The sequence below is a fragment of the Paracoccus yeei ATCC BAA-599 genome (assembly GCF_000622145.1).
Classification (GTDB): domain Bacteria; phylum Pseudomonadota; class Alphaproteobacteria; order Rhodobacterales; family Rhodobacteraceae; genus Paracoccus; species Paracoccus yeei.
Window position 1 is genome coordinate 99678 of the sequence record NZ_JHWH01000001.1, and the last position, 222649, is coordinate 322326.

General features: G+C 67.8%; 206 protein-coding genes, 2 tRNA genes, 2 other RNA genes and 7 pseudogenes (1 of these 217 running past the window's edge). 103 read left to right on the forward strand and 114 right to left on the reverse strand.

The annotated features are described in order from the left end of the window. The 7 genes and pseudogenes from BU28_RS26745 to BU28_RS0100510 all read right to left on the reverse strand — a co-directional run. A pseudogene (locus tag BU28_RS26745) lies at positions 1-127 on the reverse strand (IS256 family transposase); the annotation flags it as partial. 223 nt (positions 128-350) lie between these two features. After that, positions 351-533: pseudogene (locus BU28_RS24405) on the reverse strand (DUF2478 domain-containing protein); the annotation flags it as partial. A gap of 511 nt (positions 534-1044) precedes the next feature. Further along, a complete protein-coding gene (locus BU28_RS0100490) occupies positions 1045-1458 on the reverse strand; it encodes a hypothetical protein (protein ID WP_036761722.1) in 414 nt (137 codons plus the stop codon). Between the two features lie 12 nt (positions 1459-1470). Further along, a complete protein-coding gene (locus BU28_RS0100495) occupies positions 1471-2640 on the reverse strand; it encodes a sulfite oxidase (protein ID WP_332908371.1) in 1170 nt (389 codons plus the stop codon). Between the two features lie 155 nt (positions 2641-2795). Further along, positions 2796-4235, reverse strand: a complete 1440-nt coding sequence (locus BU28_RS0100500; RefSeq protein WP_028717697.1) for an NAD(P)(+) transhydrogenase (Re/Si-specific) subunit beta — start codon at positions 4233-4235, stop codon at positions 2796-2798. A 10-nt stretch (positions 4236-4245) separates the two neighbouring features. After that, a complete protein-coding gene (locus BU28_RS0100505) occupies positions 4246-5820 on the reverse strand; it encodes a Re/Si-specific NAD(P)(+) transhydrogenase subunit alpha (RefSeq protein ID WP_028717698.1) in 1575 nt (524 codons plus the stop codon). 181 nt (positions 5821-6001) lie between these two features. Beyond that, positions 6002-6583 (reverse strand): YceI family protein, encoded by a 582-nt coding sequence (locus BU28_RS0100510; protein ID WP_028717699.1) that lies wholly within the window; start codon positions 6581-6583, stop codon positions 6002-6004. 283 nt (positions 6584-6866) lie between these two features. Between BU28_RS0100510 and rpsF the strand changes: the two genes are divergently transcribed. The 7 genes from rpsF to lldD all read left to right on the forward strand — a co-directional run bounded on the left by rpsF (position 6867) and on the right by lldD (position 13009). Continuing rightward, positions 6867-7322 carry a 30S ribosomal protein S6 gene (gene rpsF / locus BU28_RS0100515; protein WP_028717700.1) on the forward strand — a complete coding sequence of 152 codons (456 nt, stop codon included), beginning with the start codon at positions 6867-6869 and terminating at the stop codon, positions 7320-7322. Positions 7323-7339: 17 nt separating this feature from the next. After that, complete coding sequence (gene rpsR / locus BU28_RS0100520; protein ID WP_011747229.1) at positions 7340-7567, forward strand: 30S ribosomal protein S18; 228 nt, start codon at positions 7340-7342, stop codon at positions 7565-7567. A gap of 12 nt (positions 7568-7579) precedes the next feature. Next, positions 7580-8161 (forward strand): 50S ribosomal protein L9, encoded by a 582-nt coding sequence (gene rplI, locus BU28_RS0100525; RefSeq protein WP_028717701.1) that lies wholly within the window; start codon positions 7580-7582, stop codon positions 8159-8161. A gap of 146 nt (positions 8162-8307) precedes the next feature. Next, entirely contained in the window at positions 8308-9147 is an 840-nt protein-coding gene (locus BU28_RS0100530; RefSeq protein WP_028717702.1) for a hypothetical protein, read from the forward strand. Positions 9148-9401: 254 nt separating this feature from the next. Further along, positions 9402-11057 carry an L-lactate permease gene (gene lldP / locus BU28_RS0100535; RefSeq protein ID WP_028717703.1) on the forward strand — a complete coding sequence of 552 codons (1656 nt, stop codon included), beginning with the start codon at positions 9402-9404 and terminating at the stop codon, positions 11055-11057. Then, positions 11054-11851: an FCD domain-containing protein gene (locus BU28_RS0100540; protein WP_028717704.1), complete on the forward strand. Its 798-nt coding sequence runs from the start codon at positions 11054-11056 to the stop codon at positions 11849-11851. Before lldP ends, BU28_RS0100540 begins: the two co-directional genes overlap by 4 nt. 9 nt (positions 11852-11860) lie before the next feature. Beyond that, entirely contained in the window at positions 11861-13009 is a 1149-nt protein-coding gene (gene lldD / locus BU28_RS0100545) for an FMN-dependent L-lactate dehydrogenase LldD (protein WP_028717705.1), read from the forward strand. Positions 13010-13012: 3 nt separating this feature from the next. On the opposite strand, the gene BU28_RS0100550 is transcribed toward lldD, so the two are convergent. After that, positions 13013-13780 carry an SDR family oxidoreductase gene (locus tag BU28_RS0100550; protein WP_028717706.1) on the reverse strand — a complete coding sequence of 256 codons (768 nt, stop codon included), beginning with the start codon at positions 13778-13780 and terminating at the stop codon, positions 13013-13015. 108 nt (positions 13781-13888) lie between these two features. Between BU28_RS0100550 and BU28_RS0100555 the strand changes: the two genes are divergently transcribed. Further along, complete coding sequence (locus BU28_RS0100555) at positions 13889-14920, forward strand: lysine-2,3-aminomutase-like protein (RefSeq protein WP_028717707.1); 1032 nt, start codon at positions 13889-13891, stop codon at positions 14918-14920. A 55-nt stretch (positions 14921-14975) separates the two neighbouring features. Here the strand turns inward: BU28_RS0100555 and BU28_RS0100560 are convergent, their stop codons facing one another. The 5 genes from BU28_RS0100560 to BU28_RS0100580 form a co-directional block, all read right to left on the reverse strand. After that, the gene (locus BU28_RS0100560; protein ID WP_028717708.1) at positions 14976-15812 is read right to left on the reverse strand and encodes an ATP-binding cassette domain-containing protein; all 837 of its coding nucleotides are present in this window, start codon (positions 15810-15812) and stop codon (positions 14976-14978) included. Next, positions 15809-16642 carry an ABC transporter ATP-binding protein gene (locus BU28_RS21680; RefSeq protein ID WP_051577650.1) on the reverse strand — a complete coding sequence of 278 codons (834 nt, stop codon included), beginning with the start codon at positions 16640-16642 and terminating at the stop codon, positions 15809-15811. Before BU28_RS21680 ends, BU28_RS0100560 begins: the two co-directional genes overlap by 4 nt. Before the next feature lie 4 nt (positions 16643-16646). Then, a complete protein-coding gene (locus BU28_RS0100570; RefSeq protein ID WP_028717709.1) occupies positions 16647-17549 on the reverse strand; it encodes an ABC transporter permease subunit in 903 nt (300 codons plus the stop codon). Beyond that, complete coding sequence (locus tag BU28_RS0100575) at positions 17546-18553, reverse strand: ABC transporter permease subunit (protein ID WP_028717710.1); 1008 nt, start codon at positions 18551-18553, stop codon at positions 17546-17548. The genes BU28_RS0100570 and BU28_RS0100575 overlap by 4 nt, the downstream gene beginning before the upstream one ends. Before the next feature lie 70 nt (positions 18554-18623). Continuing rightward, positions 18624-20228 (reverse strand): ABC transporter substrate-binding protein, encoded by a 1605-nt coding sequence (locus tag BU28_RS0100580; RefSeq protein ID WP_028717711.1) that lies wholly within the window; start codon positions 20226-20228, stop codon positions 18624-18626. A gap of 482 nt (positions 20229-20710) precedes the next feature. On the opposite strand from BU28_RS0100580, the gene BU28_RS21685 reads away from it, so the two are divergent. Both BU28_RS21685 and BU28_RS0100590 read left to right on the forward strand, forming a co-directional pair. Beyond that, positions 20711-21643, forward strand: coding sequence for a PfkB family carbohydrate kinase (locus tag BU28_RS21685; protein WP_036761723.1), 933 nt, complete (start codon positions 20711-20713; stop codon positions 21641-21643). Further along, on the forward strand, positions 21640-22551 hold the full coding sequence (locus tag BU28_RS0100590) for a pseudouridine-5'-phosphate glycosidase (RefSeq protein ID WP_028717712.1): 912 nt from the start codon (positions 21640-21642) through the stop codon (positions 22549-22551). The genes BU28_RS21685 and BU28_RS0100590 overlap by 4 nt, the downstream gene beginning before the upstream one ends. On the opposite strand, the gene BU28_RS0100595 is transcribed toward BU28_RS0100590, so the two are convergent. The 5 genes from BU28_RS0100595 to BU28_RS0100615 form a co-directional block, all read right to left on the reverse strand. Further along, positions 22548-23597: a patatin-like phospholipase family protein gene (locus BU28_RS0100595; RefSeq protein WP_028717713.1), complete on the reverse strand. Its 1050-nt coding sequence runs from the start codon at positions 23595-23597 to the stop codon at positions 22548-22550. The genes BU28_RS0100590 and BU28_RS0100595 overlap by 4 nt on opposite strands. A 179-nt stretch (positions 23598-23776) precedes the next feature. Then, positions 23777-24904, reverse strand: a complete 1128-nt coding sequence (gene prfB / locus BU28_RS0100600) for a peptide chain release factor 2 (RefSeq protein ID WP_028717714.1) — start codon at positions 24902-24904, stop codon at positions 23777-23779. 187 nt (positions 24905-25091) lie between these two features. Further along, complete coding sequence (locus BU28_RS0100605) at positions 25092-27629, reverse strand: penicillin-binding protein 1A (protein ID WP_028717715.1); 2538 nt, start codon at positions 27627-27629, stop codon at positions 25092-25094. Positions 27630-27701: 72 nt separating this feature from the next. Then, complete coding sequence (locus BU28_RS0100610) at positions 27702-28928, reverse strand: N-acetylmuramoyl-L-alanine amidase (RefSeq protein WP_028717716.1); 1227 nt, start codon at positions 28926-28928, stop codon at positions 27702-27704. After that, the gene (locus BU28_RS0100615; protein ID WP_028717717.1) at positions 28925-30061 is read right to left on the reverse strand and encodes a pyridoxal phosphate-dependent aminotransferase; all 1137 of its coding nucleotides are present in this window, start codon (positions 30059-30061) and stop codon (positions 28925-28927) included. The genes BU28_RS0100610 and BU28_RS0100615 overlap by 4 nt, the downstream gene beginning before the upstream one ends. 171 nt (positions 30062-30232) lie before the next feature. On the opposite strand from BU28_RS0100615, the gene BU28_RS0100620 reads away from it, so the two are divergent. Next, on the forward strand, positions 30233-30982 hold the full coding sequence (locus BU28_RS0100620) for a DsbA family protein (protein WP_028717718.1): 750 nt from the start codon (positions 30233-30235) through the stop codon (positions 30980-30982). A gap of 73 nt (positions 30983-31055) precedes the next feature. On the opposite strand, the gene ispG is transcribed toward BU28_RS0100620, so the two are convergent. The 3 genes from ispG to hemA all read right to left on the reverse strand — a co-directional run bounded on the left by ispG (position 31056) and on the right by hemA (position 34878). Then, entirely contained in the window at positions 31056-32189 is a 1134-nt protein-coding gene (gene ispG, locus BU28_RS0100625) for a flavodoxin-dependent (E)-4-hydroxy-3-methylbut-2-enyl-diphosphate synthase (RefSeq protein WP_028717719.1), read from the reverse strand. A gap of 120 nt (positions 32190-32309) precedes the next feature. Next, positions 32310-33542, reverse strand: a complete 1233-nt coding sequence (locus tag BU28_RS0100630; RefSeq protein WP_028717720.1) for a helix-turn-helix domain-containing protein — start codon at positions 33540-33542, stop codon at positions 32310-32312. Positions 33543-33648: 106 nt separating this feature from the next. After that, positions 33649-34878: a 5-aminolevulinate synthase gene (gene hemA / locus BU28_RS0100635; protein WP_028717721.1), complete on the reverse strand. Its 1230-nt coding sequence runs from the start codon at positions 34876-34878 to the stop codon at positions 33649-33651. Positions 34879-35046: 168 nt separating this feature from the next. On the opposite strand from hemA, the gene BU28_RS0100640 reads away from it, so the two are divergent. Then, positions 35047-36432, forward strand: a complete 1386-nt coding sequence (locus BU28_RS0100640) for a dipeptidase (protein ID WP_028717722.1) — start codon at positions 35047-35049, stop codon at positions 36430-36432. A 30-nt stretch (positions 36433-36462) separates the two neighbouring features. Here the strand turns inward: BU28_RS0100640 and BU28_RS0100645 are convergent, their stop codons facing one another. The 3 genes from BU28_RS0100645 to BU28_RS0100655 all read right to left on the reverse strand — a co-directional run bounded on the left by BU28_RS0100645 (position 36463) and on the right by BU28_RS0100655 (position 38818). Further along, on the reverse strand, positions 36463-37134 hold the full coding sequence (locus tag BU28_RS0100645) for a phage holin family protein (RefSeq protein WP_028717723.1): 672 nt from the start codon (positions 37132-37134) through the stop codon (positions 36463-36465). 10 nt (positions 37135-37144) lie between these two features. Next, complete coding sequence (locus BU28_RS0100650; RefSeq protein ID WP_028717724.1) at positions 37145-37600, reverse strand: glycine zipper domain-containing protein; 456 nt, start codon at positions 37598-37600, stop codon at positions 37145-37147. Between the two features lie 90 nt (positions 37601-37690). After that, positions 37691-38818 carry an aminotransferase class V-fold PLP-dependent enzyme gene (locus BU28_RS0100655; protein ID WP_028717725.1) on the reverse strand — a complete coding sequence of 376 codons (1128 nt, stop codon included), beginning with the start codon at positions 38816-38818 and terminating at the stop codon, positions 37691-37693. Positions 38819-38970: 152 nt separating this feature from the next. Here BU28_RS0100655 and BU28_RS0100660 point away from each other — a divergent pair, with 152 nt between their 5' ends. The 3 genes from BU28_RS0100660 to BU28_RS0100670 all read left to right on the forward strand — a co-directional run bounded on the left by BU28_RS0100660 (position 38971) and on the right by BU28_RS0100670 (position 42394). Further along, positions 38971-39666: a type 1 glutamine amidotransferase gene (locus tag BU28_RS0100660; RefSeq protein ID WP_028717726.1), complete on the forward strand. Its 696-nt coding sequence runs from the start codon at positions 38971-38973 to the stop codon at positions 39664-39666. Continuing rightward, entirely contained in the window at positions 39663-41021 is a 1359-nt protein-coding gene (locus tag BU28_RS0100665; protein WP_028717727.1) for a glutamine synthetase family protein, read from the forward strand. The genes BU28_RS0100660 and BU28_RS0100665 overlap by 4 nt, the downstream gene beginning before the upstream one ends. A gap of 65 nt (positions 41022-41086) precedes the next feature. Then, positions 41087-42394, forward strand: a complete 1308-nt coding sequence (locus tag BU28_RS0100670; RefSeq protein WP_028717728.1) for an NAD(P)/FAD-dependent oxidoreductase — start codon at positions 41087-41089, stop codon at positions 42392-42394. On the opposite strand, the gene BU28_RS0100675 is transcribed toward BU28_RS0100670, so the two are convergent. The 3 genes from BU28_RS0100675 to folK all read right to left on the reverse strand — a co-directional run bounded on the left by BU28_RS0100675 (position 42391) and on the right by folK (position 45553). After that, entirely contained in the window at positions 42391-44508 is a 2118-nt protein-coding gene (locus BU28_RS0100675; protein WP_028717729.1) for a RelA/SpoT family protein, read from the reverse strand. The two genes, BU28_RS0100670 and BU28_RS0100675, sit on opposite strands and share 4 nt — an antisense overlap. A gap of 26 nt (positions 44509-44534) precedes the next feature. After that, positions 44535-44891: a DNA-directed RNA polymerase subunit omega gene (gene rpoZ, locus BU28_RS0100680; protein ID WP_028717730.1), complete on the reverse strand. Its 357-nt coding sequence runs from the start codon at positions 44889-44891 to the stop codon at positions 44535-44537. Between the two features lie 68 nt (positions 44892-44959). Further along, positions 44960-45553 (reverse strand): 2-amino-4-hydroxy-6-hydroxymethyldihydropteridine diphosphokinase, encoded by a 594-nt coding sequence (gene folK / locus BU28_RS24410; protein ID WP_028717731.1) that lies wholly within the window; start codon positions 45551-45553, stop codon positions 44960-44962. A 12-nt stretch (positions 45554-45565) separates the two neighbouring features. Here folK and BU28_RS0100690 point away from each other — a divergent pair, with 12 nt between their 5' ends. Continuing rightward, positions 45566-46117 (forward strand): LabA-like NYN domain-containing protein, encoded by a 552-nt coding sequence (locus BU28_RS0100690; protein ID WP_028717732.1) that lies wholly within the window; start codon positions 45566-45568, stop codon positions 46115-46117. A 39-nt stretch (positions 46118-46156) separates the two neighbouring features. On the opposite strand, the gene BU28_RS0100695 is transcribed toward BU28_RS0100690, so the two are convergent. The 3 genes and pseudogenes from BU28_RS0100695 to BU28_RS0100705 all read right to left on the reverse strand — a co-directional run bounded on the left by BU28_RS0100695 (position 46157) and on the right by BU28_RS0100705 (position 49934). After that, positions 46157-47569: a peptidoglycan -binding protein gene (locus tag BU28_RS0100695; RefSeq protein ID WP_028717733.1), complete on the reverse strand. Its 1413-nt coding sequence runs from the start codon at positions 47567-47569 to the stop codon at positions 46157-46159. 670 nt (positions 47570-48239) lie between these two features. Beyond that, positions 48240-49172: pseudogene (locus tag BU28_RS26180) on the reverse strand (hypothetical protein); the annotation flags it as partial. 189 nt (positions 49173-49361) lie between these two features. Continuing rightward, a complete protein-coding gene (locus BU28_RS0100705) occupies positions 49362-49934 on the reverse strand; it encodes a gamma-glutamylcyclotransferase (RefSeq protein ID WP_028717735.1) in 573 nt (190 codons plus the stop codon). A gap of 106 nt (positions 49935-50040) precedes the next feature. On the opposite strand from BU28_RS0100705, the gene BU28_RS24415 reads away from it, so the two are divergent. Continuing rightward, positions 50041-51129, forward strand: a complete 1089-nt coding sequence (locus BU28_RS24415; protein WP_081791240.1) for a DUF2125 domain-containing protein — start codon at positions 50041-50043, stop codon at positions 51127-51129. On the opposite strand, the gene BU28_RS0100715 is transcribed toward BU28_RS24415, so the two are convergent. From BU28_RS0100715 to BU28_RS0100835, 26 genes are all read right to left on the reverse strand, one after another. Beyond that, a tRNA-His gene (locus tag BU28_RS0100715) sits at positions 51093-51169 on the reverse strand. The two genes, BU28_RS24415 and BU28_RS0100715, sit on opposite strands and share 37 nt — an antisense overlap. 157 nt (positions 51170-51326) lie before the next feature. Then, positions 51327-51701, reverse strand: a complete 375-nt coding sequence (locus tag BU28_RS21690; protein ID WP_081791250.1) for an ABC transporter permease subunit — start codon at positions 51699-51701, stop codon at positions 51327-51329. 46 nt (positions 51702-51747) lie between these two features. Next, a complete protein-coding gene (locus BU28_RS0100725; protein ID WP_028717737.1) occupies positions 51748-51963 on the reverse strand; it encodes a hypothetical protein in 216 nt (71 codons plus the stop codon). Positions 51964-51976: 13 nt separating this feature from the next. Then, positions 51977-52399, reverse strand: a complete 423-nt coding sequence (locus BU28_RS24420; RefSeq protein WP_198944946.1) for an NADH dehydrogenase ubiquinone Fe-S protein 4 — start codon at positions 52397-52399, stop codon at positions 51977-51979. A gap of 71 nt (positions 52400-52470) precedes the next feature. Further along, positions 52471-53022: an Hsp20/alpha crystallin family protein gene (locus BU28_RS0100730; RefSeq protein WP_028717738.1), complete on the reverse strand. Its 552-nt coding sequence runs from the start codon at positions 53020-53022 to the stop codon at positions 52471-52473. Between the two features lie 96 nt (positions 53023-53118). Then, positions 53119-53616: an Hsp20 family protein gene (locus BU28_RS0100735; protein WP_028717739.1), complete on the reverse strand. Its 498-nt coding sequence runs from the start codon at positions 53614-53616 to the stop codon at positions 53119-53121. 209 nt (positions 53617-53825) lie between these two features. Beyond that, on the reverse strand, positions 53826-54866 hold the full coding sequence (gene hypE / locus BU28_RS0100740; protein ID WP_028717740.1) for a hydrogenase expression/formation protein HypE: 1041 nt from the start codon (positions 54864-54866) through the stop codon (positions 53826-53828). After that, positions 54863-56038 carry a hydrogenase formation protein HypD gene (gene hypD / locus BU28_RS21695; protein WP_051577652.1) on the reverse strand — a complete coding sequence of 392 codons (1176 nt, stop codon included), beginning with the start codon at positions 56036-56038 and terminating at the stop codon, positions 54863-54865. Before hypD ends, hypE begins: the two co-directional genes overlap by 4 nt. Continuing rightward, positions 56035-56319: a HypC/HybG/HupF family hydrogenase formation chaperone gene (locus BU28_RS0100750; RefSeq protein WP_028717741.1), complete on the reverse strand. Its 285-nt coding sequence runs from the start codon at positions 56317-56319 to the stop codon at positions 56035-56037. Before BU28_RS0100750 ends, hypD begins: the two co-directional genes overlap by 4 nt. 4 nt (positions 56320-56323) lie before the next feature. Further along, positions 56324-57805, reverse strand: a complete 1482-nt coding sequence (locus BU28_RS0100755; RefSeq protein ID WP_028717742.1) for a sigma-54-dependent transcriptional regulator — start codon at positions 57803-57805, stop codon at positions 56324-56326. 4 nt (positions 57806-57809) lie between these two features. Beyond that, positions 57810-58694, reverse strand: a complete 885-nt coding sequence (gene hypB / locus BU28_RS0100760; RefSeq protein ID WP_028717743.1) for a hydrogenase nickel incorporation protein HypB — start codon at positions 58692-58694, stop codon at positions 57810-57812. Further along, complete coding sequence (gene hypA, locus BU28_RS0100765; RefSeq protein WP_028717744.1) at positions 58694-59035, reverse strand: hydrogenase maturation nickel metallochaperone HypA; 342 nt, start codon at positions 59033-59035, stop codon at positions 58694-58696. The genes hypB and hypA overlap by 1 nt, the downstream gene beginning before the upstream one ends. Continuing rightward, complete coding sequence (locus BU28_RS0100770; protein WP_155992513.1) at positions 59028-59744, reverse strand: hypothetical protein; 717 nt, start codon at positions 59742-59744, stop codon at positions 59028-59030. The genes hypA and BU28_RS0100770 overlap by 8 nt, the downstream gene beginning before the upstream one ends. Positions 59745-59929: 185 nt before the next feature. Beyond that, the gene (gene hybE, locus BU28_RS0100775) at positions 59930-60763 is read right to left on the reverse strand and encodes a [NiFe]-hydrogenase assembly chaperone HybE (RefSeq protein ID WP_028717746.1); all 834 of its coding nucleotides are present in this window, start codon (positions 60761-60763) and stop codon (positions 59930-59932) included. Then, a complete protein-coding gene (locus tag BU28_RS0100780; protein WP_028717747.1) occupies positions 60760-61593 on the reverse strand; it encodes a hydrogenase expression/formation protein in 834 nt (277 codons plus the stop codon). Before BU28_RS0100780 ends, hybE begins: the two co-directional genes overlap by 4 nt. Positions 61594-61602: 9 nt before the next feature. Then, positions 61603-61989, reverse strand: a complete 387-nt coding sequence (locus BU28_RS0100785; protein WP_028717748.1) for a thioredoxin domain-containing protein — start codon at positions 61987-61989, stop codon at positions 61603-61605. A 3-nt stretch (positions 61990-61992) separates the two neighbouring features. Further along, positions 61993-62304 carry a HypC/HybG/HupF family hydrogenase formation chaperone gene (locus BU28_RS0100790; RefSeq protein ID WP_028717749.1) on the reverse strand — a complete coding sequence of 104 codons (312 nt, stop codon included), beginning with the start codon at positions 62302-62304 and terminating at the stop codon, positions 61993-61995. Continuing rightward, positions 62304-62921 carry a HyaD/HybD family hydrogenase maturation endopeptidase gene (locus BU28_RS0100795; RefSeq protein ID WP_028717750.1) on the reverse strand — a complete coding sequence of 206 codons (618 nt, stop codon included), beginning with the start codon at positions 62919-62921 and terminating at the stop codon, positions 62304-62306. The genes BU28_RS0100790 and BU28_RS0100795 overlap by 1 nt, the downstream gene beginning before the upstream one ends. Positions 62922-63138: 217 nt before the next feature. Then, positions 63139-63885, reverse strand: coding sequence for a Ni/Fe-hydrogenase, b-type cytochrome subunit (gene cybH, locus BU28_RS0100800; RefSeq protein ID WP_028717751.1), 747 nt, complete (start codon positions 63883-63885; stop codon positions 63139-63141). A 4-nt stretch (positions 63886-63889) separates the two neighbouring features. Beyond that, positions 63890-64474, reverse strand: a complete 585-nt coding sequence (locus BU28_RS0100805) for a HupE/UreJ family protein (protein ID WP_028717752.1) — start codon at positions 64472-64474, stop codon at positions 63890-63892. 15 nt (positions 64475-64489) lie between these two features. Further along, positions 64490-66283 carry a nickel-dependent hydrogenase large subunit gene (locus tag BU28_RS0100810; RefSeq protein ID WP_028717753.1) on the reverse strand — a complete coding sequence of 598 codons (1794 nt, stop codon included), beginning with the start codon at positions 66281-66283 and terminating at the stop codon, positions 64490-64492. Positions 66284-66286: 3 nt separating this feature from the next. Next, a complete protein-coding gene (locus BU28_RS0100815) occupies positions 66287-67384 on the reverse strand; it encodes a hydrogenase small subunit (protein ID WP_028717754.1) in 1098 nt (365 codons plus the stop codon). A gap of 211 nt (positions 67385-67595) precedes the next feature. Further along, complete coding sequence (gene hypF, locus BU28_RS0100820; protein WP_028717755.1) at positions 67596-69860, reverse strand: carbamoyltransferase HypF; 2265 nt, start codon at positions 69858-69860, stop codon at positions 67596-67598. 17 nt (positions 69861-69877) lie between these two features. Then, on the reverse strand, positions 69878-71311 hold the full coding sequence (locus BU28_RS0100825) for a nickel-dependent hydrogenase large subunit (protein WP_028717756.1): 1434 nt from the start codon (positions 71309-71311) through the stop codon (positions 69878-69880). Then, the gene (locus BU28_RS0100830) at positions 71308-72297 is read right to left on the reverse strand and encodes an NADH-quinone oxidoreductase subunit B family protein (RefSeq protein ID WP_028717757.1); all 990 of its coding nucleotides are present in this window, start codon (positions 72295-72297) and stop codon (positions 71308-71310) included. Before BU28_RS0100830 ends, BU28_RS0100825 begins: the two co-directional genes overlap by 4 nt. Beyond that, on the reverse strand, positions 72294-73634 hold the full coding sequence (locus BU28_RS0100835; protein WP_028717758.1) for a sensor histidine kinase: 1341 nt from the start codon (positions 73632-73634) through the stop codon (positions 72294-72296). The genes BU28_RS0100830 and BU28_RS0100835 overlap by 4 nt, the downstream gene beginning before the upstream one ends. 574 nt (positions 73635-74208) lie before the next feature. On the opposite strand from BU28_RS0100835, the gene ahpC reads away from it, so the two are divergent. Both ahpC and ahpF read left to right on the forward strand, forming a co-directional pair. Then, on the forward strand, positions 74209-74772 hold the full coding sequence (gene ahpC, locus BU28_RS0100840; RefSeq protein ID WP_028717759.1) for an alkyl hydroperoxide reductase subunit C: 564 nt from the start codon (positions 74209-74211) through the stop codon (positions 74770-74772). Between the two features lie 77 nt (positions 74773-74849). Next, complete coding sequence (gene ahpF, locus BU28_RS0100845) at positions 74850-76415, forward strand: alkyl hydroperoxide reductase subunit F (RefSeq protein WP_028717760.1); 1566 nt, start codon at positions 74850-74852, stop codon at positions 76413-76415. A gap of 77 nt (positions 76416-76492) precedes the next feature. Here ahpF and BU28_RS24425 read toward each other — a convergent pair. The 6 genes and pseudogenes from BU28_RS24425 to BU28_RS0100870 all read right to left on the reverse strand — a co-directional run. After that, a pseudogene (locus BU28_RS24425) lies at positions 76493-76886 on the reverse strand (transposase); the annotation flags it as partial. 44 nt (positions 76887-76930) lie between these two features. Continuing rightward, positions 76931-77056: pseudogene (locus tag BU28_RS25185) on the reverse strand (transposase); the annotation flags it as partial. Positions 77057-77164: 108 nt separating this feature from the next. Then, complete coding sequence (locus BU28_RS0100855; RefSeq protein WP_248616114.1) at positions 77165-78889, reverse strand: PHA/PHB synthase family protein; 1725 nt, start codon at positions 78887-78889, stop codon at positions 77165-77167. 110 nt (positions 78890-78999) lie between these two features. Further along, positions 79000-80112 carry an ABC transporter permease gene (locus tag BU28_RS0100860; RefSeq protein WP_028717762.1) on the reverse strand — a complete coding sequence of 371 codons (1113 nt, stop codon included), beginning with the start codon at positions 80110-80112 and terminating at the stop codon, positions 79000-79002. 1 nt (position 80113) lies between these two features. After that, entirely contained in the window at positions 80114-82834 is a 2721-nt protein-coding gene (gene rbbA / locus BU28_RS0100865) for a ribosome-associated ATPase/putative transporter RbbA (RefSeq protein WP_036761728.1), read from the reverse strand. Positions 82835-82847: 13 nt separating this feature from the next. After that, positions 82848-83912, reverse strand: coding sequence for an HlyD family secretion protein (locus BU28_RS0100870; RefSeq protein ID WP_028717764.1), 1065 nt, complete (start codon positions 83910-83912; stop codon positions 82848-82850). Between the two features lie 175 nt (positions 83913-84087). Between BU28_RS0100870 and BU28_RS21700 the strand changes: the two genes are divergently transcribed. From BU28_RS21700 to BU28_RS0100935, 14 genes and pseudogenes are all read left to right on the forward strand, one after another. Then, the gene (locus BU28_RS21700; RefSeq protein ID WP_051577653.1) at positions 84088-84660 is read left to right on the forward strand and encodes a TetR/AcrR family transcriptional regulator; all 573 of its coding nucleotides are present in this window, start codon (positions 84088-84090) and stop codon (positions 84658-84660) included. Between the two features lie 273 nt (positions 84661-84933). Further along, positions 84934-85590: an enoyl-ACP reductase FabI gene (fabI, locus tag BU28_RS21705; protein ID WP_233144979.1), complete on the forward strand. Its 657-nt coding sequence runs from the start codon at positions 84934-84936 to the stop codon at positions 85588-85590. 13 nt (positions 85591-85603) lie between these two features. Beyond that, positions 85604-87925: a DUF3141 domain-containing protein gene (locus tag BU28_RS21710; protein ID WP_211254152.1), complete on the forward strand. Its 2322-nt coding sequence runs from the start codon at positions 85604-85606 to the stop codon at positions 87923-87925. A gap of 66 nt (positions 87926-87991) precedes the next feature. After that, positions 87992-88165 carry a hypothetical protein gene (locus BU28_RS25990; protein ID WP_211254153.1) on the forward strand — a complete coding sequence of 58 codons (174 nt, stop codon included), beginning with the start codon at positions 87992-87994 and terminating at the stop codon, positions 88163-88165. Between the two features lies 1 nt (position 88166). Then, positions 88167-89544, forward strand: a pseudogene (locus BU28_RS21715) (bifunctional enoyl-CoA hydratase/phosphate acetyltransferase). 8 nt (positions 89545-89552) lie between these two features. Continuing rightward, positions 89553-90734: an acetate/propionate family kinase gene (locus BU28_RS21720; RefSeq protein WP_036761729.1), complete on the forward strand. Its 1182-nt coding sequence runs from the start codon at positions 89553-89555 to the stop codon at positions 90732-90734. Next, positions 90731-91111, forward strand: coding sequence for a CoA-transferase (locus BU28_RS24435; RefSeq protein WP_081791243.1), 381 nt, complete (start codon positions 90731-90733; stop codon positions 91109-91111). The genes BU28_RS21720 and BU28_RS24435 overlap by 4 nt, the downstream gene beginning before the upstream one ends. 102 nt (positions 91112-91213) lie before the next feature. Continuing rightward, positions 91214-91441 (forward strand): annotated as a pseudogene (locus BU28_RS25195) (3-hydroxyacyl-CoA dehydrogenase family protein); the annotation flags it as partial. Positions 91442-91515: 74 nt separating this feature from the next. Then, the gene (locus BU28_RS0100910; RefSeq protein ID WP_051577675.1) at positions 91516-92289 is read left to right on the forward strand and encodes an alpha/beta fold hydrolase; all 774 of its coding nucleotides are present in this window, start codon (positions 91516-91518) and stop codon (positions 92287-92289) included. A gap of 191 nt (positions 92290-92480) precedes the next feature. Next, positions 92481-92984 carry a sigma-70 family RNA polymerase sigma factor gene (locus BU28_RS0100915; protein ID WP_028717767.1) on the forward strand — a complete coding sequence of 168 codons (504 nt, stop codon included), beginning with the start codon at positions 92481-92483 and terminating at the stop codon, positions 92982-92984. Position 92985: 1 nt separating this feature from the next. Further along, a complete protein-coding gene (locus BU28_RS0100920; RefSeq protein ID WP_028717768.1) occupies positions 92986-93936 on the forward strand; it encodes a FecR domain-containing protein in 951 nt (316 codons plus the stop codon). 113 nt (positions 93937-94049) lie between these two features. Then, positions 94050-96560, forward strand: coding sequence for a TonB-dependent siderophore receptor (locus BU28_RS0100925; RefSeq protein ID WP_028717769.1), 2511 nt, complete (start codon positions 94050-94052; stop codon positions 96558-96560). Between the two features lie 197 nt (positions 96561-96757). Further along, positions 96758-97945, forward strand: coding sequence for an efflux RND transporter periplasmic adaptor subunit (locus tag BU28_RS0100930; protein ID WP_028717770.1), 1188 nt, complete (start codon positions 96758-96760; stop codon positions 97943-97945). Next, a complete protein-coding gene (locus tag BU28_RS0100935) occupies positions 97942-99870 on the forward strand; it encodes a MacB family efflux pump subunit (RefSeq protein WP_028717771.1) in 1929 nt (642 codons plus the stop codon). Before BU28_RS0100930 ends, BU28_RS0100935 begins: the two co-directional genes overlap by 4 nt. Before the next feature lie 757 nt (positions 99871-100627). On the opposite strand, the gene BU28_RS0100940 is transcribed toward BU28_RS0100935, so the two are convergent. From BU28_RS0100940 to BU28_RS0100950, 3 genes are read right to left on the reverse strand one after another with little or no spacing between them, the layout of a single operon-like run. Beyond that, positions 100628-101596, reverse strand: a complete 969-nt coding sequence (locus BU28_RS0100940) for a GGDEF domain-containing protein (RefSeq protein WP_028717772.1) — start codon at positions 101594-101596, stop codon at positions 100628-100630. 20 nt (positions 101597-101616) lie between these two features. Next, complete coding sequence (locus BU28_RS0100945; RefSeq protein ID WP_028717773.1) at positions 101617-102174, reverse strand: heme NO-binding domain-containing protein; 558 nt, start codon at positions 102172-102174, stop codon at positions 101617-101619. A gap of 3 nt (positions 102175-102177) precedes the next feature. Beyond that, positions 102178-104376, reverse strand: a complete 2199-nt coding sequence (locus tag BU28_RS0100950; protein WP_233144978.1) for a ComEC/Rec2 family competence protein — start codon at positions 104374-104376, stop codon at positions 102178-102180. A 121-nt stretch (positions 104377-104497) separates the two neighbouring features. Between BU28_RS0100950 and gltX the strand changes: the two genes are divergently transcribed. The 3 genes from gltX (at position 104498) to BU28_RS0100965 (ending at position 108086) form a co-directional block, all read left to right on the forward strand. Next, entirely contained in the window at positions 104498-105904 is a 1407-nt protein-coding gene (gene gltX / locus BU28_RS0100955) for a glutamate--tRNA ligase (RefSeq protein ID WP_028717775.1), read from the forward strand. A 54-nt stretch (positions 105905-105958) separates the two neighbouring features. Next, on the forward strand, positions 105959-107251 hold the full coding sequence (gene gltA, locus BU28_RS0100960; RefSeq protein ID WP_028717776.1) for a citrate synthase: 1293 nt from the start codon (positions 105959-105961) through the stop codon (positions 107249-107251). A gap of 181 nt (positions 107252-107432) precedes the next feature. Beyond that, positions 107433-108086, forward strand: coding sequence for an SDR family NAD(P)-dependent oxidoreductase (locus BU28_RS0100965; protein WP_028717777.1), 654 nt, complete (start codon positions 107433-107435; stop codon positions 108084-108086). On the opposite strand, the gene BU28_RS0100970 is transcribed toward BU28_RS0100965, so the two are convergent. After that, positions 108083-109516 carry a cobyric acid synthase gene (locus tag BU28_RS0100970; RefSeq protein ID WP_028717778.1) on the reverse strand — a complete coding sequence of 478 codons (1434 nt, stop codon included), beginning with the start codon at positions 109514-109516 and terminating at the stop codon, positions 108083-108085. The genes BU28_RS0100965 and BU28_RS0100970 overlap by 4 nt on opposite strands. A 68-nt stretch (positions 109517-109584) precedes the next feature. Between BU28_RS0100970 and secG the strand changes: the two genes are divergently transcribed. From secG to ffs, 11 genes are all read left to right on the forward strand, one after another. Beyond that, positions 109585-110151 carry a preprotein translocase subunit SecG gene (gene secG / locus BU28_RS0100975; RefSeq protein WP_028717779.1) on the forward strand — a complete coding sequence of 189 codons (567 nt, stop codon included), beginning with the start codon at positions 109585-109587 and terminating at the stop codon, positions 110149-110151. A gap of 149 nt (positions 110152-110300) precedes the next feature. Further along, a complete protein-coding gene (pyrG, locus tag BU28_RS0100980) occupies positions 110301-111944 on the forward strand; it encodes a CTP synthase (RefSeq protein ID WP_028717780.1) in 1644 nt (547 codons plus the stop codon). Positions 111945-112067: 123 nt separating this feature from the next. Further along, on the forward strand, positions 112068-112517 hold the full coding sequence (locus BU28_RS0100985; RefSeq protein WP_028717781.1) for a hypothetical protein: 450 nt from the start codon (positions 112068-112070) through the stop codon (positions 112515-112517). A 66-nt stretch (positions 112518-112583) separates the two neighbouring features. Further along, a complete protein-coding gene (ppk2, locus tag BU28_RS0100990; RefSeq protein ID WP_028717782.1) occupies positions 112584-113492 on the forward strand; it encodes a polyphosphate kinase 2 in 909 nt (302 codons plus the stop codon). Positions 113493-113582: 90 nt separating this feature from the next. After that, positions 113583-114044, forward strand: a complete 462-nt coding sequence (locus BU28_RS0100995) for a tellurite resistance TerB family protein (protein ID WP_028717783.1) — start codon at positions 113583-113585, stop codon at positions 114042-114044. A gap of 78 nt (positions 114045-114122) precedes the next feature. Beyond that, positions 114123-114941, forward strand: coding sequence for an ABC transporter ATP-binding protein (locus BU28_RS0101000; protein ID WP_269845852.1), 819 nt, complete (start codon positions 114123-114125; stop codon positions 114939-114941). A 29-nt stretch (positions 114942-114970) separates the two neighbouring features. Then, on the forward strand, positions 114971-115693 hold the full coding sequence (locus BU28_RS0101005; RefSeq protein ID WP_028717785.1) for a transporter substrate-binding domain-containing protein: 723 nt from the start codon (positions 114971-114973) through the stop codon (positions 115691-115693). Between the two features lie 51 nt (positions 115694-115744). Further along, entirely contained in the window at positions 115745-116623 is an 879-nt protein-coding gene (locus tag BU28_RS0101010) for an ABC transporter permease (protein ID WP_028717786.1), read from the forward strand. Then, a complete protein-coding gene (locus BU28_RS0101015; RefSeq protein ID WP_028717787.1) occupies positions 116620-117447 on the forward strand; it encodes an ABC transporter permease in 828 nt (275 codons plus the stop codon). The genes BU28_RS0101010 and BU28_RS0101015 overlap by 4 nt, the downstream gene beginning before the upstream one ends. A 3-nt stretch (positions 117448-117450) precedes the next feature. Further along, positions 117451-118782, forward strand: coding sequence for a glutamine synthetase family protein (locus tag BU28_RS0101020; protein WP_028717788.1), 1332 nt, complete (start codon positions 117451-117453; stop codon positions 118780-118782). 57 nt (positions 118783-118839) lie between these two features. Further along, an RNA gene (gene ffs, locus BU28_RS24440) (signal recognition particle sRNA small type) lies at positions 118840-118936 on the forward strand. 167 nt (positions 118937-119103) lie between these two features. On the opposite strand, the gene BU28_RS0101025 is transcribed toward ffs, so the two are convergent. Beyond that, positions 119104-119188: transfer RNA gene (locus tag BU28_RS0101025), tRNA-Leu, on the reverse strand. 28 nt (positions 119189-119216) lie between these two features. Then, positions 119217-120800, reverse strand: coding sequence for an NAD(P)H-hydrate dehydratase (locus tag BU28_RS21730; protein ID WP_248616115.1), 1584 nt, complete (start codon positions 120798-120800; stop codon positions 119217-119219). A gap of 120 nt (positions 120801-120920) precedes the next feature. On the opposite strand from BU28_RS21730, the gene BU28_RS0101035 reads away from it, so the two are divergent. The 5 genes from BU28_RS0101035 (at position 120921) to BU28_RS25920 (ending at position 125616) form a co-directional block, all read left to right on the forward strand. Then, a complete protein-coding gene (locus tag BU28_RS0101035) occupies positions 120921-121259 on the forward strand; it encodes a P-II family nitrogen regulator (protein WP_028717789.1) in 339 nt (112 codons plus the stop codon). Positions 121260-121337: 78 nt separating this feature from the next. After that, a complete protein-coding gene (glnA, locus tag BU28_RS0101040) occupies positions 121338-122744 on the forward strand; it encodes a type I glutamate--ammonia ligase (protein WP_028717790.1) in 1407 nt (468 codons plus the stop codon). A gap of 260 nt (positions 122745-123004) precedes the next feature. Continuing rightward, positions 123005-124321 carry an adenylosuccinate lyase gene (gene purB / locus BU28_RS0101045; RefSeq protein WP_028717791.1) on the forward strand — a complete coding sequence of 439 codons (1317 nt, stop codon included), beginning with the start codon at positions 123005-123007 and terminating at the stop codon, positions 124319-124321. A 55-nt stretch (positions 124322-124376) separates the two neighbouring features. Further along, positions 124377-125417 carry a flagellar motor switch protein FliG gene (locus BU28_RS0101050; protein ID WP_028717792.1) on the forward strand — a complete coding sequence of 347 codons (1041 nt, stop codon included), beginning with the start codon at positions 124377-124379 and terminating at the stop codon, positions 125415-125417. A gap of 55 nt (positions 125418-125472) precedes the next feature. Further along, positions 125473-125616 carry a hypothetical protein gene (locus tag BU28_RS25920; RefSeq protein WP_028717793.1) on the forward strand — a complete coding sequence of 48 codons (144 nt, stop codon included), beginning with the start codon at positions 125473-125475 and terminating at the stop codon, positions 125614-125616. 760 nt (positions 125617-126376) lie between these two features. On the opposite strand, the gene BU28_RS0101060 is transcribed toward BU28_RS25920, so the two are convergent. From BU28_RS0101060 to BU28_RS21740, 5 genes are read right to left on the reverse strand one after another with little or no spacing between them, the layout of a single operon-like run. Further along, positions 126377-127429, reverse strand: coding sequence for a sensor histidine kinase (locus BU28_RS0101060; RefSeq protein ID WP_028717794.1), 1053 nt, complete (start codon positions 127427-127429; stop codon positions 126377-126379). A 2-nt stretch (positions 127430-127431) separates the two neighbouring features. Next, positions 127432-127878 (reverse strand): response regulator, encoded by a 447-nt coding sequence (locus tag BU28_RS0101065; RefSeq protein WP_028717795.1) that lies wholly within the window; start codon positions 127876-127878, stop codon positions 127432-127434. Further along, positions 127875-129365, reverse strand: a complete 1491-nt coding sequence (locus BU28_RS0101070; RefSeq protein WP_028717796.1) for a sensor histidine kinase — start codon at positions 129363-129365, stop codon at positions 127875-127877. Before BU28_RS0101070 ends, BU28_RS0101065 begins: the two co-directional genes overlap by 4 nt. Before the next feature lie 32 nt (positions 129366-129397). After that, positions 129398-129997 (reverse strand): NTP transferase domain-containing protein, encoded by a 600-nt coding sequence (locus BU28_RS21735; protein WP_088239218.1) that lies wholly within the window; start codon positions 129995-129997, stop codon positions 129398-129400. After that, positions 129994-130884 (reverse strand): XdhC family protein, encoded by an 891-nt coding sequence (locus BU28_RS21740; RefSeq protein WP_051577657.1) that lies wholly within the window; start codon positions 130882-130884, stop codon positions 129994-129996. The genes BU28_RS21735 and BU28_RS21740 overlap by 4 nt, the downstream gene beginning before the upstream one ends. A gap of 144 nt (positions 130885-131028) precedes the next feature. On the opposite strand from BU28_RS21740, the gene BU28_RS21745 reads away from it, so the two are divergent. From BU28_RS21745 to gap, 6 genes are all read left to right on the forward strand, one after another. Beyond that, the gene (locus BU28_RS21745) at positions 131029-131544 is read left to right on the forward strand and encodes a 2Fe-2S iron-sulfur cluster-binding protein (RefSeq protein WP_080620646.1); all 516 of its coding nucleotides are present in this window, start codon (positions 131029-131031) and stop codon (positions 131542-131544) included. After that, positions 131541-132503 (forward strand): FAD binding domain-containing protein, encoded by a 963-nt coding sequence (locus tag BU28_RS0101090; protein WP_028717797.1) that lies wholly within the window; start codon positions 131541-131543, stop codon positions 132501-132503. The genes BU28_RS21745 and BU28_RS0101090 overlap by 4 nt, the downstream gene beginning before the upstream one ends. A gap of 1 nt (position 132504) precedes the next feature. Beyond that, a complete protein-coding gene (locus tag BU28_RS0101095; protein ID WP_036761734.1) occupies positions 132505-134712 on the forward strand; it encodes a xanthine dehydrogenase family protein molybdopterin-binding subunit in 2208 nt (735 codons plus the stop codon). 77 nt (positions 134713-134789) lie between these two features. Beyond that, positions 134790-135647 (forward strand): SDR family oxidoreductase, encoded by an 858-nt coding sequence (locus BU28_RS0101100; protein ID WP_028717799.1) that lies wholly within the window; start codon positions 134790-134792, stop codon positions 135645-135647. 12 nt (positions 135648-135659) lie between these two features. Then, the gene (locus BU28_RS0101105) at positions 135660-135887 is read left to right on the forward strand and encodes a hypothetical protein (protein WP_390965547.1); all 228 of its coding nucleotides are present in this window, start codon (positions 135660-135662) and stop codon (positions 135885-135887) included. 406 nt (positions 135888-136293) lie between these two features. Next, complete coding sequence (gap, locus tag BU28_RS0101110; RefSeq protein WP_028717801.1) at positions 136294-137295, forward strand: type I glyceraldehyde-3-phosphate dehydrogenase; 1002 nt, start codon at positions 136294-136296, stop codon at positions 137293-137295. A gap of 104 nt (positions 137296-137399) precedes the next feature. On the opposite strand, the gene BU28_RS0101115 is transcribed toward gap, so the two are convergent. Continuing rightward, positions 137400-137702, reverse strand: coding sequence for a hypothetical protein (locus tag BU28_RS0101115; RefSeq protein ID WP_028717802.1), 303 nt, complete (start codon positions 137700-137702; stop codon positions 137400-137402). A gap of 140 nt (positions 137703-137842) precedes the next feature. Between BU28_RS0101115 and pyrC the strand changes: the two genes are divergently transcribed. From pyrC to BU28_RS0101155, 8 genes are all read left to right on the forward strand, one after another. Then, entirely contained in the window at positions 137843-138886 is a 1044-nt protein-coding gene (pyrC, locus tag BU28_RS0101120) for a dihydroorotase (protein ID WP_028717803.1), read from the forward strand. Further along, positions 138883-139554: an orotate phosphoribosyltransferase gene (locus tag BU28_RS0101125; protein ID WP_028717804.1), complete on the forward strand. Its 672-nt coding sequence runs from the start codon at positions 138883-138885 to the stop codon at positions 139552-139554. Before pyrC ends, BU28_RS0101125 begins: the two co-directional genes overlap by 4 nt. Positions 139555-139783: 229 nt before the next feature. Beyond that, positions 139784-141283: a replicative DNA helicase gene (locus tag BU28_RS0101130; RefSeq protein WP_028717805.1), complete on the forward strand. Its 1500-nt coding sequence runs from the start codon at positions 139784-139786 to the stop codon at positions 141281-141283. Further along, a complete protein-coding gene (locus BU28_RS0101135) occupies positions 141280-141642 on the forward strand; it encodes a DMT family protein (RefSeq protein WP_028717806.1) in 363 nt (120 codons plus the stop codon). The genes BU28_RS0101130 and BU28_RS0101135 overlap by 4 nt, the downstream gene beginning before the upstream one ends. A 61-nt stretch (positions 141643-141703) precedes the next feature. Next, positions 141704-142909 (forward strand): multidrug effflux MFS transporter, encoded by a 1206-nt coding sequence (locus BU28_RS0101140; protein WP_028717807.1) that lies wholly within the window; start codon positions 141704-141706, stop codon positions 142907-142909. Positions 142910-142966: 57 nt separating this feature from the next. Next, positions 142967-144364: a helix-turn-helix domain-containing protein gene (locus BU28_RS0101145; RefSeq protein WP_028717808.1), complete on the forward strand. Its 1398-nt coding sequence runs from the start codon at positions 142967-142969 to the stop codon at positions 144362-144364. Positions 144365-144712: 348 nt separating this feature from the next. Further along, positions 144713-146002: a M23 family metallopeptidase gene (locus tag BU28_RS0101150; RefSeq protein ID WP_028717809.1), complete on the forward strand. Its 1290-nt coding sequence runs from the start codon at positions 144713-144715 to the stop codon at positions 146000-146002. Continuing rightward, positions 145992-146492, forward strand: coding sequence for a bactofilin family protein (locus BU28_RS0101155; RefSeq protein WP_028717810.1), 501 nt, complete (start codon positions 145992-145994; stop codon positions 146490-146492). Before BU28_RS0101150 ends, BU28_RS0101155 begins: the two co-directional genes overlap by 11 nt. A gap of 172 nt (positions 146493-146664) precedes the next feature. On the opposite strand, the gene coaD is transcribed toward BU28_RS0101155, so the two are convergent. The 3 genes from coaD to BU28_RS21750 form a co-directional block, all read right to left on the reverse strand. Beyond that, positions 146665-147168 (reverse strand): pantetheine-phosphate adenylyltransferase, encoded by a 504-nt coding sequence (gene coaD, locus BU28_RS0101165; RefSeq protein WP_028717811.1) that lies wholly within the window; start codon positions 147166-147168, stop codon positions 146665-146667. A gap of 85 nt (positions 147169-147253) precedes the next feature. Beyond that, entirely contained in the window at positions 147254-147691 is a 438-nt protein-coding gene (locus tag BU28_RS0101170; protein WP_028717812.1) for a CBS domain-containing protein, read from the reverse strand. A 70-nt stretch (positions 147692-147761) separates the two neighbouring features. Beyond that, positions 147762-148694, reverse strand: a complete 933-nt coding sequence (locus BU28_RS21750) for a LysR family transcriptional regulator (RefSeq protein ID WP_051577660.1) — start codon at positions 148692-148694, stop codon at positions 147762-147764. Positions 148695-148802: 108 nt separating this feature from the next. On the opposite strand from BU28_RS21750, the gene BU28_RS0101180 reads away from it, so the two are divergent. Continuing rightward, the gene (locus tag BU28_RS0101180) at positions 148803-150302 is read left to right on the forward strand and encodes a CoA-acylating methylmalonate-semialdehyde dehydrogenase (protein WP_028717813.1); all 1500 of its coding nucleotides are present in this window, start codon (positions 148803-148805) and stop codon (positions 150300-150302) included. Between the two features lie 60 nt (positions 150303-150362). Here the strand turns inward: BU28_RS0101180 and BU28_RS0101185 are convergent, their stop codons facing one another. After that, entirely contained in the window at positions 150363-151793 is a 1431-nt protein-coding gene (locus tag BU28_RS0101185) for an NCS1 family nucleobase:cation symporter-1 (RefSeq protein ID WP_028717814.1), read from the reverse strand. 146 nt (positions 151794-151939) lie between these two features. Here BU28_RS0101185 and BU28_RS0101190 point away from each other — a divergent pair, with 146 nt between their 5' ends. From BU28_RS0101190 to BU28_RS0101200, 3 genes are all read left to right on the forward strand, one after another. After that, positions 151940-152998 carry an enoyl-CoA hydratase/isomerase family protein gene (locus BU28_RS0101190; protein ID WP_051577661.1) on the forward strand — a complete coding sequence of 353 codons (1059 nt, stop codon included), beginning with the start codon at positions 151940-151942 and terminating at the stop codon, positions 152996-152998. After that, the gene (gene mmsB, locus BU28_RS0101195) at positions 152995-153873 is read left to right on the forward strand and encodes a 3-hydroxyisobutyrate dehydrogenase (protein ID WP_028717816.1); all 879 of its coding nucleotides are present in this window, start codon (positions 152995-152997) and stop codon (positions 153871-153873) included. Before BU28_RS0101190 ends, mmsB begins: the two co-directional genes overlap by 4 nt. 147 nt (positions 153874-154020) lie before the next feature. Next, a complete protein-coding gene (locus tag BU28_RS0101200; protein ID WP_028717817.1) occupies positions 154021-154347 on the forward strand; it encodes a hypothetical protein in 327 nt (108 codons plus the stop codon). Positions 154348-154353: 6 nt separating this feature from the next. Here the strand turns inward: BU28_RS0101200 and recN are convergent, their stop codons facing one another. From recN to BU28_RS0101265, 13 genes are all read right to left on the reverse strand, one after another. Then, positions 154354-155997, reverse strand: coding sequence for a DNA repair protein RecN (recN, locus tag BU28_RS0101205; RefSeq protein ID WP_028717818.1), 1644 nt, complete (start codon positions 155995-155997; stop codon positions 154354-154356). Between the two features lie 31 nt (positions 155998-156028). Then, entirely contained in the window at positions 156029-156874 is an 846-nt protein-coding gene (locus tag BU28_RS0101210; protein ID WP_028717819.1) for an outer membrane protein assembly factor BamD, read from the reverse strand. Positions 156875-157026: 152 nt separating this feature from the next. Beyond that, positions 157027-157959: a UDP-3-O-acyl-N-acetylglucosamine deacetylase gene (lpxC, locus tag BU28_RS0101215; protein ID WP_028717820.1), complete on the reverse strand. Its 933-nt coding sequence runs from the start codon at positions 157957-157959 to the stop codon at positions 157027-157029. A gap of 229 nt (positions 157960-158188) precedes the next feature. After that, positions 158189-159802 carry a cell division protein FtsZ gene (ftsZ, locus tag BU28_RS0101220; RefSeq protein ID WP_028717821.1) on the reverse strand — a complete coding sequence of 538 codons (1614 nt, stop codon included), beginning with the start codon at positions 159800-159802 and terminating at the stop codon, positions 158189-158191. A 217-nt stretch (positions 159803-160019) separates the two neighbouring features. Continuing rightward, entirely contained in the window at positions 160020-161354 is a 1335-nt protein-coding gene (gene ftsA, locus BU28_RS0101225; RefSeq protein ID WP_028717822.1) for a cell division protein FtsA, read from the reverse strand. Positions 161355-161375: 21 nt separating this feature from the next. Continuing rightward, the gene (locus BU28_RS0101230) at positions 161376-162398 is read right to left on the reverse strand and encodes a cell division protein FtsQ/DivIB (protein WP_028717823.1); all 1023 of its coding nucleotides are present in this window, start codon (positions 162396-162398) and stop codon (positions 161376-161378) included. Further along, entirely contained in the window at positions 162386-163321 is a 936-nt protein-coding gene (locus BU28_RS0101235; RefSeq protein WP_051577662.1) for a D-alanine--D-alanine ligase, read from the reverse strand. The genes BU28_RS0101230 and BU28_RS0101235 overlap by 13 nt, the downstream gene beginning before the upstream one ends. Before the next feature lie 113 nt (positions 163322-163434). Continuing rightward, positions 163435-164355 carry a UDP-N-acetylmuramate dehydrogenase gene (gene murB / locus BU28_RS0101240; protein WP_028717825.1) on the reverse strand — a complete coding sequence of 307 codons (921 nt, stop codon included), beginning with the start codon at positions 164353-164355 and terminating at the stop codon, positions 163435-163437. 178 nt (positions 164356-164533) lie between these two features. Then, complete coding sequence (locus BU28_RS0101245; RefSeq protein WP_028717826.1) at positions 164534-164803, reverse strand: DUF2484 family protein; 270 nt, start codon at positions 164801-164803, stop codon at positions 164534-164536. After that, positions 164800-166227, reverse strand: coding sequence for a UDP-N-acetylmuramate--L-alanine ligase (gene murC / locus BU28_RS0101250; protein WP_028717827.1), 1428 nt, complete (start codon positions 166225-166227; stop codon positions 164800-164802). Before murC ends, BU28_RS0101245 begins: the two co-directional genes overlap by 4 nt. Continuing rightward, positions 166224-167309: a UDP-N-acetylglucosamine--N-acetylmuramyl-(pentapeptide) pyrophosphoryl-undecaprenol N-acetylglucosamine transferase gene (locus BU28_RS0101255; protein WP_028717828.1), complete on the reverse strand. Its 1086-nt coding sequence runs from the start codon at positions 167307-167309 to the stop codon at positions 166224-166226. The genes murC and BU28_RS0101255 overlap by 4 nt, the downstream gene beginning before the upstream one ends. Beyond that, positions 167306-168475 (reverse strand): FtsW/RodA/SpoVE family cell cycle protein, encoded by a 1170-nt coding sequence (locus BU28_RS0101260; protein WP_028717829.1) that lies wholly within the window; start codon positions 168473-168475, stop codon positions 167306-167308. The genes BU28_RS0101255 and BU28_RS0101260 overlap by 4 nt, the downstream gene beginning before the upstream one ends. Positions 168476-168694: 219 nt before the next feature. Next, positions 168695-169687, reverse strand: coding sequence for a TerC family protein (locus BU28_RS0101265; RefSeq protein ID WP_028717830.1), 993 nt, complete (start codon positions 169685-169687; stop codon positions 168695-168697). Between the two features lie 271 nt (positions 169688-169958). Between BU28_RS0101265 and BU28_RS0101270 the strand changes: the two genes are divergently transcribed. From BU28_RS0101270 to BU28_RS0101295, 7 genes are all read left to right on the forward strand, one after another. Beyond that, on the forward strand, positions 169959-170822 hold the full coding sequence (locus BU28_RS0101270) for a hypothetical protein (protein ID WP_028717831.1): 864 nt from the start codon (positions 169959-169961) through the stop codon (positions 170820-170822). Beyond that, positions 170822-171748 (forward strand): homoserine O-succinyltransferase, encoded by a 927-nt coding sequence (locus tag BU28_RS0101275; RefSeq protein WP_028717832.1) that lies wholly within the window; start codon positions 170822-170824, stop codon positions 171746-171748. The genes BU28_RS0101270 and BU28_RS0101275 overlap by 1 nt, the downstream gene beginning before the upstream one ends. Further along, positions 171749-172657, forward strand: a complete 909-nt coding sequence (gene ppk2, locus BU28_RS0101280) for a polyphosphate kinase 2 (RefSeq protein ID WP_051577663.1) — start codon at positions 171749-171751, stop codon at positions 172655-172657. A 139-nt stretch (positions 172658-172796) separates the two neighbouring features. Then, positions 172797-173852 (forward strand): ABC transporter substrate-binding protein, encoded by a 1056-nt coding sequence (locus BU28_RS0101285; protein ID WP_028717834.1) that lies wholly within the window; start codon positions 172797-172799, stop codon positions 173850-173852. 158 nt (positions 173853-174010) lie between these two features. Then, positions 174011-174364: a transfer-messenger RNA gene (ssrA, locus tag BU28_RS24445) on the forward strand. 82 nt (positions 174365-174446) lie between these two features. Beyond that, entirely contained in the window at positions 174447-175718 is a 1272-nt protein-coding gene (locus BU28_RS0101290) for a glutamate-5-semialdehyde dehydrogenase (RefSeq protein ID WP_028717835.1), read from the forward strand. After that, positions 175715-176647: a hypothetical protein gene (locus BU28_RS0101295; RefSeq protein WP_028717836.1), complete on the forward strand. Its 933-nt coding sequence runs from the start codon at positions 175715-175717 to the stop codon at positions 176645-176647. The genes BU28_RS0101290 and BU28_RS0101295 overlap by 4 nt, the downstream gene beginning before the upstream one ends. Here the strand turns inward: BU28_RS0101295 and BU28_RS0101300 are convergent. After that, complete coding sequence (locus BU28_RS0101300) at positions 176644-177303, reverse strand: histidine phosphotransferase family protein (RefSeq protein WP_051577664.1); 660 nt, start codon at positions 177301-177303, stop codon at positions 176644-176646. The two genes, BU28_RS0101295 and BU28_RS0101300, sit on opposite strands and share 4 nt — an antisense overlap. 36 nt (positions 177304-177339) lie before the next feature. Between BU28_RS0101300 and BU28_RS24450 the strand changes: the two genes are divergently transcribed. From BU28_RS24450 to olsA, 3 genes are all read left to right on the forward strand, one after another. Then, positions 177340-177516, forward strand: coding sequence for a DUF3553 domain-containing protein (locus BU28_RS24450; protein WP_080620675.1), 177 nt, complete (start codon positions 177340-177342; stop codon positions 177514-177516). Positions 177517-177663: 147 nt separating this feature from the next. After that, positions 177664-178446, forward strand: a complete 783-nt coding sequence (gene olsB, locus BU28_RS0101310) for an L-ornithine N(alpha)-acyltransferase (RefSeq protein ID WP_028717838.1) — start codon at positions 177664-177666, stop codon at positions 178444-178446. Then, positions 178443-179270 carry a lyso-ornithine lipid O-acyltransferase gene (olsA, locus tag BU28_RS0101315; protein WP_028717839.1) on the forward strand — a complete coding sequence of 276 codons (828 nt, stop codon included), beginning with the start codon at positions 178443-178445 and terminating at the stop codon, positions 179268-179270. Before olsB ends, olsA begins: the two co-directional genes overlap by 4 nt. 6 nt (positions 179271-179276) lie before the next feature. On the opposite strand, the gene BU28_RS0101320 is transcribed toward olsA, so the two are convergent. From BU28_RS0101320 to ubiE, 4 genes are all read right to left on the reverse strand, one after another. Further along, positions 179277-181055, reverse strand: coding sequence for an SLC13 family permease (locus BU28_RS0101320; protein ID WP_028717840.1), 1779 nt, complete (start codon positions 181053-181055; stop codon positions 179277-179279). Positions 181056-181151: 96 nt separating this feature from the next. After that, a complete protein-coding gene (locus BU28_RS0101325) occupies positions 181152-181988 on the reverse strand; it encodes a TIGR00282 family metallophosphoesterase (protein WP_028717841.1) in 837 nt (278 codons plus the stop codon). A 52-nt stretch (positions 181989-182040) separates the two neighbouring features. Next, complete coding sequence (gene ubiB, locus BU28_RS0101330; protein ID WP_028717842.1) at positions 182041-183573, reverse strand: 2-polyprenylphenol 6-hydroxylase; 1533 nt, start codon at positions 183571-183573, stop codon at positions 182041-182043. A gap of 1 nt (position 183574) precedes the next feature. After that, complete coding sequence (gene ubiE / locus BU28_RS0101335; RefSeq protein WP_028717843.1) at positions 183575-184351, reverse strand: bifunctional demethylmenaquinone methyltransferase/2-methoxy-6-polyprenyl-1,4-benzoquinol methylase UbiE; 777 nt, start codon at positions 184349-184351, stop codon at positions 183575-183577. Positions 184352-184458: 107 nt separating this feature from the next. Between ubiE and mutM the strand changes: the two genes are divergently transcribed. The 7 genes from mutM (at position 184459) to BU28_RS0101370 (ending at position 191202) form a co-directional block, all read left to right on the forward strand. Then, positions 184459-185304, forward strand: a complete 846-nt coding sequence (gene mutM, locus BU28_RS0101340) for a bifunctional DNA-formamidopyrimidine glycosylase/DNA-(apurinic or apyrimidinic site) lyase (protein ID WP_028717844.1) — start codon at positions 184459-184461, stop codon at positions 185302-185304. Positions 185305-185436: 132 nt separating this feature from the next. Then, a complete protein-coding gene (locus tag BU28_RS0101345) occupies positions 185437-186213 on the forward strand; it encodes an enoyl-CoA hydratase (RefSeq protein WP_028717845.1) in 777 nt (258 codons plus the stop codon). A gap of 145 nt (positions 186214-186358) precedes the next feature. Then, on the forward strand, positions 186359-186628 hold the full coding sequence (rpsT, locus tag BU28_RS0101350) for a 30S ribosomal protein S20 (RefSeq protein WP_028717846.1): 270 nt from the start codon (positions 186359-186361) through the stop codon (positions 186626-186628). 523 nt (positions 186629-187151) lie between these two features. Further along, positions 187152-188516: a chromosomal replication initiator protein DnaA gene (gene dnaA / locus BU28_RS0101355; protein WP_028717847.1), complete on the forward strand. Its 1365-nt coding sequence runs from the start codon at positions 187152-187154 to the stop codon at positions 188514-188516. 72 nt (positions 188517-188588) lie between these two features. Continuing rightward, positions 188589-189707: a DNA polymerase III subunit beta gene (gene dnaN, locus BU28_RS0101360; protein ID WP_028717848.1), complete on the forward strand. Its 1119-nt coding sequence runs from the start codon at positions 188589-188591 to the stop codon at positions 189705-189707. Further along, positions 189704-190777, forward strand: coding sequence for a DNA replication/repair protein RecF (gene recF, locus BU28_RS0101365; RefSeq protein ID WP_028717849.1), 1074 nt, complete (start codon positions 189704-189706; stop codon positions 190775-190777). Before dnaN ends, recF begins: the two co-directional genes overlap by 4 nt. After that, positions 190774-191202, forward strand: coding sequence for a VOC family protein (locus tag BU28_RS0101370; RefSeq protein ID WP_028717850.1), 429 nt, complete (start codon positions 190774-190776; stop codon positions 191200-191202). The genes recF and BU28_RS0101370 overlap by 4 nt, the downstream gene beginning before the upstream one ends. Here BU28_RS0101370 and ade read toward each other — a convergent pair. Further along, positions 191199-192974, reverse strand: coding sequence for an adenine deaminase (ade, locus tag BU28_RS0101375; RefSeq protein ID WP_028717851.1), 1776 nt, complete (start codon positions 192972-192974; stop codon positions 191199-191201). The two genes, BU28_RS0101370 and ade, sit on opposite strands and share 4 nt — an antisense overlap. A 63-nt stretch (positions 192975-193037) precedes the next feature. Between ade and recO the strand changes: the two genes are divergently transcribed. Further along, positions 193038-193763, forward strand: a complete 726-nt coding sequence (gene recO, locus BU28_RS0101380; protein WP_028717852.1) for a DNA repair protein RecO — start codon at positions 193038-193040, stop codon at positions 193761-193763. A 6-nt stretch (positions 193764-193769) separates the two neighbouring features. Here the strand turns inward: recO and BU28_RS0101385 are convergent, their stop codons facing one another. Then, complete coding sequence (locus BU28_RS0101385; RefSeq protein WP_028717853.1) at positions 193770-194186, reverse strand: META domain-containing protein; 417 nt, start codon at positions 194184-194186, stop codon at positions 193770-193772. Positions 194187-194264: 78 nt separating this feature from the next. Then, positions 194265-195908: an acyl-CoA dehydrogenase family protein gene (locus tag BU28_RS0101390; RefSeq protein ID WP_028717854.1), complete on the reverse strand. Its 1644-nt coding sequence runs from the start codon at positions 195906-195908 to the stop codon at positions 194265-194267. A gap of 282 nt (positions 195909-196190) precedes the next feature. Between BU28_RS0101390 and BU28_RS0101395 the strand changes: the two genes are divergently transcribed. The 5 genes from BU28_RS0101395 to BU28_RS0101415 are packed head-to-tail and all read left to right on the forward strand — an operon-like array spanning position 196191 to position 200460. Then, a complete protein-coding gene (locus BU28_RS0101395) occupies positions 196191-196964 on the forward strand; it encodes a sulfite exporter TauE/SafE family protein (protein ID WP_028717855.1) in 774 nt (257 codons plus the stop codon). 11 nt (positions 196965-196975) lie between these two features. Beyond that, a complete protein-coding gene (gene dapE / locus BU28_RS0101400; RefSeq protein WP_036761737.1) occupies positions 196976-198115 on the forward strand; it encodes a succinyl-diaminopimelate desuccinylase in 1140 nt (379 codons plus the stop codon). Continuing rightward, complete coding sequence (locus BU28_RS0101405) at positions 198112-198531, forward strand: GNAT family N-acetyltransferase (RefSeq protein WP_028717857.1); 420 nt, start codon at positions 198112-198114, stop codon at positions 198529-198531. Before dapE ends, BU28_RS0101405 begins: the two co-directional genes overlap by 4 nt. Further along, on the forward strand, positions 198528-199031 hold the full coding sequence (locus tag BU28_RS21755) for a hypothetical protein (RefSeq protein ID WP_036761738.1): 504 nt from the start codon (positions 198528-198530) through the stop codon (positions 199029-199031). The genes BU28_RS0101405 and BU28_RS21755 overlap by 4 nt, the downstream gene beginning before the upstream one ends. Before the next feature lie 49 nt (positions 199032-199080). Next, entirely contained in the window at positions 199081-200460 is a 1380-nt protein-coding gene (locus BU28_RS0101415; RefSeq protein ID WP_028717858.1) for a glutamate--cysteine ligase, read from the forward strand. 64 nt (positions 200461-200524) lie between these two features. Here BU28_RS0101415 and BU28_RS0101420 read toward each other — a convergent pair whose 3' ends face one another. From BU28_RS0101420 to BU28_RS26185, 6 genes are all read right to left on the reverse strand, one after another. Continuing rightward, entirely contained in the window at positions 200525-200950 is a 426-nt protein-coding gene (locus BU28_RS0101420) for a DUF2852 domain-containing protein (RefSeq protein WP_028717859.1), read from the reverse strand. Between the two features lie 86 nt (positions 200951-201036). Then, positions 201037-201645: a TetR/AcrR family transcriptional regulator gene (locus tag BU28_RS0101425; RefSeq protein WP_028717860.1), complete on the reverse strand. Its 609-nt coding sequence runs from the start codon at positions 201643-201645 to the stop codon at positions 201037-201039. Positions 201646-201654: 9 nt separating this feature from the next. After that, complete coding sequence (locus BU28_RS0101430; RefSeq protein ID WP_036761739.1) at positions 201655-201945, reverse strand: HPr family phosphocarrier protein; 291 nt, start codon at positions 201943-201945, stop codon at positions 201655-201657. Continuing rightward, positions 201942-202367, reverse strand: a complete 426-nt coding sequence (locus tag BU28_RS0101435; RefSeq protein ID WP_028717862.1) for a PTS sugar transporter subunit IIA — start codon at positions 202365-202367, stop codon at positions 201942-201944. The genes BU28_RS0101430 and BU28_RS0101435 overlap by 4 nt, the downstream gene beginning before the upstream one ends. Positions 202368-202385: 18 nt before the next feature. Next, the gene (rapZ, locus tag BU28_RS0101440) at positions 202386-203339 is read right to left on the reverse strand and encodes an RNase adapter RapZ (protein ID WP_028717863.1); all 954 of its coding nucleotides are present in this window, start codon (positions 203337-203339) and stop codon (positions 202386-202388) included. 72 nt (positions 203340-203411) lie between these two features. Continuing rightward, positions 203412-203852, reverse strand: a complete 441-nt coding sequence (locus tag BU28_RS26185) for an HPr kinase/phosphorylase (RefSeq protein WP_036761740.1) — start codon at positions 203850-203852, stop codon at positions 203412-203414. Between the two features lie 213 nt (positions 203853-204065). Here BU28_RS26185 and BU28_RS0101450 point away from each other — a divergent pair, with 213 nt between their 5' ends. Beyond that, complete coding sequence (locus BU28_RS0101450) at positions 204066-205664, forward strand: phosphoenolpyruvate carboxykinase (RefSeq protein WP_028717865.1); 1599 nt, start codon at positions 204066-204068, stop codon at positions 205662-205664. Between the two features lie 221 nt (positions 205665-205885). Here BU28_RS0101450 and rnr read toward each other — a convergent pair whose 3' ends face one another. From rnr to BU28_RS0101485, 7 genes are all read right to left on the reverse strand, one after another. Then, on the reverse strand, positions 205886-208150 hold the full coding sequence (gene rnr / locus BU28_RS0101455) for a ribonuclease R (protein WP_028717866.1): 2265 nt from the start codon (positions 208148-208150) through the stop codon (positions 205886-205888). A gap of 44 nt (positions 208151-208194) precedes the next feature. Further along, positions 208195-208425 carry a formate dehydrogenase subunit delta gene (locus BU28_RS0101460; protein WP_028717867.1) on the reverse strand — a complete coding sequence of 77 codons (231 nt, stop codon included), beginning with the start codon at positions 208423-208425 and terminating at the stop codon, positions 208195-208197. A 3-nt stretch (positions 208426-208428) separates the two neighbouring features. Beyond that, entirely contained in the window at positions 208429-209229 is an 801-nt protein-coding gene (gene fdhD / locus BU28_RS0101465; RefSeq protein WP_028717868.1) for a formate dehydrogenase accessory sulfurtransferase FdhD, read from the reverse strand. 1 nt (position 209230) lies between these two features. Continuing rightward, positions 209231-212110: a formate dehydrogenase subunit alpha gene (gene fdhF, locus BU28_RS0101470; RefSeq protein WP_028717869.1), complete on the reverse strand. Its 2880-nt coding sequence runs from the start codon at positions 212108-212110 to the stop codon at positions 209231-209233. Then, on the reverse strand, positions 212107-213633 hold the full coding sequence (locus tag BU28_RS0101475; RefSeq protein ID WP_028717870.1) for an NADH-ubiquinone oxidoreductase-F iron-sulfur binding region domain-containing protein: 1527 nt from the start codon (positions 213631-213633) through the stop codon (positions 212107-212109). Before BU28_RS0101475 ends, fdhF begins: the two co-directional genes overlap by 4 nt. Then, the gene (locus BU28_RS0101480; RefSeq protein ID WP_028717871.1) at positions 213630-214109 is read right to left on the reverse strand and encodes a formate dehydrogenase subunit gamma; all 480 of its coding nucleotides are present in this window, start codon (positions 214107-214109) and stop codon (positions 213630-213632) included. Before BU28_RS0101480 ends, BU28_RS0101475 begins: the two co-directional genes overlap by 4 nt. 148 nt (positions 214110-214257) lie before the next feature. Then, complete coding sequence (locus BU28_RS0101485; RefSeq protein WP_028717872.1) at positions 214258-214572, reverse strand: DUF1476 domain-containing protein; 315 nt, start codon at positions 214570-214572, stop codon at positions 214258-214260. Positions 214573-214718: 146 nt separating this feature from the next. Between BU28_RS0101485 and purC the strand changes: the two genes are divergently transcribed. The 3 genes from purC (at position 214719) to BU28_RS0101500 (ending at position 216698) form a co-directional block, all read left to right on the forward strand. After that, complete coding sequence (gene purC / locus BU28_RS0101490; protein ID WP_028716635.1) at positions 214719-215483, forward strand: phosphoribosylaminoimidazolesuccinocarboxamide synthase; 765 nt, start codon at positions 214719-214721, stop codon at positions 215481-215483. A 10-nt stretch (positions 215484-215493) separates the two neighbouring features. Continuing rightward, positions 215494-215745 carry a phosphoribosylformylglycinamidine synthase subunit PurS gene (gene purS, locus BU28_RS0101495; protein WP_028717873.1) on the forward strand — a complete coding sequence of 84 codons (252 nt, stop codon included), beginning with the start codon at positions 215494-215496 and terminating at the stop codon, positions 215743-215745. Positions 215746-215822: 77 nt separating this feature from the next. Next, positions 215823-216698, forward strand: a complete 876-nt coding sequence (locus tag BU28_RS0101500; RefSeq protein WP_028717874.1) for a LysR family transcriptional regulator — start codon at positions 215823-215825, stop codon at positions 216696-216698. 7 nt (positions 216699-216705) lie between these two features. Here the strand turns inward: BU28_RS0101500 and BU28_RS0101505 are convergent, their stop codons facing one another. Together BU28_RS0101505 and BU28_RS0101510 are read right to left on the reverse strand one after the other, a co-directional pair. Next, positions 216706-217209: a PaaI family thioesterase gene (locus tag BU28_RS0101505; protein WP_028717875.1), complete on the reverse strand. Its 504-nt coding sequence runs from the start codon at positions 217207-217209 to the stop codon at positions 216706-216708. Then, entirely contained in the window at positions 217210-217650 is a 441-nt protein-coding gene (locus BU28_RS0101510; RefSeq protein WP_051577665.1) for a PaaI family thioesterase, read from the reverse strand. Between the two features lie 130 nt (positions 217651-217780). Here BU28_RS0101510 and BU28_RS0101515 point away from each other — a divergent pair, with 130 nt between their 5' ends. The 6 genes from BU28_RS0101515 to BU28_RS0101540 all read left to right on the forward strand — a co-directional run. After that, a complete protein-coding gene (locus BU28_RS0101515; RefSeq protein WP_028717877.1) occupies positions 217781-218179 on the forward strand; it encodes a MerR family transcriptional regulator in 399 nt (132 codons plus the stop codon). Between the two features lie 84 nt (positions 218180-218263). Continuing rightward, positions 218264-218653: a MerR family transcriptional regulator gene (locus tag BU28_RS0101520; protein WP_028717878.1), complete on the forward strand. Its 390-nt coding sequence runs from the start codon at positions 218264-218266 to the stop codon at positions 218651-218653. 23 nt (positions 218654-218676) lie between these two features. Then, the gene (locus tag BU28_RS0101525; protein WP_028717879.1) at positions 218677-220455 is read left to right on the forward strand and encodes an acyl-CoA dehydrogenase C-terminal domain-containing protein; all 1779 of its coding nucleotides are present in this window, start codon (positions 218677-218679) and stop codon (positions 220453-220455) included. Between the two features lie 280 nt (positions 220456-220735). Then, positions 220736-221377 (forward strand): glutathione S-transferase family protein, encoded by a 642-nt coding sequence (locus BU28_RS0101530; RefSeq protein ID WP_028717880.1) that lies wholly within the window; start codon positions 220736-220738, stop codon positions 221375-221377. Then, positions 221374-222585, forward strand: a complete 1212-nt coding sequence (locus tag BU28_RS0101535) for an acetyl-CoA C-acetyltransferase (RefSeq protein ID WP_028717881.1) — start codon at positions 221374-221376, stop codon at positions 222583-222585. Before BU28_RS0101530 ends, BU28_RS0101535 begins: the two co-directional genes overlap by 4 nt. Position 222586: 1 nt before the next feature. Beyond that, positions 222587-222649, forward strand: partial view of a cupin domain-containing protein gene (locus tag BU28_RS0101540; protein WP_028717882.1) — the start only. The gene runs 435 nt beyond the window's last position; the window shows 63 of its 498 coding nt (coding positions 1-63); the start codon lies at positions 222587-222589; the stop codon falls past the right edge of the window.

A 222649-nucleotide genomic window follows, 5' to 3' on the forward strand; every position in this document is an offset into this window, starting at 1 on the left:
CCAGTTCTTCTTCGAACATGGCCTCAATGGTGGCACGGACATTCGCCCGCAGGCGATCCTAGATCAGATCATACCCGCTGGCGTCGGGCAGTAGCGAAAAGGATGAGCTGTCGGTATTCTGCTTCATGGCGTGATCTCCCTGGCGGTTGCCGCCGCCGGTTGGGTGGGTGTCAGTTCACCCGGAGATTACGCCACCGTCCAATTTCCACCACTGCCGAGACACGACCCAACCTGCCGCAACTTCGAGACAATCTCTTCCGGCTTCGGTCGTTTGTTTGCCATTCTCGATCCTCCGTTTCCTAAACATAACGGCGGACCACTTCAGTGGGGGAGGACCACCCGTTTCCCCCTTATACGTATTCTGCGATAGCGATCTTGCACCAGTCCATAACTGCCGCTTCGTCGGGTTGCAGTTGGACCGCCATGCCCGAGGAAAACGTCTCGAAGCTGGCAAGATTACGGCCGTTGACGCCAAGTAGAACCGGGGTACCTCGCGACAGCGCTTCGGCGATAAGAGGGGCGAGGCCGCGGCTGAGCCATTCCGATTCCGCGCGACAATCTCGATCTGCGGATGATGTCGCAGCAAGGCGGCCACAGTTGCAGGTTCGCGATCCGGCAGCAGGTCGATGACAGCTTGGTGCGCGCGGTCACGGACCAAGGTCCCATTGCGCTGCCCCTTGCGCCACGCCCAGTCGTCAATGCCGATCACACGCAGTCGCAGAACGGGCTTATTCGCCGGTAGCATTGTGCCTTGCAGGAAGGTGTCTTTGCTGACGCGCAGCAGACTGCGACGCCCAGGCACCTGGGCAGTTCGGCCCTTATGGCCAGACCTGCGTATGCGACAAGATCTTTGAAGCAGCCCGTTCGCCGACCATGCGGCTGCACGAGAGATCAGGACTGCACTTGCCAGACGTCTTGACCGGCCGCTGCGCAATCAGACAGCGGAACCGACCAACCGAACGGCGCAACGGCACAGTGGGGCATGGGCAGGCAGATCTGCGAGACTGCGGATATGCCGCCCATGTCGGCGCGCCGACCGGAGATCTATCTCTCGGACGAGAAATTCGTCTTGAGATAGGTCAGGATCAGCGCCTTGGTATCCGGCTCGGGCTCGACCATGCCCTGCGCCTCGACCATCCATGTCCACAGCTCGTCCCAGCGATGGTCCGTGATGCGCTGCTGCTTGATGATCTCGGTCGAATGGCAGGCGACGCATTGGTAATAGGTCTCTTCGGCCCCCGCCCCGTCGGGCAGACCGCCCAATTCCTCGTTTCCTTTCGCCGCCTCGGCGGTGTCGGCCCGAGAACGCAAGGCGGTCATCGGGTCAAGCGGGTCCGAGCCGGCAGACCGTCCGGACAGCGCGGCCATCGGATCCAGCCGGGTTCCGGCCATTGCCAAGCCGCTGCCAAGGGTCAGCACGGCCGCAATCGCAGCCACAATCGTCGGGATAATGCGCATCGCGGTCACCCCTTACCCGACCGCGACCAGCGCGATGCGGTGCTGGATGTTGTTGGCATAGCCACGCGGGTTCCAGACCGGCGACAGCGGCGGCTGACCAATGCCGTCCTGGTCCACTGCCCGAGCCCAGACCTCGTAATAGCCGTGCTGGGGCGGCGTCACCTTGGCACGCCAGCGCTGCCAGGCAAAGCGGTTCGGCGCCGGCTCCAGTTCCGCGTCCTGCCAGGTCTGGCCGAAGTCCAGCGAATACTTGACCGAGGCGACATCGCCCTTGCCGCACCAGGCATGGCCCCGGACCTCGACCGGCTCGCCTGCCTTCACCTCGGCGCCGGTCTGCGGGAAGGTGATGATGGACTTCACCGGCATTTCCTTGAGCACCACCATGTCCTTCTCGGGAACTTCGGTGCCGGGGGCGACCGGATAGGCGGGGATGCGATAAGAATCGCCGGTCATCTTGGCGCCGTCATGTTCCTTGTCGCGGATCCAGATCCGGTTGAGGTATTTCTGCGAGGCCGAGGCCGGATAGCCTGGCACGATCAGCCGCAGCGGAAAGCCGTGCAGCGCCGACAACGGTTCGCCGTTCATCGCCCAGGCGATGATCGCATCCCCCTCTATCGCCTTCTCGATCGGCACCCCGCGCGAAATCACTTCCTTCTCTTCGTCGCCGCTCAGATGCACGTCATTGCCGTAATGGCCGGTATAGACGGCGCTTTCCTTAATGCCGGCCTCTTTCAGCACGTCGGCCAGACGGACCCCGGTCCACTCCGGGCAGCCGACCGCGCCGAAAGTCCATTGGTTGCCCGACGTTCCCGGTTGAAAGAAGGCCCGCCCATTGCCGCCGCATTCGATCACCAGCTGCCGGGTGACATTTTCGAAGCGTGATTTCAGATCGTCGATCGTCAATTCCAGCGGGGTGTTCACTTCGCCGTCGATGGTCAGCACCCAACCCTCGGCGTCCTGGTCAAGCGCCGTCTGGGGGACGAGGCCGTTCATGCGGACGAACAGACGCTCATAAGGCGTCACGTCATCATCCAACAGGTGAACAGGGGTTTCCGCGTTCAGCGGGCGGTCGCCCAGCACCGTCAGTCCGTTCTTGCCCGACATCAGATCATGGCCGGTGTCCTGAGCCAGTGCGACTGGCACGAAGCCAACGGGCAGATTGCGTTCGAAAGGCACAGCCATGCCAAGCATCGTCCCCAGCGCGGTCAGCCCCGTCGTTTTCAGAAAGTTGCGCCGAGACCGGCCAGGGACTTCCGAACTCTGTGCTATCGAAGTGGAGATTTGGTCGGACATGGTTTTTCCTCCTTGGTTGCAGTGCTTAATACTATAAGCCCGCCCTACTCGATCATGGGCAGCAGCGCGTCCAGCGACTTCTTGGCGTCGCCATAGAACATGCGGGTGTTTTCCTTGTAGAACAGCGGGTTCTCGATCCCGGAATAGCCGGTGCCCTGGCCGCGCTTGCTGACGAACACCTGCTTGGCCTTCCAGACCTCCAGCACCGGCATGCCGGCGATGGGGCTGTTGGGGTCCTCCTGCGCGGCCGGGTTCACGATGTCGTTCGAGCCGATCACGATGACCACATCCGTGTTCGGGAAGTCCTCGTTGATTTCGTCCATCTCCATGACGATGTCATAGGGCACCTTGGCCTCGGCCAGCAGCACGTTCATGTGCCCGGGCAGGCGGCCGGCGACCGGATGGATGGCAAAGCGGACCGTCTTGCCGCGCGCGCGCAGCTTGCGGGTCAGTTCGCTGACCGATTGCTGCGCCTGCGCCACCGCCATGCCATAGCCCGGCACGATGATGATCTCGTCCGCGTCGTTCAGCGCCGCCGCGACGCTTTCGGCGTCGATGGCGATCTGCTCGCCCTCGATCTCCATCGCGGGCCCCGTCTCGCCGCCGAAACCGCCCAGGATCACGCTGACGAAATTGCGGTTCATCGCCTTGCACATGATATAGGACAGGATCGCACCGCTTGATCCGACCAGCGCGCCCACGACGATCAGCAGGTCGTTGCCGAGCGTGAAGCCGATGGCCGCCGCCGCCCAGCCGGAGTAGCTGTTCAGCATCGAGACCACCACCGGCATGTCGGCGCCGCCGATGCCCATGATCAGGTGATAGCCGATGAAGAACGCGGCCAGGGTGATGATCAGCAGCCACAGGACCGGGGCCCCGGTGGTGCAGTAAAGGATGACGGCCAGCAGCGACAGGGCCGCCGCGCCCGCGTTCAGCATGTGCCCGCCCGGCAGCTTCTTCGGCTTGCCGTCGATCTTGCCCGCAAGCTTGCCGAAGGCCACGATCGAGCCGGTGAAGGTCACGGCGCCGATGAAGATCCCCAGCGCGACCTCGACCTTCAGCATGGCGATCTCGGCCGGGGTCTTGTGGGCCAGAACGGCGGCGAAGCCGTGGAAATAGGCCTCGGCGTCCAGCGCGCGGGCGCGCAGCACGCGGGACAGTTCGAACTGGGCGTTGAAGCCGATCAGCACGGCGGCCAGGCCCACCAGCGAATGCATGGCGGCGACCAGCTGCGGCATTTCCGTCATCTGCACGCGCTTGGCCACGACCCAGCCGATGGCGCCGCCGATGGCCAGCATCAGCAGGCTGATGCCCCAGTTGCCATAGCCCGGCCCGATCAGCGTGGCGACGACGGCCAGCGCCATGGCACTGATGCCGTACCAGACCGCGCGCTTGGCGCTTTCCTGGCCCGAGAGCCCGCCCAGCGACAGGATGAAAAGGACGGCCGCGACGACATAGGCGGCGGTGGTGAAACCGTATTCCATCGCCCTCTCCTTACGATTTCTGGAACATGGCGAGCATCCGGCGCGTGACCAGGAAACCGCCGAAGATGTTGACGCCCGCCATCAGCACCGACAGCGCCGCCAGCAGGACGACCAGCCACGACCCCGACCCGATCTGCAGCAGCGCGCCGACGATGATGATCGAGGAGATGGCGTTGGTGATCGCCATCAGCGGCGTGTGCAGCGAATGGCTGACGTTCCAGATCACCTGGAAGCCGATGAACACCGACAGCACGAAGACGATGAAATGCGACAGGAAGCTGGCGGGCGCGAACATGCCGACCAGCAGCATCAGGATGGCGCCCACCGCCAGCAGCGTGACCTGGGACTTCGTCTGCGCCCTGAAGGCCGCGACCTCGGCCGCGCGCTTTTCCTCGGGCGTCAGCTCCTTGGGCTTTTCCTTGGGCTTTTGCGCCGCGATGGCGGCGACCTTGGGCGGCGGCGGCGGCCAGGTCACGTCGCCGTCATGGGTGACGGTGGCGCCGCGGATGACGTCGTCCTCCATGTTCTGGACGATCACGCCGTCCTTGCCGGGCGTCAGGTCGGCCAGCATGTGGCGGATGTTGTTGCCGTAAAGCTCGGACGCCTGCGCCCCCATGCGCGACGGGAAGTCGGTGTAGCCGATGACGACAACGCCGTTCTCGGTCACGATGCGCTGGTCGGGCACGGTCAGGTCGCAGTTGCCGCCGCGTTCGGCGGCCAGGTCGACGATGACGCTGCCGGGCTTCATCGCGGCCACCATGTCCTCGGTCCAGAGCTTCGGCGCGGGCCGGCCCGGGATCAGGGCGGTGGTGATGACGATGTCCATCTCGGGTGCGAGTTCGCGGAACTTGGCCAGCTGCGCCTCGCGGAACTCGGGGGACGAGGGCGCGGCATAGCCGCCGGTCGCGGCGCCGTCCTGCACCTGGTCCTTGAAGTCCAGATAGACGAATTCCGCGCCCATCGATTCAATCTGCTCGGCGACCTCGGGGCGCACGTCGAAGGCATAGACCTGCGCGCCCAGGCTGGTCGCGGCGCCGATGGCGGCAAGCCCCGCGACGCCCGCGCCGACGATCAGCACCTTGGCCGGCGGCACCTTGCCCGCCGCCGTCACCTGGCCGGTGAAGAAGCGGCCGAAGTTGTTGGCCGCCTCGATCACCGCGCGGTAGCCGGCGATGTTCGCCATCGAGCTGAGCGCGTCCATCTTTTGCGCGCGCGAGATGCGCGGCACCATGTCCATGGCGATGGCGGTGATGCCCTGTTCGCGCGCGGCCTCCAGCAGTTCGGCGTTCTGCGCCGGCCAGAAATGGCTGATGAGGGTCTGGCCGCGCCGCATCTGGGCGATCTCGGCCAGCTCGGGCGGGCGGACCTTGACCACCACGTCTACGTCATTGATCAGCGCGGCGGCGGTCGGCTCGACGGTCACGCCGGCCGCCTGATAGGCGGCATCCGAAAAGCCCGCGCGCACCCCGGCGCCGGATTCGACAAAGACCTCGTGACCCAGCTTCTTCAGATGGGCCGCAGAGGATGGGGTAACCGCGACACGGGCCTCCCCCTCGTAACTCTCTCTCAAAGCGCCGATCTTCACGAGGGCACCTCCCCTGTTAGCGTCTCAACCGGGACTCCATAGCACCGCGCAACAATCTTTCACAAGGGCGTGACGGGGCGCGTTCGCCGCAAAAAACGACGCTGCGTCACGCGGCATGGAACTGCGCATGAAAAAAGGCCCCCGGATCGGGGGCCTTCGCGGACAGGTCCGGGCGCGCGGTTTATTCGGCCTTGACCGCCTCGACGGTGATGTTGATTTCGACCTCGTCCGAGACGGCGGGGGCGAACTTCGCCAGGTTGAATTCCGAACGCTTGATCTCGGTCTCGGCGTCGAAGCCGGCGACTTCCTTGCCGCTCATCGGGTGGGCGGCGATCTGCTTCAGGTCGACCTCGAGGACCACCGATTTGGTGACGCCGTTCAGCGTCAGGTCGCCCGTGACCTTGGCTTCGTCGTCGTCATCTGGCTCGACCTTGGTCGACTTGAAGGTGGCGACGGCGCTGGCCTGGTCGGTGTTGAAGAAATCGGGTCCGAACAGGTGCTTGTCGAGCTCGGGCGAAACGGTACGCAGGCCCGACAGCGGGATCGTCGCCTCGACGCTGGAGTTGGCGGGGTTCTCGGCGTCCAGCATCAGCTTGCCGGTGACGCCGTTGATGATGCCCGTGCTGGTCGAAAAGCCCATGTGCTGATAGTCGAACACCACCTGGCTGTGCGACGGATCGAAGTCATAGGCCACCGGCTCGGCCAGGGCGGCCGTGGCGCCGAACGCGGTCGCAAGGGCGAAGGGGACGACGAGGATCTTCATCGGGAACTCCTGATTGAAATGGTCACTGGGAATGGTGACAGGAAATGCGCCAGTCGCAACAAGGGTTTCCGCCATTCTGCCTGACAATTTCGTGTGGCTTCGCCCCGGCGAAACACTGCCGCCGCAGGGGCGAAAGCCGGCGCGGACGGGTTTTGCCTTGCAATCGCGCCCGGTGCCGTTATAAGGCTGCATCCTTCCGCATACACGAAACCGGCGCAGCCTCTCGTGACGGGGCGCGGAAGGTTGCCCCGTCGTTGAAATGCGCCCTGAAAAAGGAACAGACATGCCGCTTTACGAGCATGTGCTGATCGCCCGCCAGGACCTGTCGAACACGCAGGCCGAAGGGCTGATCGAACATTTCTCGACCGTGCTGGCCGACAACGGCGGCAAGGTGGTCGAGAACGAATACTGGGGCGTGCGCACCCTGGCCTACAAGATCAACAAGAACCGCAAGGGCCATTACGCCTTCCTGCGTTCGGACGCGCCCTCGGCCGCCGTGCAGGAAATGGAGCGTCTGGCCCGCCTGCATGACGACGTCATGCGCGTGCTGACCGTCCGCGTGGACGAGCACAAGGAAGGCCCCTCGATCCAGATGCAGAAGCGCGACGAGCGCGAGCGCGGGGATCGTGGCGACCGCGGTGACCGTGGCGAACGCCGCGACCGTGACGGCGACCGTGGTGATCGCGGTGGCCGGGATGGCGAGCGCCGCGAGCGCCGCGACCGCGACGACCGGAACTGAGGGAAAGGACGCATATCATGGCCAACAAACCCTTCTTCCGCCGCCGCAAGGTCTGCCCGTTCTCGGGCGATAACGCCCCCGCGATCGACTACAAGGACACGCGCCTGCTGCAACGCTACATCAGCGAACGCGGCAAGATCGTGCCGTCGCGCATCACCGCCGTCTCGGCCAAGAAGCAGCGCGAACTCGCGCGCGCCATCAAGCGCGCCCGCTTCCTCGCCCTGCTTCCCTATGCCGTGAAGTAAGGAGAGACGAACATGCAAGTCATCCTGCTGGAACGTGTGGCCAAGCTGGGCCAGATGGGCGAAGTCGTGAAGGTCAAAGAGGGCTTCGCGCGCAACTACCTGCTGCCGCAGGGCAAGGCGCTGCGCGCCTCGGAAGCCAACATCAAGGCCTTCGAGGAACGCAAGGCGGAACTCGCCGTGCGCAACGACGAGTCCCGCGCCGAGGCGCAGAAGCTGGCCGAGAAACTGGACGGCCAGACCTTCGTCATCATCCGCTCGGCTTCGGACGCCGGCGCGCTTTACGGTTCGGTCACCCCGCGTGACGCCGCCGAGGCCGCTAACGCCGAAGGCTTCGCCGTCGAGCGCCGTCAGGTCGTGCTGACGGCGCCGATCAAGGACCTGGGCCTGCACGAGGTCCGCGTGCACCTGCACCCGGAAGTCGATGCGACCATCCGCCTGAACGTCGCCCGTTCGGCCGAGGAAGCCGAACTGCAGGCTTCGGGCAAGTCGATCCAGGACCTGGCCGCCGAGGAAGACGCGGCAGCCGATTTCGAGATCGCCGAACTGTTCGAGGACATCGGCTCGGCCGGCCGCGACGAGGACGAGGCGAACTGATCGCCCTGCCCTTGTGGCCCCCGCAAAGACCAGAACGCGCCGCGATCCGGCGCGTTTTTTCTTGCCCGGCGCAGGGCTTGGCGCGCGGAACATTCGGGCAGTTGGCGGGTTGATGCGCAGATGCGATTCCGTGAAAGGACCGACCGATGCGCCAGCCGCCGAATGACGAAACGGACCCGTTCAACCCCGGCATCACCCGCACCGATGCCGACATCACCAGCGAGACGCGCTTTGGCCCCCGCCCCGTCCCCAAGGGGCACCGGCGCCCCGCAGGACCGCAGGATTACCGGCGCATCCCGCCCAGCGGCGATGTCTCGCCCGATGGCAAGCGCGCCTATCCCCGCCCCTCGCGCATGGCGAAATGGGCGGTCTGGGGCGGCACCGGCATCGCCGCCGCCGCGCTGACGGCGGGCGCGGTGCTGGCCGTGCGCCAGGTGGCGGGGCTGTTTTCCGAGGACGACCACGGGCCCCGGCGCCACCGCCGCCGGCATGGACCCGATCACGACCACGACCACGATTATGCCCGCCCGCGCATGCAACCTCCGACCGAGGCCGAGAAGCAGGGCACCAAGCGCCGCTTTGCCGGCACGGACCCTTCGGAACGCCAGTTCGTCCGTCCCGACCACGACGACCAGCGCCGCAGCACCGGCCCGCGTCGCAGCCTGGTGTCCGAGATCGAGGACAATGCCCAGCGCCTGACGGGCACGCTTGATACCGTGATGCAGTCGGTCAGCGCCGCGCTGACGGGGTTCCAGTCGGTCGCGCAGCAGGCGCGCGGGGTCATGCACGAATTTGGCGAGGCCGCCGGAATGGCGCGCGACATCTTTCAGGGCGGCAGCAGCGGCGGCGGTTCGCAGGACACGGGGCAACGCTATGCCCGGCGCCATCCGCGCCACGGCTATCCGATGCCCGACCTGCGCGACGACCCGCTGACCGAGGACCCGCAGAAGCCTGGCGACCACGATCCGCGCAGCCATCGCCTATGATGGTCTGACCACATCGACCGAATCAGTTCCGGGGCGGCCATTGCGGATGGTCGCCCCTTTTGCTGTTTTTATAGGCTATTCGCAGGGCACCACCCTTCCGCTGCAGCGTAGAAATATCATGACCTTAGCCTTTGGTATGACCACAAAACACCAGCGGTCCGAGCAAAACTGTTTGACGCATGGCGTTCTTTGGCAAATATCCCTGTACATCCAAGTTTTTTGGTCATACCATCGTTTTGGGAGGAACTCACACGATGACCTGGGCACAGGATTATGTCCCATTGGGCAATATCTGGCTTTCCAGCCTGGTTGCCGCCATTCCGATCCTTTTCTTCTTCCTGGCCCTGACCCTGTGGCGTCTGAAGGGCTATCAGGCGGCGACCGTCACCGTCCTGCTGACCCTGGTCATCGCCGTCGCGGTCTATGGCATGCCGGTTTCGGCCGCCGCCGCCGCCGGCGTCTACGGGTTCTTCTATGGCCTGTGGCCGATCGCCTGGATCATCGTGGGCGCGGTGTTCCTGTACAAGATCTCGGTCGCGACCGGCCAGTTCGAGATCATCCGCCGCTCGATCCTGGGCATCACCGAGGACCAGCGGCTGCAACTGCTTCTGGTGGGCTTTGCCTTCGGTGCCTTCCTCGAGGGCGCGGCGGGCTTTGGCGCGCCGGTCGCCATCACGGCGGCCCTGCTGGTCGGCCTGGGGTTCCGGCCGCTTTACGCCGCCGGCCTGTGCCTGATCGCCAACACCGCGCCGGTGGCCTTCGGCGCCATGGGCATCCCGATCATCGTGGCGGGCCAGGTCACCGGGCTTGATCCGTTCCACATCGGCCAGATGGCCGGCCGCCAGCTGCCGCTCTTGTCGGTGCTGGTGCCCTTCTGGCTGATCCTGATCATGGACGGCGTGCGCGGCGTGCGCGAAACCTGGCCCGCGATCCTGGTCGCCGGCGGCTCCTTCGCCATCGTCCAGTTCCTGACGGCGAACTTCATCGGCCCGGAACTGCCCGACATCACCGCGGCCATCGCCACGCTGATCGCGCTGCCGCTGTTCCTGCGCGTCTGGCAGCCCAAGCGCATCTTCCGCTTTGCCTCCGAGCCGGGCGATCCGCCCGTCGCCCCCATCGAAACGGCGCACAGCTATACCACGGGCCAGATCGCCCGCGCCTGGTCGCCCTTCGTCATCCTGACCGCCTTCGTCACGCTGTGGAGCATCGCGCCCTTCAAGCGGCTGTTCACGGCCGACGGCCCGCTGTATTCCTGGGTTGCCAGCCTGCACGTGCCCTTCCTGGACAATGTCGTCCAGAAGACGCCGCCCATCGTGGCCGAGCCGACGCCCTTTGCCGCCGTCTACAAGTTCGACTGGTTCTCGGCCACCGGCACGGCCATCCTGTTCGCGGCGCTGGTCAGCATCATGGTTCTGGGCATGAAGCCCCGCAAGGCGGTCGAGGTCTTTGGCGACACGCTGCGCGGGCTGGTGATCCCGATCTATTCCATCGGCATGGTGCTGGCCTTCGCGTTCCTGGCGAACTATTCGGGCCTGTCGGCGACGCTGGCGCTGGCGCTCGCGCATACCGGGTCGGCCTTTACCTTCTTCTCGCCCTTCCTGGGCTGGCTCGGGGTCTTCGTCACCGGCTCGGACACCTCGTCGAACGCGCTGTTCGGGGCGCTTCAGGCCACGACCGCGCACCAGATCGGCGTGTCGGACGTGCTGCTGGTCGCCGTCAACACCACCGGGGGCGTGACGGGCAAGATGATCTCGCCGCAGTCCATCGCCATCGCCTGCGCGGCCGTGGGGCTGGTCGGGCGGGAATCGGACCTGTTCCGCTTTACCGTCAAGCATTCGCTGGCGCTGGCGGCGCTGGTCGGCGTCATCACCACGCTGCAGGCCTATGTCTTTCCCTGGATGATCCCATGACGGAACGAACCCCGCGGGCCCGTGTCACCGATCGGGTCGAGGCCGAGATCGAGGCGCTGATCCGGGACCGCGGGCTTGAACCCGGCGACCGCCTGCCGTCCGAACGGGCGCTGGCGGACCGCCTGTCGGCCTCGCGCACCAGTCTGCGCGAGGCCATCGGCCGGCTTGCCGCGCGCGGGCTGGTCGAGGTGCGCAAGACCGGGCTGGTCGTGGCGCGCCCCGGCCCCCGGGCCTGGGCGCATGACGGGATCAGCGCGCCCCTGGCGCCGCTGGTCGCCCATCACGCGGGCTTTGGCCATGACGTGATGGAGATCCGCCACGCGCTGGAAGGGGCGGCCGCCTATTACGCCGCCCGCCGCGCCGATCCGGCGGCGGTCGGCCGCATCGCCCAGGCGCTGGAGACGATGATCGCCGGCCACGGCCAGGCCGACCCCGGCGAGGAGGCGCGGCTGGACGCCGCCTTTCACCTGGCCATCGCCGAGGCGTCGAACAACGCCATCCTGCACCAGGTCATGTCCAGCCTGTTCAGCCTGCTGCAGGCCAGCATCTCGGAAAGCCTGGAAAAGCTTTACCTGGTGCCCAGCACCTTCGAGGCGCTGTCGCGCCAGCACCGCGAGCTTTACCAGGCCATCGCCGCCGGGGACGCGGACCGCGCCCGCGCGGCGTCGGACGCGCACCTGGCCTTTGTCGAAACCACGATCCGCCAGATCGACGAGGATCTGGCCCGCAAGGCCCGCGCCAGCGCCGCCCGCGCCGCCGGCATCACCGGCCCGGCCCACCCGAACAACAGTTGAGGCATGACCATGAGAATTTCGTCGATCTCGGATTACCGCGAAGCCGCCCGCCGCAAGCTGCCGCCGTTCCTGTTCCATTACATCGACGGCGGCGCCTATGCGGAATACACGCTGGGGCGCAACGTCTCGGACCTGTCGGAAATCGCGCTGCGCCAGCGCATCCTGCGCAACGTGGCCGAACTGAGCCTGGAAACGCAGGTGCTGGGCCAGACCTTCGCGATGCCCGTCGCGCTGTCCCCGGTCGGGCTGACCGGGATGTATGCCCGGCGCGGCGAGGTCCAGGCCGCCCGCGCCGCCGCCGCCAAGGGCGTGCCCTTTACCCTGTCCACCGTCTCGGTCTGTTCCATCGAGGAGGTGCAGGCCGCGTCCCCCGTGCCCATCTGGTTCCAGCTTTACGTCCTGAAGGACCGGGGCTTCATGAAGAACGCGCTGGAGCGCGCGCAGGCGGTGGGGATCAACACGCTGGTCTTTACCGTGGACATGCCGGTGCCGGGGGCGCGCTATCGCGACCTGCATTCGGGCATGTCGGGACCGGACGCCAAGTTCCGCCAGATCGTGCAGGCCGCGACCCATCCGCAATGGGCCTGGGACGTGGGCATCAAGGGCAAGCCGCACGACCTGGGCAATATCTCGGTCTATCGCGGCCAGCCCACCAAGCTTGAGGATTACATCGGCTGGCTGGGGGCGAATTTCGACCCCTCGATCGGCTGGAGCGATCTGGAGTGGATCCGCGATTTCTGGAAGGGGCCGATGATCATCAAGGGCATCCTGGATGTCGAGGACGCGCGCGACGCGGTGCGGTTCGGCGCGGACGGGATCATCGTGTCGAACCACGGCGGCCGCCAGCTGGACGGGGTGCTGAGTTCGACCCGCGCCCTGCCGGCCATCGCCGACGCGGTCAAGGGGGACCTCGCGATCCTGGCGGACAGCGGCGTGCGCTCGGGTCTGGACGTCGTGCGGATGATCGCGCTGGGGGCCGATGTCGCGATGATGGGCCGCGCCTTTGTCTATGCGCTGGCCGCCGCCGGAGAGGCGGGCGTCGCCAACATGCTGGATCTGGTCGCCAAGGAGATGCGCGTGGCCATGGCCCTGACCGGCGCGCGATCCGTGTCCGAGATCGACCGCAGTGCGCTGGTAAGTGTCACCGAGACGCCCTGACCGCTAAAGGACGGCGGTGATGCCGCCGTCGGCATAGATGAGCTGCCCCGAGACGAAGTTCGAGGCGTCCGACGACAGGAAGATCGCCAGCCCGACCAGTTCCTCGGGCTGGCCCCAGCGGCGCATCGGGGTGCGCGCCTTGACCCAGGCGTCGAAGTCGGGGTTCTCGATCAGCGCCTGGTTCATGTCGGTGACCATGTAGCCCGGGCCGATGGCATTGGCCTGGATGCCCAGCGCGCCCCATTCGGCGGCCATGGCGCGCGTCAGCATCTTGATCCCGCCCTTGGACACCGCGTAGGGCGCGATGGTCGGCCGCGCCAGGTCCGAGGTCAGCGAGCCGATGTTGACGATCTTGCCGCGCCCGCGCGCGGCCATGCGGCGCGCCGCCTCGCGCCCGATGACGAAGGCTGCGGTCAGGTTGGTGTCGATGACCCGCTGCCAGTCCGCCGTGCCAAGCTCCAGCATGGGGCTGCGGAACTGGATGCCGGCGTTGTTGACCAGGATGTCGACCGCGATCCCCTGGGCGTCGAGGGCCTGGAACGCGGCCAGGATGGCCGCCTCGTCGCTGACGTCGAAGGCCTGGGTCAGCACGTCATGGCCCTGGTCCCGCATCCCGGCGGCCGCGTCCTCGAGCCGCTCGGCGTTGGCGCCGTTCAGGATGATCCGGGCGCCGGCCCGCGCCAGCCCTTCGGCCATGGCTCGGCCGAGGCCGCGCGATGATCCGGTGACAAGCGCGGTGCGGCCGGTCAGGTCGAAAAGATGCAGGCTCATGGGTCCCCCGTCCGTTTGCGACAGGGGTAACGTATACATTGTGCTCCGGCAAGCTTGCAAAACCCCGCGGATGGGTGCAAGGAAACGGGCTTTCCGAAAGGCCCCGCCGTGACGCGACCCCTGACCACCGTGCCCGCCCTGATCGAGGCGGGGCTTGCCGCGCCGGGCGAGGCCCCGGCGCTTGAGGCGGTGGCGGCCGAGTTTCGGGTTCGGCTGACGCCGGGCATGGCCGCAGCCGCGGCCGATCCGGGCGTCGCCGCGCAATTCGTGCCCGATGCGCGCGAATTGCGGGTCCGCCCCGAGGAACTGGCCGATCCCATCGGCGACGCGGCCCACAGCCCCGTGCCCGGGCTGACGCATCGCTATCCCGACCGGGTCATCCTGCATGTGACCAGGACCTGCGCGGTCTATTGCCGCTTCTGCTTTCGCCGCGAGGTGGTGGGCGAGGAAGGCGCGCTGCCCGAGGCGGAACTGGCCGCCGCGCTGGATTACGTCGCGGCGACCCCCGCCGTGCGCGAGGTGATCCTGACCGGCGGCGATCCCCTGGTGCTGTCGACGCGGCGCATCGCGGCACTGATGGCGCGCCTGGCGGCAATTCCGCACCTGGACATGGTGCGCATCCACACGCGGGTTCCGGTGGTCGCGCCCGGCCGGATCGACGCGGCCCTGCTGGCGGCGCTGCGCCCGGAACGGCTGGCGGTCTGGCTGGTGGTGCACACGAACCACGCCGCCGAGCTGACGCCCGAGGCCCGCGCCGCGCTGGCGCGGCTGGCCGATGCCGGGGTGCCGCTGCTGTCGCAGACGGTGCTGCTTGCGGGTGTGAACGCCGATCCGGCGACGCTGGAGGATCTGTTCCGGGCGCTGCTGCGGAACCGGGTCAAGCCCTATTACCTGCACCATTGCGACCTGGCGCGCGGGACCAGCCATTTCCGCACGACGATCGCCCGGGGCCGGGCCATCATGGCGGCCCTGCGCGGGCGGCTGTCGGGCACCTGCCTGCCGACCTATGTGCTGGACCTGCCCGGCGGGCATGGCAAGGTGCCGCTGGAATCGGGGGACGTCCTGGACATGGGCGCGGGGCGCTGGCGGATCCGGGACTGGCGCGGCACCTGGCACGACTATCGCGACCCCGAGGGTTAGAACCGGGGGCGCTTCGCCCCCCGGACCCCCCGAGGGTATTTGCGAAACGGTGAAATCAGGCGCTGGCCGCGCGCAGCGCCTGGCGGCGGGCGACGCGCTGGCGGATCGCCTCGATGTCCGTCACCGGGGTCGCGGCGAAGAGTTCGCGCGTATAGGGGTGCTGCGGGTTGGCAAAGACCGCCTCGCGCGTGCCCTGTTCGACCGCCTCGCCCTTGTTCATCACCAGCACGTCGTCGGCGATGTAGCGCACCACCGACAGGTCGTGGCTGATGAAGACATAGGCCAGGTCGAATTCGTCCTGAAGATCCGCCAGCAGGTTCAGCACCTGCGCCTGCACCGAGAGGTCCAGGGCCGAGACCGGCTCGTCCAGCACCAGGAGCGTCGGGTTCAGCATCAGCGCGCGGGCGATGGCGATGCGCTGGCGCTGGCCGCCCGAGAACATGTGCGGATAGCGGTTGAAATGCTCGGCAGGCAGGCCGACCTTGACCAGCATCTCCTCGGCCCGGCGGCGGCGTTCGGCGGCGGGGGTGTCGGTGTTGAGAAGCAAGGGCTCCATCAGCACGTCGCCGATCTTTTGCCGGGGGTTCAGCGAGCCATAGGGGTTCTGGAACACCATCTGCACCTTGGAGCGCATCTCGCGCGTCAGCCCCCTGGTGATGTCGACGGGCTTGCCCTCGATCAGAAGCTCGCCTTCGGTCGCGGGGTCGATCAGCGCGATGATGCGCGCCAGCGTCGATTTGCCCGAGCCCGATTCGCCGACAATGGCCAGCGTCTTGCCGCGATCGACGGAGAAGCTGATGCCCTTGACCGCGCGCACCACCTTGGCCCGGCGGGTCAGCGAGCCGGGGACGTGGTAATCGCGGACGATGTTCTTGCCCTGCACCACGCTCATTCCGCGCCCTCCATGAAGCTGCCCACGGTGGGCAGGCGGTCGCCGGTGGCGTTTTCCGGCAGGGCCGAGAGCAGCGCCCGGGTATAGGGGTGTTTCGGTGCCTGAAACAGCGACAGCACGTCGGCTTCCTCCATCTTCCTGCCCTTGTATTGCACCTGAACGCGGTCGGCGGTTTCGGCGACCACGCCCATGTCATGGGTAATCAGGATCAGCGCCATGCCGGTCTGTTCCTGCAGCGTCATCAGCAGATCCAGGATCTGCTTCTGGATGGTGACGTCGAGCGCGGTGGTCGGTTCGTCCGCGATCAGCAGGCGCGGGTTGGTGGCGATGGCCATGGCGATCATCACCCGCTGGCACTGACCGCCCGACATCTGGTGGGGATAGGACTTCAGCTTTTCCGCCGGGTCGGGGATGCCGACCTGCCGGAACAGGTCCAGCGCGCGGGCGCGGGCCTGCCTGCGGGACATGCCGGCGTTGAAGCGGAGCACCTCCTCGATCTGGTAGCCGGTGGTGAAGCTGGGGTTCAGCGACGCGATGGGTTCCTGAAAGATCATCGTGATCTCGCGCCCGATGATGCGGCGGCGGTCGCGCGGCGCCATGCGGAGGAGATCCTGGCCGTCGAAGCGCATCTCGTCGGCGGTGACGGTGGCGGTGTCGGGCAGAAGCCCCATCGCCGCCAGCATCGAGACGGACTTGCCCGAGCCGGATTCGCCGACGATGGCCAGCACCTCGCCCTTGTCCACGGTGACGTCGATGCCGTCGACGGCAGTGAAGCTGCCGGTCGAGGTGGCAAAGCGCACGGTCAGGTTGCGGATGGTCAGAAGGGACATGGCCTCAGCTCCGCTTCAGTTTCGGGTCGAGCGCGTCGCGTAATCCGTCGCCCATCAGGTTGATCGCCAGCACCGACACCAGGATGGCGAGGCCGGGGAAGGTCACGACCCACCAGGCGCGCAGGATGAATTCGCGCGCCTCGGCCAGCATGGTGCCCCATTCGGACGCGGGCGGCTGCGCGCCCATGCCCAGAAATCCCAGCGCGGCCGAATCGAGCACCGCGCTGGAGAAGCTGAGCGTCGCCTGCACGATCAGCGGCGCCAGGCAGTTCGGCAGGATGGTCTTGAACATCAGCCGCAGGTTCGAGGCCCCGGCCACCTTGGCGGCGGTGACGTATTCGCGGGCCTTTTCGCCCATCACCGCGGCCCGCGTCAGGCGGGCGAAATGCGGCTGGTAGACGATGGCGATGGCGATCATCGCGTTCGTCAGGCCGGGCCCCAGCACCGCGACCAGCACCAGCGCCAGCAAGAGCGAGGGGAAGGCCAGGATCACGTCCATGACCCGCATGATGACGGTATCGACCCAGCCACCATAGAAGCCCGCCAGCAGGCCGATGAAGATGCCGCCGGTCAGGGCGATGGCGACCACAACGATGCCGATGAACAGCGAATATTGCGCGCCATAGATCAGCCGCGACAGCATGTCCCGGCCGACCGCGTCCGTGCCCAGCAGAAAGCCCGCGCGCCCGCCGTCCTGCCAGATCGGCGGCACCAGCAGTGCGTCGCGGTATTGCTGCGTCGGGTCGTGCGGCGCGATCAGCGGCGCGAAGATGGCCGTCAGCACCAGCAGGACAAAGACGCCAAGCCCGATCACCGCGCCCCGGTTCTGGCTGAAGTAGAACCAGAACTCCTTGAGCTGCCGGCGACGGATGGCCGCGTCCGAGAGTTTCACGGTGGTATCGGTCATTTGTGCCGGATCCTCGGATTGATAAGACCATAGGTCAGGTCGACGATCAGGTTCACGATCATCACGATGGCGGCGATCAAGAGCAGGCCCGATTGCACCACCGGATAATCGCGGCGCGAAATGGAATCGATCATCCACTTGCCGATGCCGGGCCAGGAAAAGATCGTCTCGGTCAGGATGGCGCCGGCCATCAGCACGCCGATCTGCAACCCGATGGTGGTGATGACGGGGATCATGGCGTTGCGCAGCGCGTGGACGCCGATCACCCGGCGGGTGGGCAGGCCCTTGGCGCGGGCGGTGCGGACATAGTCCTCGCCCATCACCTCGAGCATGGCCGAGCGGGTCTGGCGCGCGATCACGGCCAGCGGGATCGTCGCCAGCACGACCGAGGGCAGGATCAGGTGGCTGAGCGCCGAGGCGAAGGCGCCGTCCTGCCCCGAGAGCAGGCTGTCGATCAGCATGAAGCCGGTGACGGGCGGAAAGAAATACATCAGCGAGATGCGCCCCGACACCGGCGTCCAGCCCAGCACGCCCGAAAAGAAGATGATCAGCAGAAGCCCCCACCAGAAGATCGGCATGGAAAAGCCGATCAGCGCCCCGGTCATCGAGATCTGGTCGAACCAGGAGCCGCGCTTGATCGCGGCGATGACGCCCACCGGCACGCCGATCACGGTCGCGATGACGATGGCCACCAGAGCCAGTTCGACCGTCGCCGGGAACAGGGCCAGGAACTCGGCCAGCACGGGCTTTTTCGTGACCAGAGAATTGCCAAGGTCGCCCTGCAGCAGGTTGCCGAGGTAATTCAGGTATTGCTGCCAGATCGGCTTGTCATAGCCAAGCTGGGCCGCGATCTGGGCGTAGCGTTCGGGCGAGACGCCGCGTTCGCCCGCCATCAGCAGCACCGGGTCGCCCGGCAGCAGGCGGATGAAGCCAAAGGCCACCAGCGTGATCCCCAGCATGGTGGGGATCAGGTAGAGCAGCTTGGCAAGAATGAATCTGAGCATCGGATCCTGATCCAAAAGGGCCGTGCGAAGGGTGGTCCCCCGCACGGCCGCAGCACATGAAACCGAATGATTATTCGGTCAGATCGACGGTTTCGAAGGTATAGTCGCCCAGCGGCGACTGCACGAAGCCGGTCACTTCCTTGCGCATCGGCACGTATTGCGTCGAATGCGCCAGCGTGGCCCAGGGCTCGTCCTGCTTGAAGATCACCTGCGCCTGTTCGTACAGTTTGACCCGCTCGGCGTGATCGCTGGTGGTCTTGGCCTTGGCGATGATGTCCGAGAACTCCTGGTTGCACCAATAGGCGCGGTTCGCGCCGCCCGGCGTCGCGGCGGCGCAGGACAGCAGCACCGACAGGAAGTTGTCGGGGTCGCCGTTGTCGCCGGTCCAGCCCAGGATGACGGCGCCCTTGCGGCCTTCCTCCATCGACTTCTTGAGGTATTCGCCCCATTCGTAGCTGACGATGTCGACCTTGACGCCGATCTTGGAGAAGTCGTTCTGGATCAGCTCGGCGGTGCGGCGGGCGTTGGGCATGTAGGGGCGCTGCACCGGCATGGCCCAGACCTCCATGGTCAGGTCCTTGACGCCGGCAGCCTCGAGCGCGGCCTTGGCGGCCTCGGGGTCGTACTTGTCCTCTTCGATGGAGTCGTTGTAGCCCCACATGGTCGGCGGGATCGGGTTCTTGGCGACCACAGCGCTGCCCTGATAGACGGCGTCCACGATGGCCTTCTTGTCGATGGCCATGTTCAGCGCTTTGCGGACCTCGGGCTTGTCGAAGGGCGCGACGGTGGTGTTATAGGCCAGGTAGCCCACGTTCAGCCCGGCCTGTTCAAGCAGTTGCAGGTTCGGGTCGGCCTTGATGTCGGCAATGTCGGCCGGCGAGGGATAGGGCATCAGGTGGCATTCGCCGGCCTTGAGCTTTTGCAGCCGGACCGAGGCGTCGGGGGTGATGGCGAACACCAGGTCGTCGATCTTGGGCGCCTCGCCCCAGTAGTCGGCGTTCTTCTGGTAGCGGATCACTGCGTCCTTCTGATAGGCCACGAACTTGAACGGGCCGGTGCCGATGGGCGCGTTGTTCAGGTCCTCGCGCGTGCCGGCGGCCTCCAGCGTGTCGGCATATTCCTTGGACAGGATCGACACGAAGGGCATGGCGACATTGGCCAGGAACGGCGCCTCGGGCTGGTTCAGGGTGAACTTCACCGTATGGTCGTCGACCTTTTCGATGGACTTGATCAGCTTGTCCATCTCCATCGAGGAGTAATATTCGTAGGTGATGCCGGGGATGTATTCGTGCCAGGGGTTCTCGGCGCTGGCTTGGCGCATGAAGGTAAAGATCACGTCGTCGGCGTTGAAGTCGCGGGTCGGCGTGAACTTGTCGTTCGAGTGGAACTTGACGCCCTGGCGCAGGTGGAAGGTATAGGTCAGCCCGTCTTCCGACACGTCCCAGCTTTCGGCCAGCGCGGGTTCGATCTCGGTCGTGCCGGGCTTGAACTGGACCAGCCGGTTGTAGACCGCATGGCCCGACGCATCGAAGGTGGTCCCGGCGGTATAGGGCGCGGGGTCGAAGCCCTCGGGCGAGCCTTCCGAGCAATAGACGAAGGTCTTCGCGCTCAGCGGCGTTGCTGCCATCAGCACAAGCGCCGAGGCCGCCAGGAAACGGGTGGAAAGGATCGACATATTGCCTCCCATGTCAGATGTATCCTTGAGGTCCGATGCAAACCAAAGCTCTGCTAAGGTCAAGAGCGATGACCTATCCCTGCGACGAATCCACAGCACTGACGCGACGGAATGTGACATTCTGCCAATTAGAATGTCGCTTTGCCGCACGGCTTCGGCGTCCCGAAAAGGTGCCCGGACAGGTCCCTTCGGCCAGCATCGCCCGAGGCGGCGTCTTCGTCAATCGCCCTGCGCGGCCATGGCGCGAAATCCCGGCACGCCGGAGAGGGGGTGAGGACGCGAGCCCTGGCCCGCGCGGTCGGGATACCGCGGGCCGGATTGCCGTATCGTCATGATCGGCCGCCGCACCGGGCATGTCCGGGCGGTCATGGGCGCCATGGCGACAGGCCGGCGCGCGGTTGACGCCCGGCGGCAGGTTGCTTTAGCTGCCGGGCAAGGCGGTGCCTGCGCCCCGCCGCCCCCTGCCCGCCCACCGGATCGCCATGCCCCGTCCCGACCCTGCCCCCGCGCCGCCCCGCATCCTTTGCGCGGGCGCGATGCTGTGGGACGTGATCGGACAGGCCTCGGCCCCCATGACGCTGGGCGAGGATGTGCCGGGCCGCATCCACCAGCGCCCCGGCGGCGTCGCGCTGAATGTCGCGCTGGCCCTGGCGCGGCAAGGGCTGGCCCCCGGTGTTCTGTCCGCTCTGGGCCGCGATCCGGCGGGCGACGCCCTGCTGGCCGAGGCGGCGCGCCAGGGCGTCGACACCCGCTGGCTGCACCGCGATCCTGGCCCGACCGGCACCTATATGGCGATCGAAGGCCCCCAGGGGCTGGTCGCCGCCGTCGCCGACGCCCGTGGGCTGGAGGCGGCGGGACCCGCGATCCTGGCACCCCTGCGGGACGGACGGCTGGGCGATGCGGGCGCGCCCTGGCGCGGCACGCTGGTCGTGGACGGCAACCTGACCGAGCCCGTGCTGGCGCTGATCGCCCGCGCCCCCTGGCTGTCCCGCGCCGCACTGCGCATCGTCCCGGCCAGCCCCGACAAGGCCCCCCGGCTGCGGCCGTTGCTGGCCCATCCCCGCGCCATCCTGCATCTCAACCGGCTCGAGGCCGAGGCGCTGGCCGGGCGCCCCCTGCCCCTGGCCGCCGAGGCGGCCGAGGCTGTCGTGGCGCTTGGCGCGGCCCGGGTCCTGGTGACGGACGGGCCGCGCGCCGTCGCCGATGCCGTGGCGGGCGGGCCGACCCTGACGCTTGTGCCCCCCGCCGTCACCGCCCGCCACGTGACAGGCGCAGGCGACAGCTTCCTGGCAGGCCACCTTGCCGCCGAAGACGCGGGCGCGCCCCGCGACCAGGCTCTCGCCGCCGGCATCGCCGCAGCGACGCGCCACATCACCGCCCCGCCGCAGGGCCCCCTTTCAAAGGAAACCGCATGAAGGATCTTCTGGTCTTTGCCCCCGAGGTCGAACAGGCCCTGGCCGCGAACCGCCCCGTCGTCGCCCTGGAATCGACGATCATCACCCACGGCATGCCCTATCCCCAGAACCTGGAGGTGGCCCGCAGGGTCGAGGCGACGGTGCGCGAGGCCGGCGCGACCCCCGCGACCATCGCCGTGATCGACGGGCGCATCCGCATCGGCCTGGACGACGCCACGCTGCAGGGGCTGGCCGAAACCCCCGGCGCACAGGTGATGAAGCTGTCGCGCGCCGACCTGGCCGCCTGCCTGGCGCTGGGACGCACAGGCGCCACCACGGTCGCCGCAACCATGATCTGCGCCCATCTGGCCGGCATCCGCACCTTCGCCACCGGCGGCATCGGCGGCGTGCATCGCGGCGCGGAAACCAGCTTCGACATCTCCGCCGACCTTCATGAATTGGCGCGCACGCCGGTCACGGTGGTCGCCGCCGGGGCCAAGGCGATCCTGGACCTGCCCAAGACGCTCGAGGTGCTGGAGACACTGGGCGTGCCGGTCATCGCCTTCGGCCAGGACCCGCTGCCCGCCTTCTGGTCGCGCGACTCGGGCCTTGCGGCCCCCCTGCGCATGGACGACCCGGCCCAGATTGCCCGCGCGGGGCTCTTGCGGACCGACCTGGGCCTTTCGGGCGGCCAGCTGGTCGTGAACCCGATCCCCGAGGCCGACGAAATCCCCCGCGCCACGATGATCCCGGTGGTCGAACAGGCCCTGGCCGAGGCCGAGGCCCAGGGCATCGCCGCGAAATCCGTGACGCCCTTCCTGCTGCAACGCATCTTCGAACTGACCCGGGGCCGCTCGCTTGACGCCAATATCGCGCTGGTCCTGAACAACGCCCGGCTGGCGGCGCGGATCGCGGCCGCGATGGCCTAGCTGAACAGCCGCGGCAGATCGACCGAATCGCGCACGCCCAGATTGGCGGCGTGATAGTCCATGAACCGCTCTGCGGCGCTGCGCCCCGCCTCGCGCAGCGTGTGCAGCAGGCCGGGCGCGGGCACCAGCTTGGTGGCCGCCGTCAGCTTGTTCATCAGGAAGTCGTCCATGATCATGTGGATCAGCGGGTTCTTCATTGCCCGCCCGGACAGCCGCTCCTCGGCATGCAGGCGCTTGACGAAGTTGATGGCCCGCAGTTCGCGCAGCAACGAGGCGTTGAAGCTGATCTCGTTGATCCGGTCCTGGATCGCGGCCGGGGTCCTTGGCAGCGTCTCGCGCAGCATCGGGTTGATGTTCACGATCACGATGTCGCGCGGCAGGTCGGGCGCGAACAGCGGGAACAGCGCCGGATTGCCCGAATAGCCGCCATCCCAGTAAGCCTCGCGCCGGCCGGTGGCGGGGTCGTCGATCTCGACCGCGCGAAACAGCGTGGGCAGGCAGGCCGAGGCCAGGATGGTGTCCACCGTCACCTCGACGCCCGAAAAGACGCGGATGCGCCCGGTCCGCACATTGGTCGCGGTGACAAAGAACTGCGGACCCCGTTCCAGCCCCAGCCGGGGGTGCGGCATGTCCTGCAGGATGCCGGCCAGCGGGTTCGAATAGAACGGCCCATAGTCATAGGGGCTGAACAGCCGCGTCACCCCCTCCATCCAGGCGACCGGCGAAACAAGCTCGGTCAGCCTTTGCAGAAAGCGCGGCACCGGGAACAGCGAATGGATCCAGCGCACCAAGCGGTTGTCGCTGATCTGGCTGACCTGCGACCAGACATGCTCCAGGTTCTCAAGCGCCGCGCGCCGCCCGCGCCGGCCCGGGCCGCAGGCCAGGCCCGCCGCCAGCGCCGCACCGTTGAGCGCCCCGGCCGAGGTGCCGCTGATCCCGCTGATCTCGATGCTGTCGTCGTTCAGCAGATGTTCAAGCACGCCCCAGGCAAAGGCGCCATGCGCGCCCCCGCCCTGCAAGGCCAGATTGATGCGTCTGACACCCATCGCCATTCCATTCGCATGTGCAGCATATCACGCCGCGATGCAGCATGAACACCCCTGCCAGGCCAGGCAAGCGGAATCTCCGACCCCGAACAAGCGCACTGCCCGCGAACCCGGGCGAAACACCGGGCTTTCACCGTTTCCCAAATACCCGTGCCGGCCGCGCCGCAGGCACTGCCGGATCAGTCTTCGGCCTGCGCCTCGGCCCGGCTCTTGCCCGCCACGTCCAGGGCCAGCGTCGCAGCCATGAAGGCGTCGAGGTCGCCATCCAGCACGCCCTGCGTGTCCGAAGTCTCGTGCCCCGTGCGCAGGTCCTTCACCATCTGATAGGGATGCAGCACATAGGAACGGATCTGGTTGCCCCAGCCGGCGTCGCCCTTGGCCTCGTGCTGGGCGTTGATCGCGGCGTTGCGCTTGTCGAGTTCCAGCTGATAAAGCCGCGCCTTGAGGGCCGCCATGGCGTTCGCGCGGTTCTGGTGCTGCGATTTTTCGGAACTGGTCACGACGATGTTGGTCGGCAGGTGGGTGATCCTGACCGCCGAGTCGGTCGTGTTGACGTGCTGCCCGCCCGCGCCCGAGGACCGATAGGTGTCGATGCGGATGTCCTTGTCGGGAATCTCGATCTCGATGTTGTCATCGACCACCGGATAGACCCAGACCGAGCTGAACGAGGTGTGCCGCCGCGCCGCCGAATCATAGGGCGAGATGCGCACCAGCCGATGCACGCCCGATTCGGACTTGAGCCAGCCATAGGCGTTCGGGCCCGAGACCTTGTAGGCGGCCGAGCGGATGCCGGCCTCGTCCCCCGCCGTCTCGGACAGCAGTTCGACGGTGTAGCCCTTCTTCTCGGCCCAGCGGACATACATGCGCGCCAGCATGCTGGCCCAGTCGCAGCTTTCGGTGCCGCCGGCGCCGGCGTTCACCTCCAGGAAGGTGTCGTTGCCGTCGGCCTCGCCGTTCAGGAGCGCCTCGAGTTCCTTCTGGGCGGACAGGTCCGCCAGCGCCTTCAGCGCGGCTTCGGCATCGGCGACGATTTCGGCGTCGCCCTCGGCCTCGCCCAGTTCGATCAGTTCGGCATTGTCGTTCAGCTCGGTGCTGATCCGGCGGTAGGTCTCGACCGCATCCGACAGCTTCTGGCGGTCGCGCATCAGCTTCTGCGCGCGGGCGGGATCGGACCAGATGTCGCCCGCCTCGATCATCGCGTTCAGTTCCTCCAGCCGGTGGGGCGCGGTCTCCCAATCCATGCGCTGCGCCAGAAGCTTCAGCGACTTGCGGATCGCATCGATGGTGGCTTGGGTTTCGGCGCGCATGGTCGGTCTCTTTCAGGTCACGGGGGGTCGGATGACCGCAGACAGATAGCGTGGGCGAGCCCGGCTCGCAAGGCGCAGGGGCCGGGCGGCCGGTCCCCGGGGGCGGCGGCAGGCCGGGGGCTGTCTGCCCCCGGACCCCCGAGGGTATTTGCGAAACGATGAAACACGGGCCGCGACGGTCAGCGCGCTAGTAGAGCCCACCCGAGGACAGCGTGCCGAAGTCGGCCTTCTTCGGGATCACCCGCTTTTTTCCGGTCGAGGTCGTGACGGCCTGGCCGCCGTCGCGCGCTTCGGTGAAAAGCGGCAGGGTGCCCGGCTCGGCCCGGCCGAAGCCGCCGTCCACCAGGGTCAGGCCGCTGGTCTCCTGGCCGTCGCGGAAATATTCGGCGATCACGTTGTCGCCCTTGGCGTCCGGTCCCAGGATCGCGCCGGTGAAGCGGTCGATGTTGACGAAATGCCCGCCCGGCGGAACCTTGAAGTCGGTGCCGCCGTATTCGCGCACCGCCTCGCGCATGAATTCGTTGAAGACCGGCACGCAGAGCGTTCCGCCATAGGCGTTTTCGCCCAGGGTGCGGGGCTGGTCGTAGCCTAGGTAGCAGCCGGCGACGATGTTCGAGGTATAGCCGATGAACCACACGTCCTTGGCGTCGTTCGTGGTCCCCGTCTTGCCCGCGACCGGCACCGGCAGGTTTACGCCGCGCCCCGAGCCGCGCTTGACCACGCCTTCCATCATCGAGGTGATCTGATAGGCGGTGATCGCATCCATCACGCGTTCGCGGTTCGACCGGATCTGGGGCCCGGCGCCGGCCGGCAGGGTCGGCTGGTCGCAGGTCACGCATTGTCGCTGGTCGTGGCGATAGATGGTGCGGCCGCGGCGGTCCTGCACGCGGTCGACCAGCGTGGGTTCGACCCGCTCGCCGCCATTGGCGAACATGGCATAGGCCGCGACCATCTTGAACAGCGTTGTTTCCTGGGCGCCCAGGGCATTGGCCAGGAAATGGCCCAGGTGGTCGTAGACACCGAATTTCTCGGCGTATTTCGCGACCGTGTCCATGCCGATGTCCTGGGCGATGCGGATGGTCATCAGGTTGCGGGACTGTTCGATCCCGATGCGCATGGGAGTGGGCCCGTAGAACCGGCCCGAGGCGTTCTTGGGCGCCCACAGGCCCTGCGGCGTGTTCACGGTGATCGGTTCGTCCACCACGATGGTGGCGGGGTTGAAGCCCGAATCCAGCGCCGCCGCATAGACGAAGGGCTTGAAGCTCGACCCCGGCTGGCGCTGCGCCTGGGTGGCGCGGTTGAAGACCGAGCTTTGATAGGAAAAGCCCCCCTGCATCGCCATGACGCGGCCCGTGTTCACGTCCATCGCCATGAAGCCGCCCTGGATTTCCGGGACCTGGCGCAGCGTCCAGCGAATGAAGCTGCCGTCGTTGTCGGCGGTCATGCGCCGCACCAGCACGACATCGCCCACCTCGAGCAGGTCGGCGGCCACCTTGGCCTTTGGCCCCAGCCGGCCGTCCGCCTGGCGCTTGCGGGCCCATTGCACGTCCTTGGCGGGCAGTTGGGCCGTCCCCTCCTGCCCCTCGATGCCCAGCGTTGCGTCCTGGCTGCCAAGCGCCAGGACGACGGCGGGATACCAGCCCTCGATGTCGCGGGGCACCTGCGCCTCGGCCAGGGCGGCGCGCCAGTCCTGCTCGGCACCCAGCTTCTCCTCGGGGATGCGCTGGCGGGTGCCGCGCCAGACGCCGCGGCCGCGGTCGTATTGCTCGAGCGCCTTTTGCAGCGCGCGCGCCGCGATTCGCTGCAGGTCGGGCTCTACCGTGGCGCGGATGGCCAAGCCGCCGCCGAAGAACTCCTCGTGCCCGAACTGGGCCGAAAGCTGGCGCCGGATCTCGTCGGTGAAATAGTCGCGCGGCGGCAGCTGCTTCTGGAAGGCCGGGAAGTCGCCGTTCTGGACCGAGCGCAGCGGCAGTTTCGATTCCAACTGATAGGTCGCCTCGTCGATATAGCCGTTCTGCCACATCTCGCGCAGGACATAGTTGCGCCGCTCGGTCACGCGCTCTTTCGCGCGGACGGGGTGATAGCGGCCGGGGGCCTGGGGCATGGCGGCCAGCGTCGCGGCTTCGTGCGGGGCAAGCTCGGTCAGGGGCTTGTTGAAATAGGTCTGGGCGGCGGCGGCGACGCCAAAGCTGTTCTGGCCCAGGAAGATCTCGTTCAGGTAAAGTTCAAGGATCTGGTCCTTGCTCAGCGTCTGTTCCAGGCGGGTGGCCAGGATCAGTTCCTTGATCTTGCGCTCGGCGCTGCGGTCGCTGGACAGCAGGAAGTTCTTCATCACCTGCTGGGTGATGGTCGAGGCGCCGCGCACGCTTTCGCCGCGCGACTGGACGGCCTGGATCAGCGCGCCCACCATGCCGCGCGGGTCGAAGCCGTGGTGATGGTAGAAATTCTTGTCCTCGGCGCTGACGAAGGCTTCCTTGACCAGCGGCGGAATTTCGTCGATCGGCACGAAGATGCGCCGTTCCTCGGCGAATTCGTCGATCAGGCGGCCTTCCCCGGAATAGACGCGGCTGATCGTCTTGGGACTGTATTGCGCCAGCTGTTCATGGCTGGGCAGGTCGCGCGAATACATCCAGAACACCGCCCCGAGGGTCAGGGCGACGAACACGATGCCGGTCACGACCCAGGAAAAGATCGCACCAAGAAACGACAGGACGAAACGTATCAAGCGGCCGGGCCTTTCGGGACGGGATGGCGCCTCTATAGTGGGCACCGCCGGCTGCGTCAAAGCAACCTTGCGCTAGTGCCGCGAAAGCCCGGCGCGGATCGCGTCGTCCTGCGCCCACTGCCCGATGGCCCGTGCGATGGACTGCGCCGTGCGCGACCGCCATTCGGGGTCGAAGAGGTTCGCCCGGTCGCCCGGATCGGTCAGAAAGCCCAGCTCGATCAGCACCGAGGGGATGTCGGGCGATTTCAGCACCGAGAACGCCGCCCCGCGCACGGGCATGCGGTGCATCCCGATCCCCGCCCGGTTCAGTTCCGAGACGGTGAACTTGGCGAAGGTCACCGATCGCGGATGCGTCTCGAGCCGCGCCAGATCCATCAGCACGTCGGCCACCTGGTCGTCGGTCCCCGCCAGGTCCACGCCGGACAGAAGGTCGTCGCGGTCGTGGCGCATGGCCAATTCCCGCGTGGCGCGGTCGTCGGCCTCCTGGTTCCAGGTATAGATCGAGAGGCCCGCGGCCTCGCCCGCCGGCAGGGCGTCGGCGTGCAGCGAGATGAACAGGTCCGCCTGCCCCGCCCGCGCGATGGTCATGCGCCGTTCCAGCGGCACGAAGCTGTCGTCGGTGCGGGTGGACACCACCTGGAACCCCGCCCGCGTCAGGATGTCCGAGAGTTCGCGCGCAAAGGCCAGCATCAGCGACGCCTCGCTGATGGCGCCGACCTGAGCGCCGGGGTCGTGGCCGCCGTGGCCGGGGTCAAGCGCGATGCGCAGCGCCCGCCCGGTGTGGCGATGGACCGGCGGCGGCGCGGTGGCCGAGGGCTGCGGCAGATCCCAAAGCGCCGAAAGCGCGTTGCCACGGGTCACGAAATCCTCGGGCGCGACCGGCTCGATCCGCAAGGCGACCAAGGCGCCGGCTCCCGTGGGCGCGGGCTTCTGGATCGCCGTGCGCAGGGCATAGGGGCCCGGCAGTTCCACCACCATCCGCGACCAGCCCGGGCGAAAGCGGCCCCAGCGCAGCGCGGGCACCAGATCGCGCCCCGGCAGCGCCTGGGCGTCGCTGCCCGAAAAATCGACCTCGCGGAAATCGACGACCAGCCGGGGCGGGCCGTCCAGGAAGTAAACCCGATAGGGCACCGGATGGCTGAGCGTCAGGGAAACCGTCAGCGGCCGCGGCTTGCCCCGGTCGCGGCCCTCGGCCGTGATGGCGGACTGGCCCAGGTCCAGATGCGCCAGCGCCGACCGCTCTTGCGCCAGGGCGGGCAGTGCCAGGATCGCCAGCAGCAGCGCCGCAAGCCACCTCATCGCGCGGCCATGAAGCGGGCCAGCCGGTCCAGCCCCTCGGCGATCTCGGCGGTGGCGCGGGCATAGCTGAAGCGCAGCGTCCGCGCGCCCCGGCGCGGATCGAAGTCGAGGCCGGGGGTGACGGCGACGCCCGCCTTGTCCAGGATCTCGGCGCAGAAGCCCAGGCTGTCTTCGGTCAGGTTCGAGACATCGGCATAGATATAGAAGGCGCCTTCGGGCGGCGCGATCCGGGTGAACCCGATCTGCGGCAGGCGTTCCAGCATGATGCGGCGGTTTTCGGCGTAAACGGAAAGGTTTGCCTCGGCTTCCTCGATGCAGTCCAGGGCCGCCAATGCGGCCGTCTGGCTGGCGTGGGGCGGGCAGATGAACATGTTCTGCGCGATGCGTTCGACCGTGCGGACCATGGCCTCGGGCACCACCATCCAGCCCACCCGCCAGCCGGTCATGCTGAAGTATTTCGAGAAGCTGTTGATGACAAAGACCTGGTTCGTCACCTCAAGCGCGGAATGAAAGCCGGCGCCATAGTCAAGGCCGTGATAGATTTCATCCGAGATCAGGCTGATGCCGAGTTCGTCCGCCCGCCCGGACAGCGCCGCCAGTTCGTCGCGCCGCAGCACCGTCCCCGAGGGATTGCCGGGCGAGGCGAGGATCAGGCCCTGCACATCGGCGGGCAGGTCCTGCGGGCGCGGCTGATAGCGGTCCTCGGCCCGGGTCTGGATGCCCACGGGTTCAAGCGACATGGCGCGCAGGATCTGGCGATAGCTTGGGTATCCGGGCTCGCCCAGGGCCACGCGGTCGCCGGCGTCGAACAGGGCCGAGAAGGCCAGGATGAAGGCGCCCGAGGAGCCCGGCGTCACCACCACCCGCGCGGGGTCCAGGTCAAGCCCGTACCAGCGCCGGTACAGCGCCGCGATGCCCTGGCGCAGTTCCGGCAGCCCGAGCGCCACGGTATAGCCCAGCGGCCGATCGAGCGCGGCGGCCAGGGCCCGGCGCGCGCCCGCGGGGGCCGGGGTCGAGGGCTGGCCGACCTCCATATGGATGACATGGCGGCCCTGGGCCTCGGCCCGGCGGGCAGCCTCCATCACGTCCATGACGATGAAGGGATCGACCTGGCCTCGGCGCGACTGTTTCATTCCTGCCTCATGCCTTCCGGGCGTGTTGTTGGTTTTCGGGGGGTATCACAACTTGGGCGGGCGCGGTCAAGCAGGCGGGGGCGGTCAAGCCCGCGTGAAGGACGGACCGCGGCGGCTTGCAACCGCGCCGCGCCCGCGCCAAGCTTTGCGCCAGCACGGAAAGGACCCCCGATGAAAGCCCTTGTGACCGCCGCGGCGCTGGCCGCCACCAGCCTGCCAGCCCTGGCCTTCGATCCTGCGGCGATGAGCGACGCCGAAAAGGCCGCCTTCGGCGAGGCGGTGCGCGACTATCTGATGGCGAACCCCAATGTCCTGGTCGAGGCGATCAACGTGATGGAGGAGCGCCGCCTGGCCGACGAGGCGCAAAACGACAAGGTTCTGGTCCAGACCCATCGCGACGCGATCTTCAACGACGGCCACAGCTGGGTCGGCGGCAATCCCCAGGGCGACGTGACGCTGGTCGAGTTCATCGACTATCGCTGCGGCTACTGCAAGAAGATCAACCCCGAGCTTGAGGCGCTGCTGAAAGAGGACGGCAACATCCGCTTCATCCTCAAGGAGTTTCCGATCCTGACCGAGGAAAGCCAGCTGGCCGCCCGCTTTGCCGTCGCGGTCCAGCAGATCGCCGGGCCGGATGCCTACAAGAAGACGCATGACGCGCTGATGGAATCGCGTGGGCCGGTGACGCTGGAATCGCTCAAGACCCTGGCGGGCGGAGTGGGCGTCGATGCCGATGCCGTCATCAGCCGGATGAACACCGAGGAGGTGTCGGCCGTGCTGCGCAAGAACCACCAGTTGGCCGAGCAGATGCGGATCATGGGCACCCCCACATTCATCATCGAGGGCGAGATGCTGCGCGGCATTCCGGCCCAGGGGTTGGGGCCGGTGATCGAACAGATCCGGGCGGCCAAGCAGGGCTGAAACAGGCGCCGCCCGGCCCGGTGGCGCGGGCGGCATGGGTATTTGACCAACAAGGAAACGCGAGGAGCGCGCGCTATTCGGCGGCCTGGTTTCCGGCTGCCTCGGCCGCCTCGAGTTCGGCGGCGCGTTGTTCGACGAGCTGGACGATGTGATCGATCATCTGGTCGTTGGTCATCTTGTGATCCTGTCGGCCGGCCAGGTAGACCATGCCCGAGCCCGCGCCGCCGCCGGTAAAGCCGATGTCGGTCATCAGCGCCTCGCCCGGACCGTTCACCACGCAGCCGATGATCGACAGGCTCATGGGGGTCTTGATGTGTTCGAGCCGCTTTTCCAGGGTTTCGACCGTCTTGATGACGTTGAAGCCCTGGCGTGCGCAACTGGGGCAGGAGATGATCTGCACGCCCCGGGTGCGCAGGCCCAGGGATTTCAGGATCTCGAACCCGACCTTGACCTCTTCGACGGGATCGGCGGACAGGCTGACGCGGATCGTGTCGCCGATGCCCATCCACAGGAGGTTGCCAAGACCGATGGCGGATTTGACAGTGCCGGCCATCAGGCCGCCGGCCTCGGTGATGCCGAGATGGATCGGGGCGTCGGTCGCCTCGGCCAGTTGCTGATAGGCGGCGGCGGCCAGGAAGACGTCGCTGGCCTTCACGCTGATCTTGAATTCGTGGAAGTCGTTGTCCTGCAGGATCCGGATGTGGTCGAGGCCGGATTCCACCATCGCATCCGGGCAGGGCTCGCCGTATTTTTCCAGCAGATGCTTTTCCAGGCTGCCGGCGTTGACGCCGATGCGGATCGAGCAGCCGTGGTCGCGCGCGGCCTTGATGACCTCGCGCACCCGGCTTTCGTCGCCGATGTTGCCGGGGTTGATGCGCAGGCAGGCGGCGCCCGCCTCGGCCGCCTCGATGGCGCGCTTGTAGTGGAAATGGATGTCGGCCACGATCGGCACCGGGCTTTCGCGGCAGATTTCTCGCAAGGCGCGGGTCGAGGCCTCGTCCGGGGTCGAGACGCGGACGATATCGGCGCCCACATCGGCCGAGCGGATGATCTGGTCCAGCGTGGCGCGCACGTCGCTGGTGTCGGTGTTCGTCATCGTCTGCACGCTGATCGGGGCATCGCCACCGACCGGAACGCGCCCGACCATGATCTGGCGGGATTTGCGGCGGTCGATGTTGCGCCAGGGACGGATCGGGTTCAGCGACATGGCGGGGGCCTTTTCAGCACCGGGAGGGGGGGACAGGCCAGACATAGGCTCATGCGGCAGGCCGGGCAAGCCACCGCCCGCCCGAAGCCCTTGAAGTTCGCGTGACAGGGCCCCGCGCGCCTATTCCTGCGCGCTGCCGTTGCCGGCGGGCTCGGCGGCCGCCAACGCGATCATCTGCGCCAGTTCCGGATCCTTGGCCGGATCGGCGAAGGCGTATTGGCTGGTCAGGGCATTGGCCGAAAGCTCGATGTTCTTGACCACGCGGGCGCCGGGGGCCGCCGGGCCATAGGTCCGGCCATTGACCGCGAAATAGACCGCGCCCGAGTTCCCCGTCCGCAACAAGGGCGGCTGCTCTAGCGCCGGCAGGGTGAAGCGTTCGCCCGCATCCATCGTCTTTTCCAGCAGCACGGTGCCGTCGGCCGAGCTGACGCGGACCCAGGCGGGACGCGCGGCCAGGATCTGGATTCCCTGCGCCTGGGGCAGCGCGGCCTGAAGGGCGGGGGCCTGCGGCATGGGCGGACCGAAGGCCTGCCCCGCGGCCGCGGTCTGGATGGGACGGGTCGCGGCCACGGTCGCCTGGGCAATGGCGGTTTCGGGCTGCATGGCGGGCGATTTCAACCCCGGGTCGATGGCGGCGATGGGGCCGTCGCGGGCGACAAGAACCGGAACCTCCAAGGCCTCGGGGCGATAGGAGCCGTCGACCCCTTCCGGCCGGGGCAGGTTCACCTGTGCCGATTCGACGGTTTCGGGAACCGCCGCCTCTTGCACGGGATCCAGCGCGGCGATGGCGCCGGGGGCCTGGTCGCCGGGCATTAGGTTGACCTTCTGCACCTCTTGCAGGACGGACCAGCCGCCATAGCCCAGACCGCAGGCCAGAAGCACCATGACCAGGACCGAGCCGATGGCCCGCGGTTCGACGCCGGACCACATGCTTTCGGGCTTGGGCAGAAAGATCGGATGCGGGTTGGCCAGCGCCTCGGCCGGGTCGGCGGCGCGGCGCAAGGGCTTGATGCCCGGGACCGGGGCCATGCCGGTGGTCGGCTGAAACCCCGATTCATGGCAGAAGCGGCGAAAGGTCCATTCGGGGTCCATCCCCAGGTAGCGGGCATAGGAGCGGACATAGCCCGCCACGAAGCTGGGCGCGTCGAAGACCGAGATGTCGCAATTCTCGATCGCGGCGACATAGGACGCGCGGATGCGCAATTCGCGCTGGACATCGAGCAGCGACTTTCCAAGCGTGGCGCGTTCGCCCCGCATCACATCGCCCAGCCGGATGTCCGGGTCATCGAAACCGGGTGGCAGATCTGCCTGCCCATCATGCTGCAACGGGGGAGTCCCCCTCAGCCCGATCATTACGCCTGCCTCATTTTGCCGATGTTTATCTCCCGAATCAGGAGACTCTCATACGCTCATTAAAGCAAGGTTATCACGGGCGCGAGAGCTTAGCATCCCCCGTCCGTCACGCCACACTCGCCGAGCGGTTGAGCTTGCACATAGACCACAGTGCATCCATCGCCTTGACCAGCCCGTCGATTTCGCGCGGAGCGTGTACCGGCGAGGGCGTGAACCGCAGCCGCTCGGTCCCGCGGGGGACGGTGGGGAAGTTGATCGGCTGGACGTAGATGCCGAAGTCGGCCAGCAGCATGTCGGACAGCGCCTTGCAGTGGACCGGATTGCCGACATGGACCGGCACGATATGGCTGCCGTGGTCCATGATCGGCATGCCCAGGCCGCGCAGCCGCATCTTCAGGATGCGGGCGTTCAGCTGCTGCTGGTCGCGCAGGACCTGTCCCTCGGCCGTCTTCAGGAAGGCGATCGAGGCCGCCGCGCCCGCCGCCACCGCAGGCGGCAGCGAGGTGGTGAAGATGAAGCCCGGAGCATAGGAGCGGATCGCGTCCACCATCCTGGCCGAAGCGGCGATATAGCCCCCGAAGACACCGAAGGCCTTGCCCAGCGTGCCGTTGAAAATGTCGATGCGGCCCGCAAGCCCGTCGCGTTCCGCCACGCCGCCGCCGCGCGGACCGTACATGCCGACGGCATGGACCTCGTCCAGATAGGTCAGGGCATTGAATTCCTGTGCCAGGTCGCAGATCGCTGCGATGGGGCCGAAATCGCCGTCCATCGAATAGATCGATTCGAACGCGATCAGCTTCGGCGCAGCCGGGTCGTCGGCCTCCAGCAGTTCGCGCAGATGGGCCACGTCGTTGTGGCGGAAGATGCGTTTGGCGCCGTCGAACCGCTTGATCCCCTCGATCATCGAGGCATGGTTCAGCGCGTCGGAATAGATGATCAGGCCGGGAAACAGCTTGCGCAGCGTCGAAAGCGTCGCGTCATTGGCGATATAGGCGCTGGAAAAGACCAGGGCGGCCTCTTTGCCGTGCAGGTCGGCCAGTTCGGTTTCCAGCCGCTTGTGATAGATCGTGGTGCCCGAGATGTTGCGCGTGCCCCCCGAGCCTGCGCCGGTGGCGTCCAGCGCCTCGTGCATGGCGGCCAGGACGACGGGGTGCTGGCCCATGCCCAGATAGTCGTTGCCGCACCAGACCGTGATCTCGCTTTCCGTCCCGTCGGGTCGCGTCCAGATGGCCTTGGGATAGGCACCCTTGCGGCGCTCGATATCGATGAACGTCCGATACCGGCCTTCCTCGTGCAGTTTGCCGATGGCCTGATCGAGGGCGGCTGAATAGTCCATCTTCATCCCTTGCCTTGCTTGAACTTGCTTGCTTGGGGGATCATGGTCCGATCCCGCGGGTACCGACTTGATACGTGTCAAGTCGCAGAAAATATAGGGCCAAAATGTCGCATTACGACCATGGGATCACATGATCCATCCTAGGAAATCGGTCAGGAAAGCTTGAAAATGCACGAAAACAGCAGAATCGAAGAAATAGTTTCAACGCTTGATGCCACTCTACCACAGGCGCTCGACCGGCTGTGCGCCTTTTTGCGAATCCCGTCCATTTCGACAGATCCGGCGCATCGGGGCGACGTCCGGCGGGCCGCGGAATGGCTGTGCGCGGAACTGGCGGGGCTGGGATTCGCGGCCGCCGTCCGCGACACGCCCGGCCATCCGATGGTGGTGGCCCATTCCCCCAAGGGCGCGCGGCGGCCCGTGCTGTTCTATGGCCATTACGACGTGCAGCCCGTCGATCCGCTGGAGCTTTGGGACCGTCCGCCCTTCGACCCCGAAATCCAGGACACGCCGCAGGGACGCGTGATCCGCGCCCGTGGCGCCGCCGACGACAAGGGCCAGTTGATGACCTTTGTCGAGGCAGTGCGCGCCTGGAAGGCGATCCACGGCGCCCTGCCCTCGGACCTGATCCTGCTGTTCGAGGGCGAGGAGGAGTCCGGCTCGCCCAGCCTGCGGCCCTTTCTGCGCGAGAATGCGGAGGAATTGCGCGCCGGCATCGCCCTGATCTGCGACACCGGGCTTTATGCCGACGGGCGCCCCGCGATCACCACCCAGTTGCGCGGCCTGCTGGGCGAGGAGATCACCGTCCGCGCCGCCGACCGCGACCTGCACTCGGGCAGCTTCGGCGGGCTGGCCGCGAACCCGATCCAGGTGCTGGTCAACGCCTTGGCGACCGTCAAGGACGACAGCGGGCGCATCACCCTGCCGGGCTTCTACGACGGGGTCGAGGAGCTGTCCGACCAGCTGCGCGCCGACTGGGAAAGCCTGGGCTTCGACGCGGGCGACTTCCTGTCGCGCGTCGGCCTGAAGCATCCCGTGGGCGAACGTGGGCGCATGGCGCTGGAGATGGTCTGGAACCGCCCGACCTTCGAAATCAACGGCATCACCGGAGGTTATACCGGCGAAGGGTTCAAGACCGTCCTTCCCGGCGAGGCGCGCGCCAAGGTCAGCTTCCGCCTGACCGGCACCCAGGATCCGCAGGCGATCCGCGAGGCATTTCGCGCCCATGTCCGGGCCGCGATGCCCGAGGACTGCGCCGTCACCTTCCAGGACCATGGCGCCAGCCCCGCCAGCCGGATGGACATCTCCGACCCGGCTTTCACCGTGGCGCGCAATGCCCTGTCGCAGGAATGGGGGCGCGAAGCGGCCTATATCGGGGCCGGAGGCTCGATCCCTGTCGCGGGCGATTTCCAGGAAATCCTGGGGATGGACTCCATGCTGATCGGATTTGGCCGCGACGACGACCGCATCCATTCCCCGAACGAGAAATATGACGTGGAAAGTTTCGCCAAGGGTGCGCGCAGCTGGGCGCGCATCTTGGCCGCGCTGGATTAAGGAAAAGGAAAAGGCCCGCCAATGGCGGGCCTATCCGTGGTAATCCGGGGGGTCGTCGCGATGTCGCCGGTGCTGCAGACGATTTGCCACCGTCAACCCGATGGCCAGCGCCCCCAGCACCGCCCCATAGCGCGAAGCGCCCGAGGCGCCGCCGCCCTGCCCTGTCCGGCTGGCTGCCGGTTGCGCCCCCAGGCCGAAACGTTCGGCCGTGGACTCGGTCACGCCGCGAACAGTGCCATAGACCCGGGCCTCGGCCTGATCGGCGAAGCGGTTGGCGCGGTAAGCCAGATCGTCGGCCACGCCATGGACCTTCTGCTCGGCCGTATCCAGCAACGCGTTGGCCTTGGTCGCGGCGCGGTCGACGGCCTGGTCGGCCGCGGTGGACACCTTGGCGATGGCGGTGTCGGCGGCCAGATGCAGTTGCTGCTGCACCTCGGCCTTCAACTCGTCGGTGCTGGGCATGGGATGGCGTTCGTGCTTGGCCATCATCAGGAAGATGACGCCGATCACGACCATCACCAGTCCGATCGCCAGGGAGGCCCCAAGCGAGCCCCAGCCGAGGTGATAGGCCAGCCAGGTCCACAGCGCCGCCAGCAGGAACCCGGCACCCAGGATCAGGACGACGCCTGCCCCGGCTGCCAGGCCCAGGCGGTGCAGCTTGTCCGACAGGGCAAGCTGCATGTTCTTGGCATAGACGAACATGCCCGCGGTCTCAGCGACGCGACAGGATCAGGCCAAGCAGGAAGCCGACCCCAGCCGCGATGCCCAGCGCCTGGGCCGGGTTGCGGCGCACCATGGCCGACACGTCGTCGTAGTAATCCTCGGCATAGGCCGCGACCTCGCCCGCCCGGCGCTCGCCTTCACGATACAGGCGGCGCGCTTCGTCGCGGGCCTGTTCGGCATATTCCGAACCGCGGTGCTTGGCCGTCTCGACATATTCCGAGCCGCGACGCTTGGCCTCGTCCAGCAGCTCCGCGCCTTTTTCCTTGGCGGTCTCGACAAATTCCGAGCCGCGCTGACGGGCGTTCTCCAGCGCCTCACCGGCGTCCTGGGCGGCCTTGTGGCCGTGCTCGCGGGCGCTTTCGGCCGCCTTGCGAGCCTCTTGGCCAATATCCTGGCCGGCTTTTTGCGCTTCGTTTTTCAGGTCTTGGGCATCTTGGTTTGCCATGGTCCTATCCTTTCGAGATCGAACTGTCTGATCGGGACCAAAACCGCGCTGCCCGGCAGATTGTTCCAGGCGACGCGGAAAAATGCTGCGCTATAGCGCCGCGTCGAACGCCTGGACCAGCCGCGCCACGGTGCCGTCGACGTCCTTCAGCTTGTCCAGCCCGAACAGGCCGATGCGGAAACTGCGAAACCCCTCGCCCTCGCCGACCTGCAGGGGAACGCCTGCGGCGATCTGATAGCCCTGGGCCAGGAACTTGCGGCCGTTCTGGATGTCGGGATCGTCGGTATAGCAGACGACCACGCCCGGCGCCGCGAACCCCTCGGCCGCGACCGAGCGCAACCCGCGCCGCGCCAACTCTGCGCGCACCGCGTTCCCCAGCCGCCACTGTGCGTCCCGCGCGGCGTCGAAGCCCATGGCCTCGGTTTCCTTCATGGCGGCGTGCAGGCCGATGATGGCGTCGGTCGGCATGGTGGCGTGATAGGCGTGGCCGCCGTCCTCATAGGCCTTCATGATGGTGCGCCATTTCTTCAGGTCCAGCGCGAAGCTGTTCGAGGCCGTCTCATCGAGCCGCTCGGCCGCGCGGGCCGAGAACATCACCATTCCCGCCGAGGGCGAGGCCGACCAGCCCTTTTGCGGGGCCGAGATCAGCACGTCGACGCCGGTGGCCGCCATGTCGACCCAGACCGCGCCCGAGGCGATGCAGTCCAGCACCATCAGCGCCCCGACCTCATGCGCGGCCGCCGCCACCGCCGCGATATAGTCGTCGGGCAGGATCATGCCGGCGGCCGTCTCGACATGGGGGGCAAAGACCACGTCGGGGCGCGCCTCGCGGATCTTCTCGACCACCTCGTCGATGGGCGCGGGGGCAAAGGGCGCCTGCGGATCGTTCCCCGCCGGGCGCGCCATCAGCACGGTGGTTTCGCCGGCAAAGCCGCCCATGTCCAGGATCTGGCTCCAGCGAAAGCTGAAAAAGCCGTTGCGGATCACCAGCGCATGGGCGTCGCGGGCGAACTGCCGGGCGACTGCCTCCATCGCGCAGGTGCCGCCGCCGGGAACCAGGGCCACCGCCTGGGCGCCATAGACCCGGCGCAGCGTGGCCGAGATGTCGCGCATCGCCGCCTGGAATTTCTGCGACATGTGATTCAGCGAACGGTCGGTGAAGACCACCGAGAATTCCTGCAGGCCATCGGGATCGACATCGGGGCGAAGTCCGGGCATGGCACATCCTTTGCTGCTTGTTCCGGCAACAGCCTAGCCCGCCCCCAGACCGGCCGCCAGCCCCACCAACGGGGCAGGCGCCGGGCCGCGCCCCCCTTGCCCGCCCGGCGCCGGGCGACTACCCTTGGACGCGAACAATCGACAGGCCAATCATGCGCATCGGCATCCTGAAATGCGGTCAGTCGCCCGAAGTCCTTCGCGGCGAATTGGGCGATTACGACACAATGTTCGAACGGCTTCTGGCCGGGCGGGGCTTCGACTTTGCCAGCTGGCACGTCGAGGCGATGGAATTTCCCGCCTCGGTCCACGAGGCCGACGGCTGGCTGCTGACCGGCTCGCGCCACGGCACGTACGAGGAGCACGCCTTCATCCCCCCGCTCGAGGACTTCATCCGCCGCGCCTATGCGGCGGGGGTGCCGCTGGTCGGCATCTGCTTTGGCCACCAGATCATCGCCCAGGCCCTAGGCGGCCGGGTCGAGAAATTTCCCGGCGGCTGGTCCATCGGACCGCAAGCCTATGATTTCGACGGCGAGACGGTCACGCTGAACGCCTGGCACCAGGATCAGGTGGTGGAACGGCCGCAGGATGCGCGGGTCGTGGCCTCCAGCGGGTTCTGCACGAATGCGGCGCTGGTCTATGGCGACCGGGCCTTTACGGTCCAGGCCCATCCCGAGTTCGACGACGCCATGATCCACGGCCTGATCGAGCACCGCAGCGACACGGTGCCCTCGGAACTGGTGGCCGAGGCCCTGACGCACATGGATGACGCCGCCCAGTCCAAGCTGATCGCCGACCGGATCGAGGCCTTCTTCAAGGCCCCCCGCACCCTTGCCCGGGGTGCCGCATGAAGCCCCATTGGATCGAGGAAACCCCGCAGGCCACCCAGGACTATGTCGCCGGCCGCCGGCTGGACGAGGTGGAATGCATCGTCGCCGACATCGCCGGCGTCGCGCGCGGCAAGGCGATGCCCGCGTCGAAATTCGCCCATCAGGAGCGGTTCTATCTGCCGAATTCGATCTTCCTGCAGACGATCACGGGGGACTGGGCCGACAACCCGAACGGCGCGTTCACCGAACCCGACATGATCCTGACGCCGGATTTCAGCACCGCGACCGCCGCGCCCTGGACGGCCGACGTCACCTTGCAGGTGATCCACGACGTCAGCGACCAGTCCGGCAATCCCGTCCCGATCGCGCCGCGCAACGTGCTGAAGCGCGTGGTCGAGCTTTATCGGCAGAAGGGCTGGAAACCGATCGTCGCCCCCGAGATGGAATTCTTCCTGACCGCGCGCAATATCGACCCGAACCAGCCCATCGTGCCGCCGATGGGCCGCACCGGCCGCCGCGCCGCCGCCAAGCAGGCCTATTCCATGTCGGCGGTGGACGAATACGGCAAGGTCATCGACGACATCTATGATTTCGCCGAGGCACAGGGCTTCGAGATCGACGGCATCCTGCAGGAAGGCGGCGCGGGCCAGGTCGAGATCAACCTGAACCACGGCGATCCGGTGCATCTGGCCGACCAGATCTTTTTCTTCAAGCGTCTGATCCGCGAGGCGGCGCTGCGCCACGACTGTTTCGCCACCTTCATGGCCAAGCCCATCGAGGGCGAACCGGGCAGCGCCATGCACATCCACCATTCCGTGGTGGGCGTGAATTCAGGCGACAACATCTTTTCCGACGAGCAGGGCCGCGAGACGCCCGAGTTCCTGCATTTCATCGCCGGCATGCAGCGCCATCTGCCCGCCGCCGTGGCGCTGCTGGCGCCCTATGTGAACAGCTATCGCCGCTATGTCCCCGACTTTGCCGCGCCCATCAACCTGGAATGGGGCCGCGACAACCGCACCACAGGCCTGCGCGTGCCGATTTCGGGGCCCGAGGCGCGGCGGATCGAGAACCGGCTGGCGGGGATGGACTGCAACCCCTATCTGGGCCTCGCCGCCAGCCTGGCCTGCGGCTATCTGGGGCTGGTGGAACAGGAAATGCCCCGCGCCGAATGCCTGGGCGACGCCTATATGTCCGAGGACGAACTGCCCTATAACCTGGGCGACGCGCTGGACCTGATGGACGAAAGCGCGCCGATGCGCGACGTGCTGGGGGCCGAGTTCCTGGCCGTCTATCAGGCGGTCAAGCGCAACGAATACAAGGAATTCCTGCAAGTCATCAGCCCATGGGAGCGCGAGCATCTGCTGCTGAACGTCTGAACCGGCGGGCGCCGCGCCTCCAGGCTGGCGGGTCGTCCGGGTATTTGGAAAACAGTGAAAACCCGATGAATCTGCTGCACAAGAACGACCGACCCGGGGAATATCCGCCAAGCCTTTATGCGCAGACGTGCGATCCCACGCCGGCGTTCCCGCCGCTGGAGGGCGAGGTGCGGACCGATGTTTGCGTGATCGGCGGCGGCTATACCGGGCTTTCCGCCGCGCTGCATCTGGCCGAGGCCGGGCGGCGGGTCGTCCTGCTCGAGGCGCATCGGGTGGGTTTCGGCGCCTCGGGGCGCAATGGCGGTCAACTGGGTTCGGGCCAGCGGCTCGAGGTCGACGAGCTGGAGCGGATGGCGGGGCGCGAGGCTGCGCGACGCTTGTGGGACCTGGCCGAGGCGGCCAAGGCCCTGACCCGCGACCTGGCGGCCCGCGCCGGCGTGCCGGTGACGGACGGCATCGCCCATGCCTTCAGGACGCGCGCCGAATTCGGCCATGCCAGGGGGCTGATCGACAGGCTCGCGCGGGATTACGGCTATGATCGCATCGAGGCGCTGGACCGCGAGGCGTTCCGGGCGCTGGTGCCTTCGGACGCCTATGTCGCGGGCGAGCTGGACAGGGGCGCGGGCCACCTGCATCCCCTGAACCTGGCGCTGGGCATCGCGCGGCTGGCCGATGCCGCAGGCGCCGCGATCCATGAACGGGCCGAGGTCGTGGCCGTCGTTCACGGCACCGCCACCACGCCGACCGTGGTGCAGACCCGCCGGGGCCGCGTGCTTTGCGATCAGCTGATCCTGGCCGCGAACGGCTATCTGGGCGATCTGGAGCCGAAGGTGGCGGCCCGCGTCATGCCGATCAACAATTTCATCGTCGCAACCGAGCCCCTGGGGCCGCGCGCGGCAGAGGTCCTGACCCGGCCCATCGGCGTCCATGACACCAAGTTCGTGGTGAACTACTGGCGGCTGGACCCCGAAGGGCGGCTGATCTTTGGCGGGGGCGAAAACGTCAGCTATCGCTTTCCCGCCGACATCTTCGCCAAGGTCAGAAAGCCGCTGCTGCAGATCTATCCGACACTGGCCGACGTCAAGCTGACGCACGCCTGGGGCGGCACGCTGGCGATCACCATGAACCGGATGCCCTGCTTCATCCGTCCCGCGCCGAACTGCCTGTCGGCCAGCGGCTATTCGGGGCACGGGCTGGCGCTGGCCTGCCTGGCCGGCAAGCTGATGGCCGATGCCATCCAGGGCCAGTCCGACGGGTTCGACGCCATGGCCGCCCTGCCCCACCCGCCCTTTCCGGGGGGCGCGATGCTGCGCTGGCCGTTGCTTGTCGCGGGCATGTCCTGGTACGCGCTGCGGGACCGGCTGGGGGTCTAGTGCATATGCGCCGAAGGGTCGCGGATGCGGCCGACCTGGGCCACGTCCTGCTCGGCCTCGAGCGCGGTCAGCAGGGCATGCAGGTGTTCGCTGTCGCGCAGCTCGACCTCGACCCGCAGGCGATAGAAGTCGGGCTTGCGATCCACGAATTCCAGATCCGAGATATTGGCCCCCTGCCCCCCGATCAGCGAGCAGATCCGGCCCAGCACGCCCGCATCGTTGCGGATGGTCAGCGACAGGTTGGTGGAATAGGCCGGCGGATGCTGGCCTTCGCGCCATTGCAGATCGACCCAGCGGTCCGGGCTGTCCTCGAACTCGGCCAGGACGGGGCAGTCGATGGCGTGGATGACGACGCCCTTGCCGCGATAGGTGATGCCGACGATGCGTTCGCCCGGCAGCGGGTTGCAGCAGGGCGCACGGGTGAATTCCTGATCGGCCTCGAGCCCGGCGACGGCGCGCCTGGCGTCGATCTCGGATCGTTTGGCGGCGAGTTCGGGGTAAAGCGTCGACAGCACCTCATGCGCCGAAATCTCGGCGCTGCCGATGCGGGCCAGCAGTTCGTCCGTATCGGACAGCGCCATGGTCCGGGCGGCGGTGCGCAGCGCCTTGTCCGTCACCCGGCGGCCGACATGTTCGAAGGCCACGCGCACCAGTTCCGACCCCAGCTTGATGAAGCGCGTCCGGTCCTCTTGCCGCAGGCTGCGCCGGATTGCGGCCTTGGCGCGGCCGGTCACCACGATGTCCAGCCAGGTCGGCTGCGGCCGCTGCCCCGAGGCGGCGATGATCTCGACCGACTGGCCGTTCTTCAGCCGCGTCCACAGCGGCACGCGGATGCCGTCCACCTTGGCGCCGACGCAGGAATTGCCCAGCCGGGTGTGGATCGCATAGGCGAAATCGATCGGCGTCGCCCCCTTGGGCAGGGGGATCACGTCGCCCTTGGGCGAGAAGCAGAAGACCTGGTCGGAATACATCTCGAGCTTCACATGCTCGAGGAACTCGTCGTGGTCCTCCTCGCCGAAACGTTCGGTCAGGCTGGCGATCCATTCGCCCGGATCCACGGCAAAGGGGTTTTCCGTGCGCACGCCGTCGCGATAGGCCCAATGCGCCGCGACGCCGGCCTCGGCCACCTCGTGCATCTGCCGGGTGCGGATCTGCACCTCGACCCGCTTGCCGTCGCGCCCCGACACCGTGGTGTGGATCGAGCGGTAGCCGTTGGCCTTGGGCTGGCTGATGTAATCCTTGAACCGGCCAGGCACGGCGCGCCAGCGATGGTGGATGACGCCCAGGGTGCGATAGCAGTCTGCCTCGGTCCGGGTGATGATGCGGAAGCCGTAGATGTCGGACAGGCGCGAAAAGGAAAGCTGCTTTTCCTGCATCTTGCGCCAGATGCTGAAGGGCTTTTTCGCGCGGCCATAGACATCGGCCTCGATCGCCTCGCGTTCCAGTTCGGCGCGGATGTCGGCGGTGATCTTGGGGATCACGTCCCCGGATTCGCGCTGCAGGCTGACGAAGCGGCGGATGATCGAGTTGCGCGCCTCGGGGTTGATGACCTTGAAGGCCAGGTCCTCAAGTTCTTCGCGCATCCATTGCATGCCCATGCGCCCGGCCAGCGGCGCATAGATGTCCATCGTCTCGCGCGCCTTCTGCTGCTGCTTCTCGGGGCGCATCGACTTGATGGTGCGCATGTTGTGCAGCCGGTCGGCCAGCTTGACCAGGATAACGCGAAGATCGCGCGACATGGCCATGAACAGCTTGCGGAAATTCTCGGCCTGCTTGGAATGGGCGCCGGACAGCTGCAGGTTGGTCAGCTTGGTGACGCCGTCCACCAGATCGGCGATCTCGCGCCCGAACATCTGCGCCACCTCGGCCCAAGTCGAACGCGTGTCCTCGATCGTGTCGTGCAGAAGCGCGGTGATGATCGTCGCATCGTCCAGCCGCATTTCCGTCAGGATGGCGGCGACGGCGACGGGGTGGGTGAAATAGGGCTCGCCCGAATGGCGGAACTGGCCTTCGTGCATGCGACGCCCGTATTCGTAGGCGTCGCGGATCAGGTCTGCGTTGGTGCGCGGGTTGTAGTTGCGGACAAGCGCGACAAGGTCTTCGACGTCGATCATTTGCTGCCGAAAACCCCGATCCCTGCTCAGCCGCGGCTGTTGGCTTCCAGCATCATGCGCAGCATGCGTTCTTCGGATTCCTCGTCGACGGGCTTGGGCCGGTCGATCTCGGCACCCAGCAGCAGCGCCATCGCGTCCTCTTCGGGCTCGTCGACCTCGATCTGGGTCTGGGTCGCCTCGATCATGCGCTCGCGCAGCTCGTCCACGGGCTGGGTTTCGTCCGCGATCTCGCGCAGCGAGACGACGGGGTTCTTGTCATTGTCGCGGTCCACCGTCAGCGCGCTGCCGGCGGCGATCTCGCGGGCGCGATAGGCGGCCAGCATCACAAGATCAAAACGGTTCGGAACCTTGTCGACGCAATCTTCGACTGTCACGCGGGCCATCGGTCACCTTTGGCTTGGAATCAGGGAGCAGGGCGAAGCCGGATATTTCGGCAATCACCCCGGGAATGTCAAGCTGTCAGAGGTTTCATACCGTCCAGGGCCGCCGCTGGCAAGGCCGCAAGCATCTGCGCCACGCTTTGCCCCAGCCGCGGATGGACCCAGCCCGGCGCGATCTCGGCCAGAGGGGCCAGCACGAAACCGCGATCCTGCATGCGCGGATGCGGCAGGATCAGCCTGTCAGGCGCCTGTCGGGCCTGATCCTCGGGGGGCAAGCCCCGCCAGGCGTCATGCGACGCGACGTCAGGCAGCACGCGGTCGCCCCAGGCGATCAGGTCCAGATCAATCCCCCGCGCGCCCCAGCGTCGACCGTCGCGCACCCTGCCCCGCGCCGCCTCGATGTCGTGCAAAAAAGCAAGGGTTTCCTCGGCTCCGAGGCTTGTTTTTGCGGCGAAGGCACCATTTGTATAATCAGGGCCACTGCCGGCCGGCCAGGCCGGCGATTGCCAAAGCCGACTGACCGCGATCACACGGATTTGCGGAGAATTCACAATATCGCGCAAGGCGCTAAGCAGGGTTACCTGCGTCGAACCTGCCAAACTAGGTAGGTTTCCGCCGAAGGCGACCAAGGCTAACGTCTCGCTCGGAAATCTTTTCTCAGGCATATCGAGGGCATCGTGTTTTACAAGGACGACCGGCTGGCATTGTTCATCGACGGGTCGAATCTCTATGCAGCCGCAAAGTCGCTGGGTTTCGATATTGATTACAAGTTGCTGCGACAGGAATTCGAGCGCCGCGGCAAGCTGATCCGTGCCTATTACTACACTGCGCTGCTGGAAAACGAGGACTATTCGCCGATCCGCCCGCTGGTGGACTGGCTGCACTACAACGGCTTTTCGATGGTGACCAAGCCGGCGCGGGAATACACGGACAGCATGGGCCGCCGCAAGGTCAAGGGCAACATGGATGTCGAACTGGTCGTAAACGCGATGGAGCTTGCCCCCCGGCTTGACCATGCGGTGCTGTTTTCCGGCGACGGTGACTTTCGCCCGCTGGTCGAGGCGTTGCAACGTCAGGGCGTCCGTGTCTCGGTCGTGTCGACCATGCGCAGCCAGCCGCCGATGATCGCGGACGAACTGCGCCGGCAGGCGGACAATTTCATCGAACTGGATGCGCTGCGCGAAGTGATCGGCCGGCCGCCCCGCGAACCCGCGCCCGCCGCCACCTGACCCGGGACCGGGCGCGCGTTCGCCCACCCTTCGGCGGACCTAGCGTTCCGTCAGCTTCAGTTCGATCCGCCGGTTTTGCGCCAGCGCCTCGGGGCTGGTGCCGGTCGATACCGGCCGGGTGTCGGCAAAGCCCGCTGGCAGCAGCCGGTTCGCGGCAAAGCCCAGATCGTCGACCATGTAGCGCACCACCGACAGCGCGCGCGCTTGGCTGAGCTCCCAGTTGTCGCGATAGCGGCCCAGGCCGGACAGGGGCTGGCTGTCCGTATGCCCGTCCACCCGGATGATCCAGTCGATTTCCGGCGGAATCTCGGCCGAGATCTGGTCCAGCAAATGGGTCACGCGGGCGATCTGGGCCTTGCCTTCGTCCGACAGCGTGGCCTCGCCCGCCGGAAACAGCACTTCCGAGGAAAAGACGAAGCGGTCGCCCACGACACGCACGCCTTCGCGCCCTTCCAGGATCTGCGACAGCCGGCCGAAGAACTCGGAGCGATAGCGCGCCAGGTCGCGGGCCTCGGCCTCGGCCTTGGTGCGGGCCTCCTCCTCCAGCGCGCGGCGCTTGCGTTCCTCCTCGGCGGCGCGGACCAGGGCGACGTTCAGCTGCCGGCCCAGGTCCTCGGCCCGCAGGTCGGCGGCGCGCTTGTCCTCTCCCGCCGCCTCGAGGACCGAGCGCAGACTGCCAAGCTGGTCGTTCAGCTGCGCGACCTGCTGGTTCAGCAAGGCCACGCGGCGCTGCTCCTCGGTCGACAGCGCCTCTTGTTCGGACAGCTTCTGCTGGGCCAGCGCCAGCAGGCCCTTTTGCCGCTCGGCCTCGGAAGTCTGGGCGTCGACGCGCTGCGACAGGTCCGTCTTGGCCGCTTCGGCGGCGGCCAGCAGGGTCAGCGTTTCCTCGGCCTTGCGCCGCGCCTCGTCCAGCGCAAGCGTGCTGGCGGTCAGTTCGGCATCGGCCTTGTCCAGACGCTCGCGCAGGGCCTGCGCCGCGGCGGCGTCGGCCAACCGCCCGGCCTCGGCTTCGGAAAGTTTCTGGCGGGTCTGGTCAAGCTGGCCAGCGGTGTCGGCGTTCTGCCGCCGCAGGTCGGCCAGCAGCGCCTCGAGCGCCTCGCGCCGGGCGGCAGCCAGCCGGGCCGCCTCGGCCTGGGCGTCGACCTCGGTCCGGGCGGCCGCTACGGCGGCCTCGGACGCGCGCAGCCGCGCCCGTTCGGCGGCAAGGTCGCGGTCCAGCGCCGCCGCCTGCCCCTGCGCGGTGGACAGCGCCTGGCTGAGGGCCGCGACCCGGTCGCCCAATTGCTGCAATTCGCTGTCCTGGGTGGTGATCCTTTCGCGCAGCACCGATTGCAGCACCATGAAAATGGTCAGCGCAAAGATCAGCACCAGCAGCAGCGTCGACATGGCATCGACGAAGCCCGGCCAGATCGTGGCCGAGAACCGTTCGCGCCCGCCCCGGCTAAGCCCCATGGCGCCCATCCGCGGCCCGGCCCTCGAGCGCCCGGATGGCGCGGGTCAGGGCGGCCATGTCCTCGCGCAGTTCCGCGATCAGCCCGTCGCGGCCGGCGGCGCTTTCCTCGAGCAGCCGGCCCAGCTGCACGTCGATCGAGCGCAGGCGCATCCGCGCCTCGGGGTCGTCCTGCGGGACGCCGGGCCGTGCCTCGGCCAGTTCGGCCAGCCGCGCCTGCCCCTCGGCCAGGCGGTTCAGCGCGCGCGCCAGCCCCGGATCGTGGCCGCCCTGCCCCTCCGCAAGCCGCGCCAGCGCCTGGGCCGCGTCCGGCGGCAGGCTGACCTGCGGCACCGTGCCCGCCAGCGCGACCAGCCGGTCCTGCCCGTCGGCAAAGCGCGCGAAGGCCTGTTCAAGCCCGGCGGTCAGATCCTCGAACAGCCGATCCTCGGCCGCGCGGTCGGGGGCAGAGGCCAGCAGGCGTTCCTGGCCTTGGGCCAGCCGCTCGAACCCCGATGACAGCGAGGCGACCAGCGCCGCAAGATCGGGGTCGCGGACGGGCTGGGCCAGCCGGTCGTTCAGCCCCTCTTGCGCCTCGGCCAGGCGCGACAGGGCGGCGGCCAGCCTGTCCTGGGCCTGGGCATGGGCCTGGCGGTCGGCGGCGAGCTGGCTTGCCAGCATGTCGCGGTCGGACCCGATCAGGCCAGCCAGGCGTTCGACCCCGTCCGCCAGCGCGACCGAGCGGGCGTCGGCCTGCGACGCCTCTTCGTCGCGCAGGGTGTCGCGGCTGGCGTAGTAATCCTGAAGCCCGGCAAACTGGGCATTCAGCCCTTCCAGGAAATCGACCAGAGCCGCCTGGTCCAGCCCGCCTTCGCCGCCCGACAGGCCGATGCGGGTAAAGCTGGACAGCCACTCCTCAAGCTCGCGGTAGAAGCGGTTCTGGCCGTGGCTGGCGAACAGTTCCAGCAGCCCCACGACCAGCGATCCGGCAAGGCCCAGAAGCGAGCTGGAAAAGGCCGTCGCCATGCCGCCAAGCTGGGTTTCCAGCCCGTGCATCAGCTTGTCAAAGACCTGAACCCCGCTTTCGCCCTGGTCGGGGGCCAGGGTCCGGATGGTGTCCACGATGGCCGGCACGGTCGTCGCAAGCCCATAGAACGTACCCAGCAGCCCAAGGAAGATCAGCAGGTTCGCCAGATAGCGCGTGATGTCGCGCGCCTCGTCGATGCGGGTCGCGACCGATTCCAGGATCGAACGCGCGGATTCGGTCGAGATCGCCCCCCCGACCGGTCCCCGTGCGCCCAAAAGCGCCGCCAGGGGCGCCAGCAGGCGCGGCGCGGCGTCGGGCGCGGTCTCATCCATCGGGCCATAGCCCAGACGGCCTGCGGCAAAGCGTTCGATCCAGCTGACCGAGTTGATCAGCTGCGCCACCTGCCAGAAGCAGGTCAGCACCCCCAGCGCAAAGACCAGCAGGATCGCCCCGTTGAGCAGCGGGTTGGCGGCAAAGATCGGCAGGATCTGGCGATAGGCGAACCAACCCCCCGTCCCCACCAGCGCCAGCACGATCAGCATCAGCACGACCTGCCGCACCGGCTGCGAGAAATGCGGATCGCTGGCTTCGCGTCCCATGCGGCGCGCGGGCCGCATCGCGCTCAGCCGTTCGGCCCGGCCCTGCCTTGGGGTGCCGCCTTCCGGCGTGTCGCCGGGCATTTCCGTATCTGGTCGGGACAATCCGGCCCCCGTTCTTGGCGTTCGGGGCCGAGTGTACGGGCCGGGCCGGATGATGCAAGCCGTTGACGGCAGGCTGGTTAAAAAGTCTCAGGAATTTCCGCCGGCGGGCGGGGCCGGCTTGACGATCAGCCCGCGCACGAGCCCCGCCAGGGCCGCCATGTCGATGTCCTCGACCCCCATGGCGTCCAGATGGGCGGCGGTGTTGAACAGGTATTCGGCGTTCGGTCCCCGCCCGCCCACCGCGCGGGCGATGATCCGGGCCTGCGCGTCCAGATCCATGCGTCCCGCGTATTGATGGTGATCGCGCCGGATGACATAGGCCGTCGCCATGACCGCGCGTCCGTCCGCCAGGGTCACGGGCAGAACGTGCTCCTCATAGGCGTTCGTGGTCAGTTCGCGGTCGCGAAGGCCGCGCAGCGTCTCGGGCCAGTCGTCCGGGGCGACGCGCAGTGCCAGGCCGACGCAGCCGGCCCCCGGCTCCTGATCCAGGGCCAGGACCAGGCCGGGGCTGTCGACCGTTCCGCGATAGACGACGGACAGCAGGCAAAACCGGCGGACATAGCCGTCAAGACGGGCCGGGACCGACTCGGCCACCGGAAAGCCCGGGTCCCACATCAGCGAGCCATAGGCAAAGACCCAATGTTCCGCCTGCTCGATCACGCTTGCACGACCCTCCGGATGCCGGTCTTTCCCACGGCCCAGACTTAGGACAGGATGGCGGCCGTTCCAAGCCGCCCCGGTCCGGGCGGGATGTCAGGGAAAGACGATGCGCCTTATGATACGCCTGCTGATCGCCCTGACCCTGATCGTCGGGCTCGTCTGGATGGGGGGCGAGGTCTTGCTGGCGCAGCAGTTGCGCCGGATGACCCAGGCCGGCAACGGCCTTGCCGCAGGCCAGGTTCTGCCGCTGCGCGACCCGGCGCGGATCGGCGTACGGCTTGAAGCGCCCGTCGCGACGCTGCCGATGGGCCGGGTTTCGGCGCCCCATGCGACGCTTTGGGCCTCGCCCCTGTCGCCTGCCCGGCTGGTCCTGTCCCTGCCCCCGGATCTGACCCTGGACGCGGGAGCGGGGTCGGTCGCGCTGTCCCTGACCGATCCGCAGGCCAGTATGGCGCTGCGGCCGCTGGCGGGGCTGGCGCCGGGGCGGGTGCATCTGGCCTCGGGGGCGGTGGCGCTGGCAGGCCGGCCGCTGGCCGAGCGGGTGGCGCTGGACGCCCGATCCTTCGCCCTCGGCGCCGGCGCGCCGCCCCAGGCCCGGGCGGCATACGGCGTCGATCTGGCCGTGGCGCGGCTGGATCCGGCGGCGGTTTCGGCGCTTGTGCCCGCCGCGCTTCCGGACCCCGTGTCGCTGACGGCACGGGGAGTCGTCTGGCTGGACGCGGTGCCCGCCCCCGCCGCGCTGGCCTCGGCCGCGCCGCCGCAGGTCGCGGGCCTGCGGATCGACGGGGCAGAGCTGCGGCTGGGCGACCTGTCCGCCCGGGCGGTCGGGCAGTTGGCCGCCGACGCGCAGGGCCGCGCCCAAGGCTTGGTCGCGCTTTACACCCGCGACGCGAACGGGCTGATCGAGGCCGGCGCCGCAGCCGGGCTGATCCCCGAGAATGCCCGCCGTCTGGCCGGCACCATGCTGCGCGCCGTGTCGACCATGCCCCTGCCCGAAACCGCGGCTGGGGAAACCGCGAACTGGCCGGCGCCGGCACCGGACGAGCTGCGCCTGCCCATCCTGTTTTCCGATGGGCGCGCCAGCCTGGGTCCGATTCCGCTGGGACCGGCGCCGCAACTGCGCGCGCTGCCATGGGCGGAGAGAAAAAGGGGGAAGGATGGTACCGCCTCCCCGGCTCGAACGGGGGACCTCTAGATCCACAATCTAGCGCTCTAACCAACTGAGCTAAGGCGGCACTGGCGGGGGTATTAGCGCCACAGGTCCGGGGGCGCAAGCCCTGTCTGAGAATTAGTCCGTGGACGCGACTTGGTGTTGCTGCGGACGGGGTAAAGGTCGTCCACCTATTCCCTTTCTGCGGCAACAGGACGGGCGTGAGGATTTACAGCCTGGGCCTATATCAGGGAGATCCGCAGCGCCTGCGGCAGGATGATATGGCGGTATTGCTGCGCCCGGCTCATCGCCAGCGAGGACGATGCCTCCCATTGCTGATAGGGCACAGCCTGAATCGCGCCGCGCCAGATCTCTGCCAGATAGGCCGAGACATAGATCGCGAGCGAGGCCGAGGCTGCCAGCAGCGGCGGAATTTTCAGCCCCATCAGCGTCAGCCCGTAATAGGACATGAACAGGATCATCAGCACCGGGATCGACTGGATAACCAGGATAGAACTGCCGGCGATAGTGCGCAGCAGCCCGGACCAAACGATCAGCGCCAAAGCCGCGATGACATGCAGCACGGCAAGCCAGACGGGATAGCCGACCTCTGTCATCCATGGGCCGGCGCCGAGCCAGAGGCCGACGTGCAGCAGCAGCCGGTCAGCCGGTTCGTGACCCGACCACAACAACCATGCGCATGCGACGAGCGGTGACGCCAGTCAGCATAATGTTCCAGAAGGCCGCGGTCGGCAACGCCATCGTCATCGGCAGCGGAGCCAGCAGGAGGCCAGCCACAATGACACCCGCGGCACCGATACGGTAGCCGACATGTTCACGATTCGCGATCCAGTCACCGCTCAGGGTTCTTCTGATCATTCGGTGAACTTCATTACGCCGCCAGCGGCATCTCCGGGGCGTCCGAGCTGTCATGCGGTTCAGGTCGGGCCGTTCGGGACGCGGCACGAGCATTTCCGACCATGCCGGGCGGCATGTGAACCTGATACGCGATCCCCAGCCGGCGTGCATGATGGATCGCGGATTCGACGCTGGGGAAGGACAACTCGACCTGAGATGCGGTGTCGTCGCCAGACGTCCATCCCATCAGCGGGTCGATCCAGGGTGCGCGCCGCCGCTCAATTCGCAGACGCCACGCCTTGGCCCGGGCGCGCCCCGATGTCGTGGCCGATCGTGCGGGCTTCCAGATATGGGCCACTGCATCGGACGGCAACGCCGAGGCCCATGCCGCCTCGCCCGTCCCCGACATTCCCAAACCTGGGGCAGCGGAAAAAGTATCTGCGTTCAAAAGCTGCATCTTTTCCTCCATTGCGCACAACAGGGGAAGCGGCGGGCCGGGCTGTGCCGGCCCTCCAGTCTTTCAGGTTTTCAGGTTTTCAGGGGAATGCGTTTCACCTGCGCCTGAGCGGCCTCGGTCTTGGGCAGGGTGACGGTCAGCACACCGTTGTGGAAACCGGCCTCGACCGCCGCCTCGTCAATGCCCGAAGGCAGTGGAATGCGCCTCTCGAACCGTCCGTAGACGCGCTCCGAGAACTGCCGTTCGCGATCCTCGGTGGTGCTGGACTTTTCGCCCCGCAGGGTCAGCAGCCCGTCCTCAAGCAGGACCTCGACATCCTTCTCTTCAAGGCCCGGCAACTCCGCCGACACGCGGATCGCGCCATCCGTCTCAGAGATCTCGACGCTGGGCCAGGTCGCGCCGGTCCACCCGGTCCCCAAACCCGCCCCAATACCAGAAAAGGCCGGCAAGCGGGTGTCGAAAGAGCGGAAGAAGTCGTCGAAGAGACGGTTCATCTCGCGGTGAAACGTCACGAAAGGGTCGCGGGGCTCCTCGCGCCATTGGGCCGGTGGCGGAGTGTCCCGATCACGCCACCATGGCAGATTGCGCGTCCAGCTTTGCGGGATCAGATCCTTTACGCTCATCTTTACCTCCTACATTCCTGAAGTGATCGCTGCGATCTGCGCATCGGGATTACCGATGCGCAGGGGCTTTTGCGGATTAGCTCAGGGGCTGGCCGATCAGGCGGCAACCGGCTCGGGCTGCTTTTCCGAGGCCTGGGTCGTCGTCAGGCGCGGGGTATCGACCCCGGCCTTGGACGCTTGCGCGATCTCGATGCGGCGGGGTTTCTTCTCTTCCGGAATTTCGCGCTTCAGCGACACCTCCAGAAGACCATCCACCAGCGAGGCACCCTCCACCCGCACATAGTCGGCCAACTCGAACCGACGCTCGAAGCTGTCGGCGGGGATGCCGCGATGCAGGTATTGGGCCTTCTCGTCCCCTTCCTTGCGGCCGGTGACGATCAGCACATTGCCATTCTGCGTCAGGGTCAGATCGCTCTCGCGGAAGCCGGCGACCGCCATGGTGATGCGGTAGCTGTCTTCATCGACACGCGCGATGTCATAGGGGGGCCAGCTGTCGGTCCCATCCCTGCGGGACGCCGCCTCAAGCGCGGCCAGGATCCGGTCGAAGCCAACGCTCGACCGGAAAAGCGGCGTAAAGTCAAACGTGGTTCTCATAGCCACATCCTCCATTGAGCAATATGGGTACAAGCATCTGATATTGCCGGTTTATCCGGCCCAGGCACCCATCAGGGCCACCTGCGAAAATGCATTTAGAGACCGCCGTACCGGTTTCAAGGGGCTGGTTGCAAAATCTTGAAGCAGCCGCACGGCGCGGCCGGGATTGAAGAATGAAAGGCTTTCGGTCCAGCCCCAGGTCGACCCGATCAGCAGATCCGGGGCAGTTGTTCGCCCAGCAACATATCCACGACACGCTGGCTGCCGAAGACCGTGCGCATCCTGACCTGACCCGGGTGATCGGAGACGGCGCGCCCGATGATCCTGGCGCCCTGCCCTTCCGGGCAGGACCGCATCGCGGCCAGAGCCCGTTGCGCCTCGGCTTCCGGGACGAAGGCCACCAGGGTGCCTTCATTCGCGAGATAGAGCGGATCGAGGCCAAGGATTTCGCACATGCCACAGACCTCGGGGCGCAGCGGCAGTGCCGCTTCGTCGATCTCGACCCCGACACCCGCCGCAATCGCCATTTCGTTCAGGGCCGATGCGAGCCCGCCTCTCGTCGCATCGCGCGCGGCCCGCGTCCCCGGCGCAGCGGCGATCACGGCCGCCATGAGATGCCCGAGGCCCTGACAATCCGACTGCAGATCCGTTGACAGCGCAAGATCCCCGCGGGCGGCCAGGATTGCCGCGCCATGGTCGCCCAGCACACCGTTGACCAGCGCCACGTCGCCCGGCCGGATATGCCGCGCCGCCAGATCGCAATCGCCTGCGATCACCCCCACCCCCGAGGTGGTGATGAAGATCCCGTCCGCCTGCCCACGCCCGACGACCTTGGTATCTCCGGTGACGATGCCGACCCCCGCCCTTTTCGCCTCATGCGCCATGCTCGCCACGATCCGGCGCAGCGTCGCGATTTCGAACCCTTCCTCGATGATGAAGGCCGCCGAGAGCCAGAGCGGCCGCGCGCCCCCGACAGCAAGATCGTTGACCGTCCCGCAAACCGCGAGCTTGCCAATGTCCCCTCCGGGGAATTCCGCCGGCGTGACCACGAAACTGTCCGAGGTAAAGGCCAGCCGCGCGCCGGGCGTGCGCAAGGCCCCGTCCATCAGCCGGGCCTGATCCTCGCCCGAGCCGGGCCCGAATGCGGGCAGGAATACGGCCTCGATCAGGTCGCGCATCGCCTTGCCGCCGCCTCCGTGGGACAGCGTGACATGGGTATCGCGCAGGGCGACGGGATGCGGGGCGTTCATGGTTGCCCCCGGCCGGCCTGGCTGGCGGCAACCGGATCACGAACCGATCCGCGGGCCCCGCCATATTGCCAATAGGCTGCGCAGGCGCCTTCGGAACTGACCATCAATGCGCCCAGCGGCGTCTCGGGCGTGCATCCCGTGCCGAATTGCGGGCAGGTCGTGGGCTTCATCCGCCCCGTCATGACCGCCCCACAGGCACAGCCCTCGGGCTCGGGCAGAACCTGCCGGACGGTGCCATAGCCGATGCCGAACCTCGCCTCGGCGTCATAGGCGCGATAGACCTCGCGGATTCGCAGGCCCGAGGCATCGATCTCGCCCAGACCACGCCATTCGAAGCTGGGGCGACGCTCGTAGACATCGGCAATGGCCGCAAGACTGACCGGGTTGCCGTGTTCGGGTACGACGCGGGCATATTGGTTCTCGACCTCGGCCCGCTGTGTGGCGATCTGATCAAGCACCATCAACACCGATTGCAAAAGGTCGGTGGGCTCAAATCCCGCGACGACGATCGGCTTGTGATAGTCTTGGGGAATGAAGTCATAGGGATGGATCCCGACCACCATGGAAACATGGCCCGGCCCGATGAACCCGTCCAGCACCATATGCGGATCATCCAGCAGCACCCGGATCGGTTCGGGCACCGTGATGTGATTGCAAAACACGCTGAAATTCGCCAGCCCCTCACGTGCGGCCTGTTGAATGGCCAGCGCGGTCGAAGGGGTGGTGGTCTCGAACCCCAGCCCGAAGAACACGACCTCACGCGCCGGATTGGCCCGCGCCAGCGCCAGAGCGTCGAGCGGACTATAGACCATCCGCACGTCGGCCCCGGCGGCGCGGGCCTGCAAAAGCGACATGTCCCGGCCGGGCACCCGCATCGCATCGCCGAACGTCGTGAAGATCACGCCGGGCCGGCGGGCGATCTGAATGGCCTCATCCACCCGAGAGCGAGGCAACACGCAGACCGGACAGCCGGGGCCATGGATGAACTCGATCCCGGGATGGACCAGCCGGTCCAGCCCGTACCGGAAGATCGAATGGGTATGGCCGCCGCAGATCTCCATGACGTGGATCGGCTGTTCGCGTGATGCCCCCAATTCGTCGCAGCGCCGCGCAATCGCGGCCAGCAGCGCGCGGGCGGCCTTCGGGTCGCGGAACTCGCTGGCATATTTCATCGCGCAAGCTCCCGGTCAGCCTCGGCCATCTGCTCGAGCGCCTCCTGCGCCTCGCCCAGGTCGTGCAACGCGGCCAGAGTGCGGGCAGCCTCATCGGCGTCTATGCGGCTCATGGCGAATCCGACATGGATCAGCACCCACTCCCCGATCAGCAGGTTCAAGGGGCCGTCGGCCACGCAGGCGACATTGACCTCGCGCCGCACACCGGACACCTCGGCCATGGCCATCAGCCGAGCCTCGTCCGTAATGGCGGTGATCTGCCCCGGTATACCCAGACACATGGCCTTATTCCTCTTCCTCGTCTTGCGACAACCGATCGGATGGATCGGTGATCCCGTAGCGGTCCAGCTTGGCGCGCAGCCCGACACGGCTTAGCCCCAACTCGGCGGCGGCGCGGCTCTTGTTCCAGCGATGCCGGGTCAGCGTCTCGCGCAGGATACGCATCTCGATCAGTTCCACCCGGTCCTTGAGCGTGCCGTCCCCGGTCAGCACCGCCTGCGCCGAGCGATCTGCCCCGGTCTCGGAAGGCGGCCCCTGGAGGATCGCCCGCGAAATCAGATCTGCCCCAAGGACGCTGTCCTGCGCGAAGATCAGCATGCGGTTGATCTCGTTCGACAATTCGGCGATGTTGCCGGGCCAGTCGTAGTTTTCCAGAAACTCCAGCGCGGCCACGTCAAAGCCATGCACCAGCTTGCCGTGCCGGGCCGCCAGATCGATCAGGATATGCTGCGCCAGAAGCGCCACATCCCCCCGTCTCTGGCGCAGGGGCGGCAAGGTCAGTTCGGCCACCGCAAGCGCATAGTAAAGATCGGGGCGAAAGCGGCCCTCGGCCACCAGGGCGGCCGGGTCGCAGCCCGCCCCTGCCATCAGCCGCAGATTGCTGGTCACGACTTCCTGCCCGCCGACAGGAGTAAAGGCCCCCTGCCGCAAGACCCGCAGCAGCACCAGCTGCATCGCCGGCGAGAGGGTTTCGACACCGGCAAGATACAGCGTGCCTCGATCCGCTTTCTGAAACAGCCCGATCCGGCTGGTGCCCCCGGGCACAACGCCCCGCTTGGCCCCCAAAAGCTCGATGGCGATCAAATCCTCGGGCATGCCGGCAAGGTTCAGCGACAGGAACGGCCGGTCCGAGCGCAAGGACGCCATATGCATGGCGCGCGCCAGTTGCGCCTTGCCGGTGGCGGGTTCCCCGGTCAGCAGGACCGGCACGTCGAAGGCGGCGAACTGCCGAGCCGCCGTCACGACTGCGTTCATCGGCGACTGCGGACTGCGCAAGACGCTTTCGAACCCCATGCCGTCGATCAGCGCGCGCCGTCTCTTGGCCAGCCGGCTTTCCGCCGTCGAGGTCAGATGCCGCATTTCCAGCGCCATCCGTTCATTGTCCCGGGCCAACTGAAACAGCCTCGCCGCGTTGCGGACACAGACCAGCAGATGATCGGGATGCCAGGGCTTCTGCACGAACTGATGCACGCCCGCATCGTTGATTGCAGCCGCCATCGCTTCGGGATCCGTATAGCCGGTGATCAGCAGGCGCACCGTTTCGGGCCAGCGCTCGCGCACCTGCGCCAGAAACTCCACCCCCGTCTGCCCCGGCATTCGCTGGTCGCAGATCACGACCTGAACCCATTCATCGGCCATGATCGCCGAGCCTGTGCGGGTATCCGACGCGGTCAGGATGTCGAACTCATCCTCCAGCGCCATCCGCATCGAGGCCAGTGAATGCGGCTCGTCGTCGATCAACAGGACAGAGGGGCGGCTCTCGCGCATCGTTTCAGGCCTTTGCCGCCAGCGCGCTTTTCAGCCAGCTGAGCCAGTCCTGCATTCCCTCACCGGTGCGGGCCGAAACCCGCAAGATACCGATCTGCGGATTGACCCTGCGCAGATTGGCCTCGTAGGCGCCCAGATCGGCGTCGCAATGTGGCACCAGGTCGGTCTTGTTCAGGATGGCCAGCCGTGCTGCGGTGAACATGTCGGGATATTTCAGCGGCTTGTCCTCGCCCTCGGTCACCGAAAGGATCGCAACCTTGGCATCCTCGCCCAGATCGAACGCCGCCGGGCAAACCAGATTGCCGACATTTTCGATGAACAGCATCGAGCCGGGGACAAGGCGCAGGCTGTCCATGGCATTCGCCACCATCTGCGCGTCCAGATGACAGCCCTTGCCCGTATTCACCTGCACCGCCCGCGCGCCGGTGGCGCGGATGCGGTCGGCATCCGCCTCGGTCTGCTGGTCGCCCTCGATCACCGCCAGCGGCTGGGCGCCCAGCATCGCGATCGTCTTGCACAGAAGCGTGGTCTTGCCCGAGCCGGGCGAGGAGACGAGGTTGACGGCCAGCGCCCGGAGTGCGGTCAGCACCCGGCGATTGGCCTGTGCGATCTGATCGTTCTTCGCAAGGATCGAGGTTTCGACCTCGATCAGCCGCGCCTGTGACAGACCGGGCACCGAGACGCCCGCCGCCCCCTGGCCGTAATGGTGATGATCGCTGCCGTGATGGGCATGCCGGTGGCCGTGTGCGTGTCCATGGTCATGGTCATGGTCATGGTCATGACCGTGATGGTGATGGTTATGGGCAAGGCCCAGCCGGTGCGCCTCGTCATGGCTGATCTCGCGCCCGTCCACCAGGACCGTCTCGCTGCAACCACAGACAGTACACATCAGATCACCTCCATATCGCGTATCCGCATCTCATCGCCGCCTTCGGGCAGCAACCTGCCGCCGCCACACAAGGGACAGGGAGCCAGCCGGTCGTCGATCTCGACCGCCGTCGCGCAGTCGAAACACATTGCCCGCCCGGGCAAGTCGATCATGTCGAGCACCGCCCCTTCGGCCGGGCTACCGCGCATCACCACATCAAAGGCAAAGGCCAGTGCGGGCCTTTCGACGCCGGCAAAGCGGCCGATCTCCAGCCTGAGTCTTGTGACGCGGGCAAAGCCATGGGCGCGGGCCTGATCCTCGACGATCTGGCGGATGCCCTCGCAAAGCGACATCTCATGCATCTTCGCCCCCGAGGTTGACCGGGATACAGGGATCCAGCACCGAAACCAGAAGCGGCGCGAGCCCCGCCTTGCCGGCGGGCAGCCGCACCAGTGCTGCCTCAAGCAGGCCACCGGGCATCAGAAGGTGGTCGGTGGGGGTGCGGCGGTGAAAGCGCGTGACAGTCCCCGCCTCGACCGACATCTGCAGGGTGCAAATCCCGCGCGAACAGGGCACCAGCGCCGTACCATCGGCCAATCGGCGCGGGGTGGGGCCGTTCCCGCGCGACAGCGCATCCAGGTCGACAAGCCGCGCCAGAACATGGGCCAGCGGCCCCGCCCCCCATCCGGCCAGCGCGGATTGCACCAGCGGATGCGCGCGATGACGGGTCAGCACGCTGTTGTCGACCGGCCTGTCAGAGAACGCTGTCGCCGGGTCGAAAGGCGGCAGATCCGCCTCGGCCTCATGCGGGGCGAAGGCCTCGGCGATCCTGCCAAGCAGCGGGGCCAGGCCACGACCCGCGTTCAGCCAGTCGGTCAAGGCATCGGCTGCGAACAACTCAGGGCCGCCGAACAGCGCCTGCCGCAATGCCTCGCCCCCGCCGGTCCATCCCTGCGGAAGCGCATGCGGCGAGAGGCCCAAAAGCGGTGGCCATTGCAGAAACAGCTTGGCCAGGTGATCGCGGATCATATCGCGATGCAATGGCGCCGGATCCGGGGCGTCCCGCCCCATCGCCAGGGCCAGCGCGGTTTCCTGCACCGAATGGCAAAGACCGAAAATCGCCGGCAAAAGCCGTTCGACCTCTGCGGCCGGACGGCCGGTCATGATCTGATCCACCGCAAGCCCGACCGCGCCCGGACGGCAAAGCATCAGGCCCCCGCCCCGCTCGGCAAGCCGGAGTCTTGCGGCAGGCCGATTCATTCCGCCGCCCCGGTCGTGGGCACATCCTGGCCCCCGTCCTGGCCTGCTGACAGCCCGCCAGTCAGCAGTGCGCGACGCGAGGGCCGCAAATTCGGGACCGGCGGCTCGGCCTGCCTGGCCGGGGCCTCTGCGGCTTCACGGGCTGCGCGGATTTCCGCGGCGCGGTCGGTCTGATCGCGGTTTTCAGCCCTGAACAGCTCGGCCATGACGGCTTGCGCGACCTCGACTGCCTGCAGCTGACTGGTGAAATCCGCCATCGGCGAAAACAGCGAACAGGCCTTGTAGGGACCGACCATCTCGCGGCTGTTATGAAGGAATTCATAATCGCCTGAAGGAAAAGAGATCACCTCCTTCTCGCCGGGTTTCAGCACCGGCCAGTCTGCATCCTCGCCCGGCAGAAGCACGAGGTTCATGAACCAGGGCGCGATCAGCACGCCCAGATAGCAGCCGTCATAGGCGCGAAAGCCCACGGCCTCGACATGAAGCGCCTGATTGATCACCGGCACGTCGCGCATCTTCGAATGATAGACCTCGCGGAAATCGGCCACGAGCCGCGCCGTCGCCGCGCCGATCAGCGCGGCCTTGCGCATCTCGTCCGAACCCGGATCCTCGCGGACGATGAACTGCGCCCTGGGCGCGTCGCAGCCGGGACATGTCCAGTCCTCGGGCAGCGCCACGAAGGGCGTGCCAGGCAGGACCTGGCGGTAGTCGTCGCCCTCGGCCGGGTCATAGGTCGTCCAGCAGATCTTGCATTCCATGATCGCCTGCGGGCTGATCCGGTCATTGGCCCCAAGATACGAGCCCTCGAACCCGTGACGCGCCTCGCTCATCGGATCGCCCCCAGCACTTCGCGGATGCGGTCCGCGCTGTCCGCCAGATCCTCGGGCGCCGCCAGCGCGACCTCGGGAACATCGGTCACCTCGAAGGTATCAAGGATCAGCGTGTCCATCGAGTTGAAGAACTGAACCCGCCAGACATGGGCCTGGCCGGTCGCGGTCAGCCGGCAATTGCCATAGCCGCGCGACAGGATGGTGACCGATCCCTGACCCAGAGCCGCATCGAGCCAGACAAGATCTTCTTCCGTATGCGGCAGAAGCGTCAGATTGACGACATGCAGATCGTCACGGGTGCGCCATGCGGCGGATTTGTCGATGAGTTCGGCCAGCAGCGCGGGCGCATTGACCACGCCGGGCTGACGCGGGGCAAGAACGCCGATGGCGGGGCGCTGCGGCACGAAGGCGCGCTCCAGCGCGACCGCGGGGATCGGCGCAACCTCGACGCGGTCGATGCCTTCGGCCTTCAGCACCCAGACCCCGGCAAAGACGCTTTCCTGCGCCGCGAACGCCGGCACGCCCCGCGCGCGCAGCGATACCTCGCCCTGCCCCAGCGTCTCGGCGATCAGGACGCGATTTTCGGCATCCAGCCCGCTCAGATCAAAGCCCCGGCGCGCGGCGCCCCCCGCCACGGCGTCGCAAGCATCGGCCAGCGCGGTCAGCAGGTTGAAAGCCGGCGCCAGCGGCGCGGGGTCCACGACCTCGGGAAGGTGCATGTCATAGGTCCGCATCCCCGAGGGCAGCGGCAGCCAGTCGAGTTCTTCGCCCTCGTCCGGCTGTGATCCGGGGCCGAAACCCTGCGGCGGCAGATGGAAATTCGCGGCCATGATAAATCCTCAACCCGGCAGTGACAGGATATGGCTGGTGCGGGCGATGTAGTCGTCCCAGTCGCGGATCTTCTCGATCGCTCCAAGGTAGAGCCCTTGGCGAAAGAACAGAAATCCTGGCGTTTTGAGCGCCTTGTGGGTTTCGCGGACCTGCGCCTCGATGGCATCATCGACCAGCGCGCAGTCGAAGGCGTTCTGGAAGGTCATGCGCAGTTCCGGCAGGATCACCGCCGCGTCCGCCGTTTCCAGATTGCGCCGGGGATCGCCCGGAACGAACAGGCAGTGCAGGCCGGGCCTTTGGGTGAATTCAGCCACGTCATGCAGGGAATGCAGCCTCGGCCAGCCGAATTCGTCCTCAAGCCGCGCCAGAAGCGGATGCAATGCGGTTATGGTCATGGTTCAGCCTGTCCTTTGGCCCGCATCCAGGGCGGCTTGCAGATGGGGCGGCAGTTGCGGCGTGCGGGCATCGAGGTCGGCGAAGGCGTCGCCGGGATCGCCCCCGGCCATCACCGCGCGCAGCCCGTCCAGCGCGGCGGCGATGCTGGCGGCGCGGTCGGCATCGATCACCTCATGCGCGGTGCCAAGGAAACACAGAACCCAGTCTCCGGGCCGCGCCTCGGGCACAAGGCTGAGATCGATCAGATCGCCCCTGGTGTCAGTGCCGGCGATACCGTCGACGGAAACGAGCTTTGCGGGGATGCCCATACACATCAGCCGGCCGCAGGAAAGAACCGCGCATCCCCGATACGGCAGGCCAGCGACTCGTCGGGCCGGCCTGTCTCATAGGCGTCGCGCCGGATCGCGGGATCGGCCAGTTCGCCCTCGGTCGCACCGGGCCGCGCCTCGGCGCCCCATTCGGCCAACCGGCCCAGCGCCACGGCGATGGCATCGGAGATTCGGGCCGCAACGACATCGCGCAGCCCGCCGCCGTAATCTTCCAGCTCGGCGGGCTGGCAGCCGATCAGCACCATGCGCGGCGGGCAACGTCCCATAAGCTGCGCCGTGGCGATCACCTCCTGAAAGCCGGTCTGATGCAGGCTCATCTTCTTGGCGCCCAGGAAGGCCGGCACCTCGTCGTCCTCGACGATCTTCAGCGTCCCCGGTGCAAGGCCGTAATCCACCGCGTCAAAGACGATCAGCGCATCGGCTTCCTCAAGAAAAGGCAGCAGGTAAAGTCCCTGCGTTCCCCCGTCCAGCAGCCGGACATGGGACGGCAGCGCGTGACTGTCGGCCAGCGCCTCGACACAACGGACACCGAAACCCTCGTCTGCCCAAAGAACGTTTCCGATCCCGAGAATGAGGATATGTTCAGGATTATGCGCTGGCATCGGTCCCTCCCAGACCAGGCTCGCGTCCGGCAGGGCCGGCTTTGCACCCCACAGTATACCTTCCACCCTGCCATGCGAGGCAAAAAGCCGCAGGCGCGCAAAAACCATATATATACCTGATATACAATAAAAATCCCGCCGAGAACGGCGGGATTCACGACGGACGAATGGCTAGCACCCTTCCATTTTCACCTATAGCTGGAAGGCTTCGTTCCAGTCAGTCCTTCCGGTCATCCTTGAAAGTGCGGTGCCCGGAAATCATGGTCGAGACCATGGATTGGCGCGACATGATGTCTTCGCGGACCGCCACATAGATATGGACGATCACGAAGATGACGATCCACCACATGCCGATGCGATGCAGCGTATGCAGGCGCTGCGTGTTCTGCACCAGATCCTGGGCCCAGCCGAACAGCGTGTAGAACACGCTGTCACGCCCCGCCCCTTCGGCATAAAGCGCGAAGCCTGTAACGATCATGAAGCTCAGCCCGACCGTCATGAACAGGAACATCGCAAGCTGCGCCAGCGGGTTGTGCCCGACATATTTCTTGGGTTCTTTCTCGAGAAAGAAATACCAGCGCAGTTCGAACAGCAACTCGCTCCAGAACCGGCGGGAAAAGACCGGCACATAGAACAGCTGTCTGGCATGGTGGTTGCCCATGAAGGCCCAGTAGATGCGGCCGAAAAAGCCCACGGTCAGGATCATCGCCGCCGCGAAATGGGCAAATCGGATATAGCCGAAGACGAACTGGTCATAGGCTTCGGCGATCTGCATCGAGGGCGGCGGACGGCCGATGAACCAGCCGGTCACGCACAGGACCATGATGCAGGCGGCATTGACCCAGTGCCAGATCCGGACCGGTGTCTCATAGACATAAACCGAGGTTTGTCGCGTCACCTGATGCGCGGCGCCCAGCGCGCGGCCCTCGAAATGATGGTCGTCAGAGGCGTGGCTGTCGGTCATGGGGTCAGCCTCCGGCCATCAGGGCAAGGCCCGCCGCGGCGATGCCGGACCCCGAAAGGGTCTGCAGCAGCCGGGCCGCGCGGCCATCCGCGATCCTCCGTGCGATGCCGATCCCCACCAGGTGCAGGCCCGCGGTCGAGATCAGGAAGCCCGCCATATAAGCCATCGCATTGCCATGTGCCTCGGTCGCATGGGCGTGGCCATGGCAGGCGGCGAACAGCCCGATCGCGGCCAGCGAGGCAAGCGTCAGCGCCTTCGGCTGCGCCCGGCGCGAGACCGCAGTCAAAAGGCCGAGGGCCACCACCGACAGCACGATCCAGGTCTCGACCATCGGGATCGGCACGCCGGCCCAGGAGATCAGCGCCCCGGCCCCCATGGCCGCCATGAAGGTCGCCGCCCCCAGCCAGAAGCGGTGCGGCACCACGAAGCCCGACCACAGCCCCACCGCCAGCATCGCCAGCAGGTGATCCGGCCCGAAAACCGGATGCTGAAGCCCCGCGACAAGACCCGAAGTCTCGCCGTGGCCGGTATGGGCGGCGGCGGGCCCGGCGAGGGCCAGCGAGAAAACGGTCAGAAGGAATTTATTCATCGCATCGGTCCTTTCTCAGCGCACCTTGACGGTGGCGAGTTCCTCGCCGCCAGGCGACATGACATGGGTGGAACAGGCAAGGCAGGGATCGAAACTGTGCAGCGTCCGCAGGATCTCGACCGGCTCGTCGGGGCGTTCCATCGGGGTGTTCATCAGGCTGGCCTCGAAGGCGCCGATATTGCCCTGGGTGTCACGCGGGCTGCCGTTCCACGTCGTCGGGACCACACATTGATAGTTCTCGATGCGGCCATCCTTGATGCGGATCCAGTGGCCCAGCGCGCCGCGCGGCGCCTCGGTCATACCGACGCCCTTTGCCTCTTTCGGCCAGGTCGAGGGATCCCATTTCTCGACATTGGCCGTGGTCTGGTCGCCGTTCCTGATGTTGCGGATCAGCTTGTCGAAGAAATGCTTCTGCAAACGGCCGCAATATTCCGATTCCAGCGCCCGCGCGGCCGTGCGCCCAAGCGTCGAAAACAGTGCCGAGACCGGAAGCTCCATGGTCCGCAGCAAGCCCTCGACCTGGTTCCTGATATCCTCATGCCCCTTGGCATAGCCGACGATATAGCGCGCCAGCGGCCCCACCTCCATCGCATGGCCCCGCCAGCGCGGCGCCTTGATCCAGGAATATTTGGCGCTTTCGTCAAGCTGTTCGATATTGGTCTTGGTACCCTTGAAGTTCGGTCCCAGCTCGAACTTCGGGCTGGTCTCGCCATCCCAGGGGTGCAGGCCCTTGCCCGGCTCGCCATAGGTGTACCACGAGTGATCGACGAATTCCTGGATCTGCTCGGGGTCGCGGGGATCGACATCATGCACCTCATCGAGGTTGCCGTTGATGATCGCGCCACGCGGCAGATGCAGCTGATCCGCCTCGAAATTGTTCGGATGCTCGGGGATGTCGCCGTAGGCCAGCACCGATTGCGACGACAGCCCGCCGCCATAAAGCCAGTTCCTGTAGAACCCGCCGATGGCGATCACATCCGGGATGTAGACGTTGCGATTGAACTCGTTGCACAGATCGATGATGGAGCTGACCACATTCAGCCGCTCCATGTTGATCGCGCCGACCGACCCGGTACCGTCGATGTTGATCGGGCAGGGAACGCCGCCGACCAACCAGTTCGGATGCGGGTTCTTGCCGCCAAAGATCGTGTGGACCTTGACGATCTCCTTCTGCAGATCCAGTGCCTCGAGATAATGGGTGGTGGCCATCAGATCGGCCTCGGGCGGCAGCTTGTAGGCCGGATTGTCCCAATAGCCGTTCTTGAACAGCCCGAGCTGTCCGGATTCGACGAATCTCTTCAATCGGTTCTGCACATCGCGGAAATATCCGGGGCTTGAAAGCGGGTGTGAAGGTGACACCATCTGCTGCAATTCGCTGGTCGCCTTGGGATCGGCGCGCAGCGCATTGACCGGATTCACCCAGTCCAGCGCATGCAGGTGGTAGAAGTGAACCACATGGTCATGGATCTGCAGGTTCAGTTGCATCATGTTGCGGATCGAATTGGCATTGTCCGGGATCTGGATGCCCAGCGCGTCCTCGACCGCGCGTACGCTGGTCAGTGCGTGCGTCCCGGTGCAGACACCGCAGATCCGTTCGACGAAGGCCCAGGCGTCGCGCGGGTCGCGGCCCTTGACGATGACCTCGAGCCCGCGCCACATCGTGCCGGTCGAAACCGCGTTGCGGATGACGCCCTGGTCATCCACGTTCACCTCGCAGCGCATATGGCCTTCGATCCGGGTGACCGGATCGACCACGATACGGCGGCCGGAGGTGTCGAGGGTAAAGCCGTTCGGCGTATTGATCGTCATGGTTCAGCCCTCGGATTTTTCGGGAAGGGTGGTCTGGGACTTTTTCTGCGCCCGCTTCAGCGCCGAGATCGCCGCATGGACGGCGACCGCGCCGCCCACCGCACCCGCTGCCGTCAGGCCGATCTTGTCGGCATTGGCCTCGACCCCGAAGGCCTTGACGTTGGTCAGGCGGTCATAGAACGAGCCCTGATCCCAGAACCCGTCCTCGGAGCAGCCGATGCAACCATGCCCGGACTGGATCGGGAACGACACGCCTTCGTTCCAGCGCACGGTGGAACAGGCATTGTAGGTGGTCGGGCCCTTGCAGCCCATCTTGTAAAGGCAATAGCCCTTTTTCGCGTTTTCGTCGTCCCAGTGCTCGACGAACTGTCCGGCATCGAAATGCGGGCGGCGATAGCATTTGTCGTGGATGCGCTGGCTGTAGAACATCTTGGGCCGGCCCTGGCGATCCAGTTCCGGCATCCGGTCGAAGGTCAGCATATAGGTGATCACGCCGGTCATCACCTCGGCAATCGGCGGACAGCCCGGCACCTTGATGATCGGCTTGTCCAGAATGACCTTGTGCACCGGGGTCGCCCGCGTCGGGTTGGGCGCGGCGGCCTGCACGCAGCCATAGCTGGCGCAGGCCCCCCACGAGATGATCGCTTTCGCATCCTTCGCGGCATGGCGCAGCTTTTCGACGAAAGGCTTGCCGCCGGTGATGCAATACATGCCATCTTCATTCAGCGGCGGATTGCCCTCGACGGCCAGGATATAGTTGCCCTTGTATTTCTCGATCGTCTCCTCGAACGCGGCCTCCGCCGCGTGGCCCGCCGCCGCCATCAGCGTGTCGTCATAATCAAGGCTGATCATCGACAGCACCACATCCTTGGCCAGCGGATGGGCCGAGCGGATGAAGCTTTCCGAGCAGCAGGTGCATTCCAGGCCATGCACCCAGATGACGGGGGTGCGGGGCTTGGTCTCCATCGCATGGGCGATCTTGGGCACGAAGGCCGGGCCAAGGCCAAGCGCGGCCGCCGTCAGCGAGCAATATTTCATGAAGCTGCGGCGGGTGATCCCCTGCCGGCGCATGACGTCATAGAAGGTTTCGATCCCAGACACACTGTCCTCCCTGGCCTCCGGCCCCGCCATGCAAAACAGCGAGCGGGGCGTGAATTCGCGTGGTATTCAATGGGATGCAGAAGTCGGCGCCCCGAGGCAAAGACAAAATGCCGCGGACGAAAAGGACGTTTTTCCTTCAGGTTTCAGATGCTTGCTCAGGATCAGTCACAGGCTGCGTGGTTGCCATGCGGCCAGCGGCGGGCCGGGATGGTCATTCAGTTTCCGCCCCGCGCAGATGCCGCGCGGCAGCAATCATCGCCTGCCCCAATGCGATGCCGCCATCGCCCGCCGGCGTGAGGCGATGTGCCAGCACTGGCACCCCGGGCAACATCCGGTGCAACAGGTCCAGGCAATAGCGGGTCAGCATGGCATTCTGAAAGCAGCCCCCCGACAGCGCGACGGCCTCGGCCTTGCCCGTCTCGACAAGCCGCGCGGCGCGACCGATGAAGGCCTCGGCAAGGCCCGCGTGAAACCGTGCGGCACACAGACCCGGCGGACTTGCGGCCGCCAAAGCCTTCCGCAACTGACCGAAAAGCGGCGCAGGGTCAATTTCGGCCTTATCCTCACCCAGGTCGAGCCCCGGAACCCCTGCCGGGCCGAATTCACGCGCGAGGGCTTCAAGACGCATCGCGGCCTCACCCTCGTAGCTCTGGCGCATCGGGCACAGCCCCAGCACGGCGGCGACGGCGTCAAACAGCCTGCCGGCGCTTGACGAGAGCGGCGCGTTGACCCCGGCCAGCGCCATGCGGCGGATTACCTCGCGCGGGGCGTCGGGGAACAGCGCATCCGCCCAGTCGCTCAGGCCCGCCTGATCCAGCCGCATCACCGCATTGCGCCAGGGTTCGGCCTGCGCGCGATCCCCTCCGGGCAGCGGGGCAGCCCGCAGATGGGCAATGCGCGTGATGTCGAGATAATCGCCCAGCAGGATCTCGCCGCCCCAGAGCGTGCCATCGGGTCCAAGCCCCAGGCCGTCCAGCACGATGGCCGCGACCGGACCGCCCTCTAGCGGCCAGAGGTTTTCCGCCATGGCTGCGGCCATATGGGCATGATGGTGCTGCACATGCACGACCGGCAGGCCAGCGGCCTCGGCCCGCCGCGTGCTTTGAAAGCCCGGGTGCAGATCGCAGGCGGCAAGGACCGGCTGATGCCCGAACAGCTCGGCATAGTCGCGCCGCGCGCGGTCATATTCCTCCAGCGTCAGCGCGTCGCCCAGATCACCCAGATGATGCGACAGCATCGCCTGTCCGTCTTTCAGCAGACAGATTGCCGCCTTCATTTCGGCCCCGAAGGCAATGACCTGCGGCGCGGTTTCAAAGCCCTGTGGCAGCGGCTGCGTCCCCGGTACCCGCCCCCGGCCCCGTCGCAACACCATCGGCGGATCGCTGCGTTCCACCCCGTCGTCCAGCCGTCGAACGATCTCGCGGTCATGCATCAGAAAGCCATCGGCAAAGGCGCCCAGTTTCGCCCGCGCCTCGTCCAGCCCGATCACCTGCGGCTCGCCCGACAGGTTGCCGCTGGTCATCACCAGCATCCCGTCGAACGCCGCGATCAGCAGATGGTGCACCGGCGTATAGGGCAGCATGACCCCCAGATCGCGCATGCCGGGGGCCACGGCCTTGGGCAAGGTGCCGCGCGATGGCACCAGAACCACCGGCGCTGCCGGATCGCGCAACAGGTGCCAGTCCGCCTCGGACGGCAAGGCGTGGGCGGCGATGACCCGAGCGCTGCCCATCAGCGCGAAAGGCTTTGACGGGCGCTGCTTGCGGGCACGCAACAGCGCAAGGGCGGCCGGATTGGCCGCATCGCAGGCCAGATGAAAGCCGCCAAGGCCCCGGACCGCCAGCACCCGCCCGGCGCGCAGCGCCAAGGTCGCCTGCGCGATGGGATCTCCGGGAACCTCGTGCCCGGCCGCTTCGAACCAAAGCCTTGGCCCGCAGGAGGGGCAGGCGATGGGCTGGGCGTGGAACCGGCGATCGGCAGGGTTGGCATATTCCGCCGCGCAGTCTGGGCAAAGCGCGAACGCCGCCATCGAGCTGCGCTCTCGGTCATAGGGCAGCCCCTTGAGGATTGAAAAGCGCGGCCCGCAATGGGTGCAGTTGGTGAAGGCATAGCTCTGCCGACGCCCCGGCGACATGATCTCGGCCAGACAGTCGGGACAGGTCGCGGCATCGGGCGTGACCCGGGTGCGCGCGCCCGGATCGCCGCTTTCGGCGATGACGAAGCCTTCGGGGCGCCGCCTGAATGTATGGGGCACGGTCTCCACCACCTCGACACGGGCCAGCGGCGGAGCCTGGTCGCGCAGGGCCCGCAGGAGCGCCTGCGGCGGCACCGGGGCGACGCGGATCAGCACGCCCTCGGCATCGTTCAGGACCTCGCCTCGCAGCGCCATCTGCTGCGCGAGTTTCCACACGAAGGGTCGATACCCCACACCCTGCACCTGTCCCCGGACACGGATCGCAGCACCGGTTTCCTGCATGACCCTCTCCCGTGGCGTCAATGCACGGTGCAGACCATGCAGGGGTCGAAACTGCGCACGATATGCTGCACGCTTAGCGGTGTTTCCTCGCCCTCGGACACAGGTGCGCCCACCAGCGCCGCCTCCAGTGCGCCGGGCGTCCCGGCGCTGTCGCGCGGCGAAAAGTTCCAGGTCGTCGGCGCGACGATCTGATAAAGCGCGATGCGCCCCCGCTCGATCCGCAGCCAATGGCCAAGCGCACCGCGCGCCGCCTCGACCAGACCTTCGCCCTCGCCGTCGCGCAGGGTGACCGGCCCGGTGATGAACCGCGCCTCGGGCGTGATGCCACGGGCCAGGTCCTCCATCAGCATCTGCGTGCGGGCCAGTTCCAGCAGGCGCGCCGCCACCCGCGCCAGCACCCCGCCCCCGGCAAGATCGCGCGCCAGAGGATGGCCGTCGATGACCTGGCGTGCCAGGGCGCCGGTCTCCATCACCCGGCCCTGATAGCGCGGCGCCTTGCACCAGCTGTAGGCGCTGTCCCGCATCGTCTCGTCCGGTTCCGTCATCCCGCGCGCGGGATGCGAGGCATTTCCCAGCATCCAGGAATGGCTGAGATCTTCGGTGATCGCCGTCGTCTCCAGCGCAGCCGGCGCGCCCAGCCATGCGCCGGGCGCGAAACCATGGCCGTTCTCCAGCGGATAGGCCCCGAAAGACAGGTAGCGCCCCTGCCCGCGCCCCTGCCCGGACAGATCAAGATCCGCCGCGATCTCAAGAAAAAGCCCGGCATCGCCGCGATCCCAGGCCAGCAGGGCCGCAGTGGAATTCAGCGCCGCGAAGGCCTCGACCGGCGCACCGAAAACCACGGTTTCCAGATGGCCGCGAAAGGCGGCAAGGCTGGCAAGGATTCGGATCCGATCACGCGCCGTCGGCGCGCGGGTGACGCCGCCCGGCTGAATCGCCAGGGTATGGGGCCATTTGCCTGCCAGCATGCCAAGGACATGCATCAGCCCCGCCCGCGCCTCGACCGTGGCACGCTGCGCACCGCCGGCCATCGCGGCGAAGCGGTCCACCGCGCGCGGATACCAGGCCCGTCCGGCATAGGCTGTGCGGGTAAAATCCGGCATGAAGAACAGGTTGAAATGCGTCAGATGATCCGAGACATTCTCGATCGCATGGATCAGCGCCGCAATCCGTTCGCCCTGCGGCTCGGGGGTCATGCCGCAGGCCTGTGCCAGCGCCCGCGCCGCTGCTGCCGACTGGCTGATCGAGCAGATGCCGCAGATGCGCGGCACGATGGTCAGCGCATCGCGCGGGTCCTTGCCGGGCAGCATCCGCTCGAACCCGCGATAAAGCGGCGAGTTCACCCGAGCCGAGGCGACCACGCCGTCGCGAATGTCAAGCTGCACCTCAAGATCGCCCTCGACCCTGTTGAAGGGGCCGACGATCAGCCGTCCGCCTGCCTCGCCGCTCATCGGGGTTTGCCCGGCGCAGGCGGCACGATCATCCGGTCGGCGGTCGCGTTTCGGGCGATCCGCGCCGGGGTTGCCGCCTTGGACAGTGATGCCAGTGCCATGAACCAGGCCTTCGGCATGTCGGTGGGCAGCCCGACCGGGATCCCGGCGATCTTTGGGGTCGATGTAAAGCTGTGGCGCGGTTCCTCGAATTCGGGCGCGGTGCAGTTGATGCAGGGATAGCCGCCTTTGGTGCAAGAGCCCTGGCCGTTCCACGGCCGGATATTGCAATCGCCAACGGCCTGCGTGCCGACGCAGCCCAGATGCTCCATCATGCAGCCCATCTCGGACAATTCGCGGGCGCTGGCCTTGTATTCGTAGAATTCATTGCGCGAACAGCCGTGATGCACCAGATGGTCGGCGTAGAACCGCGGCCGCCCCAGGGAATCCAGCGCATCGACGGTCAGGGCACCGCCCGCCAGCAGCATCAGCGTTTCGGTGACCCAGTCCGGATGGGTCGGGCAGCCGGCGACGTTGATCACCGGCAAGCCCGAGCGCGCCCGGAACTCGGCGGGCAGCGCGCCGCCGGGGCGCGCCCCGTCATAGTGGACCCCGACCGCATCCGAGGGATTGCCGCCGGCCGTGGTCACGCCGCCATAGGTGGCGCAGGTTCCCACGGCAACCACGTCGCGCGCCAGCGGCGCCAGGCGGCGCAGCCAGTCCAGCAGCGACACGCCCGTGCCCGACAGCATCTGATAGCGCCCGGTGCCATTGGGGCCGGTAGCGATGGAGCCCTCGATGCACAGCACGTCCAGCGCGATCTCGCCGGCCTCGATCGCGGCCAGCAGGCGGCGCACCTCGGCCCCGCTCTCGAGGCTGAGCGCAGGGTGCCACAGAAACCGGATCCCCGCACCGGCCAGAAGGTCAAAGACATTCGGAGCCTCGGCGCAAAGCAGCGACATGGTGCAGCCGCCACAACCCGCCGCCTGAAGCCAAAGCACGTTCATTCCCGCCCCCCTTCCGTAGCCAGCGGCAATTCCAGCCGGAAGCTCGCCCCCGGACAATCGGGATCCGCGGATGGCATGAAGGCCAGCGTGCCGCCATGCTCCTCGACGATCTTGTGGCTGATCGACAGCCCCAGCCCGGTCCCCTGCCCCACGGGCTTGGTGGTAAAAAACGGATCGAAGATCATGGCCGCCGTCGCCTCGTCGACGCCCGGACCGTTATCCGACACGATCAGCACCCCCAGACCATCGGCAGTCGTCAGCGTCAGGCGGATTAGGGGGCTGTCACAGCCGGCCACCGCATCCAGCGCGTTCTGGACAAGGTTCATCACCACCTGCTGGATATGGCCCGGGCGGCCCCGAACCCTGACTGGTCCGCCACGCACCTGGGGCTCGATGGCGCGCCCCGCCCCGCGCAGCACCCAGTAAGAGCCGATCCGGGCGATCTCGGCCAGATCGAAGGCGACCATCTCGCCGCTGCCATCGGCCGAGAGGCGCCGCAGATCCTCGACAATATTGCGCACCCGTTCGGCGCCGTCGCGCGCGCCCCGCACCGCCTCTCGCAGGTTGCGAATGTCACGGTCCAGCCGAAGCTCCTGGCGCAGCGCCACCAGTTCCTCTCGGTTGGCCCCGGCCTGAACGCGCGCGAAATAGGTCTCGAACTTGCCAAGGTAGCGCTCCATCGCGTGCGCATTGGCATAGACAAAGCTGATCGGATTGTTCAGCTCATGCGCGACGCCGGCCAGCAGCCGGCCAAGCGAGGCGAGTTTTTCCCCCCGCACCAGTTGGGCCTGTGCCGCCTTCATCTCGGCGTGGCTCTGTTCAAGCTGGGCATAGGCTCGGCGCAATTCACCCACCGGCCGCCCTGTCAGCACCATGCCCGCGACCCTGCCCCGCTCATCAAGGCGTGGCGACAGCACCGCCTCCAGCGGCGCCGGACCGGCGGGTGTCTGCAGCGCCAGATCCAGCGTCAGCGGACGACGGCTGCGCACGACCTCGGCCTGGCCGTTCTGCAAGGTGGCCAAAGTAGCCTCGGTCACCAGCCCGGAAAGCGGGCGTCCGATCAGAGCCGAGGTGGAAATCGCCAGGCAGTCCGCGGCAGAGGCATTCACCTCTTCGACCTGACCCTTGCGGTCGAGCACAATCAACACATCCGAAACCGAGGCCAGCACCGAGGCCAGGAAGCGGCGCAGAACGTCAAGTTCGCGGTTGCGGGCCTCGATCTGTTCCTGATGTGCGACCAGTTCGGCATAGGTGCGGTCAACCGCCGACAGGACATCCAGCCAGGCGGCATCGTTCAACTGGATATCATCCCCGCCTTGCCGGGCGCTCGTGGCCATGTCTGATCTTTCCGTTTACCCGCGCTGCGACCTGAACCGCGCCGGGCGCGGCAAAGGTGAATTGCCATTGATAAGATGTCGACTGTGTCATTGCCCAGCACGACTGTATAGACCGGACGGGCGCTGATGGTGCGACCGCCTCGACGGCGATCATATCAAGATGGGTCCGCGAAACTCCCTGTGAAGAGCGGTCTTGCCCGAAATTCCCGCTGCGCGGATGACGGGGGCCCGAAAGCCCCCCCGCCGCGACTTGGGTTTGCCTCAGCTTGCACTGCCTACCGATTTGGCCCTCGGGAACTGCGGTTGACGGTCAGGGTCGCGGGCACGTGGCCGGTGGCGCGGCCAAAATCACGCTGCCCTCAGACAACCCCTTCGGTGAGGGTCGCGCCCAGCGCATGGCTGATCTGCAATCTTCGAAACGTTCTACACTTGTAAAATTATCTTTTTGAATCAAATCAATGCATGCAGGACGCAAGTCGATAGACTGAAGCTATCGTTTATTCAATCTCGATCGATTTGCTTCTTTTGCGGTCGCGGCATAGCGATACTGCGACACCAAGAAAAGGAGCCGGACATGGCGATCATCAACAGCAAGATCATTCCGTTCAAGGCGCAGGCCTACCGTCAGGGCAAGTTCATCGAGGTCACCGAATCCGATGTGGTGGGCCAGTGGTCGGTGTTCTTCTTCTACCCGGCCGACTTCACCTTCGTCTGCCCGACCGAGCTGGGGGATGTCGCCGACCACTATGCCGAACTGCAGTCGCGCGGTGTCGAGGTGTTCTCGGTCTCGACCGACACCCATTTCACCCACAAGGCCTGGCACGACAGCTCGGAAACCATCGGCAAGATCCAGTACACGATGATCGGCGACCCGACGCACGAGATCAGCCGCAACTTCGGCGTGCTGCGCGAGGGTGAGGGCCTGGCCGACCGCGCCACCTTCATCATCGACCCCGACGGCGTGATCCAGGCGATGGAAATCACGGCCGAGGGCATCGGCCGCAATGCCGAAGACCTGCTGCGCAAGATCAAGGCCGCGCAATATGTCCGCGCGCATCCCGGTGAGGTCTGCCCCGCCAAGTGGCAGGAAGGCGAGGAGACGCTGGCCCCCTCGCTCGATCTCGTCGGCAAGATCTGATGCCCGCCCTTACCTGACTCCTGCCCGTGTTCGGGGGCGGCTTGCCGCCCCCCTCTCCCTGCCTGAAAGGATGCGACATGCTCGACCAGAATATGAAAACCCAGCTCAAGGCCTATCTCACCCGCCTTGTCCGTCAGGTCGAGATCACCACCTTTGCGGGCGATGACGCCAAGTCGCGCGAGATGCTGGCACTGGTCGAGGATATCCGCAGCCTGTCCGACAAGATCACCGTTGTCGACGGCGGCACAGGAACGCGCACCCCGTCCTTTTCGCTGACCTCGCCCGGCCAGGACATCCACCTGACCTTCGCCGGGCTGCCGATGGGCCATGAATTCACCTCTTTGGTGCTGGCGCTGCTGCAGGTCGGGGGACATCCGCCCAAGGTCGAACAGGCGGTGATAGACCAGATCCGGGGACTGGAGGGCCCGTTCCGGTTCGAGACCTATTTCTCGCTGTCGTGCCAGAACTGCCCCGATGTGGTGCAGGCGCTGAACCTGATGGCGGTGCTGAACCCCGGCATCGAGCATGTCGCCATCGACGGCGCGCTGTTTCCGGCCGAGGTCGAGGCGCGGCAGGTGATGTCGGTGCCGACAGTCTTTCTCAACGGCGAGATGTTCGGGGCCGGCAGGATGGATGCCGAACAGATTCTCGCCAAGCTTGATACCGGGGCGGCGGACCGTGCGGCCTTGGCCATCGGCAAGGAGGCCCCCTATGACGTTCTGGTGATCGGCGGCGGGCCTGCCGGAGCGGCGGCGGCGGTCTATGCCGCGCGCAAGGGCATCCGCACCGGCGTGGTGGCCGAACGCTTCGGCGGCCAGGTGCTTGACACCATGTCTATCGAGAACCTGATCTCGGTGCCCCGCACCGAGGGCCCTCAACTGGCCCGCGCGTTGGAAAACCACGTGCGCGAATATGATGTGAGGATCTTCAACGCCCAGACCGCCACCGGCCTGCAAGAGGTCGACGGCGGATATCGGGTCACCCTGGCCTCTGGCGCGACGCTGACCTCGGCGGCGGTGGTGCTGTCGACCGGCGCGCGCTGGCGGCGGGTGGAGGTGCCGGGCGAAGGGCAATATCTGAACAAGGGCGTGACTTTCTGCCCGCACTGCGACGGCCCGCTGTTCAAGGGCAAGCGCGTCGCGGTGATCGGTGGCGGCAATTCCGGGGCCGAGGCGGCGATTGATCTGGCCGGGCTGGTCGCCCATGTCACGCTGATCGAATTCGATTCCCGGCTGCGCGCCGATGAGGTGCTGCAGCGCAAGCTCCGCAGTTTGCCAAACGTCACCATCCTGACCGAGGCCCGCACGACCGAGGTGAAGGGGGATGGCCGCAGGGTCACGGGTCTTGCCTATGAGGACCGCCGGAGCGGCAAGATCCGCGAGATCGCACTGGAGGGCATCTTCGTGCAGATCGGCCTGATCCCGAATACCGACTGGCTGAAAGGCGTGCTGACCCTCAGCCCGCGCGGCGAGATCGTTGTGGACGAGCACGGCGCGACCTCGCTGCCTGGCGTCTTTGCCGCCGGCGACTGCACCACAGCCCCCTACAAGCAGATCGTCATCGCGATGGGCGAGGGTGCACGGGCAAGTCTTGCCGCCTTCGACCATCTGATCCGCCTGCCGCTGGCCGAAAAGGCGGCCTGAGCCCAGTGTTTATCAAGGTAGTTGTCGGCCGATTCATGCGACGTCTCTGATTTCAGGGGCGCTGGTTTCGGGTTGAGCCAGACGGGTCGGCGGGTTGCCAGTTGCTCGATGCGGTTGCGGCGTTTGTAGCGGTGCTTGTCGTGCTTGACAGGTTCGCCGCGCGACGTCCTGCCCGGGATGCATGGCTTTATCCCCTTGTTTTTCAAGGCTTCTCTGAACCAGTCGGCGTCATGGCCCCGATCGGCCAGAAGCCAGCCCGCCTTCGGCAGGCTGCCCAGCAGCGCCGCTGCGCCGGTGTAATCGCTGACTTGGCCTGCGGTCATGAAGAACCGGGTCGGGCGCCCGTCGGCGACAGCATGCAGCTTGGTGTTCATGCCACCTTTCGTTCGGCCGATCAGCGGCCCCTCTGGCCGCCGGCCGCCCTTTTTTCGACCGAAGGCTTGTCGCCGTGCGGTGCGCCTTCAGGTAAGTCGTCGGCTCTGAACAACCTTATCAGGCAGCCGATGCTTCGCATTGATCTTCGCATGCAGGTTCTTCATATCGATGCTCGGCTCAGGATCGGCTTTCGACGCTTCCCCGAACACCCCGGTCGCGCCCTCAAGTAACTGATCGCGCCACTGTTTGATCTGGTTCGGATGAACGCCCGCAAGGCGCCGGACATGACTGCGGCGCGCGGCACGGCCCCCGACCTGGCGCAGGAGCCGCCTGTCCACTATTGGCCGGCGGGCTAGCCGTGCCGATGAGCCTGCTTACCTCTGATGGACATAGCTGCCCGGCGCATCGCCCAGCGCCGTGCCCATGGCGGGTGGCGAAACCATGGCGCCCGACTGTGCGGTCAGCCAGTCGCCCCACGCCGTCCACCACGAACCCGGCACCGGATAATGCGCATCAAGCCACTCTCCGGCAGAAAGCAAGGGCGCGTCCCGGTCATGCACGCCGATCCGGTACTGGCGGCGCGGGTGGCCGGGCGGGCTGACGATCCCCGCATTGTGGCCGCCCGACGTCAGGGCAAAGGTGATTTCGGCGTCCGTGAACTGGTGGATCTTGTAGACCGATTTCCACGGCGCCACATGGTCGCGCTCGGTGCCGACAACGAACATCGGCAGGCGGATGTTTTGCAGGATCGCAGGCCGGCCGCCCACCATGAAGCGCCCGGCGGCAAGTTCGTTGTCCAGATACAGCCGTTGCAGATACTCTGCATGCATGCGCCAGGGCATGCGCGTGCTGTCGGCATTCCAGGCCATCAGATCGCTCATCGGCGTGCGTTCTCCCATCAGGTATTCCCGCACCATCCGCGACCACACCAGATCGTTCGAGCGCAGCAGCTGGAATGCCCCGGACATCTGGTCGGCCGACAGATAGCCGCGGTTCCACATCATGCTGTCCAGGAAATGCATCTGGCTGGGGTCGATGAACAACGCCAGCTCACCCGGTTCGGTGAAATCGACCTGCGCCGCCAGAAGCGTGACCGAGGCCAACCTGTCGTCGCCGTCGCGCGCCAGGGCGGCAGCGGCGATGGAGAGCAGCGTGCCGCCAAGGCAATAGCCCGTGGCATGGATCTTCTGTCCGGGCAGGATCTCGCCGATGGCCTCCAGCGCGGCCATGGCGCCCATGCGGCGGTAATCCTCCATGTCCAGTTCGCGGTCCGACGCATCCGGGTTGCGCCAGGAAATGGCAAAGACCGTATGGCCGCGGTCGACCAGCCAGCGGATCAGCGAATTTTCCGGCGAAAGGTCGAGGATGTAATATTTCATGATCCATGCCGGCACGATCAGCATCGGCTCGGGGTGCACCTCGGCCGTGGCCGGTGCGTATTGGATCAGTTCGATCAGATGGTTGCGGTAAACCACCTTGCCCGGGGTGACCGCCACCGTCTCGCCCGGCGCAAAGGCCTCGACTCCGACCGGAGGCTGGCCGGTGATCTGCCGCGTGGCATCCTCGGCCCAGTTCCTCCAGCCATGCCAGAAGTTCATGCCGCCGGTCGCCCATGTGCGGGCGATGATTTCGGGATTGGTCCAGGGATTGTTCGAGGGCGAGACCATGTCCAGCATCTGGCGGGCCGCGAACGAGACCACCTCCTCGTGATGCTTCATCACGCCCGGAACCTCATGGGTCATGTTGTGCAGCCATTGCTGGCCCAGCAGAAAGCCCTGGGCCAACCAGGAAAACGGCGGCTTGCTCCAGCCTTCATGGACGAAGCGGCGGTCGCCGGGCAGCGGTTCGATCGCGGGCGGCACCTTGGACGCCACGGTCGAGGCGAGCAGATGCGCCATCAGCCGGCCCGACTTGCGTGCGCCCTTCCAGACCAGTTCGGCCTGCTTTCCCGGAGCCGAGGCCAGATGGAATCCCCAGTCGAATCCGGCCAGCGCCAGCGATGCCGGCGACAGGCCGCCGGTCAGCTGCCCCACGAAAGCCTCGCGCATCCGGTCGATGGCCTGAAAGGCGGCGACACCGACGGGTTCGTCGGCAAGCAATCCCTGCGCTGACGCAGCGCGGCGCGCATGCGCCTTTTCTTCGGATCGGGCAGGAAGGTTTCCAGTCATCGGGTACCCCGCTAACACTTGCTTGGAAATGGACGGCGGTGTCATTTCAGGAACCGCCTGAACTGACCCAGGGAAAAGGCGAACAGCAGCCCCCCGATCACCAGCAGCGCCACCAGTTGCGGCCAGACCACACCCAGGCCCGCCCCGCGAAACAGCACCGATTGCGACAGGATCACATAATGGGTGTTCGGCGCGGCCAGCATCAGCGTCTGCACCAGTTCGGGCATGGATTCGCGCGGCGTCTGCGCCCCCGGGAGGATCTGCAGCGGCAAAAGCACCAGCATCAGCAGGATGCCGAACTGCGGCATCGACCCGGCCACCGTCGCCAGAAAGATCCCCAGCGATGCCGTGGCAAAGAGTTGCAGCGCGGTCGCCAGCACGAACAGCGCCAGCGAGCCCTGCAACGGAATGTCCAGCACCATCTGCACCATGACCGTCAGCGACAGGAAGCTGCTGATCAGCACCACGCCGCTCATCGACCAGATCTTCGAGACCATGATTTCGACCGGGGTCACGGGCATGACCAGCAGGTGCTCGATGGTGCCATGCTCGCGCTCGCGGATCAGCGCCGCGCCGGTCAGGATGATCGACAGCATCGTGACGCTGTTGACGACGCCCATCACCGCCTGAAACCAGCCGCCGTTCAGTTCGGGGTTGAAACGCGGACGCAGCACCAGTTCGGCCGGCATCTGCGTGGGCGCGCGATAGCGGCTTTCGAATTCGGCGATCTCGGCCGCGACGATCGCCTGCACCTGGCCCGAGCCGGTGAAGGCCTGCGACATCCGCGTCGCATCGACGTTCAGTTGCAGTTCCGGGCGCTTGCCGGCCAGCAGGTCGCGCTGGAAATCGGGCGGGATGTCCAGCGCGAACGTGTCCAGCCCCCGGTCCATCCGCCGATCCATCTCGGCCGCCGTGATCATCTCGGGCGGCATGAAATAGGGCGGCTGGAACGCCTCGATGATCCGGGTCGACAGCGGCGACTGATCCTCGTCGACGACCGAGATATTGGCGCGGCTCAGCCCGTCGACCGCGCCCCTGGCGGACATGTGGACCGAGACGGTAAAGGAAAACACGATCAGCACCAGCATGATCGGATCGCGCAGCAGGCCGCGCAGCTCCTTGACGCCCAGCTGCCAGACATTGCGCAGGTCCATGCTATGCCTCCTGCTTGCGCATCAACAGCGCGCCCGCCCCGATCAGCACGGGAATGGCGATCAGGATTGGCAGCAGAGAGCCGCCCAGATCGGCCAGCCCCATCCCCTTGGAAAAGGCTCCGCGCGCGATGGTGACGAAATGGGTGGTCGGATAGATGGCCGAGACGAAAGCCGCGCCGCCGTCCAGCGAGGAGGTCGGGTTGATCAGCCCCGAGAACTGGATCGCCGGCAGGATGGTCAGGATGGCGGTGGCGAAGATCGCCGCCAGCTGGCTGCGCATGAAGGCCGAGACGACCAGCCCCATCGCCGTCGCCGTGGTGACGTAAAGCAGCGCGGCCAGCGTAAAGGCCAGCGCGCTGCCGGTGAAGGGCACCTGGAAGGCAAAGACCGCCAACGCCCACATCAGGATGAAGTTCAGGAATGCGATGGCGGTATAAGGCAACTGCTTGCCCAGCAGGAATTCCAGCCGCGTGACCGGCGTCACATACAGGTTGGTGATCGAGCCAAGTTCTTTCTCGCGCACCACCGACAGCGTGCTCAGCATTGCCGGGATCATCAGCAGCAGCAGCGGAATGACCGCCGGAGCGATGGCGACAACGCTTTTGATGTCCGGGTTGTAGCGGTAGCGCAGTTCCAGCCCGTAGCTGCCCGCAACCGCGCCGGGGCCGAGTTCCTCGCGCATCTTCCCGGTCATCCAGTGCGAATGGACGCCCTGGACATAGCCGCTGACGGTTTCGGCCCGCATCGGGTTCGAGCCGTCGATCCAGCCGCCCACCTCGGCCGGCCGTCCGCGCAGCAGGTCGCGGCCAAAGCCCGGCGGAATTTCCAGCGCAAGGTTCAGCCTGCCCTCCTCCATCCGCCGGTCGGCATCGGCATGGCTGGTCAGCGGCGCCTGTTCGATGAAATAGCGCGACCCGGCGATCTGGGCGATATAGTCGCGGCTGATCGTGCTGTCGTCATGGTCCAGAACGGCAAAGCTCAGGTCCTCGACATCCATGCTGATGCCCAGCGCGATCACCACCATCAGGATGACCGAGCCGAGAATGGCCAGCGTCGCCCGGATCGGGTCGCGGCGCAGTTCCATCCCCTCGCGCATGGCATAGCTGAACATCCGGCGCGGATCGAACAGGCGCTGGCGGACCGGCGCGGCATCATGCCGGACCACGGGCGCGGCGGGCGGGGCATCGCGGTCGCCGGCGGCTTCCTCGAGCCAGGAGATGAAGGCATCCTCAAGCGTCTCGCAGCCCCGGTCGCGGATGATGGTGGCGGGCGTGTCGGAAACCAGCACCCGCCCGGCGTGCATCAGGCTGATGCGGTCGCACCATTCCGCTTCGTTCATGAAATGGGTCGAGACAAAGATCGTCACCCCGTCCTTGCGCGAAAGCTCGGCCAGGATGCGCCAGAAATCGTCGCGGGCGACGGGATCGACGCCCGAGGTCGGCTCGTCGAGGATCAGGATGTCGGGCGCGTGGATCATCGCCACCGCCAGCGACAGCCGCTGGCGGATGCCCAGCGGCAGCGCATCGGGGCGGCTGTCCATCATGTCGGTCAGGTCGAACCGCTCGGCCATCTCGCGGATGCGGCCCGGGATGCGCTCGGGCGCCATCCTGAACAGCCGCGCGTGCAGGTCAAGGTTCTGCGCCACCGTCAATTCGGAATACAGCGAAAACGCCTGGCTCATGTAGCCCACGCGCTTGCGGATCTCGATGTCGTTGGGGTCGACCTCGGCACCGAACAGCTTCGCGGTGCCTTCGCTGGCCTGCAACAGCCCGGTCAGCATCTTCATCGTCGTCGTCTTGCCGCAGCCGTTCGAGCCGAGAAAGCCGAAGATCTCGCCCTTGGGGATGCGGAAGCTGACATTGTCCACGGCGGTGAAATCGCCGAACCGCATCGTCAGCCCCTCGGCCTCGATGGCGTAGCCGGCAGCGGTGTGATCCATCGGCGGGATCTCGACGGCGCGGTGGCCGGCGCGATCCTCGGCAGGCAGCAGCTCGATGAAGGCGGCGTCCAGATTGGCGGCGCCGGTGCGGGTGAGCAACTCGGCCGGCGTTCCCGTCGCCAGCACCCGGCCCGCGTTCATCGCCACCAGCCAGTCGAAGCGTGCGGCTTCCTCCATATAGGCGGTGGCGACGATCACGCTCATGCCCGGGCGGCTGGCGCGGATGCGGTCGATCAGTTCCCAGAACTGGCGGCGCGACAGCGGATCGACGCCGGTCGTCGGCTCGTCGAGGATCAGCAGGTCCGGGTCATGGATCAGTGCGCAGCACAGGCCCAGCTTCTGCTTCATGCCCCCCGAAAGCTTGCCCGCCGGACGGTCGCGGAACGCCTCAAGCCCCGTCGCGGTCAGCAGATCGGTGATGCGCGCCTCGCGCTCGGCGCGGTCCTGTCCGAACAGCCGGCCGAAGAAATCGACATTCTCGAAGACCGACAGCGTATGGTACAGGTTCTTGCCCAGCCCCTGCGGCATATAGGCGATGCGCGGCCCGGCCAGTGCGCGGTGCCGATCCGAGCGCATGTCGCCCCCGAGCACGGTCAGGTCGCCCGCCTGCATCGCCCGCACGCCCGAGATCAGCGCCAGCAGACTGGATTTTCCCACCCCGTCCGGACCGATCAGCCCGACCATCCGCCCCGCCGGGATCGCCAGGTCGATGCCCGCGAGCGCACGGACGCGCCCATAGGTCAGCCCGATCCCGCGCGCCTCGGCAATCACCGCACCGCTCATCCCGGCCACCGGATCACTTCACGACATTGCTCAGGAAACCGGGCCATTCGACCGTCGGATCAAGCCGGATATAGGCCATGCCGGGCAGGCCTGTCTTGACCTGCCGGATATAGCGCCGCAGCAGTTCGGGCGCGATCCGGGCGCGGACGCGGAAGGTCAGCTTCAGCCGCTCTTCGACGGTTTCCACGGTCTTGGGAGTGAACTGCGCCACGTCCGACACGAAGGACACTTCGGCCGGGATCACCGCCTGCGGCACGGCGTCCAGCACCAGCCGCACCTCGGAGCCGATCTCGACCCGGCCCGCCTGTTCGGTCGGTAGGAAGAAGTTCATATAGACGTCCGAGACGTCGATCATGTTGATCACCCGCCCGCCCGATCCCACCACCTCGCCCGGTTGCGCCAGCCGGTATTGCACCCGCCCGTCGCGCGGCGCGGTCAGCGTGGCATCGGCGATATCGGCCTCGACGCTGACCAGGCCGGCCTGCGCCGCCGTCAGCGCCACCTCGGCATCGACCACCTGCGCCTTTGCAGTGCTGATCGCGGCCTCGGAGGCGGCAAGGCTGGCCCTTGCCGAGGCAAGGCTGGCGCGGGCGCGTTGCGCATTGGCACGGTCATCTTCCAGCACCTGCTGCGAAACCGTATTGCTGCGCTCCAGCGCCTCGGACCGCGCCAGACGCCGTTCCGCCGCATCCAGCGTCGCCTGCTGCAATTCGATCGCCGCCTGGGCCGCCTCGCTCTCGGCCTCGCGCTGCCGCACAAGGATTTTCGCGGTGTCGATGGCGATCTTGGCGCGCTGGATCTGGGCCTCGACCTCCTGCTTGCGGGCCTCGAGCTGCGCCGTGTCGATCCGGGCCAGAACCTGCCCGGCGGAGACGAATTCGCCCTCGGCGACCATCACCTCCTTCAGGCGTCCCCCGGTCTTTGCGGCGATGTCGATATCGACGGCCTCGATACGGCCGTTTCCGCTGGCGATGCCGGCCGGCAGGGCGTCAGGGTCGATCTGCCTCAGGGCAAACCAGCCGACAGCGACAATGGCTGCGAGACCGCCGGCCACGATCCATTTCGATCCCGATCCCATCCGATCCTCATTTCCTTGCACCCGGCGAAAACATCGCAGCCCCATGCAATGATCGGTGCGAACGATTGCGCGGCTTGCCTTGCCCCCCGTAATCGGAAGCTTCACAGCACCAGTCAACCCCGGTTGACATGGCCGCGCCGAACATTAGCGAACCATGACAGGGAGGTACCACGAAATGACGACCCGGAATCCCCGTCCCGCTGCGCCTTCGGCCAAGGATCGCATCCTGACTGCGGCATTCCGTCGCTTCGCGGCACATTCCTATCACGAAACCCATCTGCGCAATATCGCGGCGGCTGCCGGCGTGGATGTTGCCTATGTCCATCGCAGCTTCGGTTCCAAGGAAAAGCTGTTCCAGGCGGTTCTGGCCGAGGCGTCCAGAAGCCATGGCGTCGCCGAGGTTCCGCTGGAGGACATCGCGCCCCTTCTGACCCGGCATATCTTTTCGGATCAGGAGGGTTCAGGCCCGAACGATCCCGACAACCTCATGATCCTGATCCGCTCGCTTCTGGACCCGGTGGCCTCGGGCCCTGTCGGCGCCCGGCTCGAAGAGCTTTACATCGAACCGCTCCGCCAAAAGCTCGGGGACACCAATGGATTGCAGGCCGCCTCGATCATGTCGCTGCTGATCGGGGTTCGGATCATGCATCTTTTTCTGAAGCTGCCGTCCGTCACGCCGCAGATGGATTTCACACAAGAGAGCGGCCATGCCGACGACGATCTGCCCCCGATTGTCCCTTGCTCATGACCCTATAACCCCTGGCTGTATCTCTGGTGCTAGCCGTGATCGCCGCAACCTCCGTCGGCCCTTCCCTGCGCTTCAGAACCGCCCCGTGGCCGCAGGGGCACGGCGCGATTGCGGCCGGCGCTGTCACACGCCTGTTGTGGCCCGTCGCCTAGATGAGGGCGACTCGGAGGTTCGCGGTGTTTTCTCTGGCCAACAAGAAGGTTCTGGTTGTCGGCATCGCGAGATCGCCTGGGGCTGTGCCCGCGCCTTCCGCACCCAGGGGCGGACCTGGCCGTGACCTGGCTGAACGCCAAGGCCGAGCCCTTCGTCCGGCCCTTGGCCGAGGAACTGGCGGCCCAGATCGCCATGCCGCTGGATGTCGGCCAGCCCGGCCAGACCGAGGCGGTGTTCCAGGTCATTGCCGACCGCTGGGGGCGCCTCGACACGCTGCTGCATTCCATCGCCTTTTCGCCCAAGGCCGACCTGCACGGCCGGGTGGTCGATTGTTCCGCCGAAGGCTTCGGGCTGGCGATGGACATCTCGGTCCATTCCTTCCTGCGCATGATCCGGCTGGCCGAGCCGCTGATGGGCGCGGGCGGCTGCTGCCTGTCGGTGTCCTTCTTCGGTGCCTCGCGCGTGGTCAGCCATTACAACATGATGGGTCCGGTCAAGGCGGCGCTGGAAAGCGCCACGCGCTATGCCGCCGCGGAATTGGGCAACAAGGGCATCCGCGTGCACGCGCTGTCACCGGGACCCTTGGCAACGCGCGCCGCCTCGGGCATCGACCATTTCAATGAACTGCTGGACGCGGCCGCCCGACGCGCGCCCACGCACCAACTGGCCTCGATCGAGGACGTGGGGGCGATGGCTGCCTTCCTCGCCTCGGACGAGGCGCGCAACCTGACCGGCGGTATCCATGACATCGACGGCGGATTCTCGATCACTGCCTGAGGAGTGCCGGATCATGGCCAGCCTTTTCGAACTGTTCGACCCCAAGCTGCAGCCCGCCATCCCGCGGGTTCAGTGCGATGCCATCGAGCGCCTGCAGGAAAACCTGGACGCCACCCGCGCCGAGGCCGAGGCCGTGGCCCAGACCGGCAAGCTGCAATCCACGGTGCTGTCGCGCCACGGCCAGCGGATGATGGAAAGCCATTCCGAACGCGCGCGCCGGCTGATGCAGGCAGGCCAGGCGCTGATCGAGGGGCTGACGCATTTTCAGGCCCAGGGCCGGCTGGCGACCGCCTTGCAGGAATATCAGCGCGACGCGGCCGAACGCGCGGTGCTGACCGCCGACACGCTGCGCAAGCGCGGCGACATCTTTCTGGAACACGAGGCGGCGAACTGCCCGCCGGTGCTGATCTATGACCATGAGCTGGTCATGGACGGGGCCGACATGGCCTATCCGTGCAACTACATGCTGCTGCGCATCCTGCCGCCCGAGGGCGTGACCATCGACGACGGCAAGCGCCCCTATGTCATCATCGACCCGCGCGCGGGCCACGGTCCGGGCATCGGCGGCTTCAAGACCGACAGCCAGGTCGGCGTTGCCATGCGCGCAGGCCATCCGGTCTATTTCGTGGCCTTCCGCTCGCGCCCCGAGCCGGGGCAGTACCTGTCCTATGTCACCCGCGCCGAGGCCGCCTTCGTGCGCGAGGTGATGCGCCGCCACCCCGATGCCCCGAAACCCGTCGTCACCGGCAACTGCCAGGGCGGCTGGGCCACGCTGCTGCTGGCGGCGATGAACACCGACCTGACCGGCCCCATCGTGGTGAACGGCGCGCCGGTCGCGCCCTGGTCGGGCAAGGTCGGCCAGGACCCGATGCGCTATAACGCGGGCGTCCTGGGCGGCACCTGGATTCCGATGTTCCTGTCGGACCTGGGCGGCGGCATCTTCGACGGCGCGCATCTGGTCCAGAACTTCGAGGCGCTGAACCCCGGCCGCACGCTGTTTCGCAAGTATACCGACCTGTTCCGCGACATCGACAAGGGCGACAGGACGTTCCTTGAGTTCGAAAAGTGGTGGGGCGGCTTCTTCATGCTGACCGAGGCCGAGATCAAGTGGATCGTCGAGCAGCTATTCGTCGGCAACCGCCTGTCCAAGAACGAGGCCCGGATCGAGCCGGGCCGCCCGGTCGATCTCAAGGCGATCCGCGCGCCGATCATCGTCTTCGCCAGCCACGGCGACAACATCACCCCGCCCCAGCAGGCGCTGAACTGGATCGCCGAGACCTATGCCGATGTGCAGGAAATCCGCATTCGCGGCCAGCGCATCGTCTATATGGTCCACGATCAGGTCGGCCATCTGGGCATCTTCGTGTCCTCGCAGATCGCGCGCAGGGAACATGCCGAGGTCGCCTCGACCCTGGAAACCATCGAGGCGCTCGCGCCGGGCCTTTACGAGATGCGCATCGAGGACGTGACCGAGCGCGACGGCAGGAAGATCTTCACCGTCAGCTTTGCCGAACGCAGCCTGGACGACATCCGCGCGCTGGACGACGGCTTTGCCGACGAACGCCCCTTCGCCGCCGTGGCCCGCGCCTCCGAGGTGCAGGCGCAGGTCTATGACGCGGTGCTGCGCCCCTGGGTCAAGGCCGCCGTCACGCCGACCGGGGCCGAGATCAGCCGCGCCCTGCACCCCGAGCGGGTGGAACGGGCGCTCGCCTCGCCGCGCAACCCGGTGATGACCAAGGTCGCACGTGCGGCGGAAACGGTGCGCGAAAGCCGCCGCAAGGCCGCGCCCGACAACCCCTTCCTGGCCGCCGAGCAGCTTTGGGTGGACAGCGTCGAACAGGCGATCGATCTTTATCGCGACACCCGCGACATGCTCTACGAGCTGACCTTCTACAGCCTGTGGTCCACGCCCTGGGCGCGGGTCTTTGGCCGCACGCACGAGGCGCGCCGCACGCTGAAGAACAACGACGAATTGCGCGGCCTGCCCGAGGTCGCCTCGGCACTGTGCAACATTGAGCGGGGCGGCTTTGCCGAGGCGGTGATCCGCATGCTGGTCATGCTGGCCGACAACCGCAAGGGCGTGCGCCGCGACCGGCTGGAGCGGTCCTCGCGCGTGCTGACCCAGGACGAGCCGTTCCGTTCGCTGGAGGCCGAACGGCGCGCCCATATCATCCACGAACAGACCCTGATCGTCACCTATGAACCCGAACAGGCGCTGGAGACGCTGCCGCAACTGCTGGCCGACCCGGCCGAGCGCGAACTGGCGCTGAAGGTGGTGCGCTATATCCCCGGCTCGACCGAGGAGATGTCGCCGGAAACCCAGCAACTGCTGTAACGCTTCCATGACATCCTGGGGCAGCCGCATTTCCTGGGCGACGTGGCCGAGGATCCGCTGCAAGACGTGGCTTCCCCGGCCCCGCCCGCTGCCCTGCCCAAGCCCGAAGCGGCTGCGGAACAGGCGGCAACGCAACAGGCCCCCACCGAACAGGCCCCGGTCGCCGAGACCGCCGGCACCACCGCCCGCCGCGCCACCCGCCGTCCGCGCCCGACGGCCGCCCCCCGCGACGGGGCGTGACATGCATCTGGTGAACCGCACCTTCGACGAATTGCAGCCCGGCGACAGCGCCGAACTGCGCCGGCTGATCACGCCCGACGACCTTTACGTCTTTGCGGCGGCATCGGGGAACTACAACCCGATGCATCTGCCCTCGACCGATCTGGACGGCGACGGACGCCCCGAGGATACCGCGCCGGGCATGTTCGTCGCCTCGCTGATCTCGGCGGTGCTGGGCACGCTTCTGCCCGGGCCCGGCACGCTTTACCGCCGGCAGGAACTGGATTTCCACGACCGCGCCCATTCCGGCGACGAATTGCTGTGCCGCGTGTCGGTCACCGGCAAGGCCGATGGCGTGGTCAGCCTGGAAACCCGCGTGACGCGGGTCACGGACGGCGCCCTGATCGTCAGCGGCGCGGCCCAGGTCATCGCGCCGACGCAAAAGTTCGACATCGACGACATCGAGGTGCCGGGGCTTGTCGTCCAGCGCCACCGCCATTTCGAGGCGCTGGTCGAACGCGCCCGCGCCCTGCCCCCTCTGCCGGTGGCGGTGGCCTGCCCCGACGACGCCAATTCGCTGGGCGGCACGGTGCTGGCCGCGCGCGAGGGCATCGTCACCCCCATCCTGATCGGGCGCACCGACGCGATCCGCGCGGCGGCGCAGGCGAACGGCGCCGACATCTCGGGCTTCGCGTTGATCGACGTGGCGGGCGACCAGGCCGCGGCCGCCACCGCCTGCGCACTGGTCCACGAGGGCCGCGCCAGGGCAGTGATGAAGGGGCACCTGCATACCGACGACCTGCTGAAGCCGATGCTGGACAAGGCCGCCGGCCTGCGCGTCGGCCGCCGCTTCACCCATGTCTTCGTGATGGACGTGCCCGGCCGGCCCGAGCCGGTCATGGTCACCGACGCTGTGATCAACATCGCCCCGATCTGGCGACCAAGGTGGACATCGCCCAGAACGCCATCGACCTGGCCCGCGCCATCGGTATGGAGCCGCGCGTGGGCGTTCTGTCGGCGGTCGAGACGGTGAACCCGCGATCCAGTCCTCGATCGACGCGGCGCTGCTCTCGAAGATGGCGGAGCGCGGCCAGATCACCGGCGGGCTGGTCGACGGGCCGCTGGCGATGGACAATGCCGTCGATCCCAGCGCCGCGCGCACCAAGGGGCTGAAGGGCGGCGTCGCAGGCCTTGCCAACATCCTGGTCGTGCCCGGCATCGACGCCGGCAACATGCTGGCCAAGCAGATGGCCTTCATCAGCCATGCCGAGGGCGCCGGGCTGGTCCTTGGCGCGCGGGTGCCGGTGATCCTGAACTCGCGCTCGGACAGCCCGATGTCGCGGTTGGCCTCCTGCGCGGTGGCGGCCCTGCACCACGCCCATGCAGAAGAACGCAAATGAGGGATTCCATGGACCAGAATGCCGGTTTCCTGGCGCTGAACGCGGGGTCGTCCTCGCTCAAGGTGGCACTGTTCCCGGCCACGGGCGACGAGCCCCTGGTGACCGGACAGGCCGAACGCATCGGCCCCGAGGGCACGATGAAGCTCAGGGATGCCGAGGGCAATGCGCTGCCCCTGGCCGAGGGCGACCTGACCAGCCACGCAGGCGCGCTGGCCGTCGTGATCGCCACGGTCAAGCAGGCCTTTCCCGACCTGACCATGGCCGCCGTCGGCCACCGCGTCGTGCACGGCGGCCTGGACTTTTCGCAACCCGTGCTGGTCGATGAGAACATCCTGCGCAAGCTGTCCGAGCTTGAGCCGTTCGCGCCCCTGCACCAGCCCCACAACATCGCCGGGATCCGCGCCGCCATGGCGGCCTTCCCCGGCGTGCCGCAGGTGGCGTGTTTCGACACCGCATTCCATCGCGGCCAGCCGTTCGTGAACGACACTTTCGCGATCCCGCACCGCTATTACGAGGCGGGCGTGCGCCGCTATGGCTTCCACGGTCTCAGCTATGACTATGTGACGGGCGAGCTGGAACGCATCGCGCCGCATCTGATGGCGGGGCGCGTGGTCGTGGCGCATCTGGGCAATGGCGCGTCGATGTGCGCGATCTACAAGGGCAAGTCGGTCGCCTCGTCCATGGGTTTTTCTGCGCTGGACGGGCTGCCGATGGGCACGCGCTGCGGCCAGATCGACCCCGGCGTGCTGCTTTACATGCTGGACCGCGAGGGGATGGACACCGCCCAGATCCGGCAGGTTCTTTACAATGAATCCGGCCTGCGGGGACTGTCGAACGACATGCGCACGCTGGAGGCGGCCGACAACGCCGCCAGCCACCGCGCCATCGACTATTTCGTGTTCCGCGTGCAGCGCGAACTGGACGCTCTGGCGGCGGTCATGGGCGGGGTCGATGCGCTGGTCTTTTGCGGCGGCATCGGCGAGAACAGCCGCGTCATCCGCCGCCGCGTCTGCGAACGACTGGGCTGGATGGGGATCGAGATCGACCACGGCCGCAATGCCGAGAACGCGACCATCCTGTCGTCCGAGTTCTCGCGCACCACGGTGATGATCGTGAACACGCGCGAGGATCTGGTCATCGCCCGCGCCGCCCGCGCCGCCGCCGGCATCACCGAGGGAACCCGGGCATGAAGGGCGCGCTGAAACCCGCCGACGCGGCCGCGCTGATCCCCGACGGCGCCAGCCTGCTGATCGGCGGCTTCATGGGCGAGGGCGGCCCCGAACGGCTGATCGACGCGCTGGTCGGACGCGGCGCGCGCGACCCGACGGTCATCGCCAACGACACCGCCCTGCCTGAACGCGGCATCGGCAAGCTGATCTCGGCCGGGGCGGTGCGGCGGCTGGTCGCCTGCGCCATCGTCACCGGCCCGACCTCGGGCATCGGCCTGGGCGACCCGACCGGGATCGAGGCCCTGCGCATGGGCAGCGAGGCCGACAACGGCGCCCCGGTCGCCTTGGAAATCACCGGGACCGCGATCCCAGTCGATGGCGGCTGGACCGCGCATTAAGGCCGAAAGGACAGACCATGAAGATCGAACGCATCGGCGTCATCGGCGCCGGAACCATGGGCAACGGCATCGCGCAATGCTTTGCGGCCGCAGGCTATCCGGTCGCCCGAGGACATCGACAGCATGATGAAGCTGGGCGCCAACCATCCGATGGGACCGCTGGCGCTGGGCGACCTGATCGGGCTGGATATCGTGCTCGACATCATGGAAACGCTGTATGACGGGTCCGACGACCCGAAATACCGTCCCAGCCCGCTGCTGAAGCAGATGGTCCATGCGGGCTGGCTGGGGCGCAGGACCGGCAAGGGTTTCGCCGACTATACGGCCTGACGCGGGCGGGGGCCGTGGGCAAGGCACGCTTTTCCGCCGCCGACGGCACGCGCCTGGCCTATCGCGACGATGGTATGGGCAAGGTGCTGCTGGCGCTGGCCGGGCTGACGCGGGACGGGCGCGATTTCGACTATCTGGCGCGGCATCTGCCCGATGTGCGCCTGATCCGTCTGGACAGCCGCGGCCGGGGCGGCTCGGACCGGGCGGACCCCGAAACCTATACGGTGGCGCAAGAGGCGCGCGACGCGCTGGCGTTGCTGGATCATCTGAGGATCGGGCGGGCGGCGGTGATCGGCTCGTCGCGCGGCGGCCTTCTGGGCATGAGCATGGTGGCGCTGGCGCCCGAGCGGGTGGCGGGCCTTTGCTTCAACGATGTCGGCCCGGTGCTTCAGCGCGACGGGCTGATGCGGATCGGCACCTATATGGGCGTCAAGCCCGCCGTCGCGACCCTGGCCGAGGCCGCCGACCGGATGGCCGCCGCCAATCCGGGTTTCCAGAACGTCCCGCCCCTGCGATGGGAGGAGGAGGCGGTCCGGCACTACGTCCAGACGCCGGACGGGCTGGCCCTGCCCTATGACCCGGCCCTGCGCATCGGCTTTGACCGCGCCATGGCGGCGCCGCTGCCCGAACTGTGGCCGCTGTTCGACGCCTGCGCGGGGATTCCGCTGGCGCTGATCCGGGGCGCCAATTCAGACGTGCTGGCGCGGGCCACGGCGGATGCGATGCAGGCCCGCCGCCCGGACCTGATCCGCGCCGAATTGCCCGGCCGCGGCCATGTCCCCTTCCTCGACGAGCCCGAGGCCCTGGTCGCCATCCGCCGCTGGCTGGCGCTGTGCCGCACGGGCTGAGGGCCGGGGCGGAAAAGCCCGAGCCGATCCGGCAGCCGACTCCAGCCCGCGAACTGTGACATGAAATCGACAGCGATCCGCACAATTCGCGGCCTCGCCCCGGCTGCGCGCAGCGGGTAATAGAAATACCAATGTAATCTAGTAAGGAACTGTTTCGATAAACGTCGATATGGATGTACGGGAACAGGGCGGTGACCAGCAGGAACCCGGAATGCGATCTCGGGTCGCTTTATGCCGATCACCATGGCTGGCTGCAGGGCTGGCTGCGCGGCAAGATGGGCGACAGCGGCGAGGCCACCGATCTGGCGCAGGACACCTTCCTGCGCCTGCTGGTCATGCAGCGCCGCACCGACCGTCTGGGAGAGCGGCCGCGCGCGCTTCTGACCCATATCGCCAAGGGGCTGCTGGTCGACCATTGGCGCCGCAAGCGGGTCGAGCGCGCCTACCTTGAGATGCTTGCGCATCTGCCGCCCGCCGAGGCGCCGGCCGCCGAGGAGCGGCTGATCGTGATCGAGACGCTCTCCCGGATCGACGCCATGCTGGCCAGGCTGCCGCCGCTGACGCGCGAGGTGTTTCTGCTGGCGCAGCTGGACGGGCTGACGCTGCAGCAGATCTCGGACCGGGTGCATGTGCCGGTCATCACCGTGCGCCGGCACATCCGCCGGGCGCTTCTGGCCTGCATGGACCTGGCCTGAGATGGCAGAGCCGCCGCGTGAGTTGCTGGAACAGGCGGCCGACTGGGCGCTGCGCCTGCGCTATGACGACCCCGGCCCCTCTGAACACGCCGCCTTTCGCGACTGGCTGGCGCGGGGGCCCGATCACGCGGCGGCCTGGGCGCGGGCGCAGGCGGTCTTCGACAGGTTCGAAAGCCTGCCCGCCGGGCTTGGCCGGCAGGTGCTGGGCCAGGGCGATCCGCAGCCCGATCGGCGCCGGACCCTGATGCTGATGGCGGGGCTTGCCGCGGCAGGCGCCGCCGGGACCCTGGCCTGGCAGCAGCCCTGGAACAAATGGGGCGCGGATGTGGCGACCGCCGTGGGCCAGCGCAAGGCGATGACCCTGCCCGATGCCTCCGAACTGGTGCTGAACACCGACAGCGCCGCCGACATCGCCTTCACCCAGGCGGCCCGGCGCATCGACCTGCGCAGCGGCGAGATCCTGGTCACCACCCGCCCCGACCCCGCCCCGGTGGCGCGGCCCCTGCTGGTCGGGACGACCCAGGGCGATGTCCTGGCGCTCGGCACCCGGTTCAGCGTACGCGAGATGGACGGCCGTGTGCGCGTCGCCGTGTTCCGCGATGCGGTCGAGATCCGGCCCGCCCGGGGCGCCGCCCGCCGGCTGGTTGCCGGGCAGCAGGCAGAGTTCGCGGCCGAAGGCGTTGCGCCGGCCGTGCCGACCGATGACAGCGCCGCGATCTGGGAACAGGGGATGCTGCTGGCGCAGGATATGCCGCTGGCGCAGGTTCTGGCCGAAATGGCCCGCTATCGCCGCGGCGTCCTGCGCTGCGATCCGCGCGTTTCCGGCATCCGCGTCTCGGGCGCGATCTCTCTGGCCGATACCGATGCCGGGCTGGCGCTTCTGGCCCGCACCCTGCCGGTGCGGGTGGTGCGCCGCACGCCCTGGTGGGTGGTGGTCGAGCCGCGCGGCTGATTTTTTTCGTCCGGGGTGATCAGTTTTCGCCGCTCGTCCGGTGAACAGGGCAGGGGCCAGCCACCGCGCGATCCAGCCAGCCGCCGATCCAACCGAAAACAGGACGAAGCAGCATGAATCACCTGATCTGCGCGCCGGCTGCCGCCGCGCGCGCGCTTGCCCTATCCACCGGCCTGGCCACAAGCCGCGCGCTGCTGCTGGGCACCGCGCTTGGCGCGGTGCTCGCCGCCCCGGCCCTTGCCCAGACCAGGGACTATGCCATCGGGCCCGGGCGGCTTAGCGACGTGCTGGCCCGCTATGCCGCCGCCTCGGGCGTGCAGCTGGTCTATCAGCCCTCGGGCCTGGCTGGACGGCAAAGCGCCGGGATCAGCGGCAGCTATACGGTCGAACAGGGCTTTGCGGTCCTGCTGGCCGGCAGCGGCCTGCGGCTGCAGCAGGCGGGGCCGGACAGCTATGTCCTGGTCACGCCGCAGCCCGCCGGCAGCGCCGTGCCGGCCGCCGACGGCTCGGTCGTGCTGGATGCGGTGACCTTGCGCGCCGGCGGCGCCACGACCGAGGGCACCGGCCGCTACAGCACGGATGCGGCCAGCATCGCCGGGGGCGTCGAATCGCTGAAGGAACTGCCGCAGACCGTCACCGTCATGACCGGCGCGGTGCTGAAGGACCAGAACCTGACCATGATGTCCGAGGCGCTGGTCAAGGCGCCCGGCGTCGTCGCCACCACCGACGCATCGGGCAACCCCGAGTTCCGCTCGCGCGGCTTCGTCATCGACAACTACCAGATCGACAACCTGGGCACTTCCTATACCTCGACCTTCCGGCCGGATTTCGACATGGCGATCTATGACCGGCTCGAGGTGCTGCGCGGCGCCGAGGGGCTGTTTTCCGCCGCGGGCGACCCCGGCGGCACCATCAACCTGGTGCGCAAGCGGCCGACGGACACGCGGCGCTCCTCGGTTGCGCTGGCCTATGGCAGCTGGAACAACCGCCGTGTCGAGGCCGACATCGGCGGCCCGATCACCCCGGACGGCCGGTTGCGCGGCCGGATGATCGGGGTCTGGCAGGACCGCGACTATTTCTACTCTCCCTCGAATGAGGAAAAGCAGCTTCTTTACGGCATCCTGGAATACGACCTGACGCCCTCGACCACGATCAGCGCCGCGATCAGCTATCAGCACCAATACGGCACGCGATGGTCGACCGGCCTGCCGACCTATACCGACGGCAGCCAGTTGGACCTGCCGCGCGACGTGGCGCTGACCGCCGACTGGGCCAAGCGCGACACCACCACGCGCGAGTTCTATCTCAGCGCCGAGCACCGCTTCAACGACGACTGGACGCTGAAGCTTAGCGCCATGCGGCAGCGCTTCGACTATGACTACATGCAGCTTTCCGTGGGCGGGCCGGTCGATCCGGCGACCGGCGTCTTTGGCGATCCCGACGCGTTCTCGGAAGATGCGGGCAACCATTCCGATGGCGTGGACCTGAATATCAGCGGCCGGTTCAACGCCTGGGGCCGGGACTACAAGCTGACCGCCGGCGCCGACTGGCGGCGCAGCGATGGCAAGCAGATCCGCAACGGCTTTGTGACCGCCTTTCCCGACGGTGCGCTGACGGTGGACGATTTCCCCGGGCTGGACCTGCCGGCCCCGGTGCTGACCGGCGCGACCACGGGCTGGCCGGCCTTCGGCGCCAAGCAGCAGGGGATCTATGCCCGGCTGGACATGGAGGTGACGGACAAGGCCCATATCATCGTCGGCGGCCGCTACGGCAATTACAAGCACCGCGAGATCGAAGAAAAATACGACGAGGACGGAAACCTTACCTTTTACAACAACCGCTATCGCTGGCGCGCGGACGGCATCTTCACGCCCTATGCGGCCGTCACCTATGACGTGACGCCGGACTGGACCGCCTATGCCAGCCTGACCGAGATCTACAGGCCGCAAAACAACAAGGCCGGCCCGCCCGAGAACCCGACCCTGCTGGACCCGATCACCGGCCGCAACTTCGAGCTTGGGGCGAAGGGCACGATGCTCGACGGCGCGCTGAACGTCTCGGCCGCGCTCTATCGCATCGAACGCAAGGGCGAGGCGGTCGAGGACACGCGCTATGACGACGAGGACGGCACCTTCTACCTGCCGCTGGGCAAGGTCGTCAGCCAAGGGCTGGACCTTGAGGTCTCGGGCGAGATGGCACCGGGCTGGCAGGTCTTTGCCGGCTATACCTGGAACCACAACAAGAACGAGAACGAGGACGCGATCTACAGCGCGCTGACGCCCAGGCACATGCTCAAGCTGTGGACCGACTACACCCTGCCGGGCGAGCTGTCGAAATGGACCGTGGGCGGCGGTGTGACGGTGAAAAGCAAGCATGCCAACACCGGCACCTATTGGTCCTGGGCGGGCGATCACTGGGATCAGCCCCGCTTCGAGATCAAGCAGGGCGGCTATGCGGTTTGGGACGCCTATGTGAACTATCAGATCGACGACCGCTGGAACCTGGCGCTGAACGTGAACAACGTCTTCGACAAGACATATTATGCCACGCTGGGCGTGCCGAACGGCGGCAGCTGGTATGGCGAACCCAGGAACGCCACCCTGACCCTGCGCGGCCAGTTCTAGGCCAGACCGGCGATGGCGGGCCCTGCGCTGCCGTCTGCCCATCCGGCTTTGCACGGGCAGGCCCGGCGGCCCCTGTGCGGCGGCCCGTCATGGACGGCGCCGCAGGCCGCCAGGTCGCCCCATTGCCTTTTGCGAAGGATTTCAGGCTTGTTCCTTTCCGCCTCGTCTCGCCCTGCCGTCATCTGCGGGGGGCGGCCATGAACACCCACGCCCCGACCGACGGTGCGCTGCCCCCGCCCCTGACGATGCCCGAGCCTGCCCCCTCGCGGCGCAGGCGGACGCTGGCCGCGGTGCTGCTGGCGGCCGTGGCCGTTGCCGCCGGTGGCTGGCTGTGGTCGCCACCGCCGCCCGTCGCCTATGACACCGCCCCCGTTACCCGCCGCGACCTGGAAAACGCCGTCACCGCCAGCGGCCGGATCGAGCCCAAGGCCGCAGTCGATGTCGGCGCCCAGGTCTCGGGGCAGTTGCGCCGGCTGCTGGTCCAGCCCGGCGACCGGGTCCGCGCCGGCCAGCTTCTGGCCGAAATTGACGCCGAGGTGCAGGCCGCCCAGGTCGAGGGGCTGCAGGCGGAACTGGCGCGCCTGGCCGCCGAGCGGACCGAGCTGCAGGCGCAGCTGGGCTTTGCCGAGCGTCAGGCCGGGCGGCGCGGCTCGCTGGTCGGGCGCAGCGCCAGCCAGGAAACGCTGGAAGAATCCGAGCGCGACCGCGACGTGCTGCGCGCCCGGGTCGAGGCGCTGGACGCCACCATCCGCCGCAGCCGCGCCGAGTTGCGCGCCGAGGAGGCGCAGCTCGCGCGTTCGCGCATCACCTCGCCCATGGACGGCACCGTGGTGGCGGTCGAGGCGCGCGAGGGCCAGACGCTGAACGCCAATTACGACACGCCGGTGCTGCTGCGCATCGCCGACCTCTCGACCATGACCGTGCGCAGCGACGTGTCCGAGGCGGACGTGGTGCAGCTGACCCCGGGCATGCCGGTCTGGTTCACCACCCTGGGCTTTCCCGACCGCCGCTTCCGCGCCGCTCTGCGCCAGGTGCTGCCGGCGCCCCCGGTCCGGAAAGAGGGCGAGGCCGAAAGCGCCGTCGTCACCTATGTCGCGCTTTTCGATGTTCAGAACGCGGGCGGCGCACTCTTGCCCGGCATGACCGCGCAGGCCTTCTTCGTCACCGAAAGCGCCGCGCAGGTGCTGACCGTGCCGGTCTCGGCGCTGGAGGGTGGCCGCGTCCGGGTGCAGGACGCCTCGGGCCGGGTCGAGGCGCGACGGGTCGAGACCGGCATGCGCACCCGCGCCTTCGTCGAGGTGACCCTGGGTCTTGCCGAGGGCGAGCAGGTCGTCACCGGCATCCGCGCGGCCAAGGACGACCCGCTGCTGCGGCTTGCGCCATGACCGAGCCGCTGATCCGCATCCGCGGTCTGCACCGCGTCTTTGGCGAGGGCGCGGTGCGGACGCATGTGCTGCGCGGCATCGACCTTGACATCCATGCCGGGGAATTCGTGGCCATCGTGGGCACCTCGGGGTCGGGCAAATCCACGCTGATGAACATTCTGGGCCTTCTGGACCGGCCGACGGCGGGCAGCCATCATCTGGCCGGGCAGGACGTGGCGAGCCTGTCGCGCGACGCCCAGGCGGGCCTGCGCAACCGGCTGTTCGGCTTCGTCTTTCAGCAATACAACCTGATCCCGACCCTGTCGGCGCTGGAGAATGTCGAGCTGCCCGCCAGCCACACCGGCGCAAGCCGCGCGGCCCGGCGCGACCGGGCAGCGGCGCTGCTGAAGCGGCTGGGCCTTGGGCATCGGCTGCACGCCCGGCCGGCGCAGATGTCCGGGGGCCAGCAGCAGCGGGTCTCCATCGCGCGGGCGCTGATGAACGGCGGCTCGGTGATCCTGGCGGATGAGCCGACCGGCGCGCTCGATGCCGAAAGCGGCCGGCAGGTGATGCGGCTGCTGACCGATCTGGCGGCAGAGGGCCATACCGTGATCCTCATCACCCATGACCCGGACATCGCCGCCCGCGCCAACCGGGTGATCCGCATCGGCGAGGGACGGATCACCGCCGACAGCGGCCCGGTCCCTGCGCAGGACCCCGGCCCGGCGCTGCCGGCGCCCCGCCATCGCCGCGCGGCCTTCCTGCCCGCCCTGCATGAGGCCGGCCGCGCGGCCCTGGCCGCTATCGCCGCAAGCCCGGTGCGCACGGCGCTGACGCTGTCGGGCATCGTGATCGGCGTCGCCTCGGTCGTGGCCATGCTCGCCATCGGCCGCGGCGCGCAGGAGGAGTTCATCGAACGCGCTTCGGCCATCGGCACGAACTGGGTCGTCGTCAGCGCGGACCAGGACACGCGCATGCCGCGCCGGCCGCTGACGCCGGGCGATGCGCAGGCGCTGAAGGGGCTGCCGAACGTCGAAGGCGTCATGCCCGGCCGCTGGGAGCAGGCGGCGGTCAGCGCGGGACCCATCTCGGTCGAAACCGACGTGCTGGGCACCGACCGGGACTTTCGCGGCGTGCACGGCTGGGACGTGGCGCGGGGCAGCTTCTTCACCCGGCAGGACGAACGCTCGGGCAGCCCGGTGGTGCTGCTGGGCGCCACCGTGGCGCGCACCCTGTTTCCCGACGGGCGCGACCCGACCGGCGAATTCGTCATGGTCAACCTGTCGCCCTTTCTGGTCGGCGGCGTGCTGCAAGCCAAGGGGCTGAGCGAGAACGGCAGCGACCGCGACCGGCTGGTCGTCATGCCGCTCAGCAGCCTGGAAAGCCGGGTCTATGGCCCGGACGAGTTGTCGGTGATCGTCGTCGCGCTGCATGACATGGCGCGGCTGGCGGAAACCAACGCACTCTTGCGCGAGGTGATGATCCAGCGCCACGGCGCCGAGGATTTCTGGCTGACCGACGCCGCCGGCGCCTTTCGCCAAGCCGAGGCCGACCGCGCCGCGCAGAACCTGCTGCTGGGCGCCATCGCGGCGATTTCCATCTTCGTGGGCGGCATCGGCGTCATGAACATCATGTTCATCACCGTGCGCGAGCGCACGCGCGAGATCGGCATCCGCGCCGCGACCGGCGCCTCGATGCGCGACATCCTGACCCAGTTCCTGACCGAGGCGGTGGTGCTGTCGACGCTTGGCGGCATCGCCGGCCTGGCGCTCGCCGGCGGCGTCGGCGCGGTCGCGGCCTGGGGCTTTGGCATGCCGGTGGTGTTTTCGGTCACGGTCGCGCTGGGGGCGCTGGCCGGCGCCACGCTGATGGGCGCGGGCTTCGGCCTGGTGCCCGCGATCCGAGCCGCCAGGCTCAGCCCGGTCGAGGCGCTGGCCAGCCCGTGACCATGCGGGCCGGGTGACGGCGGTCGGCATCTTTTCCGTCGTCCGCGGACTCATGCTGCGCATAGAGGCACGGCCCGCCGGCGTTTCGCGGTCGAATGCGCGGCGGGCGAGCGGCATGGAGTGTTACGGGGAGGGTGCGGTTGACCAGTAGCGCCGGCAAGGAAGACCAAGCGCAGCCGCATCGAAACGATCGGAGACGGCCGAGACTGTGTAAAAACTCGGTCAGGCGGCCAGAGAATCGGAACATTGTTCTCCTGATGTCGGATCAACGTGAGAAAGTTCTGCTCAACTTTGCCTGAAGCGCCACTTGGCGGAAATAGTGCTCGCCAGACCCGAGGATTTTGAGTTTTGACACAGCCTCGGCCCACCAGAGATGCGATGACACGGGCCGGCCTGCAAGGCAGCGATCCGGCTGAGGGCCTGCTTCAAGCGTGGAATGCTTGGGCCCTGGATGGCCTTGCTGCCGGGGGTGATCTGTGCCTGCAGGATTTCCTCTGTCTGGCCCAAGACTCTCTCAGCATGGTCCGGCCCTTCAGGGTTCCGGCCAGTCCCGCAGCTTGGACAGCCGCGACCAGTCCCAGACCGCAGGACGGCTTCAGACCCGGTTGCGGTGGCAAAGCATGGCCGTTCGCTTCCCGCACGGCCTGCCAACCCTACCCGGGCGACGCGATGCGGCACGTGCCCCGGCTGGCCCGCTTGGCGTCGTAAGTTGCGGTGGCACAGCATGGCCGCCCCCTCACCGCGCGGCCCGCCACACCTATCCCGGCGACGCGGCGCGGGCCATGCCGCGGCCGGCGCGCTTGGCCTCGTAAAGGGCGGCGTCGGCGGCGGCCAGCATCGCGTCCGGGTCGGAAAGGGCGTGCTCGGCCGAACGGACGAAGCCCAGGCTGGCCGAGACGCGGCAGAGCGCATCTCCGGCGGGGATCGGCTCCTCGATCCGGCGGATGATGCGGCGCGACAGACCCAGCAGCTGCTCGGCCCCGCCCGGACGCATCAGCAGCAGCAGAAATTCGTCCCCGCCGGTCCGGGCGACCCGGTCGGCAGAGCGCGTTTCGGTGCGCAGGATCTGGGCGACGTGCCGCAGCACGTCGTCGCCTGCCGCATGGCCGTGGATGTCGTTGACCTGCTTGAAGAAGTCCAGGTCCAGCTGCGCCAGGGCAAAGGGCACCGCACCCGCGTTGCGCCAGGCCGCCTGCAGTGCCAGTTCGAACCCCCTGCGGTTCAGCAGCCCGGTCAGGGGATCGGTCATCGACCGGGTCTCGGCCGCCTCGAACGCCGCCTCGAGGCGACGGTTCGCGCGGCCCAGTTCCGCCAGCACCGCCTGGTTCGCCTCGTGCAGGAACAGGAACTCCATCGCCAGATCGGCCGGGGCGAAATCGGCGTCGGTCAGCGAAAAGCTGCGGATCGCCTGGGCCAGGGTGATGCCGAAGCCCAGGTTCATCAGAAAGCCGCCGCCCCAGGGCACGCCATGGCCGCGCAGCAGGATGGCCGGATGGTCCCGCAGCCGCAGCGTCAGCCGCTGGCCGGCCCGGATGCGCGGCGCAAGATGGGCGAACCCCTCGGGCATGCCGTGCAGATGCACCGGGGCCAGGCAGGTTTCGAACCGGTCGTGCCCGCCGATCAGCTTGGCCAGCGTCGATCCGGCCGAACGGATCGCGCCCCCCTCGGCCACAAGCAGGTGCATCGGCAGCAGCGCCCCAAGGCCGTCCAGATCGGTGTCGCCCATCGCCCTTGTCCTATCTCGCCCTATTCGGCCGACAGCGCAAAGGGCCGGCCGGCGGCATGTTCCTCAAGCACCACCCGCAACGTGATGCGGTTTCCCGCAACCGCGATCAGCGCAAGCGTGCCGTAATCGTCGGCCATGCCGCGCAGCATGCCCGCAATCGCCCAGATCCAGCCGCGCGGCCGGTGCGAGACATAGATCTCGTAGTCCTCGGCCCCTTCCGACACCACGCTCAGTTCGGGCAGCGGAAAATGCGGCAGGACCAGCAGGGCGCGGCCCGGCAATTCCTCGAGCGAGCGGATGAACTCGACAAAGTTCGGCCCGCTGAAGCGAAGCAGCCGGCGCACCCCCTCGAGCCGGACGACCCAGGCGCCCAGGTCCTCGGCGATTTCGGCGACGGGCTTGCCCAGGCGGCGCGATGCCAGAAACACCAGGCGCCGGGTTTCCTGCGGCGAGGTGTGGACCAGCAGCGGGCGCGACGCCCGTTCGGGCAGCGCGCCCTGCACGAGGTCCTGCCAGAAGGCATCGCCATAGGAACTGCGCAGGAAGCTTTCGAGCGAGCGGCCGACCAGGGTATACATGGCTCAGTGTCCCTTGAGGGGGTGGGGGCCGCCGGTCCAGGCGCGGCGGCCGGCACGCTCGGCCGTGGTGACGATGCGGTATCCGGTCGGCGCCCTCTCGATCGCCAGGGCGCCGGTGCGGCGCAGCGCCCCCCGGTCCATGAGCCGGCAGGCGGGACGCCGGCCCAGGGCGGCGCGCAGGTCCTGGTCCGACACGATCACCGCGCCGGCGCGGCACAGGTCCGCGGCCAGGCCCGCCGCCCGCTTGCCGGTCAGGTGATGCAGCGCGACGTCGGTTCCGGGCAGGTGCACTGTCGCGCTGCGGGCAAAGGCCGCGCCGCTCCAGAACGGGCGGGCGGCAGCCGATGCCTGGTCGGCCTGATCGCCATCCGCCTCGAGCCACTCGGCGGCGGCAAAGGCGCCCCCCTTGGGCTTTGACAGCGCCCGACCCGAGGGGGTCATCACACCGACCGCGTCGCCGTCGCCCGAGACCAGGACCAGCGGGCGTTCGTGGCGCAGCCACACGACCAGCGCCAGCAGCAGGATCAGGCCCCCCGCCAGCCGCCGCAGCCGCACCAGGCCGCCCCCGGCCATCGGCGAAACCGGGGCCAGGATCACCAGGCAGGCGCCCAGCCCCATCAGCGGCACGACCAGCGTGGGCGGGGCGGGCAGGACCGTGACGGCGCCGTTGAAGCCCGCGACCCAGTCGGCCACGATCAGCATCCAGCGCGTCCCCAGCCCCATGAACCACAGCGCCGGCTGCGCTAGGCCGAGGGGCGCCAGCACCGCCGCGATCACGCCCGCGGGCATGACGACCATGCCGACCACCGGCACGACCAGCAGGTTCGCCAGCATCCCGTATTGCGTCATCCGTCCGAAATGCGCCGCCGCGAAGGGAGTCGTCGCCAGGCTCGCCACCAGCGAGGACAGCAGCAGCATCGCCGCCGGGCGCAGCCACCAGGGCATCGCGGGCGCGTGCCGGTTCCAGGGATCCTGGGACAGGATCAGGGCGACGGTGGCCGCAAAGCTCATCTGGAAACCGGCCGAGGTCAGACCCTCGGGCTCGGCCGCCAGGATCACCACGGCGGCGACCGCGACCGTGCGCAGGGACACGGCCCTGCGGTCGGCGATGATCGCGGCCAGCATCACGGCGACCATGATGAACGACCGTTCGGTCGCGACCCCGCCGCCCGAAAGCCACAGATAGACCGCCGAGGCAAGCAGCGCCCCGCCCGCCGCCCATTTGTGCATGGCCTGGCCCCGGATGGCGCCCAAGCCCTGCAGGCCCACCCCCATGAGGCGCAGCGCGGCATAGGTGAACCCCGCCAGCATCGTCATGTGCAGCCCCGAGATCGAGATGATGTGGTAAAGGTTCGAGGCCCGCATGATGTCGTTCGTGCGCTCCTCGATCCCCGAGCGGTCGCCGGTCATCAGCGCGGCCGAGACCGCGCCCTCTTGCCCACCGATGGCCTGGCGCATGGCCTCGGCCATGGACATGCGCAGCCGGTGCAGCGCCAGGGCGCCGCCGGGACGGGGCGGTTCGACCGTCAGGACGGGCGCGCGGGAATAGCCGATGGCGCCCAGCCGCTCGAACCAGGCGACGCGGCGGAAATCGAACGCGCCCGGCTCGGTCGGACCGTTCGGCGGGCCCAGATGGGCCGACAGCATCACGCGCTGCCCCGGCACCGGCAACGTGCCCTCGTCGAACAGCGAGACGCGGACCCGTTCGGGCGTCCGTTCGGGCGCCACGTCGTCCAGCGCCACGCGATCCAGCGTCAGCCGCATCCGGTCGCGGGCCGAACGGTCGACCATGACCACCCGCCCCTCGACCGGGCCATAATAGCGGAAATCCAGCACCGGCGCCGCAACCGACCAGGACCGCAGGCCGGACAGGCCAAAACCCAGAACAATGGTCGCCAGCGCCAGGCAGACCAGCCGCAGCCGGTCCGCGCGGTCCCAGTCGAGCCGGCCCGCAACGGCCCGGGCGCGGGCCGCGGCCGCCAGCGCCGGCGCGGCCAGCAGCAGAACCAGGCAGGCGGCATAGATGCGGGGCCCGGGTTCGTCCGGCAGGGCGAACCAGGCGCCGATGCCCAGCGCCATCCAGACCGGCAGCCAGGGCAGCAAACCCGCGCGGATCACGACGGGTGCGCGCGTCACCCGCGAGGCGGCGGCAGGGCGTGCCGCCGCCCCCACACCGCCCGCCGTGGTCATTGCCGTCGCCACCGAAACTTGTCCTTGTCCCAAGCCTTGCGTATCTCTGACGGCGAGACTGGCACGCCGTCCCTTTCGAAAGGCTTAACGGCGTCCGCCCCCTGCTGATTTTTCTGGATTGTCTGGCCCTGAAATGACCGATTCCCGCCCTGTCGTGACCCGCTTTGCCCCCTCGCCCACCGGATACCTGCATATCGGGGGGGCCCGGACGGCCCTGTTCAACTGGCTTTACGCCCGTGGGCGGAATGGGCGATTCCTGCTGCGGATCGAGGACACCGACCGCGCCCGCTCGACCCCCGAGGCGACGGCGGCGATCCTGAAGGGGCTGGAATGGCTGGGCCTCGACTGGGACGGCGAGCCGGTCAGCCAGTTCGAGGGCCGCGCCCGCCATGCCGAGGTCGCCCGCGCCATGCTGGCGAACGGCACCGCCTACAAATGCTTCTCGACCGCCGAGGAGATCGAGGCGTTCCGCGACGCCGCCAAGGCCGAGGGCCGCTCGACCCTGTTCCTGTCGCCCTGGCGCGACGCGGACCCGGCGACCCATCCCGACGCGCCCTTTGTCATCCGCCTGCGCGCGCCCCGCGACGGGCAGACGGTGGTGCGGGACGCGGTGCAGGGCGATGTGACGTTCGGTAATGACCAGTTGGACGACATGATCCTGCTGCGTTCGGACGGGACCCCCACCTACATGCATGCGGTGGTGGTGGACGACCACGACATGGGCGTGACCCATGTGATCCGGGGCGACGATCACCTGACCAACGCGGCCCGCCAGATCCAGATCTATCAGGCGATGGGCTGGGACGTGCCGGTCTTTGCCCACATCCCGCTGATCCATGGCGAGGACGGCAAGAAGCTGTCCAAGCGTCACGGCGCGGTGGGCCTGCACGAATTCGCGGCGATGGGCTATCCGGCGGCGGCGATGCGCAACTATCTGGCGCGGCTGGGCTGGAGCCACGGCGACGACGAGCTTTTCGACGACGACCAGGCCAGGGCGTGGTTCGATCTGCCGGGAATCGGCAAGGCCCCGGCCCGGCTGGACTTCAAGAAGCTGGAGCATGTCAGCGGCTGGCACATCGCCCGGATGGAGGACGACGCGCTGATGGCGGAAATCGCCGCCTATCTGGCCGAAACCGGCGCCCCTGGCCTGACCGAGACGCAGAAGGCGCGCCTGGCCCCCGCCCTGCCCGCGCTGAAGGCCAAGGCGAAAACCCTGCCCGCGCTGCTCGAGCAGGGCCATTTCGCCCTGGTGTCGCGCCCCCTTGCGGTTGAGAACAAGGCGGCGGCCGCGCTGGATACGGTATCCCGTAGTATACTGGCAGAATTGACTGCCGCATTGCAGCATGCTAGCTGGGACCGCGACGACCTCGAGGCGGCGGCCAAGCAGATTGGCTTGTCGCACGGGCTGGGTCTGGGCAAGATCGCGGCACCCTTGCGCGCCGCCCTTGCCGGCCGCAGTTCGACCCCGAGCGTATTCGATATGATGTTGGCGCTTGGCCGTGAGGAAACGCTGGCCAGGTTGCAGGATCAGGCGGGCTGATCGCCCGCGCCCCATCGTCCGGCAAGGCCGGAGACAGGTCTAAAGGAGAACGGAATGGCAGAGAGCAAATCCGCGAAGCTGCTTGTCGAAGGAAAGGAAGTCGAGCTTCCGATCCTCAGCCCTACGGCGGGGCCGGATGTCCTGGACATCCGCAAGCTGTACGGCCAGGCGGACGTGTTTACCTATGACCCCGGCTTCACCTCGACCGCGTCCTGCGATTCGACGATCACCTATATCGACGGCGACAAGGGCGAGCTGTGGTATCGCGGCTATCCGATCGAGCAGCTGGCCGCCAAGTCGCATTATCTGGAAGTGTGCTATCTGCTGCTTTACGGGGAGCTGCCCACCGCCGAGCAGATGACCGACTTTGAACGGCGCGTGACCCGTCACACCATGGTTCACGAGCAGATGCACAACTTCTTCCGCGGTTTCCGCCGCGATGCGCATCCGATGGCCACCATGGTCGGCGTGATCGGGGCCATGTCGGCCTTCTACCACGATTCGACCGACGTGAACGACCCCTGGCAGCGCGAGGTCGCGGCGATCCGGCTGATCGCCAAGGTGCCGACCATCGCCGCCATGGCCTACAAGTATTCGATCGGCCAGCCCTTCGTCTATCCGCAGAACGAACTGGATTACGCCAGCAACTTCCTGCACATGTGCTTTTCGGTCCCGGCCGAGAAATATGTGGTGGACCCGGCGCTGTCGCGTGCGATGGACCGCATCTTCACGCTTCATGCGGACCACGAGCAGAACGCCTCGACCTCGACCGTGCGGCTGGCGGGCTCCTCGGGGGCGAACCCCTTCGCCTGCATCGCGGCGGGCATCGCCTGCCTCTGGGGCCCGGCCCATGGCGGCGCCAACCAGGCCTGCCTGGAGATGCTGCGCGAGATCGGCAGCGTCGAGCGCATCCCGGAATTCATCGCCCGCGCCAAGGACAAGGACGACCCGTTCCGGCTGATGGGTTTCGGCCACCGCGTCTACAAGAACTTCGACCCGCGCGCCACGGTGATGAAGGAATCGGCCGACGAGGTTCTGGACCTGCTGGGCATTCACGACAACCCGACGCTGCAGGTCGCCAAGGAGCTTGAGAAGATCGCGCTGGAGGACGAGTATTTCGTCTCGAAGAAGCTTTATCCCAACGTCGACTTCTATTCGGGCATCATCCTGGAAGCGATGGGCTTCCCGACCTCGATGTTCACGCCGATCTTTGCGCTGTCGCGCACCGTCGGCTGGATTTCGCAGTGGAAGGAAATGATCGCCGACCCGCAGAACAAGATCGGCCGCCCGCGCCAGCTGTATGTCGGCGCGCAACGGCGCGACTATGTGGACGTGAAGGCGCGCTGAGGCGGGCTTGCAAGGTTGGAAACGGCCCCGGGCGCAACCCCGGGGCCGTTTGCTTTTCAGGGGCTTTGCCCCTCGGCCCGTGCTGGGCCTCACCCCAGGATATTTGTGCAAGAAAGAAGCCCGCTGGGGCTGCGACATTGCGGGGCTTGCGCAAGGCCGGGCGCAGTGCCACACCACCGCCATGAGCGAAGCATCCAAGATCGCGCTGGTCACCGGCGCCTCGCGCGGGCTGGGCGCCGCACTGGCCGAAGGGCTGGCGGCGCGCGGCTGGCATATCCTGGCCGTGGCCCGCACCGCGGGCGCGCTGGAGGAACTGGACGACCGCATCCGCAAGGCCGGTGGCACCGCCACGCTGGCGCCCCTGGACGTGGGCCAGCCCGAGCCGATGGTCAAGCTGGCCGAGGCCGTGGGCGGGCGCTGGAAGGGGTTGGACCTGTGGGCGCATTGCGCAGTCCATGCCGCGCCGCTGTCGCCCGCGGGCCATGTGGATGCCAAGGATTTCCAGAAGTCGGTCGACCTGAACCTGGTCGCCGTGCGCGGGCTGATCGCGCTGTTCGAGCCGCTCTTGCTGGCGCGCAAGGGCACGGCGCTGTTTTTCGACGACCCGCGCGCCGGGCAGAAGTTCTTCGGCAGCTACGGCGCGACCAAGGCCGCGCAGATCGCGCTGGCCCGCAGTTGGCAGGCCGAAGCCGAAAGCATCGGCCCCCGCGTCGTCATCGCCAGACCCGCGCCCATGCCCACGGCCACGCGCGCGCGGTTCTTTCCGGGCGAGGACCGCGCCCGCCTGACCCCCTGCAAGGCCGAGGCCGAGCGCATCCTGGCCGACCTGCCTTAGCCCGCCAGCGCGAACAGGCGGTCAAGGTCCAGGTGCGTCTCGAGATGGGCGGCAAGGCGGTCCAGCACCGCCTCGACCCCCGCGCCATAGCCGGGCGTCGACGGCGCGCCCAGCCGGGCCAGCCAGGCCGCGCGAAAGGCGTCGCCCGCGAACAGCCCATGCAGATGCGTGCCCGTAACGCGGCCGTCGGCGCTGGTCGCGCCTTCGGGTTCAGGGATATGGGCCAGCGGGCGGGCGCAATCGGGGCCCTGGGCGCGGCCCATGTGGATCTCGTACCCCTCGACCGGCTGGCCAAGCGCGCGGCCCTGCACCCGGGTCAGGCGCTTGTCGGGGACCATCCGGGTTTCCACCTCGAGCAGGCCCAGCCCCCGGGTGCTGCCCGGGTCGCCGTCGTGGCCGTCCGGGTCATGCACCCAGGCCCCCAGCATCTGGTAGCCGCCGCAGATGCCCAGCACATGGCCGCCGCGCCGGACATGGGCGGCAAGGTCGATGTCCCAGCCCTGCTGGCGCAGAAAGGCCAGGTCGCCCCGCGTCGACTTGGTGCCGGGCAGGATCACCAGATCGGCGTCGCCCGGCAGCGCCTGGCCCGGGGGCACCATGGTCAGCCGCACCCCCGGCTCGGCGGCGAGCGGGTCCAGGTCGTCGAAATTGGCGATGCGCGACAGCATCGGGCAGGCGATGTGCAGCCCGCCCGCGCCCACCGCGCGGCGCAGGTCGACCGCATCCTCGGCCGGCAGGCGGGCAGCGTCGGGAAACCAGGGCACCAATCCCAGGTCGGGCCAGCCGGTGCGCTGCGCGATGAAGGCCCGGCCGGCGTCGAACAGCGCCGGGTCGCCGCGAAAGCGGTTGACCAGAAAACCCCGGATCATCGCGGCATCGGCGGGGTCGATCACCGCCTGCGTGCCGACGATCTGGGCGATCACCCCGCCCCGGTCGATGTCGCCCACCAGCACCACCGGCACGCCCGCCGCGCGGGCAAAGCCCATGTTGGCGATGTCGCGGGGGCGCAGGTTGACCTCGGCCGGGCTGCCCGCGCCCTCGACCAGCACTAGCTCGTGGACGGACGCCAGCCGGCCGAAGCTGTCCAGCACCGCAGCCATCAGCCCGGCCCTCAGCGCGCCGTAATCGGCGGCCTGCGCCCGCGCCATCGCCCGTCCCTGCACCACGACCTGGGCGGCGCGGTCGGTTTCGGGCTTCAGAAGCACCGGGTTCATGTGCACCGAGGGCTCGAGCCCCGCCGCCCGCGCCTGCAGGGCCTGGGCCCGCCCGATCTCGCCCCCCTCCGCCGTCACGGCGGCGTTGTTCGACATGTTCTGCGGCTTGAACGGCGCGACCGACAGCCCGCGCAAGCGCGCCGCCCGGCACAGGCCCGCCACCAGCAGCGACTTTCCCACGTTCGAGCCCGTGCCCTGGATCATCAACGCCGGCATGGAACCCCCGCTTGCCAATCTTGCCCTTGGTGACTAGATAGGCGCGTCGCTGAAAGAAAGGCCCCGTGGTGGAAAACGTCGTCCTGACCGTGCATCTGATCCTAGCCGTCCTGCTGATCGGGGTCGTGCTTCTGCAGCGGTCCGAAGGCGGCGGCCTTGGCATGGGGGGTGGCGGCGGCAGCGGCGTCATGACCGGCCGCCAGGCGGCCAATGCGCTGTCCAAGGCCACCTGGGTCCTGGCCATCGCCTTTCTGATCACCTCGCTGGTGCTGACGGTGATCGCGGCGCGCAACGCCTCCAGCGGCTCGATCGTGGACCAACTGGACCTGGGCGGCGCGGCCGACAGCCAGCCGGCGACGACCCTGCCGGGCATCGGCGACTATACCCCGCCCCCGGCGGCGGGCCAGCCGATCCTGCCGCCCGGCGCCGCGACCGCACCGGCCGGCGACAGCCCGGCGGCCCCTGCCCCGGCAGCCCCGGCGACGACGCCCGCGGCACCGGCGCAAGACGGCCCCGTGACCCCGCCCGCGCCGGTCGAACCCGCGCCCGCGGCCACGCCCGCCGCCCCGGCGGCCGAGCCGGCCCAGACGCCCGCGACGCCGGCTCCTGCTCCGGCTCCGGCCACGACCAACTGATACCGAACCGGGGCGCATCGCCTGCGCCCCATCACGACACATGGCGGTCCGTTGCGGCCATGGGGCGGGTCTGATAAAGGACAAGCCCCGTGATGCCGGCCAGATTCGGGCCGCGATTTCCTATTTGACCGACTCACGGGGGCCTTCGGATGGCGCGCTATATCTTCATTACCGGCGGTGTGGTTTCCTCGCTTGGCAAGGGGCTGGCATCGGCGGCGCTGGGGGCGCTGCTGCAGGCGCGGGGCTATACCGTCCGACTGCGCAAGCTGGACCCCTATCTGAATGTCGATCCCGGCACCATGAGCCCGTTCGAGCATGGCGAGGTCTTCGTCACCGACGACGGCGCCGAGACCGACCTGGACCTGGGCCATTACGAACGCTTCACCGGGGTTTCGGCGCGCAAGACCGACAGCGTCTCGTCCGGGCGGATCTATTCCAACGTGCTGGAAAAGGAACGGCGCGGCGAATACCTGGGCAAGACCATCCAGGTCATTCCGCACGTCACGAACGAAATCAAGGACTTCCTGGCCATCGGCGAGGATGAGGTCGATTTCATGCTGTGCGAGATCGGCGGCACGGTCGGCGACATCGAGGGGTTGCCCTTCTTCGAGGCGATCCGCCAGTTCGCCCAGGACCGTCCGCGCGGGCGCTGCATCTTCATGCACCTGACGCTGCTGCCCTATCTGGCCGCCTCGGGCGAGCTCAAGACCAAGCCGACGCAGCACAGCGTCAAGGAACTGCGCTCGATCGGGTTGCAGCCCGACGTGCTGGTCTGCCGGTCCGAACAGCCGATCCCGGAAAAGGAACGCGCCAAGATCGCGCTGTTCTGCAATGTCCGCCCCGAGGCGGTGATCCCCGCCTATGATCTGAAGTCGATCTACGAGGCGCCGCTGGCCTATCACCGCGCGGGCCTCGACCAGGCGGTGCTGGACGCCTTCCAGATCAGCCCCGCGCCCCGCCCCGATATGTCGCGCTGGGAGGACGTGATGGACCGGCTGGAGAACGCCGAGGGCCAGGTCAGGATCGCCGTGGTCGGCAAGTACACTCAGCTCGAGGACGCCTACAAGTCCATCGCCGAGGCGCTGACCCATGGCGGCATGGCCAACCGCGTCCGCGTCAAGGCCGATTGGGTCGACAGCGAGAAGCTGGAGGGCGAGGGCGCGCATCTGCTGGACGGCTATCACGGCATCATCGTGCCCGGCGGCTTTGGCGAACGCGGCACCGAAGGCATGGTCGCCGCCGCCCGCTATGCGCGCGAAAAGAAGGTGCCCTATCTGGGCATCTGCCTGGGCATGCAGATGGCGGTGATCGAGGCCGCGCGCAACCTGGCCGACATGCCCGACGCGGGGTCCGAGGAGTTCGACCACGAGGCCGGCGAGACCCGTTTCACCCCCGTCGTCTATCACCTCAAGGAATGGGTGCAGGGCAATTACACGGTCCAGCGCAAGCTTTCCGACGACAAGGGCGGCACCATGCGGCTTGGGGCCTATACCGCCGTGCTGACGCCCGGATCGCGCATCTCGCAGGTCTACGACGGCGCGACCGAGATCGAGGACCGCCACCGCCACCGCTACGAGGTGGACGCCAAGTATCGCGAAAAGCTGGAGCAGGCGGGCCTTTGCTTCTCGGGCATGTCGCCCGACGGCCGCCTGCCCGAGGTGGTGGAATATCGCGACCACCCCTGGTTCATCGGCGTGCAGTCCCACCCCGAGCTGAAATCCAAGCCCTTCGCCCCGGCGCCGCTGTTCGCGGGCTTCGTGCGCGCGGCGATGGAGAATGAGCGGCTGGTCTAGGCCCACACGCGCCTGCGCCGGCATGGTTCCGCCCCCAGGCGGAGCCCCCGCCCCAGGGGGCCTTCCGGGACTGTCCTTTGCCGCGCGCCTGACGCACAATCGCGCCAAAGACCCGGAGCCGCCATGCGCCTTGCCCTGATCCTTGCCCTTGCCGCCGGTCCCGCGCTGGCCGATGCGCCGCTGTTCCTGATCGAACAGTCCAGCCTGCCCTTCGACCTTGGCCCCGGGGCGCCCCGGAACCAGCCGTCGCGGCAGGCGAACTCGCCCCATGCGGCGGCGAATTCCGCGGCAAGCCCGGCCAATTCCTCGGACGTCTACCGCAATGCGCCGGAAAACCCGGAAAACGGAAAGCGGCTGATCTTTACCGCCGATGGGACGGTGGTGGGCTATTATGCCCCGAACGGCTCGGGCGTGGTGAACCTGTTCGACGTCACCGGCAAGCGCGTGGCCTATCGCCCGCGCGGCAGCAAAAGCCTGTTCGGCAGCGACGGGCGCTGGTGCGGCACGGTGGCCGACGCCCACGGCGGCGGCTTTGCCTTTGGCGTGATCCGCGCCTGCGCCAGCCTGTTCTGACGCCGCCGGACACGAAACTGTCACATCGCCCCGCTAGACGGCGCAGGACGCAAGCAGGAGACGGCAATGCAGGACGAGCCCCGCAACGAATGGCTGGAAGCCGAACTGTCCAACACGCTGGACGAAGACTACGAGATCGAGCTTGAGGATGCCGCCCTGTCGCAGGAAATCTCGCGCATCTATCGCGACACGCATCCCAACCAGATGCCCAGGGCCGAATATTTCCGCAACCTGCTGCGCCTCCAGGCGGAACTGATCAAGCTGCAGGACTGGGTCAGCTACCACAAGGAAAAGGTCGTGGTGATCTTCGAGGGCCGCGACAGTGCCGGCAAGGGGGGCGCGATCAAGCGCATCACCCAGCGCCTGAACCCCCGCGTCGCCCGCGTGGTGGCCCTGCCCGCCCCCTCGGACCGCGAAAAGACGCAATGGTATTTCCAGCGCTATGTCCCCCATCTGCCCGCCGGGGGCGAAATCGTGCTGTTCGACCGCAGCTGGTACAACCGCGCGGGGGTCGAACGGGTGATGGGCTTTGCCACCGAGCCGCAGGTCGAGCAGTTCTTCGACGATGTGCCCGAATTCGAACGCATGCTGGTCCGCTCGGGCATCCGGCTGGTGAAATACTGGTTCTCGATCACCGACGAGGAACAGCAGATGCGCTTCCTGATGCGCATCCACGACCCGCTGAAGCAGTGGAAGCTGTCGCCCATGGACCTGCAGTCGCGGGTGCGCTGGGAGGATTACACCAAGGCCAAGGAAGAGATGTTCGAACGCACCAACATCCCCGAGGCGCCCTGGTACATCGTCCCCGGCAACGACAAGAAGCGCGCGCGGCTGAACTGCATCAGCCACCTGCTCAGCATGATTCCCTATGCCGACGTCCCGCACGAGGAGGTCGTGCTGCCCGACCGCGTGTTCAACCCCGATTACGAACGCGAGGTGGTGCCGCCCGAGCTTTACGTGCCGCAACGTTACTGACCGGCCCGGCGGCGGAACGGCCGGCGCACGCACCCGTGAGTTGAGATTTATTAGCTTCTTTCCGTGCGCGATCTGTCCTAAGGTTCCGGTATGTTCCGCAATCTGCTCAGCCGCCTGTTCGCCACCGCACCGCTTCATGCGCCGCTGTCGTCCTCTGACGCCGAGGTCGCGGTCGCGGCGCTTCTGGTGCGCATCGCGCGGGCCGACGACCGCTACAGCGACGCGGAAAAGACCCGGATCGAGACCATCCTGGCCCGCTGGCACGGGCTGGACCGCCAGCAGGCATCCGAACGGCGCGTGGCGGCCGAGATGATCGAGGCCGAGGCCCCCGACACCGTCCGCTTCACCCGCACCATCAAGGAACGCGTGGGGATCGAGGATCGCCGCGACGTCGTTGCGGCCTTGTGGGAAATCGCCCTGTCCGACGGCCAGCGCAGCGCCGAGGAGGAAAGCCTGGTGCGCCTCGTCTCGGGGCTGCTGGGGGTCAACGACCGCGATTCCGCGCTGGTCCGCAGGCAGATCAACGGCCAGCTGGGCCTGTCCAGCGACTAAGGCGGGCGGGCCTTTCCTGACCGGAAAGGCAGTCAGGAAAGCGTTGCAATCCGCCGCCAAATCGCGCCACATGCCCAGATGAACCACCCGGACCAGCCCAGCCCAGCCATGACCCCCAGCCAGGACGCGCAGCCCCCCGTCATCGAGATCCGGGACCTGCACAAGGCTTACGGCGAGCTGCGGGTCATTCGCGGCGTCAGCCTGACCGCCCCCCGGGGCCATGTCGTCAGCCTGATCGGCAGTTCCGGGTCGGGCAAGTCCACGCTGCTGCGCTGCTGCAACCTGCTCGAGGACAGCCAGCAGGGCGACATCCTGTTCGAGGGCGAGGCGGTGCGCTGGCGCGGCGCGGGCATGGCCCGGGTGCCCGCCGACCGCGCCCAGGTGACGCGGCTGCGCACCAACCTGTCGATGGTGTTCCAGCAGTTCAACCTGTGGTCCCACATGACCATCCTGCAGAACGTCATGGAGGCGCCGGTCCACGTCCTGAAACGCAACCCCGCCGAGGTCGAGGGCCGCGCCCGCGCCCTGCTAACCAAGGTCGGCATCGGCGACAAGGCCGACGCCTGGCCCGCGCAGCTTTCGGGCGGCCAGCAGCAGCGCGCCGCGATCGCCCGCGCGCTGTGCATGGAGCCGCGCGCCCTGCTGCTGGACGAGCCGACCAGCGCGCTGGACCCCGAATTGCAGCAAGAGGTCGTGCGCGTCATCAAGGACCTGGCCGCCGAACACCGCACCATGCTGCTGGTGACCCATGACATGCGCCTGGCCGCCGATGTCAGCGACCATGTCGTGTTCCTGCACCAGGGCCTGATCGAGGAACAGGGCCCGCCGTCGCAGCTTTTCGGGGCGCCCCGCTCGGACCGGCTGCGCCAGTTCCTCAGCGCCTCGATGGCGGGATAACGGACAAGAAACCAACAGGAGAGAAGACGATGAAGAAGTTCGTGCTTGCAGTCGCGGCCCTTGCGCTGACGGCGGGGGCGTCGATGGCCCAGACCGTGCGCATCGCGACCGAGGGCGCCTACCCTCCCTACAACCTGGTCAACGACCAGGGCCAGGTCGACGGGTTCGAGGTCGCGCTTGGCAACGAGCTGTGCAAGCGCGCGCAGCTTGACTGCACCTGGGTCAAGAACGACTGGGATTCGATCATCCCGAACCTCGTCTCGGGCAACTACGACGCCATCATGGCCGCCATGAGCATCAACGAGGAACGCAAGGCCTCGATCGACTTCACCCAGAACTACCTGCCGCCGGCGCCGTCCTCCTATATCGCGCTGACGCCCGATGCGGACCTCAAGGGCGGCGTGATCGCGGCCCAGACCGGCACCGTGCAGGCCGCCTACATCGCCCAGACCGGCGCCACCATGCTGGAATTCGCCACCATCGACGAGGTGATCGCCGCCGTCCGCAACGGCGAGGCGGACGCGGGCTTCGGCGACCACGAGGTGCTGCGCCCCAGCGTCGAGGAATCCCAGGACCTGCAATTCGTCGGCGACCAGGTCAGCCTGGACGAGGGCATCGGGGTGGGCCTGCGCAAGAGCGATGCCGAGTTGAAGGCCAAGCTGAACGACGCCATCGCCGCGATGAAGGCCGACGGCAGCCTGAATGCGCTGATCGCGAAATGGTTCGGCGACAAGGCGCAGCTTCACGAATGATCTGACGGCGCCGCGGGCCTGCGCGCCTGCGGCCGCCGCAAGGACTTGCCGATGTTTGCATCCTGCGCCGATCCCGCCCAGCTTCAGGGGCTGTCCTGGCTGATGTGCTACCTGACATCGGGCAAGCACATGCTGTTCTATGCCAGCTTCGGCACCGTGTTGCTGGTGCTGGCGGTGACGGCTCCGGTCGCGCTGCTGTTCGGCTATGGCGGCGCCCTGGCGGCGCGGTCCCCTGTCGCGCCGCTGCGGCTTTTCGGCAGGATCTACACCTCGATGGTGCGCGGCATCCCCGACATCATCTTTTTCCTGTTCGTGCCCATCGCGCTGGATCAGGCGATCGAATGGCTGCGCTCGCGCGTCTATTGCGACCCTTCGGTGCCGGTGCGGCAGGGCAATGAATTCCTGGTCTGCGCCGCGGCCAAGCTGCCGCTCTCGACCTCGCCCGAATGGGTGCACCAGGTCTATGGCCTGGCGCTGGCGGTGATCGCCTTCGCCATCGTGTTCGGCGCCTTCGCGGCCAATGTGCTTTACGGCGCCATGCAGGCGGTGCCGCGCGCGCAACTGGAAACCGCCGAGGCCTATGGCATGAGCCCGCGCCAGGTCACGCGCCGCGTCCTGATCCCGCAGATGTGGACCTATGCCCTGCCCGGGCTCACCAACCTGTGGATGATCCTCATCAAGGCCACGCCGCTTCTGTTCCTGCTGGGGGTCGAGGACATCGTCTATTGGGCGCGCGAGCTGGGCGGCTCCAAGACCTCGGCCTTTTCCTATCCGCATCCCGACTGGCGGATCTATTACTTCCTCGCCATCCTGGTCTTCTACCTGCTGATGACCTGGGGGTCGGAACGGGTGTTCGACCGCATCCGCCGCCGCCTGTCGCGCGGCCAGGCCACCGCCGCCGGCGAGGCGATGCGAAAGGCCGCGACATGAACCAATGCGTGCAAGCGATCCAGGACTACGGGCTGCGCGCCATCGGCGTGGGCGAACGGCTGCTGCCGCGCGCGGACTTCACGCTGTGCGAACAGGTGGTGCTGATCGGCTCGGGCCTGATCTGGAACCTGTATTTCGCCTTCTTCGCGCTGCTGATCGGCTTTTTCCTGGCCAATGCGCTGGCGCTTGCCAAGACCAGCCGCAGCCCCTGGCTGAGAAAGCCGGCCGACGCCTTCATCTTCGTCTTTCGCGGCAGCCCGCTGTTCATCCAGTTCTTCCTGGCCTACGAGGCGCTGGTGCAGCTGCCCCGCGCCGGGATCGACGTCTTCGGCATCACCGTCGCCACAAGCTGGCTGACCAAGGCCTGGGCCGGGGCGCTGATCGTCCTGACGCTGAACACCGCCGCCTATTCCGCCCAGATCTTCTACGGCGCGCTGCGCAACCTGCCCAAGGGCGAGCTCGAGGCCGCCGACGCCTATGGCATGACCGGCTGGACTCGCTATCGCCGCGTCGTCTGGCCGACCGCGATGCGCCTGGCCTGGCCCGCCTATACCAACGAGGCGATCTTTCTGTTCCACGCGACGACGCTGGTGTTCTTCTCCAGCTTCCCGGCGTTCCAGCAGCGCGGGGACGCGCTCTATTACGCCAATTACTTCGCGGACAAGACCTTCAACCCCTTCGTGGCCTATCCCATCGCGGCGGGCTATTTCATCCTTCTGACCCTGTGCCTGATCGGGCTGTTCGGGGTCGTCAACCGGCGGCTGAACCGCCATCTGCCGGGCGCGGCGAAACGGCTTCGCTATCGGCCCAATATTGTCAGGTGAACCATGGACTGGCTGCGCGAGCATCCCGAAGTCAAGACAATCCGCGTGGCCGCGGCCGACCTGAACGGCCAGCCGCGCGGCAAACGCATCCCGGCCCGCTTTGCCGACAAGATCCTGACCGAGGGGACCAAGTTCCCGTTTTCGGTCCTGAACATGGACATCTGGGGCGAGGACGTCGAGGACAGCCCGCTGGTGTTCCAGTCCGGCGACCCCGACGGCCTGCTGCTGCCCACGGAACGCGGCTTCATGCCGATGCCCTGGCTCGAGGCGCCGACCGGGCTTTTGCCGCTCTGGATGTTCCACCCCGACGGGCGGCCCTATGACGGCGACCCGCGCCAGGCCCTGGCCCGCGTCGTCGAACGCTACGCGGCGGCGGGCCTGACCCCGGTGGTCGCGACCGAACTGGAATTCTTCCTGATCGACGATTCCGGCGGCCAGCTCAGGGTCCCGCCCAGCCCGCGCTCGGGCAAGCGCCGCACCGGGGCCGAAACGCTCAGCTTGCGCGCGCTGGACGCCTTCGACCGCTTCTTCACCGCGCTTTACGACGCCGCCGAGGCGATGGACATCCCCGCCGACACCGCCATATCCGAGGCCGCGCCGGGCCAGTTCGAACTGAACCTGATGCACCAGCCCGACGCGCTGAAGGCCGCCGACGACGCCTGGCTGTTCAAACAGCTGGTCAAGGGGCTGGCGCGGCAATACGGCTTTGCCGGCTCGTTCATGGCCAAGCCCTACGAGGAATGGAACGGCTCGGGGATGCACATGCATTTCTCGATCCTGGACAGCGACGGCAACAACATCTTCGACAATGGCGGGGACGAGGGCTCGGACCGGCTGCGCCACGCTGTCGCGGGCTGCCTTGCCGCCATGCCGGGGTCGACGCTGCTGTTTGCGCCGCATGAAAACAGCTACGACCGGTTGGTCCCGAACGCCCATGCGCCGACCGGTCTGGGCTGGGCCTATGAAAACCGCACCTCGGCGATTCGCATCCCTTCCTCGGGGCCCAAGGCGCGCCGCATCGAACATCGCGTGGCGGGGGGCGACGTGAACCCCTATCTGACGGTCGCGGCGATCCTGGGCGCGGCGCTGAACGGGCTCGAGGACCGGGCCGAGCCCCCGCCTCCGATCCAGGGCAACGCCTATGAACAGGGGCTGGCGCAGCTGCCCGCCAGCTGGGGCGCGGCCATCGAGGCCTTCGCCGCCTGCCCCCAGATCAAGCGCATCTTCCCCGCCCATCTGATCGAGAATTTCGTGATGACCAAGCGCCAGGAGCTGCGCTACATGGCCGAGCTTTCGGACGAGGAGACGGTCGAGCTTTACCTCGACACCGTGTGACGGGCCGGGCGCCCTGCCCCCTTGCAATGCGCCCCCGTTCGCCTTAACTAACCCCCCGAGAGGTTGGCGCGGGCGAGCGCCTCGCCAACCCGGTCAGGTCCGGAAGGAAGCAGCCGTAACGAGTCCCGCTTGGGTCGTTGTCCAGCCTCTCACCCTTTTCCTTCAAGCTTCTGAAATCTGGAAACGCCCTTGCTTGGCTGGGGCTGGTTCCATCTTTGGTGCCAGAGGTGCCAGAACGAAGGCAAGCGGCGCTGGGAAACCCGTCCCCCTGCGTCCTTCGAAAAAGCCCGTATGGCCCTGAATACTTGAATGAAATCACCATGGTGCGGGTAGAGGGACTTGAACCCCCACGCCTTGCGGCGCCAGAACCTAAATCTGGTGCGTCTGCCAATTTCGCCATACCCGCACGCACACCCTATCGGGGCGAGCCCGTGTTATAGCAAACCCCCGGCCGGTGACGAGGGGGAAAACACCGCCCCAGCGGACAGGGCGCGAAAAACCTGCGGTAGGGTCTCGGGCAGGTCCTCGGCGATCAGGCCGGGGCCGAAACGGCGCGCGGCCTCGGCATGCAGCCAGGCGCCGGTCGCGGCGGCCTCGGGGGGCGCAAGGCCCCGCGCCATCAGCCCAGTGACAATCCCCGCCAGCACGTCGCCGCTGCCCGCGGTGGCCAGCCAGGGGGCGGCGGCCTCGCCGGTCGTGGCGGCGATCCGCACCCGCCCCTCGCGGCTGGACACGACCGTCGCCGGCCCCTTCAGCAGCACCGTGGCCCCGGCCCGCGCCGCCGCGATCCGCACCGCGTCCAGCCGCGAAAAGGCCGGTCCCTTGGGCGCCTCGTCCGCCAGCTTGTGCGCAAGGTCGGGAAACAGCCGCGCGAATTCGCCGTCATGCGGGGTCAGCACGGCGCGGTCGTGCAGTTGCGCGAACAGCGCATCCGGCCCGTCGGCAAAGGCCGTCAGCGCGTCGGCGTCCAGCAGCACCGGCCGTTCCGTCGCCAGGGCCGCCGGCACCAGAACCCGCGCCCGCTCAAGCCCCAGGCCCGGGCCCAGGCACAGCGCGTTCAGCCGCGGGTCGCGCAGCAGCCGCGCCAGCGCCGGCCCGTCCTCGACCCCGGTCAGCATGACCGCATCCAGCCGCGCCGCGTTCTCGGGCAGCGCCGCCGCCGGACAGCCCAGCGTCACCAGCCCCGCGCCCACCCGCAGCGCGCCCCGCGCCGCCAGCCGCGCCGCACCCCCGCGCCCCGGCCCTCCGGCCAGCACCAGCGCGTGGCCGTGGCTGTATTTGTGGCCCGCGCGCTTTTCCAGCGCCGGATCGGGCCCGGCCAGCCGGATGCAGTCGCCCGCCGCCCCCTGCCAGTCCTCGATCCCGATGTCCCGGACGCGCAGCGCGCCGGTCAGCGCGCCGCCCTCGCCCAGGAAATGCCCGGGCTTGGCGCGGTGAAAGCTGACCGTCAGCGCGGCCTGCGGCAGGCTGCCGCCGCCCAGGCTGCGCCCGCTGTCGGCGCAGATCCCGCTGAGGATATCGACCGCGACCAGCGGGCAGCCGGCGGCGGCGACGCCGCGCAGAAGCCCGGCGATCTCGGGCGCCAGCGGTCGCGCAAGTCCGGTCCCGAACAGCGCGTCCACGCACAGCGCCGGCGCCGCACCCGCGGCCGGCGGCGCGCCCAGCGCCAGCGTCTCGCCCGCCCAGTCGGCGGCGGCGGCGCGGGCGTCGGGGGTCGCAGGCGGCGCCATCGCGACCACGCGCACCGAAAGCCCCCGCCCGGCCAGATGCCGCGCTATCACGTAGCCGTCGCCGCCGTTGTTGCCCGGCCCACACAGCACCAGCACCGGCCCCGCCAGCTGCGGCCAGGCCGCCGCGATCTCGGCCGCCGCCGCCGCGCCCGCCCGCTCCATCAGCGCCCGCCCGGTGACCGCCCCGCTGCCGATGGCCGCCGCCTCGACCGCCCGCATCTGCCGAGTCGTCACGACCTCGGGAATCCCGCCCATAAAACTTGCATAGGCATTGGGCGTTCTGTCCATAATTTAGGCACCATCGGCAGTTTCAACGTTTCCATGCCGCTTTCCCCATCATGCCGCATGGACGGCATCCATCAAACCCGCCAATCAGGGCGCAGGCAAGTCGCGAGGAAGGATCAGGCGATGAAGAAAGTCGAAGCCATCATCAAGCCCTTCAAACTGGATGATGTGAAAGAGGCGCTTCAGGAAGTGGGCGTCCAGGGCCTTTCGGTGACCGAGGTCAAGGGCTTCGGACGGCAAAAGGGCCATACCGAACTCTATCGCGGGGCCGAATACGTCGTCGACTTCCTGCCCAAGGTCAAGATCGAGATGGTGCTGCCCGACGACCTGGTCGAGGTCGCCGTGGACGCGATCATCTCGGCCGCCCGCACCGAAAAGATCGGCGACGGCAAGATCTTCATCCTGCCTGTGGAACAGGCGATCCGCATTCGCACCGGCGAGACGGGCGACGACGCCGTCTGATCCCGCCCGACCCGACGATACCACGATTATCCCTAACCCGGCCGCGGCGGCCGGGCGACTGATGGAGGAAGGACCCCAATGCAAGTCAAGGACGTTCTGGATCTGATGAAGACGGAAGAGGTCGAATATGTCGACGTCCGCTTCACCGATCCCAAGGGCAAGCTGCAGCACGTGACGCTGGTCGCCGACCTGGTGGACGAGGACTTCTTCGAGGAAGGCTTCATGTTCGACGGCTCCTCGATCGCCGGCTGGAAGTCGATCGACCAGTCCGACATGAAGCTGATGCCGGACGCCTCCTCGGCCTATATCGACCCGTTCTATGCCGAAAAGACGCTCTGCGTGCATTGCAACGTGGTCGAGCCCGACACCGGCGAACCTTATGCCCGCGACCCGCGCGGCACCGCCGCCAAGGCCGAGGCCTATCTGAAATCCTCGGGCATTGGCGACACCGCCTATTTCGGCCCCGAGGCCGAGTTCTTCCTGTTCGACGACGTGAAATACGCCATCACCCCCCAGAAGGTCTCGTTCGAGATCGACTCGGTCGATGCCGCATGGAACACCGACCAGTCCTACGAGGACGGCAACCTCGGCCACCGCGCGGCCCACAAGGGCGGCTACTTCCCGGTGAACCCGGTCGACGCGGCCCAGGACATCCGGGGCGAGATGCTCTCGACCATGAAGCGCATGGGCATCAAGGTCGACAAGCACCACCACGAGGTCGCGACCGCCCAGCACGAGCTGGGGATGATCTTCGGCGGGCTGGTCGAGCAGGCCGACAACATCCAGAAATACAAATACGTCATCCACAACGTCGCCGCCGCCTACGGCAAGTCGGCGACCTTCATGCCCAAGCCCATGAAGGGCGACAACGGCTCGGGGATGCACGTCAACATGTCGATCTGGAAGGACGGCAAGCCGCTCTTCGCCGGCGACAAATACGCCGACCTCAGCCAGGAAGCGCTCTATTTCATCGGCGGCATCCTCAAGCACGCCAAGGCGCTGAACGCGCTGACGAACCCGGCCACGAACAGCTACAAGCGGCTGATCCCGGGCTTCGAGGCTCCGGTGCTGCGCGCCTACTCGGCCCGCAACCGCTCGGGCTGCGTGCGGATTCCGTGGACGGAATCGCCGAAGGCCAAGCGCGTCGAGGCCCGCTTCCCCGATCCGGCCGCGAACCCCTACCTGGCTTTCGCCGCGCTCCTGATGGCCGGCCTCGACGGGATCAAGAACAAGATCGACCCGGGCCCGGCCTCGGACAAGGACCTCTACGACCTGCCACCCGAGGAGCTGGCCGAGATCCCGACCGTCTGCGGTTCGCTGCGCGAAGCGCTGGAAGAGCTTGAAAAGGACATGGACTTCCTGCTGGCGGGCGACGTCTTCACCCGCGACCAGCTGGAAGGCTACATCAAGCTCAAGTGGGAAGAGGTCTACGCCTACGAACACACCCCCCACCCGATCGAATACGCGATGTATTACAGCTGCTGATCGGCAGACCGGGACAGTGATCGCGAAAGCCGCCCTCCGGGGCGGCTTTCCTCATCCGGCGCCCCGGCTTTCGCCGTTTTCCAAATACCCATGCCGGCCTTCGGTCATACGTGCTGTGCACGCCCTGTGTACGCGTGGTGCACAGGCTGCGGATGGAAGATCTGCGACACCCGCGCTTCCGCCCCGGGCCCGGCCCGCACCCTTCTGTTGCGGCCCGGGGACCAAGCCGCTAGAACCCCGGCAAACCCAAGGAGCCCCCGATGATCCCGCGCTATGCCCGCCCCGAAATGGTCGCCATCTGGTCCCCCGAGACCAAGTTCCGGATCTGGTACGAGATCGAGGCGCACGCCTGCGATGCTCAGGCCGACCTGGGCGTGATCCCCCGCGAAAACGCAGAGGCGGTCTGGAAGGCCAGGGACGTGCAGTTCGACGTCGACCGCATCGACGAGATCGAGGCCGTCACCAAGCATGATGTCATCGCCTTCCTCACCCATCTTGCGGAACACATCGGGGCCGATCAGGCGCGCTTCGTCCACCAGGGCATGACCAGCTCGGACGTGCTCGATACCACGCTGAACGTGCAACTGGTCCGGGCATCGGACATCCTCCTGGCCGACCTGGACAAGGTCCTGGAAGCGTTGAAGAAAAGGGCCTACGAGCACAAGGATACCGTGCGCATCGGGCGCAGCCACGGCATCCATGCCGAACCCACCACCATGGGCCTGACCTTCGCCCGCTTCTACGCCGAAATGGCCCGTAACCGGAACCGGCTGGAAAAGGCCCGCTGGGAAATCGCGACCGGCGCCATCTCGGGCGCGGTCGGCACTTTCGCCAACATCGACCCCGCGGTCGAGGAACACGTCTGCGCGCAAATGGGCCTGCGCCCCGAACCGATCAGCACCCAGGTGATCCCGCGCGACCGCCACGCCATGTTCTTTGCCACGCTGGGCGTCATCGCCAGTTCGGTCGAGAACATCGCGATCGAGATCCGCCACATGCAGCGCACCGAAGTCCTTGAGGCAGAAGAGTTTTTCAGCCCCGGCCAGAAGGGCTCCTCGGCCATGCCGCACAAAAGGAACCCGGTCCTGACCGAGAACCTGACCGGGCTCGCGCGCCTCGTGCGCATGGCGGTGGTCCCGGCGATGGAGAACGTCGCGCTTTGGCACGAACGCGATATCAGCCATTCCTCGGTCGAACGCGGCATCGCGCCCGACGCGACGATCACGCTGGACTTCGCCCTGAACCGGCTGGCCGGGGTGATCGAAAAGCTGGTGGTCTATCCCGACAACATGCTGAAGAACATGAACAGGTTCAAGGGACTGGTCATGTCCCAGCGGGTGCTTCTGGCGCTGACCCAGGCCGGGGTGTCGCGCGAGGATGCCTATCGCCTGGTCCAGCGCAACGCCATGAAGGTCTGGGAACAGGGCGCCGATTTCAAGACCGAGCTGCTGGCCGACCCCGAGGTGACAGCCGCGCTTTCCCCCGCCGAGATCGAGGAAAAGTTCGACCTGGGCTATCACACCAAGCATGTGGACACGATCTTTGCCCGTGTCTTTGCCGAGAATGCCGCGCATTAACGCCGCGTTCGGGATTTGATGCCATGCTGCCCCTGACACGGGAATCGGGGGCGGCATGGCCATCGCGGCAATCGGCAAGGCGGAACTGACGGCACGGCAAAAGGCGGCAATCATCGTCCGCCTGATCCTGGCCGAGGGTGAGGACATGGACCTCGCCCGCCTGCCCTCCGGGCTCCAGACCGATCTGGCGCAGGAAATGGCGCTGATGGGGCTGATCGACCGCGACACCCGCAACGCCGTCATCGCCGAATTCTGCGATACCCTGGAATCCATCGGCCTCAGCTTTCCGGGCGATATCGACGGAACGCTGGAACTGCTCGACGGCCATCTGTCGCCCGACACGACCGACCGGCTGCGGCGCATGGCCGCGCTGAACGGCGGCGGCGATCCCTGGGACCGCATCGCCGCGCTCTCCACGCCCCTTCTAGCCGAACTCGCCCGGACCGAAGCGGTCGAGATCGCTGCGGTGATGTTCTCGAAGCTGCCGGTGCCCCGCGCGGCCGAGGTTTTCGGCCTGCTGGACCCCGCGCTCGCGCGCCAGATCGCCTATGCCATGTCGCTGACCGGCATGATCGAGGCCCAGGCCCTGCGCCGCATCGGGCAGGCGCTGATCCAGGCCGCGGATGCGATCCCGCGCTCGGCGCTCGACGGGAAAGCCGTGGACAAGGTGGGGGCGATCCTGAACTTTTCGACCTCGGCCACGCGCGAAACCGTTCTTGCGGGACTGGAAAGCGACGACGCCGGCTTTGCCGACGAAGTGCGCAAGACGATCTTTACCTGGGCTAACATCCCCGCCCGCATCGACCCCCGCGACATCGCCCGCATCACGCGCGAGGTCGAAAACAGCGTGCTGGTCAAGGCCATGGCAGGGGCCAAGGGACCGAACCAGCCGACCGTCGATTTCCTGCTGTCTGGCCTGTCCTCGCGCCTGGCCGATTCCATGCGCGAAGAGATGGAGGGCCTGGGCAAGGTTTCGACCAGGGACGCGGAAGAGGCGATGGACCAGGTCGTCGCCGCGATCCGGCGCATGGAGGCCGCGGGGGACCTGTTCATGATTGCCGCCGAACCCGACGAAGACGAGGCGGCGGTGGCATGACGCCCTTGTCTGCGACGTGCGCCTGCCCTAGCAGGGGTGGGAAAGGGAAGACCGCATGACCAATCCCATCGCCATCGTGCTTGGCCTGCTGATCCTCGCCGCCTTGGCGGCGGATGCGCTGTTTCTGCACTGGAACCTGCCGGTGGCCATCGGCAAGCGCCTGGCGGAATTGATCGAATACCTCAGCTTCTGGCGCTGAACGGCGGCGCCGGGCCTGTCGGGCGTCTGGCCTGCCGCCTGCCACGGATCAAAGCGCCTCGCTCGCCCAACCGCGGACGACATCCAGCAAGGACAAACGCCGGGCCTGCCAGGCGCTGCACCTGACGCATATCCGACGTTTCCAGACTCCCCCCGCCCGCGACCATCGGCCATGTCCAGCGAGGGCCTGCCGGACGCCGCGCCTGACGCATATCGACGTTCCCAGAGCGCCCACCTGCCGAGCACCGACGACTTCCAGCAAGGACAAACGCCAGGCATGCCAGGCGCCGCTCCTGACGCATATCCGATGTTACCCGATCCCTGCCTGCCGACTGTCGGCACGTCCGCAATTACAAACGTGCGGATGCCGGGCGCCTCGCCTGTCGCATATCGACGTTCCCCGCCCGACCGCCTGCCAGCCCCTGGCAACGTCGGTGAGGGCGGAGGGCGGAGGGCGGAGGGCGGAGGGCGGAGGGCGGAGGGCGGAGGGCGGAGGGCGGAGGGCGGAGGGCGGAGGGCGGAGGGCGGAGGGCGGAGGGCGGAGAACCTTAGTCCACCCGCCATGCGCCGCAAGGCTGATCGCAAGGCATCGCGCAAAGCCCCTTCCCGAAATCGGGGGCCCCGCCTCGGCCCTTCGGAAACACCGGCGCGGCGCGGATGCGCTTGCAACCCCCATCACGCAGCCCCCGTCACGCAGCCCCCGTCACGCAGCCCCCGTCACGCAGTCGCCGGCAGCCCATGAAACTGCGAATACCCTGCGCTCACGCCAGCCCGGAATGCGGGCGGAAGTCGAAGACGGCGCAGGTGCCGGCGGAAACCGGGCGATAGGTCAGCTCGCCCTCGAGATCGGCCAGCAGGGCACGGATAATGCGCGTGCCCAGGCCCGAGCCTTGCGGCTCGCCCTCGCCCGTCCAGCCGGCGCCGTCGTCCTCGACCAGGATGCGGGCGCGGTTCTCGCCCGTGGCTTGCAGGGTGACGCGGATCGGGCCGGGCTGGCCCGGCGGATAGGCGTATTTCACCGCATTGGTGACAAGCTCGGCCAGGACCACGCCCACCGTCACCGCCCGGTCGGTCGAGGCCAGCACCGGATCGGTGGCGCAGGCGAATTCGCTGGGCCGGCCCTCGGCGTGAAAGCCGGTCTGCAGGTCGTCCAGCAATTCGCGCACATAATCCTGCAGCGCCACCTGGCGCACGTCGGTGGAACGATAAAGCCTGCGATGCACCCCCGCCACCGCCCGGATGCGGGCCTGGGTCTCGCTCAGCGCGGCAAGGGCGCCGGGGTCTTTCACCATGCTGGACTGCATCCGCACCAGCGAGGCAACCAGCGACAGGCTGTTGGCGATGCGGTGGTTCACCTCGCTCAGCAGCAGCTCGGCGCGGTCGCGGGCCTCGCGCATCTCCTGTTCGGCGCGGGCCTTGGCATGTTCCAGCCGGCCGCGTTCGACCGCCAGCTCGATGCCGCCGAACAGCAGGTCGATGAAATCCCCCGCCGCCGACTTCCAGACGTAGTCCACCGCCCCCATCTTCAGCGCGTTGACCGCAACCGAGGTTTCGGCCGAGCCGGTCACATAGATCACCGGCGGGCGCGCCGCGCGGTCTTCGGTTGCGCGCAGGAAATCCAGCCCGGTCGCGGCGCCCAGGTGATGGTCCAGCACGACGACGCTGAACTCGGCCTGATCCAGCGCGGCCAGCGCCGCCTCGACCGTCACGGCATGGGCCAGCCGATAGCCGCGCCGCCGGCACGCCTTTTCGACCAGCCGCACCAGCACCGGGTCGTCGTCGACGTAAAGGATGTGAACGGGACTGTCGGACATGATCAGGGCGTCTGCGGCACCTGCATGACCGAAAAGAACAGCCCCAGCTGTCGGATCGCATGGGCAAAGCCGTCGTAGTTCACGGGCTTGGTGATATAGACGTTCGCGCCCAGGTCATAGCAGCGCTGGATCTCGCGGGCGTCGTCGGTCGTGGTCAGCACGACCACCGGCGCCAGCCGGGTGTGCGGGTTGGCCTTGACCCGTTCCAGGATGTCCACCCCGGTCATGTCGGGCAGGTTCAGGTCCAGAAGGATCAGCAGGTGGCGCCGGGCGCTGACCTCGCCCGAGCCGTCGGGCCCCAGCAGGTAGGCCAGCGCGTCGGTGCCGTTCTGGAAGGCCGTGATCGGGTTGTTGACGCCCGCCCGGCGGATGTTCTTTTCGATAAGACGAGCGTGGCCCTCGTCGTCCTCGACCATCACGATGGTGACGGGGATTGCCTGATCGCTCATTCGTCGTTGCTCCTGATGGCTGCCCGCAGGTCTATGGGTAGCGTGACGCGGAAGGTCGTGCCCTCGCCAAGGCGCGAGGTCAATGTGATATCGCCGCCAAGCCCGCGGACAAAGGCGCGCACATGGGCCAGGCCCAGCCCCTCGCCCGGCTTGTCCTGGGTGCCGGCGCGGCGGAACAGTTCGAAGACGCGCTCGTGGTCCTGTTCTGCGATGCCGCGGCCGTTGTCCTCGACCTCGATGTCGACCCAGCCGGGGGCGGCACGGCGGGCGCGCATGGCGATGCGCAGGGGCACGTCGGGCCGCGCGTATTTCACGGCATTGTCCAGCAGGTTGCCGATCACCTGCCCCAGCGCGACCCGGTCCGAGACGATGTTGGGCACCTGAACCTCCAGATCAACGCGGGCGTCCGATTCCTCCATCTGGTGGCGCAGCGCATCCACCGCCGCCTGGAACATGGGTTCCAGCGCGATGGCTTCGGGCACCAGTTGCCGGCGGCCCTGGCGGGACAGCTTCAGGATGGCGTTGATCAGCCCGTCCATCTTGCGGGTCGAGGAGCGGATGAAGTTGATCGCCTCGGGCAGGTCCTCGTGCGCGCTCAGCCGGGCCTCGGTCACGTCGCGGCCCTCGGCCTCGGCATCGGCGACGAGCTGCTGCAGGGGCGGCAGGCTCGCCTCAAGCTCGCTGGTGAAGCCCATGATGTTGACCAGCGGCGCGCGCAGGTCGTGGGTGACGATATAGGCGAAGCGCTGCACCTCTTCGTTGGCGCGCGCCAGGTCGCGGGTGCGTTCGCGAATGCGCGCCTCGAGCCCCTGGTTCAGCCGCTCGATCTCGGCCCGGGCCGAGGCGAGCGCCCGGGTGTGGCGCATGACCGTCAGCGTGGCCCCGCCGACCACGGCCAGGATCACCAGCGCGCCCAGGAAGGCCACCCAGCGCAGCAGGCTGGCGGTCTCGCGCTGCCGGTCGACCGCCGCGGCAAAGCCGTGGTCCGCCACCTGCGTCAGCTGGTCGAACCGCTGGCGGATCTGGTCCATCAGGATCTTGCCGCGATCGCTGTCGATGATGCGCAGAACCTCGTCGCGGCGGCCCTGCCGGGCCAGGTCGATGGTCTGCGACAGTTCGTCCAGCTTTTGCCGGATCGCGGGGTCCAGTTCGTCCAGTTGGCCGTGCAGTTCGGGCAGGACCGCGGCACTTTGCCGCAACTGGTCCAGCCGCTGCGGGATCTCGGCGCGGGCGCGTTCGAAGGGGACAAGGTAGGTGTCCCTGCCGGTCAGCAGAAAGCCGCGCTGCCCGGTCTCGGCGTCCTGGACCAGCGACTTGAGGTCGACCAGCGTCGCCCGCGCCTCGCGGATCGAGACGATCGAGGCGGTATAGGTCGTCGTGCGGGCAAACAGCCAGGTGGCCGTGCCCACGATGATGCAAAGCGCGCTGAACCCGATCAGGAACAGCACCAGCGTTCGGCCAAGAATGGACCGGCCAGAGGAATGCACGGCGTAACCCTCGATTCGTATGGTGGAAACGGTTAACCGCCGGGACCGACAGTGTCACGCCCCCCCGGCAGCGACCCGAGGTCGGCGGGGGTGTCGATGTCGCGCGCCTCCGTGGCGCTGATCGGGACCAGCGCGCCGGGCGGCAGCGCCGCGATGAAGTCGCGCGCGCCGCGGTCGCCCTGCGCAAGCGCCGCGACGGCAGCAAAGGACCGGGCGGCGATCACCGCGGGCGGCAGCCGCCGGCCCCCCTGGACGCAGGCCGCGTCGCCCGGACGCGCCAGCAACCGCGCAAGCGTCGCCCCGGTCACGCCCGGCATGTCGCCCAGGCAGATCAGCAGCCGCCCCGCCCCCGCTTGGCGCGCATGATCCAGCGCCGCCAGCAGCGACCGGGCCATGGGCTGGTCCGGGGCGATGCGGATGGGCTGGAACGCCGGCGGCAGGGCAGCGGCGACGGCGTCGCTGGACAGGACCGCCGCAAGCCCGCCGCAGCCAAGGCCGGCCAAGGCACGCGCGGGATGACAGACCAGGGCCTGCCCCCCGACCTGCGCCAGCAGCTTGTCGGGCGCGCCGAAGCGGCGCGATTGTCCGGCCGCCAGCAGCACGCCCATCGTGTCGGGAAAGCCCTGCGTCACGCCGGCGCGGCCGCCGCAGCCACATCCGCCAGCACCGACACCGCCAGGCTGCGCGGATCGCGAACCGAAGGGATCAGCCCGATCCGGTCGCGCAGACGCGCCAGGTTCTCGGGCGGGACGCCGCGCGCCTGCAGCGCGGCCAGGCGGTTGCCCGCCGCCCGCAGGCTGCCCATCGCGCCTATATAGAAGGCGGGGCGGGCAAGCGCGTGCTCCAGCACGGCGATCTCGCGGTCGTGGTCGTGAAAGAACAGGACCACGGCGCTGTGCGGGTCGCTTGCCACGCCCTCGGGCCAGCCATGCAGGCACGAGCCATGGGGAAAGCCGCAGCCGGCCAGCGTGTCGGGATCGGGGGCGTAAAGCTCGGTCAGCCAGCCGGTGGCGTGGACGAGGTCGGCAAACAGCCGCGCCTCGGGCCCGCTGCCGAAGGTCAGGCAGCGCAGCGCGGGCCGGATGCGCAGTTGCAGCGGGCCCAACGGCAGCGCGGCCATGCGCCGCGCCGCCAGATCGGCCCGGGCGCGCGCCACGGCGGCCGGGTCGGGCCGCGGCTCGACCAGGATGTCCAGCGTGCCGCCGCAGGGCAACTGCAGGTCGCGAAAGGGCGAGCCCGCGCCATAGCGCAGGCGTCGGGGCTGGCCATCGCGCAGCGCCTGCGCCGCATGCAGCGCCACGTCCCGGTCGATGCAGCCTGCGCTGAGCTGTCCGTGCAGCGTGCCGTCGGGTTCGATCACCATGCCCGCGCCGGCCAGCCGATAGGCCGGGCCCTGCGTTCCCGCAATCACCGCCAGCGCGGCGCCGGGCCGCCAGCGGTCCAGCGGCAGGTCGGATTGGGGCACCTTCAGGACGGTACCGCTGCGGTCCGGAACCGGGCGGCGGGAATGATCGAACATCGGCATGGCTCGTGCGGGGACTGGCTGGCGGTTCAACGCGGCGGCGCGCAATCCGTTCAATAGCGCGTTTGCAGATCGCCCGGAACCGCCCCGTGGCGCGGGCCGTTCTGTCCGACACCCAGTCACGCGGCCACAGGAGATGTCATGTCCCAGACCCCGCTCGCCAGGCTTGTCGTCAACGGAGAAGCGCACGAGTTCACCGGCGATCCCCGACGCACGCTTCTGGACTTTCTGCGCCACGATCTGGCGCTGTGCGGAACCAAGAAAGGCTGCGACCACGGCCAATGCGGCGCCTGCACCGTCATCGTGGACGGGCGCCGGATCAATTCCTGCCTGTCGCTGGCCGTCATGCACGACGGCAGCGACATCACGACCATCGAGGGGCTCGGACAGCCCGACAGCCTGTCGCCCCTGCAACGTGCCTTCCTGGACCATGACGGATTCCAGTGCGGCTATTGCACGCCCGGTCAGATCTGTTCGGCGACCGCGATGATCCAGGAGTTGCGCGAGGGCTGGCCCAGCTTCGTCTCGGGCGACCTGACGGCGCCGCGGCCCAGCGACGAGGAATTGCGCGAACGGATGAGCGGGAACCTGTGCCGCTGCGGCGCCTATTCCAACATCATCGCCGCCATCCGCGAAACCATGGAGGCCGAGGCATGAGAGCCTTCGATTACGCCCGCGCGGGGTCCGTGGACGACGCGGCCGGCAGCGCCGCCAAGCTGATCGCCGGCGGCACCAACCTTCTGGACCTGATGAAGCTTGAGGTCGAGACGCCCGATCATCTGCTGGACATCAACCGCATCGGCCTGGACCGGATCGAGCAGGCCGACGGTGGGCTGCGCATAGGCGCGCTGGTAACGAACGCCGATTGCGCCGCCGACGCCATGGTGCGGCGCGATTATCCGCTGCTGGCGCGCGCGATCCTTGCCGGCGCGAGCCCGCAGTTGCGCAACAAGGCCACCACCGGCGGCAATCTGTGCCAGCGGACGCGGTGCCATTACTTCATGGACCTGGACACCCGCTGCAACAAGCGCCACCCGGGCAGCGGCTGCGACGCCATCGGCGGGTTCAACCGCATCCATGCGATCCTGGGCGCCTCGGACCAATGCATCGCGACCTATCCGGGCGACATGGCGGTGGCGCTGTCGGCCCTGGATGCCACGGTCGAAATCAAGGGCAAGGCGGGCGCGCGCACCCTGCCCCTGCGCGATTTCCACCGCCTGCCCGGGGACGACCCGTCGCGCGACAACGTGCTGGAAGCGGGCGAGGTCATCACCGCCGTCACCCTGCCCGCGCCGGTCGCCGGCAGGCAGATCTATCGCAAGGTGCGCGACCGGGCCTCCTATGCCTTTGCGCTGGTGTCGGTCGCGGCCATTGTCCAGGTTTCGGACGGCCGCATCAGCCGCGCCGACCTGGCCTTCGGCGGTGTCGCCCACAAGCCCTGGCACGATCCGGCGGTGGGGCAGGCTCTGGTCGGGCAGGAGCCCTCGCCCGCGCTCTTCGACCGCGCCGCGGACCTGCTGTTGCGGGACGCGCGCGGGCAAGGCGACAACGACTTCAAGATTCCCCTGCTGCGGCGCGCCCTTGCCGCCGTGCTGACCGAGGCGACAGGAGCCTGACATGCTGGGACTGTACAACACCCCCGACCAGCGCAACCTGCTGGACCAGACGCGTCAGGGCATCATCGGCAAGCCCCTGAACCGCCCCGAAGGGCCGCTGAAGGTCGCCGGCGCCGCGCCCTATTCCGCCGAATACCAGATCCCCGATTGCGTCGAAGGCGTGCTTGTCACCGCGACCATTGCGCAGGGCAAGGTGACAGCCATCCATCGCGAGGCGGTGATGGACCTGCCGGGCGTTCTGGGCGTCTTTTCGGAAAAGGCGATGCTGCGCCGTCCGGCCCAGGGCACCGCCGGCCAGGCCCCGGCGCAGGATGTGCGGCAGATCGACTATTTCGGCCAGCCGGTGGCGCTGGTCGTGGCCGAGACCTTCGAACAGGCCACCCACGCCGCAAAGCTGCTGCGCGTCGAATACGAGGAAAGCGCCGACACGCCCCTGGACCCGCGCGAGGCGGAGTCCGAGCCGGCGCAAAAGCCCATCCTCCTGGGCGACCTGGACGCCGCCATGCGCGACGCCCCCCACAGCGTCGATCTGACCTATGAAACCGAAGGCCATGCCAGCGCCGCGATGGAGCCGCATGTCTCGATCGCGCAATGGGACGGCGACCGCCTGACGATCTGGGGCAGCTACCAGATGGTCGGCCACAACGTGAAGGAACTGGCCGACAGCCTGCGCATCGCGCCGGGCAAGGTCCGCATCCGCTCGGCCTATGTGGGCGGCGGATTCGGCTCCAAGCTGGGGATCAGCCATGACGCCATCGCGGCCGCCATCGCCGCGCGCGAGCTGGGCCGCCCTGTCCGCGTGGTGCTGAGCCGCCAGCAGGTGTTCCAGACCATCATGCGCCGGTCCGAAACCCGCCAGCGCGTGCGGCTGGCCGCCGATGCAGGCGGTCGGCTGATCGGGCTGGGGCACGAGGCCTGGGTGTCGAACCTGCCCGAGGAAGAGTTCGCCGAGCCGGTGACGCAGGCGACCGAGTTCCTGTATGGCGGCGAGAACCGCAAGATCGGCGTCAACATCGCCCGCATCTGCCGCATGACTGCCGGTTCCGTCCGTGCGCCGGGCGAGGCGGTGGGGATGCAGGCGCTTGAGGCGGCGATGGACGAACTGGCCGAAAAGATCGGCCTTGACCCCATCCTGCTGCGCAAGCGCAACCTGCCCGCGACGCAGCCCGGAACCTCGACCCCCTATTCGTCGCGCATGCTGACCGAGGCGCTGGACCAGGGCGCGCGCGCCTTTGGCTGGGACCGGCGCAAGCCCCGGCCCTGCATGACGCGGGAGGGCGACTGGTGGATCGGCATGGGCGTCGCCTCGGCCGCGCGGGTGAACATGCTGCGCCCCGCCGCCGCCCGCGTGAGACTGGAGCCCGACGGCAGCCTGCGGGTGGAAAGCGACCAGACCGACATCGGCACCGGCAGCTATGCGATCCTCGGCCAGATCGCGGGCGAAATGCTGGGCGTCCCCATCGACCGCGTGACCGTGACCCTGGGCGACAGCGAGCTGCCCACCGGCGCGGGCTCGGGGGGAAGCTTCGGCGCGACCTCGACCGGATCGGCGGTGTTTCGCGCCTGCGAGACGATCCGCGAACGGCTGGCCTATCAGCTTGGCGTCAAGCCCGACGCGCTGGAGATCAGGGACGGCATCGCCAGCGGCGACGGCAAGACCGCATCCGTCACCGACCTGCTGGCCGGCAGCGCCATCGAGGAAATCGGCCGCATCAAGCCTGGCAAGACCTCGCAGGACTATGCCCAAGGCAGCTATGGCGCCTTTTTCGCCGAGGTCGGCGTCAATGCCTGGACCGGAGAGATCAGGATGCGCCGCATGCTGGGCGCCTTCGGATTCGGGCGCGTGCTGAACGCCAAGACCGCAGGCTCGCAATGCCTGGGCGGCATGGTCTGGGGCATCGGCAATGCGCTGACCGAGGAGCTGGTCTTTGACCTGCGCAACGGCCATCTGGTGAACCACGACCTGGCCGAATACCATGTGCCGGTGCATGCCGACGTGCCCGATGTCCAAGTTATCCTGCTTGAGGAACGCGATGCGCCGGCAAGCCCGCTTCAAGCCAAGGGCGTGGGCGAACTGGGCATCTGCGGCGCGGCCGGCGCCATCGCCAACGCCGTCTACAACGCCTGCGGCATCCGGCTGCGCAGCTTTCCGATGACGCTGGACAAGCTGCTTGCCGACCTGCCGGACCCCATGCGGCAACCGGAATGACAGGCCGTCCCCGGCCGCGGGAACGATGCCGTGGCCGGATCGTTGGCCCATGACCCAAAGACAGGAAGGCAGAACCGATGAAAGACTATCCGAAGCCTCCGTTCCCAAAACAGGAACAAAGCCTGCCCGGCAGCTTTCAGAAGATGGACCCCCGGCCCGACCACGGCGAGGAAAGCTGGCGCGGCGCCGGCAGGCTAGAGGGCATGGCGGCCCTGATCACCGGCGCGGACAGCGGGATCGGCCGCGCCGTCGCCATCGCCTATGCGCGCGAGGGTGCGGATGTCGCGCTGTCCTTTCTGGATGAGACCGACGATGCGCGCGACACGGCAGAACTGGTGGGCCAGGCAGGCCGGCGCTGCCTGCTGCTGCCCGGCGATATCGCGGAGCCCGCCCATTGCCGGGCGCTGGTCGACAAGACCGTGGCCGAATTCGGCCGCATCGACATCCTGGTCAACAACGCCGCCCAGCAGCGCGTGTTCGAGCGGATCGAGGACATTCCGGACGAGGAATGGCGCCACACCTTCGCCGTCAACATCGACGCGATGTTCTACATCACCAAGGCGGCGGTCCCGCACATGAAGCCGGGCTCGGCCATCATCAACACGGCCTCGATCAATGCGGACAAGCCGAATCCGCAGCTTCTGGCCTATGCCACGACCAAGGGCGCAATCCAGAACTTCACCACCGGCCTGGCGCAGTTGCTGGCCGAACGCGGCATCCGCGCCAATGCGGTGGCGCCGGGTCCGGTCTGGACACCGCTGATCCCCGCCAGCATGCCGGCCGAGGAAGTGGCCGAATTCGGCAAGAGCTATCCAATGAAACGCCCGGCCCAACCCGTCGAGCTTGCCTCGGCCTATGTGATGCTGGCCGAGCCGATGTCGAGCTATGTCTCGGGCGCGACGATTGCCGTCACCGGCGGCCAGCCGATGATCTGAACCAGGGAGGCCATGATGAAGAACCGACATGTGTATTTCTGCCTTGGGATTGCGGCGGGGTTCCTGCTGAAGGCGGCCTGCGATAACGCCGGCCGAAGGTCCCTCGCCGACGATGGCCCGACCCGCCGGATCCGCCCTGCAGGCCCTTCGGCCATGCGCGAGCCGCCACCCGACTGGGACGAGGTGGACGAGCAGGTGGACGAATCCTTCCCGGCCAGCGATCCGCCCGGAAACTACTGAACCGCAGGCGTGTCGCATCTTGGCGATTGTCCGGGGCGCGGTTTGTGGGCGGACGTCCGGTCAGGAAAAATGCTGGACAGTTCGCCGCTCGGGCGAACCGTGCCCTGTCAAGGACGACCGCGATACAGTTCTGTGCCGGAGCCTGTCGTGACATCATCGGACTCTGCCGCTTCTCTCCTGTCGGTCGCGGCGACAGGAGGGCCTAAAGGCAAGAGGGATGCCGAGGTCCAGACCATCGCCGCCGAATAGCCTCCGCACGCCCCCGTGCGCCGTCCTTCGCGCGAGTCGTGGCGCTAACATGGAAATCGCAGACACTTTCGGCGGATAAGGCGCCTCAGCCGTTTGCATTCCCCCATCAAGCCGCGCTATCAGCAGCGCGCAACATCATCAGCGGCGGAGGAACCCCATGGCTGTCAAGGTGGCGATCAACGGCTTTGGCCGGATCGGTCGGAACGTGCTGCGCGCGATCATCGAATCGGGGCGCAATGATATCGAGGTCGTGGCGATCAACGACCTGGGCCCGGTGGAAACCAACGCCCACCTGCTGCGCTACGACTCGGTGCACGGCCGTTTCCCGGCGACGGTGACCGTTTCGGGCGACCAGATCGACGTGGGCCGCGGCCCGATCAAGGTCACGGCGATCCGCAACCCTGCCGAACTGCCCTGGGGCGATGTCGATGTCATCATGGAATGCACCGGCCTGTTCACGTCCAAGGAAAAGGTCCAGCCGCACCTGTCGACCGGCGCCAAGCGGGTGCTGATCTCGGCCCCCGGCGACAACGCCGACAAGACCATCGTGTTCGGCGTGAACGATGACACGCTGACCAAGGACGACCTGGTCGTGTCGAACGCCAGCTGCACGACGAACTGCCTGTCGCCGGTGGCCAAGGTGCTGAACGACACGATCGGCATCGCCCGCGGCTTCATGACCACGATCCACAGCTACACCGGCGACCAGCCGACGCTCGACACGATGCACAAGGACCTGTATCGCGCCCGGGCCGCCGCGCTGTCGATGATCCCGACCTCGACCGGCGCCGCCAAGGCCGTGGGCCTGGTGCTGCCCGAGCTCAAGGGCAAGCTGGACGGCGTGTCGATCCGGGTGCCGACGCCGAACGTCTCGGTCGTGGACCTGGTGTTCGAAGCCGGCCGCGACACCTCGGTCGAGGAAATCAACGAGGCGATCCGCACCGCCGCGAACGGCCCGCTGAAAGGCATCCTCGGCTATACCGACGAAAAGCTGGTCTCGACCGACTTCAACCACGACCCCCATTCCTCGGTCTTCCACATGGACCAGACCAAGGTGATGGAGGGCCGGCTGTGCCGCATCCTGTCGTGGTACGACAACGAATGGGGCTTCTCGAACCGCATGTCGGACACCGCGGTGGCCATGGGCAAGCTGATCTGATCGGCGACCCCCGCACGAACAATGCAGAACGCGCCCCGGACGGGCGCGTTTTCCTGTTCCGAGGATCATGAACGCCCACGGCAGCGCGAACCCGCGTCGGCGGGCTATTTCTTGCGGGACAGGCGACGGACGTTGTTCTTGGTGCGACGGCGATAGGGGCGCAGGGCCGCAGCCATCACCTCGTCCGCGCGTTGTCCCCGCCCGGCGGCCCGCAGCGCGGCATGCATCGCCTCGGACGCCGCATCGGCCTTTTCGGTGACCATGCGGCTTGGTTCGCACGCATCCTGGCGCAGGATGCCCATCATCCCGGCCGTGCGCAGGGCGATCACCATCTGCGCCTCCAGGGCCATATGCGCCATCTGCTGCCACAGCAGCAGCGGCGCCTGCATCGCAACAAGGTTCAACATTCCCAGACCCATCCTGTTCTCCGGCGGCAAGACACCTTGGCGATCAACGCATATACCCCCCGAACGGTTTGCCAAGCTGTCGTTTTCTCCAGCGCGAGCGGGGTATTTCCAGCGGCTGCCCGCCGGTATAGAGGAAACCCATGACACACTCCGTATCGCTTCGACGCCCCGACGACTGGCACCTGCACCTGCGGGATGGCGACATGCTTGCTGCAGTTGCAGCATATTCCAGTCATTTCGGCCGCGCCATCATCATGCCGAACCTTGTGCCCCCGGTGGTGACGGGTGCGCAGGCTGCCGCCTATCGGGACCGGATTCTGGCGGCTCTGCCCGAAAATGTGACGTTGCGTCCGCTGATGACCCTGTACCTGACCGAGACGACCGATCCCGCCGATGTCGTCGCTGCCCATGCGGCGGGACTCATCGCGGCGGTCAAGCTCTACCCGGCCGGGGCCACCACGAATTCGGCCTCGGGCGTGCGGGATTTCGACAAGGTGCGCCCGGTGCTGGAGGCGATGGCCGAGGCGGGGATTCCGCTTTGCACCCATGGCGAGGTGACGGACCCCGCCGTCGACATCTTCGACCGCGAGGCGGTGTTCATCGACCGCGTGCTGGACCCGGTGCGCCGCGCGACCCCCGGCCTGCGCGTGGTGATGGAGCATATCACCACGGCGGAGGGCGTGGATTACGTCGCAAGCCAGCAGGACATGGGGGCGACGATCACCACCCATCACCTGGTCATCAACCGCAACCATATCCTGGTCGGCGGCATCCGCCCGCATTATTATTGCCTGCCGGTCGCCAAGCGCGAAAGCCACCGCCTGGCGCTACGCCGCGCCGCGACCTCGGGCGATCCGCGATACTTCCTGGGCACCGACTCGGCCCCGCACCCGGACCGCGCCAAGGAATCGGCCTGTGGCTGCGCCGGCTGCTTCACGGCGCCGAACACCCTGTCGATCCTCGCCCAGGTCTTCGAGGACGAGGGCGCGCTGGATCGGCTCGAGGGCTTCGCCTCGCTGCACGGCCCCGCCTTCTATCGCCTGCCGCCGAACGAGGACCGGATCCGCCTGGTCAGGCGCGACGACCCGGCCGAATACCCCACCCATATTGCCGCCGGGGATGAGACCGTCACCGTCTTCGACCCCGGCTTCCCGCTTTACTGGCATGTCGAGGACCCCGCATGACCCTGCCCTTTCCCCCGCGCGAGGAAATCGCCCGCCTGACCGCCCGCATGCTGCTGGAAATCCGGGCGGTGCACTTCAACGCAGCCGAGCCCTATACCTATGCCTCGGGCCTCAAGGGGCCAACCTATATCGACTGCCGCAAGCTGATCTCCTATCCGCGCATCCGCGCGACGCTGATGGACTTTCTGGCGGCGACCGTGCTGCGCGACGCGGGCTTTGATGCCTTCGACAATATCGCCGGCGGCGAAACGGCCGGCATCCCCTTTGCCGCCCTCGTGGCAGAGCGGCTGGAACTGCCGATGACCTATGTGCGCAAGAAGCCCAAGGGCTACGGCCGCAATGCCCGCATCGAGGGTGCGATGAGCGAGGGCCAGCGCGTGCTGCTGGTCGAGGACCTGACCACCGATGGTGGCAGCAAGCTGAGCTTCGTCGACGCGATCCGCGAAACCGGCGCGACCTGCGGCCATACGGCGGTCATCTTCTACTACGGCATCTTCCCCGAAACGACGCAGCGCCTGGCCGACCACGGCGTGCAACTGCATCACCTCTGCACCTGGTGGGACGTGCTGGCCGAGGCCAAGGCGCAAGGCTTCTACGACGCCGCGACCCTCTCCGAGGTGGAAAGCTTCCTGACCGACCCGCGCGCCTGGCAGGCGGCGCATCCCTGAAACGGCGCGGGCATCGTCCCGCCGCACGGTCTCATGGGTATTTGGGACAACAAGGAAGACCAAGGGCAGCGCCAAGTCTTCCTTGTTGCTAAAAATACCCATGCGGCCCTGGCCACCAGCGCAGGGCCTGCCATCCATCCACAGCTTATCCACAGGATATCCCGATGGACGCGAGGACGGCGAAGGTGGATAAGGGGCAACTACGTCGAACATCCGGGAGTCCTCGAGGATGAGCGAGCTGCGCGCCATCGAAATCCGAAAACCCAGCGAGATCGCCGAGGCGGCGGCCGCCCAAGCCGTGCCCTTCTCGATCGAGGCCGAGCAGCAGTTGCTGGGCGCGCTGCTGACGAACAACGAGGTCTATGACCACGTTTCGCGCATCATCCAGCCGCGGCATTTCTACGATCCGGTCCACCGCCGCATCTATGAGATCTGCGTGGAGCGCATCGCCAAGAACGCGCTGGCAAGCCCGGTGACGATCAAGGCCTTCATGGAAAACGACGCAGGGCTCAAGGAACTGGGCGGCCCCGCCTATCTGGCACGGCTGGCGGGGGCGGCGATTTCGTCCCATGCCGCACGCGACTATGCCCAGATGATCCGCGAATTCGCCCTGCGCCGCGACCTGATCGCGCTGGGTCAGGACATTGCGGCCCGGGCCACCACGGTCTCGGTCAGCGATTCCGCCGAGGAGCAGATCAAGGAGGCCGAGCAGACGCTGTACAAGCTGGCCGAACAGGGCGTGGCCGAGCGCGGCTTCCAGAGCTTTCTGTCGGCCGTCACGGGCGCCCTGAACGCGGCCAATGCGGCCTTCAGCCGGGGCGGCGGGCTTTCGGGCATCTCGACCGGGCTGATCGACCTCGATGCCAAGATGGGCGGCCTGAACCGTTCGGACCTGATCATCCTGGCGGGGCGGCCCTCGATGGGCAAGACCTCGCTTGCGACCAACATCGCCTTCAATGTCGCCAAGGTGCACAAGACCGGCCCGCTGCCCGACGGTTCGGTCGGCACGGTGTCGGGCGGGGTCGTCGGCTTTTTCAGCCTGGAGATGTCGGCCGAGCAGCTGGCCGCCCGGATCCTGTCGGAAGCCGCCGAGGTCCCCAGCGAAGCGATCCGCCGTGGCGACATGACCGAGGAGGAGTTCCGCCGCTTCGTGAACGCCGCCCATGACCTGTCGAACTGCCCGCTTTACATCGACGACACGCCGGCGCTGCCGATCAACCAGTTGGCCGCCCGCGCCCGCAAGCTGAAGCGCACCATGGGTCTGGACCTGCTGATCGTGGACTATCTGCAGCTGCTGAAGGCCGCATCGGCCAAGGACAGCCGCGTGAACGAGGTCAGCGAGATCACCCAGGGGCTGAAGGCCGTCGCCAAGGAACTGGACATTCCCGTCATCGCGCTGTCGCAGCTGTCGCGCCAGGTCGAAAGCCGCGAGGACAAGCGCCCGCAACTGTCGGACCTGCGCGAATCCGGCAGTATCGAGCAGGACGCCGACATCGTGATGTTCGTCTTCCGCGAGGAATATTACCGCGAGCGCGAAAAACCCGCCGACCACGAGTTGGACAAGATGGCCGCCTGGCAGCAGATCATGGAATCCTGCCACGGCAAGGCCGAGGTCATCCTGGGCAAGCAGCGCCACGGTCCCATCGGCACGGTGGAACTGTCCTTCGAGGGGCGCTTCACCCGCTTCGGCAATCTTGAAAAGCACCGCAGCTGGGATCGCGGCGAATGAACCTGCCGGTCCCGGTCCTGACCGTCGGACTGCTCATCGCCTCGAACCTGTTCATGACCATCGCGTGGTATGGGCATCTCAAGTTCAAGGCGGTGCCGATCCTGACCGTCATCCTGGTCAGCTGGGGCATCGCCTTCTTCGAATACCTGCTGCAAGTGCCCGCGAACCGGATCGGCTATGGCCACTTCAGCGCCGCCCAGCTGAAGACCATCCAGGAGGTCATCAGCCTGACGGTCTTTGTCCTGTTCTCCTGGATCTATCTGGGCGAAAGGCTGACCTGGAACGTGGCCGCGGGTTTCGCCTTCATCTGCTTCGGCGCCTTTCTGATCTTTCACAACTTCGGCCATTCCGCGCATTGATGCGAAAGACTGCCATACAAAGGCCCGTTGCCTTTCCGCAGGGCGCGGGCCATGAAATGGCATGACCGCGCCCGTCCCCCAGCCTGCCCGCCGCCCTAGCCTTGTCACGCTGGTTTCGATCACCGGCACGGGGGCGCTGGCGATGAACGTCTTCCTGCCCTCGCTGCCCGGCATGGCCGAGCATTTCGGCGTCGATTACGCGGTGATGCAGCTGTCGGTGTCGGGTTTCCTGGCGGTCAGCGCGGTGATCCAGCTGCTCTGCGGGCCGATCAGCGACCGCTTCGGCCGCCGGCCGGTGATCCTGACCTCGTTCGCCATCTTCGTTCTGGCGACGGTGGGCACGCTGCTGGCCCCCAGCGCCGGCTGGTTCCTGTTCTTTCGCCTGATGCAGGCCGTCATCACCACGGGCTTCGTGCTGAGCCGCGCGGTCATCCGCGACCTTGTGCCGGCCGAAAGCGCGGCGGCGATGATCGGCTATGTCACCATGGGCATGTCGCTGGTCCCGATGATCGCGCCCACTATCGGGGGCGTCCTGGACGAAGGCTTCGGCTGGCGCGCCAGCTTTGCCGCCATGCTGATCCTGGGCACCGCCGTCCTGGCGCTGTGCTGGCTGAACCTGGCCGAGACCGCGCGCGGCGGCGGCATCCCGCTGCGCGAACAGGTCGCGACCTATCCGCTGCTGGCGCGGTCGCAGCGGTTCTGGGGCTTTGCGCTGGCCGCGACGCTCAGCGCGGGGGCGTTCTACGCCTATCTGGGCGGCGCGCCCTTTGTCGGCCGCCATGTGCTGCACCTGTCCCCGGCCGAGGTCGGATACTGGTTCGCCGCGCCCTCGCTGGGCTATGCGCTGGGGAACTTCATCTCGGCCCGCTGGTCCACGCGGCTGGGGCTGAGCCGGATGATGCTGGCGGGCTCGGTCATCTGCACCCTGCCCCTGGCGCTGGCGCTGATGGCGGATCTGGCCGGCCGCGACAGCGCGCTGGTGTTCTTCGGCTCGGTCGCGTTCATGGGACTGGGGAACGGCATGCTGCTGCCCAACGCCAACGCCGGAATGATGAGCGTGCGCCCCGAACTGGCCGGCACCGCCAGCGGGCTGGGCGGCGCGATGGCGGTCGCGGGCGGTGCGGCGCTGGCCGCGCTCGCCGCCGCCTTCCTGAACGAAGGGTCCGGCGCGGCGCCGCTTCTTGTCATCATGGTGGCGGTAGGCGCGGGCTCGATCCTGTCGGCGCTGTGGGTCATCCACCGCGAACGGCAGCTTCTGGGCCGCTGAGGGCTTGCGCGCTGCGCTTTGCAAAGGATATCGGTCCTTTGCAAAGGGAGGGCGCTCATGGCCAGTCACAAGATCTATGCCGGCGTTGCGCTGCGTGAAACGCGGTCCCGCGCGGGGCTGACGCAGCGCGCCTTTGCCGACCGGCTGGGCGTCTCGCTGCCCTATCTGTCGCAGATGGAGAACAACCATCGCCCGGTCTCGGCCGGGGTGCTGCTGCGGCTCGCCTCGGAATTCTCGGTCGATCTGGGCGCCATGGCGGTCGGCGACGCCGAGCGGATGGTGGTGGACATGGCCGAGGCCTTTGCCGACCCGCTGTTCGACGCCCCGCCGCCCCGCGCCGACCTGCGGCTGGCCGCGACCAATGCCCCGGCGCTGGCGCGGGCCTTCCTGGACCTTTACCGCGCCCATCGCGATGGGCAGGAACGGCTGGCGGCGCTGGACGAGGCGCTGGGGGCGGGCGGGCAGAACGCCACCCCCTCGCCCTGGGAGGAGGTGCGCGACTTCTTCCATTATTGCGACAACTACATCGACGCGGTGGACCGCGCCGCCGAACATTTCGCCCGCCAGGCCGCACCCGGCGCCACGCCGCTGGAGCACGCCATCGCGGGGCTGACCGCGCGCGGCCTGACGGTCACGACGGCCGAACTGGGCAGCGGCCCCGTCTATCTGCGCGACGGCCCGCAGATCACCCTGAACGCCGCCGCCGAGGCAGCGACCCGCGCCTTCCAGCTTCTGCACCTTTATGCGCTGGAAACCCGGGCCGACCTGCTCGAAGCGACGCTGGAACTGGCGCGGTTCCGCAGCCCGACCGCCCGCGACATCGCGCGGCTGGGCCTGGCGAACTATTTCGCCGGCGCCGCGATGATGCCCTATGGCCGCTTCCTCGAGGCCGCGCGAGCCGAGCGCCACGACCTGGAACGTCTGGCCCACCTGTTCCACGCCTCGCTGGAGCAGGTCGCGCATCGGCTGTCGACCTTGCAGCGCGGCGGCAACCGGGGCGTGCCGTTCTTTTTCGTGCGGGTCGATCAGGCCGGCACCATCACCAAGCGCCATTCGGCGACCCGGATGCAGTTCGCCCGCTTTGGCGGCGCCTGCCCCCTGTGGAACGTGCACCAGGCGTTCGAGACGCCGGGCCGGTTCCTGCGGCAGCTGGCGCAGACGCCGGACGGCAAGCGCTATCTGCTGATGGCGCGCGATGTCTCCAAGCACGCCGGCGCCTTTGGCGCGCCTGTCCGCCGGTTTGCCATCGGCCTGGGATGCGAGATCAGCCACGCCCGCGACCTGGTCTATTCCGACGGGCTGGACCTGGCGAACCCCGCCCTGTTCGAACCGATCGGCGTGTCCTGCCGCATCTGCCCGCGCCCTGACTGCCATCAGCGTTCGGTTCCACCGATGGATCGCAATATCCGCATCCCGGCCGACCGTCCCGGCCCCCTGCCGTACGAGATCGCCTGAAAACCCGGGCTGTTTGCCTGGCATTTGAGCAGGCAAGCGGAATATCGCACAAGATGATGCGTACCTTGGCCCAGTCTCATACCAAGGGATGAGAACCGGGATTAGGCCAGCGATTGCCGGCGCTTGCAGGGATTTTCTGAAAACATCCTGTAGTTGCATTCCGATGCGCCTCGCGCGCATCGGCGACAAACCACCGGAACCTGTCTGACGGGTCGGCACCAATCCGCCCATCGGCTGCGCAATAAATCCTGGGTTGTTGCGCTTTCACCACAGGTCGGATTTATGAGCGCCTAGCGCGCCGCCCACGACGAAGGGACAGGCGCGATGCAAACAGATGGACCAGGGACATTGCGGATCACTCACAGCCTGAATTCGGTGCTTGGGCGCTGGTTGCCGGAACAGCGTCTTTTCCTGAAATCGGATGATTCCACCCGGTTCCTGCGCCTGACCCCCACCACCCAGTTCGCCGGCCTGATGGGCAGCGCCCTGGTCTTTGGCTGGACCATCGTGGCAAGCTCGATCCTGGCGGTCGATGCGGTGGGCGGACACGGTGCCCAGGGCGCCGCCCGCAGCCAGGAGGCGTTCGAGGCCCGGCTGTCCGACCTGTCCGCGGAACGCGACAGCCGCGCGGCCGAGGCTGCCGCCGCCCAGAACCGCTTTGCCCTGGCGATGGACCAGGTGTCGCAGATGCAGTCCCGCCTGCTGGACGCCGAAGCCCGCCAGCGCGAATTGCAGGCGGGCCTCGGCGCCGTGCAATCGACGCTGCAGGCCGCCATCAAGGACCGCGACGGCGCCAAGGCGCAGGTCGCCGCCGCCGAGGGCCAGGACCCGGCCAAGCGCACCGCCGAGCTGCAGGCGGCGCTGGATATCGTCTCGGCCGAGTTGAACCGCGCCGCGACCGACCGCAGCGATGCCATGCGCGCCGCCGAGGACGCCCGCCGCACCGCCGAGGCGCTGACCATCGAGCGCGACCAGATCGTCGCCCGCAACGACGAGATCCTGTCTCAGGTCGAGGACGCCGTGACCGTCTCGGTCAAGCCGCTGGACCAGATGTTCCGCAGCGTCGGCATGAACCCCGACGAGGTGCTCAGCACCATCCGCCGCGGCTATTCCGGCGAGGGCGGGCCGCTGAACCCGATCAGCTACTCCTCCAGCGGCAATGCCGAGATCACCCAGCGCGAGGCCAAGGCCAACGAGATCCTGATCACGCTGGACAAGATGAACAGCTATCGCATCGCGGTCGAAAAGATGCCGCTGGCGATGCCGGTCAAGAACGCCTTCCGCTATACCTCGCCCTTCGGCCGGCGCTGGGGCCGCGCGCATGAAGGCGTGGACCTGGCCGCGCCGGTCGGCACGCCTGTCTATGCCACCGGCGAAGGCAAGGTGATCTTTGCCGGCTGGCAAAGCGGCTACGGCAATCTCATCAAGGTCCAGCACGAGCTTGGCACCGAAACCCGCTATGGGCACCTCTCCAAAATCAAGGTCAAGGTCGGGCAAAAAGTGTCGCAGGGCAGCCTGATCGGTGCTATGGGCAATACCGGCAGGTCGACCGGCCCGCATCTTCATTATGAAGTTCGCGTGAACGGCCGTGCCGTGAACCCCATGACCTTCATCAAGGCAGCCCAAAATGTTTTCTAAGACCCGCGTGACCGAACCCGGACCCCGGACTCAGCCGGCGCCCGAGCCTGAAGCACCGCGCAGCCATGAACCCAATTTCGACGTGCCGCCGACCGCGCCCGCGCCGCGCCCGCGCACCGCGCCGTCGGTGCTGGCGGCGGACCTGACCGTCACCGGCAACATCCGCACCCAGGGCGACATCCAGATCGAGGGCACGGTCGAGGGCGACATCCGCGCCCGCCTGCTGACCGTGGGCGAAAGCGCCACTCTGCGGGGCGAGATCGTCGCGGATGAGGTCGTGGTCAATGGCCGCGTGGTCGGCCGCGTCCGTGGCCTCAAGGTGCGGCTGACCGCCACCGCGCGGGTCGAGGGCGACATCATCCACAAGACCATCGCCATCGAATCCGGCGCCCATTTCGAAGGCTCGGTTCAGCGCCAGGAAGACCCGCTGGCCAATGGCGCGACGCCCAAGCTGGCGCCGCCCGCTTCGAAGCCCTCGGCCCAGGGCTAAGCCCTTTTCCTTTGCCAGCGCGTCCTGCCGGGCGGTCCATCGGGCCGCCCTTTTGCGTTACGCCGGCTCTTGCCCCGGGGCGGGGTCGGGCTGCGGATCGGGCAGAGGCGGCCGCAGCGGGTCGGGAATGGGTTGGGGTTCCTTGTCGTGGCGCGGCTGCATGATCGTCCCCTTATCCCGCGCGGTCGGCGAAGCGGCCGATCAGCGCCTGGTTCACGGCCGAGGGAACGAACTTCGTCACGTCGCCCCCCAGCCGGGCGATTTCCTTGACCAGCTTCGAGGCGATGGCCTGCCGTCGGGCATCGGCCATCAGGAACACCGTCTCGATGCTGGCGTCCAGCGCGCGGTTCATGCCGACCATCTGGAATTCGTATTCGAAATCCGCGACCGCCCGCAGCCCGCGCACGATCACGGAGGCGCCCACGTCGCGGGCGCAGTCGATCAGCAGGTTCTCGAACGGATGGACCAGAATCTCGCCGCCGACGCGGTCGGTGATCAGGGCGCATTCGCGGCGCACCATCTCGACCCGCTCGTCCAGGGAAAACAGCGGGCCCTTGTCGCGGTTGATCGCGACGCCGATCACCAGCCGATCGACCAGCGCCAGCGCCCGCTGGATGATGTCGAGATGACCCAGCGTGATCGGGTCGAAGGTTCCCGGATACAACCCGATGCGCATGACTGCCCCTTCCTTGTCGCGGACCCGTGCAGCGAAACAGCCTTTCGTGCACGGGTGCAAGGGCTTCGCTGTCGAAAGCGCGGGGTCAGTTGCCCATGATCATCCCGGTCAGCGCCTCCTTCTCGGCCGCAAGCTCCTTCAGGCGGGCCGAGACGGCGTCGCCGATGGACACGATCCCCAGCATGTGCCCGTTTTCGTCCACCACCGGCAGGTGGCGGAACCGGCCCTGCGTCATGCGGTCCAGGATCACCAGCGCGTCGTCGCCGGTCGCGCAGGTCATCAGCTTGCGGGTCATCAGCTCGCTGATCGGCTGGTCCAGGATCGCGGCGCCGCGCTTGCCCAGTTCGCGCACGATGTCGCGCTCCGACAGGATGCCCAGCGGCACCTTGCCATCCTCGGAAACCACGATCGCACCGATGCGCTTGTCCGACAGCAGCTTGGCCGCCTCGGCCACGGTAGCGGTCGGCGCGACGGTAAAGATTTCGCCGCTGGCCTTCATCGACAGGATCTGGTTCACGAGCATTGCTGTTCCTCCGTTCGGGCTGGCAATAGGCTGCCCTGCACGGCCAGCGTCACCGCAACCCGCGCTTGCGTCAAGCCCGCTGTTGGGACTGCCCGTCCAGCCCGGCCTCAAGCCCCGGCACCAGCCCTTGCAGGCGCGCGACCTCGGCCCGGATGCCCTGGGCCAGGGCCTCGGCCAGGCGGCTCATGCGCTGCGACCGGCGGTCGTCGGGGTGGCGGATCAGCCAGAAGCTGCGGGTCAGCGACAGCTCGTCCGTCAGGATGCGCCGCACCCCGGGACAGAAGGGGATCGCAAAGTCGTGCACGATCCCCAGGCCCGCCCCCGCCCGGATCGCCTGCATCTGGACCGAGACCGAATTCGAGGTCAGTTGCGCCCAGTCGGCCCCCGTCTCGGTCAGGTAGTCCAGCTCGCGGTCAAAGATCATGTCGGCGATATAGCCGATCATGCGGTGCCCGCGCAGGTCCGCGCGCGTGCGCACGGGGGGATGGGCGCGCAGATAGTCCTGATGCCCGGCCAGGTGCAGGTGATAATCGGTCAGCCGCTGCACCATCAGCCGCCCGGTCTGGGGCTGGGACACGGCAATGGCCATATCGGCCTCGCGCCGCGACAGGTTGAAGACGCGGGGCAGCGCGACGATCTGGATCTCCAGCCCCGGATGCGCCTCGCACAGGCGCGCGCAGACCTGGGGCAGCAGATAGTTCGCGCAGCCGTCGGGCGCGCCGATGCGGATCTGGCCGGTCAGCTCGCCCGGCCCCGACAGCGCGTCCCGCGCGCCCGACAGCGCCAGTTCGACTGCCTCGGCATGGGGCAGCAGCCGCTCGCCCTCGGGCGCAAGCGCATAGCCCTGCGGCGTCTTGACGAACAGCGTCGCGCCAAGCGCCTGTTCCAGCCGCGCCACCCGGCGCCCCACGGTCGAGGCATCGACCCCCAGCCGCCGCCCGGCACCGGACAGGCTGTCCTCGCGCGCGACGGCCAGGAAGATGCGCAGGTCGTCCCAGTCCATACTGCGGCCCCTTTGCAGAAATGCAAAACGCTTTTGCCAGACTTCCTCTTTTTCCGGCAATGCTGCAAGTCTATGGTGCCGCAAGATCAGATGCCACGGGAGGCGTTCATGGAAGAACTTTCGCACTGGATCGACGGCCGCGAGGTCAAGGGCACTTCGGGTCGCTTCAGCGATGTCTACAACCCCGCGACCGGCGAAGTGATCGCCAAGGTGCCGCTGGCCACCGCCGCCGAGCTTGACGCCGCGATCCAAAGCGCCGCGCGCGCCCAGGTGACTTGGGCCGCCACCAACCCGCAGCGCCGCGCCCGGGTGATGATGAAGTTCGGCCAGCTCATCAACGACAACATGGACACGCTTGCCGAGGTCGTCTCGCGCGAGCATGGCAAGACCCTGCCCGACGCCAAGGGCGACGTGCAGCGCGGCCTTGAGGTGATCGAGGTCTGCATGGGCGCGCCCGCGATGCTGAAGGGCGAGTTCACCGACAATGGCGGGCCGGGCATCGACCTGTATTCGATGCGCCAGCCGCTGGGCGTGGTCGCGGGCATCACCCCCTTCAACTTCCCCGCCATGATCCCGCTGTGGAAGATGGGCCCGGCGCTGGTCTCGGGCAACGCGATGATCATGAAGCCGTCCGAGCGCGTGCCCTCGACCTCGATCCTGCTGGCGAAGCTGGCGCAAGAGGCCGGGCTGCCCGACGGCGTGTTGCAGGTGGTGAACGGCGACAAGGAAATCGTCGACGCGATCCTGGACCATGACGTGATCCAGGCGGTGGGCTTTGTGGGGTCCACGCCGATCGCGCAATACATCTATGGCCGGGCGGCGACGAACGGCAAGCGCGCGCAATGCTTTGGCGGCGCCAAGAACCACATGATCATCATGCCGGACGCCGACCTGGACAAGGCCGCCGACGCGCTGATCGGCGCGGGCTATGGCGCGGCGGGCGAACGCTGCATGGCGATTTCCGTCGCGGTGCCGGTGGGGGAGGCGACCGCCGACGCTCTGATCGAACGGCTGGTGCCGAAGATCGAGAAGCTGAAGGTCGGCCCCTATACCGCGGGCGACGACGTGGATTTCGGCCCCGTCATCACCAAGGCCTCGCAGGAGCGCATCAACCGGCTGATCGCCTCGGGCGTGGACCAGGGCGCGGAGCTGGTCGTCGATGGCCGCGACCTGAAGATCCAGGGCTATGAGAACGGCTTCTTCTGCGGCCCGTCGCTGTTCGACCGCGTGACCCCGGAGATGGAGATCTACAAGGAAGAGATCTTTGGCCCCGCGCTGACCCAGGTGCGCACGCAAAGCTATGACGAGGCGCTGAAGCTGGTCATGGACAACGACTATGGCAACGGCACCGCGATCTATACCGCCGACGGCGATACGGCGCGCGACTTCGCCAGCCGGGTGAACGTCGGCATGGTCGGCATCAACTTCCCGATCCCGGTGCCGCTGAGCTATTACAGCTTCGGCGGCTGGAAGAAGTCGGCCTTTGGCGACCTGAACCAGTATGGCCCGGACGCTTTCCGGTTCTATACCAAGACCAAGACGGTGACCGCGCGCTGGTTCTCGGGGATCAAGGACGGGGCGGCGCTGAACTTCAAGGCGCTGGACTGATCGAAGACGCGGGGGGCCTGCCCCCCGCGCCCCCCGGGGTATTTTCCCAACAAGGAAGACCTAACGGTCGGCGGATCGCAGGATGTAATAGCAGCCGCCGCCGATCAGCACGCCGAAGAACCAGCCGTAGATGCCCCACCACGAGGGCAGCAGGCTGGTGAAGGTCGGCAGGATCGAGCTGAAGACCATGCCGATGCCGAAGGCGATGAAGGCCTTGACGTGCCACCCGTTCTGAAAGCGGAATTCGCCATGTTCCTGATAGAGCGCCTCGACGTTCACCACGCCTTTGCGGATCAGGTAGTAGTCCACCATCATGATCCCGAAGATCGGCCCCATGGTCGAGCCGATGAAGTTCACGAAATGCGTGGCGTTGGTTTCCCAGGGCGCCCAGGGGTAGAGGATCAGCGCGATCAGCGCCGCGATCAGCCCGCCCCGCTTGAAGCTGATGTAGCGCGGGATGGTGTTCGAGAAGTCGAAGGCCGCCGAGACGAAGTTCGCAACCACGTTGATGCCCAGCGTCGCGATGGCGAAGGTCGCCGCCGCCAGAAGCGCCAGGAACAGGCTGTCGAACTTGGCGCTGATCTGGTCGGGATGCAGCAGCACCTCGCCATAGACGTGCCAGGCGGCCGTGGTAGTGACGCCCGCGACCAGGCAGAAGGCCAGCAGGTTCACCGGCAGGCCCCAGGCATTGCCCAGGCGCAGCGCCCGTTCGTCGCGGGCATAGCGCGAGAAGTCGCAGAAGTTCAGGTAGAGCGCCGCGAAATAGGTGATCCAGGTCGCCGCCACCGCCATCAGCGTCACGAACGAACCGGGCGTTCCCGGCACGCCCGCGGCGCGCGTGGCCTCGAGCAGGATCTCTTGCGGGATCTCGTCGCCAAAGCTGAAGGTGCCGGACTTGACGATCAGGTAGACGGCGAGCATCAGCATGGCGACCCAGACCGCGGGGCCCGCCCAGTCCTGAAAGCGGCGCACCGTCTCCATTCCGTTCTGGATGATCAGCAGTTGCGCGCCCCAGACGAACAGATAGCACAAGAGTTCCAGCGTGGAATGGCCCAGCATGTGGCTGGTCTGGTGGAACTCCAGCATGGCCGGGCTGCGCAGCAGAAGCGCCACGATCGCCCCCGAGGCGGCGGCGGTCTGCGCGCCGTACCAGAAGCAGGCGACGACCGCCCGCACCAGCGCCGGCACGTTCGCGCCGAAGGTGCCGAAGCTGGCGCGCGCCAGCACTGGGAAGGGCACTCCGGTGCGCACGCCGGCCAGGCCCACCATCTGCATCAGGGCATAGATCACCAGGGACCCGATGCCGATGGCCAGCACGAAGTTCAGCAGGCTGCCGCACAGCAGGAACAGGCTGGCCGCCAGGTAATAGCCCCAAAGGCTGTGCACGTCCGAGGTCCAGACGTTGAAGATGGAAAAGGCCCCCCATCGGCGGTCCCGGGCCGGGGCAAGGTCCTCGTTGTAAAGCCTGGGAGAGGGATTTGTGATCTGCATGACGTCCCCACGTTCATTGCACCCGTCCGCTTGACGGTGCCCCTCAGCCTAGGCGATCCATGGGGGCGCACCAGGGAATTTCTTGGCCCCAGGGCCGGTTGTCGCAGATTGCGTGTCTTTGGAGCAGCAAAGAGGGAGAGGACAGAATGACGGCAGCGCCACAGACGCGGGGCCCCGCGCAGGACGGGGACCCACCGACGCCCGATGTCGCGATCCGCAAGGACCGGCACGCCGGCCGCATCACGTTCACCCGGCCGCAGGCGCTGAACGCGCTGAGCCGGGACATGGCGCTGGCCATCGACGCGGCGCTGCGCGCGTGGCGCGACGACCCCGAGGTCGCGCTGGTGATCGTCGATGCCGAAGGCGACCGGGCCTTTTGCGCGGGCGGCGATATCGCGGCGGTCTATCGCGCCGGACTGGCCGGCGACCATGACCTGGGCCGGGCCTTTTTCCGCGACGAATACCGCATGAATGCCCGCATCGCCGGCTTTCCGAAGCCGGTCGTCGCCTTCATGCAGGGCTTTGTCATGGGGGGGGGCGTGGGCGTCGGCGGCCACGCCAGCCACCGGGTGGTGGGCGACACGACCCAGATCGCCATGCCCGAATCCGGCATCGGCCTGATCCCCGACGTGGGGGGCAGCTGGCTTCTGGGTCATGCGCCGGGGCGGATCGGGGAATATCTGGTCCTGACCGCCGGGCGGATGGGTCCGGGCGACGCGATCCACGCCCGCTTTGCCGACCATTACCTGCCCGAGGCGGACTGGCCCGCGCTGATCGACCGGCTGGCCGAGACCGGGGACGCCCATCTGGTCAAGGGCGCGCCGCCGCCGCCCGCGCCCCTGGCGGATGCCGACCTGTCGGCCTTTGGCGGCCGCACGGTCGGCGAGATCGTCGAGGCGCTGGAGCGCGCGGGGGACGAGGCGGCGCTGAAGCCCCTGCGCCGCAATTCGCCCCTGTCGATGGCGGCGACGCTGGCGCTGGTGCGGGCGGCGCGGGGCGATGCCTCGGTCCGCGACAGCCTGGCGCGCGAGTTCCGCTTTACCTGGCGCGCCACCGCCGAAAGCGATTTCCTGGAGGGCGTGCGGGCGCAGATCATCGACAAGGACCGCAACCCGCGCTGGTCTGCGGACGCGGGCGAGGCGCATGTGCGCGCCATGCTCGCCCCCCTGGGCGATGCGGAACTGACATGGGAGGACGAGGCATGAAGATCGGTTTCATCGGATTGGGCAACATGGGCGGGCCGATGGCCCTGAATCTGGTGCGCGCGGGACATGCGGTGGCGGGCTTCGACCCGGCCGCGCCGCTGCCCGAGGGCGTCATGCAGGCCGCCAGCGCGGCCGAGGCGGCGCGGGGCGCCGAAGTGGTCGTCACCATGCTGCCCAACGGGGCGATCCTGCGCAGCGTCGCAGCCGAGGTGATCCCCGCCATGGCGCCGGGCGCCGTGCTTTGCGACTGCTCGACGGTCGATGTGGAAAGCGCGAGGGCTGTCGCCGACGAGGCGCGGGCCGCCGGGCTTGGCGCGCTGGACGCGCCGGTGTCGGGCGGGATCGGCGGCGCGGCCGCAGGCACGCTGACCTTCATGGTGGGCGGTCCCGCCGATGCGTTCCGGACGGTCGCGCCGCTCTTTGACATCATGGGGCAAAAGGCGGTCCATTGCGGCGAGGCGGGTGCGGGCCAGGCGGCCAAGATCTGCAACAACATGATCCTGGGCGTCACCATGATCGCCACCTGCGAGGCCTTCGCCCTGGCCGACAAGCTGGGGCTGGACCGGCAAAAGATGTTCGACGTGGTCTCGACCTCGTCGGGCTATTCCTGGTCGATGAACGCCTATTGCCCGGCCCCCGGCGTCGGGCCGCAATCGCCCGCCGACAACGGCTACAAGCCGGGCTTTGCGTCCGAACTGATGCTCAAGGACCTGCGGCTAAGTCAGCAGGCGGCCGAGGCGGTCGATGCCGACACGCCCATGGGCGCGCTGGCCGCCCGGCTTTACAGCCGCTTCGTCGAGGAGGAGGACGGCAAGGGCAAGGACTTCTCGGCCATGCTGCCGCGGCTGGCGGCCCGAGGCCGCGGCCAGGGCTAGGCATCGTCCGCAGGCTGCGGCAAGACTGCACCACCCCTTACAAAAGGATGCGAGGGGTGGATCTTTCCGGCAGAACAGGTCGTTTTTTCCGCATCGCGCCCCTGGGGCGTTAACGGAAACGCAAGCCGGATCGTTCAAGCTGTCCCGATGCAGACCAGCGGTTTCATATCCCAGATTGCTGCGGCCCTAGGCATCGCCTTGGCCGGGATGGTGCTTGCGCAGCGCGCGGGATCGGATGCGCCCGAACCGCCGCCGCCTTCCGGCCTGGTCCAGGCGCGTCTTGAACCGCAAGTGCAGGTCGGTCAGACCGTCGACCCCAACGCCCTGCACCAGATCACGCGGCCGGGACTGTATGGCATCAACCGCTCGCCCGAAGGCAGCCGGTACGGGGTGCTCGAGGGGCGGTTGATCCGCTATGATCCCGGGACCATGCGGGTCCAGTCGGTGATCCGACCATCCCGGATCCTGGACTGAACGCCGTCAGCCGCGCAGCAGGGCGCGGGCGGCTTCCTTCGCGGCAGGGGTAACCTCCTCGCCGGCCAGCATCCGGGCGATCTCCGCAACCCGCTCCTGATCGTCCAGCGCCGCCACGGTCGAGGTGGTCATGCCCGCCGCGACCGACTTCGCGACGCGGAAATGATGCCCGCCCAGGGCCGCGACCTGCGGGCTGTGGGTCACGACCAGGACCTGCGCCCCCTCGGCCAGCCGGGCCAGGCGTCGGCCAACGGCATCGGCGGTCGCGCCGCCCACCCCGCGGTCGATTTCATCAAAGATCAGCACCAGCGCGTCGTTGCCGCGCGCAAGGCACACCTTGAGCGCCAGCAGGAACCGCGACAGCTCGCCACCCGAGGCAATGCGGTCCAGCGGTCCCGGCGGGGCACCGGGGTTGGTGGCAACGGTAAAGGCCACGCCGTCGCGTCCTTCGGGTCCGGGCTCGCCTTCGGTCACGCGGGTTTCAAAGACGGCGCGCTCCATCTTCAGGGGCGCAAGCTCGGCCGCCATCGCGGCATCGAGCCGCTTGGCGGCCGCGGCGCGCTGTCCGGACAGGGCATCGGCCGCCGCGTCATAGGCGGCGTCGGCCGCAGCCACGGCGTCGCGCAGGCGCGCCAGGTTCCCCTCGCCCGCGTCGATGCGGCCCAGGCGGTCGCGAAGCTGGTCGGCCAGCCCCGCCAGATCGTCAGCCAGCACGTCGTGCTTGCGGGCCAGCGCGCGCAGGGCGAACAGACGCTCTTCGGTTGCCTCCAGATCGCGGGGGTCGAAATCCATCGCCTCCAGCGCCGATTCCACGCCCGAGACGGCATCCCCCAGTTCGATCAGCGCGCGCTGCAGGGCGCCTGCCGGGCCTTCCAGCCGGCCCTCGGCGCGGTCGGCGGCACCCTCGAGCCAGCGGGCGGCGTCCAGCATCGCGCCCTCGGCCCCTTCGGGCCCGAGCGCCTGCAAGGCGCGGGCCACATCGGCGCGGATGCGCTCGGCGCCCTGCATGCTGCGGCGGCGAATGTCCAGCTCGGCCTCCTCGCCGGGCTGGGGGTCCAGCTTGTCAAGCTCGGCCACGGCATGGCGCAGGAAATCCTCCTCGCCCCTGGCCTGGGCCAGCGCGGCCTCGGCCTCGGCCAGCGCGGCGCGCGCCTCGCGCCGGGCGGCCCAGGCGGCGCGGGCGGGCGCCACGTCAAGGCCAGCAAAGGCGTCCAGCAGCAGGCGGTGGCCGCGCGGGTTCAGCAGGCCCCGGTCGTCGTGCTGGCCATGCAGTTCGACCAGCGTTTCCGACAGGCTGCGCAGCAACTCGCCCGAGGCGCGGCGGTCGTTGATCCAGGCAGTCTTGCGCCCGTCCGTCGCATTGACCCGGCGCAGGATCAGTTCGTCCCCCACGGGATAGCCCGCCTCGTCCAGCAGCGCGCGGGCGGGATGCCCGTTCGGCAGGTCGAAGACGGCCGAGACCTCGCCCTGGGCGGCGCCGGCGCGCACCAGGTCGGCCCGGCCGCGCCAGCCCAGCACGAAGCCCAGGCAATCCAGCAGGATCGACTTGCCGGCGCCGGTTTCGCCGGTCAGCACGTTCAGACCCGGCCGGAACTCAAGTTCCAGCCGGTCGATCAGCAGGACATCGCGGATTTCCAGTGAACGAAGCATGACCCCACCAACAGGGCGCTTCAGCGCACCCTTACAACCATTTGCCCTGGATGACCTGACGATAGACGTTGGTCAGCCAGCTGTCGCCCGCCGCTTCGGCCTTCAGGCCGCGCTGGCGCAGCTGGGCATAGGCGTCGGCATAGAACGGCGAGGAACGGAAATTGTGCCCGAGGATCGCGCCGGCGGTCTGGGCCTGGTCGGTCAGGCCCAGGGCCAGATAGGCCTCGACCAGGCGCATCAGCGCCTCGGGCGTGTGGGTCGTGGTCTGGTATTCCTCGACCACGACGCGGAAACGGTTGATGGCGGCGGTATAATGCCCCTGCTTGAGGTAATAGCGCCCGATCTCCATTTCCTTGGCGGCCAGATGGTCGAAGGCCAGGTCGAACTTGAGGATGGCCGAGCGCGCATATTCGGTGTCGGGATAGCGTTCGATCACCTCGCGCAGCGCCTGCAGCGCCTGGAAGGTCAGGCCCTGGTCGCGGCCGATCTCGTCGATCTGGTCGTAGTAGCTGAGTGCCAGAAGGTATTGCGCATAGGCCGCGTCCTCGTCCCCCGGATAGGTGTCGATGAAGCGTTGCGCCGCGCCCCGCGCCTCTTCGTAGTCGCGGGCGCGGTGATAGGAATAGGCCTGCATGATCAGCGCGCGCTTAGCCCATTCGGAATAGGGATAAAGCCGCTCGACCTCGGAGAAGTAATGCACGGCGTCCTGCGGCTTGCGGCTGTTCTCCAGCTCGTATTCGCCGCGCTTGTAGATTTCCTCGGCGGTGAAGCTTTCCAGCGATTCGGGCGGACGCGAGGACTGCCCCCCGCATCCAGCCAGAAGCGTGGCGGACAGGGCCAATGCGACCAAGGAACCCGCCGATCTGATGCCCGCCATATCTTACCCGTCCGTCAGAAATTCATGCCGCCGCACAAAGCCATGCCCCGCGGCCCGGTCGTCCTAGCACAGAAAATCGGGCTGCGCAAAATGCCAAAATGCGGAAATAACGGACAGATAGGCCACCCGCCGCCCAAGCCCCCGCCTGCCCGTCAGGCAACGGCCAGGGCAGGCATGGCACGCGCCGCAGCGCTGATGACGCCCGCGCCCGGCAGGTGGCGCTGAATCGCCGGCGTGACCGTCACCCATTCCCAGGCGTCGGGCTGGGCAAACAGCGCGCGCAGCAGCTTGTTCGTCATCGCGTGTCCGGCGCGGTGGCCGGTATAGCGCGCCAGCAGCGGTGCGCCGGCCAGGGCCAGATCGCCCATGGCGTCCAGCATCTTGTGGCGCACGGCCTCGTCCTTGTGGCGCAGGCCGCCGGGGGACAGGACCTTGTCGCCATCGACCACGACCGCGTTCAGATAGGTGCCGCCAAGCGCCAGCCCGTTCTGCTGCATCTGCACGACGTCCGACTGCCGGCAGAAGGTGCGGCTGTCCATCAGCTCGTGCACGAAGGTGCCGTTCGCCATGTCCAGCGACTTTTCCTGATGGCCGATGGCGGCATCGGTGAAGTCGATCTGGAAGTCGATGGCCAGATGGTCGGCAGGCGACAGGCGGGCATGGGCCAGACCCTGGCGCACCTCGACATCGCGCAGGACACGGATCGCGCGCAACGGCGCGTCGGGGTAATACCGCAGCCCGGCTTCGACGATGCCCTGCACGAAGGGCGCGGAGGAGCCGTCCAGGATCGGGATCTCGGGTCCGTTCACCTCGACCACCGCGTTGGTGATGCCGGTGCCGGCCAGCGCGGCCATGACATGTTCCACAGTCGAGACGGTCGCGCCCTGTCCGTTGTCCAAAAGCGTGCAGAGCTGTGACGGCGTCACATGGTCCCACAGCGCCGGAATCCGGGCCCGGCCCAGATCGGTGCGGACAAAGACGATGCCATGGTCGGCCGGAGCGGGCAGGATCGCCAGCCGCACCGCCGCACCCGAATGCAGTCCGACTCCGCGGAACTGGGCTTTGGAAGCGATGGTGGTCTGCATGGTCTTGCTGCCTTCTGATCTTGAACCGACGGGGATGGGCCCGCCGCCTTGATGCTGAATTAGGCGCGGGCCCCGAGTCCTACAATTAACGATTTGTGACGGCATGAAACAAAGCCGTCCCTTGCCTTGCCGGATTCCGCCGCAGCGCAGAAAACCCTTGAAAATACCCAATAAAAAAGGACCGCCGAAGCGGTCCCTGATGATCGTGTCCGAAAAACTTGTGATCGGATCAGTTCGCCTGACGGCGCAGGAACGCGGGGATCTCGACGTTCTCGTCGGACCGCTCGGGGCTGGCCAGATCGTCGAAGCCGGCATCGAAACCGCCATTGCGACGGGCCTGGACGCGTTCGTTCACGCGCTCGGCAATGGTCGAGGCGGCGGGCTTTTCGGTCTGCTCGGCGTGGCCCGAGATGCGCTCGAGCATCCGGCTGAGCCCGCCCATGCGGCTTTGCAGGCGGTTCGACTCGGGCTGCTGGGCCTGTGCGGGGGCGGCCTGACGGCCCTGCGCGGCAGCCTGACGCTCGGGCGCCTTCTGCACGGCGGCGGCCAGCCGCTGCATCACCGCGTCCGACGGCGCGCCCGGGTTCTGGGCGGCGCGGCGGGGCGCGACGAAGGCACCCGAATCCGCCCCCAGCGCGTCGCTGGTGGACTGGGCGGGCTGGCGCGCCTCGGGCTGATAGGCCGGGCGGGGCATGTCGTCTTCGTCATAGCGGGCGGTCGAGGGCTGGACGCGCGGCGCGGGCTGCGGTTCGGCCTGGGTCATCACCACGCGGCGGGCGGGGACGGGCTCGTCCTCGACCTTCTGGGCGACGGGCGGGGTCTGGGTCAGCGGCTCGCGCATGCCGCGGCGGGGCGCGGGGATCTCGGCCGCCGAGGCGTCGATGCCGGTCGCCACGACCGAGACGCGGATCGTGCCTTCCATCGAGGGGTCGAGCGTCGAGCCGACGATGATGTTGGCATCGGCATCGACCTTCTCGCGGATCTTCTCGGCCGCCTCGTCCATCTCGAACAGGGTCAGGTCGTAGCCGCCGGTGATGTTGATCAGGACGCCCTTGGCGCCGTTCAGGCTGATTTCGTCCAGGAGCGGGTTGGCAATGGCCTTTTCGGCGGCCTGCACGGCGCGGTTCTCGCCCGAGGCCTCGCCGGTGCCCATCATGGCCTTGCCCATCTCGTCCATCACCGCGCGCACGTCGGCGAAGTCGAGGTTGATCAGGCCCGGGCGCACCATCAGGTCGGTCACGCCCTTGACGCCCTGATACAGCACGTCGTCGGCCATGGCGAAGGCTTCGGTGAAGGTGGTCTTTTCGTTGGCCAGGCGGAACAGGTTCTGGTTGGGGATGATGATCAGCGTGTCCACGACCTTCTGCAGGGCCTCGACGCCCTCCTCGGCCTGGCGCATCCGCTTGGTGCCTTCGAACTGGAACGGCTTGGTCACGACGCCGACGGTCAGGATGCCCATCTCGCGCGCGGCCTGGGCGATGATCGGGGCCGCGCCGGTGCCGGTGCCGCCGCCCATGCCGGCGGTGATGAAGCACATGTGCGCGCCCATCAGGTGATCCACGATGTCCTCGATCGTCTCCTCGGCGGCCTTGGCACCGATCGAGGGCTTGGCGCCGGCGCCCAGCCCTTCGGTGACCTTGGGACCGATCTGGATCGCATTCTCGGCCTTGGAGGATTTCAGCGCCTGGGCGTCGGTGTTCGCGACCACGAACTCGACCCCCTCAAGCTGCTTGTCGATCATGTTGTTGACCGCGTTGCCCCCCGCGCCACCGACCCCGAAGACGGTGATGCGCGGGCGCAGTTCCTGGTCGTCGTTCAGCATCAGGTGGATCTGCCGTTCCATGTTCGCCTGCCTTGTTGTTGTGCCGGACTTTGACTGGTCCGGTCGAATCCCCGTGATGACCGCCAGCCTAGCCAGATTTGGCCTTAGCGTCACCCGAAAAACACAGGAAACGCACAAAATGTAGCGTGTTTGAAAGGTATTCTAGGCGGTATCTTGCCCATTCTCCAACATGCGGCGCGGGTGCTGCCCGCCGCCGCCGCCGGGTCCCTTCGTCGGCCTACCAGTTGTTCTTGAACCAGCGGTAGGCGCGCTTGAGGCTGCGGGCCGGGTGGGCCTCGGCGGGCATGTCGAAATCCCACCATTCGTCCTGCGGGTGCGCGGTCAGCAGCGCAAGCCCGATGGCCGAGGAAAACCCGGCCGATGTCGCCGTATGGGGCAGGCCCTGGATGCGCAGCGGCCGGCCGATGCGCACGTTCTGGCCCAGCATCCGCGCCGCCAGCGTGTCAAGCCCGGGGATCTGGCTGCCCCCGCCCGTCAGCACCACCTGGCGCGAGGGCATGAAGTCGAAGCCGGCCGCGTCCAGGATCTCGGCCACCTTCTCCAGGATCTCCTCGACCCGGGGGCGCATGATGCCGATCAGGTCGGCGCGGCTGATCTGGCGGCGCTCGCCTTCCCAGTCGCCGGTCTCGCTGCCGATCTGGATCATCTCATGGTCGTCTCGCCCTGTGGCCTCGACGCCGCCGTGCAGGGTCTTCAGCCGTTCCGCCTGGGCGTGGCTGATGCGCAGGCCCTTGGCGATGTCCTGGGTGATCAGTTCGCCCCCGAAGCGCACGGCGTCGGCAAAGATCATGTGCTTCTTGATGAAGACCGACACGCCGGTCGCGCCGCCGCCCAGGTCGATGCAGGCCGCGCCCAGTTCCTGTTCGTCCTCGACCAGCGCGGCAAGCCCCGCCGCATAGGATGCCGAGGCCACGCCCGCCAGTTCCATGTCGCAGCGGCGGATGCAATGGACCAGGTTGCCCATGGCGTCGCCGTCCACGGTCAGCACATGCATGTCCACGGCCAGCCGCTCGCCCGCGTGGTCGCGCGGGTCCGACAGACCCGAACGGCCGTCCACGGCAAAGTTCACCGGCTGGGCGTGCAGCACCTCGCGGCCGCGGCCGAAGTCGGGCACGTCGCAGGCGGCAAGGACGCGAGCCACGTCGTCCTCCTGCACCTTGCCAAGCGCCAGCGGGATCTCTCCGGCGACGCCGTACGAGGCCGGTCGCGCCCCCGAGATGCAGGCGATGACGTGATCGACGCGGACGTTCGCGGCCTTCTGGGCGGACTGGATCACGGTGCGGATGGCGCGCTCGGTCTCGGCCATGGTCGCGATCTCGCCAAAGCGCAGGCCGCGCGACCGGGTGTGGGCGGTGCCGATCACGCGAAAGTTCGAATGGCCGGCCATCGGACCCACGCCGTCGGTCTCGCGGAACTGGCCGGGGCCGTCGAACTGCAGCACGAGGCAGGCGATTTTCGACGTGCCGATGTCAAGGACCGCAATGACGCCGCGCGCCATCGCCTGACGCCGCATGGTGCGCATGGCCCGCTGAACGTGATAAATGTCCTTCATATCCCCTGGCCCTACAATGACTTATCCGCTGTTCTTCTTGGTCTTTCCAGCCTTGCCGGCGGTCGTTTCGGTCGGGATCGGCTTGCCGTCCGGGCCGATTTCCTGCTGCCCCCGCGCGCGGCGGATGGCGTTCTGGGCGTCCAGCCCGATGCGGACCACGGGGCGCGCCTCGGCCCGCAGGTCGACGACCGTGACATCGCGCGACAGCATCTGCTGGGCCTGGTCCATGGCCATGGCGCGTTCAAAGGCGCGCAGGGCCCCGTCCTCGGGCAGCTTGATGCGCTGGCCGCGGTCCAGGACCACGTCCCAGCGCCGTTCGCCGACCCGTTCCAGCCCGCGCAGGCGCGGCAGGATGGGACCGGCGGCGTCCAGCAGCGCCAGCGCCTCGGGGGCGGCGCGGTCCGCGCCCTCGCCCGCGATGATGGGCAGGTCGCCCCGCACGTCCCGCGATGTGGCCGAGGCGACGCGGTGCCCGGTCTTGTCCAGCAGCTCGATCCCGCGGGCGTGGCGCCACAGCACGACGGGGACGCGTTCGGTCACCACCGCAGACAGGATGCCGCCCGGCTTGATGCGCAGGTCCACCGCCTCGACCGCGTCCAGCTTGAGCACGCGTTCGCGCAGGCTTTCCAGGTCGATGTCGAAGCTCGAGGCCGGCAGGTCCACCGGCAGCATCGCGCGCAGGCCCTTGTCGACGACCGCCGAGGCGCCCTCGATCTCCATGCTGTGGACCAGGAAGGCCTCGCGGTTCTGGATGCGGTCGACGATGCCGTCGATGCCCGCCGACAGATGGGCGCGGCGGGTTTCGTCGGACAGCCAGATGCCCGCGACCAGCGCCGCCATGAAGGCCGGCAGGCCGATGCGCACCAGCCGCCGGATCAGCGGCCGCAGCATCATCCGGTTCAGCCGATAGGCCAGGCGCGACGGCGCGGGGTCGCGGCGCACGGCCGTCTTGGGCGCGGGGCGCGCGGGCACCGGGCGGACGGGCGCGGGACGGGCCGCCCCGCCCTCGGCCGGGCGAGGCCCGAAGGGGTTCAGTCCCGGCATAGCGCCTCCTCGACGATACGGGTGCAAAGCGCGGGAAAGTCCATGCCGACATGCGCCGCCTGTTCGGGCGCAAGCGAGGTGGGCGTCATGCCGGGCTGGGTGTTGGTTTCCAGGATGATGAGGCCGTCGAGCCCCCGCGAATCGTCCCAGCGGAAATCGCTGCGGCTGAGGCCCCGGCATCCCAGGGCATGATGCGCGCGTTCGGCATAGTCGCGGCAGGCGGCGTCGATCTCGGCCGGGACCTGCGCCGGGACCACATGGCGCGAGCCGCCGGGCTTGTATTTCGCATCGTAGTCGTACCAGCCCTCGGTCACGATCTCGGTCACGCCGAGCGCGCTGCCGTCCAGCACCGCGACGGTCAACTCGCGGCCGGGGGCGTAGGTTTCGACCATGACCCGCGCGGGCATCTGCGGCGACAGCTGCGGGGGCGCGTTGGCGCCGTCGCGAACGATGTAGACCCCGACCGAGGAGCCTTCGCCATTGGGCTTGACCACATAGGGCGGCGGCATGACGTGGCGGGCGCGCACCTCGTCCGCATCGGCGATCAGGCTGTCCAGAACGGGCAGCCCGGCATCGCGAAAAGCCTGCTTTGCCCGGGACTTGTCCATTGCGAGGGCCGAGGCCAGGACGCCCGAATGGGTATAGCGCAGGCCCATCCATTCCATGAGGCCCTGGACGCAGCCATCCTCGCCCCAGCGGCCGTGCAGGGCGTTGAAGACCACGTCGGGCGCGGCGTCGGCCAGGCGCGCCGGCAGATCGCGACCCGCGTCGATTTCGATGACCTGATACCCCGCCTGCCGCAGCGCCTTTGCGCATTCATGCCCGCTGGACAAGGACACCTCGCGTTCCGCCGAGGGGCCGCCCATCAGGACTGCGACTTTCGGGGCCGAACTGCTCGCCCTGCCCGCCAAATTCTGCCTCATCGTCCCGGTTGATCCGGGTTCGGGGACAAGGATAGCCGCTTGGCCCCATCCACAAAAGAGGCATTTCGCGCCAGAGGCGATTTTTCGCGGTTTTTTCTTGGCGGGGCGGCGGCTTACGGCTCGCCCACGCGAATGACTTCCCAGGCGAGATCGTGGCCCGAGGATTCGCGGACGCGGTCGCGGACCAGTTCGCCCAGGGCCTCAAGCTCGGCGGCGGTGGCGCCACCGGCGTTCAGCAGGAAATTGGGGTGTTTTTCCGACATCTGCGCCCCACCCAGACGGTGGCCGCGCAGGCCCGCCGCGTCTATCAGCGACCAGGCCTTGAGATCGTGGGAATCGTCGGCCCGCCCGGTCGAGGAATAGCCCGCCGGGTTGCGGAAGGTCGAGCCGGCGCTGCGGTCGCGGGTCGGCTGGCTGGCGTCGCGGCGCGCCAGCTGATCCTGCATTTTCGCTGCCATATCAGCGGGTTCTCCGCGGTTTGCGCGAAAGGTGGCGCGGGTCAGGACGCAGCCCGGGGGCAGTTCGGAGTGGCGATAGGCCAGCGCCAGATCGGCGGCGGGAATGTCGAGGAGCCCGCCGTCGCGGGCCACGGCCCGGACCGAGACCAGATGATCGGCCACATAGCTGCCATAGCAGCCCGCGTTCATGCGGACCGCGCCGCCGATGCTGCCGGGGATGGTGCGCAGGAAGGTCAGGTCAAGCCCGGCCTCGGCCGCGCGGCGAGCGACGTGGGCATCCAGCGCCGCCGCCCCTGCGGTGACGGTTTCGCCAGCGATTTCAATGGTGTTGAAGCCGCGCCCCAGGCGGATGACCACGCCGCGGATGCCGCCGTCGCGCACGATCAGGTTCGAGCCGACGCCCATCGCAAAGACCGGACTGGCTGGGTCGAGCGCGGCCAGGAAATCGGCCAGGTCCTGTTCGTCGGCGGGCTGGAACAGCCAGTCGGCCGGCCCACCCACGCGTAGCCAGGTCAGGTCGGCCAGGGGGCGGTTCGGGGTCAGGGCCCCGCGCGGGGTGGGAAGCGTCTGGGTCATGGATCGGGTCGTTAATCGGCGTTGCGCGGGGCGTCAATCGGGCGGGCGTTGCGGGCCGGTGACAGGCCGGTGCGGGCGGTGCGAGAATGCCAGCAAACGCAGGGATTTTCGCTGTGATCCGGGTGCACGGGGCGTACACCGCGCGTACACAGGGCGTACACCGGAATTCGCGCCCCTTTCAGGGCGTGCTGTGCGGACGGCGGCGGCGGCGCAGGCTTTCCAGCGGCGGCCAGACCAGCAGCGACAGGCCGAGCGCCAGGAACAGCACGCCAAAGCCCGGCCCGCAGATCAGCGTCAGCCAGCCCAGGACCGGAACCCCGCAGACCACCAGCGCGAACAGGCAGGGCGGACGGCGGCGCATCCGCACCAGCGGCAGCAGGCAGGCCAGCGCCGCCCAGAGCAGGGCCAGCCCGAAGGCGAGGCCCGGATATTGGGTCAGCGCGGTCATGCCGCTTTCTCGGTCATGCGCTCGGGCAGGTTGTTGGCCCAGGTCGAGATGGTGCCGGCGCCGAGGCAGACCACCATGTCGCCCGGCCGGGCCTGTTCGCGCACCAGCCGTTCCAGGTCGCCTTCGTCGATGACGGCGCGGGCGTGGCGGTGGCCGTGGGCGATCAGCCCGGCGACCAGATCGTCGCGGGACGCGCCGGGGATCGGGTCCTCGCCCGCGGCATAGACCTCGGCAATGCCGACCACATCGGCCTCGTTGAAGCAGGTGCAGAAATCGTCGAACAGGCTGGAAAGCCGCGAATAGCGGTGCGGCTGGTGCACGGCGATGACGCGGCCCTTGGTGGCCTGGCGCGCGGCTTTCAGCACGGCGGCGATTTCCACCGGGTGGTGGCCGTAATCGTCGATGATGGTGACGCCGTTCACCTCGCCCACGCGGGTGAAGCGGCGGCCCACCCCGCCGAACTTGGCCAGCGCCTCGCGGATCTGGGCGCGCTTCATGCCCAGGTGGCGGGCGACGGCGACGGCGGCCAGCGCGTTCGATACGTTGTGATCGCCCGGCATCGGCAGGGTGCAGCCCTGGATCACCGGGATTTCGCCGTCGTTCAGCACCGCCTCGCCCTGAAGCGCGATGTCGAAATGCGCCACGCCGTTTTCATAGGTCAGGTTGATCGCCCGCACGTCGGCCTGGGCGTTGAAGCCGAAGGTCACCACGCGGCGGTCGGTGGTGCGGCCGACCAGGGCCTGCACCTCGGGGTGGTCGGTGCAGCAGACCGCAAGACCGTAGAAGGGGATGTTCGAGACGAAATCCTGGAAGCCCTTCCTGAGCGCGTCGAAACTGCCCCAGTGCTCCATATGCTCGGGGTCGATGTTGGTCACGATGGCGATGGTCGCCGGCAGGCGGTTGAAGCTGCCGTCCGATTCGTCGGCCTCGACCACCATCCATTCGCCGGCCCCGGCGCGGGCGTTCGAGCCATAGGCGTGGATCACGCCGCCGTTGATGACGGTCGGATCGAAGCCGCCCGCGTCCAGCAGGGTGGCGACCATCGTGGTCGTGGTGGTCTTGCCATGCGTGCCGGCGATGGCCACGTTCGAGCGCAGGCGCATCAGTTCTGCCAGCATCTCGGCCCGGCGCACGATGGGCAGGCCGCGGCGGCGCGCCTCCTCAAGCTCGGGGTTGCCCTTCTTGATGGCGGTCGAGATCACCACCACGCCGGCCTCGCCGATGTTTTCGGCGCGCTGGCCTTCGAACACGGTGGCGCCGAGGCTTTCCAGCCGGTCGGTGATCTTGGAGCGTTTCGCGTCCGAGCCCTGGACCCGGTAGCCCAGCGTCATCAGCACCTCGGCGATGCCCGACATGCCGATGCCGCCGATGCCGATGAAATGGATCGGGCCAAGCTCGCCCGGAAGTTTGGTCGCTGCATTCATCGGGAAAGGTCCGTTACTAGATCTGCAAGGCGCGCGGCCGCGTCGGGGCGGCCAAGCGTCAGCGCCGCCGCTGCCATCGAGGTCGCGCGGGCCGGGTCGGAAAGAATGTCGCGGATGTCGCGCCTGAGGCTGTCGGCGTCAAGCACGGATTCGGGCAGCAGGATCGCCGCGCCCGATTCGGCCAGCGCCCGGGCGTTGGCGGTCTGGTGATCGCCCGTTGCCGCCGCATAGGGGATCAGGATGGCCGGACGCCCGATCACGGTGATGTCGGCGATGGAGGAGGCCCCTGCCCGGCTGACGACCAGCTGCGCCCGCGCCAGCCGGTCGGGCACGTCGTCGAAGAAGGGCTGCACCTCGGCCCGGATGCCGGCGGCATCATAGGCGCGGGCGACGGGTTCGGCGTCCTCGGCCCGGGCCTGGTGGCTGACGTGCAAGCGGGCGCGCAGGTCGGGATCGAGCCCGGCAAGGGCCTGGGGCACGGTCTGCGACAGCACCCGCGCGCCCTGGCTGCCGCCGATCACCAGCAGGTTCAGGGCACCGTCGCCGGGGGGCGCATAGGGCGCCGCCGCGCGGTCGAGCACGGCCCGGCGCACCGGGTTGCCGCTGTGGGTGCCGGTGACGCCCGGCGGCAGGCGCGCGGGCCAGGTGCCGCAGGCCACCGCCTGGACGCGGCGCGCGAAGGCCGCGTTCACGCGCCCCATGATGCCGTTCTGTTCGTGGATCATGCGCGGCACGCCCAGCGCCAGCGCCGCCGACATGGCCGGGATGGTCGGATAGCCGCCAAAGCCCACCACCACCGCCGGCCGATCCGCGCGCATGGCGCGCGCCGCGGCCAGGATGCCCGTGCCGATGCGCGGCAGCACCGCGAGTTTCGCAAGCGGCCCGCCCCGCGCCGTGGTGGCCGAGCTGACGATTTCGCGCGCGACCTGGGTCGGGAAGGCGCCGGCATAGCGCGCGCCGCGCTCGTCGGTCGAAAGCTTGACCCGCCAGCCGCGCGCCAGCAGCACCTCGGCCAGGGATTGGGCGGGGAACATGTGCCCCCCGGTGCCGCCCGCGGCGATCAGGCAAAGCGGCGCGGTCATCCCCGTCTGCGCCCCAGCACGTCGCCCATCAGGCCCTGCGGCCGGGTCCGGGTCAGCGCCAGCAGCATGCCGACCGCGATGCCCGAGGCGATGACCGAGGAGCCGCCGTAGCTGACGAAGGGCAGCGTCATCCCCTTGGCCGGCAGCAGGCGCACGGCGACGCCCATGTTGATGAGCGCCTGCACGCCGAAGGCGCAGGCGAGCCCCGTGCCCGCGATGCGCACGAAGGGGTCGCGTTCGTCGCGCAGCCGCATCAGCGAGCGCACGACCACGGTGCCGTAAAGGACGAGGATCGCGATGACCATGATGAGGCCGTATTCCTCGGCCGCGACGGCGATGATGAAGTCGGTATGCGCGTCGGGCAGCGACCATTTGACCGAGCCCTCGCCCACGCCGACGCCGAAGAAGCCGCCCTCCTGGATGGCGTTGGTGGCATAGCCGATCTGGGTGCGGGGATCGACCTCGGCGGCCAGGAAGCCGTCGATGCGGCGGGCGAAGTGCTCGGACGCGTTGTAGGCGAAGAAGGCGCCCACCGTGGCCACGCCCAGCACGCTGAACAGCAGAAGAAGCGGCGCGCCGGCGATGAAATACATCACGCACCAGGAAAACAGCACCAGCGAGGCCTGCCCGAAGTCGGGCTGGAGCGCCAGCAGCACCACGACGAAGGCCGCCATGATCGCCGAATAGACCCGGCCCGGGGGGCCGCCGACCTCTTGGCTGGCGGCCATGAACCAGGCGCAGATCGCGACGAAGCAGGGCTTGAGGAACTCGGACGGCTGGATCGACATGCCGCCCGGCAGCCGCAGCCAGCGCACCGCGCCCTTGCCGAAATCGGTGCCGACGAAGGGCAGAAGCACGATGGCCGTGATCGCGATGGCAAAGCCCAGGACGCCGATCCGCCGCACCTGGCGCGGCGAGAAGGTCGAGACGACGACCATCAACGCCATCGCCGCGCCGCCGAACACCGCCTGGCGGATGACATAGTAGAACTGCGGCAGGTTGTTCTTTTCCGCCAGCGGCACCGAGGCCGCGAGCCCCAGGAGCAGCCCGATGGCGAACAGGCCCAGCACGCAGGCCAGCGACCATCGGTCGACCGTGCGCCACCAACGGGGAAGAATCGGATCACCAGCCCGTACGGGCGTGGTGCCAAAGACCATCTCGGTCATGGGAATACCGCCGTCACTGCCTCAAGTTCAGGGCCCTGCGGGTGGTCCCGCCGGGCTGCCCGGTTTTCCGGGTCTGTGGGCGATCATAGCGCGATTGTGGCCGGCGCGCTACAACGGATTTATTTCCGCGGCACCGCCCGCAGGATGCAAAAGGCGCGCGGTCCCCTGCCGCGCGCCTTGACGTTCGTCGGGCCGATCCGGGGCCTGATCCGGCGCGGGTCAGGCGCCCGAGGGCGGCGGGGGGCTGTCGCCGCGCGTACGCCACAGCGACCAGGCGACACCCGCGCCGAGGATGGCGAAGGTGATGCCCAGCGACACGGCCGGCGGGAATTTCTCGAGCCCCATCAGGTCGGCCAGGAACACCTTGGAGCCGATGAAGATCAACAGGATCGCCAGCGCCTGCTTGAGATATTCGAAGCGGTGGATGATCGCCGCCAGCGCAAAGAACAGCGCCCTGAGGCCGAGGATGGCGAAGATGTTCGAGGTGTAGACGATATAGGGGTCGGTGGTGATGGCAAAGACCGCCGGCACCGAGTCGACGGCAAAGATGACGTCGGCAATCTCGATCATGACCAGCGCCAGCAGCAGGGGCGTGGCAAAGCGGCGGATGCGCCCGGTCCTGGGGTCGGGCTGCTTGACGATGAAGGACTGGCCGTGCAGGTCGTCGGTCAGGGGCATGCGGCGGCGCAGGAACTTCAGCACCGGGTTCGAGGCCATGTCATGTTCCTTGTCGCCCACGAACAGCATCTTGAAGCCGGTGAGGATCAGGAAGGCGGCGAAGATGTAAAGGATCCAGCTGTATTCGGCGATCAGCGTGGCACCGACGCCGATCATGATGGCGCGCAGCACGATCACGCCCAGGATGCCCCAGAACAGCACCCGGTGCTGATAGCGGCGCGGGATCGACAGGGTGGTAAAGATCAGCGCGATGACAAAGACGTTGTCCATCGCCAGCGTCTTTTCGACCACGAAGGCGGTCATGTATTCGGCGGCCGGCTCGGCGCCCAGCTGATACCAGACGAAGCCCCCGAAGAGCACGCCCAGCGTGATGTAGAAGGCCGAGAGCCTGAGGCTTTCGGCGACGCCGATCTCATGCTCTTTGCGGTTCAGCACGCCGAGGTCGAAGGCCAGCAGCGCCGCGACGAGGGCAAGGAAGGTGAGCCACAGCCAGATCGGCGTGCCCATAAACAGTGTCAGATAGAAAGGTTCCACGGTCAGGCTCCACATTGGTCGCTGAATACCAAGCCGGGACAGGGGGGAATCGGTTCCGGGCTGGCATCGAGCAGGCTCGATGCGGTCCGACATCGCGACATCATGTCGCCAGAGGGGCCCGGTCCGCGCATTCCAGATGGGGACCGCAGCCGCAGGCGCAACCCCCGCGGGAGCAAAATCTGCCAGGGCGCGGCGGATGCGGTTTGCGCTGCCCCTTTTCCTTGGCCCGTGACAGGACTAACTGTCCCCTGCCCCCAGGAGAGGATGGCCCATGCTTTACAACACCCAGGCCGAATGGCTGGCGGCGCCGCGCAAGCGGGTGCTTTTCTTTGGCATGTCGGGCCTGGGCAAGACGCATCTGGCCTCGATGCTGCGCGGCTCGGGCGCGTGGTTCCATTACTCGGTCGATTACCGCATCGGCACGCGCTACATGGGGGAACTGATCGCCGACAACTTCAAGCGCGAGGCGATGAAGGTGCCGTTCCTGCGCCAGCTCTTGCTGTCGGATTCGGTCTATATTGCCTCGAACATCACCTTTGAAAACCTGGCCCCGCTGTCCACCTACCTGGGCAAGCCCGGCAGCGAGACACGGGGCGGGCTGCCGTTCCAGGAATACATGCGCCGCCAGGACCAGCACCGCATGGCCGAGATCGCGGCGCTGCTGGACAGCGGCCATTTCATCCGGCGGGCGCAGGACATCTACGGGCTGGCGCATTTCGTCTGCGATTCGGGCGGCTCGGTCTGCGAGGTGGTGGACCCCTTCGCCGCGACCGACCCCGTGCTGGACGCGCTGGAACGCGACCTGCTGCTGGTCTGGATCAAGGGCTCGGACGCGCATACCGAGGAGCTGGTGCGCCGTTTCGACCGCGCGCCCAAGCCCATGTACTATCAGCCCGAGTTCCTGGACCGGGCCTGGACCGCCTATCGCGTCGAGAAGGGCCTGGCCGAGGACGAGGTCAATCCCGACGCATTCATCCGCTGGACCTATGCCCGCGCCCTGGCCCATCGCCAGCCCCGGTATGCCGCGATGGCGCGGCGCGGCGTGACGCTGCTGGCCGAGGAGGTCGCCGGGGTCAAAAGCCCCGAGGACCTGATCGGGCTGATCGGCGACGCTATCGACAGAAAGGACGCATGATGCCCATTACCCTTCCGAATGACCTGCCCGCCTTCGACATCCTGTCGAACGAAGGCGTCATGGTCATGTCGCCGGGGCGTGCGGCGACCCAGGACATCCGCCCCCTGCGCATCGGGCTGCTGAACCTGATGCCCAAGAAGATCCAGACCGAGAACCAGTTCGCCCGGCTGATCGGCGCGACGCCTCTGCAGATCGACTTCCAGCTGATCCGCATGTCGGACCACGAAAGCCGCAACACCGCCGCCGACCACCTGCAAAGCTTCTACCGCCGCTTCAGCGAGGTCGAGGCGACCGGCGAAAAGTTCGACGGGCTCATCATCACCGGCGCGCCGATCGAGCACCTGCCCTTCGACCAGGTGACCTACTGGGACGAATTGACGCGGGTCTTCGAATGGACCCGGACGCATGTGCATTCGACCTTCGGCGTGTGCTGGGGCGGCATGGCGATGGCGTGGTATTTTCACGGGCTGGAAAAGCACCTGCTGGCGCAAAAGGCCTTCGGCTGCTTCCGGCACCGCAACCTGGCGCCGTCCAGCCCCTATCTGCGCGGCTTTTCCGACGACGTTCTGGTCCCGGTCAGCCGCTGGACCGAGGTGCGCCAGGCCGAGGTGGACGCCTGCCCGGGGCTGCGCACGCTGATCGCCTCGGACCAGGTCGGGCCCTGCCTGCTGGAGGATCCCGCGCACCGGGCGCTTTATGTCTTCAACCATTTCGAATACGATAGCACGACGCTGAAGGACGAATACGACCGCGACGTGCTGGCCGGAAAGCCCATCGACGTGCCGGTGAACTATTACCCCGACGACGACCCGTCCCAGGCCCCGACAAACCGCTGGCGCAGCCATGCCCATCTGCTTTACGGCAACTGGATCAACGAGATCTACCAGACGACCTGGTACGACATCACCCGCATCGGAGAGGGCTGAATGGCACGCAAGGACAGCAAGGCCCTGACCCAGGACCATCCCGACCTGCCCTTCGTCGGCGCCATCTCGCGCTATCTCGAGGAGGCGGCGCCGGCGCCGGTGCGCAAGGCGGTGCTGGCGGCCAAGGGCGACGCCATCCTGGACCCGCCCTACCCCTATGACGCACCGCTGAAGTCGCGCGACTACGACCCGCACATGGCGGCGCTGCAACTGCAGCTGGTGCGGCTGATGCGCGACGTGATCCACACCGGCAAGCGGCTGGTGGTGATCTTCGAGGGCCGCGACGCCGCCGGCAAGGGCGGCACCATCGAGCGCGTGCGCGAGAACCTGAACCCGCGCTCGGCCTATATCGTGGCGCTGCCCAGGCCCAACGAGCGCGAGGCGGGGCAATGGTATTTCCAGCGCTATGTCGACTGGCTGCCGGGCCGGGGCGAAATCGCGCTGTTCGACCGCAGCTGGTACAACCGCGGCGTGGTCGAGCGCGTCTTCGGCTTTTCGAGCGATGCGCAGCGCGAGACCTTCTTCCGCCAGCTGCCGCTGTTCGAGAACGTCCTGGTCGACGACGGCATCATCCTGGTCAAGCTGTGGCTGAACGTCAGCCGGGCCGAACAGCTGAACCGCTTCCTGCAACGCGAACGCGACCCGCTGAAGCAGTGGAAGCTGAGCGCGATCGACGTGGACGGACTGGCGAAATGGGACGACTATACCGCCGCCATCCGCGACACGCTGACGCGCAGCCATTCGGGCATCGCGCCCTGGACGGTGATCCGCGCCGACGACAAGCGGCGGGCGCGGATCGCGGCGATCCAGGCGATCCTGCATGCGGTGGATTTTGCCGGCCGCGACGACGCGGTGATCGGCCGGCCCGATCCCGCCATCCTGGGCGGGCCCGAGATGCTGGCCGGGTGACCGGCGCCTGCCCGCGTCCCGGGCAGGCCGCAGCCCAGCGCCGTGGGGTGGCCTGCGGGGGCGCGGCCACGGCTTGCGGCAGGACCGGGGGGCGGCTAGCCTGCCCGGATCAGGCCACACCCATACCCAAAGGACACAGATGACACTCCTGCGCTCCTCCGCTGCCGCGCTGCTGCTTTCGGGCAGCCTGCTTGCCGTCCCCGCCCTTGCCGCCGACCCCGAGCTGACCGTCTTCGACTGGGCGGGATTCGAGGAGCCGGTGATCTTCCAGGGCTATGTCGACAAATACGGCGACAGCCCCACCTTCGCCTTCTACGGCGATGACGACGAGGCCTATCAGAAGCTCGCCTCGGGCTTCAAGGCGGACGTGGCGCACCCCTGTTCGCAGATGGTGTCGAAATATCGCGACGCCGGGCTGATCGAGCCCTGGGACGTGTCGCGCATTCCCGCCTTTTCGACCATCGACCCCAGCTTCCTGCATTCGCCGATCTTCAAGGACGACACCGGGGTCTGGTACATCCCGACCGACTGGGGCGCGACCGCCATCGCCTACAACAAGGACACCGTGCCGGCCGAGGACGTGGCCAGCCTGAACGTCTTCATCGACCCGAAATACCAGGGCCGCACCAGCCTGCCCGATTCGGCGGACGACGTCTGGGCGCTGGCCTATCTGGCGACGGGCACCGCGGACTGGACCAAGGTCACCGACGAGCAGTTCAAGGCCGCCGCCGACTGGCTGCGCCAGGCGCACCAGAACGTCGCCGCCTATTGGGCCGACCCGTCCGAACAGGCGCAGCTGATGGCCTCGGGCGCGGTGGACGTGGCCTGGTCCTGGAACGACGGCGTGGTGCTGCTGAAGAACGACGGCTTTCCGGTCGGCTTCCAGCGCGCCCCGAAAGAGGGCTCCTCGACCTTCTTCTGCGGCTTCATCAACCTCAAGAACGGCCCGGGCAGCGAAGACAAGGCCTATGACTTCATCAACGCCTGGCTCGCCCCGCCGGCGGCCAAGGGGCTTCTGGACACGATCGGCTACGGCCACACCTCGACCGTCGCGATGGACACGATCAGGGACGAGCCCGCGGTGAAGGAGGGCCTGTCCCCGGTCGACGCCCCGATCCTGGCCCAGACCCCGAACGACCCCGAGCAGCGCGAGAAGCAGCTGGCCGAGTTCGAAAAGATCAAAGCCGGGTTCTGACGCCCCGCACCGCGCAGCCGCCGCGCCAGCGGCACGGCCGCCTGGGTATTTGGAAAACGGTGAAGGCCGGGCGCGCCGATTCGGCTTTCACCGTTCGAGAAATACCCCAAGGGGTGAATTGGCCCGCAAGGCGGGACAAGAGGGGAACGGCGTTCCCCTCTCTTGCGCCCCGCGATGGCGCCGCCTATATTCGAAGCGTCCGGGTTCGCCCGGACTATGGACATAAACGCGCAGGTAATAAGCGGATCGGACCCGGGGGCGGTACCCGGCGACTCCACCAAACTCCCTCGTTGGGGGCACCTGGGGTCGAAACAGGATCGACGAACGTCTAAAGCTGTTTGCTTTGTCCCGGTGAGCTACCACCGTTATCGGTGCGATATGTACAGTTGCCAACGACAACCGTGCTCCGGTCGCTCTGGCTGCGTAAGCAGCTCGGGTAACCGAAAACTAAGCCCTTGCGCCTAGCAGCGTAAGGCGGGGCCCGCAGGAGCCTGGCAACAGAATCCTGCACCTTCCCCTTTCCTTGCCCGCCTTATCTTCTGGCAATTTTCCGCGTTCGGCCCTATCTCCGTGGCCATGCAAGGGAATGTTGCCATGAAAGACCTGACCACCTCCGACGCGGATGCGCTGATCGCGGAGCTGGGCGCGCGGGCGCGCGATGCCGCCCTGGCCCTGGCCGAGGCCAGCGCCGAGCGCAAGCATGCCGCGCTGATCGGCGCCGCCGAGGCGCTGCGCGAGTCCGAGGACGCGATCCTGGACGCCAACACGCTGGACATGGATTTCGCCCGCGAAAAGGGGCTGAGCCCGGCCATGCTGGACCGGCTGAAGCTGGACCCGGCGCGGGTCCGCGCCATGGCCGAGGGGCTGCGCGCCGTGGCCGAGCAGGCCGATCCGGTGGGCCGGGTGCTGGCGGAATGGGACCGGCCGAACGGGCTGCACATCCGGCGCGTGGCCACCCCCCTGGGCGTCATCGGGGTGATCTATGAAAGCCGGCCGAACGTCACCGCGGATGCGGCGGGTCTGGCGCTGAAGGCCGGGAACGCGGTCATCCTGCGCGGCGGCTCGGAAAGCCTGCACAGTTCGGCCGCGATCCATGCGGCGCTGGTGCGGGGCCTGACCCAGGCCGGCCTGCCCGAGGCGGCGGTCCAGATCGTGCCCACGCGCGACCGTGCGGCGGTGGCCGCCCTGCTGCGCGCCCAGGGGCTGATCGACGTGATCGTGCCGCGCGGCGGCAAGGGGCTTGTGGGGCTGGTGCAGCGCGAGGCGCGGGTCCCGGTCTTTGCCCATCTGGAGGGGATCTGCCACGTCTATGTCGACGGCGATGCGGATCTGGCCAAGGCGCGGCGCGTCGTCCTGAACGCCAAGACCCGGCGCACCGGCATCTGCGGCGCGGCCGAGTGCCTGCTGATCGACCGCCGCTTTTATGCCGAGCACGGGCCCGTGCTGATCCAGGACCTGCTGGACGCCGGCGTCGAGGTCCGGGCCGGGGGCGAACTGGCCCAGGTTCCGGGCACCGTCCCCGCCCAGCCCGACGATTTCGGGCAGGAGTTCCTGGACAAGATCATCGCCGCGACGCTGGTCGATGGCGTCGAGGGGGCGATCGCCCATATCCGCCGCTACGGCTCGGGGCACACGGAATCGATCCTGACGGAAAACGACGCCACCGCCGAGCGCTTCTTCAAGGGCCTGGACAGCGCCATCCTGATGCGCAACGCCTCGACCCAGTTCGCGGACGGCGGCGAATTCGGGATGGGCGCGGAGATCGGCATCGCCACGGGCAAGATGCATGCGCGCGGCCCCGTGGGCGCCGAGCAACTGACCAGCTTCAAGTATCTGGTCACCGGCGACGGCGCCATCCGCGCGTGACGCAGCGCCTGCTGCATGGGGACGCGCACCATCGGGTGACGCTGTTCCCGGGGCCCGCCGGCAGCCGGCGGGCGGTGGTCTGCTTTGAGCCGGGGCGCGAGCGGATGGCGGGGTTCGAGCCCGCCGCAGCCCCGCATTTCGCCGCGCGGCTGGGGCTGGACGCGCTGGTCGTGCAGACCGCGCGGCGCGACTGGTTCCTGTCGCCCGCCAGCCCGGCGCTGGCCGCCGCGTTGCGCCGGGCCACGGCGAACTATGCCGAGGTCTGCCTAAGCGGCTTTTCCATGGGCGGCTATGGCGCGCTGCTGTATTCGGCGGCTTGCCACGGGGTCCGGGCCATGGTCGTGTCGCCGCAATACTGCATCGATCCCGCCGTCGCCCCCTGGGACCCCGGGCGGCACGACAAGTTCCGCCGCATCGGCCAGCCCATGCCCCTGCCCCAGTCCCAAGGCGACCCGCGCCTTGGAGGAATTGTGCTTTATGACCCCGCGATCCCCGAGGACCGGCAGCACGCGCGCCATGTGCTGAAGGCCTTTCCCGCCATGACCGGCGTCGCCCTGCCGCATGGCGGCCACCCGGCCAGCGGCGTCCTGGGCGAGGCGGGCCGCGTCGGCCGCATCGCCGAGATGGTGATCGCGGACCGGATCGACGGGGCGGCGCTGCGCGACCTGCACCGCCGGGCGCGCCGCAACTCGGCCCGGTACCGGCTGAACCTTGCCCTGGCCGGGGCCGCGCGCCACGGCGCCCGCGCCCTGCCGGTCCTGGCCGAACTGGCCCGGACAGCCGCCCCCCGCCTGCGGCTGGAGGCCGGGCTGGCCTTGTTGCCGCTGGACCGCGAGCAGGGCATCGCCGCGCTGCTGCAGCTGCTGGAGGACACGCCCGAGGCCCCCAGGGCCTGGGCGGGCCGGATCGAGCGCGCGCTGGCGTCCTAGAAGGAAATCTCGCCGCCCGTCTCGTCCAGTTCCCAGGCAAGCGGGCGATTGGCCTGGCGCGCAAAGGCGGCCAGCAGGGCGAACTGCACCTCGGAGGGCGCGGGCTCGGTCAGGGCGCGCGGGGCGGCCGCCGCCCGGTCGAGCCAGGCCCAGAGCGCCGGGTCGGACTTGACGCGGGACGATTCCGCGACCAGCCGCCAGCCGCGCGCGCCGCGGCAGATCAGCACGCTGCCGCCCCAGGGCATGGCGGTTTCCAGGCACATGAACGCCAGCAGGATCATCCGCGCCTCGGTCCGGGGCAGGTCGCCCGGCGCGTCCAGCCTGACCCGGATGCGCCCCGCCTTGTCGGCATCGCCCAGAAGCCCGGCCAGTTCCGTCAGCGCGATGCGCTGGTCGGGGGCGGCGTGGCCGAAGGCCATGCGGAACCAGCGGATGCGCGCCCGCGCCGCCTGCACGCTTTCGGCGACAAGCTGCATCTCGGCGCTTTTGGCGATGCCCGGAAAATCGCCGGACAGCTGCAGAAGCTCGAGCCCGTTGCCGATGGCCCCGAGCGGCGAGACGAGATCGTGGCAGAGACGCGAGCCGACCAGCGCAGCAAGGCGCTCGGCCTCGACCCCCGGATGATCCTCGGAGCGGCGGATTGTAATGTCGTCCATGAGTGACTAGCCTAATTGAGCAGGAAAGGGGCCGCGATGAACGAGATCCTTGAGCCGGGCATGATCGTGCGCCACCCCGGCGCGCCCGAATGGGGAACCGGCCAGGTGCAGTCGCGCATCGGCGACCGCATCACCGTGAATTTCGACAATGCCGGCAAGCAGGTCGTGGATGGTCGCCATGTCAGTCTTGAACTGGTCACGCTTCGCCCCTGAGTATACAATTTGATCATATTGCAACTTTAGCTTGTGTCAATTCCCGGCAGGCTGCCTGCCCCGCCCCGACGCAGGGTCCAGTTGCATTGCCGGCCTGTCCCGCCTAGACACGGGGCCGACCCCGGACAGCAGGTGTGACGCTTTGCGATGATGCCAGAAGGCGCGTATTTCGAAACCCGGCTAGCCCGGCGCGAGGCCGACCTGCTGTCGGCCCAGCGGCTGCGCTATCGCGTCTTCGTCGAGGAGCTGGGCGCGGACGGCGACCTGGTGGACCATGAAAACCGGCTGGAGCGCGACGCCTTCGACCCGGTGGTCGATCACCTGGTGCTGGTGGACCGCCGCCGCCCGGAATCGGATCTGGAGCATGTCGTGGGCGTCTATCGCCTGCTGCCCGGCGACCGCATCGGCGGGAACGATCGCTTCTATTGCGACGGGGAATACGACCTTTCGCCCCTGCGCCGCAGCGGCCGGCGCGTGCTGGAACTGGGCCGGTCCTGCATGGCGCCGGATTTCCGGGGCGGCAGCGGCATGTTCCTGCTGTGGTCGGCCCTGGCCGAATATGTGCTGGACCGGCAGGTCGAGGTGCTGTTCGGCGTCGCCTCGTTCCACGGGACCGATGCGGGGCTGCTGGCGCAGCCGCTGTCCTGGCTTTACCGCCACCACCTGGCCCCCGAGGGGATGCGCCCCCGCGCCCGCCCCGAGGGATACCAGCGCATGGACCTGGTGCCCGAAGCGAGGCTGGACCGGCGCGCCGCGATGGCCGGGATGCCGCCGCTGATCAAGGCCTATCTGCGGCTGGGCGGCGTCGTCGGCGAGGGCGCGTTCCTGGACCATGCCTTCAACACCACCGACGTCTTCCTGATGGTGGACACCGCCGCGATGTCGGCCAGGCACCGCCGCTTTTACGAGGCGCGCGGCCTGACGGAATGACCGAATCCCATCCCGGCACCTGGCGCGACGACGGCGCCCCCGCGGTTCCCCGGCCCGGTCCCCTGGGCTGGCTTCTGGTCGTGACGCGGGGCCTGGCGATCCTGTCGGTCCTGCTGATCGGGGTCGTGCTGATCCTGCCCTTGCGCGCGGGGGAACGGCTGCTGGCCGGTCCGCGCCGCCCGGTGACGGGCCCCCATGTCCAGATCGTCTGCCGCATCTGCCTGTGGCTCATGGGCCTGCGCTGCGAGGTTCGGGGGCGGCCGATGCGGGGCCCCGGCGCGGTGGTCGCGAACCATGCCAGCTGGCTGGACATCTTCGTGATGAACGCGGCCATGCCGGTGTTCTTCGTTGCCAAGGCCGAGGTGGCGGGCTGGCCCGGCATCAACATCCTGACCCGCGTGACCGACACGCATTTCGTCGCGCGCGACCCGCGCCTGGCGCAGGCCCAGGCGCAGGAGTTCTGCGCCCGCACCCGTGCCGGCCACCGGCTGCTGTTCTTTCCCGAAGGCACCAGCACGGACGGCCACCGCGTCCTGCCCTTCAAGCCGACGCTGTTCCAGGGCTTCCTGGACCCCGACCTGCCCCGGTCGCTGGCGGTGCAGCCGATGACGGTGATCTATCATGCGCCGCCCGGGCGCGACCCGCGCTTTTACGGCTGGTACGGCGACATGGCGCTGGGAACGCATCTGCTGGCGGTCCTGGCCCAGCCGCGCCAAGGCCGCGTCAGCGTGGTGCTGCACGACCCGATCCCCGTGGCCGGAGAGACGCGCAAGACCCTGGCGGCCAAGGCCGAGGCCGCCGTCCGCTCGGGCCTGTCCGCCTGACGGGCGTTACAGCGGCCAGAACAGCGGGATCGTCAGGCAGGCCACGATGCCGCAGATGATGTCCAGCGGCACGCCCACCTTGACGAAATCGCTGAACTTGTAGCCGCCGGGGCCATAGACCATCAGGTGGGTCTGATAGCCGATGGGCGTCGCGAAGGCGACCGTGGCCGAGAACATGACGGCGACGACATAGGCGCGCGGATCGTGGCCCAGCGACTGGGCCAGCGCGATGGCGACCGGCGTCAGCAGGACCGCCACGGCATTGTTCGACAGGATCTCGGTCATGACCAGGCCCAGGAAATAGACCGCGATCAGGGTGGCGAAGGGCGGCAGGCCGCGCAGCCAGGGCGCGACGAAATCGACCACCAGCGCCACCGTGCCGGTGTGCTCCAGCGCCTCGCCGACCGCCAGCATGGCAAAGATCATCGCCATCAGCCGGGCATCGACAAAGGAAAACGCCTCTTCGGCATCGACGCAGCGGGTGATCAGCACCACGGCCGAGGCCAGGAAGGCCAGTGCCATGATCGGCGCCACGTCGAACGAGGCGAGCGTCACCACCGCCAGCAGGCAGGCGACCGCGATGGGCGCCTTGGTGCGGCGGAAGGGCCGCGCCGAGGGCCGCGAGACATCGACCAGGTCCATGTCGGCGGCCAGCCGGGCGATATCCTCGGGCGCGCCCTCCAGCAGCAGCGTGTCGCCCACCCGCACCTCGAGATCGTCGAGCTGGCGGCCGATGTTCTGGCTGCGGCGGTGCGCGGCCAGGACATAGACGCCATAGCGGCGGCGCAGGCGCAGGTCGCCCAGGCGCCGCCCGATCATCCGCGCCCCGGGCGAGATCAGCACCTCGACCGTCTCGGTCGCGACCGAGCTGAGCTTGTCGACCATCTGCAGGTCCTTGTGGGCCTGCATTTCCAGCAGGTCGGCCATTTCAGAGCGTAGCACCACCCGGTCGCCGGGCTCCAGCACCACCTCGGCCATGTTGCGGCGCAACGAGGCGTCGCCGCGCAGCACGTCGATCAGCCGCACGGCGTCGCGCTTGAACAGCGGCACCTCGCCGACGTTCATGCCGACCAGGCTGCTGTCCTGGGGAATGGCGACCTCGGTGAAGTATTTCATCTCGCGCCGGGTGCCGAGGAATCCGGCCAGCGAGGTCCGTTCGGGCAGCAGGCGCCAGCCGATCAGGGCGAAATAGGCGATCCCGGCCAGGGTGATGGCGATACCCACGGGGGCGATCTCGAAGATCGTGAACGGGGTCATGCCCGCCTCGCGCGCGACGCCATCGACCAGCAGGTTGGTCGAGGTGCCGATCAGCGTCATCATGCCGCCCAGGATGGTGAAATAGCTGAGCGGGATCAGCAGCTTCGACGGGAACGTGCCCAGCCGCAGCGCAAGCTGGATGCAGATCGGGATCATCACCGCCACGACAGGCGTGTTGTTCATCACCGCCGAGGCCACGATGACAAAGCCGAACATCCCGCAGAGCGTCGCCCGGGGATGGGTCGAGACGCGGGAGGTCACCAGCCGCGACATGATTTCCAGCGCGCCGGTGCGCAAGAGCCCGCCCATGATGATGAACATGAAGGCGATGGTCCAGGGCGCCGCGTTCGACAGCACGCTGCCCGCATCCTTGATCGGCAGCAGACCCAGCACCATCATCACCCCCGCCGTGGCGATGGCCACCACCTCGGGCGGGTGCCGTTCGCGGATGAACTCGATGAACATGACGGTGATGATGACCAGCATGGCGATGGCCGCGTTGGTCCCTGTCAGTTCGAAACCCAGCATGATTGGCTCTGTCCCCTGGCGGCCTCGAAATCACGGGCCTGTCGGTCGCTGATAGAATGATTTTCTGCGCCGCCGCAAGGAAAAGAGGGCTTTCTTCTATGCGTCGGCCCCGGGCTGTGTCGGGGGATGCGTCTGCGACAGCCGCCCGCCGTCGCGCACCGCCTGGATCGCGATGGCGCGTCCGCTGCGGTCGTCGGTGGTGACAAGGACGCCGGCCAGCGTCGCCTCGCCCTCGGCGGGGGTGAAGCGTTCGCTGGACATGCCCGTGATGAAGCGGCGCAGCGGCTCGGCCTTGTCCATGCCGATGACGCTGTCATAGTCGCCGCACATGCCGGCGTCGGACTGATAGGCGGTGCCGCGCGACAGGATCATCGCATCGGCGGTCGGCACATGGGTGTGGGTGCCGACGACCAGGCTGGCGCGACCGTCGCAAAAATGCCCGACGGCCATCTTCTCGCTGGTCGCCTCGGCATGGATGTCCACGACCGAGGCCTGCACCAGCCCGCCCAGCGGATGGGCCTTGAGCACGGTCTCGATGGCCGAGAACGGGTCGTCGAAGGGCCGCTTCATGAAGACCTGGCCCAGCACCTGCGCGACCAGCACCTTGCGCCCGCGCGTCGCGTCGAAGACGCGCGCGCCCCGGCCCGGCGCGGCCTTGGAATAGTTCAGCGGCCGGATGATGCGGGGCTCGGTCTCGATGAAGGACAGCATCTCCTTCTGGTCGAAGGCATGGTCGCCCAGGGTGATGCAGTCGGCGCCGGCTTCCAGGATCAGCCGGGCATGACTGCCCGTCAGCCCCATCCCGCCCGAGGCGTTTTCGCCGTTCACGATGGTGAAGTCCGCGCCGAGCCGGTCCTTGAGCGGTCCGAGCCCTTCGGCGATGGCGCGACGGCCGGCCCGGCCCATCACGTCCCCAAGATAGAGAATACGCATGACGGGCAGCGTTAGGCGAAAGCGCCGCGCCCCTCAACCCCCTTGCGGCGGCTCAGGCCAGCCATGCGCCAATCAGCGCCGATGCCAGCGCGATCCCCGCCCCGACCGCGATGCCGCAGGCAAAGCCCCGCCGGCGTTCGCGGCGCGGCTCGGGCCGCTCGCGCAGCAGTTCGGGCATGCGGCGTTCCAGGAATTCGGGCAGCAGCGGGGCAAAGCGGGCCAGCACCTGGGCCGAGCGCCCCAGGTCGCGGAGCGCGGCGCGGGGGCCCAGGTTGTCGCGGATATAGGTCTCGACCACCGGCCGGGCGACTTCCCACATGTTGATCTGCGGGTCCAGGCTGCGGGCGACGCCCTCGACCACGACCATGGTGCGTTGCAGCAGGATCAGTTCGGTCCGGGTCGCCATGCCGAAGCGCTCCGTCACCTCGAAGAGATAAGCCAGCAGGTTCGCCATGCTGATGCGGCTGGCATCGGCGCCGAAGATCGGCTCGCCCACCGCGCGGAGCGCGCGGGCAAAGGCGGCCATGTCGCGGTCGCGGGGGACATAGCCCGCCTCGAAATGCACCCGCGCCACGCGCATGTAGTCGCGCTGGATGAAGCCATAAAGGATCTCGGCATAGACGCGGCGGGTGTATTCGTCGATTTCGCCCATGATGCCGAAGTCATAGACGATGATGTCGCCGTCCGCCGCGACCTTCAGGTTGCCCTGGTGCATGTCGGCGTGGAAATAGCCGTCGCGCAGCGCATGGCGCAGGAACATCTGCAGCACCCGCGCGCCCAGGGCCGGCAGGTCGTGGCCCGCCGCCTGAAGCGCCGCGATGTCGCCCATCGGGATGCCCTCGGCCCAGTCGCTGGTCAGCACCCGCCGCCCGCTGAGCATCCAGTGCGGGTCGGGCACGCGGATGCCCGTGTCGCCCTGGGTGTTTTCCCGGAACTCGGACGCGTTCGCCGCCTCGCGCCGCAGGTCAAGTTCGCCGATGACCACGGATTCGAAATGGCTGACCACGTCGCGCGGGCGCAGGCGGCGGGCGCCGGGCGACAGCCGCTCGATCATGCCGGCGGCGAAGTGGAAGGCGTCGATGTCGCGGCGGAACCCCGCCTCGACCGAGGGGCGCAGCACCTTGACGGCGACCTCGGCCCCGGTATCGGCACGCTTGGCATGGTGGACCTGGGCGATCGAGGCCGCGGCCACGGGGGGCGAGAATTCCGAAAACAGCGCCGCGACCGGCAGGCCCAGATCCTCGGCCACGATGCGCATCGCATCCGCCTGAGCAAAGGGCGGCAGCCTGTCCTGCAGCATCGAAAGCTGGCCGGCGAGTTCGGGGCCGACCACGTCCGGCCGCGTCGAGAGAATCTGGCCGAACTTGATATAGGCCGGCCCCAGCGCGGTGATCGCGCGCGTGACCGGCGGCAGGTCCGGGTCGCCCGGATAGCCGAGCCAGGCAAAGGGCCAGCCCAGGACGCGCGCGGCCAGCCGCACCCGCGCGGGCGCCTTCATCGCGTCAAGCGCCACCGACATGGCGCCCGTGCGCTCGAAGGTGGCGCCGGTGCGGATCAGGCGCCAGATGTTGTGCGGACCGCGCATGTCAGATCTTCCATCCCGAATGCAGCGCGGCGATGCCCATCGACAGGTTGCGGTACTGCACCCGGCCAAAGCCCGCGCGCCGGATCATGTCGGCGAAGGTCTGCTGGTCGGGGAACTTGCGGATCGATTCGACCAGATACTGATAGCTGTCGCGGTCGTTCGCCACCACCTGCCCCAGCGCCGGAATGACGTTGAAGGAATAGCGGTCATAGAGCCATTGCAGCATGGGCACCGGCATCTGGCTGAATTCCAGCACCATCAGGCGGCCGCCGGGCTTCAGCACGCGGCGCGCCTCGGCCAGGGCGTCGGGGATGCGGGTGACGTTGCGGATGCCGAAGCTGATCGTGTAGCGGTCGAAGCTGTCGTCGGCGAAGGGCAGCGCCATCGCGTCGCCCGTGACCCAGGCCAGGCGGTCGGACAGGCGGTCGGCCTCGGCGCGCTTGCGCCCCTCGACCAGCATCGATTCGGTCATGTCGCAGACGGTGACGCGCGCGCCCGAGGCGCGCCCCAGAAACCGGAAGGCGATGTCGCCCGTGCCCCCCGCCACGTCCAGCAGGTGCTGGCCGTCCCGCGGCGCCAGCCAGTCCATCATCGCGGTCTTCCAGACCCGGTGGATGCCCGCGCTCATCAGGTCGTTCATCACGTCGTAGCGCGAGGCGACGCGCGAAAACACGCCATGGACCAGCCCGGCCTTGTCCTTTTCGGCCACGGTGCGAAAGCCGAAATGGGTCTCGGCCTGGGAATCGCCGTTCGGTTCGGGGCGCGGGCTGTCGGTCATCGTGCTTGTCCATCCGTGGTTTCGGGCACAGATAGGGGCTATCCACGCCGCGCGCCACCCGCCAGAAGCCGGGCTGCGCGCCGCACCATGCGACGAACGGAACGGAAATGCCAGAACTGCCCGAGGTCGAAACCGTCCGCCGCGGCCTGCTGCCGCACCTTGAGGGGCACGTCCTTGCGCGCGCCGAGGCGCGCCGCCCCGACCTGCGCTGGCCGCTGCCGCCGGACCTGGTGCAGGTGCTGACCGGCGCCCGTGTCACGGCGCTGCGGCGACGGTCGAAGTACATCCTGGCCGACCTGGAGGAGCGGGGCACGCTGCTTTTGCACCTGGGCATGTCGGGGCGGATGCTGATCGAGGGCCAGTCGCAGGGCGAGTTCCACCGCGACCCCGCGATCCTGCCGCGCCACGACCATGTGGTGCTGTGGACCGACCAGGGGACGCGCATCACCTTCAACGACGCGCGGCGATTCGGCATGGTGGACCTGATCGCGCCCGGGGCAGCGCATCCGCTGCTGGCGCATCTGGGGCCAGAGCCGCTGGGCCCCGACTTCACCCCCGACGTGCTGGCCCGCGCGCTGGCCGGGCGCAGGACGCCGATCAAGGCCGCGCTGCTGGACCAGCGGATCGTGGCGGGACTGGGCAACATCTATGTGTCCGAGGCGCTGCACCGGGCGGGCATCGACCCGCGCCGGCTGGCGGGCCGGATCGGGGCCGCGCGGATCGCGGCGCTGATCGGGCATATCCGCGACGTGCTGGACGAGGCCATCGCCGCCGGCGGATCGTCGCTGCGCGACCACCGCCAGGCCAGCGGGGAGCTGGGCTATTTCCAGCACAGCTTCCGGGTCTATGACCGCGAGGGCGCGCCCTGCCCGCGACCCGCCTGCCCCGGGACCATTCGCCGGATCGTGCAGTCGGGGCGGTCGAGCTTTTACTGCCCCGCCTGTCAACGTTGAGGCGCCGGAGCCTCCGGCGGGGATATTTGACCAAGAAAGAAGTCCGCGCACCCGGTCCCCGCGCGGCGCTGGCCTAAGGCGCGCGCATTTGTTAATGCTCGCGCCCAGCGTCATAGCGAAAGGCTCGGTTTCATGGCTTACCAGACCCTCACCGTCGAGATCGACGATTATGTCGCGCTGATCCGGCTTGCACGGCCGGAGGCGTTGAACGCGTTGAATTCGCAACTGGTCGGAGAACTGGCCGAGGCGCTGGCCGAAGCCGACCGCAACGACAAGGTGCGCTGCATCGTCCTGACCGGCAGCGAAAAGGCCTTTGCGGCCGGGGCGGACATCAAGGAGATGGCGACGAAAACCTATGTCGACGCCTATACCACCGACCTGTTCGGGGCCGAGATCGACCGCATCACCGCCACGAGGAAGCCGATCATCGCGGCAGTCGCGGGCTATGCGCTGGGCGGCGGCTGCGAACTGGCGATGGCCTGCGATTTCATCATCTGCGCCGACACCGCCAAGTTCGGCCAACCCGAGATCAACCTGGGCGTCATCGCCGGCATCGGCGGCACCCAGCGCCTGACGCGCTTTGTCGGCAAGTCGAAGTCGATGGAGATGCACCTGACCGGCCGCTTCATGGACGCGGCCGAGGCCGAACGCTCGGGCCTGGTCAGCCGCGTCGTCCCCGCCGCCAAGCTGATCCCCGAGGCGATGGCCGCCGCCAAGAAGATCGCCGAGAAGTCCATGATCGCCGTGCTTGCCGCCAAGGAGGCGGTGAACCGCGCCTATGAAACCACCCTGCGCGAGGGCGTCCTGTTCGAGCGGCGGACCTTTCAGGCGCTGTTCGCGACCGAGGACCAGAAGGAAGGCATGAGCGCCTTCCTGGAAAAGCGCGCGCCGCAGTTCCGCGACCGCTGATTGCGCTTGGCATTGCCGGAGCGCCGGTGTATAGGGCCGGCCTGACATGCGCGTGGGCCCGCTTAGGCAAGAATCATGACCGTCCCGGATGGGACGGTGCCGTGGGGCTTTTGCGCGATCAAGATATTCGGAGAGACAAGCACCCATGGCCAATACGCCCCAGTCCAAGAAACGCGCACGCCAGATCGAGCGCGTCACCGCCGTCAACAAGGCCCGCCGTTCGCGCATTCGCACCTTCCTGCGCAAGGTCGAGGAAGCCATCGCCGGCGGCAATGCCGACGCGGCCCGCGAAGCGCTGAAGAACGCCCAGCCCGAACTGATGCGCGGCGTGACCAAGGGCGTCGTTCACAAGAACACCGCGGCGCGCAAGATCTCGCGTCTGGCGGCCCGCGTGAAGGCCCTGTCGAACGCCTGAGGCGCTGCGGCAAATCCGCAACTGAGATCGAACAATACGGGGGCGCGTTCTTTACCGAACGTGCCCTTTGGCATCAAAAGCATAGCCGCAAGGCCCTGATCTTGCCCGATTTTCAAGGGACGGTCCGGGCCGTGCACGGCGTCAGATTCGTCTGGCAAAGTGGCTGTCAAGCACGAAGATCGGTTGTCGGCCGAGCGCCGTTCTTGCTAGCTTCGGTCCAGCGATTCACGTCGCACCTGGGGGACATGCTCCGCAACCGGCACTGCCTGCCGGCACGCGGACCGGCAGCATGATCGCGGGACGATCTGCTACCTGATGAAGCACGAGGCCGGCTGCCACCGGCGTCTGCTTCGTGTCTGGAATCGAAGGCTGCGGAGGCAGCCGGCCGCTTTTGGCGGCTGGTTCTTTCGTTGACCGCGAATCCGTCCCCCCTGTGCCGATGCCGAATCAAGGCGCGACGGTGAACCCCCGTGAAAACCGGGGGGCCGCGCTAAACATGGGCAAGGAAACGGACTTGGGCGAGATGGACAAGATTTGGGGGCAGGCGCGTGAAGAACTGCAAAGAATCGTCGGAGCGGACAGCTTCGCGACCTGGATCGACCCGCTGAAGCTGGCCGAGGTCGATGACGGCACCGCCGTGATCGCCTGCCCCACCCGCTTCCTGTCGGACTGGGTGTCACGCCATTACAGCGACGACATCCTGACCGTGCTGGACCGCCTGGGCGGCCCGGTGCACCGGCTGAGCTTCGAGACGCGCAGCCAGGCGGCCAGCCCTGCCGCCGCCGCGCCCAAGCGCCCCGCCGCCCGTCAGGACGCCACCCGCGGAGACGCCCGGGCCGAGGGCGAGGAGCTGACCGCGCCGCTGGACCAGCGCTTCACCTTCGAGAATTTCGTCGTTGGCAAGCCCAACGAACTCGCCCATGCCGCCGCCCGCCGCGTGGCCGAGGGCGGGCCCGTAACCTTCAACCCGCTGTTCCTTTACGGCGGCGTGGGCCTGGGCAAGACCCACCTGATGCATGCCATCGCGCGCGAGATCCAGGCCCGCCAGCCCGATGCCCGCGTGCTGTACCTGTCGGCGGAACAGTTCATGTACCGCTTCGTCCAGGCGCTGCGCGACCGGACCGTAATGGATTTCAAGGAACTGTTCCGCACCGTCTCGGTGCTGATGGTCGACGACGTCCAGTTCATCGCCGGCAAGGATTCCACGCAGGAGGAATTCTTCCATACCTTCAACACCCTGGTCGACCAGGGCAAGCAGATCGTGATTTCCGCCGACCGCGCGCCGGGCGAGATCAAGGACATGGAGGAGCGCATCAAGTCGCGCCTGCAATGCGGGCTGGTCGTGGACCTGCACCCCACCGACTACGAACTGCGGCTGGGCATCCTGCAAAGCAAGACCGACGCCTTCCGCCAGCAATATCCGGGCCTTCTGCTGGCGCCGGGCGTGCTGGAGTTCCTGGCCCATCGCATCACCTCGAACGTGCGCGTGCTGGAAGGCGCGCTGCAGCGGCTGTTCGCCTTTGCCAGCCTGATGGGGCGCGAGATCACGCTGGACATGACGCAGGAATGCCTGGCCGACATCCTGCGCGCCAACGACCGCAAGGTCTCGATCGAGGAGATCCAGCGCAAGGTCGCCGAGCATTACAACATCCGCCTGTCGGACATGATCGGGCCGAAGCGCGTGCGCACCGTCGCCCGACCCCGCCAGATCGCGATGTATCTGGCCAAGCAGATGACCTCGCGCAGCCTGCCCGAGATCGGCCGCCGGTTCGGCGGGCGGGATCACACGACGATCATGCATGGCGTGAAGAAGATCGAGGAGCTGCGCAGCGCCGACCGCAGCCTGGCCGAGGACATCGACCTGCTGCGCCGCCTGCTGGAAGCCTGATCGCAGCCGCTTGACCCCGCGCGGGATTCTGCCACATTGGCGCCCCGCGCCGGATCAGGATGAGGATTAGTGATGAAATTTGCCATTGAACGGGCCGATCTGGTCAAGGCCGTGGCCCAGGCCCAATCCGTGGTCGAACGGCGCAACACGATCCCGATCCTGGCCAACGTCCTGATCGAGGCCACGGCCGAGGGCGTCAGCTTTCGCGCGACCGATCTCGACACCGAAATCGTCTATCGCACCACCGCCCAGGTCGAGCAGCCCGGCGCGACCACGGTTTCGGCCAGCATGCTCAACGACATCGCCCGCAAGCTGCCGGACGGGGCGCTGATCCAGCTGGGGCTGGACGGCGGTTCGCAGCGGCTTTCGGTGCAGGCGGGGCGGTCGAACTTCAGCCTGGCGACGCTGCCGCGCGAGGATTTCCCGGTCATGTCGGCATCGGAATACGCGGCGAACTTCAGCGCCCCGGCGCTGGTCCTGCGGCGGCTGTTCGACAAGTCCAAGTTCGCGATCTCGAACGAGGAAACGCGCTATTACCTGAACGGCGTCTATATGCATGTGGCCGAGGGCGCGGACGGGCCCAGCCTGCGCTGCGTGGCGACCGACGGCCACCGGCTGGCCCGCATCGACGCCCCCCTGCCCGGCGGCGCGGCCGACATGCCGGGCGTCATCGTGCCGCGCAAGACGGTGGCGGAACTGCGCAAGCTGCTGGACGACGACGAGACCGAGATCGCGGTGTCCGTCAGCGAAACCAAGGTGCGCTTCGCGACGCCCATGATCACCCTGACCTCGAAGGTGATCGACGGCACCTTCCCCGATTATACCCGGGTGATCCCGTCCTCGAACACCCGCAAGCTCGAGGTGGACGCGGGCGACTTCGCCAAGGCGGTGGACCGGGTGGCGACCGTCAGCAGCGAACGTTCGCGCGCGGTCAAGCTGTCCCTGGACGAAGATCGGCTGGTCCTGTCGGTCAACGCCCCCGACGCCGGCGCGGCGGATGAGGAGCTGTCGGTCGCCTATGCCGACGATCCGCTGGAAATCGGCTTCAACGCCAAGTACCTGCACGAAATCGCCAGCCAGATCGAGCGCGAGAACGCGGTCTTTCTGTTCAACGGCTCGGGCGACGCGGCGCTGATCCGCGAGGGCGGCGACAGCACCGCCGTCTATGTCGTGATGCCGATGCGCGTGTGACGCTGAGCCGCCTGCACCTGACCCAGTTCCGCAGCTGGGCCAGGCTGGACCTGGAGCTTGACGGACGGCCGCTGGCGATCCACGGCCCGAACGGCGCGGGCAAGACGAACATTCTGGAAGCCGCCTCGATGCTGTCCCCCGGCCGGGGCATGCGCGGCGCCCCGCCTGGCGATCAGGCGCGGCAGGGGCCGGACGTGGGCTGGCAGATCCGGGCGCAGATCGGCGATCAGGCGGTCGTGACCCGCGCAGCCCCCGGCCAGCCGCGCGAGGTCATGATCGACGACAAGCCCGCGCCGCAGGTGGCGCTGGGGCGGCTGATGCGGGTGATCTGGCTGGTGCCGGCGATGGACCGGCTGTGGACCGACGCGCCCGAACAGCGCCGCCGCTTTCTGGACCGCGTGACGCTGAGCTTCGCCCCCTTCCATGCCGAGGACGCGCTGGGTTACGACAAGGCCATGCGCGAACGCAATCGCCTGCTGCGCGACGAGGTGCGCGACGACCGCTGGTATCGGGCGCTGGAATCGCAGATGGCCGACATGGGCGCCGCGATCACCCGCAATCGGCAGGACGCCATCGCCCGGATCATGCAGGCCCAGCAGGGCGCGGAAACCGCCTTTCCGGCCGCGCGCCTGACCCTGCTGCCGGGCGAAGGCTTCGCCGACGATCCCGACCCCGCCAGCATCGCCGTCCGCCTGGCCGAGACCCGGTCCCGCGACATGGCCGCCGGCCGCACCCTGACCGGCCCGCACCGCGCGGACCTGGGCGCGCATTGGGGGCCGCAGGACATGCCCGCCGCGCTAAGCTCGACCGGCGAGCAAAAGGCGATGCTGCTGTCGCTGATCCTGGCGAACGCCCGCGCCCTGTCCGGGGAAAGCCCGGTCCTGCTGCTGGACGAGGTCGCGGCCCATCTTGACGCCGACCGCCGCGCGGCATTGCATGACGAGATCTGCGCGCTCGATGCGCAAAGCCTGCTGACCGGCACGGGACCCGAGCTGTTCGACAGCCTGCGGGACCGGGCGCAATTCCTGGCCGTGCGCCGCGACGGCGCCACATCCGAGGTTCTGCCATGAAACGGGAACGTGTCACCCTGATTACCCTGGGCGTCCAGGATCTGGATCGCAGCCGACGCTTTTACGCCGACTGGGGATGGCAGGCGCATCCCGCCTCGCAGCCGGGGCTGGTGCTGTTCCAGATGACCGGCGCGGCGCTGGCGCTGTTCCAGCGCGGCGAGCTGGCCCACGACCAGGGGCGCCCCGAGGCAGAGCTTGGCACCGGCGCCATGACGCTGGCGCAGAACTGTGCCGACGACGCCGAAGCGGATGCCGTCTTTGCCGCCGCGCTGGCCGCCGGGGCGCGGGCGATCAAGCCGCCCGAAAAGGCGGTCTGGGGCGGCTATTCCGGCTATTTCGCCGATCCCGACGGCCATGTCTGGGAAATCGCCTGCAACCCGTTCTGGCCGCTGGATGCGGACGGCGGTCTGACCCTGCCCGGCTAAACGGTCAGGTCCACGATCTGGAAGCTGCGCACATCAACGATGCCAAGGTCCGAGATGCGCAGCTCCGGGATCACCACCAGCGCCAGCAGCGAATGCTGCATATAGGCGTTGTTGAGCGTGCAGCCGCAATCCTGCATCGCCCGGACGATGGCCTGCGCCGCCTCGGCCACCTCGGGCGCGGACAGGTCCGACATCAGCCCGGCAATGGGCAGGGCCACCGTCGCCAGTTCGGCGCCGTCGCGGAACACGGTGACGCCGCCGCCGATGTCCCCCAGGTGGTTCGCCGCCGCCGCCATCGTCTGACGGTCGGTGCCGACGACGATCATGTGGTGGCTGTCATGCGCGACGGTCGAGGCGACCGCGACCCGGCCCCGGTAGCCAAAGCCCGAAACGAAGCCGTTGACCACCCCGCCCGTGCCCCGGTGCCGTTCGACCAGCGCGATATGGCAGATGTCGCCCACGGGCTCGATCACGCCGCCCTGGACCGGCAGATCCGCCTCCAGCGCGCGTGTCGGGGCCTGGTTTTCCACGACGCCGATCACGCGCGCACGCACGCTGTCGCCGCTGGCCTGCGCGCGGAAATCCTCGGCCGCCAGCCGCTTGCCCAGGCGGACCGAGTGCCGCGCCCGCTCGGGCCAGTCGATGCGCGGGCAATCGACCAGCAGCCGGCCCTGCTCGGCCACCACCCGGCCCTGGGCGATGACCAGCTCCACCGGCAAGGCGGCCAGATCGGACGTCAGGATCACATCCGCCCGCCGCCCCGGCGTGATGCTGCCAAGCTCGCGTTCCAGCCCGAAGTGGCTTGCGGCATTGATCGTCGCCATCTGGATCGCCACCAGCGGGTCGCAGCCGCAGGCGATGGCGTGGCGCACCACCCGGTTCATGTGCCCGTCGTGGACCAGCGTGCCGGAATGGCTGTCGTCGGTGCACAGGATGAAGAAGCGCGGGTCGAGGCCCTTTTCGGTGATCGCGGTGATCTGGCTTTCGACGTCGTACCAGGCCGATCCGAGCCGCATCATGCAGCCCATGCCCTGACGGACGCGGGCGATGCCCTGCGCCTCGGTCGTGGTCTCGTGGTCGTCGTTGGCGCCGCCCGCGACATAGGCGTGGAATGGCCGGCCCAGGTCGGGGCTGGCGTAATGGCCGCCGACCGTCTTGCCCGCGGCAACGGTCGCGGCGATCTCGGCCAGCATCTGCGGATCGCCCGCCGCGACGCCGGGAAAGTTCATCATCTCGCCCAGACCGATGATGCCCTCCCAGCCCATGGCCTGGGCGACCTCGCCCTCGGTGATGGGCGCGCCGGTGGTTTCCAGGCCGGGGGCCGAAGGCGCGCAGCTGGGCATCTGGGTGAACATGCTGATCGGTTGCAGCAGCGATTCGTCGCGCATCAGCCGCACGCCCTCCAGTCCCAGCACGTTCGCGACCTCGTGCGGGTCGTGCAGGATGGTCGTCGTGCCATGCGGGATCACGGCTCCGGCAAAGCCGGCGGGGGTCAGCATCCCCGATTCGACATGCATATGCGCGTCGATCAGCCCGGGGACCATGAAGCGGCCCGTCGCCTCGATCACCTGCGTGTCGGGGCCGACCGAGGGGCCCGCGTCTGGCCCGACATAGGCCACGCGGCCATCGGCCACCGCCACGTCGATGCCGGGGATCACCTCGCGCGTGTGGACGTTGACCCATTGCCCGCCCCGGATCACCAGATCGGCCGGGGCGCGGCCGGCGGCCACCTCGACCAGCCGGGGCTGCGCTTGGATCCAGGGTTTCAGCATGGCTCTCTCCTTGTTCGTGGCCCCCAGATTGCGGCAGGGTGGCGGCGAAGGAAAGGCGGCGTGATGGAATGGAGCGGCGAGGCCAGCGTGATGACCCGCACCAGGCACGGCGAGAACGCCGTGATCCTGACCGTGCTGTCGCGCGAGGCGGGGTTGATGCGCGGGCTGGTGCCCGGCGGCGCCAGCGCAAAGCGGTCCGCGATGCTGCAGCCCGGCAACCGCGTCAGCCTGCGCTGGCGCGCCCGGCTTGAAGATCAGCTGGGCACCTTCGCGGTCGAGCCCGGCCGGGCGCGGGCGGGGCTGCTGGCCGGGGCGGACGCGCTGGCGGGGGTGAACGCGGTGACGGCGCTGCTGTCCTGGGCGCTGCCCGAACGCGACCCGCACCCGCGCCTGTCGGACGCGACCGAGGCGCTGCTGGACCTGATGGACCAGGGCGCGCAGGGGGGCGACGGCTGGGCCGGGGCCTATCTGGCCTGGGAGATGTGCCTGCTGGACGAGTTGGGCTTTGGCCTGGACCTGTCGGCCTGCGCGGTGACGGGCGTCCGCGAAGGGCTGGCCTATGTCAGCCCGCGTTCGGGCCGCGCGGTCAGCGCCCAGGCGGCGGGCGACTGGGCGCCGCGCCTGCTGCCCCTGCCCGCGATCCTGGGCGGACGCGGCAACGGCGGCATCGGGGACGCCCTGGCCCTGACCGGGCACTTCCTGCAATCCCGCCTGGCCGAGGCCCATGCCGGAAAGCCGCTGCCCCCGGCCCGCGCCAGGCTGGTCGCGCGGCTGGCGCGCGACCGTTAGGGGCTGCTACTTGCGATAGCCCGGCTCGAAGGTCAGATAGGTCGGGCCGGTGATCTTCAGCACGCCGCCATCATAGGTGATGCCGTCGGCCTGGGCCAGCGCTGCCAGATAGCGGTTTTCCAGCCGGCCGGCATTGCCGGAACAGGCCATCCGCGTCGTGGTGATCGGGCCCAGCTTGAAGGCCGGCGGCTCGGCCGTCTGATTGGCGCTGTAGTGGTTGCAGGGCGCCTGCCCCGAAACCGAGCCGTCGCTGGCGATCTCGATGCCGACATTGCGCTGCGGCACGGTGTCCGAGCCGATGCCGACCAGCACATAGGGCCCGACGGGGATGTTGTGGGATGCACTTCCGGTCGGGGTGGGTTCGCAGGCGGCCAGTGCGGCCGTCGCGGCAAGCGCCGCCGCAAGGGGCAGGAAGCGGGTCATGGGCAGCTCCGTTCTGTCATTTGCCCGCCATAATGCCTGATCGGCCCCCGCTGTCCAGCCGGGGGCGGAATTTTCCCGTCAACCCAGTAACCTGCGTGCAATGACCTGGGCCTGGATCTCGGCCGCGCCCTCGAAGATGTTCAGGATGCGGGCGTCGCACAGGACCCGGCTGATGGCATATTCCAGCGCAAAGCCGTTGCCGCCGTGGATCTGCAGGGCATTGTCGGCGGCGGCCCAGGCGACGCGGGCGCCCAGCAGCTTGGCCATCCCGGCCTCCAGGTCGCAGCGCCGGCCGTGGTCCTTCTGCCAGGCGCTGAAATAGGTCAGCTGGCGCGCGATCATGATTTCCACCGCCATCATCGCCAGCTTGTCGGCGACGCGGGGAAAGTCGATCAGCGCGCGACCGAACTGCTTGCGGTCAAGGGCATAGCGCAGGCCCAGTTCGCAAGCCGATTGCGCCACGCCCACGGCGCGGGCGGCGGTCTGGATGCGGGCGGATTCAAAGGTCTCCATCAACTGCTTGAAACCGCGACCTGGCTCGCCGCCCAGCAGGTTCTCGCCCCGGACGCGGAACCCGTCGAAGCCCAGCTCGTATTCCTTCATGCCGCGATAGCCCAGCACCTCGATCTCGCCCCCGGTCATGCCGGGGGTGGGGAACGGGTCGTCGTCCGTGCCGGGGGTCTTTTCGGCCAGAAACATCGACAAGCCGCGCCAGTCGGTCGTGTCGGGGTCGGTGCGCGCCAGCAGCGTCATCACATGGGTGCGCTGTGCATGGGTGATCCAGGTCTTGTTGCCCGTCACCACCCAGTCGTCGCCATCGCGCACCGCCCGCGTGCGCAGGCTGCCCAGGTCGCTGCCGGTGTTCGGCTCGGTGAAGACGGCCGTGGACAGGATCTGCCCCGAGGCGAGGCCGGGCAGCCATTTCGCCTTCTGCTCCTCCGTACCGCCGCACAGGATCAGCTCGGCCGCGATTTCGCTGCGCGTGCCCAAGCTGCCCACGCCGATATAGCCGCGCGACAGTTCCTCGGTCACGACCACCATCGAGGCCTTGGAGAGGCCGAGGCCGCCGTATTCCTCGGGGATGGTCAGGCCAAAGACGCCAAGCTCGGCCAGTTCCTCGATGATCTCCATCGGGATCAACTGGTCCTTGAGGTGCCAGCCATGGGCGTTGGGGATCACGCGTTCGTCGGCATAGCGGCGGAACTGGTCGCGGATCATCTCGAGATCCTCGTCCAGCCCGGTGGCGCCGAAGGTGGCGCGGCCGTGGTTGTCCTGCATCAGCGCCACCAGTTCGGCCCGCGCCTGGGGCGTGTTGCCGCCTATCAGCGCCAGCGCCGCCTCGGGCGGGGTCCAGTCCAGGCCCAGGTCCGACAGCCGCGCGAATTCGGTCTGGCTCATGGGGATGCCGCCCCGGATCTGGGTCAGGTATTCGCCCAGGCCGATCTGCAGGATCAGCGCCTCGGCCCGGCCAAGGCCGCCCGCCTCGGACAGCCGGCCGGCCCATTCCGTCAGCTGCCGGATCGATTCGACATAGGTCGCCAGCCAGGACAGCGCATGCGCGGCGTGCTGGTCGCGGTCCAGCGCGGCGGGATCGACCTTGCCCGTCGGGGCCACCCGGGCGCGCAGGGTCTGGGTCGCGCGGTCCAGCAGGTCGGAAAGCGCGGGTAGCGTGTCGCGCGCGCGGGCAAGCGTCTGGGCGGGCATGGCGGGCGTATCCTTCATGGCAGGTCCTTTGCGGTCGTGCGGCGTTGCAGCATCTCTAGCGCCAATGCAGGCGCAGCGCAACTATCATGCGTTATACGTGGCGTAAGCGAACGAAAATGACCAAGCCTGCCCGCGATGTCGCTCAGCCCGCCATCGGCGCCCGGACTTTTAGCGTTTGCGGAAAATTCCCCGGAGCGGTAATGACCGGGCCATCGGGCCAAAGCCACGCCCAGCCGCGTTTTCCATCGCGAAAACATGAGACGCCTCAAGCCTGCACGGGCCCCAATCGACTGTCGTTCAATGTTCGGACTGGACCCCTTTCACCTGGCGCTTGCCGTCGCGATCACGCTGTTTTCCGGCTTCGTCAAGGGCGCCATCGGCTTTGCCATGCCGATGATCATGCTGTCGGCGCTGGGATCGTTCCTGACCGCCCAGCAAGCGGTCGCGGCCGTCATCCTGCCGGTGCTCATCACCAACATCCGCCAAGCGCTGCGCCAGGGCTGGGGCCCGGCCTGGGCGGCCACCTGGGCCTATCGCTGGCATATCGGCATGGTCGTGCTGTTCATCCCGGTCAGCGCCTTCTTTGCCACGCGCGTGCCGCAATGGGCGATGTATGCGCTGATCGGCGTGCCGATCACGCTTTACGCGGGATGGCAACTGATGGGCCGCAGCCTGGCCCTGCCCATCCACCACCGCCGCCGGGCCGAGATCGCGACCGGCATCGTCGGCGGGCTGATCGGCGGCGTCTCGGGGATCTGGGGGCCGCCGCTGCTGGTCCTGCTGCTGTCCCTGCACGCGCCCAAGGACGAACAGATGCGCGTCCAGGGCGTCGTGTTCTTCATCGGGGCGGCGGTGCTGACGGTGTCGCACCTGAACTCGGGACTTCTGAACGCGCAAACCCTGCCGTTCTCCGCCATGCTGGTGGTGCCGGCGATCATCGGCATGGGCCTGGGCTATCTGGCGCATGACCGGCTGGACATCTCGCAATTCCGGCGCTGGACGCTGATCCTGCTGGTCGCGACCGGGCTGAACCTGATCCGCCGCGCGACCGAGCTTCTGGGCGCCCCGACCTGAAAGGACATGCCATGATCGACCCCGCCCGCCTGACCGCCGATCTGATCCGCTGCCCCTCGGTCACGCCCGAGGAAGGCGGCGCGCTGACCCTGCTGGACGGCGTCCTGGCCGGCGCGGGCTTCGAATGCCACCGCGTGGACCGGAACGGAACGCCGAACCTGTTCGCACGCTGGGGCGCCAAGGGGGCGGCACGGAGCTTCGGCTTCAACGGCCATACCGACGTGGTCCCGCCCGGCGACCCCGCCAGTTGGACCCACCCACCCTTCTCGGGGGCCGAGGTCGACGGCTGGATCTGGGGCCGGGGCGCCACCGACATGAAATCGGGCGTCGCGGCCTTTGTCGCGGCGGCGGTCGAATTCGTGACCCGGACCCCGCCCGACGGCGCCGTGGTCCTGGCCATCACCGGGGACGAGGAAGGGCCCAGCCGCGACGGCACGCTGGCGCTGCTGGACTGGATGGCCCGGAACGGCGAGCGGATGGATGTCTGCATCGTGGGCGAGCCGTCGAACCCCGACCGCTTGGGCGAGATGATCAAGATCGGCCGGCGCGGCTCGATGACGCTCCATATCGAGGCGCGGGGCGTGCAGGGACACGCCGCCTATCCGGACCGGGCGCGCAACCCGATCCACGCGCTGATCCGGCTGCTGGGCGATCTGACCAGCCAGCCGCTGGACCAGGGGACGGCGCATTTCGACCCGTCCGGCCTGCAGGTGACGACCGTGGACTGCGGCAACCCGGCCACGAACGTCATCCCCGAGACGGCGCGCGCCAGCGTGAACATCCGCTTCAACGACGCGCATACCTCCGCCAGCCTTCAGGCGATGATCCGCGACAAGGCTGCGGCGATCTCGGCGCAGACGGGCGTGGGGCTGGACATCCGGGCCCAGGTTTCGGGCGAAAGCTTCCTGACCGCGCCCGGCCCCTTCGTCGATCTGGTGGCGGGCGTCGTGCGCGCGGAAACCGGGCTTGACCCGGTGCTCTCCACCTCGGGCGGGACCTCGGACGCGCGCTTCGTCAAGGATCATTGCCCGGTCCTTGAATTCGGCCTGGTCGGCCATTTCATGCACCAGGTCGATGAACGGGTTCCCGCCGATCAGGTGCGCGACCTGTCCCGGATCTATCGCCGCATTCTGGAGCGCTATTTCGCATGAAGATCGAACGCACCGAGGACCTCGAGACCTGCCGCGCCATCCGCCGCGTCGTCTTTGTCCAGGAACAGAACGTCCCCGAGGACGAGGAGTGGGACGGGCTGGACGGCGCGGCGATCCACCTGCTGGCCCGCGACGACCAGGGCGCCGCGGTCGGGACCGCGCGCATCCTGCTGGCCGACGGCACCGGCAAGATCGGGCGGGTCGCCGTTCTGAAACCGGCGCGCGGCACCGGCGCGGGCGCGGCGCTGATCCGGGCGGCGCTGGCCGAGTTGCGCGCCCTGCCCGGCGTCACCCGTGCCAAGCTGGGCGCCCAGACCCATGCCATCGGGTTTTACGAAAAGCTGGGCTTTGCCGCCTATGGTCCGGAATACGACGATGCGGGGATCCGGCATCGCGACATGGCGCTGACGCTTTGATCCGGCCTGAACTGCGGCCCTATCGCGAAACCGTGGCGGCCCTGGTCGCGACGGGCCTGGGGCTTTGGGTGTTTTCGCGGGGCGGCTGGGTGTTCTGGCCGCTGGGCGCGCTGATCGCCGGGGCCTCGGCGCTCTGGGCGCTGGACGCCTGGCGGCGGCTGCGCTTTCGCAGCCGGGCGACCGCGCCGGGCGTCGTGGAACTGGACGAAGGCGCGATCCGCTACCTGTCCCCCGACCGCCTGCTGGGCGGCGAGATCGCGCTGCGCGACCTGTCCGAAATCCGCCTGCTGCGGCTGAACGGGCGGGCGCATTGGCGGCTGAAAAGCCTGGACGGGCAGGCGCTGCTGGTGCCGGTCGATGCGCGCGGCGCCGAGGGGCTGGCCAGCGCCTTTGCCGCGCTGCCGGGTGTGGACATGGGCCGCATCTCGGCCGCGCTGAAGGCGGACGGACCGACCATGCAGACCCTTTGGACCAGGAACAATCACCCCCGCTTGACTTGACGCGCCAGCCTTGCCACCTGTGGCGGGCTAGGCAGATGAAAGGCCACCGATGTCCATTCCTCAACAGGGCGGCGGCCCGATCGAACGACCCGAGCAACTGGCGGAGTACATCGCCTCGGGCGAGAAACCCAAGGACCGCTGGCGCATCGGAACCGAGCACGAGAAGTTCGGCTATCGCCATTCCGACCTGATGCCCCTGCCCTATGACGCGCCCGCCGGCCAGCCTTCGGTCAAGGCCATGCTGGAAGGCTTGCGCGACCGCTTCGGCTGGACCCCTGTGCTGGAAGCCGGCCATATCATCGGGCTGGAGCGCGACGGCGCCAATGTCAGCCTGGAGCCGGGCGGGCAACTGGAACTGTCCGGCGCCCCGGTCGAGACGATCCACCAGACCTGCGACGAGGTGAACGGCCACCTGGCCGAGGTGCGCGAGATCGCCGACAAGCTGGGCGCGGGCTTTATCGGCCTGGGCGCCGCGCCGGTCTGGAGCCAGGACCAGATGCCGATGATGCCCAAGGGCCGCTATCGGCTGATGACCGATTACATGGGCCGGGTCGGCACGCTGGGCACGCAGATGATGTATCGCACCTGCACCGTGCAGGTGAACCTGGACTTTGCCAGCGAAGCCGACATGGTCCAGAAGCTGCGCGTCGCGCTGGCCCTGCAACCCGTCGCCAATGCGCTGTTCGCCAATTCGCCCTTCCTCGACGGCAAGCCGAACGGCTGGAAAAGCTGGCGCGCCCATATCTGGCAGAACCTGGACGCGGCGCGCACCGGCATGCTGCCCTTCGCCTTCCAGGACGGCATGGGTTATGAACGCTGGGTCGACTATGTTCTTGATGTTCCGATGTATTTCGTCTATCGCGACGGCAAGTACATCGACGCGCTGGGACAGAGCTTCCGCGATTTCCTGAACGGCCGCCTGCCCGCCCTGCCGGGCGAGGTGCCGACACTGTCGGACTGGGCCGACCACCTGACCACCGTCTTCCCCGAGGCGCGCGTCAAGAAATTCATCGAGATGCGCGGCGCGGACGGCGGCCCCTGGCGGCGGCTTTGCGCCCTGCCCGCGCTGTGGGTCGGGCTGATCTATGACCAGTCGGCACTGGATGCGGCCTGGGATCTGGTCAGGGGCTGGGACGCCGAAACCCGCGAGGCCTGGCGGCGCGAGGCGGGCCTCAAGGCGCTGGACGCCGAGGTCGGCGGCACCCGGATGCGCGATCTGGCGCGCGAGGTTCTGGCGATTTCCGAAGCCGGGCTCAAGGCCCGCGCCCGCGCGGGCAGCGGCGGGCTGGTCCCGGACGAGACGCATTTCCTGAACGCGCTGAAGGAAAGCGTGGACAGCGGCACGGTCCCGGCCGACGAGATGCTGGCGAAATACCACGGCGAATGGCAGGGTGACCTGAACCGGATCTACGCCGAATATTCCTATTGAGGACCGTCTGCCGAATGACAAAGGGGCCGGGTCATCCCCGGCCCCATTTTGCCCTTGTGGGGCGTCAGGCCTGCGGTTCGGGCGGCTCGCCCCGGCTGGCCATGAACTGGTCGAACTCGGCCTTGTCGCGGGCTTCGCGCAGCTTTTGCAGGAAGTCCAGGAACTCGCGGTGCTCGTCCTCAAGCCGCTTCAGCGTTTCGTCGCGATAGGCGTCGAAGGCGGCGTTGCCGGTCGGCGCGCCCGGGTGGCGGCCCATGCGGCGGGCGCTGCCGTAGCGGTCATGGCAGGTATGGCGGCAGGAAAACATGCGCTTGCTCCAGATCATGTAGCCAAGGATGGCCAGCCCCACGGGCCAGCAAAAGACAAAGCCCAGGATCATGGCAAAGATCCAGGCGGGCTTGCCGCGGTCGTCCAGCCAGTCCCGGACCCCGGCCAGGGCAAGGCCGATCCGGTCCATGACGGACGGTTGCGGGACGATATTCGTGTTCATGGGCATTCCCCCTGTATGTGAATGTTAATCACATTTACATAGATGGAGCGCCCAGGCCCGGCGTCAATATGCGCCGGCCAAAAAATTCAGTCGGGAATGACGCCCAGCCCGCGCAGATAGATCAGCGCCCCGCTTTCCAGCATGTCCTCGGCCGAAATGGGCGAGCGGCCGCCGGGCTTGCCCCGGCCGAACAGCTCGACCACGCCATGGCTGAGCGCCCAGATGTGATCGGCGACCATGCCCGCCGGGGGACGGGGCGCGGCACTGCGCTGGAACAAGGCTTCGGCGGCGGTGACCAGCACGCCGCGGGCCCGGTCGGCGGCCTGCGTCAGCGCGGCATTGCCGGTGATCGAGATGCCGGATTCGAACATCGCGATATAGAACCCGCGCCGTTCCGCCGCAAAGCGCAGATAGGCCCGCCCCATGTTCAGAAAGGCCGCGAGCGGGCTGGCCCGCCCCACCGCCAGGGCCGCCTCGAGCCGCTCGGCGAACTCCTCGAACCCCTGGCGGGCGACTTCTTCCAGCAACTCGTCGCGGCCGGCGAAATGGCGATAGGGCGCTGCGGCGCTGACCCCGGCCAGCCGGGCGGCCTCGGCCAGGGTGAAGGCCTGCGGGCCCTTCTCCTCGATCAGACGGACGGTCGCCTCGACCAGGGCATGGCGCAGATTGCCGTGATGATACGAGCTGCGGGTCACGGGCGCAGCTTACATGCCTTCGCCGAAATAGTCCCCGACAAGCATGCGCAGCGCCTCGGCCAACTGGCGGGCCTGCGTTCCTTGGGTGGTAACGCGGATGGTGCTGCCACGCGGCGCGGTCAGCATCAGAAGCCCCATGATGGAATCGCCCGACACGCTGATGCCGTCCTTTTCGACGGTGGCCGTCGCCTCGAAACGCTCGACCGTTTCGACGAACTTGGCGCTGGCCCGCGCGTGCAGGCCCTTTTCGTTGATGATCGGCAGGTCCAGGATCACGGGACCGATGCTGGTGTCATTCATGAGACGGCGCGGCTGGGAACGGGGATGATGTCGGCGGGTAGAACGTCGTAGCTGTTGATGTATTTTCGCCCGGCGTCCTTGGCAAGCGATACCGCATCCGCCACCGACAGCTTGCGCGACTTGGCCAGCTTGACCAACATCGGCAGGTTCGCGCCATAAAGGATCGAGCGGTTGCGCGCATGACAGGCCATCAGCGACAGGTTCGAGGGCGAGCCCCCGAACAGGTCCGTGACCACGACAACGCCGTCCCCGGTATCGACGGAATCGGCCGCGGCGCAGATTTCGGCCTGCTTTTCGCCGCGGTCATGATTCTCCTCGATGGTGACGGCGCGAATCCCCGATTGCGGACCCACGACATGTTCGACAGCCGAGAGATATTCCCGCGCAAGACCGCCATGAGCCACGATGACAATTCCGATCAACTTTCCCACCACGAAGCGTCAGCCATGCATCGACGCTGTCACCGGGCGGGAGGCTGTTGCCAAACCTTCATCCGCGGGTGCCGGCGCCTTGTCACGGCGTTCAAGTTCCCTATGCCTAATTGACACTTGCCAGCCTGCTTTCGCAATCGCGTCTGCCATTTTTTCCGCCATTGTGACGGAACGATGTTGCCCGCCGGTGCAGCCGAAACCGATCACCAGATGGGCCTTGCCCTCCTCAAGATGGGCGGGCAGCGCGAAAAGCACAAGATCGCGCACCCTGTCGAAAAACTCGGCGAATCGCGGATCGCGGGCGACATAGTCCTGCACCGGGCCGTCGCGGCCATCCAGCGGGCGAAGCGCCGGCTCCCAATGCGGGTTGGCCAGGAAGCGGCAGTCGAACATCATGTCGACCCCGCGTGGCGCTCCGCGTTTATATGAAAACGACTGGACCGAGACAGTCAGCCGGCGCCCCGGCTCGGTGTCGAACCAGCGGGCGAGTTCGGCCTTGAGATCGTGCGGCGACAGGTCCGAGGTATCGACCAGCACGTCGGCCCGCGCGCGCAGCGGCGCCAGGATCTCGCGCTCGGCCAGGATGGCGTCAAGGGGGGCGCCTTCGCCGCGCAGCGGATGACGGCGGCGGGTTTCATTGAACCGTCGCAAAAGCTGCTCGGTCGCGCAGTCCAGAAACAGCAGGACGGGTTCATAATCCGGCAACCGGGTCAGCCGGTCGACCAGTTCGATCACGCTTGCGACGGAAAAGTCACGGTTGCGCACGTCCAGCCCCAGCGCCAGCGGCGTCGGCCGCGCCGGTCCGTCCAGCAGGCGCGGGATCAGCGACAGCGGCAGGTTGTCGATCGCCTCATAGCCCAGGTCCTCGAGCACGTTGATCGCCGTCGAGCGCCCCGCCCCCGAAGGGCCGGTGACAAGGACCAGTCTTTGCGTCGGGTCCTGCGGCTTGGTGTCGTTGGTCATGCGGATCATCGTCAACACGAAGGGGGGCGTCGCGGGTCTGGGCTCCATTGGGGGTGCGACAGGAGGCCGCGGTCAAGGACGATCCCGGTCCCAGCGGCCAGACTTGAGATATTGCAACAGTACTGGTGCAAGATGAACACGCCCCCGGCCCAGCACAAGGGGAAGGTGCAGGCCGGCCAGATCAAGTTTTCTGTGAATAGGCAGGCGGTCGGGCTCGTCCTGGTCCAGGTCCACGGCCAGGGCCAGGGGAACGGGTCCGGCAGGGTCGGCGGACAGGATGCCCACGCCCCGCGCCTCGATCCGGCCCAGGATGGCAGGCGGGCAATCGGCCAGGATCCGGTCCGATTCGCGCCGCACCAGCACCCGGTCATCGGCCACAAGCGCGCAACCGAATGCCATCATTTCAAGCGCAAGGCAGGACTTGCCTGCACCCGAGGCCCCCAGGATCAGCAGCCCCCGCCCCTGGAAGGCCACGCAGGACGCATGCAACATGATGACAGGTTGATCATCCATCGGCTGAAACCTTCCCTGTTTCCCTGGTCAAAACGACGGGTTTTGACGCCAGCGCAGGCGCGTAAGCCAGCGATTAGGCAAATGTTGGCGATAACATCCCCTGGTTGCGCTAAACCTGACCATAAGTGCGCTTTCGTCATGCTTCCGCCATGCTATAGCACGGCTCAACGGCCGGGCGATCCCGGCCCGGCGATCATCAGGAGCTTACAGTCCATGTCCGAACCGCGCGTCAATCCGAATTGCCGTCTCGACGATCAAGGGATCTCGGGGCTTGGCACGGTCCACTACAACCTGCTTGAACCCGCCCTGATCGAGGCGGCCATCGCGCGCGGCGAAGGCAAGCTGGGCCTGGGCGGCAGCTTCCTGGTGTCGACCGGGTCGCATACCGGCCGCTCGCCCAAGGACAAGCACGTGGTCCGCACCCCGGGGGTCGAGGACTCGATCTGGTGGGAAAACAACAAGCCGATGGCGCCCGAGGCGTTCGACCGGCTTTACGCGGACATGCTGGACCACATGAAGGGCAAGGAATACTTCGTCCAGGACCTGTTCGGCGGCGCTGATCCGGCGCTGCGCCTGGACGTGCGCGTGGTGACCGAACTGGCCTGGCACGGGCTTTTCATCCGCCACCTGCTGCGCCGTCCCGATGCCGCCGAACTGGCTGATTTCGTCCCCGAATTCACCATCATCAACTGCCCAAGCTTCAAGGCCGACCCGGAACGCCACGGCTGCCGGTCTGAAACCGTGATCGCCCTGAACTTCGAGAAGAAGCTGATCCTGATCGGCAACACCGCCTATGCCGGCGAGAACAAGAAGTCGGTCTTTACCCTGCTGAACTACATCCTGCCGGAAAAGGGCGTGATGCCGATGCACTGCTCGGCCAACCACGCCATCGGCAACCCGGACGACGCCGCGATCTTCTTCGGCCTGTCGGGCACCGGCAAGACCACGCTGTCGGCCGACCCCTCGCGCACGCTGATCGGCGATGACGAACACGGCTGGTCGGATCACGGCATCTTCAACTTCGAGGGCGGCTGCTACGCCAAGACCATCAACCTGTCGGCCGAGGCCGAGCCGGAAATCTACGCCACCTGCTTCAAGTTCGGCACCGTGGTCGAGAACATGGTCTATGACCCCGAGACGCTGGAACTGGACTTCGAGGACAACTCGATCACCGACAACATGCGCTGCGCCTATCCGCTGGAGCAGATCTCGAACGCCTCCGAAACCTCGCTGGGCGGCATGCCGAAGAACGTCATCATGCTGACCTGCGATGCCTATGGCGTGCTGCCCCCGATCGCGCGGCTGACCCCGGCGCAGGCGATGTATCACTTCCTGTCGGGCTTCACCTCCAAGACCCCGGGCACCGAGGTGGGCGTGGTCGAGCCGACCCCCACCTTCTCGACCTGCTTCGGCGCGCCCTTCATGCCGCGCCGCCCCGAAGTCTACGGCAAGCTTCTGCAGGAAAAGATCGCCCAGACCGGCGCGACCTGCTGGCTGGTCAACACCGGCTGGACCGGCGGCGCCTTTGGCACCGGCAAGCGGATGCCGATCAAGGCGACCCGCGCCCTGCTGACCGCCGCGCTGGACGGTTCGCTGAACGATGCCCAGTTCCGCAAGGACCCGAACTTCGGCTTCGAGGTTCCCGTCTCGGTTCCCGGCGTCGACGACACACTGCTGGACCCGCGCCAGACCTGGGCCGACGCCTCGGCCTATGACGCCCAGGCTCAGAAGCTGGTCGGCATGTTCAGCGACAACTTCGCCCAGTACGCCGACAAGATCGACGACGACGTTAAAGCGGCCGCCATCGGCTGATCCCCAAGGCGCGCCGGATTGAGGGGGCGGTCCGCTGGGCCGCCCTTTTTCTTGCGTCACCGCCGCCGGGGGCTTTGCGCCCCCGTCAGCCTGCGGCTGACTCCCCCGCAGGATATTTGAACAAGAAAGAAGCCCGAAAGCAGGCCCGGAATCCTGCCCCGTCCTTCACTGTTTTCCAAATACCCTGGGGGAGCGCGGAACGCGCGGGGGCGAAGCCCCCTTTACCTGTCGCGCCGCACCCGGCGACGCTTTTGCGCCCGCTTGACCTCGGCCAGGCGCGCTTGCGTGGCGCGCTTGCGCATCGGGCCCTTGCCCCTGCCGCGCGTGCCCGAGCCCTGCGGCAGCGGCCGGCCCTCGACCTCGAGCAGTTCCAGCATCAGGCCGCCGGTCAGCGGCACGGCTTCGGACAGGCGCACGGTGACGCGCTGGCCGATGCCGATCTCCAGCCCGGTTTCCGAGCCCATCAGCACCTGCGCATCCGGGTCGTAATGGAAATATTCGCGCCCGATCTCGCGGATCGGCAGCAGCCCGTCGGCGCCGGTTTCATCCAGCCGCACGAAGGCGCCGAACTTCTGCACGCCCGAGACGCGGCCGGTAAACTCGGCCCCGACCCGATCGGCCAGATAGGCGGCCAGATAGCGGTCAGTGGTGTCGCGTTCCGCCGCCATCGAGCGCCGCTCGGTCTCGGAAATCTGCTTGGCGGTTTCGGACAGGTTCTGGATATCCCACTGCGACAACCCGTCGTCGCCCCATTTGTGGCCGGTAATCAGCGCACGATGGACGATCAGGTCGGAATAGCGGCGGATGGGCGAGGTGAAATGCGCGTAGGATCGCAGCGCCAGTCCGAAATGGCCGTAGTTTTCCGGGTGGTAATAGGCCTGCTGCATGGAACGCAGCGCGGTCATGTTGATCAGTTCGTCGAAATCCGAACCCTCGGCCTGTTCCAGCAGCCGGTTCAGATGGCGCGTCTGCAGGACCTGCCCCTTGGCCAGCGTAAAGCCCGACGCCTCGGCCACCTCGCGCAGCGCGTCCAGCTTTTCCAGCGTGGGCTCCTCGTGCACGCGATAGAGCAGCGGCCGGCGCAGGCGCTCCAGTTCCTCGGCGGCAGCGACGTTCGCCAGCACCATGAATTCCTCGATCAGGCGGTGGGCGTCGAAGCGCTCGCGAAAATTGACCGATTTCACCCGCCCGTCGGGGGTCAGGATGATCTTGCGTTCGGGCAGGTCCAGTTCCAGCGGCTGGCGGCGGGCGCGCGCGGCCTTCAGCAGGCCATAGGCATGCCACAGCGGGCGGATCACGCTGTCGATCAGGGGTGCCGTCGCCTGATCCGGGTTGTCGTCCGCCGCCGCCTGCGCCTGTTCATAGCTGAGGCTTGCCGCCGAATGCATCATGGCGCGGTGGAACGTGTGGCTGACCTTGTTGCCCTGAGCGTCGAGCCGCATCCGGACGGCGATCACCGGCCGGTCCACACCTTCGTGCAGGGAACAAAGATCGCCTGACAGGATGTCGGGCAGCATCGGCACCACCCGGTCGGGGAAATAGGTCGAATTGCCGCGCTGCCGCGCCTCGCGGTCCAGCGCGCTGCCGGGGCGGACGTAATGCGCCACATCGGCGATGGCGACCCAGATGTCGGCGCCGCCGTCGTCGCGGATCTCGGCCGCCACGGCATCGTCGTGGTCGCGCGCGTCCGAGGGGTCGATGGTGACAAGCGGCAGATGGCGCAGGTCCTCGCGTCCCTTCATGGTCGCGGGCGTCTGGGCATCGGCTTCGGCAATCACCGCGTCGGGGAAATCGTCGGGGATCCCGTGCTGGTGGATGGCGATCAGGCTGACCGCGCGCGGGGCCGAGGGGTCGCCCAGCCGTTCGACGATCCGGGCCGTCGGCAGGCCCAGGCGGCCGCGCGGGCCGATCTGCTCGGCCTCGACCAGTTCGCCGTTCCGGGCGCCATGCACCTCGCGCGCGGGGACCGACCATTCCTTGTCGCTGCCCTTGTCGATAGGCAGGATGCGGCCGCCGGCCTCGGGGCTGGCGCCGGCACGAAAGATGCCGACGACCCGGTGGCTGACCGTGCCGATGCGGCGGATCAGCCGGGCCTGATAATCGTGATCCTCGCCCCGCGTCTCGATCAGCCGGGCCAGGATACGGTCGCCGGGTGCCAGGGCGGGATCGGATTTCAGCGCCGCGTAAAGGATGCGCGGCATCGGCCCGTCGCCCTGAGATTCCATCGGACGCGCAAAGATGTCGCCGTCCTTGTCGGGCGGCAGCAGTTGCACCACCGTCACCGGCGGCAGCTTTTCGGCGTCGTGATAATGGCGGCGGCGGCGCTCCAGAACGCCCTCGCCCTCAAGCTCCTTCAGCAGGCGCTTGAGTTCGATGCGCTCGGCCCCCTTGATGCCGAAGGCCTTGGCGATGTCGCGCTTGGCGGTGGCGTCGGGATGGGCCGCAACCCAGTCGAGAATCTGTTGTCGGGACGGTAGCTGTGCCATGCGGTCAGGCTAGCACGGCCCCCGGCGGCGCGGCAGGGGCAAAATCAGGCCGCGTCGGTGGCGGGCAGGCGTACCAGGTCCGCGGCTTCGCGCACGATCGGATCGGCCTCGGCGCCCGAGCGGATCAGGGCCACGAAATCGCGCCGCATCACCGGCGCCCAGTTGTCGTTGATATGCGCCGCCACCGCCTGGGCCGCCGGGCGGTCGGGCTGGTTGCGAAAGAAATCGGCCATCTGCTTGGCCATGCGGATCAGCTTTGTCGTGTCGTAATGCATGTGTCAGGGTCCGGCGATGCGGTGGGGATGGGTGTAAAGGTCGAAACTGTCGCCCCGCGCGCGGGCGATCAGGGTCAGGCCGGCGCGATCGGCCCATTGCAGGGCAAGGCCGGTGGGGGCGCTGGCACCGATCAGGACCGGCGCCCCGATGCGGGCGGCCTTTTGCACCAGATCGACCGACAGGCGCGAGGACATGACGATGGCCCCCTGCCCCGGATCGGTTCCGCTGGCGGCAAGCGCGCCGGCCAGCTTGTCCAGCGCATTGTGGCGGCCGACATCCTCGCGCACCAGGGCCGCGCGGCCGTCCCAGAAGGCGGCGCCGTGGATCGCCGGCGTGTCGCGGCGCAAGGCCTGGCCCCGGTCCAGGCCGGCCATGGCGCGGGCCACATCTTCGGGCGGCATGGTCCAGCGGCTTTCGACGGGCACCACGGCCGGCAGGGCCGCCGCGATGCTGTCGACGCCGCAGAGGCCGCAGCCGACCGGGCCGACCATGCTGCGGCGGCGCTCCGCCAGGCCGGCAGCCAGGCCGGGGCGCAGCCAAAGCCGCGCCTCGCGCGCGGAAAAGCCGCCGGCCTCGACCTCGGCTTCCTCGAAGTCCAGCACATCGGCGGGGCTGGCGATCAGCCCCTCGGTCAAGGCAAAGCCCAGGGCGAAATCGTGCAGGTCATGCGGCGTCGCCATCAGCACCGCCTGGCTCATGCCGTCGATGACGATGGCGACCGGCGTTTCCTGGGGGCTGGGCGGCGGGGCGGCGTGATGCCAGCCGCCGCCGTCCCAGCGCATGACACCGCTGCCGTCGCGCATGTCACTCGGCGGCTTGGGGCAGGATGCGGCGCGACAGGTCGGAATGGGCCCGATACTCCTCTTGCCAGTCCGACGGGCCGTTCGAGGGGCTGACCTGCACGGCCGTCACCTTGAATTCGGGACAGTTGGTGGCCCAGTCGGAATTGTCCGTGGTCACCACATTGGCCTGGGTCGTCGGATGATGGAAGGTGGTATAGACCACCCCCGGCGCCACCCGCTCGGTGATCTGCGCCCGCAGCGTGGTGTCGCCCGAACGCGAGGCCACCCGCACCCAGTCGCCGGTCCGAACGCCCCGGTTTTCCGCGTCCGAGGGATGGATCTCCAGGATATCCTCGGGGTGCCAGGCTACGTTGTCGGTGCGCCGGGTCTGGGCGCCGACGTTGTACTGCGACAGGATCCGCCCCGTCGTCAGCAGCAGCGGGAAGCGGGCGCCGGTGCGTTCCTCGGTCGCGACATATTCGGTGTGGATGAACTTGCCCTTGCCGCGCACGAAGCCGTCGATGTGCATCAGGGGCGTGCCCAGGGGCGCCGCCTCGTTGCAGGGCCATTGCACCGAGCCCTCGCGCTCCAGCAGGTCATAGGTCACGCCGGCAAAGCTGGGCGTGGTCAGGGCGATTTCCGCCATGATCTCGCGCGGGTGTTGATAGCTCCAGTTCCCGCCCAGGCGGTTGGCCAGCATCTGGGTGATCTGCCAGTCCTCGTAGCCGTTCTTGGGCGTCATCGCCCGGTTCACCAGGTTGATGCGGCGTTCGGCATTGGTGAAGGTACCGTCCTTTTCCAGGAAGGACGAGCCCGGCAGGAAGACATGGGCGTAGTTCGAGGTCTCGTTCAGGAACAGGTCGTGGACGATGACGATGTCCATCGCCGAAAGCGCGCTGGTGACATGGCGGGTGTCCGGGTCGGACTGCACAATATCCTCGCCCTGGCAGTAAAGCCCGCGGAAGCGGCCGGCCAGGGCCTCGTCGAACATGTTCGGGATGCGCAGCCCCGGTTCGGGCGACAGCTCCACCCCCCAGACGCGCTGGTAAAGCGCCCGCGTTTCCGGGTCCGAGACATGGCGGTAGCCCGGATATTCGTGCGGGAACGACCCCATGTCGCAGGAGCCCTGCACGTTGTTCTGGCCGCGCAGCGGGTTCACGCCGGTGCCCGGCACGCCGATGTTGCCGCACATCATCGCAAGGTTGGCGATGGCCATGACCGTGGTCGAGCCCTGCGAATGTTCGGTCACGCCCAGCCCGTAATAGATGCTGGCGCGGGGCGCCGCCGCATAGGCGCGGGCCGCCTTGCGGATCAGTTCGGCCGGAACCTTCGAAAGCTTCTCGACCTCTTCGGGGGAATGCTTGGGGTCCAGTACGAATTCGGCATAGGCCAGGAATTCGTCCCAGTCGCATTTCGCGCGGATGAACGCCTCGTCATAAAGCTTCTCGGCCACGATCACATGGGCCAGCGAGGTGACGACGGCGACGTTCGTGCCCGGGCGCAGCGGCAGATGCAGGCCTGGGCCCATGTGCGGCGTGTGCAGCAGGTCGATCTCGCGCGGGTCGATCACGATCAGCCCGGCGCCCTGGCGCAGCCGCTTGCGCAGGCGCGAGCCAAAGACCGGATGCCCGTCGGTCGGGTTCGCGCCGATGACCAGCGCCAGGTCGGTTTCCTCGACCGAGTCGAAGTCATGCGTCCCGGCCGAGGTGCCGAAGGCGGTCTTCAGCCCGTAGCCGGTCGGCGAATGGCAGACGCGTGCACAGGTGTCGGTGTTGTTGTTGCCAAAGACCGCGCGGGCGAGCTTCTGGACCAGATAGGTTTCCTCATTGGTGCAGCGCGACGAGGTGATGACGCCGATGCTGTCGCGGCCATGATCGGCCTGCGCCCGGTGCAGCCGGTCGGCGGCGAAACCCAGCGCCTCGTCCCACGACACCACACGCCAGGGATCGGTGATCTTGTCGCGGATCATCGGCTCCAGCTTGCGGTCCTGGTGCGTGGCATAGCCCCAGGCGAAACGGCCCTTGACGCAGGAATGGCCGCGGTTGGCCTTGCCGTCCATCGACGGCACCATGCGCACGACTTCCTCGCCGCGCATATGCACATCAAAGGAACAGCCGACGCCGCAATAGGCGCAGGTGGTCTTGACGATATGCTCGGGCGTGCCGATCTCGATCACCTTGTTCTCGATCAGCGTGGCGGTCGGGCAGACCTGCACGCAGGCGCCGCAGGACACGCAGTCCGAGCTGAGGAAGCTGTCGGACTCCATCCCCGCCGAAACGCGGCTGTCGAAGCCGCGCCCCTCGATGGTCAGGGCGAAGGTGCCCTGCACCTCTTCGCAGGCACGCACGCAGCGCGAACAGACGATGCATTTCGCAGGGTCGAAGGTGAAATAGGGGTTCGACTGGTCCTTGGGCCGGTATTCGGGGTTCGGCCCCTCGGCCGTGCGCCGGGCGAAATGGTTCTTGCCCGGCTCATAGCGGACCTCGCGCAGGCCCACGGCGCCGGCCATGTCCTGCAGCTCGCAATCGCCATTCGCCGCGCAGGTCAGGCAGTCCAGCGGATGGTCCGAGATATAAAGCTCCATCACGCCCTTGCGGATGGTGGCGATTTCGTCGGTCTGGGTATGGACGACCATGCCCTCGGCCACCGGGGTCGTGCAGGACGCCGGCGTGCCGCGCATGCCTTCGATCTGCACGACGCACAGCCGGCACGAGCCGAAGGCGCTGACGTGATCCGTCGCACAAAGCTTCGGGACCGAGATCCCGGCCACTGCGGCGGCGCGCATGACGCTGGTGCCGGCCGGGACGGAAACCGGAATGCCGTCGACCAGCAGGTTCACCGTGACATCGGACCTGACCGCCGGGGTGCCCATATCGCGGCTGGGGATGATGAAGTCCTTCATTCTGCGGCCTCCTTACGGGGTTCGCTGCGCCCGCTGAATTCGTCGGGGAAATGGGTCAGGGCGGACATGACCGGGAAGGGCGCAAAGCCCCCCAAGGCGCACAGCGAGCCCCATTTCATCGTATTGCACAGGTCCTTGAGGATGGGGATGCCGTCCTGATCGCCCGATGCGATGCGGTCGATGGTTTCCACCCCGCGCACCGAGCCGATGCGGCAGGGCGTGCATTTGCCGCAGGACTCGACGGCGCAGAACTCCATCGCGAAGCGTGCGAGCTTCAGCATGTCGGCGCTGTCGTCGAAGACGGTGATGCCGGCGTGGCCCAGCAGCGCATCCTTGGCGCCCAGTTCCTCATAGCCGAAGGGCACGTCGAAGTTCCAATGCGGCACATAGGCGCCCAAGGGGCCGCCCACCTGCGCCGCCTTGACCGGACGACCGCTGGCAGTGCCGCCGCCGATCTCCTCGATGATCTGGCGCAGCGTCATGCCGAAGGGCGCCTCGAACAACCCGCCGTGCCTGACATTGCCCGACAGCTGGATCGGGATCGTGCCCTTGGACCGGCCGATGCCGAGCTTCGCATACTCCGCCCCGCCATGCGCCAGGATCCAGGGCACCGTCGCCAGCGAAATCAGGTTGTTGACGACCGTCGGACGGCCCAGGAACCCTTCCAGCGCCGGAATGGGGGGCTTGGCGCGCACGGTGCCGCGCTTGCCTTCCAGGCTGTTCAGCAGGCTGGTTTCCTCGCCGCAGACATAGGCGCCGGCCCCGACCCGCACCTCCATGTCGAAGGCATGGCCCGAGCCCAGCACCGACTGGCCCAGGATGCCGGCCTGCCGGGCCTTGCCGATGGCCGCCTCCAGCACGCGGATGCTGTCGGGGTATTCGCTGCGGCAGTAGACATAGCCCTGCACCGCGCCGACCGCGATGCCGGCGATGGCCATGCCCTCGACCAGGACCAGCGGGTCGCCCTCCATGATCATGCGGTCGGCGAAACTGCCGCTGTCGCCTTCGTCGGCGTTGCAGACGATGTATTTCCGCGCCGCGGGCGCGCCGGCCACCGTCTTCCACTTGATGCCGGTCGGGAAACCCGCGCCGCCGCGCCCGCGCAGGCCGGATTCGCTGACCTCGGCCACGATGGCCTCGGGGCCCATGCCGATGGCGCGGCGAAGGCCGTCAAGCCCGCCATGCGCCTGATACTCCTCGACCGACAGCGGGTCGATGACGCCGACACGCGCGAAGGTCAGCCGCGCCTGGGCCTTCATCCAGGGCAGGTCCTCGACCGGACCCAGCGCCAGCGGATGATCGGCGCCGGTCCGCAGCGCCGCGACCAGCCCCGGCACGTCCTCCGCCTCGACCGGACCATAGCCGTAACGCAGGCCATCGCGCTCGACCTCGACCAGCGGCTCAAGCCAGATCATGCCGCGAGTGCCGTTGCGGGTGACAGTGAAATCCTGCGCCAGCGCGGCTGCGACCGCGTCGGCACCCAGCGCCTTGGCGGCGGCGTCCAGAGGAACCCAGACCCTCATGCGCCCGCCTCCGCCACCATCCGCGTGACCTTGGCGAGCGTGGCCCGGCCCAGCAGCCGCTCGCCCATCTGGGCCGAGGGCGCGCAGGCGCAAAGCCCCAGGCAGAACACCGGCTCCAGCGTCAGCCGCCCGTCCGGCGTGGTTTCGTGAAAGTCGATCCCCAGCGCGGCCCGCACCTGGTCGGCCAGCGCATCGGCGCCCATGGACTGGCAGGCCTCGGCCCGGCACAGCCGCAGCACATGGCGCCCCGAGGGGTGGTCGCGGAAATCGTGGTAGAAGCTGACGACGCCATGCACCTCGGCCCGGGTCAGTCCAAGCGCCTCGGCGATGACCGGCTGCGCCTCTTCGGGGACATAGCCCCATTCGGCCTGGATGTCGTGCAGGATGGGCAGCAGCGGCCCTTCGCGGCCCTGGTGGGCCACCAGGATCTGGTCGAGGCGTTCGAGAAAATCAGCGGAAGGCGCTGTGGCGGTCATGGCTGGGTCGATCCGGGCTCATTCGTTTCCGGCCAGATTAGGCTGCAACGATAGCCGAAACAATCGCAATATACCGTTCCATGATTGATGTTATCTATCAAGCTGCATGGAAAAATGCCCCGGCCAAGACCGGGGCGCTGTCGAAAGGTCAGGTTTCGTGCAGGATCTGCTGGCGCGCGGTCAGCCGCAATTCGGCCATCTTGGCGCGGATCGCCGGTTCGTCCACCTTGCCTTCCAGGTCGGCGGCCAGCTTGCGGAACACGTCCTCGTCGCCCGGCTCGGCGAAGTCCGAGGTCACGACCGTCAGCGCATAGGCCCGCGCCTCGTCCCCGGTCTTGCCCAGCACGCCTGCGGCCCATTCGCCCAAAAGACGGTTGCGCCGCGCCTCTGCCTTGAAGTTCAGTTCGGCATCCCGGGCAAACTTCGCCTCGTAGGAACGTTCGCGATCGTCGAAAGTGGTCATGAAGCTCTCCGGCATGACGGCTTGTGGTCCTGGGATCAGGATAGGACCGGGCGGGGCGGCATCGCAACCCCGTATTGCCCCGGACCCCGTTTCTGGCCTATAGGCCAAGAAAGAACGGTTACCTTGCGGACGGGAGAACGCGCAGCATGGCACCAAGGCGCAAGAAGATCTACGAGGGCAAGGCCAAGATCCTGTACGAAGGCACCGAGCCGGGTACCCTGATCCAGTACTTCAAGGACGATGCCACCGCCTTCAACGCGCAGAAAAAGGCGACCATCGAGGGCAAGGGCGTGCTGAACAACCGCCTGTCCGAGTTCTTCATGACCGGGCTGACCAACATCGGCGTGCCGAACCACTTCATCCGCCGCATCAACATGCGCGAGCAGCTGGTGCGCCAGGTCGAGATCATCCCGCTGGAGGTGATCGTGCGCAACTTCGCCGCCGGCTCGATCGCCAAGCGCCTGGGCATGGAGGAAGGCACCCCCCTGCCCCGGCCGATCGTCGAATACAGCTTCAAGAACGACGAACTGGGCGATCCCTTCGTGTCCGAGGAGTACATCATCGCCTTCGGCTGGGCATCCCAGCAGGACCTGGACGACATCGTGTCGCTGGCGCTGCGCGTGAACGACTTCCTGTCGGGCGTGTTCTTCGGCGTCGGCATCAAGCTGATCGACTTCAAGATCGAGGTGGGGCGCATCTGGGACGGCGATTTCATGCGCCTGGTCGTCGCCGACGAGATCAGCCCGGATTCCTGCCGGCTGTGGGACGTCAAGACCGGCCAGAAGCTGGACAAGGACGTGTTCCGCCGCGACTTGGGCAGCCTGACCGACGCCTATACCGAGGTGGCGCGCCGGCTGGGCCTGATGCCCGCCAACACCACCTCGCTGACCAAGCCCACGCTGATCAACTGAAAGGCCTGCCATGAAAGCCCGTGTGACCATCATGCTGAAGGACGGCGTCCTGGACCCGCAGGGCGAGGCGATCCGCCATGCGCTGGGGGGCCTGGGCTTTTCCGGCGTCGCGGGCGTGCGCCAGGGCAAGGTGATCGAGCTGGACCTGGCCCCCGAGCTTGCGTCAGGCGATGCCGAGGCGGCACGGGCCGAGGTCGCCCGCATGTGCGAAGGCCTGCTGGCCAACACCGTGATCGAGAAATACGCGGTCGAGATCGTCTGAACCGCTGCGCCGGGGGCTTCGCGCCCCCGGACCCCCGCGGGATATTTGGACAAGAAAGAAGAACGGGAGGGCTGTCCGTGATCGACAAGCTGTCCATGTTCATGGTGCTGGCGCGCGAAGAGCATTTCGGCCGCGCCGCCGAGGCGCTGGGCATCACCCAGCCCAGCCTGTCATCCGCCATAAAGGCGCTGGAGGAGCAGCTGGGCGTGCAGCTGGTGCGGCGCGGCTCGCGCTATCAGGGGCTGACGCCCGAGGGCGAGCGCGTGCTGGACTGGGCCCGGCGCATCGTCGGCGACGCCCGCGCCATGCAATCCGAGATGGAAGCGCGGCGGCGCGGCGTGTCGGGCCTGCTGCGGCTGGGGGTGATCCCGACCGCCATGCCGCGCATCGCCGAACTGACCGGCCCCTTTCTCAAGCGCCATCCGAACGCGGGCGTGTCGATCCTGTCGCGTTCCTCGGACGAGATCCGCGACCAGATCGAGGCGCTGGAACTGGACGCGGGCGTGACCTATCTGGACAGCGAGCCCCTGGGCCGGGTGCAGGTCCTGCCGCTGTACCGCGAGACCTATTGCCTGATTTCGCGCGACGAGGACAGGGGCCCGGTCGGCTGGGCCGAGGCGGCGCGGCGCCCGCTGTGCCTGCTGACCCCCGACATGCAGAACCGCCGCATCGTCACGCGCCATCTGGTCGAGGCCGGGGCCGATGCCATGCCGCGAGTCGAATCGACCTCGATGCTGGCGATCCTGTCGCATGTGGCGACCGGCGACTGGGCCGCGATCCTGCCGCGCAGCCTGGCGCGCGGCCTGCCGCTGCCGCAGGGCGTTTCGGCCCGCGACCTCAGCGGCGAGGGCCATATGGTCGGGCTGGTCACCGCACGGCGCGAGCCCCACCCGCCGCTGGTCGAGGCGCTGATCCGCAATGCCGGGCGCAGCGCGCCCGAGGACGCCGCCTGATCCGGGCTCAGTCGTCCTGCGGCATCAGGAAATGGCCCGTGGCCTGCGCGAACAGGCGCGCGCGCTGGTCCTGCCAGGCCTCGACCTGGACGCTGGCGTAGCGCCGCCCCGAGCGCACCACCCGCGCCCGCGCATAGGCGTCGCGCGGCAGGCCCGGGCGCAGGTAGTCCACCGTGAAGTCGATGGTCTTGGGCAGATGGGGCATCGTTTCGGGGCGCGCGGGATCGGGGGCGATGCGGCCGGCCTCCATGTCCTCCCAGATCGCGCTCCAGGTCAGCTCGACGATGGCCGCGACCTCGAGGAAGGCGGCCGTCACGCCGCCGTGCAGCGCGGGCAGCATGGGATTGCCGATCAGCTTGCCGTCGAAGGGCAGGATGGCCGTCAGCTCGTCCCCCCGGCGGTCGAACCGGATGCCCAGCCAGCGGATGTAGGGCACGCCCGCAAACAGCGCGCTGAGCGTGGCGTTGCGCCGCGACTTGATCGCGGCCAGGGGTTCGTTGCGATCCGTCATCTAGCGCTCGAAGGTGAAGGCGCCGGTGGCCGAGGCCACAGGCCGGCTGTCGTCGTCGTCCGTGGCCCAGGCGCGCACGAAGGCGACCGAGCGCGTGACGTGATAGCATTCGGCCCGCGCGGTGATGCCCTGGCGCGGCGTCGCCGGCCGCATGTAGTCGATCCGCAGGTCGATGGTGGCGGTGGCGGGCGGCCCGTCCGGGTGCGCCATCACGGCTGCGCCGCTGCAGGTGTCCATCAGGGTCGAGATCACGCCGCCATGGATCACGCCGCTGCGCGGATCGCCCACCAGATCGGCGTTCCAGGGCAGGCTGATTGCCGCCCGGCCCGGTCCCAGGTCGTCAAGCCGCATCCCCAGCGCCCGGGCATGGGGGATCGCCTCGATGAACTGGCGCGCGATGCGTCGGCGCTGGTCGGCGCCGGCGTCCTCTGGCTCAAGCATCCTGCCCTCCGCTTGTGGTGGGAACAGGCTAACGGCCATGGGGTTGTGTCACAAGAGGCGGCGCCGCGCCGATGGTTGAGTTTGATGCGACGCCACGTTAGGCTTTATCGACTTTGAACAGGTTCATTGCATGGCTGACAGCGAATTCATCAGTTTCAAGGAGATGTGCGCCCGGTTCGACGTGACCCCCCGCACCCTGCGATACTATGAATACATCGAGCTTCTGAGCCCGCGCAAGGAAGGCCGCTCGCGCTTTTACGGCCCGCGCGAGATCGCCCGGATGAAGCTGATCCTGCGCGGCCGGCGCTTCGGCTTTTCGCTGGAGGACATCCGGCAATGGCTGCTGATCTATGGCGAAAAGGGCACACGCGAACAGTATCGCGTCTGGATCGACCTGGCGACGCGCCAGCTCGAGGTGCTGGCCCAGCAGCGCGACGAGATCGACCAGGCCATCGCCGACCTGCGCGCGCTTAAGGACGAGACCGCGGCGCTGCTGCGCGACATGCCCCAGGACGGCAGCCAGGGCTGACGCAACGTCGTCCCTTACGCGAACGTCAACTTGCCCTATATTCCGTCCTGGGAGTGCCAGCGAGGAGGACGGGAAAGGACAGCCATGGGCGACGATCTGCTGACCATCCGCCAGATGTGCGACGCCTATGACGTGACCCCGCGCACGTTGCGCTTCTACGAATCGCGCGAGCTGATTTTTCCCCAGCGCCAGGGGCAGCACCGGCTGTATTCCCGGCGCGACCGCGCCCGGCTGACGCTGATCCTGCGCGGCAAGCGCTTCGGCTTTTCGCTGGAACAGATCCGCCAGCTTCTTGAACTGTACGACCCGGCCGAACGCAACGTGACCCAGACCCGGGCCACGCTTGTGACGGCGCGCGAACGGCTGGCCGACATGGAGCGCCAGCACCGCGACCTGGCCGGGGCCATCGAGGAATTGCGCCAGCAGATCGCCCAGGGCGAGACCTGGCTGGCAAACCTGAAATCCGGCGCCTGACGGCCCGACGACCCGGAGGAACCATGACGACCTATACCGCCCCCGTGCGCGATATCCAGTTCGTGCTGCATGACGTGCTGAACGTCTCGGCGCAGCCCGTCCCGGGCTACGAAGACCTGGACCGCGACTTCACCCAGGCCGTGCTGGAGGCGGCGGGCAAGCTGGCAGCCGAGGTTCTGGCGCCGCTGAACGCGGTGGGCGACCGTCAGGGTTGCCGGCTGGAAAACGGCGTCGTGCGCACGCCAGAGGGGTTCAAGGCCGCCTTCGACGCGATGCGCGAAGGCGGGTGGACGGCCCTCGACTGCGATCCCGAATACGGTGGCCAGGGCATGCCCTATGTCATGGGCCTGTCGGCGGGCGAATTCTTCAGCGGCGCGAACATGGCCTTCGCCATGTACCAGGGCCTGACCCATGGCGCCTATTCGGCGATCCACGTCCACGGCACCGAGCAGCAGAAGGCGACCTACCTGCCCCGCATGGTCAGCTGCGAATGGACCGGCACCATGAACCTGACCGAACCCCATGCCGGCACCGACCTGGGACTGCTGCGCACCAGGGCCGAGCCGCAGGCGGATGGCAGCTACCGGATCACGGGGCAGAAGATCTTCATCTCGGCCGGCGATCACAACATGGCAGAGAACGTCATCCATCTGGTCCTGGCCAAGGCGCCCGGCGGGGGCGAAGGCACGCGCGGCATCTCGCTGTTCATCGTGCCCAAGTTCCTGGTGAACCCGGACGGCAGCCTGGGCGAGCGCAACGCGCTTTCGGTCGGCAAGATCGAGGAAAAGATGGGCATCCACGGCAATGCCACCTGCGTCATGAACTATGACGGCGCGCAGGGCTGGCTGCTGGGCGAGCTTCACAAGGGCATGAAGGCCATGTTCACCATGATGAACGAGGCACGGATCGGCGTCGGCCTGCAGGGCTATGCCGTGGCCGAGGCCGCCTATCAGGCCGCCGCCGCCTATGCCCGGGACCGGCTGCAGGGCCGCGCCGCGACAGCCGAGGCCAATCCCTCGGGGCCGGCCGATCCGCTGATCGTGCATCCCGACATCCGCCGCAACCTGATGGACCAGAAAAGCTTCGTCGAGGGCGCCCGCGCCTTGGCCACCTGGTGCGCCAGCCTGATCGACCGGAGCCACCGCGCGCAGGACGCCGAGGCCGAAGGGCTGGTGTCGTTGCTGACCCCGGTGGTCAAGGGCTTCCTGACCGACAAGGGGTTCGAGACGGCCGTGCAGGCGCAGCAGGTCTTTGGCGGCCATGGCTATATCGAGGAACAGGGCATGTCCCAGTTCGTCCGCGACACCCGCATCGCCATGATCTACGAAGGCGCGAACGGCGTCCAGGCGCTGGACCTGGTCGGCCGCAAGCTGGCGGCCGAGGGCGGCCGCCCGATCATGGCCTTCTTCGAAGCCGTCAAGGCGGACATCAAGGCACATGAGGGCGATGACGACCTGCGCGCCAGCTTCTGCGAGCCGCTGAAGGCCGCCTCCAAGGACCTGCAGGCGGCAGCCATGTTCTTCATGGAGCAAGGCATGAAGGATCCCGACGCGGCGCTGGCGGGCTCCTATGACTTCATGCACCTGTTCGGCCATGTGGCGTTGGGTCTGATGTGGCTGCGCATGGCGGCGGCCGCCCAGGCGGCTCTGGCCGAGGGCCGGACCGAGCAGGACTTCTATCATGCCAAGCTTGCCACGGGACGCTACTACATGGCCCGCCAGCTGCCGGCGACGGCGATGCACCTGGCGCGCATCCGCTCGGGCGCCAGGCCCGTGATGGCACTGGACGCGGCGCTGTTCTGAAAGGCCCCGGCGGGCACGCGAGAAGGAAAGGTCGCATGGGTATTTGAACAACAAGGAAGCCCGCAAGGTGTGCGCCCCGACCACCCCCGCTGTTCAGGCAGGACAGGTTGTCGCCAGATGATCGGGGCGGCTTCCTCGTTGGCGGTCATCGGCTCCCCAGCCTGTACCGCAAGACCATGACTACGCTTCGAAGGTTAAGAATGCGCTAACGTCTTCCTTGTTGTCTAAATACCCATGCGGCGCCTCAAGCCGCGATAGTGCCGCAGAAAAGGATCCCGCGATGACCGCCCAGCTTCACTGTTTCGGAGAATCCGGCCACTCCTACAAGGTGGCGTTGATGATGCAGCTGACCGGCTATCCCTGGCAGCCGGTCTTCGTGGACTTCTTCGGGGGTGCCACGCGCAGCCCCGATTACCGTGCCCTGAACGAGATGGCCGAGGCGCCGGTCCTTGTCGAGGATGGCCGCACCCTGACCCAGTCCGGCGTCATCCTGCTGCACCTGGCCCAACGGACCGGACGCTTCATGGAAGGCGACCGAGAGGAGATCCTGCGCTGGCTGTTCTGGGACAACCACAAGGGTTCGGCACAATTCGGAACGCTGCGCTTCCTGATGAACTTCCTGGCGCTCGAAAAGCGCCCTGCCGAGGTGATCGGCTGGATGCAGGGGCGGGCGCGGGCGGCGCTGAAGACGCTGGACGGGCATCTTGCCACCCGCAACTGGCTTGCGGTCGAAAGCGCGACCATCGCCGATCTTTCCTGCTGCTCCTATCTTTTCTACCCCGAGCCCTTCGGCTTCGAACGGGCCGACTGGCCCCATGTCGACGCCTGGCTGGCGCGCATTCAGGCGCTGCCGGGCTGGAAACACCCCTATGACCTGATGCCCGGCAACCCTTCGGACCGGGCCGCGAAGGAGGACGCATGACCGACGCATTCATCTATGACACCGCCCGCACGCCGCGCGGCAAGGGCCGTCCCGATGGCAGCCTGCACGAGGTCACCTCGGTTGCGCTGTCGGCGCGGCTTCTGAACGCGGTCAAGGCCCGCAACGGCCTGGAAGGCCACGCGGTCGAGGACGTGATCTGGGGCAATGTCACCCAGGTCAAGGAACAGGGCGGCTGCCTTGCCCGCTCGGCCGTGCTGGCCTCGGACCTGGACGAATCGATCCCCGGCCTTTCGATCAACCGCTTCTGCGCCAGCGGCATGGAGGCGGTGAACCTGGCCGCGAACCAGGTGCGCGCCGGCGCCGGGTCTGCCTATATCGCAGGGGGCGTCGAGATGATGGGCCGCGTCGCCATGGGCAGCGACGGCGCCGCCATCGCGGTCGACCCGAGCCTGACCTTTCCGACCTACTTCGTGCCGCAGGGCATCAGCGCCGACATCATCGCCACCGAATACGGTTTCACCCGCGAGGATGCAGACAAGCTGGCCGTCGAAAGCCAGCGCCGCGCCGCGCAGGCCTGGGCCGAGGACCGCTTTGCGAAATCCATCGTCCCGGTTCTGGACCAGAACGGGCTGACCATCCTTGAGCGCGACGAATACCTGCGCCCCGGCACGACGCTGGAGGATCTGGCCAGACTGAAGCCCGCCTTCAAGGACATGGGCGAGTCGATGCCCGGTTTTGACAAGGTGGCGCTGCTGAAATACCCGCACCTGCCCGCCATCGACCACATCCACCATGCCGGAAACAGCTCCGGCATCGTGGACGGGGCGGCGGCGGTGCTGATCGGCGACGCGGAATTCGGCAAGGCCCACGGGCTGACGCCCCGCGCCCGCATTCGCGCCACCGCCAAGATCGGCACCGACCCGACCATCATGCTGACCGGCCCGGTCCCCGTCACCGAAAAGATCCTGCGCGACAGCGGCATGTCGATCAGCGACATCGACCTCATCGAGGTGAACGAGGCCTTCGCCTCGGTCGTTCTGCGCTTCATGCAGGCGTTCCAGGTCGACCCGGGCATCGTCAACGTGAACGGCGGCGCCATTGCCATGGGTCATCCGCTGGGCGCAACCGGCGCGATCATCATCGGCACGCTGCTCGACGAACTCGAGCGGCAGGACAAGACAGTCGGCCTGGCGACGCTCTGCATCGCCTCCGGCATGGGCGCGGCCACGATCATCGAGCGGGTGTGACATGCCGAAGCTTGACCTGTCGGCCGCGCCGATCAAGACCGGGTCGATCTATCCCCCACCCTAC

What these genes read in the sequence shown, in the direction of transcription:
- BU28_RS0101290 (WP_028717835.1), top strand. Translation starts at nt 174,447, where the DNA reads ATGAAAGACCTGACCACCTCCGACGCGGATGCGCTGATCGCGGAGCTG.
- BU28_RS21745 (WP_080620646.1), top strand. Translation starts at nt 131,029, where the DNA reads ATGTCCCAGACCCCGCTCGCCAGGCTTGTCGTCAACGGAGAAGCGCAC.
- purS (WP_028717873.1), top strand. Translation starts at nt 215,494, where the DNA reads ATGAAAGCCCGTGTGACCATCATGCTGAAGGACGGCGTCCTGGACCCG.
- lldD (WP_028717705.1), top strand. Translation starts at nt 11,861, where the DNA reads ATGAGAATTTCGTCGATCTCGGATTACCGCGAAGCCGCCCGCCGCAAG.
- fdhD (WP_028717868.1), bottom strand. Translation starts at nt 209,229, where the DNA reads ATGCGCGACGGCAGCGGTGTCATGCGCTGGGACGGCGGCGGCTGGCAT.
- ispG (WP_028717719.1), bottom strand. Translation starts at nt 32,189, where the DNA reads ATGTCGCTGAACCCGATCCGTCCCTGGCGCAACATCGACCGCCGCAAA.
- BU28_RS25920 (WP_028717793.1), top strand. Translation starts at nt 125,473, where the DNA reads ATGACCAATCCCATCGCCATCGTGCTTGGCCTGCTGATCCTCGCCGCC.
- BU28_RS0100810 (WP_028717753.1), bottom strand. Translation starts at nt 66,283, where the DNA reads ATGACGATCAATACGCCGAACGGCTTTACCCTCGACACCTCCGGCCGC.
- BU28_RS0101185 (WP_028717814.1), bottom strand. Translation starts at nt 151,793, where the DNA reads ATGCAGATCACAAATCCCTCTCCCAGGCTTTACAACGAGGACCTTGCC.
- BU28_RS0100615 (WP_028717717.1), bottom strand. Translation starts at nt 30,061, where the DNA reads ATGAAACAGTCGCGCCGAGGCCAGGTCGATCCCTTCATCGTCATGGAC.
- BU28_RS0101015 (WP_028717787.1), top strand. Translation starts at nt 116,620, where the DNA reads ATGAACCAATGCGTGCAAGCGATCCAGGACTACGGGCTGCGCGCCATC.
- BU28_RS0101235 (WP_051577662.1), bottom strand. Translation starts at nt 163,321, where the DNA reads ATGAGGCAGAATTTGGCGGGCAGGGCGAGCAGTTCGGCCCCGAAAGTC.
- BU28_RS0100805 (WP_028717752.1), bottom strand. Translation starts at nt 64,474, where the DNA reads ATGAATAAATTCCTTCTGACCGTTTTCTCGCTGGCCCTCGCCGGGCCC.
- ubiB (WP_028717842.1), bottom strand. Translation starts at nt 183,573, where the DNA reads ATGCGCGGTCCGCACAACATCTGGCGCCTGATCCGCACCGGCGCCACC.
- BU28_RS0101140 (WP_028717807.1), top strand. Translation starts at nt 141,704, where the DNA reads ATGACCGCGCCCGTCCCCCAGCCTGCCCGCCGCCCTAGCCTTGTCACG.
- BU28_RS0101115 (WP_028717802.1), bottom strand. Translation starts at nt 137,702, where the DNA reads ATGTTGAACCTTGTTGCGATGCAGGCGCCGCTGCTGCTGTGGCAGCAG.
- hypF (WP_028717755.1), bottom strand. Translation starts at nt 69,860, where the DNA reads ATGCAGGAAACCGGTGCTGCGATCCGTGTCCGGGGACAGGTGCAGGGT.
- BU28_RS24420 (WP_198944946.1), bottom strand. Translation starts at nt 52,399, where the DNA reads ATGCAGCTTTTGAACGCAGATACTTTTTCCGCTGCCCCAGGTTTGGGA.
- BU28_RS0100660 (WP_028717726.1), top strand. Translation starts at nt 38,971, where the DNA reads ATGCGCATCGGCATCCTGAAATGCGGTCAGTCGCCCGAAGTCCTTCGC.
- BU28_RS0100870 (WP_028717764.1), bottom strand. Translation starts at nt 83,912, where the DNA reads ATGGGATCGGGATCGAAATGGATCGTGGCCGGCGGTCTCGCAGCCATT.
- hybE (WP_028717746.1), bottom strand. Translation starts at nt 60,763, where the DNA reads ATGAGCGAGGCGCGTCACGGGTTCGAGGGCTCGTATCTTGGGGCCAAT.
- BU28_RS0100550 (WP_028717706.1), bottom strand. Translation starts at nt 13,780, where the DNA reads ATGAGCCTGCATCTTTTCGACCTGACCGGCCGCACCGCGCTTGTCACC.
- BU28_RS0100780 (WP_028717747.1), bottom strand. Translation starts at nt 61,593, where the DNA reads ATGGCCGCGAATTTCCATCTGCCGCCGCAGGGTTTCGGCCCCGGATCA.
- BU28_RS21700 (WP_051577653.1), top strand. Translation starts at nt 84,088, where the DNA reads ATGACGACCCGGAATCCCCGTCCCGCTGCGCCTTCGGCCAAGGATCGC.
- pyrC (WP_028717803.1), top strand. Translation starts at nt 137,843, where the DNA reads ATGACACACTCCGTATCGCTTCGACGCCCCGACGACTGGCACCTGCAC.
- rbbA (WP_036761728.1), bottom strand. Translation starts at nt 82,834, where the DNA reads ATGAGCGGTGCGGTGATTGCCGAGGCGCGCGGGATCGGGCTGACCTAT.
- recO (WP_028717852.1), top strand. Translation starts at nt 193,038, where the DNA reads ATGGAATGGAGCGGCGAGGCCAGCGTGATGACCCGCACCAGGCACGGC.
- BU28_RS0101405 (WP_028717857.1), top strand. Translation starts at nt 198,112, where the DNA reads ATGAAGATCGAACGCACCGAGGACCTCGAGACCTGCCGCGCCATCCGC.
- BU28_RS0100655 (WP_028717725.1), bottom strand. Translation starts at nt 38,818, where the DNA reads ATGCCCGGACTTCGCCCCGATGTCGATCCCGATGGCCTGCAGGAATTC.
- BU28_RS0100495 (WP_332908371.1), bottom strand. Translation starts at nt 2,640, where the DNA reads ATGGCTGTGCCTTTCGAACGCAATCTGCCCGTTGGCTTCGTGCCAGTC.
- ftsZ (WP_028717821.1), bottom strand. Translation starts at nt 159,802, where the DNA reads ATGGAACGGCAGATCCACCTGATGCTGAACGACGACCAGGAACTGCGC.
- BU28_RS0100970 (WP_028717778.1), bottom strand. Translation starts at nt 109,516, where the DNA reads ATGCCGGCGTTGATGATCCAGGGCACGGGCTCGAACGTGGGAAAGTCG.
- folK (WP_028717731.1), bottom strand. Translation starts at nt 45,553, where the DNA reads ATGCCTGAGAAAAGATTTCCGAGCGAGACGTTAGCCTTGGTCGCCTTC.
- BU28_RS0101135 (WP_028717806.1), top strand. Translation starts at nt 141,280, where the DNA reads ATGAACCTGCCGGTCCCGGTCCTGACCGTCGGACTGCTCATCGCCTCG.
- BU28_RS0100590 (WP_028717712.1), top strand. Translation starts at nt 21,640, where the DNA reads ATGAAGGATCTTCTGGTCTTTGCCCCCGAGGTCGAACAGGCCCTGGCC.
- BU28_RS0100595 (WP_028717713.1), bottom strand. Translation starts at nt 23,597, where the DNA reads ATGGGTGTCAGACGCATCAATCTGGCCTTGCAGGGCGGGGGCGCGCAT.
- BU28_RS0100795 (WP_028717750.1), bottom strand. Translation starts at nt 62,921, where the DNA reads ATGCCAGCGCATAATCCTGAACATATCCTCATTCTCGGGATCGGAAAC.
- BU28_RS26185 (WP_036761740.1), bottom strand. Translation starts at nt 203,852, where the DNA reads ATGGATGATCAACCTGTCATCATGTTGCATGCGTCCTGCGTGGCCTTC.
- dnaA (WP_028717847.1), top strand. Translation starts at nt 187,152, where the DNA reads ATGGACAAGATTTGGGGGCAGGCGCGTGAAGAACTGCAAAGAATCGTC.
- BU28_RS0100930 (WP_028717770.1), top strand. Translation starts at nt 96,758, where the DNA reads ATGAACACCCACGCCCCGACCGACGGTGCGCTGCCCCCGCCCCTGACG.
- BU28_RS0101060 (WP_028717794.1), bottom strand. Translation starts at nt 127,429, where the DNA reads ATGTCCGACAGTCCCGTTCACATCCTTTACGTCGACGACGACCCGGTG.
- BU28_RS0101020 (WP_028717788.1), top strand. Translation starts at nt 117,451, where the DNA reads ATGGACTGGCTGCGCGAGCATCCCGAAGTCAAGACAATCCGCGTGGCC.
- BU28_RS0101415 (WP_028717858.1), top strand. Translation starts at nt 199,081, where the DNA reads ATGTCCATTCCTCAACAGGGCGGCGGCCCGATCGAACGACCCGAGCAA.
- BU28_RS0101245 (WP_028717826.1), bottom strand. Translation starts at nt 164,803, where the DNA reads ATGACCGCGCTGACCCAATATCCGGGCCTCGCCTTCGGGCTGGCCCTG.
- BU28_RS0100570 (WP_028717709.1), bottom strand. Translation starts at nt 17,549, where the DNA reads ATGACCGATACCACCGTGAAACTCTCGGACGCGGCCATCCGTCGCCGG.
- BU28_RS0101010 (WP_028717786.1), top strand. Translation starts at nt 115,745, where the DNA reads ATGTTTGCATCCTGCGCCGATCCCGCCCAGCTTCAGGGGCTGTCCTGG.
- BU28_RS0100825 (WP_028717756.1), bottom strand. Translation starts at nt 71,311, where the DNA reads ATGAGCGGCGAGGCAGGCGGACGGCTGATCGTCGGCCCCTTCAACAGG.
- fdhF (WP_028717869.1), bottom strand. Translation starts at nt 212,110, where the DNA reads ATGAAGGACTTCATCATCCCCAGCCGCGATATGGGCACCCCGGCGGTC.
- hemA (WP_028717721.1), bottom strand. Translation starts at nt 34,878, where the DNA reads ATGGACTATTCAGCCGCCCTCGATCAGGCCATCGGCAAACTGCACGAG.
- BU28_RS21720 (WP_036761729.1), top strand. Translation starts at nt 89,553, where the DNA reads ATGGACCAGAATGCCGGTTTCCTGGCGCTGAACGCGGGGTCGTCCTCG.
- BU28_RS0101320 (WP_028717840.1), bottom strand. Translation starts at nt 181,055, where the DNA reads ATGCTGGGTTTCGAACTGACAGGGACCAACGCGGCCATCGCCATGCTG.
- gltA (WP_028717776.1), top strand. Translation starts at nt 105,959, where the DNA reads ATGGCAGAGAGCAAATCCGCGAAGCTGCTTGTCGAAGGAAAGGAAGTC.
- ppk2 (WP_051577663.1), top strand. Translation starts at nt 171,749, where the DNA reads ATGGCACGCAAGGACAGCAAGGCCCTGACCCAGGACCATCCCGACCTG.
- prfB (WP_028717714.1), bottom strand. Translation starts at nt 24,904, where the DNA reads ATGCGCGCCGAAACCCAAGCCACCATCGATGCGATCCGCAAGTCGCTG.
- dnaN (WP_028717848.1), top strand. Translation starts at nt 188,589, where the DNA reads ATGAAATTTGCCATTGAACGGGCCGATCTGGTCAAGGCCGTGGCCCAG.
- BU28_RS0101275 (WP_028717832.1), top strand. Translation starts at nt 170,822, where the DNA reads ATGCCCATTACCCTTCCGAATGACCTGCCCGCCTTCGACATCCTGTCG.
- rnr (WP_028717866.1), bottom strand. Translation starts at nt 208,150, where the DNA reads ATGGCACAGCTACCGTCCCGACAACAGATTCTCGACTGGGTTGCGGCC.
- BU28_RS0100640 (WP_028717722.1), top strand. Translation starts at nt 35,047, where the DNA reads ATGCACGAAAACAGCAGAATCGAAGAAATAGTTTCAACGCTTGATGCC.
- BU28_RS0100560 (WP_028717708.1), bottom strand. Translation starts at nt 15,812, where the DNA reads ATGAGCGTGGTGCAGGGCAAGAACATCGTCCGCGATTACCACGTCCCC.
- BU28_RS0101130 (WP_028717805.1), top strand. Translation starts at nt 139,784, where the DNA reads ATGAGCGAGCTGCGCGCCATCGAAATCCGAAAACCCAGCGAGATCGCC.
- BU28_RS0100830 (WP_028717757.1), bottom strand. Translation starts at nt 72,297, where the DNA reads ATGAACGTGCTTTGGCTTCAGGCGGCGGGTTGTGGCGGCTGCACCATG.
- BU28_RS0101475 (WP_028717870.1), bottom strand. Translation starts at nt 213,633, where the DNA reads ATGAGGGTCTGGGTTCCTCTGGACGCCGCCGCCAAGGCGCTGGGTGCC.
- hypB (WP_028717743.1), bottom strand. Translation starts at nt 58,694, where the DNA reads ATGTGTACTGTCTGTGGTTGCAGCGAGACGGTCCTGGTGGACGGGCGC.
- BU28_RS0100940 (WP_028717772.1), bottom strand. Translation starts at nt 101,596, where the DNA reads ATGGGCGACACCGATCTGGACGGCCTTGGGGCGCTGCTGCCGATGCAC.
- gap (WP_028717801.1), top strand. Translation starts at nt 136,294, where the DNA reads ATGGCTGTCAAGGTGGCGATCAACGGCTTTGGCCGGATCGGTCGGAAC.
- ppk2 (WP_028717782.1), top strand. Translation starts at nt 112,584, where the DNA reads ATGCAGGACGAGCCCCGCAACGAATGGCTGGAAGCCGAACTGTCCAAC.
- BU28_RS0100910 (WP_051577675.1), top strand. Translation starts at nt 91,516, where the DNA reads ATGGGCAAGGTGCTGCTGGCGCTGGCCGGGCTGACGCGGGACGGGCGC.
- BU28_RS0101035 (WP_028717789.1), top strand. Translation starts at nt 120,921, where the DNA reads ATGAAGAAAGTCGAAGCCATCATCAAGCCCTTCAAACTGGATGATGTG.
- BU28_RS0101105 (WP_390965547.1), top strand. Translation starts at nt 135,660, where the DNA reads ATGATGAAGAACCGACATGTGTATTTCTGCCTTGGGATTGCGGCGGGG.
- BU28_RS0101430 (WP_036761739.1), bottom strand. Translation starts at nt 201,945, where the DNA reads ATGAATGACACCAGCATCGGTCCCGTGATCCTGGACCTGCCGATCATC.
- BU28_RS0101095 (WP_036761734.1), top strand. Translation starts at nt 132,505, where the DNA reads ATGCTGGGACTGTACAACACCCCCGACCAGCGCAACCTGCTGGACCAG.
- BU28_RS0100500 (WP_028717697.1), bottom strand. Translation starts at nt 4,235, where the DNA reads ATGGAATACGGTTTCACCACCGCCGCCTATGTCGTCGCGGCCGTCCTT.
- BU28_RS0101000 (WP_269845852.1), top strand. Translation starts at nt 114,123, where the DNA reads ATGAACCACCCGGACCAGCCCAGCCCAGCCATGACCCCCAGCCAGGAC.
- BU28_RS0101090 (WP_028717797.1), top strand. Translation starts at nt 131,541, where the DNA reads ATGAGAGCCTTCGATTACGCCCGCGCGGGGTCCGTGGACGACGCGGCC.
- mutM (WP_028717844.1), top strand. Translation starts at nt 184,459, where the DNA reads ATGCCAGAACTGCCCGAGGTCGAAACCGTCCGCCGCGGCCTGCTGCCG.
- BU28_RS0100645 (WP_028717723.1), bottom strand. Translation starts at nt 37,134, where the DNA reads ATGTTCGTCTATGCCAAGAACATGCAGCTTGCCCTGTCGGACAAGCTG.
- purC (WP_028716635.1), top strand. Translation starts at nt 214,719, where the DNA reads ATGGCACCAAGGCGCAAGAAGATCTACGAGGGCAAGGCCAAGATCCTG.
- BU28_RS21710 (WP_211254152.1), top strand. Translation starts at nt 85,604, where the DNA reads ATGGCCAGCCTTTTCGAACTGTTCGACCCCAAGCTGCAGCCCGCCATC.
- BU28_RS0100985 (WP_028717781.1), top strand. Translation starts at nt 112,068, where the DNA reads ATGCGCCTTGCCCTGATCCTTGCCCTTGCCGCCGGTCCCGCGCTGGCC.
- BU28_RS0100540 (WP_028717704.1), top strand. Translation starts at nt 11,054, where the DNA reads ATGACGGAACGAACCCCGCGGGCCCGTGTCACCGATCGGGTCGAGGCC.
- ubiE (WP_028717843.1), bottom strand. Translation starts at nt 184,351, where the DNA reads ATGACCGACAGCCCGCGCCCCGAACCGAACGGCGATTCCCAGGCCGAG.
- BU28_RS0100490 (WP_036761722.1), bottom strand. Translation starts at nt 1,458, where the DNA reads ATGCGCATTATCCCGACGATTGTGGCTGCGATTGCGGCCGTGCTGACC.
- BU28_RS0101505 (WP_028717875.1), bottom strand. Translation starts at nt 217,209, where the DNA reads ATGACGGATCGCAACGAACCCCTGGCCGCGATCAAGTCGCGGCGCAAC.
- BU28_RS0100735 (WP_028717739.1), bottom strand. Translation starts at nt 53,616, where the DNA reads ATGAGAACCACGTTTGACTTTACGCCGCTTTTCCGGTCGAGCGTTGGC.
- rapZ (WP_028717863.1), bottom strand. Translation starts at nt 203,339, where the DNA reads ATGACCAACGACACCAAGCCGCAGGACCCGACGCAAAGACTGGTCCTT.
- hypD (WP_051577652.1), bottom strand. Translation starts at nt 56,038, where the DNA reads ATGAAATATGCCAGCGAGTTCCGCGACCCGAAGGCCGCCCGCGCGCTG.
- hypE (WP_028717740.1), bottom strand. Translation starts at nt 54,866, where the DNA reads ATGAACGCCCCGCATCCCGTCGCCCTGCGCGATACCCATGTCACGCTG.
- BU28_RS0100630 (WP_028717720.1), bottom strand. Translation starts at nt 33,542, where the DNA reads ATGATCGGGCTGAGGGGGACTCCCCCGTTGCAGCATGATGGGCAGGCA.
- BU28_RS0100790 (WP_028717749.1), bottom strand. Translation starts at nt 62,304, where the DNA reads ATGTGTATGGGCATCCCCGCAAAGCTCGTTTCCGTCGACGGTATCGCC.
- purB (WP_028717791.1), top strand. Translation starts at nt 123,005, where the DNA reads ATGATCCCGCGCTATGCCCGCCCCGAAATGGTCGCCATCTGGTCCCCC.
- BU28_RS24450 (WP_080620675.1), top strand. Translation starts at nt 177,340, where the DNA reads ATGAACGAGATCCTTGAGCCGGGCATGATCGTGCGCCACCCCGGCGCG.
- BU28_RS0100510 (WP_028717699.1), bottom strand. Translation starts at nt 6,583, where the DNA reads ATGAAGATCCTCGTCGTCCCCTTCGCCCTTGCGACCGCGTTCGGCGCC.
- BU28_RS0100695 (WP_028717733.1), bottom strand. Translation starts at nt 47,569, where the DNA reads ATGGGGCTTAGCCGGGGCGGGCGCGAACGGTTCTCGGCCACGATCTGG.
- BU28_RS0100935 (WP_028717771.1), top strand. Translation starts at nt 97,942, where the DNA reads ATGACCGAGCCGCTGATCCGCATCCGCGGTCTGCACCGCGTCTTTGGC.
- BU28_RS0101005 (WP_028717785.1), top strand. Translation starts at nt 114,971, where the DNA reads ATGAAGAAGTTCGTGCTTGCAGTCGCGGCCCTTGCGCTGACGGCGGGG.
- BU28_RS0101485 (WP_028717872.1), bottom strand. Translation starts at nt 214,572, where the DNA reads ATGACCACTTTCGACGATCGCGAACGTTCCTACGAGGCGAAGTTTGCC.
- BU28_RS0101480 (WP_028717871.1), bottom strand. Translation starts at nt 214,109, where the DNA reads ATGACCGCCACAGCGCCTTCCGCTGATTTTCTCGAACGCCTCGACCAG.
- BU28_RS0101050 (WP_028717792.1), top strand. Translation starts at nt 124,377, where the DNA reads ATGGCCATCGCGGCAATCGGCAAGGCGGAACTGACGGCACGGCAAAAG.
- BU28_RS0101285 (WP_028717834.1), top strand. Translation starts at nt 172,797, where the DNA reads ATGACACTCCTGCGCTCCTCCGCTGCCGCGCTGCTGCTTTCGGGCAGC.
- ahpC (WP_028717759.1), top strand. Translation starts at nt 74,209, where the DNA reads ATGGCGATCATCAACAGCAAGATCATTCCGTTCAAGGCGCAGGCCTAC.
- BU28_RS0100755 (WP_028717742.1), bottom strand. Translation starts at nt 57,805, where the DNA reads ATGCGCGAGAGCCGCCCCTCTGTCCTGTTGATCGACGACGAGCCGCAT.
- murC (WP_028717827.1), bottom strand. Translation starts at nt 166,227, where the DNA reads ATGAATGCAGCGACCAAACTTCCGGGCGAGCTTGGCCCGATCCATTTC.
- rpoZ (WP_028717730.1), bottom strand. Translation starts at nt 44,891, where the DNA reads ATGGCCCGCGTGACAGTCGAAGATTGCGTCGACAAGGTTCCGAACCGT.
- BU28_RS0100860 (WP_028717762.1), bottom strand. Translation starts at nt 80,112, where the DNA reads ATGGACCTGCGCAATGTCTGGCAGCTGGGCGTCAAGGAGCTGCGCGGC.
- BU28_RS0100575 (WP_028717710.1), bottom strand. Translation starts at nt 18,553, where the DNA reads ATGCTCAGATTCATTCTTGCCAAGCTGCTCTACCTGATCCCCACCATG.
- BU28_RS21750 (WP_051577660.1), bottom strand. Translation starts at nt 148,694, where the DNA reads ATGGACTGGGACGACCTGCGCATCTTCCTGGCCGTCGCGCGCGAGGAC.
- BU28_RS0100610 (WP_028717716.1), bottom strand. Translation starts at nt 28,928, where the DNA reads ATGAGGTGGCTTGCGGCGCTGCTGCTGGCGATCCTGGCACTGCCCGCC.
- BU28_RS0100530 (WP_028717702.1), top strand. Translation starts at nt 8,308, where the DNA reads ATGCGCCAGCCGCCGAATGACGAAACGGACCCGTTCAACCCCGGCATC.
- BU28_RS0101125 (WP_028717804.1), top strand. Translation starts at nt 138,883, where the DNA reads ATGACCCTGCCCTTTCCCCCGCGCGAGGAAATCGCCCGCCTGACCGCC.
- BU28_RS0100730 (WP_028717738.1), bottom strand. Translation starts at nt 53,022, where the DNA reads ATGAGCGTAAAGGATCTGATCCCGCAAAGCTGGACGCGCAATCTGCCA.
- rpsR (WP_011747229.1), top strand. Translation starts at nt 7,340, where the DNA reads ATGGCCAACAAACCCTTCTTCCGCCGCCGCAAGGTCTGCCCGTTCTCG.
- BU28_RS0101535 (WP_028717881.1), top strand. Translation starts at nt 221,374, where the DNA reads ATGACCGACGCATTCATCTATGACACCGCCCGCACGCCGCGCGGCAAG.
- BU28_RS0100620 (WP_028717718.1), top strand. Translation starts at nt 30,233, where the DNA reads ATGAAAGCCCTTGTGACCGCCGCGGCGCTGGCCGCCACCAGCCTGCCA.
- pyrG (WP_028717780.1), top strand. Translation starts at nt 110,301, where the DNA reads ATGGCGCGCTATATCTTCATTACCGGCGGTGTGGTTTCCTCGCTTGGC.
- BU28_RS0100835 (WP_028717758.1), bottom strand. Translation starts at nt 73,634, where the DNA reads ATGGCCACGAGCGCCCGGCAAGGCGGGGATGATATCCAGTTGAACGAT.
- BU28_RS24435 (WP_081791243.1), top strand. Translation starts at nt 90,731, where the DNA reads ATGAAGGGCGCGCTGAAACCCGCCGACGCGGCCGCGCTGATCCCCGAC.
- hypA (WP_028717744.1), bottom strand. Translation starts at nt 59,035, where the DNA reads ATGCATGAGATGTCGCTTTGCGAGGGCATCCGCCAGATCGTCGAGGAT.
- rplI (WP_028717701.1), top strand. Translation starts at nt 7,580, where the DNA reads ATGCAAGTCATCCTGCTGGAACGTGTGGCCAAGCTGGGCCAGATGGGC.
- ftsA (WP_028717822.1), bottom strand. Translation starts at nt 161,354, where the DNA reads ATGAAGGACATTTATCACGTTCAGCGGGCCATGCGCACCATGCGGCGT.
- BU28_RS0101155 (WP_028717810.1), top strand. Translation starts at nt 145,992, where the DNA reads ATGTTTTCTAAGACCCGCGTGACCGAACCCGGACCCCGGACTCAGCCG.
- BU28_RS0101515 (WP_028717877.1), top strand. Translation starts at nt 217,781, where the DNA reads ATGGCTGACAGCGAATTCATCAGTTTCAAGGAGATGTGCGCCCGGTTC.
- BU28_RS0100750 (WP_028717741.1), bottom strand. Translation starts at nt 56,319, where the DNA reads ATGTGTCTGGGTATACCGGGGCAGATCACCGCCATTACGGACGAGGCT.
- BU28_RS0101180 (WP_028717813.1), top strand. Translation starts at nt 148,803, where the DNA reads ATGGAAGAACTTTCGCACTGGATCGACGGCCGCGAGGTCAAGGGCACT.
- lpxC (WP_028717820.1), bottom strand. Translation starts at nt 157,959, where the DNA reads ATGCAGACCACCATCGCTTCCAAAGCCCAGTTCCGCGGAGTCGGACTG.
- BU28_RS0101100 (WP_028717799.1), top strand. Translation starts at nt 134,790, where the DNA reads ATGAAAGACTATCCGAAGCCTCCGTTCCCAAAACAGGAACAAAGCCTG.
- BU28_RS0101395 (WP_028717855.1), top strand. Translation starts at nt 196,191, where the DNA reads ATGTTCGGACTGGACCCCTTTCACCTGGCGCTTGCCGTCGCGATCACG.
- BU28_RS0100965 (WP_028717777.1), top strand. Translation starts at nt 107,433, where the DNA reads ATGAGCGAAGCATCCAAGATCGCGCTGGTCACCGGCGCCTCGCGCGGG.
- BU28_RS0101370 (WP_028717850.1), top strand. Translation starts at nt 190,774, where the DNA reads ATGAAACGGGAACGTGTCACCCTGATTACCCTGGGCGTCCAGGATCTG.
- BU28_RS0100675 (WP_028717729.1), bottom strand. Translation starts at nt 44,508, where the DNA reads ATGATCGACGTCGAAGACCTTGTCGCGCTTGTCCGCAACTACAACCCG.
- BU28_RS0100665 (WP_028717727.1), top strand. Translation starts at nt 39,663, where the DNA reads ATGAAGCCCCATTGGATCGAGGAAACCCCGCAGGCCACCCAGGACTAT.
- BU28_RS0101145 (WP_028717808.1), top strand. Translation starts at nt 142,967, where the DNA reads ATGGCCAGTCACAAGATCTATGCCGGCGTTGCGCTGCGTGAAACGCGG.
- BU28_RS0100920 (WP_028717768.1), top strand. Translation starts at nt 92,986, where the DNA reads ATGGCAGAGCCGCCGCGTGAGTTGCTGGAACAGGCGGCCGACTGGGCG.
- BU28_RS24415 (WP_081791240.1), top strand. Translation starts at nt 50,041, where the DNA reads ATGCGCCTTATGATACGCCTGCTGATCGCCCTGACCCTGATCGTCGGG.
- BU28_RS0100785 (WP_028717748.1), bottom strand. Translation starts at nt 61,989, where the DNA reads ATGACCATAACCGCATTGCATCCGCTTCTGGCGCGGCTTGAGGACGAA.
- lldP (WP_028717703.1), top strand. Translation starts at nt 9,402, where the DNA reads ATGACCTGGGCACAGGATTATGTCCCATTGGGCAATATCTGGCTTTCC.
- BU28_RS0101260 (WP_028717829.1), bottom strand. Translation starts at nt 168,475, where the DNA reads ATGACCGAGATGGTCTTTGGCACCACGCCCGTACGGGCTGGTGATCCG.
- BU28_RS0100995 (WP_028717783.1), top strand. Translation starts at nt 113,583, where the DNA reads ATGTTCCGCAATCTGCTCAGCCGCCTGTTCGCCACCGCACCGCTTCAT.
- murB (WP_028717825.1), bottom strand. Translation starts at nt 164,355, where the DNA reads ATGACCCAGACGCTTCCCACCCCGCGCGGGGCCCTGACCCCGAACCGC.
- coaD (WP_028717811.1), bottom strand. Translation starts at nt 147,168, where the DNA reads ATGCGCATCGGGTTGTATCCGGGAACCTTCGACCCGATCACGCTGGGT.
- BU28_RS0101345 (WP_028717845.1), top strand. Translation starts at nt 185,437, where the DNA reads ATGGCTTACCAGACCCTCACCGTCGAGATCGACGATTATGTCGCGCTG.
- mmsB (WP_028717816.1), top strand. Translation starts at nt 152,995, where the DNA reads ATGAAGATCGGTTTCATCGGATTGGGCAACATGGGCGGGCCGATGGCC.
- dapE (WP_036761737.1), top strand. Translation starts at nt 196,976, where the DNA reads ATGATCGACCCCGCCCGCCTGACCGCCGATCTGATCCGCTGCCCCTCG.
- BU28_RS0101190 (WP_051577661.1), top strand. Translation starts at nt 151,940, where the DNA reads ATGACGGCAGCGCCACAGACGCGGGGCCCCGCGCAGGACGGGGACCCA.
- BU28_RS0101385 (WP_028717853.1), bottom strand. Translation starts at nt 194,186, where the DNA reads ATGACCCGCTTCCTGCCCCTTGCGGCGGCGCTTGCCGCGACGGCCGCA.
- rpsF (WP_028717700.1), top strand. Translation starts at nt 6,867, where the DNA reads ATGCCGCTTTACGAGCATGTGCTGATCGCCCGCCAGGACCTGTCGAAC.
- BU28_RS0101530 (WP_028717880.1), top strand. Translation starts at nt 220,736, where the DNA reads ATGACCGCCCAGCTTCACTGTTTCGGAGAATCCGGCCACTCCTACAAG.
- rpsT (WP_028717846.1), top strand. Translation starts at nt 186,359, where the DNA reads ATGGCCAATACGCCCCAGTCCAAGAAACGCGCACGCCAGATCGAGCGC.
- BU28_RS0101460 (WP_028717867.1), bottom strand. Translation starts at nt 208,425, where the DNA reads ATGCATTACGACACGACAAAGCTGATCCGCATGGCCAAGCAGATGGCC.
- BU28_RS0101300 (WP_051577664.1), bottom strand. Translation starts at nt 177,303, where the DNA reads ATGGACGACATTACAATCCGCCGCTCCGAGGATCATCCGGGGGTCGAG.
- BU28_RS21680 (WP_051577650.1), bottom strand. Translation starts at nt 16,642, where the DNA reads ATGTCCCTTCTGACCATCCGCAACCTGACCGTGCGCTTTGCCACCTCG.
- BU28_RS0100650 (WP_028717724.1), bottom strand. Translation starts at nt 37,600, where the DNA reads ATGGCAAACCAAGATGCCCAAGACCTGAAAAACGAAGCGCAAAAAGCC.
- BU28_RS0101255 (WP_028717828.1), bottom strand. Translation starts at nt 167,309, where the DNA reads ATGACCGCGCCGCTTTGCCTGATCGCCGCGGGCGGCACCGGGGGGCAC.
- gltX (WP_028717775.1), top strand. Translation starts at nt 104,498, where the DNA reads ATGACCGATTCCCGCCCTGTCGTGACCCGCTTTGCCCCCTCGCCCACC.
- olsA (WP_028717839.1), top strand. Translation starts at nt 178,443, where the DNA reads ATGACCGAATCCCATCCCGGCACCTGGCGCGACGACGGCGCCCCCGCG.
- BU28_RS0101210 (WP_028717819.1), bottom strand. Translation starts at nt 156,874, where the DNA reads ATGGCGGGCATCAGATCGGCGGGTTCCTTGGTCGCATTGGCCCTGTCC.
- BU28_RS0100725 (WP_028717737.1), bottom strand. Translation starts at nt 51,963, where the DNA reads ATGATCAGAAGAACCCTGAGCGGTGACTGGATCGCGAATCGTGAACAT.
- BU28_RS21730 (WP_248616115.1), bottom strand. Translation starts at nt 120,800, where the DNA reads ATGGACAGAACGCCCAATGCCTATGCAAGTTTTATGGGCGGGATTCCC.
- BU28_RS0101420 (WP_028717859.1), bottom strand. Translation starts at nt 200,950, where the DNA reads ATGAACACGAATATCGTCCCGCAACCGTCCGTCATGGACCGGATCGGC.
- BU28_RS0101325 (WP_028717841.1), bottom strand. Translation starts at nt 181,988, where the DNA reads ATGCGTATTCTCTATCTTGGGGACGTGATGGGCCGGGCCGGCCGTCGC.
- glnA (WP_028717790.1), top strand. Translation starts at nt 121,338, where the DNA reads ATGCAAGTCAAGGACGTTCTGGATCTGATGAAGACGGAAGAGGTCGAA.
- BU28_RS0101230 (WP_028717823.1), bottom strand. Translation starts at nt 162,398, where the DNA reads ATGCCGGGACTGAACCCCTTCGGGCCTCGCCCGGCCGAGGGCGGGGCG.
- BU28_RS21685 (WP_036761723.1), top strand. Translation starts at nt 20,711, where the DNA reads ATGCCCCGTCCCGACCCTGCCCCCGCGCCGCCCCGCATCCTTTGCGCG.
- BU28_RS0100770 (WP_155992513.1), bottom strand. Translation starts at nt 59,744, where the DNA reads ATGGGGCGGGACGCCCCGGATCCGGCGCCATTGCATCGCGATATGATC.
- BU28_RS21740 (WP_051577657.1), bottom strand. Translation starts at nt 130,884, where the DNA reads ATGTTCGATCATTCCCGCCGCCCGGTTCCGGACCGCAGCGGTACCGTC.
- BU28_RS0101510 (WP_051577665.1), bottom strand. Translation starts at nt 217,650, where the DNA reads ATGCTTGAGCCAGAGGACGCCGGCGCCGACCAGCGCCGACGCATCGCG.
- BU28_RS21690 (WP_081791250.1), bottom strand. Translation starts at nt 51,701, where the DNA reads ATGACAGAGGTCGGCTATCCCGTCTGGCTTGCCGTGCTGCATGTCATC.
- BU28_RS0101065 (WP_028717795.1), bottom strand. Translation starts at nt 127,878, where the DNA reads ATGAGCGATCAGGCAATCCCCGTCACCATCGTGATGGTCGAGGACGAC.
- ade (WP_028717851.1), bottom strand. Translation starts at nt 192,974, where the DNA reads ATGCTGAAACCCTGGATCCAAGCGCAGCCCCGGCTGGTCGAGGTGGCC.
- BU28_RS0101200 (WP_028717817.1), top strand. Translation starts at nt 154,021, where the DNA reads ATGCAGACCAGCGGTTTCATATCCCAGATTGCTGCGGCCCTAGGCATC.
- BU28_RS0100925 (WP_028717769.1), top strand. Translation starts at nt 94,050, where the DNA reads ATGAATCACCTGATCTGCGCGCCGGCTGCCGCCGCGCGCGCGCTTGCC.
- BU28_RS0100580 (WP_028717711.1), bottom strand. Translation starts at nt 20,228, where the DNA reads ATGTCGATCCTTTCCACCCGTTTCCTGGCGGCCTCGGCGCTTGTGCTG.
- recN (WP_028717818.1), bottom strand. Translation starts at nt 155,997, where the DNA reads ATGCTTCGTTCACTGGAAATCCGCGATGTCCTGCTGATCGACCGGCTG.
- BU28_RS0100670 (WP_028717728.1), top strand. Translation starts at nt 41,087, where the DNA reads ATGAATCTGCTGCACAAGAACGACCGACCCGGGGAATATCCGCCAAGC.
- BU28_RS0101450 (WP_028717865.1), top strand. Translation starts at nt 204,066, where the DNA reads ATGTCCGAACCGCGCGTCAATCCGAATTGCCGTCTCGACGATCAAGGG.
- BU28_RS0101525 (WP_028717879.1), top strand. Translation starts at nt 218,677, where the DNA reads ATGACGACCTATACCGCCCCCGTGCGCGATATCCAGTTCGTGCTGCAT.
- BU28_RS0101170 (WP_028717812.1), bottom strand. Translation starts at nt 147,691, where the DNA reads ATGCTCGTGAACCAGATCCTGTCGATGAAGGCCAGCGGCGAAATCTTT.
- BU28_RS0101270 (WP_028717831.1), top strand. Translation starts at nt 169,959, where the DNA reads ATGCTTTACAACACCCAGGCCGAATGGCTGGCGGCGCCGCGCAAGCGG.
- BU28_RS0101390 (WP_028717854.1), bottom strand. Translation starts at nt 195,908, where the DNA reads ATGAAGGATACGCCCGCCATGCCCGCCCAGACGCTTGCCCGCGCGCGC.
- cybH (WP_028717751.1), bottom strand. Translation starts at nt 63,885, where the DNA reads ATGACCGACAGCCACGCCTCTGACGACCATCATTTCGAGGGCCGCGCG.
- BU28_RS0100945 (WP_028717773.1), bottom strand. Translation starts at nt 102,174, where the DNA reads ATGTATACCCTGGTCGGCCGCTCGCTCGAAAGCTTCCTGCGCAGTTCC.
- olsB (WP_028717838.1), top strand. Translation starts at nt 177,664, where the DNA reads ATGATGCCAGAAGGCGCGTATTTCGAAACCCGGCTAGCCCGGCGCGAG.
- BU28_RS0101520 (WP_028717878.1), top strand. Translation starts at nt 218,264, where the DNA reads ATGGGCGACGATCTGCTGACCATCCGCCAGATGTGCGACGCCTATGAC.
- ahpF (WP_028717760.1), top strand. Translation starts at nt 74,850, where the DNA reads ATGCTCGACCAGAATATGAAAACCCAGCTCAAGGCCTATCTCACCCGC.